Source organism: Giesbergeria sp., from assembly GCF_028686475.1.
In the GTDB taxonomy this organism is placed as follows: domain Bacteria; phylum Pseudomonadota; class Gammaproteobacteria; order Burkholderiales; family Burkholderiaceae_C; genus Simplicispira.
Genome location: NZ_JAQUCA010000003.1, coordinates 1 through 228,368 on the forward strand (window position 1 = coordinate 1; position 228,368 = coordinate 228,368).

The 228,368-nt window shown below is 58.2% G+C and carries 195 protein-coding genes, 2 tRNA genes, 1 pseudogene and 1 riboswitch; of the genes and pseudogenes, 79 read left to right on the plus strand and 119 right to left on the minus strand.

Translation table 11 applies throughout. From position 1 onward, the window contains the following. Positions 1 to 234: 234 nt before the first annotated feature. Positions 235 to 924 (plus strand): prepilin-type N-terminal cleavage/methylation domain-containing protein, encoded by a 690-nt coding sequence (locus PHX60_RS02525; RefSeq protein ID WP_300074248.1) that lies wholly within the window; start codon positions 235 to 237, stop codon positions 922 to 924. 62 nt (positions 925 to 986) lie between these two features. Here the strand turns inward: PHX60_RS02525 and PHX60_RS02530 are convergent, their stop codons facing one another. Then, positions 987 to 2,507 carry an aldehyde dehydrogenase family protein gene (locus tag PHX60_RS02530; protein WP_300074251.1) on the minus strand — a complete coding sequence of 507 codons (1,521 nt, stop codon included), beginning with the start codon at positions 2,505 to 2,507 and terminating at the stop codon, positions 987 to 989. 335 nt (positions 2,508 to 2,842) lie between these two features. Between PHX60_RS02530 and PHX60_RS02535 the strand changes: the two genes are divergently transcribed. Then, positions 2,843 to 4,810 carry a sigma-54-dependent Fis family transcriptional regulator gene (locus PHX60_RS02535; RefSeq protein ID WP_300074254.1) on the plus strand — a complete coding sequence of 656 codons (1,968 nt, stop codon included), beginning with the start codon at positions 2,843 to 2,845 and terminating at the stop codon, positions 4,808 to 4,810. Positions 4,811 to 4,994: 184 nt separating this feature from the next. Here the strand turns inward: PHX60_RS02535 and PHX60_RS02540 are convergent, their stop codons facing one another. The 3 genes from PHX60_RS02540 to PHX60_RS02550 form a co-directional block, all read right to left on the minus strand. Continuing rightward, positions 4,995 to 5,189 (minus strand): BrnT family toxin, encoded by a 195-nt coding sequence (locus tag PHX60_RS02540; protein WP_366144328.1) that lies wholly within the window; start codon positions 5,187 to 5,189, stop codon positions 4,995 to 4,997. Between the two features lie 357 nt (positions 5,190 to 5,546). Beyond that, complete coding sequence (locus tag PHX60_RS02545; RefSeq protein ID WP_300074256.1) at positions 5,547 to 6,131, minus strand: hypothetical protein; 585 nt, start codon at positions 6,129 to 6,131, stop codon at positions 5,547 to 5,549. Further along, positions 6,128 to 6,874, minus strand: a complete 747-nt coding sequence (locus PHX60_RS02550) for a hypothetical protein (RefSeq protein WP_300074258.1) — start codon at positions 6,872 to 6,874, stop codon at positions 6,128 to 6,130. The genes PHX60_RS02545 and PHX60_RS02550 overlap by 4 nt, the downstream gene beginning before the upstream one ends. Before the next feature lie 171 nt (positions 6,875 to 7,045). Here PHX60_RS02550 and gspK point away from each other — a divergent pair, with 171 nt between their 5' ends. Genes gspK through PHX60_RS02585 form a run of 7 tightly spaced genes read left to right on the plus strand, consistent with a single transcriptional unit; the run spans position 7,046 to position 15,007 of the window. Next, positions 7,046 to 8,227 carry a type II secretion system minor pseudopilin GspK gene (gene gspK, locus PHX60_RS02555; protein WP_366144327.1) on the plus strand — a complete coding sequence of 394 codons (1,182 nt, stop codon included), beginning with the start codon at positions 7,046 to 7,048 and terminating at the stop codon, positions 8,225 to 8,227. Then, a complete protein-coding gene (gene gspL / locus PHX60_RS02560) occupies positions 8,224 to 9,489 on the plus strand; it encodes a type II secretion system protein GspL (RefSeq protein WP_300074261.1) in 1,266 nt (421 codons plus the stop codon). The genes gspK and gspL overlap by 4 nt, the downstream gene beginning before the upstream one ends. Beyond that, a complete protein-coding gene (gene gspM / locus PHX60_RS02565) occupies positions 9,486 to 9,995 on the plus strand; it encodes a type II secretion system protein GspM (protein WP_300074264.1) in 510 nt (169 codons plus the stop codon). Before gspL ends, gspM begins: the two co-directional genes overlap by 4 nt. Then, positions 9,995 to 10,828, plus strand: a complete 834-nt coding sequence (gene gspN / locus PHX60_RS02570; protein ID WP_300074267.1) for a type II secretion system protein N — start codon at positions 9,995 to 9,997, stop codon at positions 10,826 to 10,828. Before gspM ends, gspN begins: the two co-directional genes overlap by 1 nt. 12 nt (positions 10,829 to 10,840) lie before the next feature. Then, positions 10,841 to 13,054 (plus strand): type II secretion system secretin GspD, encoded by a 2,214-nt coding sequence (gspD, locus tag PHX60_RS02575; protein WP_300074270.1) that lies wholly within the window; start codon positions 10,841 to 10,843, stop codon positions 13,052 to 13,054. A gap of 9 nt (positions 13,055 to 13,063) precedes the next feature. Beyond that, on the plus strand, positions 13,064 to 14,452 hold the full coding sequence (locus PHX60_RS02580; protein WP_300074273.1) for an ATPase, T2SS/T4P/T4SS family: 1,389 nt from the start codon (positions 13,064 to 13,066) through the stop codon (positions 14,450 to 14,452). Between the two features lie 27 nt (positions 14,453 to 14,479). After that, positions 14,480 to 15,007, plus strand: a complete 528-nt coding sequence (locus tag PHX60_RS02585; RefSeq protein WP_300074276.1) for a DUF2946 family protein — start codon at positions 14,480 to 14,482, stop codon at positions 15,005 to 15,007. A 9-nt stretch (positions 15,008 to 15,016) separates the two neighbouring features. Here the strand turns inward: PHX60_RS02585 and PHX60_RS02590 are convergent, their stop codons facing one another. After that, a complete protein-coding gene (locus PHX60_RS02590; protein WP_300074279.1) occupies positions 15,017 to 15,592 on the minus strand; it encodes a peroxidase-related enzyme in 576 nt (191 codons plus the stop codon). A gap of 299 nt (positions 15,593 to 15,891) precedes the next feature. Between PHX60_RS02590 and PHX60_RS02595 the strand changes: the two genes are divergently transcribed. Together PHX60_RS02595 and PHX60_RS02600 are read left to right on the plus strand one after the other, a co-directional pair. Beyond that, entirely contained in the window at positions 15,892 to 17,631 is a 1,740-nt protein-coding gene (locus tag PHX60_RS02595) for a diguanylate cyclase (protein ID WP_300074282.1), read from the plus strand. A 40-nt stretch (positions 17,632 to 17,671) separates the two neighbouring features. Further along, positions 17,672 to 17,986, plus strand: a complete 315-nt coding sequence (locus tag PHX60_RS02600) for an MGMT family protein (RefSeq protein ID WP_300074285.1) — start codon at positions 17,672 to 17,674, stop codon at positions 17,984 to 17,986. A gap of 58 nt (positions 17,987 to 18,044) precedes the next feature. Here PHX60_RS02600 and PHX60_RS02605 read toward each other — a convergent pair whose 3' ends face one another. Continuing rightward, complete coding sequence (locus PHX60_RS02605; RefSeq protein ID WP_300074767.1) at positions 18,045 to 18,587, minus strand: PAS and helix-turn-helix domain-containing protein; 543 nt, start codon at positions 18,585 to 18,587, stop codon at positions 18,045 to 18,047. Between the two features lie 90 nt (positions 18,588 to 18,677). On the opposite strand from PHX60_RS02605, the gene PHX60_RS02610 reads away from it, so the two are divergent. Continuing rightward, positions 18,678 to 19,382, plus strand: a complete 705-nt coding sequence (locus PHX60_RS02610) for a CoA transferase subunit A (RefSeq protein WP_300074288.1) — start codon at positions 18,678 to 18,680, stop codon at positions 19,380 to 19,382. A gap of 14 nt (positions 19,383 to 19,396) precedes the next feature. Beyond that, positions 19,397 to 20,035, plus strand: a complete 639-nt coding sequence (locus PHX60_RS02615; RefSeq protein ID WP_300074291.1) for a CoA transferase subunit B — start codon at positions 19,397 to 19,399, stop codon at positions 20,033 to 20,035. 61 nt (positions 20,036 to 20,096) lie between these two features. Here PHX60_RS02615 and PHX60_RS02620 read toward each other — a convergent pair whose 3' ends face one another. Next, on the minus strand, positions 20,097 to 21,467 hold the full coding sequence (locus tag PHX60_RS02620) for a DNA cytosine methyltransferase (RefSeq protein ID WP_300074294.1): 1,371 nt from the start codon (positions 21,465 to 21,467) through the stop codon (positions 20,097 to 20,099). Between the two features lie 185 nt (positions 21,468 to 21,652). On the opposite strand from PHX60_RS02620, the gene PHX60_RS02625 reads away from it, so the two are divergent. The 3 genes from PHX60_RS02625 (at position 21,653) to PHX60_RS02635 (ending at position 27,439) form a co-directional block, all read left to right on the plus strand. Further along, complete coding sequence (locus PHX60_RS02625) at positions 21,653 to 22,975, plus strand: HD domain-containing phosphohydrolase (RefSeq protein ID WP_300074297.1); 1,323 nt, start codon at positions 21,653 to 21,655, stop codon at positions 22,973 to 22,975. Positions 22,976 to 22,983: 8 nt separating this feature from the next. After that, the gene (locus tag PHX60_RS02630) at positions 22,984 to 23,931 is read left to right on the plus strand and encodes a pseudouridine synthase (RefSeq protein WP_300074300.1); all 948 of its coding nucleotides are present in this window, start codon (positions 22,984 to 22,986) and stop codon (positions 23,929 to 23,931) included. A gap of 79 nt (positions 23,932 to 24,010) precedes the next feature. Further along, positions 24,011 to 27,439: a PAS domain-containing protein gene (locus PHX60_RS02635; protein WP_300074303.1), complete on the plus strand. Its 3,429-nt coding sequence runs from the start codon at positions 24,011 to 24,013 to the stop codon at positions 27,437 to 27,439. A gap of 25 nt (positions 27,440 to 27,464) precedes the next feature. On the opposite strand, the gene PHX60_RS02640 is transcribed toward PHX60_RS02635, so the two are convergent. The 8 genes from PHX60_RS02640 to PHX60_RS02675 form a co-directional block, all read right to left on the minus strand. Then, positions 27,465 to 28,190, minus strand: a complete 726-nt coding sequence (locus PHX60_RS02640) for an LrgB family protein (protein ID WP_300074306.1) — start codon at positions 28,188 to 28,190, stop codon at positions 27,465 to 27,467. Next, positions 28,187 to 28,561: a CidA/LrgA family protein gene (locus tag PHX60_RS02645; RefSeq protein WP_300074309.1), complete on the minus strand. Its 375-nt coding sequence runs from the start codon at positions 28,559 to 28,561 to the stop codon at positions 28,187 to 28,189. Before PHX60_RS02645 ends, PHX60_RS02640 begins: the two co-directional genes overlap by 4 nt. Positions 28,562 to 28,628: 67 nt before the next feature. Beyond that, entirely contained in the window at positions 28,629 to 30,002 is a 1,374-nt protein-coding gene (locus PHX60_RS02650; protein ID WP_300074312.1) for an ATP-binding protein, read from the minus strand. Continuing rightward, entirely contained in the window at positions 29,999 to 30,664 is a 666-nt protein-coding gene (locus tag PHX60_RS02655; RefSeq protein ID WP_300074315.1) for a response regulator, read from the minus strand. The genes PHX60_RS02650 and PHX60_RS02655 overlap by 4 nt, the downstream gene beginning before the upstream one ends. Before the next feature lie 17 nt (positions 30,665 to 30,681). Beyond that, entirely contained in the window at positions 30,682 to 31,443 is a 762-nt protein-coding gene (locus PHX60_RS02660) for a cytochrome b/b6 domain-containing protein (protein WP_300074318.1), read from the minus strand. An 11-nt stretch (positions 31,444 to 31,454) separates the two neighbouring features. Further along, positions 31,455 to 31,949, minus strand: coding sequence for a diheme cytochrome c (locus PHX60_RS02665; protein WP_300074321.1), 495 nt, complete (start codon positions 31,947 to 31,949; stop codon positions 31,455 to 31,457). 12 nt (positions 31,950 to 31,961) lie between these two features. After that, positions 31,962 to 32,378, minus strand: coding sequence for a DUF1924 domain-containing protein (locus PHX60_RS02670; protein WP_300074323.1), 417 nt, complete (start codon positions 32,376 to 32,378; stop codon positions 31,962 to 31,964). Positions 32,379 to 32,428: 50 nt separating this feature from the next. Continuing rightward, on the minus strand, positions 32,429 to 33,469 hold the full coding sequence (locus PHX60_RS02675; RefSeq protein ID WP_300074326.1) for a DctP family TRAP transporter solute-binding subunit: 1,041 nt from the start codon (positions 33,467 to 33,469) through the stop codon (positions 32,429 to 32,431). Positions 33,470 to 33,506: 37 nt separating this feature from the next. On the opposite strand from PHX60_RS02675, the gene PHX60_RS02680 reads away from it, so the two are divergent. Both PHX60_RS02680 and PHX60_RS02685 read left to right on the plus strand, forming a co-directional pair. Then, the gene (locus tag PHX60_RS02680; protein WP_300074329.1) at positions 33,507 to 35,495 is read left to right on the plus strand and encodes a PAS domain S-box protein; all 1,989 of its coding nucleotides are present in this window, start codon (positions 33,507 to 33,509) and stop codon (positions 35,493 to 35,495) included. Then, positions 35,492 to 36,139: a response regulator gene (locus PHX60_RS02685; protein WP_300074332.1), complete on the plus strand. Its 648-nt coding sequence runs from the start codon at positions 35,492 to 35,494 to the stop codon at positions 36,137 to 36,139. The genes PHX60_RS02680 and PHX60_RS02685 overlap by 4 nt, the downstream gene beginning before the upstream one ends. A 67-nt stretch (positions 36,140 to 36,206) precedes the next feature. Here the strand turns inward: PHX60_RS02685 and PHX60_RS02690 are convergent, their stop codons facing one another. The 4 genes from PHX60_RS02690 to dbpA all read right to left on the minus strand — a co-directional run bounded on the left by PHX60_RS02690 (position 36,207) and on the right by dbpA (position 40,524). Next, the gene (locus PHX60_RS02690) at positions 36,207 to 37,556 is read right to left on the minus strand and encodes a dicarboxylate/amino acid:cation symporter (RefSeq protein WP_300074334.1); all 1,350 of its coding nucleotides are present in this window, start codon (positions 37,554 to 37,556) and stop codon (positions 36,207 to 36,209) included. Between the two features lie 146 nt (positions 37,557 to 37,702). Further along, complete coding sequence (gene dtd, locus PHX60_RS02695) at positions 37,703 to 38,155, minus strand: D-aminoacyl-tRNA deacylase (RefSeq protein WP_300074337.1); 453 nt, start codon at positions 38,153 to 38,155, stop codon at positions 37,703 to 37,705. Then, positions 38,152 to 39,117 carry a cation diffusion facilitator family transporter gene (locus PHX60_RS02700; protein WP_300074340.1) on the minus strand — a complete coding sequence of 322 codons (966 nt, stop codon included), beginning with the start codon at positions 39,115 to 39,117 and terminating at the stop codon, positions 38,152 to 38,154. Before PHX60_RS02700 ends, dtd begins: the two co-directional genes overlap by 4 nt. Positions 39,118 to 39,126: 9 nt before the next feature. Continuing rightward, the gene (gene dbpA, locus PHX60_RS02705; RefSeq protein WP_300074343.1) at positions 39,127 to 40,524 is read right to left on the minus strand and encodes an ATP-dependent RNA helicase DbpA; all 1,398 of its coding nucleotides are present in this window, start codon (positions 40,522 to 40,524) and stop codon (positions 39,127 to 39,129) included. Positions 40,525 to 40,629: 105 nt separating this feature from the next. Between dbpA and PHX60_RS02710 the strand changes: the two genes are divergently transcribed. Continuing rightward, positions 40,630 to 41,760: a Fic family protein gene (locus PHX60_RS02710; protein WP_300074346.1), complete on the plus strand. Its 1,131-nt coding sequence runs from the start codon at positions 40,630 to 40,632 to the stop codon at positions 41,758 to 41,760. A gap of 104 nt (positions 41,761 to 41,864) precedes the next feature. Here the strand turns inward: PHX60_RS02710 and PHX60_RS02715 are convergent, their stop codons facing one another. Then, a complete protein-coding gene (locus PHX60_RS02715; protein ID WP_300074349.1) occupies positions 41,865 to 43,145 on the minus strand; it encodes an MgtC/SapB family protein in 1,281 nt (426 codons plus the stop codon). Between the two features lie 120 nt (positions 43,146 to 43,265). Between PHX60_RS02715 and panB the strand changes: the two genes are divergently transcribed. Beyond that, positions 43,266 to 44,138, plus strand: a complete 873-nt coding sequence (gene panB, locus PHX60_RS02720) for a 3-methyl-2-oxobutanoate hydroxymethyltransferase (RefSeq protein WP_300074352.1) — start codon at positions 43,266 to 43,268, stop codon at positions 44,136 to 44,138. Positions 44,139 to 44,208: 70 nt separating this feature from the next. Further along, complete coding sequence (gene panC / locus PHX60_RS02725; RefSeq protein WP_300074355.1) at positions 44,209 to 45,066, plus strand: pantoate--beta-alanine ligase; 858 nt, start codon at positions 44,209 to 44,211, stop codon at positions 45,064 to 45,066. Between the two features lie 23 nt (positions 45,067 to 45,089). On the opposite strand, the gene secA is transcribed toward panC, so the two are convergent. After that, entirely contained in the window at positions 45,090 to 47,864 is a 2,775-nt protein-coding gene (secA, locus tag PHX60_RS02730) for a preprotein translocase subunit SecA (protein ID WP_300074358.1), read from the minus strand. Positions 47,865 to 48,024: 160 nt separating this feature from the next. On the opposite strand from secA, the gene PHX60_RS02735 reads away from it, so the two are divergent. Continuing rightward, entirely contained in the window at positions 48,025 to 51,657 is a 3,633-nt protein-coding gene (locus PHX60_RS02735) for a DNA methyltransferase (protein WP_300074360.1), read from the plus strand. Between the two features lie 43 nt (positions 51,658 to 51,700). Here PHX60_RS02735 and PHX60_RS02740 read toward each other — a convergent pair whose 3' ends face one another. The 5 genes from PHX60_RS02740 to PHX60_RS02760 form a co-directional block, all read right to left on the minus strand. Then, the gene (locus PHX60_RS02740; protein ID WP_300074362.1) at positions 51,701 to 52,801 is read right to left on the minus strand and encodes a glycosyltransferase; all 1,101 of its coding nucleotides are present in this window, start codon (positions 52,799 to 52,801) and stop codon (positions 51,701 to 51,703) included. A gap of 92 nt (positions 52,802 to 52,893) precedes the next feature. Continuing rightward, positions 52,894 to 53,826 (minus strand): glycosyltransferase family 2 protein, encoded by a 933-nt coding sequence (locus PHX60_RS02745; RefSeq protein ID WP_300074365.1) that lies wholly within the window; start codon positions 53,824 to 53,826, stop codon positions 52,894 to 52,896. Beyond that, on the minus strand, positions 53,823 to 54,596 hold the full coding sequence (locus tag PHX60_RS02750; protein WP_300074367.1) for a glycosyltransferase: 774 nt from the start codon (positions 54,594 to 54,596) through the stop codon (positions 53,823 to 53,825). Before PHX60_RS02750 ends, PHX60_RS02745 begins: the two co-directional genes overlap by 4 nt. Continuing rightward, positions 54,583 to 55,938 (minus strand): matrixin family metalloprotease, encoded by a 1,356-nt coding sequence (locus PHX60_RS02755; protein ID WP_300074370.1) that lies wholly within the window; start codon positions 55,936 to 55,938, stop codon positions 54,583 to 54,585. Before PHX60_RS02755 ends, PHX60_RS02750 begins: the two co-directional genes overlap by 14 nt. A 78-nt stretch (positions 55,939 to 56,016) precedes the next feature. Continuing rightward, a complete protein-coding gene (locus tag PHX60_RS02760) occupies positions 56,017 to 57,126 on the minus strand; it encodes a carboxypeptidase regulatory-like domain-containing protein (protein ID WP_300074373.1) in 1,110 nt (369 codons plus the stop codon). Between the two features lie 171 nt (positions 57,127 to 57,297). Between PHX60_RS02760 and PHX60_RS02765 the strand changes: the two are divergent. Then, a pseudogene (locus PHX60_RS02765) lies at positions 57,298 to 57,675 on the plus strand (transposase); the annotation flags it as partial. Positions 57,676 to 57,678: 3 nt separating this feature from the next. Here PHX60_RS02765 and PHX60_RS15975 read toward each other — a convergent pair. Further along, positions 57,679 to 57,858, minus strand: a complete 180-nt coding sequence (locus tag PHX60_RS15975; protein ID WP_366144329.1) for a transposase — start codon at positions 57,856 to 57,858, stop codon at positions 57,679 to 57,681. Between PHX60_RS15975 and PHX60_RS02770 the strand changes: the two genes are divergently transcribed. Then, positions 57,778 to 58,080 (plus strand): hypothetical protein, encoded by a 303-nt coding sequence (locus PHX60_RS02770; RefSeq protein WP_300074376.1) that lies wholly within the window; start codon positions 57,778 to 57,780, stop codon positions 58,078 to 58,080. The two genes, PHX60_RS15975 and PHX60_RS02770, sit on opposite strands and share 81 nt — an antisense overlap. Positions 58,081 to 58,217: 137 nt before the next feature. Here the strand turns inward: PHX60_RS02770 and arfB are convergent, their stop codons facing one another. Together arfB and metG are read right to left on the minus strand one after the other, a co-directional pair. Continuing rightward, positions 58,218 to 58,631, minus strand: coding sequence for an alternative ribosome rescue aminoacyl-tRNA hydrolase ArfB (gene arfB, locus PHX60_RS02775; protein ID WP_300074379.1), 414 nt, complete (start codon positions 58,629 to 58,631; stop codon positions 58,218 to 58,220). A 51-nt stretch (positions 58,632 to 58,682) separates the two neighbouring features. Next, the gene (metG, locus tag PHX60_RS02780; RefSeq protein ID WP_300074382.1) at positions 58,683 to 60,749 is read right to left on the minus strand and encodes a methionine--tRNA ligase; all 2,067 of its coding nucleotides are present in this window, start codon (positions 60,747 to 60,749) and stop codon (positions 58,683 to 58,685) included. Between the two features lie 153 nt (positions 60,750 to 60,902). Here metG and apbC point away from each other — a divergent pair, with 153 nt between their 5' ends. After that, complete coding sequence (gene apbC, locus PHX60_RS02785; RefSeq protein ID WP_300074385.1) at positions 60,903 to 61,994, plus strand: iron-sulfur cluster carrier protein ApbC; 1,092 nt, start codon at positions 60,903 to 60,905, stop codon at positions 61,992 to 61,994. On the opposite strand, the gene PHX60_RS02790 is transcribed toward apbC, so the two are convergent. Further along, the gene (locus PHX60_RS02790; protein ID WP_300074388.1) at positions 61,991 to 64,018 is read right to left on the minus strand and encodes a diguanylate cyclase; all 2,028 of its coding nucleotides are present in this window, start codon (positions 64,016 to 64,018) and stop codon (positions 61,991 to 61,993) included. The two genes, apbC and PHX60_RS02790, sit on opposite strands and share 4 nt — an antisense overlap. A 133-nt stretch (positions 64,019 to 64,151) precedes the next feature. Here PHX60_RS02790 and PHX60_RS02795 point away from each other — a divergent pair, with 133 nt between their 5' ends. From PHX60_RS02795 to PHX60_RS02805, 3 genes are read left to right on the plus strand one after another with little or no spacing between them, the layout of a single operon-like run. After that, positions 64,152 to 65,654: an ABC transporter substrate-binding protein gene (locus PHX60_RS02795; RefSeq protein WP_300074391.1), complete on the plus strand. Its 1,503-nt coding sequence runs from the start codon at positions 64,152 to 64,154 to the stop codon at positions 65,652 to 65,654. A 50-nt stretch (positions 65,655 to 65,704) separates the two neighbouring features. Beyond that, entirely contained in the window at positions 65,705 to 66,748 is a 1,044-nt protein-coding gene (locus PHX60_RS02800) for a S49 family peptidase (RefSeq protein ID WP_300074394.1), read from the plus strand. A gap of 30 nt (positions 66,749 to 66,778) precedes the next feature. Beyond that, positions 66,779 to 67,366, plus strand: coding sequence for a LemA family protein (locus PHX60_RS02805; protein WP_300074770.1), 588 nt, complete (start codon positions 66,779 to 66,781; stop codon positions 67,364 to 67,366). A 6-nt stretch (positions 67,367 to 67,372) separates the two neighbouring features. Here PHX60_RS02805 and hmpA read toward each other — a convergent pair whose 3' ends face one another. Further along, complete coding sequence (gene hmpA / locus PHX60_RS02810) at positions 67,373 to 68,554, minus strand: NO-inducible flavohemoprotein (RefSeq protein ID WP_300074396.1); 1,182 nt, start codon at positions 68,552 to 68,554, stop codon at positions 67,373 to 67,375. 183 nt (positions 68,555 to 68,737) lie between these two features. Here hmpA and norR point away from each other — a divergent pair, with 183 nt between their 5' ends. Next, the gene (norR, locus tag PHX60_RS02815) at positions 68,738 to 70,330 is read left to right on the plus strand and encodes a nitric oxide reductase transcriptional regulator NorR (protein WP_300074398.1); all 1,593 of its coding nucleotides are present in this window, start codon (positions 68,738 to 68,740) and stop codon (positions 70,328 to 70,330) included. Continuing rightward, entirely contained in the window at positions 70,327 to 71,409 is a 1,083-nt protein-coding gene (locus PHX60_RS02820; RefSeq protein ID WP_300074401.1) for a M48 family metalloprotease, read from the plus strand. The genes norR and PHX60_RS02820 overlap by 4 nt, the downstream gene beginning before the upstream one ends. Before the next feature lie 16 nt (positions 71,410 to 71,425). Here the strand turns inward: PHX60_RS02820 and PHX60_RS02825 are convergent, their stop codons facing one another. The 5 genes from PHX60_RS02825 to radC all read right to left on the minus strand — a co-directional run bounded on the left by PHX60_RS02825 (position 71,426) and on the right by radC (position 76,350). Next, entirely contained in the window at positions 71,426 to 72,070 is a 645-nt protein-coding gene (locus tag PHX60_RS02825; protein ID WP_300074772.1) for a Smr/MutS family protein, read from the minus strand. Between the two features lie 314 nt (positions 72,071 to 72,384). Next, positions 72,385 to 73,080 carry a hypothetical protein gene (locus tag PHX60_RS02830; RefSeq protein WP_300074403.1) on the minus strand — a complete coding sequence of 232 codons (696 nt, stop codon included), beginning with the start codon at positions 73,078 to 73,080 and terminating at the stop codon, positions 72,385 to 72,387. Beyond that, a complete protein-coding gene (locus PHX60_RS02835) occupies positions 73,077 to 74,984 on the minus strand; it encodes an adenylate/guanylate cyclase domain-containing protein (protein WP_300074406.1) in 1,908 nt (635 codons plus the stop codon). The genes PHX60_RS02830 and PHX60_RS02835 overlap by 4 nt, the downstream gene beginning before the upstream one ends. A gap of 269 nt (positions 74,985 to 75,253) precedes the next feature. After that, positions 75,254 to 75,610, minus strand: a complete 357-nt coding sequence (locus PHX60_RS02840; protein ID WP_300074408.1) for a nucleotidyltransferase domain-containing protein — start codon at positions 75,608 to 75,610, stop codon at positions 75,254 to 75,256. 26 nt (positions 75,611 to 75,636) lie between these two features. Beyond that, a complete protein-coding gene (radC, locus tag PHX60_RS02845; RefSeq protein ID WP_300074411.1) occupies positions 75,637 to 76,350 on the minus strand; it encodes a DNA repair protein RadC in 714 nt (237 codons plus the stop codon). A 66-nt stretch (positions 76,351 to 76,416) separates the two neighbouring features. Here radC and PHX60_RS02850 point away from each other — a divergent pair, with 66 nt between their 5' ends. Further along, positions 76,417 to 76,869, plus strand: a complete 453-nt coding sequence (locus tag PHX60_RS02850; protein WP_300074414.1) for an FKBP-type peptidyl-prolyl cis-trans isomerase — start codon at positions 76,417 to 76,419, stop codon at positions 76,867 to 76,869. Next, positions 76,866 to 77,813, plus strand: a complete 948-nt coding sequence (gene ispH, locus PHX60_RS02855; RefSeq protein WP_300074417.1) for a 4-hydroxy-3-methylbut-2-enyl diphosphate reductase — start codon at positions 76,866 to 76,868, stop codon at positions 77,811 to 77,813. Before PHX60_RS02850 ends, ispH begins: the two co-directional genes overlap by 4 nt. Before the next feature lie 15 nt (positions 77,814 to 77,828). Here ispH and PHX60_RS02860 read toward each other — a convergent pair whose 3' ends face one another. Continuing rightward, positions 77,829 to 78,539, minus strand: coding sequence for a CBS domain-containing protein (locus PHX60_RS02860; RefSeq protein ID WP_300074420.1), 711 nt, complete (start codon positions 78,537 to 78,539; stop codon positions 77,829 to 77,831). A gap of 59 nt (positions 78,540 to 78,598) precedes the next feature. Between PHX60_RS02860 and serS the strand changes: the two genes are divergently transcribed. After that, on the plus strand, positions 78,599 to 79,918 hold the full coding sequence (gene serS / locus PHX60_RS02865) for a serine--tRNA ligase (RefSeq protein WP_300074422.1): 1,320 nt from the start codon (positions 78,599 to 78,601) through the stop codon (positions 79,916 to 79,918). Between the two features lie 28 nt (positions 79,919 to 79,946). On the opposite strand, the gene PHX60_RS02870 is transcribed toward serS, so the two are convergent. The 9 genes from PHX60_RS02870 to PHX60_RS02910 all read right to left on the minus strand — a co-directional run bounded on the left by PHX60_RS02870 (position 79,947) and on the right by PHX60_RS02910 (position 94,407). After that, positions 79,947 to 81,170 (minus strand): VWA domain-containing protein, encoded by a 1,224-nt coding sequence (locus PHX60_RS02870; RefSeq protein WP_300074425.1) that lies wholly within the window; start codon positions 81,168 to 81,170, stop codon positions 79,947 to 79,949. Further along, positions 81,167 to 83,530 (minus strand): DUF5682 family protein, encoded by a 2,364-nt coding sequence (locus PHX60_RS02875; RefSeq protein ID WP_300074428.1) that lies wholly within the window; start codon positions 83,528 to 83,530, stop codon positions 81,167 to 81,169. Before PHX60_RS02875 ends, PHX60_RS02870 begins: the two co-directional genes overlap by 4 nt. Positions 83,531 to 83,545: 15 nt before the next feature. Further along, positions 83,546 to 84,631, minus strand: a complete 1,086-nt coding sequence (locus PHX60_RS02880; RefSeq protein ID WP_300074431.1) for an AAA family ATPase — start codon at positions 84,629 to 84,631, stop codon at positions 83,546 to 83,548. Beyond that, positions 84,628 to 86,226 (minus strand): DUF5691 domain-containing protein, encoded by a 1,599-nt coding sequence (locus PHX60_RS02885; RefSeq protein ID WP_300074433.1) that lies wholly within the window; start codon positions 86,224 to 86,226, stop codon positions 84,628 to 84,630. Before PHX60_RS02885 ends, PHX60_RS02880 begins: the two co-directional genes overlap by 4 nt. Beyond that, positions 86,223 to 87,566, minus strand: coding sequence for an SWIM zinc finger family protein (locus PHX60_RS02890; protein WP_300074436.1), 1,344 nt, complete (start codon positions 87,564 to 87,566; stop codon positions 86,223 to 86,225). Before PHX60_RS02890 ends, PHX60_RS02885 begins: the two co-directional genes overlap by 4 nt. Beyond that, positions 87,491 to 91,723: an LPD23 domain-containing protein gene (locus tag PHX60_RS02895; protein ID WP_300074439.1), complete on the minus strand. Its 4,233-nt coding sequence runs from the start codon at positions 91,721 to 91,723 to the stop codon at positions 87,491 to 87,493. Before PHX60_RS02895 ends, PHX60_RS02890 begins: the two co-directional genes overlap by 76 nt. 54 nt (positions 91,724 to 91,777) lie before the next feature. Continuing rightward, on the minus strand, positions 91,778 to 93,748 hold the full coding sequence (locus PHX60_RS02900; protein WP_300074442.1) for a hypothetical protein: 1,971 nt from the start codon (positions 93,746 to 93,748) through the stop codon (positions 91,778 to 91,780). Positions 93,749 to 93,848: 100 nt separating this feature from the next. Continuing rightward, positions 93,849 to 94,130 carry a hypothetical protein gene (locus PHX60_RS02905; RefSeq protein ID WP_300074445.1) on the minus strand — a complete coding sequence of 94 codons (282 nt, stop codon included), beginning with the start codon at positions 94,128 to 94,130 and terminating at the stop codon, positions 93,849 to 93,851. Continuing rightward, complete coding sequence (locus PHX60_RS02910; RefSeq protein WP_300074447.1) at positions 94,072 to 94,407, minus strand: hypothetical protein; 336 nt, start codon at positions 94,405 to 94,407, stop codon at positions 94,072 to 94,074. The genes PHX60_RS02905 and PHX60_RS02910 overlap by 59 nt, the downstream gene beginning before the upstream one ends. A gap of 112 nt (positions 94,408 to 94,519) precedes the next feature. Between PHX60_RS02910 and PHX60_RS02915 the strand changes: the two genes are divergently transcribed. Continuing rightward, positions 94,520 to 95,410: an NAD-dependent epimerase/dehydratase family protein gene (locus tag PHX60_RS02915; protein ID WP_300074449.1), complete on the plus strand. Its 891-nt coding sequence runs from the start codon at positions 94,520 to 94,522 to the stop codon at positions 95,408 to 95,410. Between the two features lie 18 nt (positions 95,411 to 95,428). Here the strand turns inward: PHX60_RS02915 and polA are convergent, their stop codons facing one another. After that, positions 95,429 to 98,299: a DNA polymerase I gene (gene polA, locus PHX60_RS02920; protein WP_300074451.1), complete on the minus strand. Its 2,871-nt coding sequence runs from the start codon at positions 98,297 to 98,299 to the stop codon at positions 95,429 to 95,431. 57 nt (positions 98,300 to 98,356) lie between these two features. Between polA and PHX60_RS02925 the strand changes: the two genes are divergently transcribed. The 3 genes from PHX60_RS02925 (at position 98,357) to PHX60_RS02935 (ending at position 100,549) form a co-directional block, all read left to right on the plus strand. Then, the gene (locus tag PHX60_RS02925) at positions 98,357 to 98,680 is read left to right on the plus strand and encodes a hypothetical protein (RefSeq protein WP_300074454.1); all 324 of its coding nucleotides are present in this window, start codon (positions 98,357 to 98,359) and stop codon (positions 98,678 to 98,680) included. Between the two features lie 76 nt (positions 98,681 to 98,756). After that, complete coding sequence (locus PHX60_RS02930) at positions 98,757 to 99,707, plus strand: homoserine kinase (RefSeq protein ID WP_300074457.1); 951 nt, start codon at positions 98,757 to 98,759, stop codon at positions 99,705 to 99,707. 11 nt (positions 99,708 to 99,718) lie between these two features. Next, positions 99,719 to 100,549 (plus strand): BPSS1780 family membrane protein, encoded by an 831-nt coding sequence (locus PHX60_RS02935; RefSeq protein ID WP_300074460.1) that lies wholly within the window; start codon positions 99,719 to 99,721, stop codon positions 100,547 to 100,549. A gap of 27 nt (positions 100,550 to 100,576) precedes the next feature. Here PHX60_RS02935 and nth read toward each other — a convergent pair whose 3' ends face one another. Beyond that, entirely contained in the window at positions 100,577 to 101,215 is a 639-nt protein-coding gene (nth, locus tag PHX60_RS02940; protein WP_300074463.1) for an endonuclease III, read from the minus strand. Between the two features lie 133 nt (positions 101,216 to 101,348). Further along, complete coding sequence (locus PHX60_RS02945) at positions 101,349 to 101,786, minus strand: hypothetical protein (RefSeq protein WP_300074466.1); 438 nt, start codon at positions 101,784 to 101,786, stop codon at positions 101,349 to 101,351. Positions 101,787 to 101,867: 81 nt separating this feature from the next. Between PHX60_RS02945 and PHX60_RS02950 the strand changes: the two genes are divergently transcribed. The 3 genes from PHX60_RS02950 to PHX60_RS02960 are packed head-to-tail and all read left to right on the plus strand — an operon-like array spanning position 101,868 to position 104,171. Next, on the plus strand, positions 101,868 to 103,067 hold the full coding sequence (locus PHX60_RS02950) for a PLP-dependent aminotransferase family protein (RefSeq protein WP_300074468.1): 1,200 nt from the start codon (positions 101,868 to 101,870) through the stop codon (positions 103,065 to 103,067). Next, positions 103,064 to 103,819, plus strand: coding sequence for a hypothetical protein (locus tag PHX60_RS02955; RefSeq protein WP_300074471.1), 756 nt, complete (start codon positions 103,064 to 103,066; stop codon positions 103,817 to 103,819). The genes PHX60_RS02950 and PHX60_RS02955 overlap by 4 nt, the downstream gene beginning before the upstream one ends. 13 nt (positions 103,820 to 103,832) lie before the next feature. Beyond that, positions 103,833 to 104,171, plus strand: coding sequence for a DUF6172 family protein (locus PHX60_RS02960; RefSeq protein WP_300074474.1), 339 nt, complete (start codon positions 103,833 to 103,835; stop codon positions 104,169 to 104,171). Here the strand turns inward: PHX60_RS02960 and PHX60_RS02965 are convergent. Then, positions 104,153 to 105,427: a DEAD/DEAH box helicase gene (locus tag PHX60_RS02965; RefSeq protein WP_300074477.1), complete on the minus strand. Its 1,275-nt coding sequence runs from the start codon at positions 105,425 to 105,427 to the stop codon at positions 104,153 to 104,155. The two genes, PHX60_RS02960 and PHX60_RS02965, sit on opposite strands and share 19 nt — an antisense overlap. Positions 105,428 to 105,528: 101 nt before the next feature. Between PHX60_RS02965 and PHX60_RS02970 the strand changes: the two genes are divergently transcribed. Then, complete coding sequence (locus tag PHX60_RS02970; protein WP_300074480.1) at positions 105,529 to 105,936, plus strand: hypothetical protein; 408 nt, start codon at positions 105,529 to 105,531, stop codon at positions 105,934 to 105,936. Positions 105,937 to 105,954: 18 nt separating this feature from the next. Here PHX60_RS02970 and panD read toward each other — a convergent pair whose 3' ends face one another. The 4 genes from panD to PHX60_RS02990 form a co-directional block, all read right to left on the minus strand. Continuing rightward, positions 105,955 to 106,335 carry an aspartate 1-decarboxylase gene (gene panD / locus PHX60_RS02975; protein WP_300074483.1) on the minus strand — a complete coding sequence of 127 codons (381 nt, stop codon included), beginning with the start codon at positions 106,333 to 106,335 and terminating at the stop codon, positions 105,955 to 105,957. A gap of 39 nt (positions 106,336 to 106,374) precedes the next feature. Beyond that, positions 106,375 to 107,955, minus strand: coding sequence for an L-aspartate oxidase (nadB, locus tag PHX60_RS02980; protein WP_300074486.1), 1,581 nt, complete (start codon positions 107,953 to 107,955; stop codon positions 106,375 to 106,377). A 65-nt stretch (positions 107,956 to 108,020) separates the two neighbouring features. Next, a complete protein-coding gene (locus PHX60_RS02985) occupies positions 108,021 to 108,857 on the minus strand; it encodes a ScpA family protein (protein WP_300074775.1) in 837 nt (278 codons plus the stop codon). A 114-nt stretch (positions 108,858 to 108,971) separates the two neighbouring features. Then, positions 108,972 to 109,187, minus strand: coding sequence for a DUF3460 family protein (locus PHX60_RS02990; protein WP_300074488.1), 216 nt, complete (start codon positions 109,185 to 109,187; stop codon positions 108,972 to 108,974). A 46-nt stretch (positions 109,188 to 109,233) separates the two neighbouring features. Between PHX60_RS02990 and PHX60_RS02995 the strand changes: the two genes are divergently transcribed. After that, positions 109,234 to 109,743 (plus strand): outer membrane protein assembly factor BamE, encoded by a 510-nt coding sequence (locus PHX60_RS02995; RefSeq protein ID WP_300074490.1) that lies wholly within the window; start codon positions 109,234 to 109,236, stop codon positions 109,741 to 109,743. A 73-nt stretch (positions 109,744 to 109,816) separates the two neighbouring features. Here the strand turns inward: PHX60_RS02995 and PHX60_RS03000 are convergent, their stop codons facing one another. Next, on the minus strand, positions 109,817 to 112,525 hold the full coding sequence (locus PHX60_RS03000) for a DUF349 domain-containing protein (RefSeq protein WP_300074492.1): 2,709 nt from the start codon (positions 112,523 to 112,525) through the stop codon (positions 109,817 to 109,819). A gap of 25 nt (positions 112,526 to 112,550) precedes the next feature. On the opposite strand from PHX60_RS03000, the gene PHX60_RS03005 reads away from it, so the two are divergent. Then, the gene (locus PHX60_RS03005; RefSeq protein WP_300074494.1) at positions 112,551 to 112,703 is read left to right on the plus strand and encodes a hypothetical protein; all 153 of its coding nucleotides are present in this window, start codon (positions 112,551 to 112,553) and stop codon (positions 112,701 to 112,703) included. Here the strand turns inward: PHX60_RS03005 and PHX60_RS03010 are convergent. Further along, entirely contained in the window at positions 112,689 to 116,450 is a 3,762-nt protein-coding gene (locus tag PHX60_RS03010; RefSeq protein WP_300074498.1) for a DUF748 domain-containing protein, read from the minus strand. The genes PHX60_RS03005 and PHX60_RS03010 overlap by 15 nt on opposite strands. A gap of 324 nt (positions 116,451 to 116,774) precedes the next feature. Here PHX60_RS03010 and PHX60_RS03015 point away from each other — a divergent pair, with 324 nt between their 5' ends. The 3 genes from PHX60_RS03015 (at position 116,775) to nrdR (ending at position 119,648) form a co-directional block, all read left to right on the plus strand. After that, positions 116,775 to 117,698, plus strand: a complete 924-nt coding sequence (locus PHX60_RS03015) for a lytic transglycosylase domain-containing protein (RefSeq protein ID WP_300074501.1) — start codon at positions 116,775 to 116,777, stop codon at positions 117,696 to 117,698. Positions 117,699 to 117,738: 40 nt separating this feature from the next. Beyond that, positions 117,739 to 117,897: riboswitch (ZMP/ZTP riboswitch) on the plus strand. A gap of 39 nt (positions 117,898 to 117,936) precedes the next feature. Beyond that, a complete protein-coding gene (glyA, locus tag PHX60_RS03020) occupies positions 117,937 to 119,181 on the plus strand; it encodes a serine hydroxymethyltransferase (RefSeq protein WP_300074504.1) in 1,245 nt (414 codons plus the stop codon). A gap of 17 nt (positions 119,182 to 119,198) precedes the next feature. After that, complete coding sequence (gene nrdR, locus PHX60_RS03025) at positions 119,199 to 119,648, plus strand: transcriptional regulator NrdR (RefSeq protein WP_300074507.1); 450 nt, start codon at positions 119,199 to 119,201, stop codon at positions 119,646 to 119,648. A 51-nt stretch (positions 119,649 to 119,699) separates the two neighbouring features. Here the strand turns inward: nrdR and aroC are convergent, their stop codons facing one another. From aroC to fumC, 3 genes are all read right to left on the minus strand, one after another. Continuing rightward, positions 119,700 to 120,794 (minus strand): chorismate synthase, encoded by a 1,095-nt coding sequence (gene aroC / locus PHX60_RS03030; protein ID WP_300074510.1) that lies wholly within the window; start codon positions 120,792 to 120,794, stop codon positions 119,700 to 119,702. A 45-nt stretch (positions 120,795 to 120,839) separates the two neighbouring features. Then, a complete protein-coding gene (locus PHX60_RS03035) occupies positions 120,840 to 121,295 on the minus strand; it encodes a CBS domain-containing protein (protein ID WP_300074513.1) in 456 nt (151 codons plus the stop codon). 88 nt (positions 121,296 to 121,383) lie between these two features. Then, the gene (gene fumC / locus PHX60_RS03040; protein WP_300074516.1) at positions 121,384 to 122,799 is read right to left on the minus strand and encodes a class II fumarate hydratase; all 1,416 of its coding nucleotides are present in this window, start codon (positions 122,797 to 122,799) and stop codon (positions 121,384 to 121,386) included. A gap of 119 nt (positions 122,800 to 122,918) precedes the next feature. Here fumC and PHX60_RS03045 point away from each other — a divergent pair, with 119 nt between their 5' ends. Both PHX60_RS03045 and murI read left to right on the plus strand, forming a co-directional pair. Beyond that, positions 122,919 to 124,475 carry a fumarate hydratase gene (locus PHX60_RS03045; protein WP_300074519.1) on the plus strand — a complete coding sequence of 519 codons (1,557 nt, stop codon included), beginning with the start codon at positions 122,919 to 122,921 and terminating at the stop codon, positions 124,473 to 124,475. Next, positions 124,475 to 125,353, plus strand: coding sequence for a glutamate racemase (murI, locus tag PHX60_RS03050; protein ID WP_300074522.1), 879 nt, complete (start codon positions 124,475 to 124,477; stop codon positions 125,351 to 125,353). The genes PHX60_RS03045 and murI overlap by 1 nt, the downstream gene beginning before the upstream one ends. Before the next feature lie 13 nt (positions 125,354 to 125,366). Here the strand turns inward: murI and PHX60_RS03055 are convergent, their stop codons facing one another. From PHX60_RS03055 to PHX60_RS03120, 14 genes are all read right to left on the minus strand, one after another. Then, positions 125,367 to 125,918: a YgjP-like metallopeptidase domain-containing protein gene (locus tag PHX60_RS03055; protein ID WP_300074525.1), complete on the minus strand. Its 552-nt coding sequence runs from the start codon at positions 125,916 to 125,918 to the stop codon at positions 125,367 to 125,369. A gap of 2 nt (positions 125,919 to 125,920) precedes the next feature. Next, positions 125,921 to 126,556 (minus strand): DUF6806 family protein, encoded by a 636-nt coding sequence (locus PHX60_RS03060; RefSeq protein ID WP_300074528.1) that lies wholly within the window; start codon positions 126,554 to 126,556, stop codon positions 125,921 to 125,923. A 58-nt stretch (positions 126,557 to 126,614) separates the two neighbouring features. Then, entirely contained in the window at positions 126,615 to 128,234 is a 1,620-nt protein-coding gene (locus PHX60_RS03065; RefSeq protein WP_300074531.1) for a diguanylate cyclase, read from the minus strand. Positions 128,235 to 128,293: 59 nt separating this feature from the next. After that, positions 128,294 to 129,781, minus strand: a complete 1,488-nt coding sequence (rng, locus tag PHX60_RS03070; protein WP_300074778.1) for a ribonuclease G — start codon at positions 129,779 to 129,781, stop codon at positions 128,294 to 128,296. Positions 129,782 to 129,829: 48 nt separating this feature from the next. Next, positions 129,830 to 130,450 carry a Maf family protein gene (locus PHX60_RS03075; protein WP_300074534.1) on the minus strand — a complete coding sequence of 207 codons (621 nt, stop codon included), beginning with the start codon at positions 130,448 to 130,450 and terminating at the stop codon, positions 129,830 to 129,832. Between the two features lie 46 nt (positions 130,451 to 130,496). After that, the gene (gene rlmH / locus PHX60_RS03080; protein WP_300074537.1) at positions 130,497 to 130,964 is read right to left on the minus strand and encodes a 23S rRNA (pseudouridine(1915)-N(3))-methyltransferase RlmH; all 468 of its coding nucleotides are present in this window, start codon (positions 130,962 to 130,964) and stop codon (positions 130,497 to 130,499) included. A gap of 13 nt (positions 130,965 to 130,977) precedes the next feature. Then, on the minus strand, positions 130,978 to 131,778 hold the full coding sequence (gene rsfS / locus PHX60_RS03085; protein WP_300074540.1) for a ribosome silencing factor: 801 nt from the start codon (positions 131,776 to 131,778) through the stop codon (positions 130,978 to 130,980). A gap of 67 nt (positions 131,779 to 131,845) precedes the next feature. Next, complete coding sequence (gene siaD, locus PHX60_RS03090; RefSeq protein ID WP_300074542.1) at positions 131,846 to 132,640, minus strand: biofilm regulation diguanylate cyclase SiaD; 795 nt, start codon at positions 132,638 to 132,640, stop codon at positions 131,846 to 131,848. Beyond that, positions 132,633 to 133,022, minus strand: coding sequence for a biofilm regulation phosphoprotein SiaC (gene siaC, locus PHX60_RS03095; protein WP_300074545.1), 390 nt, complete (start codon positions 133,020 to 133,022; stop codon positions 132,633 to 132,635). Before siaC ends, siaD begins: the two co-directional genes overlap by 8 nt. A gap of 10 nt (positions 133,023 to 133,032) precedes the next feature. Beyond that, on the minus strand, positions 133,033 to 133,587 hold the full coding sequence (siaB, locus tag PHX60_RS03100; RefSeq protein WP_300074548.1) for a biofilm regulation protein kinase SiaB: 555 nt from the start codon (positions 133,585 to 133,587) through the stop codon (positions 133,033 to 133,035). A gap of 31 nt (positions 133,588 to 133,618) precedes the next feature. Then, complete coding sequence (siaA, locus tag PHX60_RS03105; protein WP_300074551.1) at positions 133,619 to 135,628, minus strand: biofilm regulation protein phosphatase SiaA; 2,010 nt, start codon at positions 135,626 to 135,628, stop codon at positions 133,619 to 133,621. Positions 135,629 to 135,680: 52 nt separating this feature from the next. Continuing rightward, positions 135,681 to 136,637, minus strand: a complete 957-nt coding sequence (hemF, locus tag PHX60_RS03110; RefSeq protein WP_300074554.1) for an oxygen-dependent coproporphyrinogen oxidase — start codon at positions 136,635 to 136,637, stop codon at positions 135,681 to 135,683. Further along, a complete protein-coding gene (gene purD / locus PHX60_RS03115; RefSeq protein ID WP_300074557.1) occupies positions 136,634 to 137,917 on the minus strand; it encodes a phosphoribosylamine--glycine ligase in 1,284 nt (427 codons plus the stop codon). The genes hemF and purD overlap by 4 nt, the downstream gene beginning before the upstream one ends. Beyond that, positions 137,914 to 138,633, minus strand: coding sequence for a YebC/PmpR family DNA-binding transcriptional regulator (locus PHX60_RS03120; RefSeq protein ID WP_300074560.1), 720 nt, complete (start codon positions 138,631 to 138,633; stop codon positions 137,914 to 137,916). The genes purD and PHX60_RS03120 overlap by 4 nt, the downstream gene beginning before the upstream one ends. A gap of 71 nt (positions 138,634 to 138,704) precedes the next feature. Between PHX60_RS03120 and PHX60_RS03125 the strand changes: the two genes are divergently transcribed. Both PHX60_RS03125 and PHX60_RS03130 read left to right on the plus strand, forming a co-directional pair. Next, positions 138,705 to 139,508 carry a hypothetical protein gene (locus PHX60_RS03125; protein WP_300074563.1) on the plus strand — a complete coding sequence of 268 codons (804 nt, stop codon included), beginning with the start codon at positions 138,705 to 138,707 and terminating at the stop codon, positions 139,506 to 139,508. A gap of 52 nt (positions 139,509 to 139,560) precedes the next feature. Further along, a complete protein-coding gene (locus tag PHX60_RS03130) occupies positions 139,561 to 140,529 on the plus strand; it encodes a threo-3-hydroxy-L-aspartate ammonia-lyase (RefSeq protein ID WP_300074566.1) in 969 nt (322 codons plus the stop codon). Here the strand turns inward: PHX60_RS03130 and PHX60_RS03135 are convergent. From PHX60_RS03135 to PHX60_RS03145, 3 genes are all read right to left on the minus strand, one after another. Further along, complete coding sequence (locus PHX60_RS03135) at positions 140,526 to 143,156, minus strand: EAL domain-containing protein (protein WP_300074569.1); 2,631 nt, start codon at positions 143,154 to 143,156, stop codon at positions 140,526 to 140,528. The genes PHX60_RS03130 and PHX60_RS03135 overlap by 4 nt on opposite strands. 209 nt (positions 143,157 to 143,365) lie before the next feature. Further along, positions 143,366 to 145,282: a 1-deoxy-D-xylulose-5-phosphate synthase gene (gene dxs / locus PHX60_RS03140; protein WP_300074570.1), complete on the minus strand. Its 1,917-nt coding sequence runs from the start codon at positions 145,280 to 145,282 to the stop codon at positions 143,366 to 143,368. Between the two features lie 59 nt (positions 145,283 to 145,341). Continuing rightward, the gene (locus PHX60_RS03145) at positions 145,342 to 146,277 is read right to left on the minus strand and encodes a polyprenyl synthetase family protein (RefSeq protein ID WP_300074572.1); all 936 of its coding nucleotides are present in this window, start codon (positions 146,275 to 146,277) and stop codon (positions 145,342 to 145,344) included. A gap of 206 nt (positions 146,278 to 146,483) precedes the next feature. Here PHX60_RS03145 and PHX60_RS03150 point away from each other — a divergent pair, with 206 nt between their 5' ends. The 3 genes from PHX60_RS03150 (at position 146,484) to PHX60_RS03160 (ending at position 149,342) form a co-directional block, all read left to right on the plus strand. Beyond that, positions 146,484 to 147,623: an aromatic ring-hydroxylating dioxygenase subunit alpha gene (locus PHX60_RS03150; protein WP_300074574.1), complete on the plus strand. Its 1,140-nt coding sequence runs from the start codon at positions 146,484 to 146,486 to the stop codon at positions 147,621 to 147,623. A gap of 111 nt (positions 147,624 to 147,734) precedes the next feature. Beyond that, positions 147,735 to 148,439, plus strand: coding sequence for an HNH endonuclease signature motif containing protein (locus PHX60_RS03155; RefSeq protein ID WP_300074576.1), 705 nt, complete (start codon positions 147,735 to 147,737; stop codon positions 148,437 to 148,439). 3 nt (positions 148,440 to 148,442) lie between these two features. After that, positions 148,443 to 149,342, plus strand: a complete 900-nt coding sequence (locus PHX60_RS03160) for a DMT family transporter (protein ID WP_300074579.1) — start codon at positions 148,443 to 148,445, stop codon at positions 149,340 to 149,342. Between the two features lie 93 nt (positions 149,343 to 149,435). On the opposite strand, the gene PHX60_RS03165 is transcribed toward PHX60_RS03160, so the two are convergent. Continuing rightward, complete coding sequence (locus tag PHX60_RS03165) at positions 149,436 to 153,080, minus strand: pre-peptidase C-terminal domain-containing protein (RefSeq protein ID WP_300074582.1); 3,645 nt, start codon at positions 153,078 to 153,080, stop codon at positions 149,436 to 149,438. A gap of 418 nt (positions 153,081 to 153,498) precedes the next feature. Here PHX60_RS03165 and flhD point away from each other — a divergent pair, with 418 nt between their 5' ends. Together flhD and flhC are read left to right on the plus strand one after the other, a co-directional pair. Then, a complete protein-coding gene (gene flhD / locus PHX60_RS03170) occupies positions 153,499 to 153,828 on the plus strand; it encodes a flagellar transcriptional regulator FlhD (protein WP_300074585.1) in 330 nt (109 codons plus the stop codon). Positions 153,829 to 153,867: 39 nt separating this feature from the next. Further along, on the plus strand, positions 153,868 to 154,452 hold the full coding sequence (flhC, locus tag PHX60_RS03175; RefSeq protein WP_300074587.1) for a flagellar transcriptional regulator FlhC: 585 nt from the start codon (positions 153,868 to 153,870) through the stop codon (positions 154,450 to 154,452). A gap of 5 nt (positions 154,453 to 154,457) precedes the next feature. Here the strand turns inward: flhC and PHX60_RS03180 are convergent, their stop codons facing one another. The 3 genes from PHX60_RS03180 to PHX60_RS03190 all read right to left on the minus strand — a co-directional run bounded on the left by PHX60_RS03180 (position 154,458) and on the right by PHX60_RS03190 (position 156,895). After that, a complete protein-coding gene (locus PHX60_RS03180) occupies positions 154,458 to 155,567 on the minus strand; it encodes a peptidylprolyl isomerase (protein WP_300074590.1) in 1,110 nt (369 codons plus the stop codon). Between the two features lie 69 nt (positions 155,568 to 155,636). Continuing rightward, a complete protein-coding gene (locus PHX60_RS03185) occupies positions 155,637 to 156,170 on the minus strand; it encodes a FlgO family outer membrane protein (protein ID WP_300074593.1) in 534 nt (177 codons plus the stop codon). Then, on the minus strand, positions 156,167 to 156,895 hold the full coding sequence (locus PHX60_RS03190) for a hypothetical protein (RefSeq protein ID WP_300074596.1): 729 nt from the start codon (positions 156,893 to 156,895) through the stop codon (positions 156,167 to 156,169). The genes PHX60_RS03185 and PHX60_RS03190 overlap by 4 nt, the downstream gene beginning before the upstream one ends. Before the next feature lie 232 nt (positions 156,896 to 157,127). Between PHX60_RS03190 and PHX60_RS03195 the strand changes: the two genes are divergently transcribed. Together PHX60_RS03195 and PHX60_RS03200 are read left to right on the plus strand one after the other, a co-directional pair. Then, on the plus strand, positions 157,128 to 158,201 hold the full coding sequence (locus tag PHX60_RS03195; RefSeq protein ID WP_300074599.1) for an AI-2E family transporter: 1,074 nt from the start codon (positions 157,128 to 157,130) through the stop codon (positions 158,199 to 158,201). A 66-nt stretch (positions 158,202 to 158,267) separates the two neighbouring features. Next, complete coding sequence (locus PHX60_RS03200) at positions 158,268 to 159,122, plus strand: MoxR family ATPase (RefSeq protein ID WP_300074602.1); 855 nt, start codon at positions 158,268 to 158,270, stop codon at positions 159,120 to 159,122. A 59-nt stretch (positions 159,123 to 159,181) separates the two neighbouring features. Here PHX60_RS03200 and PHX60_RS03205 read toward each other — a convergent pair whose 3' ends face one another. The 4 genes from PHX60_RS03205 to cobT form a co-directional block, all read right to left on the minus strand. Further along, positions 159,182 to 160,687 (minus strand): methyl-accepting chemotaxis protein, encoded by a 1,506-nt coding sequence (locus PHX60_RS03205; protein ID WP_300074605.1) that lies wholly within the window; start codon positions 160,685 to 160,687, stop codon positions 159,182 to 159,184. A 45-nt stretch (positions 160,688 to 160,732) separates the two neighbouring features. Next, positions 160,733 to 161,158 (minus strand): hypothetical protein, encoded by a 426-nt coding sequence (locus PHX60_RS03210; RefSeq protein ID WP_300074608.1) that lies wholly within the window; start codon positions 161,156 to 161,158, stop codon positions 160,733 to 160,735. A gap of 15 nt (positions 161,159 to 161,173) precedes the next feature. After that, complete coding sequence (locus PHX60_RS03215) at positions 161,174 to 162,349, minus strand: porin (protein WP_300074611.1); 1,176 nt, start codon at positions 162,347 to 162,349, stop codon at positions 161,174 to 161,176. Between the two features lie 93 nt (positions 162,350 to 162,442). Continuing rightward, positions 162,443 to 163,513 (minus strand): nicotinate-nucleotide--dimethylbenzimidazole phosphoribosyltransferase, encoded by a 1,071-nt coding sequence (cobT, locus tag PHX60_RS03220; protein WP_300074614.1) that lies wholly within the window; start codon positions 163,511 to 163,513, stop codon positions 162,443 to 162,445. Between the two features lie 131 nt (positions 163,514 to 163,644). On the opposite strand from cobT, the gene PHX60_RS03225 reads away from it, so the two are divergent. After that, on the plus strand, positions 163,645 to 164,202 hold the full coding sequence (locus PHX60_RS03225) for a flavin reductase family protein (protein ID WP_300074617.1): 558 nt from the start codon (positions 163,645 to 163,647) through the stop codon (positions 164,200 to 164,202). Here PHX60_RS03225 and PHX60_RS03230 read toward each other — a convergent pair. The 3 genes from PHX60_RS03230 to PHX60_RS03240 all read right to left on the minus strand — a co-directional run bounded on the left by PHX60_RS03230 (position 164,171) and on the right by PHX60_RS03240 (position 169,406). After that, positions 164,171 to 165,646 (minus strand): cobyric acid synthase, encoded by a 1,476-nt coding sequence (locus PHX60_RS03230; RefSeq protein ID WP_300074781.1) that lies wholly within the window; start codon positions 165,644 to 165,646, stop codon positions 164,171 to 164,173. The genes PHX60_RS03225 and PHX60_RS03230 overlap by 32 nt on opposite strands. Positions 165,647 to 165,715: 69 nt before the next feature. Beyond that, positions 165,716 to 167,986 (minus strand): hypothetical protein, encoded by a 2,271-nt coding sequence (locus PHX60_RS03235; RefSeq protein WP_300074620.1) that lies wholly within the window; start codon positions 167,984 to 167,986, stop codon positions 165,716 to 165,718. Between the two features lie 82 nt (positions 167,987 to 168,068). Then, on the minus strand, positions 168,069 to 169,406 hold the full coding sequence (locus PHX60_RS03240) for a TIGR03862 family flavoprotein (RefSeq protein WP_300074623.1): 1,338 nt from the start codon (positions 169,404 to 169,406) through the stop codon (positions 168,069 to 168,071). A 158-nt stretch (positions 169,407 to 169,564) separates the two neighbouring features. On the opposite strand from PHX60_RS03240, the gene trxA reads away from it, so the two are divergent. From trxA to PHX60_RS03260, 4 genes are all read left to right on the plus strand, one after another. Continuing rightward, complete coding sequence (gene trxA, locus PHX60_RS03245; RefSeq protein WP_300074625.1) at positions 169,565 to 169,897, plus strand: thioredoxin TrxA; 333 nt, start codon at positions 169,565 to 169,567, stop codon at positions 169,895 to 169,897. A 287-nt stretch (positions 169,898 to 170,184) separates the two neighbouring features. Continuing rightward, positions 170,185 to 171,447, plus strand: coding sequence for a transcription termination factor Rho (rho, locus tag PHX60_RS03250; protein ID WP_300074628.1), 1,263 nt, complete (start codon positions 170,185 to 170,187; stop codon positions 171,445 to 171,447). 96 nt (positions 171,448 to 171,543) lie between these two features. Then, on the plus strand, positions 171,544 to 171,801 hold the full coding sequence (locus tag PHX60_RS03255) for a type B 50S ribosomal protein L31 (protein ID WP_300074631.1): 258 nt from the start codon (positions 171,544 to 171,546) through the stop codon (positions 171,799 to 171,801). Positions 171,802 to 171,889: 88 nt separating this feature from the next. After that, on the plus strand, positions 171,890 to 173,590 hold the full coding sequence (locus PHX60_RS03260) for a hypothetical protein (protein ID WP_300074784.1): 1,701 nt from the start codon (positions 171,890 to 171,892) through the stop codon (positions 173,588 to 173,590). Here the strand turns inward: PHX60_RS03260 and phoR are convergent. The 7 genes from phoR to pstS all read right to left on the minus strand — a co-directional run bounded on the left by phoR (position 173,587) and on the right by pstS (position 180,303). Beyond that, a complete protein-coding gene (gene phoR, locus PHX60_RS03265; RefSeq protein ID WP_300074787.1) occupies positions 173,587 to 174,942 on the minus strand; it encodes a phosphate regulon sensor histidine kinase PhoR in 1,356 nt (451 codons plus the stop codon). The genes PHX60_RS03260 and phoR overlap by 4 nt on opposite strands. 66 nt (positions 174,943 to 175,008) lie before the next feature. After that, positions 175,009 to 175,716, minus strand: a complete 708-nt coding sequence (phoB, locus tag PHX60_RS03270) for a phosphate regulon transcriptional regulator PhoB (RefSeq protein WP_300074634.1) — start codon at positions 175,714 to 175,716, stop codon at positions 175,009 to 175,011. Between the two features lie 21 nt (positions 175,717 to 175,737). Next, positions 175,738 to 176,445, minus strand: a complete 708-nt coding sequence (gene phoU / locus PHX60_RS03275) for a phosphate signaling complex protein PhoU (RefSeq protein ID WP_300074637.1) — start codon at positions 176,443 to 176,445, stop codon at positions 175,738 to 175,740. A 15-nt stretch (positions 176,446 to 176,460) separates the two neighbouring features. Beyond that, complete coding sequence (gene pstB / locus PHX60_RS03280) at positions 176,461 to 177,252, minus strand: phosphate ABC transporter ATP-binding protein PstB (RefSeq protein ID WP_300074640.1); 792 nt, start codon at positions 177,250 to 177,252, stop codon at positions 176,461 to 176,463. Between the two features lie 15 nt (positions 177,253 to 177,267). Further along, on the minus strand, positions 177,268 to 178,149 hold the full coding sequence (gene pstA, locus PHX60_RS03285) for a phosphate ABC transporter permease PstA (protein ID WP_300074642.1): 882 nt from the start codon (positions 178,147 to 178,149) through the stop codon (positions 177,268 to 177,270). After that, the gene (gene pstC, locus PHX60_RS03290) at positions 178,146 to 179,084 is read right to left on the minus strand and encodes a phosphate ABC transporter permease subunit PstC (protein WP_300074790.1); all 939 of its coding nucleotides are present in this window, start codon (positions 179,082 to 179,084) and stop codon (positions 178,146 to 178,148) included. The genes pstA and pstC overlap by 4 nt, the downstream gene beginning before the upstream one ends. 175 nt (positions 179,085 to 179,259) lie before the next feature. Next, the gene (gene pstS / locus PHX60_RS03295) at positions 179,260 to 180,303 is read right to left on the minus strand and encodes a phosphate ABC transporter substrate-binding protein PstS (RefSeq protein WP_300074645.1); all 1,044 of its coding nucleotides are present in this window, start codon (positions 180,301 to 180,303) and stop codon (positions 179,260 to 179,262) included. A gap of 214 nt (positions 180,304 to 180,517) precedes the next feature. On the opposite strand from pstS, the gene PHX60_RS03300 reads away from it, so the two are divergent. Next, positions 180,518 to 182,002, plus strand: a complete 1,485-nt coding sequence (locus PHX60_RS03300; protein WP_300074647.1) for a Ppx/GppA phosphatase family protein — start codon at positions 180,518 to 180,520, stop codon at positions 182,000 to 182,002. A gap of 30 nt (positions 182,003 to 182,032) precedes the next feature. Here the strand turns inward: PHX60_RS03300 and PHX60_RS03305 are convergent, their stop codons facing one another. Next, the gene (locus PHX60_RS03305) at positions 182,033 to 182,494 is read right to left on the minus strand and encodes a histidine phosphatase family protein (RefSeq protein ID WP_300074649.1); all 462 of its coding nucleotides are present in this window, start codon (positions 182,492 to 182,494) and stop codon (positions 182,033 to 182,035) included. A 16-nt stretch (positions 182,495 to 182,510) separates the two neighbouring features. Continuing rightward, positions 182,511 to 184,649 carry a polyphosphate kinase 1 gene (ppk1, locus tag PHX60_RS03310; RefSeq protein WP_300074652.1) on the minus strand — a complete coding sequence of 713 codons (2,139 nt, stop codon included), beginning with the start codon at positions 184,647 to 184,649 and terminating at the stop codon, positions 182,511 to 182,513. Positions 184,650 to 184,900: 251 nt separating this feature from the next. Between ppk1 and PHX60_RS03315 the strand changes: the two genes are divergently transcribed. From PHX60_RS03315 to PHX60_RS03325, 3 genes are all read left to right on the plus strand, one after another. Beyond that, positions 184,901 to 187,456 carry an EAL domain-containing protein gene (locus PHX60_RS03315; RefSeq protein WP_366144330.1) on the plus strand — a complete coding sequence of 852 codons (2,556 nt, stop codon included), beginning with the start codon at positions 184,901 to 184,903 and terminating at the stop codon, positions 187,454 to 187,456. Positions 187,457 to 187,548: 92 nt separating this feature from the next. After that, positions 187,549 to 189,444: an EAL domain-containing protein gene (locus PHX60_RS03320; RefSeq protein WP_300074658.1), complete on the plus strand. Its 1,896-nt coding sequence runs from the start codon at positions 187,549 to 187,551 to the stop codon at positions 189,442 to 189,444. A gap of 103 nt (positions 189,445 to 189,547) precedes the next feature. Beyond that, on the plus strand, positions 189,548 to 189,868 hold the full coding sequence (locus PHX60_RS03325; RefSeq protein WP_300074660.1) for a hypothetical protein: 321 nt from the start codon (positions 189,548 to 189,550) through the stop codon (positions 189,866 to 189,868). An 18-nt stretch (positions 189,869 to 189,886) separates the two neighbouring features. On the opposite strand, the gene glmM is transcribed toward PHX60_RS03325, so the two are convergent. Together glmM and PHX60_RS03335 are read right to left on the minus strand one after the other, a co-directional pair. Beyond that, positions 189,887 to 191,221, minus strand: a complete 1,335-nt coding sequence (gene glmM, locus PHX60_RS03330) for a phosphoglucosamine mutase (RefSeq protein WP_300074663.1) — start codon at positions 191,219 to 191,221, stop codon at positions 189,887 to 189,889. Positions 191,222 to 191,317: 96 nt separating this feature from the next. Continuing rightward, positions 191,318 to 191,393, minus strand: a tRNA-Lys gene (locus PHX60_RS03335). A gap of 311 nt (positions 191,394 to 191,704) precedes the next feature. Here PHX60_RS03335 and PHX60_RS03340 point away from each other — a divergent pair. The 5 genes from PHX60_RS03340 to PHX60_RS03360 are packed head-to-tail and all read left to right on the plus strand — an operon-like array spanning position 191,705 to position 200,190. Further along, positions 191,705 to 194,782 (plus strand): hypothetical protein, encoded by a 3,078-nt coding sequence (locus tag PHX60_RS03340; protein WP_300074666.1) that lies wholly within the window; start codon positions 191,705 to 191,707, stop codon positions 194,780 to 194,782. Positions 194,783 to 194,822: 40 nt separating this feature from the next. Then, positions 194,823 to 195,551, plus strand: a complete 729-nt coding sequence (locus tag PHX60_RS03345; RefSeq protein ID WP_300074668.1) for a hypothetical protein — start codon at positions 194,823 to 194,825, stop codon at positions 195,549 to 195,551. A gap of 24 nt (positions 195,552 to 195,575) precedes the next feature. Continuing rightward, positions 195,576 to 196,412 carry a hypothetical protein gene (locus tag PHX60_RS03350; RefSeq protein ID WP_300074671.1) on the plus strand — a complete coding sequence of 279 codons (837 nt, stop codon included), beginning with the start codon at positions 195,576 to 195,578 and terminating at the stop codon, positions 196,410 to 196,412. Between the two features lie 3 nt (positions 196,413 to 196,415). Next, positions 196,416 to 197,348, plus strand: coding sequence for a hypothetical protein (locus PHX60_RS03355; protein ID WP_300074673.1), 933 nt, complete (start codon positions 196,416 to 196,418; stop codon positions 197,346 to 197,348). Between the two features lie 25 nt (positions 197,349 to 197,373). Further along, complete coding sequence (locus tag PHX60_RS03360) at positions 197,374 to 200,190, plus strand: hypothetical protein (protein ID WP_300074676.1); 2,817 nt, start codon at positions 197,374 to 197,376, stop codon at positions 200,188 to 200,190. Between the two features lie 32 nt (positions 200,191 to 200,222). Here the strand turns inward: PHX60_RS03360 and PHX60_RS03365 are convergent, their stop codons facing one another. After that, positions 200,223 to 201,113 (minus strand): NAD(P)-dependent oxidoreductase, encoded by an 891-nt coding sequence (locus PHX60_RS03365; protein WP_300074679.1) that lies wholly within the window; start codon positions 201,111 to 201,113, stop codon positions 200,223 to 200,225. A 38-nt stretch (positions 201,114 to 201,151) separates the two neighbouring features. Here PHX60_RS03365 and PHX60_RS03370 point away from each other — a divergent pair, with 38 nt between their 5' ends. Beyond that, the gene (locus PHX60_RS03370) at positions 201,152 to 203,509 is read left to right on the plus strand and encodes a UvrD-helicase domain-containing protein (RefSeq protein ID WP_300074682.1); all 2,358 of its coding nucleotides are present in this window, start codon (positions 201,152 to 201,154) and stop codon (positions 203,507 to 203,509) included. Between the two features lie 100 nt (positions 203,510 to 203,609). On the opposite strand, the gene PHX60_RS03375 is transcribed toward PHX60_RS03370, so the two are convergent. The 8 genes from PHX60_RS03375 to petA form a co-directional block, all read right to left on the minus strand. After that, positions 203,610 to 203,921: a HigA family addiction module antitoxin gene (locus PHX60_RS03375; protein WP_300074685.1), complete on the minus strand. Its 312-nt coding sequence runs from the start codon at positions 203,919 to 203,921 to the stop codon at positions 203,610 to 203,612. Positions 203,922 to 203,932: 11 nt separating this feature from the next. After that, complete coding sequence (locus tag PHX60_RS03380; protein ID WP_300074688.1) at positions 203,933 to 204,211, minus strand: type II toxin-antitoxin system RelE/ParE family toxin; 279 nt, start codon at positions 204,209 to 204,211, stop codon at positions 203,933 to 203,935. 162 nt (positions 204,212 to 204,373) lie between these two features. Beyond that, positions 204,374 to 204,449 (minus strand) — tRNA-Thr (locus PHX60_RS03385). Between the two features lie 43 nt (positions 204,450 to 204,492). Continuing rightward, positions 204,493 to 205,035 (minus strand): ClpXP protease specificity-enhancing factor, encoded by a 543-nt coding sequence (locus PHX60_RS03390; RefSeq protein ID WP_300074691.1) that lies wholly within the window; start codon positions 205,033 to 205,035, stop codon positions 204,493 to 204,495. A gap of 48 nt (positions 205,036 to 205,083) precedes the next feature. Then, complete coding sequence (locus PHX60_RS03395) at positions 205,084 to 205,695, minus strand: glutathione S-transferase N-terminal domain-containing protein (RefSeq protein ID WP_300074694.1); 612 nt, start codon at positions 205,693 to 205,695, stop codon at positions 205,084 to 205,086. Positions 205,696 to 205,796: 101 nt separating this feature from the next. Continuing rightward, a complete protein-coding gene (locus PHX60_RS03400) occupies positions 205,797 to 206,555 on the minus strand; it encodes a cytochrome c1 (protein WP_300074697.1) in 759 nt (252 codons plus the stop codon). 16 nt (positions 206,556 to 206,571) lie between these two features. After that, positions 206,572 to 207,987, minus strand: a complete 1,416-nt coding sequence (locus PHX60_RS03405) for a cytochrome bc complex cytochrome b subunit (RefSeq protein WP_300074699.1) — start codon at positions 207,985 to 207,987, stop codon at positions 206,572 to 206,574. A gap of 11 nt (positions 207,988 to 207,998) precedes the next feature. Further along, positions 207,999 to 208,598, minus strand: coding sequence for a ubiquinol-cytochrome c reductase iron-sulfur subunit (gene petA / locus PHX60_RS03410; RefSeq protein ID WP_300074702.1), 600 nt, complete (start codon positions 208,596 to 208,598; stop codon positions 207,999 to 208,001). Positions 208,599 to 208,715: 117 nt separating this feature from the next. Between petA and mscL the strand changes: the two genes are divergently transcribed. Next, complete coding sequence (gene mscL / locus PHX60_RS03415; protein ID WP_300074705.1) at positions 208,716 to 209,153, plus strand: large conductance mechanosensitive channel protein MscL; 438 nt, start codon at positions 208,716 to 208,718, stop codon at positions 209,151 to 209,153. 7 nt (positions 209,154 to 209,160) lie between these two features. Here mscL and pdxA read toward each other — a convergent pair whose 3' ends face one another. Both pdxA and PHX60_RS03425 read right to left on the minus strand, forming a co-directional pair. Further along, the gene (gene pdxA / locus PHX60_RS03420; RefSeq protein WP_300074708.1) at positions 209,161 to 210,207 is read right to left on the minus strand and encodes a 4-hydroxythreonine-4-phosphate dehydrogenase PdxA; all 1,047 of its coding nucleotides are present in this window, start codon (positions 210,205 to 210,207) and stop codon (positions 209,161 to 209,163) included. 10 nt (positions 210,208 to 210,217) lie between these two features. Continuing rightward, on the minus strand, positions 210,218 to 210,979 hold the full coding sequence (locus PHX60_RS03425; protein WP_300074711.1) for a Nif3-like dinuclear metal center hexameric protein: 762 nt from the start codon (positions 210,977 to 210,979) through the stop codon (positions 210,218 to 210,220). A gap of 102 nt (positions 210,980 to 211,081) precedes the next feature. Here PHX60_RS03425 and PHX60_RS03430 point away from each other — a divergent pair, with 102 nt between their 5' ends. Next, complete coding sequence (locus PHX60_RS03430; RefSeq protein WP_300074713.1) at positions 211,082 to 212,230, plus strand: trypsin-like peptidase domain-containing protein; 1,149 nt, start codon at positions 211,082 to 211,084, stop codon at positions 212,228 to 212,230. On the opposite strand, the gene tatC is transcribed toward PHX60_RS03430, so the two are convergent. From tatC to galE, 10 genes are read right to left on the minus strand one after another with little or no spacing between them, the layout of a single operon-like run. Continuing rightward, a complete protein-coding gene (gene tatC / locus PHX60_RS03435; protein ID WP_300074716.1) occupies positions 212,231 to 213,034 on the minus strand; it encodes a twin-arginine translocase subunit TatC in 804 nt (267 codons plus the stop codon). It abuts the gene before it with no gap. Further along, on the minus strand, positions 213,034 to 213,501 hold the full coding sequence (gene tatB / locus PHX60_RS03440; protein WP_300074719.1) for a Sec-independent protein translocase protein TatB: 468 nt from the start codon (positions 213,499 to 213,501) through the stop codon (positions 213,034 to 213,036). The genes tatC and tatB overlap by 1 nt, the downstream gene beginning before the upstream one ends. A 20-nt stretch (positions 213,502 to 213,521) precedes the next feature. After that, positions 213,522 to 213,764 carry a Sec-independent protein translocase subunit TatA gene (gene tatA, locus PHX60_RS03445; protein ID WP_300074723.1) on the minus strand — a complete coding sequence of 81 codons (243 nt, stop codon included), beginning with the start codon at positions 213,762 to 213,764 and terminating at the stop codon, positions 213,522 to 213,524. Positions 213,765 to 213,808: 44 nt separating this feature from the next. Beyond that, on the minus strand, positions 213,809 to 214,168 hold the full coding sequence (locus PHX60_RS03450) for a histidine triad nucleotide-binding protein (RefSeq protein ID WP_300074726.1): 360 nt from the start codon (positions 214,166 to 214,168) through the stop codon (positions 213,809 to 213,811). Between the two features lie 39 nt (positions 214,169 to 214,207). Then, a complete protein-coding gene (locus tag PHX60_RS03455; protein WP_300074729.1) occupies positions 214,208 to 215,239 on the minus strand; it encodes a patatin-like phospholipase family protein in 1,032 nt (343 codons plus the stop codon). Further along, entirely contained in the window at positions 215,232 to 215,618 is a 387-nt protein-coding gene (locus PHX60_RS03460) for a hypothetical protein (protein ID WP_300074732.1), read from the minus strand. The genes PHX60_RS03455 and PHX60_RS03460 overlap by 8 nt, the downstream gene beginning before the upstream one ends. Continuing rightward, positions 215,615 to 215,980, minus strand: coding sequence for a phosphoribosyl-ATP diphosphatase (locus tag PHX60_RS03465; RefSeq protein ID WP_300074734.1), 366 nt, complete (start codon positions 215,978 to 215,980; stop codon positions 215,615 to 215,617). The genes PHX60_RS03460 and PHX60_RS03465 overlap by 4 nt, the downstream gene beginning before the upstream one ends. Positions 215,981 to 215,995: 15 nt before the next feature. Then, positions 215,996 to 216,388: a phosphoribosyl-AMP cyclohydrolase gene (gene hisI / locus PHX60_RS03470; RefSeq protein ID WP_300074737.1), complete on the minus strand. Its 393-nt coding sequence runs from the start codon at positions 216,386 to 216,388 to the stop codon at positions 215,996 to 215,998. A 17-nt stretch (positions 216,389 to 216,405) separates the two neighbouring features. Then, the gene (gene hisF, locus PHX60_RS03475) at positions 216,406 to 217,206 is read right to left on the minus strand and encodes an imidazole glycerol phosphate synthase subunit HisF (protein WP_300074740.1); all 801 of its coding nucleotides are present in this window, start codon (positions 217,204 to 217,206) and stop codon (positions 216,406 to 216,408) included. A 60-nt stretch (positions 217,207 to 217,266) separates the two neighbouring features. Continuing rightward, positions 217,267 to 218,277, minus strand: a complete 1,011-nt coding sequence (gene galE, locus PHX60_RS03480) for a UDP-glucose 4-epimerase GalE (RefSeq protein WP_300074743.1) — start codon at positions 218,275 to 218,277, stop codon at positions 217,267 to 217,269. Between the two features lie 163 nt (positions 218,278 to 218,440). Between galE and PHX60_RS03485 the strand changes: the two genes are divergently transcribed. Genes PHX60_RS03485 through PHX60_RS03505 form a run of 5 tightly spaced genes read left to right on the plus strand, consistent with a single transcriptional unit; the run spans position 218,441 to position 228,248 of the window. Next, positions 218,441 to 221,257: a bifunctional glycoside hydrolase 114/ polysaccharide deacetylase family protein gene (locus PHX60_RS03485; RefSeq protein ID WP_300074746.1), complete on the plus strand. Its 2,817-nt coding sequence runs from the start codon at positions 218,441 to 218,443 to the stop codon at positions 221,255 to 221,257. Then, entirely contained in the window at positions 221,223 to 225,194 is a 3,972-nt protein-coding gene (locus PHX60_RS03490; protein ID WP_300074749.1) for a tetratricopeptide repeat protein, read from the plus strand. Before PHX60_RS03485 ends, PHX60_RS03490 begins: the two co-directional genes overlap by 35 nt. Positions 225,195 to 225,229: 35 nt before the next feature. Next, a complete protein-coding gene (locus tag PHX60_RS03495) occupies positions 225,230 to 225,778 on the plus strand; it encodes a penicillin-binding protein activator LpoB (protein WP_300074752.1) in 549 nt (182 codons plus the stop codon). A 15-nt stretch (positions 225,779 to 225,793) separates the two neighbouring features. Then, complete coding sequence (locus PHX60_RS03500; protein WP_300074755.1) at positions 225,794 to 227,167, plus strand: PelD GGDEF domain-containing protein; 1,374 nt, start codon at positions 225,794 to 225,796, stop codon at positions 227,165 to 227,167. Next, entirely contained in the window at positions 227,157 to 228,248 is a 1,092-nt protein-coding gene (locus PHX60_RS03505) for a hypothetical protein (protein WP_300074758.1), read from the plus strand. The genes PHX60_RS03500 and PHX60_RS03505 overlap by 11 nt, the downstream gene beginning before the upstream one ends. The last annotated feature ends 120 nt before the right edge of the window (positions 228,249 to 228,368 follow it).

Here is a 228,368-nt window from a genome sequence, read left to right on the forward strand (position 1 = left end):
CACTAATTTCTGTCAACCGGGCTATTGAATGGATGTGAGCAGGTACCGGCCCAAAGCAAGGAACGCGATGCGTTCCGCGCTCTACCTCCCCGGCATGAATGCCGAGGTTTCACGCGCAACCTGATGATTTACACCCACGTCTTAAACAAAGGCGGGCGAGGTATCTTGAGCCCACTGGATACCTTATAACCGCCAAGCCTCCCCTTGGCTCCGCTGGTGCCTATTCCTAACCTCGTGCCCCTCCATCCTCTCCCCCCCCACCGCCACCCACACGGCTTCACCTTGGTCGAGTTGCTGGTGGCCTTGGCCGCCCTGTCCCTGTTGGCCATGATGGGCTGGCGCGGCCTCGATGCGATGGTACGCACCCAAGAGCAAACCAGCGCACGCACTAGCCAATGGCTGGTACTGCAAACCGCCTTGGCCCAATGGGGCACCGATTTGGATGCCATGCTCAGCCTGCCCTATACCACCCCGCTAGACTGGGACGGCCAAGTGTTGCGCCTGACACGCCGCAGCAGCGCGCCGGTGGATGAAGGGGCCATTGTGGTGGCTTGGACGCGGCGCAATGTGCAAGGCACCGAGCAATGGTTACGCTGGCAATCTGGCCCAGTACGCACGCGCGCACAATGGCAGCAGGTGTGGCAACAAGCAGCAATGTGGGCGCGCACTCCCGGCGAGGCCGAACGCGCTAACGAGACCGTATTGCTCCCGCTGGTGGGCTGGCAACTGTTCTACTACCGGGGCGATACTTGGAGCAACCCCCTGTCGAGCAGTGGGGCCAACCCAGAGGGCGAGGGCAGCGCCAACATCAGCATCCCCGATGGTATTCGGCTACAACTCGAATTGCCGCCCAGCTCGGGCATTGCTGGCCCCATCGTGCGCGATTGGGCGCAGCCCTTGCAAGGCGGAGGCAAAAGCCAATAAAGCGGCACGGTACCAAATGCCGCTCTATTGGACAAATGCGCGCAGCGTAGAGCACGCTTGCTTTAGAAGAAGCCCAGTTTCTTCTCGCTGTAGCTCACCAGCAAGTTTTTGGTCTGTTGGTAGTGGTCTAGCATCACCTTGTGGGTTTCGCGGCCAATGCCCGACTCTTTATAGCCGCCAAAGGCAGCATGGGCGGGGTAGGCATGGTAGCAATTAGTCCACACGCGGCCTGCTTGGATGGCACGGCCCATGCGGTAGGCCAGATTGCCGTTGCGTGTCCAGACGCCAGCGCCCAAACCGTAGGGGGTATCGTTGGCAATCGCCAGCGCTTCGGCCTCGTCCTTGAAGGTAGTCACGGCCAGCACTGGGCCAAAAATTTCTTCTTGGAAGATACGCATTTTGTTGTGGCCCTTGAACAGCGTAGGCTGGATGTAGTAGCCACCGGCCAAGTCGCCTTCCAGCTCGGCGCGTGCGCCACCAATCAGGCATTCGGCCCCTTCTTGGCGGCCAATTTCTAGGTAGGACTGAATCTTGTCCATCTGTACCTGCGATGCCTGTGCGCCCATCATGCTGTCGGTATCCAGTGGGCTGCCCTGTTGGATGGCGACCACGCGCTGCAATACGCGCTCCATAAAGCGCTCGTAGATGGACTCTTGAATCAGCGCCCGGCTAGGGCAGGTACACACTTCACCTTGGTTAAAGGCAAACAGCACCAAGCCTTCGATGGCCTTGTCCAGAAAATCGTCGTCTTTGTCCATGATGTCGGCAAAGAAGACGTTGGGTGACTTACCGCCCAGCTCCAGCGTGGCCGGAATCAGGTTTTGCGCGGCGGCTTGGGCAATCACGCGGCCTGTGGCGGTAGAGCCAGTAAAGGCAATTTTGGCAATGCGCTTGCTGGTGGCCAGTGGCATACCGGCCTCACGACCCAAACCGTTGACGATATTGAGTACCCCCGGTGGCAGCAGGTCGGCAATCAACTCGGCCAAAATCAGGATAGAAATGGGCGTGGACTCGGCGGGCTTGAGCACCACGCAATTGCCTGCGCCCAACGCCGGGGCCAGCTTCCAAGCGGCCATCAGGATGGGGAAGTTCCACGGAATGATTTGGCCCACCACGCCCAGTGGCTCATGGATATGGTAGGCCATCGTGTTCTCGTCAATTTCGGAGATGCCACCCTCTTGCGAACGCAGGCAGCCCGCAAAGTAACGGAAATGGTCAATCGCCAGCGGCAAATCGGCATTCAGCGTTTCGCGGATGGCTTTGCCGTTGTCCACGGTTTCGGCATAGGCCAGCAGCTCCAGGTTTTGTTCTAGGCGGTCGGCAATCTTGAGCAAAATGTTAGAGCGCGTGGCAGCATCGGTTTTGCCCCAGCTTGGAAAAGCAGCATGGGCAGCGTCTAGCGCCAGCTCAATGTCTTCAGCGGTAGAACGAGCGGCTTGGGTATAAACCTGACCTGTGATGGGTGTGACCACATCAAAATACAAACCACCCACCGGGGCCTTCCACTGGCCACCAATAAAGTTGTCATAACGGGTTTTGTATTGAATCTTGGCACCTTCGGCACCGGGGGCTGCGTACAACATGGGTTTTGTCTCCTGAAAAATTTTTCGCATCGGTATCCTGCCTATCGGCCAAGCTACCTAGCCTTGCTTTTGCAAGAGCTGTACCAAGCCGCGCCATTCCGATGCGCCCATGCCCCAACTTAGGGGTATTCCCCAACCATGCACGCGATGGGTAGCGCCAAAACCAGATTTTTTTGCAGCACCTTGTGGCCTTGCGGTGTCTGCACTGGCCGGGTTGTCCACCGTTGTCACGTGACAGTTGTTCCAATCTGGTACAGCTGTCCGCCATCCGGGTAAGCGTGCTACACCAGCACCATGCGGGTCGATACACTGCCACACTCAACCCGGAGACTGATATGCCCGCCCAACCCCTTTTGCCTACCACCTTGCTACGCCAAGCGCGGCATCAGTTGTTGGAGTTTGGTGCTTGCCCACCCGATTTACTGGGGGCGCGGTTAGCCCAGTCTTGGCAACGCAGCCTGTCGGCGGGCTTGCCACCTATCGGCCAAGCAAGCCCGGCCGGACGTTTGCCCGAGCGCAGTTTGCAACAATTGCGCGCGCAAAACCACGGCCTGATCCGCCACTCTGTGCCCGTGATGGAATACCTGTTTACCCAAGTGCGCCACAGCCATCACATGGTTATCTTGGCCGATAGCCAAGGGGTGTTAATGCACACCTTGGGCGATTTGGACTTTTTAAGCCAAGCCGAGCGGGTGGCCTTGGCCTGTGGGGCCTCATGGCATGAAAGCCAACGCGGTACCAATGCCATTGGCACCGCCTTGGCCGAAGTGGATGGCGTAGAAGTCCATGGGGCCGAGCATTACCTAGAGTGCCACAGCTTTTTGACCTGTGCAGCTGCGCCGATTGTGTCGGCCAGTGGTGAGTTGCTGGGCGTATTGGACATCTCTGGCCACCAAGGCCAACGCCATCCACACACACTGGGCTTGGTTGCTACGGCAGCACGCATGATTGAAAATAGCCTACTGCTATCGGGCTACCAACAGCAAACGGTGCTGCAATTGCACCCCCAACCCGAAGGACTAGGAGGCATTGCCCAAGGTTTGTTGGCGCTATCCGATAGTAGTGGTTGCTTGCTCGGTGCCAATCGCACCGCCTTGCAATGGCTGGGCCTGCCAGCATCGGCCCTTGGCGGCAGGCCGTGGCAAGAATGCTTTGCTACCCCTTGGGCGCAGGTACACCGGCATGGCCGCCAGCACAGCGCCGAACCGCTGCGCTTGCAAACCAGCCACGGCCAATGGCTGTACGCCCAAGTGCAATGGCCGCGCCATGTTCCAGCCGTGCTACCCACGGGCAAGGTGGCCCACTCTGGCACCTATACAGCCGCTACGGCAACACCTGAGATAGATGCCTTTACCCGCTTGGACACCGGCGATTTACGCTGGCGTAGCGCTGCCGACAAAGCGCGGCGTGTGGCCGCCAAATCCATCCCATTATTGGTGTTGGGCGAATCTGGAGTAGGCAAAGAACTGTTTGCCCAAGCCGCCCATGCCGCCTCGCCTCGGCGTGCCGGGCCGTTTGTTGCCATCAACTGCGCTGCCCTGCCAGAGCATTTGATTGAAGCCGAATTATTTGGCTATGCGCCCGGAGCCTTTACGGGCGCACGCAAACAAGGCTCCCCCGGACGGCTGCGCCAAGCCCACGGAGGCACCTTGTTTTTAGATGAAATTGGCGACATGCCCCTGCCCTTGCAAGCACGGTTGCTGCGCGTGCTGCAAGAGCGCCAAGTCACACCGCTGGGTTGTGGTGAGCCAGCAGCGGTTGATTTTTGGTTGATTTGTGCCACCCACCAAGCACTGCGCGATGCGGTAGAACAAGGGCGTTTTCGCAACGATTTGTATTACCGCATCAACGGCCTGAGCGTGCAGCTGCCTGCCCTGCGCGAACGCAGTGATTTTCAAGCCCTGACACACAGCCTGTTGGCTGAACTGGATGGCCCACCAGATGTTTACCTAGACCCTTGCTTAATGCAGGCCCTGAGCCGCTACCACTGGCCGGGCAATCTGCGCCAATACAGCAATATGTTGCGTACCGCTATAGCCTTGCTAGAGCCGGGGGAGCGCTGCATCTCTTGGACGCACCTGCCCGATGACTTATGGCCGCAGATGCAAGCTCCAGCAGTCTGCACCCCGCCAAACACCCCAGCCGATACCCCCATAGCCAGCAGCAGTGCTACCAGTTGGCAAACCTTGTCGTGCCAAGCATTAGCGCAAGCCTTAGAGCAGCACCAAGGCAATATCTCTGCGGCAGCGCGGCAACTGGGCATCAGCCGACAAACGGTCTATCGGCGCTTGCGTGCAGTTTAAAAATGAGCATTTTTTCGTCTGCTTCTAACGGCACAAGGACAGAGTACCAAAGCCGAGCTGGTACGGCACCTGAATTTGGGAGCTAAAAACAGTCTAACGACACTGAAGAGGCAACTCATTCATGGGCTTCTTCAGCTTGGATGCGTATGGATTTTTACGGTCCTTCAGTTTGGAGAGGTCGTATTCAACTTTCATATCTTGTTGCCTTTCTTGCGCTGATGATTCGGATGCTGTTGCGCCGTTCAGTGTGGACGACCACCAAGAGACGAGCCTTTTTTGAGATTCCATAAGTTGAACTTCGGTTTTCGAATTCGCTGTGATCGGTGTCAGAACGATGATTCGAGCTTGGCCCCTTTATTCCTAATAAGGTAAGCGGCAGCTGGAGGCTGTCCGCTTCAGCGCAGGGTTAGCACTAGCACCCACACAAAAACTAACTCGACCCTGGCCCCTTTATTTCTTCTTTTATGTCAGTGAATTCTTCGGGGTGCTGTTCAACTAATATTGACCAAGCATTTCCATAGCTTATTGCTTGTGTAATGTGCATATTTTCCTCGGAGTGAAGAATTCTAACGTTGAAAGTAAGCGCCAGCGCTCACGTAAAAAATAATTTGAGCCTAGTCCCTTCTGATTATGATGAATTAAGTTAGACGCAGGAAGTTCGATCCACTTTTCCGATGACTACTCTGCTGGAGCTTGCGGGAAGAACAGGCGGACAGAACTTGTTGCGTCTAACTTATCAGTCTCGGAGAGCCTGGACTTGCACAGCATCAATGAACGCTTGCAACCTAACTTCTGCAGTTGCATTGCTTTTGTCGTAAAGAAATATCTGCTTTCCATACTTATGTGACACATAAAACCACTGCCCAGAATTTCCTGGAGAAATAGATATGAACAATGTATCAGTATCTGGCGATGCAGGAAAATAACCCGTCGTTGAATCCATTTCTATAAATTGAGTGGATGCAAAAATATTCATTTTTTGGATTGCATCGAAAAATACTTTTGTATCTTTAAATACTCCATGATTTACATTAAGTTGAACTTCAACTTGTTGTGCACTCGGTTCTTTTCCTTGAACTTTTACAAAGTTTTTCTTCTCTGCTTCAGTCAATGCGATGGCTGATGGTATAGCAACCACCAATTTTCTTTGAGTAAGAGGCCTTGGCAATGGTTTAATTGAAGCTAATACAGTAGCAACTTTAGCGTCAACAGCCTGTAAATATTTCTCTTTAGAATCATATGATTTATTATCATAAATGTAAGTTGTAGCACATCCTCCTAGTGCCAAGAAACAAATTGTAATTGCGATTTTTTTGATCATTGAATTTTAACTCCGTTAACTAGCTCACATTTTTCTGCACTTGTTTTCACTGGAGCAAGATCTCCAAGTTTGCAGTCCACCTGAATTGATGAATTATCTAGATTTTTGGTTCTTTTCTGTTCTACCTCATTGTTCGTTGAAATTGCTAATACTGATGGCATGCCAACAGTCTGTGCTACTGGTATATTTACATATTTTGCTTTTAGCGTTGCCCCAGTCTGCGTACAAAGTTCTTGGTCAAGCAGTGAAATACTCGGTACGGAGACACAAACACCTACAGGATGCCTGAATGGATCACTTTTTGTTTCATCAAAATATTTGACGCTCCCACTCTCCAGCCTTACTGCATATCGAAAGTGGTATTGAGGATTGGGCTTACTATCAAGCGTTGAGCCTAGTACTGCCCCAAGAATTCCGACTGCTAGTTGGTTTATAGCAGAATAGTTGCCCCCTTTGATGACATTATCCACATAAGCAGCGTTTGCAACGGCACTACCAAGAATAGCACCACTGCTAGTTCCACTGGTGGATTCATTGATACCTTGGTTGTCGATAATGGTTCCGAAGGCATCTTGTTCTATCAAATCGACGATGTGTTTTTTTTGAATGAATTCACGTTCAACAGGTGTCAGCATCAACCATGCCGATTGTGAAATTTTAATTAACTGTTGAGCCGATACCTCGGCACTCAAAAGTAAGGACAATATCGTAAAGTAGAGGATAAGCCTCGGCTCCGGACTCATTTCTATCTCCTATGACTACGCCAAAATTTTGCTCGACACATACAGCAATGCCCAACTACGATTAGACGACTACCCCACGCAGGCCAGCAGTCGGATAAAATTACACCATCCTATCCCATCTACAGGAAAAATCCAATAACCAACCATTGAGGCAAATTTAAAATCTTGCGGATGCCAGTCTCCCCCTACACCCCAAACGCCGATGCTCCGCACCAGCCCAAACTGTTGGAGCGCATACGCATTTATTTTCGCACGCAGCATTACAGCATTCGCACCGAGCAAGCCTATGTGGATTGGGCGCGGTGTTTCATTTTGTTTCATAAAAAATGGCATCCACAAAAGATGGAAACCTGTGGGCGCGCCCCCCCAACAAAGCCAAACAAGCTCCTTCGGCTACGCCAACAAGGTGCTGCTCTGTTGGCGGCCATGCTGATTGTCAGTTTGGTGGCCACTTTAGCGGCCAGCTCTATGTGGCAACAGTGGCGCAGCAGCGAAATCGAAGCCGCCGAGCGCACGCGCGTGCAAGCAGCTTGGATTTTGGTCGGCGCGCTAGACTGGTCGCGCCTGATATTGATAGAAGACTACAACGCCGGTGGGGCCGACCATCTGGCCGAGCCGTGGGCCGTGCCGTTGGAAGAAGCGCGCCTAAGCACCTTTTTAGCCGCCGAGAAAAACGTCAGCCAAGTGGATGATGCCACTATCGACACCGCTGATGCTTTTTTGTCGGGGCAAATTTTGGATTTACAAGCCCGGCTCAACCTGAACAATTTGCTGGATGGCGACAGCGTTCAGCCCGAAATTTTGGCCCAATGGGAGCGCCTCTTTACCCGCTTGGGCCTGCCGCGTGCCGAACTAGAAACCCTGACTTTGGCCCTGCGCCAAAGCCTCAACCCCGAGGCCAAGGATGCCCCTTTGCGCCCGCCCACCATCGGCCAGTGGACTTGGCTGGGCTTAACGCCATCCACCATTGCCCGGCTGGCCCCCTATGCCACACTGCTACCCCAGCGCAGCAAAATCAACCTCAACACCGCCAGCGCCGAGGTACTCTTGGCCAGCATCGAAGGATTAGACCAAGCCGCCGCCAACCGCTTACTGGCAGCGCGGCAAAATCAGCACCTGCGGAGTTTAGAAGACGCGCGCGCTCTGCTAGGCGAAAATGCCCAAATCAAAGAGACGCTGCACGATGTGCGCTCCAGCTATTTTGAAGTGCATGGCCGTTTGCGTTTGGAGGATGTCACGGTGCAAGAGCGCTCTATTGTCTATCGCCAAGGCCGCGAAGTACGCACCCTATGGCGCGAACGGGGTGCAGTGCCTGCGCCGCCCCCTACAATGGCCCGCCAGACCGACCCATGAGCACCCTGATCCTCCATTTGCCCTTGGCCCCACCGGGGCCAGCCACCGAATACCGCTACACCTTGAGCAACGACGGCCAGCACGTCAGCAGCCAAGGCAGTGCCGCCGTGGCCCTGCTACCGCGCCCCAGTCGTGCCACCGGCGAAACCGTGGCTTTGGTGCCCGCGCAAATGCTCTCTTGGCAGCGCGTACAACTGCCCCAAGGCAACTTGGCGGCCAACGCGCCGCGCCTGCGGGCGGTACTCGATGGCTTGCTAGAAGAACGCTTGCTCGACGAGCCAGCACAACTGCATTTGGCACTGCAATCCCCCACCAGCGCTAACAGCGCTAACAGTTCCAACCGTGATGGGTGGGTGGCGGTGTGCGCGCGCGACTGGTTGCAAGGCCACTTGCAAGCCCTAGAACAAGCTGGCATGGCAGTCGCTCGTATCGTGCCCGAGGCCGCGCCCCAGTGGGCAGAGGATGCCGCGCCCAGCGCCCATATTTTGGGCGCGCCCGATGAGGCACGCTTGCTGCTGCAAGGCTACGGCAGCCAGCAAGGCGTGCTGCTGCTGCCGTTTGCTGCCCCAGCATTAGCGCTAATGCGCCACGCCGCGCCAGAGGACGGCCCACCCCCCGCTTTCTACGCCGAGCCTGCCGTCGCTGCCTTGGCCGAGCAACTGCTAGGCCAGCCGGTTCTACTGCAAAACGCCCACGAACGCGCCTTGCTGGCTTTGGGCAATGGCTGGAATTTGGCGCAGTTTGATTTGGCCCAAACTGGGCAACGGCGCGCCTTACGCAAATTGGCAGCCGGGCTAGGGGCTTTTGTGGGCGCTGCGGCATGGCGACCAGCCCGCTGGGCCTTAGGCACGCTGGCACTGGCGCACTTGGTGGGCCTCAATGCCAGCGCTTGGCAAGAGCGCCGCGCCCTAGAGGCCAAACAAGCCCAAGTGCGCGCTATCCTCACGCAAACCTTCCCGCAAGTGCCCGTGGTGGTCGATGCTCCAGTGCAAATGGAGCGCCAATTGGCCCTACTGCGCCAAGCCACCGGCAGCTTATCTGCCCAAGATTTAGAACCTTTGCTGGCCAGCAGCGCGCGCGCTTTGCCCAGTAGTTGGGCTTTGCAGGCGCTAGATTACAGCCCCGGCCAATTGCGTCTGCGTGGCCCGGCACTTAGCGCCGATGCACAAAGCCAAGCCGCACAACAGCTGCGCGCCAGCGGCCAGCACTTAGACACTGATGGCGATACCCTGATGGTGCGCCCTGCTGTGGATACCCCATGAGTGTTTCTCACCCTGCCCCTTCTTCTGTTTGGCGCGCCCACTGGCACGGTTTGGCGGCACGCGAACGGCTGCTACTGCAAGCGGCAGCGGCGGTGGTCGCGCTGGCCCTGCTGTGGTGGTGGGCCTTGGCCCCAGCGCTGCACACCCTGCGCCAAGCGCCAGCGCGCCACGCCAGCCTCGATGCCCAATTGCACACCATGCAGACTTTGCAAGCCCAAGCGCAGGCATTACAAAATGCGCCGCGCTTATCGCCCGAAGCCGCTGGCCGGGCCTTGCAAGCCGCTGTGGCCGAACATCTAGGCGCCAGCGCACGCCTGAGTTTGCAAGGCGGACAAGCCACCCTGACCCTGCAAGGCACCCCGGCCAACGCCTTGGCCGCTTGGCTGGCCCAAGCGCGTGCCAACGCCCACGCCGTACCCCAAGAAGCGCGCTTGGTACGCAGCAGCCACACCGATAGCGCCCGCTGGGATGGCAGCTTGGTGCTGGCCCTGCCACCACAACCCTAATGGCCAGTAAAGCATCCAGCATGAACCGGGCTTTGCGCTCCTTGCGCCCACGCTTACCAGCACCCACCCCAGCACCGTGGGCTTGGGCCGCAGCCGGGGTTTTGCTGGGCGGTAGTCTGGCCGTGGTGCTTTTTGCCCCAGCGCATTGGCTGGCTTGGGGACTGGCACATATCAGCGCGCAACGGCTGCAACTGCAACAAGTGCGCGGCAGCGTCTGGGAGGGTTCGGCGCAACTGGTACTGGCTGGCGGTGCCGCCAGCCGCGACCACGCCCGCTTGCCCGGACGGCTGCAATGGCGCTTGCGCCCCCAATGGAACGGGCTTCAAGCCGAGTTGCAAGCCAGCTGCTGCACCCCGGCCCCCTTGCTGCTGCAAGTCAAACTACAAAATGCGGGCCTGCTACTGAGTGTGGCCAATGGCAGCAGCCACTGGCCCACCAGCCTACTGGCAGGTTTGGGCACCCCTTGGAACACGGTGCAATTGCAAGGCCAATTGGCCCTGAACACCCAAAGCCTGCAAGCCCACTGGAGTGCCGGACGCTGGCGCATCCACGGGCAAGCCCAACTGGACGCGCTAGAGTTGTCCTCGCGCCTTTCTACCCTGCGCCCTTTGGGTAGCTACCGCTTCACCCTAGCAGGTGGCGACACCCCCAGCTTGCAGGTACGCACGCTGCAAGGCGAGCTGCAATTGGGCGGCAGCGGGCAATGGGTGGGCCAGCGCCTGCGCTTTAGCGGGCAGGCCAGCGCCAGCCTAGGCCACGAGGCCGCCCTGTCCAACCTTTTGAACCTTCTGGGGCGGCGCCGTGGTGCCACTGCCCTTATCACCTTGGGTTGATTCTGAATATCTATGCAGTCCTTCGCCCCTACCCCCTTGCGGATAGCGCTTTCATCCCTGTTGGCCAGCGCCCTGCTCTTGCCCGCCAGCCCCAGCCTGTACGCCCAAAACACCCTCAGCCCGAGCAGCACCAGCGTACGCCCGAACGAACCCGTCACGCTCAATTTTGCCGGGGCCGACATCGAAGCGGTGGCACGCACCTTGGCCACCATTACCGGGCGCAATGTGGTGGTCGATCCACGCGTCAAAGGGCAAATCAATTTGGTCACCGAACGCCCGGTCAGCCCACTGGCGGCTTTTGAGCAATTTTTGGCTGCCTTGCGTTTGCAAGGCTACACCGTGGTGGAGTCGGCTGGCTTGTACAAAATCGTGCCCGAGGCCGATGCCAAGTTGCAGGGTGGTGGCGTGAGTGTGGCGCGCGAAGGGCGCTCCGCCCCCAGTGGCGGACAAATCATGACGCAGATTTTCCGACTGAATTACGAAACTGCCAACAACTTGGTGCCGGTGCTGCGCCCCTTGATTAGCCCAAACAACACCATCAACGTCAATCCGGGCAGCAACGCCCTCATCATTACCGATTACGCCGACAACCTGCAACGCTTGGCCAAAATCATCGCTGCAATGGATGTCTCCAACGCCAGCGATGTCGAAATTATCCCCCTGCGCCATGCCGTAGCCACTGATTTGGCCCCACTGGTGGCACGCTTGATAGATTCGGGCAACGGCAATGGTGGCGGCAATGGCGGCGCCGGTGTCAGTGATACCAGTTTCAAAACCACGCTCTTGCCCGAACCACGCAGCAACGCTTTAATTTTGCGCGCCGCCAATCCGGCGCGCGTCGCCCAAGTGCGCGCCTTGGTGGCCAAATTGGACCAACCCGCCCTGCCTGGCAGCAGTGCCGCCAGCGGCAACATCCATGTGGTCTATCTGAAAAACGCCGATGCCACCAAACTGGCCGTCACCTTGCGCGCCGCTTTGGCCGCTTCGGGCGGTGGTAACCAAGGGGCTGCTGCGATGCCATCGGCCCCCAGCAACGGCAGCAGCGGGCTGCAAAACACCAGCTTGGGCGGCAACAATGCGGGCCTCAATAGCAGCATGGGCGCCGGGGCCAGCTTGGGCAGCGGCCAAAGCAACCAACCCTCTACCGGCGGCATCATTCAGGCCGACCCCAGCACCAACGCACTCATCATCACCGCCCCCGAGCCGCTGTACCGCCAGTTGCGTACCGTGATTGACCAACTCGATGGCCGCCGCGCCCAAGTGCTGGTCGAGAGTTTGATTGTCGAAGTGGCGGCCAACAAAATGGCCGAATTTGGCATCCAATGGCAAGGCGTGCTAGGCCAAAGCGGCGATGGCACAGTGGGCATCATTGGCACCAACTCGGGCAGTGGTGGCTCTAACCTCTTGGCGGCTACGGTAGGGGTGTTGGGCAAAGATGTCAAAGCCCTGTCTGGCCTGGGCAAGGGCCTGAATTTGGCGCTGGCCCCGCGCAGCAACGGCCAGTATTATTTGGGCGCGCTGGCCAATTTTCTGCAAAACAGCGGCGATGCCAATGTGCTGTCCACCCCCAACCTCATGACCTTGGACAACGAAGAAGCGCGCATTGTGATTGGCAACAACGTGCCTTTTGTCACCGGCTCGTATGCCAACAGCACCAACACCAGCACCGTCAACCCCTTCACCACGGTAGAGCGCAAAGACGTCGGCCTGATGCTGCGCGTGCGCCCACAAATCAACGAGAACGGCACCGTCAAACTGGCGATTTACCAAGAAGTTTCCAAAATCGACACCGCCACCCTGAAAGACACCAACGGCCCCACCACCAGCAAACGCTCGATTGAATCCAACGTCTTGGTCGAAGACGGTAGCATCATCGTGATTGGTGGCTTGTTAGAAGACAGCTACTCCCAAGCCGAAGACAAAGTGCCACTGTTGGGCGATTTGCCCGTGGTGGGGCATTTTTTTCGCAGTGAAAACCGCTCGCGCAAAAAAACCAATTTGATGGTGTTTTTACGCCCGCAAGTCATCCGCGATGCCGCCGCCAGCGATGCCCTGATGGTGGACCGCTACGAAGCCATCCGCGCACTGCAACAGGCCACACAACCCAGCCCGAATATCATTTTGCGTTCGGTCTCCGAAGCGCCGGTGCTGCCCGCACTGCCTGCGTCCCCGCCTGCGCGTCCGTTGGGAGACAGTCAAGCCCTGCCGCCCGCAAGTGCGCTCTAAGGCATGGCGATGCGCTACCCCCTGCCCTACGCCTTTGCCCGCACGGCCCAATTGCTGCTGCAAGACGACGGCCAGCAATTACTGCTGTACCACGGGCCAGCTCCCGATGTCTGCGCCCTGTCCGAAGTGCTACGCAAATACCCCACGCTGCAACTGCAAACTGTGGATGCGCCCACGCTGGCCCAGCACATCAGCAACGCCTATGCCCAAGGCGAATCCAGCGCGGCCAGCGTGGTCAGTGAAGTCGAAAGCGATGCCGACCTCTCGCGCATGATGCAAGAACTACCCGCCGTAGAGGACTTGCTCGAAGCCGCCGACGATGCACCCATCATCCGGATGCTCAATGCGCTGCTCACACAAGCCGCGCGCGATGGAGCCAGCGACATCCACATCGAGCCGTATGAGCGCCATAGCAGCGTGCGTTTTCGGGTCGATGGCACCTTGCGCGAAGTGGTGCAACCCAATCGCGCGCTGCACGCCGCCTTGATTTCGCGCCTAAAAATCATGGCCGATTTGGATATTTCAGAAAAGCGCCTGCCGCAAGATGGCCGCATCAGCCTGCGTTTGGGCACACGGGCGATTGACGTGCGCGTCTCTACCCTGCCCAGCGCCCACGGCGAGCGGGCCGTGCTGCGCCTGCTGGACAAAACCAGCGAAAAAATCAGCCTAGAGGCCGTGGGAATGCAAGGCGAAGTGCTGGCGCGTTTTGAGCAACTGATTGCCCAACCGCACGGCATTATTCTGGTCACTGGCCCCACTGGCTCAGGCAAAACCACCACGCTGTATGCCGCTTTGTCGCGGCTGGATGCCAGCCAGAGCAACATCATGACGGTGGAAGACCCGATTGAGTACGAGTTGCCCGGCATCGGCCAAACCCAAGTCAACAGCAAAATTGACCTGACTTTTGCCAAAGCACTGCGCGCCATTCTGCGCCAAGACCCGGATGTCATCATGATTGGTGAAATCCGCGATTTTGAAACCGCGCAAATTGCCATCCAAGCCTCGCTTACCGGGCATTTGGTACTGGCCACGCTGCACACCAACGATGCGGCCAGCGCTGTCAACCGCCTGACCGATATGGGGGTCGAGCCGTTTTTGCTCAGTTCTTCTCTGCTGGGCGTGTTGGCACAACGGCTGGTACGCAAACTTTGCACCCACTGCGTGGGCAAGGGCTGCGAGGCTTGCGGCCACACTGGCTACCAAGGACGCACCGGGGTGTTTGAACTGCTCACCACCACCGAGGCCATTCGGGCGCAAATCCACCAACGCGCTGCCGAAGCAGACATCCGTGCAGCCGCCATCGCCAGTGGCATGACCCTGATGCGCGACGATGGTGAACGTCTAATTGCCGCCGGTATCACCAGCCGCGAAGAGGTATTGCGCGTGACGCGCGACTGATATTGCACAATCAGCGCATGGATAAACATGGATGATATTGTTCAACAAGCCTTGGCCAAATGGCCACATGTGCCCCATTGCTATGGCTGGCTAGGGTTAGACGCACGCGGACGCTGGTGGATGCGCGACGCTGCCACGCAGGCCCAAGGCCCCTTCCCGCAAAGCAAAGGTTCACTATTGCAGCACGAAAAGCTGCTGCAATTTATCGGGCGCAATTACGAGGCCGATGCCCAAGGCCAGTGGTTTTTTCAGAACGGGCCACAGCGCGTCTATGTGGAGTTGGAATGCACGCCGTGGGTCTGGCGTTTGCAACCCGATGGCAGTATCCACAGCCACACCGGGCGCTTGGCCCAAGCGCAAAGCTGTTTGTTGGATGAAACCGGCAAAGCCTACCTCGTGACCAATTTAGGGCTGGGCTTGGTCCACAGCCAAGACGTAGCCGCCTTGGCCGATGCTTTGGCCCAATGGCAATGGGAACCCCAAGAAATGCAGGCCGCTGCATTGGCAGCGCGTTACGGCTTTATTGCCAGCCCACAAGCGCGGCAAGCCGCCTGAATATCGGGCTTACTTTTGCCGGGGTAAACGCCCCATGACAAAAAATTCGGGGTTGGGTTGCATTCCGGCAAAGCTGGCCATGCGGTTGCTCAGGCCAAAGAAAGCGGTAATGGCGGCAATGTCCCAGATGTCTTCATCGTCAAAGCCGTGGACGTGCAGGGCGGCAAAATCGGCCTCGTCAATTTCGTGCGAGTGCTGGCACACCTTCAGGGCAAAGTCCAGCATGGCACGTTGGCGCGGGGTGATGTCGGCCTTGCGGTAATTCACCGCCACTTGGTCGGCCAGCAGTGGTTTTTTCTCGTAAATACGCAAGATAGCGCCGTGGGCTACCACGCAATACAAGCACTGGTTGACAGCACTGGTGGCCGTCACAATCATTTCGCGCTCGCCTTTGCTCAGGCTGCCTTCTTCTTTCAGCATCAGGGCATCGTGGTAGGCAAAAAAGGCGCGCCACTCTGCCGGGCGGCGTGCCAGCGCCAAAAAAACATTCGGGATAAAGCCCGCTTTTTCTTGCACTTCCAGCACTTTGGTGCGGATGTCTTCGGGCAAGGTATTCAGGTCGGGAAAAGGGTAGCGCACGGACATGGAAGCGGTCTCCAGTTTAGTTGTGAAGGCCACGATGTTAGCCACAACCAAGGGTTGTGCCCCATCTGCCGCCATAGCTGCACATACAGCAGGCTTGGTAAATCGGCTGCCCGCGCTGGCTCCTGCTCCAGAGGCAGGCGATTTTTTCGCGGTTAAACTCTGAACTACGCGCTGCTACTTTACGTTTGCATCCAGCGGGATACCGCCACCGCTACCCCTTATCAACCTCCCCATCTTTTTTGGCCACTATGCTGCGCTGCCTGTGCTTGCTCCTGCTGTGCTGGCTTGGGTATGGGCCAGTGGGGGCACAGACATTGCAGGCACACACCGAGCGGCATGATGTAAGCGCCGATGTGGCCGTACTAGAAGACCCCAACGGCCAGTTCAGCATTGAGCAGGTGCGCCAGCCCGCGATGGCCGGGCGTTTTGTGCGGCCAACCCAAGACGGAGATTTGAATTTTGGCTTCACGGCATCGGCCTATTGGCTGCGTCTGCGCTTGCAGCGCCCAGCAGAAGCACCAACACGCTGGCTGCTAGAAGTACCTTACGGCCAAATCGACAGCCTAGAACTTTATACCCCGCAGGGCCAAGTCTGGCGCACCGGCAACCAAGCACCGCTGCACAGTCGGCCAGTGTTCCACCGGCATTTTGTGTTTCCGCTGGAGTTAGGCCCGGAGGCGCAATTTTTCTATGTGCGTGCCACCTCCAACTACTCTCTGACAGTGCCACTGGTACTGTGGAGTGAAACTGGTTTTCACCACCACGAGCAGCGCGAGCTGATCTTGCAGTTTCTGTATTACGGTGCGTTGCTGTCTCTGATGATTTACAACCTGTTGTTGTACTTCTCGCTGCGCGATCAACGCTTCTTGTTTTACAGCCTCTATGTACTGTGCATGGGTTTGGGCATGTTCGCCGGTAACGGCTATGGCCGTTTGTTGGTCTGGACAGAAGCGATTGCCTTTGACAACGTGGCCCAAAGCACGATTTTGTCGGTGGCGGCGTTGTTTGGGGCCCACTTTACGCGGCTGTTCTTGCAGACCCCCCGACGGCTGCCGCGTTTGGATCGTTGCTTGCAAGGGCATATGCTGCTCTTTTTGCTGTTGGCCCTCGGGTTTTTAGCCACCTTGTCTGCACCGATGCCGGTACGCAGTTTCAATCAGTGCCTTTTGCTCAATGGCTTTGCCATGAGCCTGACGATTGCGCTGGCAGGTTGGCAAACCCTGCGTACTGGGGAGAGCAGCGCCCGCTCCTTTTTAATCGCTTGGAGCATCTTGTGGTTGGGGGTGTTGGTGGCCGGGTTGCGTGCCTTTGGTGTCGTACCTACCAATGGTGTGACGGCTTATGCCTTGCAAATTGCGTCCACCTTCGAGATGCTGCTGCTGTCTTTGGCACTGGCCGACATCATCCATGCAGAACGCCGGGCGCGCGAACAATCACAGCAACAGATGCTGGAGTGGTCGCGCAGCTCTGAAGAACGGTTAGAAAATGCCGTGCGCGCACGCACTGCCGAACTAGAAATCGCCAACGCCCGACTGGAAATGTTGGGCTATACCGATGGCCTGACAGGCTTGGCCAATCGCCGTCTGTTCGATCAAACCTTGGCCCATGCTTGTAGCAGCACTGAGGCTACTGGCGTGGCGCTGGTCATGCTGGATGTCGACCACTTTAAGCAATTCAACGACCACTATGGCCATTTGGCGGGCGACCATTGCTTGCAACAAATAGCGCAGGTTCTAGCCCACCATGTGGCCGCACGACCCCATACACTGGCAGCACGCTATGGGGGCGAGGAATTTGCAGTCATCATGCGCCATATCAGCGGTGATGAAGCCTACACATTGGCCCAACAGTTGTGTGCTGGCGTAGCGGCTTTGGCCCTGCCCCACATAATGGCACCCTCAGGCATAGTCACCATCAGTTTGGGGGTGGCACAGTGGCGGCCCGATGGTGGCGATTGCCCCAGTCCAACGACACTGATTGGTCAGGCAGATTTGGCCCTGTACCGCGCGAAAGAAGCTGGACGCAATCAAGTGCAATAAACCAACCTGCAACTCAACTACTTCTCAGGGGAAGAGCGCGATGAGCACAAACAGCAATTTTGACCAGCGGTGTTACGAGCTGCTCCAGCAGATACCCAAGGGCAAAGTCACTACCTACAAAGAAATGGCCCATGCCTTGGGCAGCAAAGCTTGGCGAGCAGTGGGCACCGCCATGGCAAAAAACACCCATCTAATCCACATTCCTTGCCATAGGGTGGTAAAAAGCGATGGCAGCATTGGCCAATACGCCCTTGGAGCCGAGAAAAAGGCAGAACTCCTCAGGAGTGAGGGTATTGCCATTGCGAACCAGAAAATTCAAAACCTAGACGAATATCTGTTTCGGTTTCCTACCTGACTTGGTACACCCACACATCCAAGGGCTTGGCTTGGTCGGTTTTTGAGCCACAGTGGTATTAGCCCACCACCAGTTTATGCACCAAATCTGCCGCAGTAGACGCGCCATATTTGCGCATCAAACGTGCGCGGTAAATTTCTACCGTGCGATGGCTAATGCCCAAAGCTTTGCCAATTTCTTTCGAGGTCAGGCCCTCTAGCAAACGCGCTGCCACTTCGCGCTCGCGTCCGGTCAAGTCGGCTTTCACAGGGCGCTGTGCGCTCATGTCTTCAAAGCTCCAAATGCCCGATGCGTGCGGCGCTTGCCGATTCACGGCCCGGCCTGAAACTTGACACCAGAACATCTCTCCACTCAAACGGCGCATGATGCGGCTGTCGGAGTAGTAGCCCTTGGCATTCAAAATGGGTACCAGCCGCTCGCCAATGCGCTCGTATTCGTCGGCACTGGGGTAGAGCAAGCGAAACGACTGCCCCAGCAACACCTCGCGCGAAGCGCCAAACATCTGGCAAAAATGCTGGTTACAGTCCACCATGATGCGGTGGCGCGACAACACCAAGCCCACCGGGGCCAACTCAAAAGCAAGGCGGTAATCTAAGTCCATCATCGGCAGCAAGGCAGGGCAAGTCTTTAGGGGATACTACGTAGCAGGTTACGTAGTATCTTCGCTACAACCTATCTCAAGGAGACTGTTGTGAACAAAGTGTTTCCCTCCGCCGCCGCTGCCCTCGAAGGCGTGGTGGCCGATGGCCAACTGATTGCTGTGGGCGGCTTTGGCCTGTGCGGCATCCCAGAGGCGCTGATCGATGCGCTGCGCGATTCGGGTGTCAAAGACCTGACCGTGATTTCTAACAATGCTGGCGTGGATGGTTTTGGCCTGGGCAAGCTGCTCGAAACACGCCAAATCAAAAAGATGATCTCGTCCTATGTGGGCGAGAACAAGGAGTTTGAGCGCCAATACTTGGCGGGTGAGCTGGAGCTGGAATTTACCCCCCAAGGCACCTTGGCAGAAAAGCTGCGTGCGGGCGGTGCAGGCATTCCAGCCTTCTTCACCAAAACCGGCGTGGGTACCTTGGTGGCCGAAGGCAAAGAGCTGCGCGAGTTTGACGGTGAAACCTATGTCATGGAGCGCTCTTTGGTGCCCGAGGTGGCACTCATCAAGGCCGATGTGGCCGATATGTCGGGCAATTTGCGCTTTCACCTGACAGCGCGCAACTTCAACCCAGCAGCGGCCACCGCTGGCAAGATTTGCATTGTCGAAGTAGAACGCATTGTGGCCACCGGCGAGATTGCCCCCGACGATGTGCATTTGCCCGGCATTTATGTACACCGCATTGTGCACAACCCCACGCCCGAAAAGCGCATCGAAAAGCGCACCCTGCGCGACCGCAAAGTTTAAGGAGACACCCCATCATGGCCTGGACCCAAGACCAAATGGCTGCGCGTGCCGCGCAGGAACTGCAAGACGGCTTTTACGTCAATCTGGGCATCGGCATCCCAACGCTGGTGGCGAATCATGTACCCGACCACATCGAAGTGTGGCTGCAAAGCGAAAACGGCATGCTGGGCATTGGCCCCTTTCCGTATGAGGATGAGGTGGATGCTGACCTGATTAACGCCGGTAAACAAACCGTCACCACCATCAAGGGCTCGTCGATTTTTGGCTCGGACCAATCGTTTGCCATGATTCGGGGCGGCAAAATCAACCTGTCCATTTTGGGCGCAATGCAAGTGACCGACAAGGGCGACTTGGCCAACTGGATGATTCCGGGCAAGATGGTCAAGGGCATGGGCGGCGCAATGGATTTGGTGGCTGGCGTGAAGCGCGTGATTGTGCTGATGGAGCATGTCGCCAAGAAAAAAGACGGCAGCATTGACCTGAAAATCCTGCCCCAATGCAGCTTGCCCCTGACCGGCAAAGGTGTGGTCAACCGCATCATTACCGACTTGGGCGTGATGGATGTCACCCCCGAAGGGCTGAAATTGGTAGAGCTGGCCGACGGCGTGACGCTAGAGGAAATTCAAAGCAAAACGGGTGTGCCGCTGCTGTAAGCCACAGTCAATTTTTTGAAAATTGAAGCACGGCCCCTGCTGCAAGGTAGGGGCCGCTTTTTTACGCGCCTGTCTGGCGGCGCTCGGCGATGCGCTGGAACTGCACTTCCCACTCTGCATCACTGGTATTTTTATAACGCGAATAGACAAAGCCGGGAATCTGCGCCACGGGTTTCCCTTTCAGCAATGCCATCACCGTTTGTCCGATGGCGCGGCCCAGGCTGGCAGGTACGGCATTGCCCACTTGTTTGTATTGCTCCACCAGTGGACCGGCCAGCGTCCAGTCGTCGGGGAATTCCTGTACGCGCTTGTATTCTTCGACGGAAAGCGGGCGTAACTCCTGCGGGTGCGCCAAATCGGTAGCGGGCATCGCGGGGTGTGTGACCAAGGTGCGGGCCGGTTTATTCCAGGCCAAACGGCGCAAAAAACCGGTTTTACCGCCGCCCGCATCGTAGGATTTACCCATCGCCTCTTTTTGCAAGGCTTCGGGCAGATTTTTCCAGTTCTGGCCTTCACCCAGCAGGCGGTAATAGCGCAGGCGTTTTTCTGGAAAGTTGAGGTGATGGTGTTCGGTGCTTTCCAGTCCCTTGGTGGCTTGTCGAAAGGTTTTCCATTTTTTCAGGCCATGCTGGCCTTGGTCACTGTGGCTAGGAGGTAAGTAGGGTGGACGTGAACCATCGCGCGCACAGACAATTACCACCCGTTCGCGCACCTGCGGCGTGCCAAAATTGGCCGCGTTGTACAGGTTGAACGAATAGCCATAGCCGTGGCGGCGAATTTCATTCAAGACAAAATTCAGCGCACCGCCGGGCAGTTCGTCCAGCGTCAAGTCCGGAAACTCCGCACCGCGCAATTCATGCGGACGATGTTGCATCGGGCACGACAGCAGGCCACGCACGTTTTCAATCACCAGATAGCGCGGGCGGATGGCAAAGGCCAGTTGCAGGTAGGTCAGGAAAGCGTTGCCGCGCTCATCTTTGAAGCCCTTGCGCTTGCCCGCCGTGCTAAAAGCTTGGCAGGGCGGGCCACCGACCATCAAGTCCACTTCTTGCCTTGGCTCCAGCCCGGCGTAGTGCAGCACCTGCTCGGCGCTGTAATCGTTGATGTCGCCAATCAAGGCCGTGTCTGGGCGGTTCAGCGCAATCGTTTGGCGGCAGTATTTGTCCATCTCGCAGGTCAAACGCACTTCAAAACCGGCCTGTTCAATGCCTAAATCTAAGCCCATCGCACCGGAGAAAAAGCTCAAGGCAATCGGCTTACCGCTGCTGGCGCTGCGTCGTTTGATTGGGGTATTGGCCAGGTAGCGCGGGTGGTCTTCGGCCACTTGGTGCGCGGTACGCAGGGCATAGCGCTTGAGGCTGGCAGCGCCAATGAGCCAAGTGGCCCCTATTTTTCGTACCTCTAGGCTGCCATCGCGGCACAGGGTACGCACCCGTTGTACGCTGACTTGGAGTTGTGCGGCAGCTTGCTAGATAGTGCAATCGGTACTCATTGGGTATTTCCTTAACGAAACTTTTTTGATAATAACACCCGGCTCGTCTAGCAAGCCGCCAACCACCACCTTTCGCACCCCCCAAGCGCCTGCGGTTTAATACGGCATCTTTTTTCTTGCCCTATATGCGCGACCTTTCTGCAATAGACAGCACTCCGCCATCGGTTTTTCCTACCGAACTGCCCCATAGCCCGCACTATTTGCGTGCCGTGACGGATTTGGCCCACCAGCGCGCCGTGGTGGCGCACGAGGCCATCTATGCAGAAAGTGGTATCAAGCTGGTAGAAAAGGGGATGCGCTTGGATGGCCGCCTGTACGACCGCTTGGTGCAACACACCCTGCGCGAACCCGTGGACAGCCATTTGGTGGCCGAAGATGCCGTGGACCACACCGTTCTGACCGCCGTAGCACGGCAATTAATCCAGCGTGATGGTTTATTGCCCTTGCTCATGCAAGATATGGGGCCGGGGTTTGAACAATTTTGGCCCACTTTGGCCCAAATTCCGCTGCCCGGCTCCATCATGTTCAAACTGACCGTAATGCGCGAAGAATCGCTCCACCTGTTTGAACACGGCCTGCACATGGCCATACTGGCTTGGTGGCTGGCCGTGCGCCGTGGTTTGAGCGATGCCGACAGTGTGGCCGTGGTGGCAGCAGCGTTGTTGCACGATATGGGGGTATTGCACCTGGACCCAGCTTGGCGCGACCGGGCGCAAAAAATTGTCGGGGCGCAGCGTAAAAATTTGGTAGCCCACCCGATCATTGGCATGTTGATGGTGCGTGGCTCTGGTGGCTACCCCGATGCCGTGGCGACGGCGGTGCTAGAACACCACGAGCGCATGGACGGCAGCGGCTACCCGCGTAGCCTGTCTGGTGCCGACATCTCGCCACTGGGGCAAATTTTGCTGCTGTGCGAAGTCGTGACCACGTTTTACGATAAATATGCCCACGACTCGCCGGGGCTGCATTTGGCCACAGTGCTACGGCTCAACCACCGCAAGTTTCCCGCCGATTTGTGCCACCACGTCATGGCACTGGTGCGCCAAAGCTTGCCACCCGAGCCAACCTTGGTATTGCTCGGGGCCAATGTGCAACGCTATTTGCAAATCGTTACGCTGGCGTTTGAGCGTTGGGAGCAACTGTGCAGCTTGGTGGCCATCGCGCCCGCCGGGCCACAGGCATTTGTGCAGGAGCGCTTGCAAGGGCTTAGCAAAACCCTCAGCGAGGCGGGCTTGCATCCACAATGCGCGCCTAAACTGCTAGAGCTGCTGCAAGGCGATGCCCAAGCCACGGCAGAACTGTGTTTTTTGGGGCGCGAGGCCCTGTGGCAACTGCAAAGCATTGTCCACAGCTGTTTGCGCCGTTGGCCCGAGGTGGCCGAGCGCCAAAACCCCGCCGACCGTTTTTTGGCCGATTGGTGCGATTGGTTGCTGGCCCAACAACGTTAACACAGACCATGCCATCGTCCATCAGCAACGCCAACACCACCACAAGCACCGCCAACACCACCACAGCAGTATTGCCAATGCGCGCTGGACTTAACCCGAGTTGTGTTGCTTTGCCCGCCAGCGGCAGCGGCACGCTACTGGATTTTTTAGCCCAACACCTGCCGGGGATAGAACGTAGCCAATGGCAGCAGCGCATGGAGACCGGCCAAGTGGTGGACGCACGCGGCCAAACCGTGACACCCCAGCGCCCCTTTGAGGCACACTTGCGCCTCTACTATTACCGTGAAGTTGCCAACGAATTGGTGATTCCGTTTCAAGAAGAAGTGCTGTACCAAGATGCCCATTTGTTGGTGGCCGATAAACCGCATTTTTTGCCGGTAGTACCCGCTGGGCGCTACGTACAGCAAACCCTGTTGGTGCGCTTGCGCCAGCGTTTGGGGTTGCCCGAACTCTCGCCCCTGCACCGCATTGACCGCGAAACCGCCGGGCTGGTGTTGTTTTCGGTGCAACGGGCCACGCGCGGCCTGTACCAAAATTTGTTTCGAGACCGGGCCATCGTCAAGCATTACGAGGCGGTAGCCCCGTGGCGGCCTGAATTAGAGTTTCCGCGCCAGCACCACAGCCGCTTAACAGAAAGCGGCCAGTTCTTTTTAATGCACGAAGTACCCGGCCCCCCCAACAGCCACACCCAGATGGAGCTGCTGGAGGTAGCCGCCCCTTGGGCGCGCTACCGGCTCTCGCCCATTACCGGCAAACGCCACCAATTGCGCGTTCAAATGGCCGCCTTGGGCCTGCCCTTGCGCTACGATGCGTTTTACCCCCAAGTCCAAGACCAGCCCGAGGGCGATTTTTCTCGGCCCTTGCAGCTGCTGGCGCGCGCGCTGGCATTTACCGACCCCCTGAGCGGCCAGCTACACCAGTTTGTCAGTCAACGCCAACTGCTGCCCTTGGCCTGAAACCGTTTTTGCTTGCTGTGCAGCGCTGGCGTTACACTGGCTGGCTTAGGGTTGCTCTTTTTTTTCGCCGTTTCTGTCTTTGCCTACCTTTTTTGTTCGCCATTTGCGTCCCGTATCGCAAAAAGTACGTGCCTTGGTGCTGCGTCCACTGGCAGGCTGGGCTGTGTTGTTATTGGCACTGACGGTGTATTGGGTGCAGTTGTACCACTCGCACCAAGCGCAGTTGCAGCAGGTGCAAAACCAAACCCGCCAAGGAGCCACGCAAACCGCCCACGCGCTGGCGCTGCAAACCGAGGCCCTGATTCGCAAAATTGATTATGTCGCCATCCATTTAGGTGAACATTGGGCCAGCCAAAACCGGCAAGAGTTTTTAAATTCCTTGCACATTACCGAACAAAGCTTTTCTGCTGGGGGCTTGGCCCAAGTGGCCATTGCCGATGCGCGGGGCAACATTGTGTTCTCTAGCTTATCGCCCAACAAACAACCCCAAGGCAGTGATGGCCAGCCCATCTCGATTGCCGACCGCGAGCATTTCAAAGTCCATGCCGACAGCATCGACGAGCTGCCGCATCTGTTTATCAGCCATCCGGTGCTGGGGCGGGTGTCGCAACAATGGACGGTGCAATTTTCGCGCCCCTTGCACGATGCCCAAGGGCGTTTTGCCGGGGTGATTGTGTTGTCGGTGCCAGCACGGCATCTGTCACAAGCCTTGCAAAATATCTTTCCTGATGCTATCGACATAGCCATGCTGTTGCGTGCCGATGGGGCCTATTTGGCGCGCTCGCAGGGCATGGAGGCCGTGATGGGGCAATCGGTGCCGCGCACACGGCAATTTTTGGCCGACCCTTCTACCACCCAAGGCGTTTACGAAGTGGTAGCGCCCACAGATGGCGTGGAGCGCTACTACGCTTGGCGGCGGGTCAGCCACTATCCGGTTATCGTCAGTTTGGGCATAGGCAAACAGCGTGCCTTGGCGGCGGTGCAAAAAGCGCTACGCCATAGCCATCTGCAAAATATTTTAGGCTCCAGCTTGTTGCTCTTGGCAGCTGCTTGGATTACCTATTTGTGGGTACAACAAAGCCGCCAAGCCAAAGAGCTGGCCACCACCAGCGAGCGCCTGAGCTTGGCCCTGCATGGCGGCAATTTGGGCTCCTGGGATTGGAACTGCCAAACCCAAGAGAACCACTTTAGCGCCCTGTGGGCCGCCAGATTAGGCTACCAAGCAGGGGAGCTACCGGCGCGCTTCTCTACTTGGCAAGAGCGCGTACACCCCGAAGACTGGCCCGCCGTACAAGCGGCCTGCACCGCCCATTTGCAAGGCGAAAGCCGCTACTACGAAGCCGAATACCGGATGCGCCACCGCGATGGCCATTGGGTCTGGGTGCTAGACCGAGGGCAGGTTGTAGAGAGGATGGACGATGGCAGCCCCCGGCGCATGGCCGGCACCGTGCTAGACATCAGCGACCGCAAACAAGCCGAGGCAGCCGCCCAAGCCTCGCAAGAGCGCTTGACCAAACTCATGCACGAGGTGCCCGGTGCTGTTTATCAATACCTGCAACGCGCCGATGGCAGCGCCTGCATCCCTTACGCCAGTCCCGGCATCGAAGCCCTGTATGGCATCCGTGCCGCCGAAGTGGAGCAGTCAGCCGACCAAATGATAGCCCGCCTGCACCCAGCAGACCGGCATCGGGTGCTGCACTCTATCGCCCAATCGGCCGAGCAGTTAAAACCTTGGCGCTGCGAATACCGGGTGCGCCTGCCCGATGGCCGCGTGCGCTGGGTATTGGGCCAAGCCAAGCCCGAGCGCACCCCAGAGGGCGATACCCTGTGGCACGGTTATATCCACGACATCACGGCAGAACACGCCGCCGCCGAAGCCTTGCGCCTCAACGCCGAATACCTGCGCTTGGCTTTGCAAGCGGTGCGCGATGGCCTGTGGTCTTGGGACATGGCTACCGGCAGTTTAGAGTGGGATGAGCGCATCCGCGAAATGCTGGGCGAAGCCGGTTTGCCCGCCGTCTTCAATTACCAAGACTGGCTCCAGCGTCTGCACCCCACCGACCGCGAACGTGTTTTGCCCCAGTGGAACGCACAAATCCAGCAGCACCCAGACCAAGTCATCATTGCCGAATACAGGATGCGTACCGCACAGGGACACTGGCTCTGGATTGAGGCGCGCGGGCGCATTGTGGCTTGGGGTGAGGATGGCTTGCCAGCGCGCATGGTGGGCACCTACACCGACATCAGCGCCCGCGTGGCCCAAACCCAATTGCACCAAGCCTTGATAGACCAAAGCCGTGCTGCCATTTTGCTGGTGGACCAGCAACGCCGCATTTTGTATGCCAATGCCCGGCTGAACAAAATTTTTGCCCAACCCGGCCAAGACCTCACCCAGCAGCCCATGTCTAGCCTGCACGTTAGCCTAGCCTCGTTTGAGGCCATGCAAGCACGCTACGAGACTTTGCGCCAACAAGGCAAGCTGCGGTTTGAATACCCCATGCGCGATGCCCAAGGCCAAGTGCGTTGGTTTGATATGCACGCCGTACTGCGTGACCCAGAAGACCCCGAAAACAGCGAAGTCGTCTGGACGATGGTGGACATTACCGAGAAGCACCAATCTGCGGCCGCCTTGGCGATGGAGCGCCTGCGCCTGACCACGCTGCTAGAGCGCTTTCCGGGTGGCGTACTGATGGAAGATGCCCACGGCATCGTCACGATGGTCAACCAAAATCTGTGCGACTGGCTAGAACTGCCCGGCCCGCCCAGCAGCTTGCAGGGCCTGACCCACGAGGCCCTGTGCGCCCAATTGGGGCCGATGCGTGCTGCGTGGTTATCGGTGCCCGGCAGCGCCAGCAGCAGCGAAAAACGCCGCAACACCGAAGCAGTGTGCAGCAGCGGGCGCGCCTTGGAAATCAACTGGGTGCCAATTGTGCGCGATGGCGAACAACTGGGGCGTTTTTGGCTGCTGCAAGATATTTCTGAGCGCAAACAACGCGAAATGGCCTTGGCCACCTTGGCCGCCACGGATGTGTTGACCAATCTACCCAATCGGCGCAGTTTTATGGTGAGCCTAGAAGAGGCCATCATGGGCAACAAAAACCACCCTGAATACGGTACGGCCCTGCTGATGATGGACATTGACCACTTCAAGCGCATCAACGACAGCTACGGCCATCCGGTGGGCGATGTAGTGTTGCAACATGTGGCCCAACTGATTCGGCACAAATTGCGCCAAAACGATGTGGCAGGGCGTTTGGGCGGCGAAGAGTTTGCGGTGCTGCTGCAAAAAATTCAATTGCCCGATGCTTTGGCCTTGGCCAACCGCCTGCGCGAAGCCTTGGCCCAAACCCCGGCCCTGACCTCGGCGGGTAAAGTCACGGTCACTATCAGCATTGGCATGGTGATGCTATCGGGCGACGATGCCACGCGCAGCCTAAGCCGCGCCGACGAAGCACTGTATTTGGCCAAAAACAGTGGGCGCAACCGCGTATGCGTCTGGGAATCTTAGGCCAAGGTCGGCAAAACCAGCACCATTAACGCCAACCCGACAACAAGGCAGGTAACAGTAAAGCGGTAATGGCACCGTTCAGGCCCATCGCCAAGGCGGCAAAGGCCCCCGCCTGCTCGCTGATTTGAAAGGCGCGCGCCGTCCCTACGCCATGCGCGGCCACGCCCAAGGCAAAGCCTTGCATAGCATGGTCGGGCACCCGCAGCAGCCGAAACAGCGTCGGGGCCAGTATGGCCCCCAAAATGCCGGTCACAATCACCAATACCGCTGTCAGCGAGGCAATGCCACCCACGCGCTCGGCCACGCCCATTGCAATCGGCGTAGTGACTGATTTGGGGGCCAAAGACAGCTGCGTGGGCAAACTGGCCCCCAGCAACCAAGCCGTGCCCACAGCAGACACCACCGCCGTCAAGCTGCCCACCACCAAGCCCAACAACACCGGCCAGCGCATCGCGCGCACCCGGCCCAATTGGGCATAGAGCGGAATCGCCAAGGCCACGGTAGCTGGCCCGAGTAAAAAATGGACAAATTGCGCCCCATCAAAATAAGTTTGGTAGGGGGTATCTGTCCACAATAACAAAGTGACCAACAAAGCCACCGCCAGCAGCACCGGGTTGGTGAGTGGGTGCAGGCGGCAGCGCCGATGCACCGCCAAGGCCAGCACATAGGCCAGCAGCGTAATGGTCAGGCCCAGCAGCGGCGAGGCGGCCAAATAGACCCAAATATCGTGGATAGGTGGCGGCAAGCTCATGGTGCAGGCTCCTCGGGGGGCTTGGAGGTGTCTGGCGTGGGACGATGGCAGGCGCGCATCACCAAGGCCGTTACGGCCAGCGTGAGCATGGTACTGACCAGCAAGGCCGCCACCAGCGCCAGCCACTCATCGGCAATGCGGTGCCCATGCACCATGATGCCCACCCCCGCTGGCACAAACAACAGCGACAAATTGCCCAGCAAGCCTTGACCGACTTGGCGCAGGTTGTCGCCGGGGCCACCACGCCAAACCAACACCAGCAACAGCAGCAACATACCCACCACCGGCCCCGGCACCGGCCATTGCAGGCCACGCACCAACACCTCTCCGGCCAGTTGAAACACCAGCAACCACGCAAATCCGGACACCATCAGCCACTCCCCCTTTGTATGCAGACTTCTATGCAGACACTACCGATAAAGTCTGCACTGTAGCGCCTCAGGGCGTGCTGTGTCGGGGCCAGTGAATGCGTACACGCAAACCGCCCCATTGCGGGCTGCGGTCTAGCTGTACCCGTAAATTATGCAAACGGGCAATGCGTTGCAAAATAGACCAGCCCAAGCCGCTGCCGCTTTGCCCGGTGCCCAGCACCCGAAAAAAGCGCTCTCCCAGGCGGGCCATGTCCTCTTGGCTCATGCCGGGGCCGCTGTCTTGTACGCACAGCTGCGCTGGCGCTTGTGCGCTGGCCGGGCTTATCTGCACCTGCACCTGTGCGCCATCCGGGCTGTAACGCAAGGCATTGTCTAGCAGATTACGCAACAGCACTTGGGCCAGCGCTTCGGCCAGCGGCACGCGCACCGGCTGTGCGGCCAACAATTCCACGCTTTGCTGGCGTCGTTGGGCATAGGGCTGCAAATCGGCCACCACCGTAGCCGCCACGGCGGCCAAATCACTGAACTGCTGGACCGATGTGCTGGCCTCGGCATCTAGCCGTGCCAGTTGCAGCAGTTGCTCGACCAAGCGGGTGGCGCGGTCACAGCCTTGCACGGTGGCGGCCAAGGCTTGTGCGCGTTCGTGGGCCTCGATAGCCCCTTGGGCCACTTGGGCTTGCATACGAATCCCGGCAATCGGGGTGCGTAACTCGTGTGCGGCGGCAGCGGTAAATTGCTGCTCGGCGGCCAACAGTTCTGCCGTGCGCTCAAACAGGCCATTCAGGGCCGTGACCAAGGGCAGCACTTCGGGCGGGATGCCGTGGCTGTCTAACGGGGCCAGCGATTGCGGTTGGCGCGCCGCCACGGCTTGGCCTAACTGGCGCAAGGGCCGCACCGAACCGCGTACCGCCCACCAGATGCCCAACGCCAGCAGCGGCAGCGTCCAAGCCATTGGCTGCAACAGGCTCAGGACGCTGGCCAGCACAATCTCTTGGCGCATGGATTGGCGCTCGCCCACCAAGATACGCACATCGTCCTCACGCCCTTGGGTGACAAACACGCGCCAAGATTCGCCGCCGACTTGGCTATTGACGAAGCCTTTTTTCTGGCGCTCGGTCAGGGGGCTGCTGGGGGCGCTGGCCGAGCGTGCCAGCAATTGGCCCTCGTGCCAGAGTTGAAACACCACCTGCGGCTGGTATTTGTGCAATTCTGGGGCTTCGTTCAGGTCGTCATCGTCCAGCTCATCGAGGGCTTGTAGCCGCAACAAGGCGGCAGTTTGCGCCAAATGGGCATCGAGCAGCTCTTCGACTTCGTGGTCAGATTCTTGCCAGGCCAAGCCAGCAGCTACCAACCAAGCCAGCAGCACCAGCCCCAACACGGTCGTTAATAAGCGGGCTTGCAGGGAGCGTGGCTTGGCCGCGCTAGGCGGTGCGCTGTTCATACGCCATCGCGGGGGATGCGGTAGCCCACGCCGCGCACGGTTTCAATCAAGTTGGTGCCAAGTTTGCGCCGCAGGTGATAAATATGCACCTCAACGGCGTTGCTGTTGATTTCGTGGCCCCACTGGTAAAGGCGCTGCTCTAGCTGCTCACGATTGAGTACCCGCCCGGCATTGAGCAGCAAGGCGTGCAGCAAGTCGTATTCACGCTGGGACAGCTCTACCAATTGACCATCGCTCCATACTTGGTGCGCGGCGGGGTCTAGCTCGACTTTGCCGCAGCGCAAGCGGGTTTCGGTTTGACCGTGGGCGCGGCGCACCAAGGCACGCAGGCGTGCGGCCAGTTCGTGCAAATCAATCGGTTTGACCAAATAATCATCGGCCCCCGCGTCCAGCCCGGCAATGCGCGATTGCACGGCATCGCGGGCCGTCAATATCAGCACCGGAGTGGCCAGGCGCCGGGCGCGCAGTTGCTGCAATACGGCCATACCGTCTTGGCGCGGCAGGCCCAAATCGAGTACGCAGGCTTGGTAGGCTCCGGTGGCCAGTTCACGCTCGGCGGCCACGCCATCGCGCACCCAATCCACCTGAAAGCCCTGTTGCCCCAACCCGGCGCGGATGCCCGAGCCTAACAATTCGTCGTCTTCAGCCAACAAAATACGCATTGCAGAGGTTCTTTCGCTCAATCGTCGTCGTGGTGGTTAGAGCGGGTATTTTCTAACGAGAAGGGGGTGGCAGCTTCCGCGTTTTGCTGTGGTGCGCTCTGCCATTGCCAGCCCCAAAAGGCCAGCACCGCAGCCAAAATCAGCAAGGCCAGCCAGCCGTGGTTTTTCTTGGCACTGTCGGGGCCGCGTCCGGGCACCCGACCTGTGAGCATGGGCAGGGCTTGGTTTTTACCTTGCAAAACGCTCATCAAAACAATCAGGCCGATATGTACCAGCACCACCCAAAGCATGGCGTTGCCTACCCATTCATGCACTTTTTCTAGCCACTCACCCCCCCATTCATCCCAAACGGCGTAGCCGCTCAAGCTCAGTGGCAGCACCAAGGCCAGCATCAGCACCATCGCCAAGCCCATCAATAGATTGCGCCCAGAGGGCAGCAAATCACACCAAGCCGCCCACGAGCGCACCGCCGCCAATGATTGCAACCATGTTGGCAGGCCACGCACCCGCGCCCACAAACCGGCCAACCGAACGGCGCGTGGCCCTAGCAGCCCCCACAGCAGGCGTGCCAGCACAATGCCCGCCAACGTATAGCCTAAGGTGACATGTACCAAGCGCCAGTGTTCGCTTTCTGCGGTGATGTAAGCGCCGGTAAACGATAACGCCATCAACCAGTGCAACATGCGCGTGGTGGCATCCATCACCCGGCGCGTGCCGGGGGTGCTGGTGGGGGCGGCGGCGGCACCCAAGGGGCGGGTGTGGACGGTGTGGACAGTCATGTTGGCGCTCCTTATTTGGGAATCCGAACCCGGTCGTCGTCAAAATCGCCTTGGTCGGCGCGCGTATGACAGGCCATGCAATTGGCCCGGCTGCCCACAGCGGGGCGCTTCCAGACGGCGGGCTGCACTTCGCGGTGTTTGCGCTCAAACCACGCCGATTGGGTGATACGGTCTTGGGGTGGCTCTTCGCGTACTCGCTTATAGGTGCCAGCGTTGCTTTGCAGCCAAGTGCTGAGTTGGCGCACCGTGGCATCGTCCAAGCTGGCATCGCTGCCATAGTGCTTGTCTAAGCCCTGCATCATGCGGTTCCAAGAGGCAGCGGGCAGCAAACCGGGCGGATAGGCCATGTGGCAGCCCGCGCATTCTTGCTGATAGGCCGGTGGCATGGCGCTGGCGGCCATCATGGGGCGGTCAGCCCAAGCAGTGGGCAGGGCAAAACAAGCCCACAGCCCTAGCGCTGCGCGCATGGCGTGGCCAGCCGTGCCAGAAGAGGAAAAAATAAACATCGTCAGCCTCGTTTAGGGTTTGAGCTGTACCAGCCAAGCCAGCATGTCGGCCTTTTCGGCGGCGCTGCATTCACGGCTCAAGACATCTTTGCAATTGCGCCGGAACCATTTATCGGCCTTGGCCGTATCGGTAAAGCGCTCAGGATTGAACGCAGGAGCCAGCGGTGCAATGGTTTTACCGGTGCTGGCATGGCGGGCTGGGGTGCTGGGCGGGTTGCCGTGGCACGAGGCACAAGACCACTCACCACCGTGGCGGCTGGTAAAAAACACCCGCCCTCGCTCGGCATTGGGCGTGCCACCGGTTTCGGCTGTCCAGCGCTGTAACTGGGCTTGGGCGTTGGTGTCACCTGCGTGGGCCAGTGGCACACCGGAGATATATGCTGCCAGCAAAACCGCCAGCCACCAAGGGGAGGAATGAAAAGTACGCATGGCCGCATGGTGCGCCCAGGGCCTGAAGACATTCTTAAATGGGCAAACACCTAGCGCGGTGTGCCAACATGGTGGGCACCAATAGCCCTTAGGATGCCCGGGCTCATCCAAGTGGCGGCTTGTCGATAAACGGGGGTCAGTGCTTGGCGCCAGCGCAGCAGCTCGGTGGCACTGGGTTCATACACCGCCAATTTGCCGCTGGCCTTGAGCAGCTCCAGCGCGCGCTGGTTTTCTGCCTCGGCAATGCTATTGGCGTATTGCGTGGCCTCGTGCAAGGCCAAATGCAGTGCGGCCCGAATATCGGCGGGCAGTTTGTCCCAAAATTGCCGGTTGACTAACACCACATAGGCCAGATAACCATGCCGGGTGACACTCAAATGGCTTTGCACATCGTGCAGATGTTGGCTGTAGATGTTGGCGGGCACGTTTTCTTGGCCATCCAGTTGGCCCGAGCGCAGCGCTTCGTACACATTGGCCATAGGGCGAATCGATACCTCTGCGCCCAAGGCTTGCATTTGTGCCACCAACACCCTAGACGATTGAATCCGAATTTTGGCACCGCGAAAGTCTGTCGGACTGAGCAAGGGCCGGTTGGCGCTAAACACCTTAAAACCGTTGTCCCAAAACGCCAGCCCTTGCAGGCCGCTAGGCTCTAAGCGTTGCAGCAAGGCCGTACCCACCGGGCCATCTACCGCTGCCCGAAAAGTGGCATGGTTTTTGAATAAAAACGGCAGGTCAAATACCTCAAAATCGCTGCCGCCCACTGTAGCCAGTTTGGACAACGAGGTGGCCAGCATCTGCACTGCCCCAATTTGTAGCGCCTGCAATTCTTCCCGGTCTTTGTACAAGCTACTGTCGGGGTACACCTCCACGCGTACCCGGCCTGCAGTGCGCGCCTCGGCCAGTTCTCTAAACTTCAAGGCCGCTTTGCCTTTGGCGGTATCGGCCCCTACCACATGGCTCAATTGAATCACGATGGGGTCGTGGGCTGTGGGTGCCGTGGCGCTGCTGCAAACCAAAGGCCAGCTACCGGCCACTGCCAAGGCGTGGCTGAAGCAACGGCGTGTTAAAGCGGGATTGGGATGGTGCATCGTGCTACTGCGGTATGGCTAATCCTAGAATGCACCCATGCTAACGGCCCAGCCCCCCACCCCGTTTCGTCCTACGGAAAGGGCTTCTTTTATCAAGCGCCATTATTGGTTGTTGCCCGCTTTGCTGGCGCTGCTGTTTGTGCTGATGGTGGGGGCTTGGGCTTCGGTCAACGATGCCGCAGAACAGCGCGTTTTTCAGCAAACCTTGGCTTCGGATGCCGCCAGTGTAGAGGCCCAAATAGCCGCCCGCCTAGAGGTAGAACGGGCGCGTTTGCGCGATATGGCACGCCAATTGGCCCTCGACCCTGCAGGCCAGCGCCACAACTTTGCCGAACTGGCCGAGGTACAAGCCAGCTTACAGCGCTTGGCCAATCGCTTAGTTTGGTTGGACGACAACTGGCAGCTGTTGGCCCGTGCCGAGCGCCGCGTCCCGTGGCATGGTTTAGAAGACAGCGCCCACCTGCGTATCCAAATACGCGGCCAAGCTGAACATTTGGTCGTACCCGCCCCCGGCAGCCACGGCCAGCCGGGCGGCCAACTGCTGGCCCGCTATGACATCACCGACCTGCTGGGCAGCACCGACTTGGCTTGGCTCAATCGCCGCTACGAGGTCTCTTTTTTGTCTGAATTGGGCGAAGTCATCGCCACCACGGCGCAAACGCAACGCCCGGCGCACGGAACCCCATTTGAGCGCCGCTTAGCCTCATCGGCTGATACCCGTCTGGTTTTGCGCCCTTACGAAATGCCCTTGTTGTGGTGGCGCAGCCCGCGCACCTTTGCCCTGTTGGCGGGCCTGTTACTGCTGGGGCTGGCTGGCTCGTGGCTGTTGCGCCGCGAAATGCGGCGCGTGGCCCAAGCGGTGGCCGATGCCCAAACCGAAGCCGCTTGGCGGCAATCGATGGAAGATTCGGCCTTGGTAGGCTTGCGCGCCCGTGATGCCGAAGGCACCATTTTGTATGTGAATAAAACCCTGTGCGAGATGGTGGGCTACGCTGCCACCGAGTTGGTGGGGGCCACGCCACCACTGCCATTTTGGCCACCCGATGCCATCGATGCCATGATGGCACGCAACCTAGACACCTTGGCCGGAGCCGCCCCGGCCACCGGCTTTGAGAGCCGCTGGCAGCACCGCGACGGCCATTTCATTGATGTGATGATTTTTGAGTCCCCGTTGCGCGACTTGCAAGGCCAGCCTATGGGCTGGATGGGTTCTATCGTGGACATCAGTGACCGCAAGCGGCTGGAAGAAAAAAACCGCCGTTACACCGCATTGATGGCACAACATGCACGCCTGAATGATTTGGGCTTGCTGGCCTCCGAGTTAGCACATGAATTGAACCAGCCCTTAGCCACTGTGACGGCCTACAGCTCGGGCTTGTCGATGGCGATTCGCAAAATGCCCTCCGCTAGCCCCGACATTCTGGCCGCCTTGGATGCCCTGCAACAAAATGCGCGCAAGGCGGGCGACATCGTGCATTGGATTCGCCGCCAGACCAGCCGTACCCCCGCCGAACGCCAGCAGCTAAATATGGCGGCTTTGGTGGCCGAGGTAGTGCTCATGCACCGGCCTACCTTCCAGCAAGCAGGCATCGCCTTAGAGTATCCCTGCCCCAGCCAGATAGAGTACCCCGTGCTGGCCGACCGGGTTGGTTTAGAGCAGGTGTTGGGCAATTTATTGCGTAATGCCTTAGAGGCGCTATCAGAGCAGCCCCATCTGGCAGGGGCCGTGCGTTTAAGCATCACGGCACAGCAAGCAGCAGATGCGGCCAATCGCAACGTGGAAATCTCCGTGGCCGACAACGGGCCGGGCTTACAGGGGCGCAACATGGACGACCTGTGCGCCACCTTCTATTCCACCAAAACCCAAGGCATGGGTTTGGGGCTGGGCATTTGTCGCTCGATTATCGAGGCACACGGCGGCAGCCTCACGGCCAGCGATGCAAAATCGGGCAGCGGCGCTGTATTTTGTTTTGTGTTGCCGCTGGCCTTACCACCCCTTGCACCCCCTCCAGAAACACCGCCATGAACACCATTTTTCTCTGTGATGACGATGTGGGCGTGAGTGGTGCGCTGTCATTCTTATTGCGCCAATATGGTTTTGAGGTGCAGGCTTACAGCAGCGGCCCGGCCTTGCTCGCAGCCTTGGATGCCTTGCCGCCCCCAGTGCGTGGTGTCTTTTTGCTGGATGTGCGTATGGATCCGATGTCGGGGCCAGAAGTGCATGAACAGCTGTTGCAGCGCGGTTTACGCCAACGCAACCCTGTCATCTTTCTGAGTGGGCATGGCGACATTCCGATGGCCGTGGCAGCGATGGCCAAAGGTGCGCTGAATTTTGTCGAAAAACCCTATGCCGACGACTCCTTGATTGCCATTTTGAGCGATGCGCTAGCGCAAGAAGCGCAATGGCAGGCAGCCGCGAAACGGGCTGAATTTTTGCAATCGATGGTCGAGAGCCTCACCCCACAGCAGCGCCGCGTAGCAGTGCTGGTAGCGGCAGGGGACTTGAACAAAGTGATTGCTGCCAAGCTGGGCATATCCGAGCGCATGGTCGAAGTCCATCGCGCCAAAGTATTTGAGAAACTGGGGGTCGATTCCGCCGCCGCGCTAGCCACCACCGTAGCAGACATCCGTGCCTGCGGCTTGGAGCTACTGCCACCCGAGGCAGCCTAAAAAAACAACCAGCCGCAGCAGATACTCTCTGCTGCGGCTGGTTGGCGTATGGAGATGGTGGGCAGATTTAGCGCGCAGCAGCAGGCACGGCCATATGCTCTTGGCGCTCATCCATCAACACTTCTGGCTCTTGGGCTTCAACCAGAGTAGGAGCATCCAAGCCTTGTTGCAAGCGTTGCATATCCAAATCACCCGTCCACTTGGCTACCACCAAGGTCGCGACACCGTTGCCGACCAGATTGGTCAGGGCGCGGGCTTCAGACATAAAACGGTCGATGCCCAAAATCAGTGCCAAACCAGCCACTGGCACACCACCCACCGCCGACAGCGTGGCCGCCAGCACAATAAAGCCACTGCCCGTAATACCGGCTGCCCCCTTAGAGGTCAGCAACAACACCGCCAACAGCGTCAATTGCTGTGTCAAGGTCATGGGGGTGTCGGTGGCTTGGGCAATAAACACCGCCGCCATCGTCAGGTAAATCGAAGTGCCATCCAAATTGAACGAGTAGCCAGTCGGAATTACCAAGCCGACCACCGATTTGCGTGCGCCCAAGTTTTCCAGCTTTTCCATCATGCGTGGCAACACCGATTCGGACGACGAAGTGCCTAGCACAATCAACAATTCTTCTTTGATGTAGCGGATGAACTTGACGATGCTAAAGCCATGCAAACGGCTGATGATGCCCAGCACCACAAAAACAAACAGCAGGCAGGTCAAGTAGAAGGTACCCATTAGTTTGCCCAGCGAGAACAGCGAGGCAATGCCGTACTTGCCAATGGTGAAGGCCATGGCACCAAAGGCACCCACAGGGGCCACCTTCATGATGATGCCTACGATGTCAAACAGCACATGCGAGAAGCGTTCGATAAAGTCAAACACCAACGTGCCTCGGCCACCAAACTTGTGCAGGGCAAAGCCAAACAGCACTGAGAACAGCAGCACTTGCAAAATCTCGCCCTTGGCAAAGGCATCTACCACCGAGGTTGGAATCACATTCAGCAGAAAATCAACCGTGCCCTGCATTTTGCCGGGGGCGGTGTAGGCGGCGATGCCCTTGGTATCCAAGGTGCTGGGGTCTACGTGCATGCCGTTGCCCGGTTGCAGCAGATTGACCACGACCAGCCCAATCACCAAAGCAATGGTGGACACAATTTCAAAATACAGCAGCGCTAAACCGCCAGTTTTGCCGACTTTTTTCATGTCCTCCATACCGGCAATGCCCACCACCACGGTACAAAAGATGATGGGGGCAATAATCATCTTGATGAGCTTGATAAAGCCATCGCCCAGGGGCTTCATATCGGCCCCCAATTGCGGATAAAAATGGCCCAAGCACACGCCCGCAATCACGGCGATGAGTACCTGAACATAAAGAGAGTGGTAAAACGGCTTGCGTTGCCCCGTTGGTGACGACATGGGTGTCCCCTGCTACAGAAGTGGGTAAAAACAGCGCTTTTGTCAGCGCCGGTCAATACCCGTAACGATAAGCAGCGGGGGCTATTCGGCCAAGTGTGGGGTTCCACATCAGGGTTTACCCTTAATCACCCATATCATCCAGTTCATCAAGCGTTGTCTGGCGCAATGCGTAGCGGCAGCGTTACTGGCCCATCGTTGAGCAGATGTACCTGCATATCGGCGGCAAACTGGCCGGTTTGCACGTTGGGATGCAAGGCGTGGGCTTGGGCGACAAAATAATCGTACAGGCGCTGGCCGTCTTGCGGGCTGGCAGCTTGGGTAAAACTGGGCCGGTTGCCGCTGCTGGTGTCCGCCGCCAAAGTGAACTGGCTAACGATGAGCAAGCCACCGCCGATGTCTTGCACACTGCGGTTCATTTTGCCCGCTTCATCGGCAAAAATACGCAATTTGAGCAATTTGGCCAGCAGGCGGTCGGCTTGGGCATTGCTGTCGCCGCGCTCGGCACACAGCAGCACCAACAGACCGGGGCCAATCTGGCCGATGGTCTGGCCGTCCACCTCGACATGGGCGTGGCGTACCCGTTGCAATAAACTTATCATGGCAGAGAGGGACTAGGAGCCGTTCCCGGCTCTATATAGGCTTCAACGTTAATCGGCAGCAACTGTATGCTGGTACGCAGGCCGGGCACAGCAGCCATCAGGGCTTGTTCTACCTGACCGCGCAAGGCAGCGGCATGGGACAAACTCCAATGGCCGGGGATGTGCATGTGCAAATCCACAAAGCGCCGTTGACCAGCCATGCGCGTGTGGATATGGTCAAAACGGATAGAAAAGCCGGGGCTGGTGTGGGCGTTATGCTGGCTTAAAAAGCCGCCCAAAGTTTGCTCAATCGTGGCCAGCACTTCAGGCTCTACCGCTTCGTCCATCAGGCCCTGCGAGGAGCGCCAGACCAAATGCACTCCTTCTTTCAGAATGTTCAGGGCCACGCCTATCGCTACCAGTGGGTCGAGCCAACTCCAGCCCGTCAGGGCCACCGCCCCCAGCCCCAACACCACCCCGGCAGAAGTCCAAACATCGGTAAACAGGTGCCGGGCATCGGCCTCTAGGGCAATCGAGCGGTGCTGGCGCGCGGCGCGCAGCATCACCCACGCCAAGCCGCCATTGAGCAGTGAGCTGAACACCGACAAGGCCAAACCCCAGCCCATTTGCTCTAGCGGCTGTGGGGCCAACAGGCGCTGAATCGCCGTCCACAAAATGGCCCCAGCAGCGACAAAAATCAGCATCCCCTCAAAAGCAGAGGAAAAATACTCGGCCTTGTGGTGACCATAGGGGTGGTTGTCGTCTGCTGGGCGGGCCGCTACCGTCACCATCAGCACGCCAAACAGGGCGCTGGCCAAATTGACCACTGACTCCATCGCATCCGATAACAAGCCCACCGAGCCGGTGATGTACCACGCCAGCGTTTTCAGGGCCATCGTGGTCAGAGCCATGCCCACCGAGACCCATAACAAATTGCGTGGTGTCATCCACGCTGGCAGCGGTACTTTGGGGGATGTGGGCATAGGAGACGCTTATACCAGCCGTGCCTTAACGCTCTTACCTTTGACGCGACCTGTGTTTAACCGATGCACCACCTGCTCGGCAATGCCGCGCTCCACGGCCACATAGGTAGAAAACTCATTGACGTTGATTTTGCCTACCTGCTCGCGCGTGAAGCCCATCTCGCCGGTCAGAGCGCCCAACACATCACCTGCGCGGATTTTTTCTTTGCGTCCGCCAATGATTTGCACCGTGGTCATCGGCGGCAACAGCGGGCCACCAGGGGCTGGTGTCAGTTCGGTCAGCGCTGTCCATTCGGACGGGCGGCCTTGCAGCACTTCGATTTTGCCGACGCTGCCCATCTCGTCCATGCTGGCCAAATTGAGCGCCAAGCCTTCGGCATCACCCCGGCCAGTGCGGCCAATGCGGTGGATATGCACTTCGGGGTCGGGGGTTACATCCACGTTTATCACGGCGGCCAGCTGGGCAATATCCAAGCCGCGCGCGGCCACGTCGGTGGCTACCAGCACGGCGCAACTGCGGTTGGCAAATTGCACCAAGACTTGGTCACGCTCGCGCTGTTCTAGCTCGCCATACAGGGCCAAGGCGCTGATGCCTTGTGCCTGCAAGACTTCGACCAAATCGCGGCATTGTTGCTTGGTGTTGCAAAATGCCAGCGTGGATTCTGGCCGAAAATGCGCCAATAACTGCCCGACGGCGTGCAGGCGTTCGCTGTCCTTGACCTCGTACCAGCGCTGGTCAATTTTGCTGGCGCTGTGTTGCGCCTGCACGCTAATTTGCTGCGGGTTCTTCATGAACTGCTGGCTGAGTTTGGCGATGCCCTCGGGGTAAGTGGCCGAGAACAACAGCGTTTGGCGCTCTTTGGGGCATTGGCGCGCTACAGTGGCGATGTCGTCAAAAAAACCCATGTCCAACATGCGGTCGGCTTCGTCCAGCACCAAGGTATTGAGCTGCTCTAAAGACAGGTTTTGGCGCTCCAAATGGTCCATCACCCGCCCCGGCGTGCCCACCACAATATGTGCGCCATGCGACAGGCTTTGTGCTTGGCCGCGCAAGGGTACGCCACCGCACAGAGTTACCACTTTGATGTTGTCTTCGGCACGCGCTAGGCGGCGGATTTCGGCACTCACTTGGTCGGCCAGCTCGCGCGTCGGGCACAGTACCAAGGCTTGCACGCCAAAGCAGCGCGCATTGAGCCGGGCCAGCAGGGCCAGCCCAAAAGCCGCCGTTTTGCCGCTGCCGGTGCTGGCTTGGGCGATGAGGTCTTGCCCCAGCAAGGCGGCAGGTAAGCTGGCCGCCTGAATCGGGGTCATTTGCAAGTAGCCCAGTTGTTGCAAATTGGCCAAAGTGGCCGGGCTGAGCGCCAAGGCGCTAAAGTCGGTGGCGCGGTGCGCGGGGGTGGAAGTCATGCGCCCGATTATCGACGCTGGCACCCACTGCACCACCGCTGCACCATCGCCACGGCAAGCGGGCTTAAAAAGCCGCCGTGCGGTGATTAGCGCCATAATCGCCGCATGAATTGCGGTGATTACGCTTATATCTGGCAAGCCCCCGACTGGCCACACTGGCGCTACGACTTGGCTGCCTTGGTAGAGCCACTGGCGCAGGTTAGCCGGGCGCAGGGTTTGCTGCTCGGGCGGCTGGCGGATGTCGGCTTGGGGCTGCGTGACCAAGCCAGCTTGGCCACTTGGACCGACGATGTGCTCAACACCAGCAAAATCGAAGGCGAACATCTGGATGTGGCCTCGGTGCGCTCCTCGATTGCGCGCCGTTTGGGGGTGGATATTGGCTCTTTGGCCCCCGTCGATCGGCATGTGGAGGGCGTGGTCGAGATGGTGCTGGATGCCACTGCCAACAGTGCTGCACCCCTGAGCGCACAACGCCTGTTTGGCTGGCACGCTGCGCTGTTTCCTACTGGGTATTCTGGTTTGAGCCAAATCAGTATCGGCAGCTGGCGCGATGATGCCAATGGGCCAATGCAAGTAGTTTCCGGCCCCATCGGTCGGCAAACCATCCATTTTGAAGCACCACCGGCCCAGCGTTTGCCCGAGGAAATGGCACGTTTTTTGGCTTGGATCAATACCCCCACCCCCACCGAGTCCAGCTTGGTGCGCGCCGGATTGGGGCATTTGTGGTTTGTCACGCTGCACCCGTTTGACGACGGCAATGGCCGCATCGCGCGTGCGATAGGCGATTTATTACTGGCGCGCGCCGATGGCAGCCCGCAACGCTTTTATAGCCTGTCGGCCCAAATTCAGCGTGAACGCAAAGCCTATTACGAGATGTTGGAACGCACGCAAAAGGGTTCTTTAGAGGTCACAGACTGGCTGCAATGGTTTCTGCACATGCTGGCACAAGCCTTGCGACTGGCCCATCACACCTTAGATGCCGTGCTGCACAAAGCGCAGTTTTGGCAGCGCCTGTCAGGGCTTAGCCTGAATCCTCGGCAAATCAAGGTGCTGAATCGTTTGCTGGATGGCTTTGAAGGCAAACTGACCAGCCGCAAATGGGCCGCCTTGGGCAAATGCTCGACCGATACTGCCCTGCGTGATATTACCGAGCTGGTGGCGCTGGGCGTGCTGCACCGCTCAGACGCTGGCGGGCGCAGTAGCAGTTACGGATTAGCGTTTACCCAAGCGCAGTGAGCTGGCATGGCTAAGGCGCAAACAGCGGATTAGGCGGCGTGCAGTGGCAGGCACCGCCCCTGTCCGTGCCTCTTTTTGAGCCCAAATTGAGAATTGCTGCAACGCTACCACATCAGCGCCAGCAGCGTACCCACAAAGCCCAAGGTGTGGGCAAACAGCCCCGGTGCCAAGGCCAGCGCATAGCGCCAACCGCCACTGGCCCAAGCCACGGTGCTTTTGCTAAAGGCGTGGACCACCATCGCGGCGGACAAGGCCCAGACAATCTGTGTGGCCTCGGGGCTGCCGGGTACACCCACCGTGAGCAAGGCCGCCGTGACGGCGTGGATGTCGGCCAACGCCGCCACCAGCGTGCCCACCATCACCCCGGTGTCGCCCAGCCACAGACGCAATCCATGCACCCCAGCCTGAATGGCCGTGAGCAGCAGCACAATCAGGGCGGCATCGCGCAGGCGGAACAAATCGGTATCTGGCGGCGGGCCGTTGGTGCTGGCGGCATCACCGCTGGCAGGGGGCGTGGCATAGCGCCACACCATCCAGCCGCCCCACAGTGCGGCCACGCCACTGCCAATCAAGGCGGGCAGCCAGAGCGACAAAATCCACGCCGGTTGGATGGTGCCGCCAATAATCACAATTTGGGTGGTGGTGCCCACGCAAGAGAGCAAAGCCGCCCCCGCTTGCAGCTTGTGCGAGCCTTGCGTGGTGCGTAGCTCCATACCCAAACTGCCAATGGTGGCGGTGCTAGAGACAAAACCCGAGGCCAGTGCCGACAACGCCACCGCTTGGCGCGCCTGCAACAAGCGTCGCCCCACATGGGCCAGCGATTGAATCAGCAGCAGCACAATCAGCAGCTTCATCACCAATTGCGGGTTCAATACCGGCCCCCACAGTGGGCGGTCGGGCAGCAGCGGCATCACCAGCAGCGCCAGCGCGCCCAAAATCAACCCGCCTTGCACCTCGCCGGGGCGCAACCAATCGCGGGCAAACTGGTGCAGGGCATTGCGCGCCGCCAGCAAGCCCGTCACCATCACCGTCAGGCCCGAGGCCAACATCGGCGCTTGCACCGCCATCACGCCAATCAAATAGGCCATGAACAGGGCAATCTCGGTGGTTACGCCGGGAGAATCGGAGCGGTCGTAGGCGTAGGCCACAATGCTGATGAGGGCCACAAAAGCCGCGCCTACCGCCATCAACACTTGTGAGCCTAAAAAGGCCGTACAGGCCCCCGTAAGCGAGGCCAAGGCAAAGGAGCGCATTCCCGCCATTACCTTCTTAGATTGGCCATCTTTGCGCCGCTCGCGCTCAATGCCCATCAGCAAACCGCAGCCCAAAGCCACGGCCAGTCCGCTCAGTGCAGACACATCACCCGAAAAACTGGATGCTTCCATAGGAGGGTCTCCTTTGCTGTGGCACTTGCAAAACACAGCCCGCCAAAGCGGGTTGCCATTTTTTTGCATGAAGGCCCATATTACACTCGGAAATCTTATGTAATTTGTGAGTTGGCCCCCATGCCCCCCTCTGCCACCACCCCCTATGGCACTCTGCCACCCGCATCGCCACTGCCACAGCGGCGCCCAGTGAGTTTGCCGCGCCTGCAACAAATGCGCGAAGCGGGTGACAAAATCACCATGCTCACCGCCTACGATGCCACTTTTGCCGCCGTGGCCGATGCCGCTGGCGTAGAGTGCCTGCTGGTGGGCGACTCCCTCGGTATGGTCTGCCAAGGCTTGGCCAGCACCGTGGGCGTGACGCTGGAGACCATGATTTACCACACCGACAGCGTAGCCCGTGGTCTGCGCCGGGTGCAAGGCACCGCCTGGGTGGTGAGTGATTTACCCTTTGGCAGCTACCACGAATCCAAAGAGCAGGCCATGCGTAGCGCCTCGGCCCTGATGCACGCGGGCGCGCACATGGTCAAGCTCGAAGGCGGTGGCTGGACGACCGAGACGGTGCGCTTTCTGGTCGAGCGTGGCATCCCCGTCTGCGCCCACTTGGGCCTGACGCCGCAAACCGTCCATGCCTTGGGCGGCTACCGCGTGCAAGGCAAGGGCGAGCAAGCAGCACAAATTTTGCGCCGCCATGCCCACGAGTTGCAAGACGCTGGGGCCAGTATGGTGGTATTAGAAATGGTGCCAGCGCAGTTGTCGGCAGAACTAACGCAAGAGCTGCAACACTGCCACACCATTGGCATTGGCGCGGGCAGTGGCACTGCTGGCCAAGTGCTGGTGTTACACGATATGTTGGGCATGAACTTGGGCAAGATGGCCAAGTTTGTGCATAACTTTATGCAGGATGCTGGCAGCGTGCGTGGGGCCATGCAAGCCTATGTGCGTGCTGTCAAAGACGGCAGCTTTCCCAACAACGCACAGCACGCTTGGTAAGCACCCCAGCACCGGGTTTTGCTTTGGCGGAATAATCCGCCTTTTGTTTTTTAGGCTTTTGGGCTTTTTTATGCACATCGCTCGCACCATTCCCGAACTGCGCGCCGCTTTGGCGGCTTACCGCCAGCCCGCATTTGTCCCGACGATGGGCAACCTGCACGAGGGCCATCTCTCTTTGGTGCGCCAAGCCAAACCACTGGGCGATGCCACCGTGGTCAGCATCTTTGTCAACCGGCTGCAATTTTTGCCGAACGAAGATTTTGACAGCTACCCACGCACTTGGGAGGCCGATTGCGCCAAGCTAGAGGCCGCCGGTTGCGATGTGGTGTTTGCCCCGCGTGAGCCGGACTTGTACCCCGAGCCACAAACCTTCAAAGTGCAACCCGACCCGCAATTGGCGGATATTTTGGAAGGCCAGTTTCGCCCCGGCTTCTTTACTGGCGTGTGTACCGTGGTGATGAAGCTGTTGAGTGCCGTGTTTGCGGGCAAAGCCCAAGGCACTGCGGTGTTTGGGCAAAAAGACTACCAACAGCTGATGGTATTGCGCCGCATGGTGCAGCAGTTTGCTTTGCCGATTAACGTAGTAGCCGGGCAAACGCAACGCGCTGCCGATGCCTTGGCGCTGAGTTCACGCAATGGCTACCTGAGCGAGGCTGAACGCACCGAGGCGGTACAGCTCTCGCTGGCGCTGCAAGCCTTGGGCCATGCTGCACTGACCGCTGCCGACACTTTGCCCGCCCAAGTCCCAGCTTTAGAAGCCCAAGCCCTGCAAGCCTTGCAAGCACGCGGCTGGCAACCCGATTACCTGACCGTGCGCCGTCGCACTGATTTGCAAGCGCCCCAAGCGGGCGATGGTGCTGGGAGCTTGGTGGTGTTGGGTGCCGCCCGCTTGGGCAGCACGCGCCTGATTGACAACTTCGAGATTTGATGTAAATCAACGCACGCCAGCTTTTAAGCCAGCTTGCCGTGGCACTGCTTGAATTTTTTACCGCTGCCGCAAGGGCAAGGGTCATTGCGGCCCACATGGCTACCCGCCACAGCGGCCACAGCAGCGGCTTTGGCTTGTCGCGTCACGGTGCTTTCGTCCAGCGTGGTTTCAGCCTCGCCGGTTTCGGTGGGGGCGGTGTAGGTCACGTTGGCGATATGCTCGGCGCGCTGCTCCATTGCTTCGGCGGCTTGCTCAATTTGCGCTGGCGACTGCACCTGCACCGTCATCAGGGTGCGCGTAACATCGGTTTTTACCGTATCAATCAATTGGCGGAATAATTCAAACGCCTCGCGCTTGTATTCTTGCTTGGGCTGCTTTTGTGCATAGCCGCGCAAATGGATGCCTTGGCGCAAATAATCCAGCGCGCTCAAATGGTCGCGCCAGTTGCTGTCAAAGTTTTGCAGCAGCACCATGCGCTCAAAATGGGTAAAGTTGGTTTCACCTACCAAATCCACTTTGGCTTGGAAAGCCGCATGGGCCGCAGTCAGCACCTTCTCTAAAATATCTTCATCGGTGATGGATTCGGAACCTTCTACCAGCACGCGCAAATCCAGCGGCAATTGCCATTCTTGGGCTAAAGCGGCCTCTAGGGCGGGCAGATTCCATTGTTCTTCTACCGATTCTGCTGGCACATACTGGCGCACCAAATCGGTAAAACAATCTTCGCGCATGGCATGAATCACATCGTGCAGCGCTGCTGCATCCAAAATATCATTACGCTGCTGGTAAATTACCTTGCGCTGGTCATTGGCCACATCATCGTATTCCAGCAACTGCTTACGCACATCAAAGTTGCGCGCCTCAACTTTACGCTGGGCCGATTCAATACTGCGCGTGACGATACCCGCCTCGATGGCTTCACCTTCGGGCATTTTCAGGCGGTCCATAATAGAGCGCACCCGCTCACCGGCAAAAATCCGCATCAGCGCATCATCTAAACTCAGGTAAAAGCGCGAGGAGCCGGGGTCTCCTTGGCGGCCCGAACGCCCGCGCAATTGGTTGTCAATGCGGCGCGATTCGTGGCGTTCGGTGGCAATAATGCGTAAGCCGCCCAGCGCTTTGACTTTTTCGTTTTCTTCTTTCCAAGCGGCGCGCAGGGCTTCGATTTGGCTGGCCTTGGTGGCCGCATCTAAGGCTTCGTTGTGTTCAATCGCGGCGATGTCTTTTTCAATATTGCCCCCCAACACAATGTCGGTACCCCGCCCGGCCATGTTGGTCGCGATGGTAATCATGCCGGGGCGGCCTGCTTGGGCGATGATGTCGGCCTCGCGCGCGTGCTGCTTGGCGTTGAGCACTTGGTGCGGCAAATTGGCTTGGGTGAGCAGTTGGTCGATGATTTCCGAGTTCTCAATCGAGGTGGTGCCCACCAGCACTGGCTGGCCGCGCTCATAGCACTCGCGAATATCTTGGATGGCCGCGTCGTACTTTTCTTTGGTGGTTTTATACACCCGGTCGAGCTGGTCTTGGCGTTTGCTGGGTTGGTTGGGTGGAATCACCACGGTTTCTAGGCCGTAGATTTCTTGGAACTCGTAGGCTTCGGTATCCGCCGTGCCGGTCATGCCCGAGAGCTTGCCGTAGAGGCGGAAATAATTTTGGAAGGTGATAGAAGCCAGCGTTTGGTTTTCGGCTTGGATGGTCACGCCTTCTTTGGCTTCTACTGCTTGGTGCAGCCCCTCGCTCCAGCGGCGGCCCGACATCAGGCGGCCAGTAAACTCATCCACAATCACAATTTCGCCGTCTTGCACCACATAGTGCTGGTCGCGGTTGTACAGATTGTGGGCGCGCAGCGCTGCATACAGGTGGTGCATGAGCGAGATATTGGCCGGGTCGTACAGGGAGGAGCCTTCGGGCAACATGCCTTGGGCCGCCAACACGCGCTCGGCGGTTTCGTGGCCTTGCTCGGTCAGAAAAACTTGGTGCGATTTTTCATCTAAGGTGAAGTCACCGGGTTTAATCACCCCTTCGCCGGTGCGCGGGTCGGCTTCGCCTTCTTGGCGTGTTAAGAACGGCACCACTTGGTTCATCGCCAAATACAGGGCGGTGTGGTCTTCGGCTTGGCCGCTGATGATGAGCGGCGTGCGCGCTTCGTCAATCAGAATCGAATCCACCTCATCGACAATGGCATAGTTGAGCTGGCGCTGCACCCGGTCGGCCGACTCATACACCATGTTGTCGCGCAGGTAGTCAAAGCCGTATTCGTTGTTGGTGCCGTAGGTGATGTCGGCAGCATAGGCGGCTTGCTTTTCTTCGCGCCCCATGTTGGGCAGGTTAATCCCCACCGTCAGGCCCAAAAAGTTGTACAAACGCGCCATCCATTGGGCATCGCGGTTGGCCAGGTAGTCGTTCACCGTGACCACATGCACCCCGTTGCCGGACAAAGCATTCAGATAGACCGGCAGCGTGGCGGTCAGGGTTTTGCCTTCGCCGGTACGCATTTCGGCAATTTTGCCGTAGTGCAGCGCCATACCACCGAGCAACTGCACGTCAAAATGGCGCATCCGCATCACGCGCTTGGAGCCTTCGCGCACCACGGCAAAGGCTTCGGGCAGCAGCGCATCGAGTGATTCGCCCTGCGCTACCCGTTGCTTGAAAGCCTCGGTTTTGGCCCGCAGTGCCGCATCGTCGAGCTTTTCTAACTCAGGCTCTAAGGCGTTGATGCGTGCCACGGTCTTGCGGTACTGCTTGAGGAGCCGGTCGTTGCGGCTGCCGAAAAGTTTGGTAAGGAAGTTGGTGACCATGCGAGCGGGAACACCGTAGCAGACTTGTGCAGCCCGTTGGGTGTCCGAATCCCTGTGAAGATAGAAGATGTCGGGTGGTACCGGACTACCGGCACCGGATAAGAGATTTTAGCCCCCACGCTGCCCACCCTTGCCAGCGTAGCCGCCTATCATGGTGGCCATGTTGACAAACCCGCCCACCCCCGCCGCTGTGCAAGCCTTTATTAACCGCTGGCAAGGCGTAAGCGCCAGCGAACTGGCCACGGCGCAGAGTTTCATCCTCGACCTGTGCGATGTGCTGGGCCTAGAAAAGCCCCACCCCAGCCCGGCGCAAGACTACATGTTTGAGCGCCCCGTGACCTTTAGCCACGGCGACGGCAGCAGCAGCGCTGGACGCATCGACTGCTACAAACGCGGCCATTTTGTGCTGGAGGCCAAAAAGCTCAAGGCCAGCCGCCACACCAAGGGCTTTGACGACGGCTTATTACGCGCCCGCAGCCAAGCCGAAGGCTACGCCCGTGCCTTGCCCGCTGCCGAGGGCCGCCCGCCGTTTTTGTTGGTGGTGGATGTGGGCACGGTAATAGAGGTTTATGCCGAATTCAGCCGCAGCGGTGGCACCTATACCCCGTTCCCGGACCCGCGCAGCCACCGGCTGGCGCTGGCCGATTTGGCACAACCCGAGGTACAACAGCGCCTGCGCGGTATTTGGACCGACCCCGACAGCCTGAACCCCGCCCGCATCAGCGCGCAAGTCACGCGCGAGGTAGCGGCGCTGTTGGCACGCTTGTCGCAATCTTTAGAAAGTGGCCCCAACCCGCTGCCGCCCGACGTGGTGGCTGCTTATTTAACGCGCTGCCTGTTCAGCATGTTTGCCGAAGATGTGGCCTTGCTGCCCCCCGGTGCCTTTTTGGGTTTGTTGCAAACCTACCGCGAGCAACCCAGCACGCTGCAACAGATGTTGCGTATTTTGTGGGCCGATATGGACCAAGGCGGTTTCAGCGCTGCTTTGGCCAAGCCGGTGCTGCACTTCAACGGCAAACTGTTCAAGGGGGCCGATACGCACCACTACAGCCTGTTGCTCACGCCAGCGCAAATAGACCTGCTGATTGCCGCCGCCCAAGCCAATTGGCGCGAGGTAGAACCGGCCATTTTTGGCACCATGTTAGAGCGCGCCCTGGACCCCACCGAACGCCATGCCTTGGGCGCACACTACACCCCCCGCGCCTATGTCGAGCGCTTGGTGCTGCCCACGGTGATAGAGCCTTTGCGCGCCGATTGGGCCAACGCCCAAGCCGCCGCCTTGGTGTTGGCGCACGAGGCCGCCGCTTTAGAGGGCAAGGCCGCGCAAGCCAAGTTGGCCGAAGCACGCGCCGAGGTCAAAAAGTTTCACCACCATTTGTGCAGCATTCGGGTGTTAGACCCAGCCTGTGGCAGTGCCAACTTTTTGTACGTGACGCTGGAGCATCTCAAGCGCCTAGAGGGCGAAGTGTTCAACCAGTTGCAAGCCTTGGGCCAAACGCAAGACCAATTGGGCTTTGAAGGCGAAACGGTTACTTTGCAACAATTGTTGGGCATCGAGTTGAACGAGCGTGCCGCTGCTTTGGCCGAGTTGGTGTTGTGGATTGGCTTTTTGCAGTGGCACATTCGCACCTATGGCAATGCCAGCGTGGCCGAGCCGGTGGTACACAACTACGGCAACATTCAGTGCCGCGATGCGGTGTTGGCGTGGGACGCGCAAGAACCGGCCTACAACCCAGCCGGGCAGCTGTTAAGCCGTTGGGATGGAGTCACGTTCAAAACACACCCCGTAACGGGCGAGCAGGTGCCCGACGAGGCGGCGCAGGTGCCGCAGTGGCGTTATGTGGGGGCCAAACGGGCGCAGTGGCCGCAGGCGGATTTTGTGGTGGGCAATCCGCCGTTTATTGGCAAGTTGCGTATGCGCGAGGCTTTGGGTGATGGGTATGTCGAGGCTTTGCGTAGGGCTTGGCCCGAGGTGCCAGATAGTGCAGATTTTGTGCTGTATTGGTGGCACCATGCGGCGCAACAGGTAGCCAGTGGACGGGCGCGGCGCATGGGCTTGATTACGACCAATAGCCTGACCATGACTTTTAACCGGCGCGTGGTGCAGGCGGCGTTAGACGGTGGTTTAGTGTGCGTGGATGATGGCGTGGGAGTGAGTGGGGGCGACGACGGCAGGTGTGCCAGCGGCCTCATACTGCCAAAGGCGCAGAAATCGGCCACTGGCACACCCACCGCCGCCGCTGCTACCGGCGGTGCTAAAACCAAGTCCGCAAAAACCGCTACGCAGGCCCAGCCTACGCATTTGGTGCTGGCCATTCCTGACCATCCTTGGGTGGATGGCGCTAACGGGGCAGCGGTACGCATTGCCATGACCGTGCTGGCACCGGGGGCGGGTGCAGAAGGTCAATTGCTCACCGTCACCGACGAGCAACCGGGTGAATATGGGGAAATGCTGGTCACTGTGGCCCAACGTACCGGCCTGATTCATGCAGATTTGACTGTGGGGGCCAACGTTACCTGTGCCAAAGCGCTATTAGCCAATAGCAAATTGAGCAGTGCAGGCGTTATCCCACATGGCGCAGGCATGTTGATGAGCGTGGCAGAGGCCGCCACCATCGAGGCTAACGCGCCATTAAAGCCTTACCGCAATGGTAAAGACCTAACCGACCACAGCCGCAATTTGCTGGTGATTGATTGCCACGGGCTAGACGCTACGAAAGTGCGCGAGCGTTATCCCAAGCTCTACCAATGGCTGCTAAACCGCGTAAAACCCGAACGTGATGTCAATAAAGACAAAGACTTGCGCGAAAAGTGGTGGCTGCATCGCCGCAACAACGAGGAAATGCGCCGTGCGCTGGCAGGCTTGCCGCGTTACATCGCTACCGTAATGACCGCGAAACACCGTGTTTTCCAATTCTTGGATGGTGCGATATTGCCTGACCAGATGTTGGTAGTGATCGGGCTTGAAGATAACTTTTTTCTGGGGGTTTTATCCAGCCAACTGCATATTGAATGGGCACTAGCTACAGGCTCACGGCTGGGCGTTGGCAACGATCCTCGTTACAACAAATCCCGCTGCTTTGAAACCTTCCCCTTCCCCGACCAAGACACCGGCCTGACCCCAGAATTGCGCCAACACATTGCCAGCTTGGCCGAGCAAATTGACAGCCACCGCAAGCGCGTACTGGGGCAGGTGGGGGCCACCATCACCCTGACCGGCCTCTACAACGTCCTAACCGCCCTGCGCGAAGGCCGTCCCCTGAGCGCCAAAGAGAAAACCATCCACCAACAAGGCTTGGTCAGTATCTTGCGCCAACTCCACGAAGAACTCGATGCCGCCGTGCTGGCCGCCTACGGCTGGACAGACCTGCGCCTGCCCACCGACACCGAAATGCTATTGCAACGGCTGGTCACCCTTAACAGCCAACGCGCCACCGAAGAAGCCCAAGGCCATATCCGCTGGCTGCGCCCAGCTTTCCAAAACCCCCAAGCCACCCCAGAATTGCCCGCGCAAGTCCAACAAGCCCTGCAAGTGGACACCGATAGCACCGCTGCCACCAGCACCATCGCCCAGCCCGTGCAGCAACAATGGCCCGCCACCCTGCCCGAACAAGTGCGCGCCGTGGCCCAAGTGCTGGCCACCAGCGCGGCCCCACTCACCCAAGCGCAGATAGAAGCCCACTTCAAAGGCCGTGGCCCGTGGAAGAAAAGCCTGCCCATGCTGCTCCAAACCCTCGAAGCCTTGGGCCGCGCTCAAACCACCAGCATCGGTGGCATCATGGCTTGGCGTTAATCCAGTCAATCGGGTAAAAACAAGCGCTTTAGCTGGTGGTTGTTTAATGGCGCAACCAGTCTGGCACCTTAAAACGCACAATCGCCAAATAGGCCACCACATAACTGACAACAAACAGCAGGCAAAAGCCCATCAGTACCCAGGTTTTATTCCAAAACAGCACCGCAGGCACCACCGTGAGCAGGGTAAAACCCCACAGGTAGGGCGAGGTGCGGTTGTTACGCATCAACATGCGGCGCGATTCATCGTCATGGAACACGCTACGCACAATGCGCCGGTAAATAAGCTGGTGAAAATGCAGCGCATCGGCCACCCCCGGCGAGACACCCCGCGCCAGTTTGCGGTAAATAGAGAACATGGTCTCCCAGACCGGATAAATCAGCAGCAGCATCGGAAACCAAGGCGACACATCGGCATTGCGTTGCACCAGCGCTAAACTGGCCAGCGCAATCACCACACCCCAAATATAAGCCCCACCATCGCCCGCAAACAACATGCCGCGCGGGTAGTTCCAGATTAAAAAACCGCCCGTGGCGGTAGCCATGACGACCACCAGCGTGGCCAAGGCACGGTCACCGACTTGCAAGGCGACGTGGGCCAAGGCCAAACACACAATCAGGGCGACCATACCGGCCAGGCCGTTGTAACCGTCAATGATGTTAAACGCATGGGGCAGACCAGCCACTGCCAGCAGCACAATCAGCCCGCCTAGCCAAGGCGTGCTTTGGAGCAGCGCATCAAGCCACGGCAAGCCCAAACGGGTTAGGCCCATGTCTAGCAAGCTTACGGCCAACAAGCCCGACAGGGCCGTAAACGCCAGCCGAAAACGCACCGGCAGGCGCTGGGTCATGTCTTCGGCAATGCCGCCAATGGCCGCTGGCAACAGGGTCAGGAGCCAGAGACCCGTCCAGTGCCCTAATTTGAGGTTGCCAGGGTCGCCCCAAGCCATTTGCATCAGGCCGAGCAGCCAGCCCAAGCCGGTGCCTGCCAACAGGGCTACACCGCCCAAGCGCGGCACATGGCCAAAATGAAAACGCTGGGGCATTTCTGGCCCATAGAGTGCGGCGTGGTCGCGCAACCAGCGTATCACCAAACCAGCAACGATAGCCGAGACCAAAAAGGCCACCAAAGACAACCACATCATAGGAGAGCGACAGTACCTGTATAGATGTGCTGGGGGCAGCAAGCAGCGCGATGATAGATGCAGCGCACAAAAAGACGAGTGTGCAAAATGGTTTACCTGGTTCCCGGAGGTAGCAAAGGCCCAGACCGTCCTTGGCAGGCATCCCACCCTCCGCGTAGCCACATTTTAAAATATTGCCAACGCCCCGGCACCAAGGTGGAAAACACGACAAAGCGCTTGAGCTGGCGCAGTACCATGTTCGCCTTCCAAGCGAGACTGGTTTGGCGACTGTGCAGCGTCAGGATAAAGTTGCGGGCTTGGTAGTAATGGCGCCACGGTGCATGGAGAGAGACTTCTTGGCCCAACACCCGCAGTACCCGATTGCCCAAGGAATGCTCTAACAAAGCCCCGCAGGCCCCCAAAATAGGATAGCCGTGGTTGCGCGCACGCAGGCACCATTCAATATCGACCCAGTCGATAAAAAAGTCTTCACGCATCCCCCCCACGGCTTGCAACACTGGCGCCGGAATTAAGCAGCCCGAGGCAATCACATGATCGACTTGCCACACCTGCTGTGGGTTGGTGCAGGCCAGCCAACGCAAGCGCCAACCATCCAACACAATGAAGGGGCTACGCTCTAGTCCCCTTCTGGAATCCGTATGGCACGCGCCCACTGCCCCCGCGTTGCTATGGCTGTGCAGTGCGGCCAATAGACAATTGACCATGTCGGGGGCGGGCAAACTGTCATCGTCCATCAGCAAAATATGCGCGGCCCCACAGGCCAAGGCGTGTTCTATACCCCGGTTTTGTGCGGCGGCAATGCCTTGGTTTTGGTCCAGCCAAATGGGGTGTACGCGTTCGCGTGGCCAGCGCTGCCCCCACTGCCGCAGTGCTGGGTCAGAGGCGTTATCTACCCAAACAATGGTGTGTACCTGCTCTAAGAGGCGCTCAAATTGCAATTGCAAGCGCTCTGCGTCACTACAGTAAGACACGACCACGGCATACACTGCATTGCGCGTGGCGTGGTCGGAGGCAGTATCCATCATGGGGCAGTGAGGGTGGCTGTATGGGCAGTACCGGGCTGGCGGCGTAGGATTCGGTAACTGTCCGAACCCCATAAGCGCAACAAACTGCGGATATGCCACCAAGTATGCAGCCAATGGCGTTGGCTGGCCCGTTGCCCCGCGTGGCGCACGGCTACCGGCGCACGCAGCAAGGCTAAACCAGCTAAGCGCAGACGCAGGCACAAATCTACATCTTCGCAATACATAAAATAACGGCTGTCAAAACCGCCCAGCTGTTGCCACACGGGCGTGGGTAACACCATGCAAGCCCCATTGACCCAGTCCACCCGCTGCTCTTGCTGGCGCAAAACGCGCCGTCGCCAGAGTGCCGCCGGGCTGGGCAGGGCGCGTTCGCTGTCTTGCACCTGCCCTTGGGCGTTGAGTTGCACTGGGTAGGCGCAGCCGGTACCGGCTTGGGCCGCCGTGTCCAGCAGTGCGGCAAAAGGGTCTTTGGGGCCGATGAGTTCTACATCCGGATTCAGGATGCAAACAAACGGCTCCGCCACCTGTTGCAGCGCCCGATTGTGGTTGCCACCAAAGCCGATAGGCTGGGGGTTGTGCAGAATCTGTAAAACAAACGGCCAGCCCTCTGGCGGTGCAATAGGTTCAGGCTCGGGGATATTGAGTGTGAGCAGTACCCGTGCCACAGTAGTTGCACTGTATTGGGCCAATTGCCACAGCAGACGCTGCACCAGCGGGCCATGCCCGTGGCTCACCACCGAAACGACCAACACCCTATCAGACGGGAACAAATGCCAACCCCTGTGTGTTTAAGCCCACCAAATTAATATTGTGGGCATTGGTATCGCTGGCAGCAACCCAAGCCACTGCATCGGCGGGGGTGTATTGGCCCGCATCCAAGCCCGCCACCAAACCTTGCAAGATGCTGTTATCAGGGGCTGTGTGGTAGAGCTGCTGGTACAGGTGCGCGATGATTTGCGTATGGCTGGCGTTGGGGCCAAGTACCAGTTGCCAAGCCAGCTGGTTTAACTGCGCGGCGCTGAGGCCAGCGTCAACGGCATCCAAGGCGACGCCTACCCAATCGGGGCGATTCAGTCCAGCAGCCCCCAACACCGCCCCAATCAAACGCGCCGCTGTGCCAGCAGCAGCGTCCAAATCCAAGGCCACGCTGGTGTCTAAAAACTGGAGCCGCTCTATATTATTCAAGGTATCTAAGCCATCGCGGCCTGCAGTGTGGTCTTGCAACTGCCAATCTGCGCCTTGGCGACTGAGGGTGTAATCGGCGCGCAAGCCTTGCAGCACCACGGTATCAAGGCCCTGTAAACCATCAAAAACCTCATCGGTGGTGCGACTGAACAGGGTGTCATTGTAGGGGGTGCCCTGTTGCAATACAGGCTCGGTGCCCAGACTCAGGGTGGGGCCGTACAGTGAGTGGAGACCCCAGTTTCCGCCCAGGCCGTCGCGGCCATAAGTCCAGTCTAACGCGAGGAGGTCGTAAGACTGAAACTGCGCTTTGAAACCACCCCGGTCGGTATAAGACATGACCGTGTTATTGGTATGGTCTTCGGCTGCGGGCAAGGGATAGGTCGTATCAAACGGGTGCCCCAAGCCCAACATGTGGCCGATTTCGTGCAGCAAGACTTCGTAGCCCGCCGAGCCAGCTACTGGCTGTTGGTTGATATTGGCGTGTTCTACGTTGTCTAAATAAACCAGCGTTTCCGGGTCTAGCCCAGTCAATACGTTGTTTTGATCCACGTTGTAGTGGTAATAGGCGGAGGTCTTTCCAGCCGTAGTGCTGCCAGCAAGGTTGGTGGCAGCAAAATGCACATCGGCAAAGCTGCTGCTATTGACTTCAGTAAAGACAATGCCGGTAACACTGCTGGCATATTGCAAAATTTGCCGCGCAGCTTGTTGTTGTGTGGCATTAAAGCGCGTGACCGGCTGCGCGGTCTCCCCATCGATGGTGCTGCCCGTACTGGCATCAAAGGTGTAATACAAAACGTTGCGGCCATCGGGAAAGAAATTCCAGACAGCAGGGAAATCAAGCAGCGCATCAACCCGGTAATCGCCCGAGTACACCACGGTTTCGAGGTCAGCGGCAGTCACGGCCATAGGAGCAAATACCCAATCCATAGAAAAAAGCCCCGTGGCGGTTTAGCCACGGGGCACAGGGGAGAATACCAAAAAAAGAACCAACCCCTGCTGGCGCTGTTATTTCACCAGATTACGGAAAGTGATAGGGCTTTCGGTTTGGCCAAAGCCGGTGCCCGGTGCAATCGGGCGTTGGCTGGTCACACTGCCCGCCGAGATGCCACCCATGACCGCATTCACTGGAGCTACGCTAGAAGTGCCATCTGCGTGCACCGTCAGCTCAAACACTGTCCAGACATCATCCTCCCCCACATAGGTGGCCGCTGGGGGGGTGAAGTTGTAAGTTTGGCCACCGCCAAACTCTAAGCGTACATTGGCCCCTGAGTTACCAATATTTTCAGAACCCGCATAATGGTGTACCGAGTAACGATAAACGCCCGGTTGTAAAGCCCCGGTGGTGTCGGTAGGTGGGCAGGTAACGGTTTCTGGCCCCAGCGAGTCAACATCATCTACATCCAAAGCACACTGATTACCAGTGGTTGGCTCGCCATAGAACACATGCCAGCGGCCACCATCGGCGGCAGGGCCGGTCATGTGAGAATCTAAATCGCGTGGGTTTTCGCCCCAAGTCAGGATGGTACGGAATTGACCTCTACCCAAACCACCGCCGCTACCCTCGGCCGGCGAGAGAGCCACGGCCAATTGGTTCGGGCCAGTGCATTGCAGCGTGGCAGTTTGACTGGCCGAGGTGTAGTTGGCCGCAGACACCGAGAGGCTGGCTGCACCCTGCGGCAGTTGCGCGAAGGTGGCAACGCCCAAGGCGTTGGTGGTGGCAGTGCGGCTACCGATGGTGACTGACGCATTGCTCAGGGGAGCAGCAGCACCGCGCACGGCATCATAGATCGTGACTACCGCTTCAGCACAGTTTTCGACCCCTTGGCCGCCCGTTTGCTGGATGCCCATAGGAATCAGATGCAGCGTGGCTGGGTCAAAACGGAAAGTAACGTTGTAATTGCTGGTGACCGTGGTGCTGGTTCCGGGTTGGAAGGGATTGGGCACGGCGGTCAGTACGCGCACATTCTCAATCAGCACATCCTGCTGATTCATGCCAGTGCCTCGGGTACTGGAAAAATCAATCACTGTGCCTTGGGCCACTGCTCCTAAGCTAAAAACAGCACCACAAACCGCCGCTATGGCTGTACGAGCCACATTTTGAGTTACTTTACGCATGATTTCCCTCCACTAATTGACCACTCCGGGTCGTTTACAGGTAGAAACATAATAACCCAGCTTAACGGCATTAGGGAAGCTTTTTTTGCTTTTCGTCATTCCGTGTGGAATTTGACTGAAAGAATCGACAGTAGTAGGCCCTGTGGTCATGTCGTTAAGGAGGATTAGAAGATGGGCATGGGTATCGAAGCACTGTTTACCAGCGCACTGGGCTTGCAAGCACCGTGGAGCGTTGAGAAGGTTGAACTGGACACGGTACGCCGACGTATCGACTTTGAGCTGACCTGCAAGGCCACTCGCCTGCCTTGTCCCCATTGCCAGACAGCCGGGCAAGGGGTGCATGACCGCCTGCAGCGCCAGTGGAGGCAGCGGCTGTTGTTTGCGTGTGAGGGACGCGTGGTGGACTTCGCCGCTGACCTTCAAGCCCACGGTGGTGACCCCACGCAGATCGAGCAGGTCTGCCAGGACACGAGTGCGGCCTATGCCAAGGGCGTGGCGCAGGCCTTGCCCCAGGCACAGATCAGCTACGACTGCTTCCACGTCATCGCTAAGTCAGCTATAAGAAGTTTTTTCGAAAAAATTTAACGTATAAAGCCTACCAAAGTTGTCAAAGATGTGCTGAATGTCTTGTTCAAGCTTTTCTTGGGTCCGATGGAACGCATCGAGCCAGCGGTGTTTCATCATGCGCCACAGGGTCTCGATGCGATTGAGTTCGGGGCTGTACGTGGGCAAAAAGTGCAGCGTCACACCACGTTACTCAAGCAGTTTGAGTTCCCCTTGGATAGCCTTGGCCTTGTGACGCGCGCAAAATTGCGCCCGTTGCCCTTGCTGGCGCTGCTGTGCATGGCCGAGTGCCATTGCCATACGCTCCCGAAAAGCTGGGAGCGCACCTCGACCACACGCAAGCAACGGCTAGAACAAGCGCATGGCCGGTTGCGGGTACTGCAAAAGTAGGCCCCTTTGGCCTGCGCTTACCAAACTGCCACAGGCCCATACAGGGGGGTCACTTTTCTTTTTGTTGGTTCTTTTGGCAAAAAATCGCCGCTTTCATTCGAGAGTTCGATTTCTGTCGGCCTCAAGAACAAAGCTGTCTAAACTTCTACCTTGCCACGGTTCAATTTGATGCCAGAGCGCAGCAGCTTACCTTCGAGTCGCCGCCGCTTGGAGGCAAAGGTGGGCTTGGTGGGCCGACGCACCGGAAGCACCACCGATGCTTGGGCAATCAACTCTTGAAGGCGCGCCAAGGCCTCGGCTTTGTTGCCATCTTGGCTGCGTGACGACTGCGCTTTGATGACGATAACGCCATCTTTGGTGATGCGTTGATCAGGCCAATGAAGCAGCTTTTCCTTCACGGTTGGGGCAAGGGAGGAGCGGCCAATATCAAAGCGCAAATGGATGGCACTAGAGACCTTATTGACGTTCTGGCCACCCGGCCCTTGGGAACGCACCGCGCTAAACTCTACTTCAGAGAGATAAACCACATAGGGCATGGCAGCTGTTTTCATAAATCAAACGAGTAGGGTTGCACGCAACCCAACCTACGAGGCTATGTCGTATCAATGAATCCGCATCCCCGGCGTAGCACCGGGCCACGGGTTCAAAATATAAATACCGGGGTTGGCCTTTTCATCGCCGTGGCTGGCCGCCAGCACCATACCTTCACTCACGCCAAACTTCATTTTGCGCGGGGCCAAATTGGCCACCATCACGGTCAGTTTGCCAATCAGGTCTTGTGGTTGGTAAGCGCTGGCAATGCCGCTAAACACATTGCGCGTGCGCCCTTCGCCCACGTCCAACGTTAGGCGCAAGAGTTTGGTGGAGCCTTCTACGGCCTCGCAGTTGACGATGTGGGCAATACGCAGGTCAATTTTGGCAAAATCGTCAATGCTGATGATGGGGGCCAGTTCTTCGCCGCCGGGCGCGGTTTTCTCGGGTTCTGGGGCCGCTGGCGGCTCAAACAGGGCTTCCAACTGCTTGGCATCGACGCGCTGCATCAGGTGTTGGTAAGCGCCGATGGTATGGCCTTGGCCCAAAGGCTGTTGCAGGCTGGCAAAGCTCATTGGCGCTACCTGCAAGAAGGCTTCTACCTGTGCGGCCAGCGCAGGCAGCACTGGCTTGAGCAAAATGGTCAGTAGGCGGAAGGCTTCGATGCAGGTGCTGCAAACATCGTGCAGGCGCTCTTCCATGCCCGCTTGCTTGGCCAGTTCCCACGGTTTATTTTGGTCCACATAGGCGTTGACGCGGTCGGTCAGCAGCATGGTTTCGCGCAGGGCTTTGCCATATTCACGCTCGGCCAGCAGCTCAATAATGGCCGGTGCGGTAACGCGCAGGTGTTCTAACAGCGCATCGCCATCGGCAGAGACTTCACCCAACACGCCCCCAAATCGCTTGGCAATGAACCCCGCAGCACGGCTGGCAATATTGACATATTTGCCCACCAAATCGCTGTTGGCACGGGCCATAAAATCGTCGGCATTGAAGTCGATGTCTTCGTTGCGGCTGCTCAGTTTGGCGGCCAAGTAGTAGCGCAACCATTCGGGGTTCATGCCCAGTGCCAAGTATTTGAGCGGGTCTAAACCCGTGCCCCGGCTTTTGCTCATTTTTTCGCCGTTGTTCACGGTTAAAAAGCCATGCACAAACACCGAATCCGGCACTTTACGGCCACTGAATTGGAGCGTGGCAGGCCAGAACAGGGTGTGGAAAGTAACAATATCTTTGCCGATAAAGTGGTATTGCTCTAACGCTGGGTCGGCCATGTAGTCGTCATAGCTTTGGCCGCGCTGGTCTAGCAGGTTTTTGAGCGAGGCCAAATAGCCAATCGGCGCATCCAGCCAGACATAAAAATACTTGCCCGGCGCATCGGGGATTTCAATACCAAAGTAAGGCGCATCGCGGCTGATGTCCCAATCGCCCAAGCCTTCGCTGGTGCTGCCATCGGGGTTGGTACGCACGCTAAACCACTCGCGCACTTTGTTGGCTACTTCGGGTTGCAGGCGGCCATCTTGTGTCCAGTCTTCCAAAAAGGCTACGCAACGCGGGTCCGACAGCTTAAAGAAGAAATGCTCCGAGCTTTTCAGCACCGGCTTGGCCCCAGACAGGGCTGAATACGGCTCTATCAAGTCGGTGGGCGCATAAACCGCGCCGCAGACTTCGCAGTTGTCGCCATACTGGTCTTTGGCGTGGCACTTGGGGCATTCGCCCTTGATAAAGCGGTCGGGCAAAAACATGTTCTTTTCGGGGTCAAAGAACTGCTCGATGGTGCGCGTTTCGATCAGACCATTGGCTTTTAAGTCCAGATAGATTTGCTGGGCCAATTGGTGGTTTTCGGGCGCGTCGGTGCTGTGCCAGTTGTCAAACTGGATATGAAAACCATCCAAATACTGTTTGCGCCCAGCGGCAATATCGGCCACGAACTGCTGTGGGGTTTTACCGGCTTTTTCGGCGGCAATCATGATGGGCGCGCCGTGGGTATCGTCGGCCCCGACAAAGTTGACCTCGTTGCCCAACATGCGGTGGGTACGCACCCAGATATCGGCTTGGATGTACTCCATGATGTGGCCGATATGGAAGTTGCCATTGGCGTAGGGCAGGGCAGTGGTAACAAAAATTTTGCGTGCGGACATGGTGGTAAAAAGGGGCAAGGCAGGCGCACTGTGCAGCGCGGAACCAAGCATTTTAGGCGGGCGCTGGCTTGCTGCGTAGCCAGATTGCCGCATCTGCACAGGGGTTGGGGCAGTTGGCTAGACTAGCCCATCCCCACAGAAGTGAATACAAACATGGAAGTCACAGAACACAGCCTTTTGGCCGCGCTTTCCAGCGTGCTAGACCCCCATACCGGCCAAGATTTCGTCAGTAGCCGGGCGCTACGCAATCTCAAAATCAACGGCACCCAGGTGGCTTTTGAGGTGGTACTGGGCTACCCGGCCCAAAGTTTGGCCCCGTTGCTGCACAGCCAACTGACCGAGGCCGCCAAAACCGTGCCGGGCGTGCAGCAGGTGGAGATTCACATCCACAGCCAAATTACCGCCCATGCGGTGCAGCAGGGTGTACCGCTGATACCCGGTGTGAAAAATATCATTGCGGTGGCCTCGGGCAAAGGCGGCGTAGGCAAAAGCACCACAGCCGCCAATTTGGCGCTGGCTTTGGTGGCCGAAGGCGCGCGCGTGGGCGTGTTAGATGCCGATATTTACGGCCCCAGCCAGCCGATGATGCTCGGCATTGATGCCAAGCCCGACAGCTTGGATGGCAAAACGATGGAGCCATTAGAAAACCACGGCGTGCAGGTGATGTCGATTGGCTTTTTGGTCGATGCCGACCAAGCCATGATTTGGCGTGGCCCGATGGCCACCCAAGCGCTAGAGCAACTGCTGCGCCAAACCAACTGGAAAGATTTGGACTATCTGATTGTCGATATGCCGCCCGGCACGGGGGATATTCAACTCACCTTGAGCCAACGGGTGCCGATTACCGGGGCCATCATCGTCACCACGCCGCAGGACATTGCCCTGCTGGATGCCAAAAAAGGCATCAAAATGTTTGAGAAGGTGGGCGTGCCTATTTTGGGCTTGATAGAAAACATGGCGGCCCATGTGTGCAGCCACTGCGGCCATGTAGAACATATTTTTGGTGCCGAGGGCGGCAAGCGCATGGCGGCCCAATATGGCCTGCCCTATCTGGGCGCTTTGCCGTTGGATATGCAAATTCGCTTGCAGGCCGACCAAGGTTGCCCGACCGTAGTGGCGGCCCCCCACAGCGAGGTGGCCCATATCTACCGCACCGTGGCGCGCGAGGTAGCCGTGAAAATCGCCCAACAGGCCAAAGATTACTCGGCCAAGTTTCCGACCATTGCCATTAGCAAGAACACCTAGACATCGGCCCCCGGCACAGTGGTGGTGCTGTCTTGGTAAGCCACTACGCGGTTGCGCCCCTGTTGCTTGGCTTGGTACAGTGCTTCGTCGGCTTGGGTAAACAGGATGTGCGCCGCTTGCGGCACGGTGTCGGTTTCGGCGCAGTGGTATTGCGGCAGGGGGGCAAATACCGGTTGCACGCTGGTCACGCCCACGCTAATCGTGACGCAAGCGGCCACCTGCGAGTGGCGATGCTCTAGCGCCAAAGCCTCTATGGCTGCCCGAATGCACTCGGCGGTGCGTTGGGCTTGGGCCGCATCGTTGCCGGGCAGCAGCACCGAGAACTCTTCGCCGCCATAGCGTGCAGCCAGTTCGCCCGAACGGCAGGCACAGGCGGCAATGGCGGTGGCCACTTGGCGCAGGCACTCGTCACCGGCAACATGGCCGTAGTGGTCGTTGTAAGACTTGAAATAATCCACATCAATCATCAACAAGGACAACGGCGTGTGGTTACGCATGGCGCGGTGCCACTCTAGCAGCACATGTTCATCCAACGCACGTCGGTTGGGAATTTGCGTCATCGGATCTAGGCGTACTTTTTCTTCTAGCGCGTTGCGGTAGTTGGCCAGTTCTTGTTCGGATTGTTTGCGCTCGGTAATGTCTTGGATGGTACCAATCATGCGCGCTACTTGGTTGGCATCATGCCCGTTTTCATACTCGCCCCATACTTCTAGCCAACGCTGTTCGTGGTTGTCTAGGCGCTGGATGCGGTATTGCAAGCGCAAAGGGGTGCGCTCGTCGATGGCTTGGCGGTGGGTGTGGATGACCTCTGCGCGGTCTTCGGGCACGATGGCGCGCATCCAATCTTCTAGCGTCAAAACGCCTGTGTTGGGCAGGCCAAAAATCTCGGTGGCCATTGAGGACATCAAAAATTGCTCCTGCGCCAAATCCAGCGCAAAGTAGCCTACCGATGCGGCTTTTTGTGCCCCTTCTAGCCAGCGCATATTGCGCTGCAATTGGGTTTTCAGTTCACGTTCGCGCCGCCAAGCGCGCCGCTGGCCGTAGGCAAATACCAAGCCCGCCAGCAACAGCAGCAAACTGACGGGCAAACTCAGGGCCAAAATTTCGCGCAGTTGGGTGTCTGCAAAGGCTTCGGCAATGTCAATTTTGGACACCATAATCCAAGATGAATCCGACACCGCACTGACCATTGCCATGACGTGGTGGCCTCGGTAGTCGTGCCCATAAAGTATGCCGCGCGCTCCAGCAACGGCTTGCACGATGGGGTCATCGGCTTGCAATTGCGCCAGCTGAAATACGGTGGTACCGCCTTGGGAGGAGTGGCGCAGTGGATTGAGGGTGCGTACTTCGTCGCCGTGGCGGCTCAACAAGATGGATTCGGCGGTTTCGCGCGGGGTGGGCCAGGTTTGCAGCTTGGTATAGAGGCTGGCGCGCACATCACTGACCAACCAAATCGCCCCCACCGGCTCGGTGCCCTCAAACAGCGGCACAATGACGCTCAGAAACGGAAACGCAAAAAACGCATCACGCCGAGGCTCTAGCACCGTCACTTGGGCCTGTGCCAAGGCGCTTTCTAGGGCTTGCAGCTCGGGGGTGGGCAGGCGGCCCGTGGTACTGCCGTTGGGCGTAAGCCACAGCTGGCCCTGTGGGTCGGTTAAATAAACTGCCGTGTATTTGGCCCGCTCTTGCAAAATGCGTAGGCGTTCTTGCATTCGGTGCGTGAGTACCGTGGCCTCGGGCACTTGCAACCATTGTGCGGCCGATTGGGTAAACAGGCTGTCATCGACCAAAGCGCTGGCATCAATCAGGCGCTGCTCGCGCCAATCTAATACGCTTTGCGTTTGTAGATAATTAATGGCGTGCAGTTCGCGCTCAATTTGGTGCCGGGTATGCTCTTCGCGGCTTTGGTACACCTGCGGCAGGCCCCACAGAATGCCGCCCAATGCCAATAGACCCAGTGCCAGCCATAAACGGCTGCGCCAAGTGGGCAATAAACGCCGTAAAAAAGGCTGAAAAAGCGGCATGTTGGCAGGCGAAGACGCTAGGCAAAAAAGCAATTTCTCAAAAAATGAACCCAAAGTAGGGGGCTTGCACAAAGCCGTGCATTATCCTAGCGCTGCTTGCGCCAGTGCATTTGCTTGTTATCAGGAGCTTTTTGTGTCTATTTCTCGTCGCTGTGCCTCGGCTGCTTTGCTGGCCAGCCCCTCGGTCGCTTTACTGGGGTGGTCTGCACCGGCACAGGCGCAGGGCCGACGCAACCGCGTGGTGATTGGGCTGTCTTTAGAGCCTAACAGCCTAGACCCCACCTCGTCCCCGTCGGCCTCGATTGGTGAGGTGGTGCATTACACGGTGTTTGAATGCCTGACACGCATTGAAGAAAGCGGCAGCGTCGCGCCGTGGCTGGCCGAGTCTTGGAGCCGCAGCCCAGATGGCAAAACCTACACCTTTCAGCTGCTCAAAGGGGTGCGCTTTCATGATGATGCCGTGTTGGATGCCGCTGCGGTTAAATTTTCGTTTGAGCGCGCCCAAGCCCCCAACTCCCATAACAAAGCCAAGCGCACTCTGTTCAACAACATAGTGGGCATTGCCACCCCAGACGTGCATACGGTAGTCATTACCTTGCAATACCCGGATGGCAATTTTTTGTTTCGCTTGGGCGAGAACACCGCCGTTATTTTGCACCCGGCCAGTGCAGCACAAGCCAGCCATTACCCGATTGGTACCGGCCCCTATCGCTTTGATTATTGGAAAAAGGGCCACAGCATTACCCTGCGTAAGTTTACTGGGCACCGCAACACCAGCCATGTGGCCCTAGAGCAGGCCGTGTTTCGTTTTATCAACGACCCAGCAGAACAGGCCAAGGCGGTGTTTACCGAAGAAGTGGACTTGCTGTTTAACATTGCCACACAAAACGCACAGCAGTTTCAAGCCAACAAGCGCTATCAGGTGGTGATTGGGGCTTCCAACGGCAAGGGCATGGTGGCCATCAACCACCGGCGCAAGCCCTTGGACGATGTGCGCGTGCGCCGCGCCATCACCCACGCCATTGACCGCGAAGCCTTTATCCAGCGCATGTTGGATGGTCGGGGGCGGGTGATTGGTAGCCATTTTTCACCGTCCGAGCCGGGCTATGTGCATTTGGCCGGTGTCTATCCCTACGACCCCGCCAAAGCCCGGGCTTTGCTGCAAGAGGCCGGAGTCAAAACGCCGCTCCCCCTGACCTTGACGCTGCCGCCCTCCCCGTATGCACGCACTGACCGCTCGATGCTGGCCGACAATTTGTCGCAAGTGGGGATTGAACTGAAATCGGAAGAGGTAACGTGGCCGCAGTGGTTAGAAGGCCCGTTCAAAGGCCACTTTGACCTGACCATGATCAACCACGTCGAGCCACTAGACTACCCCATCTATGCAGACCCGGATTATTATTTTGGCTACGACAGCCCCGCCTTTCGCGAGCTGATGGCGCGCCACGCTGCCAGCGATAATCCGCGTGAGCGTCAAATGCTGTTTGCCCAGTTGCAACGCCATTTGGCCCACGATGCCGTCAATGCTTGGATTTTTGCCTCGCAAATTACCGCTGTGGCGCGCAAGGGGCTGAAAGGTTGGTGGATGAACTACCCCATTTTTGCCCACGATATTGCCGCTATGCGCTGGGATTGAGCGCAGGCATACTGCGTTTTGCCACCCGCCCCCATCCAAAGCCTGTTTTTATGTCCGAGCCTAAGCACCCTTCCTATCCTCCTGCGCCAGACTTATGGGGCGCTCAGCCAGCGCCTCCATCCCCGCCTGCACCAGCCAGCAGCCCAGCAGCCCACGCCCCCGGCTGGGAGCGCGAGGTGTTAGAAAAACTGGTATTGGGCACCTTGGCCGAGCAGCGTGCAGCGCGGCGTTGGCGCACTCTTACCCGCTTGGGCTGGTTGGCCTTTGTGGCCTTTTTGTTCTGGATGATGATGTCGCAAGACATGGCCGCGTCCAGCCAAAAAAGCAAACCGCACACCGCTGTGGTCAGTATCAAGGGGGAAATTGCTGCCGGAGCCGATGCCAGTGCCGAGAACATCATGGCAGCCATGCGGACGGCGCTAGAAGACCGAGGCTCCAAGGCGCTGGTGTTGCTGATTAACTCGCCCGGTGGCAGCCCGGTGCAGGCGGGCATCATCAACGATGAAATCGTGCGCCTCAAGGCCAAGCACCGCAAACCCATTTATGCCGTGGTAGAAGAAACCTGCGCCTCGGCGGCCTATTACATCGCTGCTGCTGCCGATGTGATTTATGTCGATAAGGCCAGCATTGTGGGCAGCATTGGTGTGCTGATGGACGGTTTTGGCTTCACTGGCACGATGGACAAACTGGGCGTAGAGCGGCGCCTGCTCACAGCGGGCGAAAACAAAGGCTTTTTAGACCCCTTCAGCCCCCAATCTGAGCAACAACGGGCCTATGCCCAAACCATGTTAGACCATATCCACCAGCAGTTTATTGCCGTGGTGCAAGCTGGGCGCGGTGACCGACTCAAGCCGACAGAGCAAATGTTCAGCGGCCTGTTTTGGACGGGGCCACAGGCGATAGAAATGGGCTTGGCCGACCATCTGGGCAGCGTCGATTTTGTCGCGCGCGAGGTGATTAAAGCCGAAGAGTTAATTGACTACACCCGCCACGAAAACGTAGCCGAGCGCTTGGCCAAGCGCTTTGGTGTAGCCGTAGGCCAAGGCATGGCGCGGGCTTTGCAAACGCAGGCCGCCGTACCGCAATTGCGCTAAATCATTGTTGTTCTGGGGGCCGCTATGGACATGACAGGTTGGATACCACTGCTGTTGCTGGTGGCGGTGTTGTGGTGGGCTATCAAGGTCTATAACCGGCTGGTGCAGTTGCGTAACCGCATCAGCAATGCCTTTGGCCAAATTGATGTGCAGCTCAAGCGCCGCCATGATTTGGTGCCCAATTTGGTCGAGGTAGCGCGTGGCTACCTGAAGCACGAGGCCGCCACCCTAGAGGCCGTGATTCAGGCACGCGGCCAAGCCCAAGGGGCCGCCAAAACCGCACGCAACCAGCCCACCGATGCTGCCGCCATTGGTGCATTGGCCGTGGCCGAGGGCGCTTTAGGTGCCAGCTTGGGCCGCCTGATGGTGGTGGCCGAAAGCTACCCCGAACTCAAAGCCGATGCCACTATGGCCGCCCTGAGCGAAGAACTGACCAGCACCGAAAACCGCATTGGCTTTGCCCGCCAAGCCTACAACGACCAAGCGCTGGACTTTAACAACGCGGCCACACAGTTTCCGGCCCTGTTGGTGGCACGGCTGACGGGTTTTACCCCCGCCGCCATGTTGCAGTCCACCCAATCCGAGGCCGAGCGCCAAGCGCCGCGCGTGCAGTTCTAAACCCGTTCAGGCCAAAGCTGCCGCTGGGCCAAAAAACTCATAATGGGTTTGGCTTTCGGGTACGCCCAAGGCAGCCAAACTGCGCTTGACCAAGGCCATAAACGGCTTGGGGCCAAGGAAGTAGGCATCCACATCGCGGTTTTTGGGTAGCCATTGGGCCAATTGCTCGGTAGTTAAATAGCCCACGGCATCGGCACCATCAGCCTCGGTGGCTTGGTCGTAGCTGTAAAAGCGGTGCAATTGCGGGTACTGGGTGGCCAAGGCATCCACGGTGTCGCGGAAGGCGTGCACGGCCCGGCTGCGCGCACAATGGATGAAATGCACTGGCCGTCCGCTGGGCAAAGCCGCTTGCAGCATAGCCAGTGTGGGGGTAATGCCCACGCCACCGCTAATCAGCACCAAAGGCTTGGCGCTGGCTTGCAGCGTGAACGGGCCAGCAGGTGGAAACACCTCCAGCACACTGCCCTCTTGCACTTGGTCGTGTAGGTAGTTAGACACCACGCCGCCCGCTTCGCGCTTGACGCTGATGCGCAAGCTTTTGCCATCGGCAATGCTCGAGAGTGAATAGTTGCGCCGCTGTTCTTCTTGGCCTGCAATCGCCAAGCGCAAGCCAATGTATTGGCCGGGCAGGTAGCGCAACACCGGGCCGCCATCTTCTGGTTCTAGGTAAAACGAGGTGATTTCGGCGCTCTCGGCCACCTTGCCTGCTACCCGGAAACGGCGCACACCGCGCCAGCCACCTTCCGCAGCAGCATTGGCGGCATAGACTTGTTCTTCAGCACCAATCAGCATATCGGCCAGCTGTTGGTACGCTGCGCCCCAAGCGGCCAGCACTTCGTCAGTGGCAATCTCTGCCCCCAGCACTTCGCGAATGGCACGCAACAGGCAAGTACCGACGATGGGGTACTGCTCGGGCAGCACTTGCAAAGCCACATGCTTATGCACAATTTGCGCGGGCAGGTTGCCCAGCTTTTCCAAATGGTCGATATGGCGCGCATACATCAGCACACTGTTAGCCAAGGCGCGGGGTTGGTCGCCACTGGCTTGGTGCGCTTGGTTGAACAGGGGGCGCACCTCGGGGTACTCTTTGAGCATGATGCCGTAGAAGTGCTTGGTCAAGGTCTCACCGCCGGTTTCTAGCAGTGGAACGGTGGCTTTGACAATGGCACGTTGGGCTTCGGTCAGCATAAAAAGGGGTCTCCAAGAAATCAAACAGGGTTCAAAATAGACTAAGCCACATGAATGTGGACTTATCTGCCTAATGCAGTATTTATGCCAATTTTTTAATCCTTAAAAAACAAAGCGTTATTTCAAATGAAGTCTTTTTGACTGCATCTAAAAACGTGTCATAAAGACTGCATAATGGTCAATATGACTATCTCTGCCCTGTTAGCCGCCTTGGTGCCTTTGGTGGCCGATTTATCGCGCGAGCTGCCCGAATGTGAACGTTACCGGCGCTTGCTGCAAGCGGTGCGTGCCTTGTTTCCATGCGATGCCGTGGCTTTGTTGCGGCTGGAGGGTGAATGGCTGGTGCCCTTGGCAATGGACGGCCTGAGCAGCGATGCGCTGGGGCGGCGTTTTCGGGTGGATGCCCATCCGCGCTTGCAAATGTTGTTACAGGCCAGTCAGCCCATGCTTTTTCCGCCCGGCAGCGATTTACCCGACCCCTACGATGGCCTGATTGATGGCCTGTGCGGGCAATTGGAAGTACACGATTGCATGGGCTGCGCCTTGGCAATAGAAGGGCAAGCTTGGGGGCTGTTGACTTTGGATGCGCTGGTGCCGGGGCGTTTTACCCCAGCGCATTTGGCCGCCTTGCAAGCCTTTGCCGATTTGGCCGCTGCCACCGTAGCCGCCACGGTACGCATCAACCGGCTGGCCGAACGGGTAGAAAACGAACACCTGCGCGCCGAACGCTACCGGCTGGCCGCCAGTGGTGCTGCTTCTGCCCACCAGCTGATGGGGCACAGCCCAGCCATGCAGCAGTTATTGCAGGAAATAGAACTGGTCGGCCCCAGTGATTTAACCGTGCTGATTAGCGGAGAAACCGGTGTCGGCAAAGAACTGGTAGCCCGGGCGCTGCACGCGCGTTCTGGCCGGGCAGAACGGCCTTTGGTGATTGTGAACTGTGCCGCCTTGCCCGACACCTTGGTGGAAAGTGAACTGTTTGGCCATGTGCGCGGCGCTTTTACCGGTGCCGTGCAAGAGCGCCAAGGCAAGTTTGAATGGGCCGATGGCGGCACGCTGTTTTTGGATGAAGTGGGCGAGCTGCCCTTACCGGTGCAAGCCAAACTGTTGCGCGTGCTGCAAAGCGGCCAGTTGCAACGCCTAGGCTCCGACCGTGAACACCATGTGGATGTGCGCCTGGTAGTCGCCAGCAACCGCGATTTGGCCGACGAAGTACGGGCCGGACGGATGCGGGCCGATATTTACCACCGCCTGAGTGTCTATCCGCTGCCAGTACCGCCTTTGCGCGAGCGTGGGCGTGATGTGTTGTTGCTGAGCGGCTTTTTTCTGGAAGAAAATCGCAACCGCTTAGGCTTGGGCAGTTTGCGCCTAGACCGCGAGGCCCAAGCCGCGCTGCTGGCCTACGACTGGCCGGGCAATGTGCGCGAGCTAGAGCATTTGATTGGGCGCAGCGTACTGAAAGCACTGGGCCGCCACCGGCCGCGCCCGCGCATTTTGAGCCTCACGGCGGCCGATTTGGGCCTGCCCGAACCGGGCTTGTCATCAGGTGGGCCAAAGGGTGTTTTGCCTTCTGCACCGCCCGCCCCTGCTGGGCCAGTAGGACAAAGTTTGCGCGCCAGCGTGCAAGCCTTTGAACGCCAATGGGTGCAAGACTGTTTGCAGCGGCATGATTACCATTGGGCTGCCGCAGCGCGTGAGTTGCAACTTGACCGGGCCAATTTAGCGCGGCTGGCAAAGCGGCTGGGCATCAGCCCGAACAGGAGCGCCAAAAAATGAAATTTTGGGACTACCAAGCCAATGCCCGCAAAGAAACCCGCCGCCTGTTGCTGGCTTTTGCGCTGGCGGTGCTGTTGTTGGTAGCGGGCGTACATGGCGCTTTGGTGTTGGCTTGGTGGCTGATGAACAGCGTGCTGCCGATGCATTTACCCTATCCAGCTGGGTTTATGGCCGTCAACATCGGCATGACCTTGTTCTTTATTTTGGGGGGCTGGTGGCTAGAAACGGCCAATTTGCGCGCCGGAGGTATCAAACTGGCGCAACGGGTGGGCGCACGCGAGGCCCGCCCCGGCAGCTCACACGCCGAGCAGCGCTTGTGCAATATCGTGCAAGAACTGTGCATTGCGGCCCACATGCCGGTGCCGCAGGTGATGGTGCTGGCGCGCACCTCGGCCATCAATGCCTTTGCCGCCGGGTGGGATGCGTCCGATGCGGTAGTGGCTGTGACCCAAGGGGCGTTAGATTACCTGAATCGCGAAGAATTGCAAGGTATGGTGGCGCACGAGTTGTCGCACCTGCACGAGGGCGATACGCGCCTGAAGATGCGGCTGGCGGGCATGGTGTTTGGGCTGGAGTTGGTGCATCATTTTGGCGATACCCTGCGCGAGCGCCGTGGCTTGGCCACCTTGTTTGGCAGCGCCATCATGGCCGTCGGTTGGCTGGGCTGGCTGGCCGGGCAGGTATTAAAGGCCGCCGTCTCGCGCCAGCGTGAACATTTGGCCGATGCGCGCGCTGTGCAATGGACGCGCAGCAAACACGGCCTGGGTGGCGTGTTACGCAAGGTGTTGGCCGAGCAAACGGTACAACAGGCGCAACGCCAGCACCTGACAGAGTTAGACCACCCCAGCGTGCAGCACATGCTGCTGGTAGAACTGGCCACCGAGCGCTGGCTAGGCCGTTACTTAGACAGCCATCCGCCCTTGGCCGAGCGGGTGCAGCGCATTTATGGCCGCCCCATGTCGCCGTTGCCACTGGTACGCATCGAGATGCCACCCGAGCCGCATGCGCCCAAACCCATCTTGCAACCCGGTCCAGACACTTTGGCTGCACAGGTGGACCCGTTTGCGCGCCATTTGTAGGCTCACATTTGTAGGCTCAGGGGTGCGATGAATAGGCGGTGTGTGGATGGCCCGCAGGTATCAACAGCACCAACAAAGCCCCAGCACCCCCTTCTACCGGGCGCGCTTGCACAAACGCCAGCACTTCTTTTTTCTGCACCAACCAAGCCTGTACCCGGCCTTTGAGTACCGGGCTTTTACCGGGTGAACCCAAACCTTTGCCGTGGATAACGCGCAAGCAGCGCAAACCACTGCGGTGCGCTTGGCGGATAAAAGCGCCCAAGGCTTCGCGTGCCTCGTCGGTGCGTAGGCCGTGCAAATCCAGCTGGCGCTGGATGCTCCAGTGCCCGGCACGCAAGCGGCGTGTAATTTCTACTCCAATACCGGGGCGACGGAAACTGAGCTGGTCGTCGGTATCGAGCAAGGTGCTGACATCAAAATCATCGCTGATGGATTCTTGCAGCACCCGTTCTTCGTCTTGCCAGAGTTGCAACGGCAATGGCTCGGGGGCGGGGTGCTTGAGGTGCAACTTATTGGGTGGCCGCAGTGGCACCACTGGCCCCACTGCGCGGTTGAATAATTGGCGTTCGGCCTCTTGGCGGGCAGCAGCTTCGCGGCGTTGTTGTGCCTCGGCGGCAGCTTGGGCTTGGGCTTGGCGCCATTGTTCGGCCACAGCGGCCAAATCTTGCAAACCATTTTCTAGGCGAATGCTGGCAGCGCGGGGTGCTGGGGCTTGTTTGTTGCGCCGGGGCCGGGCTGCTGGGGGTGTAGGTGCCGTGGCTTCGGGGTTGCGCTGCTGGCGGATGGCACGCGCCAGCACCGCGCTGGGATGGGCCAAAGCGCGCCGCGCCGCCCGCGTTAGGCGCGCTGGCGCAGGGTTGTGGTTGCTGCTGGCAAGGGCGGGGGCAGGGCTTGCACTGGGCTGCCGGTGTGCAGCTTCTAGGGCATGGGCCAGCGCAGAACGCAAAGCACCGGATTCGTGACGACTCATGCCGCTTATTTTGCGGCATCCTCGGTGCTGGGGGTGGCAGGCGCTGGCAATACCCCGGCATACAGGGTTTGTAAGCGCGCTACCACGGCATCGTCGGGATATTGTGTTTGCAGCCGTTGCAGCTCGGTGCGTAGGCGCTCGTGCGCGGCCAAATCACGCAAACCGGCCAGTAAATAAATTTCGGGGCTGTGGTCTGTGGATGGGGTGCTTTGGCGCAGGGCTTGGTAGTTTTCTTCTAATTGGGCCAGTTTGCTGCTGTCCGGTGGGGCGTTGGGGTCTAGGGGCAAGTTACGCAAGCGCACGCCCCCAATTCTGCCGGTGCTGTCGCTGCGGGGCGTGCGCGCCATTTGTTGGCTGATGGCAGTGGGCAATTGGCGCGTAGTGACTTGCGGTTGGCCACGCAAAACAACGGTTTTAGCCCGCTCAATTTGCAGCACGCCCGCTTGTTGCCATTCTTCTTGTGTGCCACTGCGGGCATACAACAGGCGCACGCTGGCCCCAGAACCCAAGCGCAGGCGGTCGCCCTCTAGCAGACGCACCAAAGGTTCTAGGGTTTGGGCTTGGGTCTTGTTGGCCAGCTCTAGCACCACATCGCCTTGCACGCCCAGCACCATCGCCGAGGGCATTTGCGCCCAAGCCAAGCTGCCCACCAGCCAGCTGCTACCGAACACAGCCCAAAGTTGCCATTTTTTCTTTATCATAAGGAAGCTCCCTTCTCAATTGCAATTACTTCAAATACTTCAGTGGGGTGGCTACGCCCACGCACGGTAATGGTGTCTGTGCGGCCCAGCACAAAACCGGGGCCAGCGGCGTGCAGGGTATCTTGGCTCGCCAGTATGACGCAGCCCATCGCTTTGGTCATACCCTCTAGCCGCGAGGCCAAATTGACGGTGTCGCCAATGGCGGTGTATTCCATGCGCTGTGCCGTGCCGATATTGCCCGAAATAGCTTGCCCCGTATGGATACCAATCCCAATGCGAAAGGCGGGCAAATTGCGTCCGGCAAAGCGCTGCTGCATCCAGCCCCCAAAATCTTCGGCCACGCTCCGCAGCTGCAAGGCAGCAATTAAAGCCCGGCGGGCATGGTCGGGGTGTTTGAGCGGTGCGCCAAACTCGGCCATGATGGCATCGCCAATAAACTTGTCAATGCACGCACCTTGCTCGGTCAGGGCGGCACAGGCGGTAGAAAAATAGTGGTTGAGCATTTCTACCACTTCTTCGGGTGTTAATTGCTCGCTGATGGTGGTGAAGTTGCGAATGTCGGTGAACAACACGGTCATTTCGCAGCGCTCGCCGCCCAATTGGGGCATGTGGTCTGCGTGGATGAGTGCCTCTACCACGCCCGGCTCGACATAGCGCGAAAACATCTGCCGAATACGCTGGCGTTCGCGTTCGCCATGCGTAAAGCGCCAAGCGTAAATGGCGACAAAGGCCAGCAGGGCCGTGAGTTGCAAATGCCCGGTAGAGAGCAAACTTTGCTGCCCCAAAGCGCCATAGCTCAGGCCAGCGGCCAACAGGCACAAGAGCGCAAACAACAGCAAACCACGCCACAGGCGCTGCTGCCACCAAAACAACGCGGCGGGCAAGACAAGCAGCAAGGCCAAGGCAATGCGCGTGCTGGTGGGGGTGGGGTCTAGCCAATGGCCTTGCAACAGTGCCTCGACGGTTTGGGCTTGGATTTCCATGCCCAGCATCAGCGGCGTTTGGCCCAAGCCGCGCCCATAGGGGGTGATGTGGACATCGTTCATGCCGCCATAACTGGCCCCCAAAATAGCTACTTTGCCGCGCAAGGCTTGCACTTGAGGCAAGCTCAGGGCATCGGGGCGCAATAAATCGCGCATGGATACCGCTGGCACCGTGCCCGGCGGCCCGGCATAAGACAGGCGCAGTCGCGCGCCAATCGCCACTGGGCGGCCAGCAAACTGCCAATGGCTGCTTGACGCAGTTTGGCCGCTGGCGTGCAAGGCCAATAAAAAGGGCAAAGAACGCAATTGCAAGCCGGTGGCTGCATCAGTGCGCGGTACGGCGGGCGAGTAAGCGCGCAACACGCCATCGGCATCGGCTTGTAAATCGGCAGCGCCCACAAAGCGCGTGATGTCGAAATCGGGCAGCGCTACCAGATAATCGGGGGCGGGTAGCAAGAGTTCATCTTTGGCCTGCATTCCGGCCACCACCACGCGCCCGCTGGCCAAGGCTTGGCGCAAGGGTTGGTCAAATTGGCGTGCCGCCAGCGTGGGTACACCGCCCAACTTGGCCAGCCATTGCTCGGGGCTGCTGCTAAATAATAAATCCAAGCCCACCACTGGCACACCAGCAGCGTGCAGGGTTTGCACTGCTTGGGCGTAATGTGGCCCCCAAAATACCAGCGGCTCATCGGGAAACTCGGCCAGTGTGGCCTCATCGAGTTTGACCAGTGCCACCCGCTCGACCGTATGGCGCTGCCCCGCCAAGCGAAACCAGCTGTCGTTGTACCACTGGTCTAGGCTTTCCAGTGCCCCTTGGTGCCAGAGGGCTTCGGACAGGGCCAGCGCCAGCAAAGTCAGCAACAGCGCGCGCAAGCCTCCGCGACTAGTGGCTAATGGGGGGGAGAATTTTTGCCAGAACATGGGTAATGCTGACACAAAATTCTTGGCGGCAGCCAGTTGGCTACGAGGCTAAAAAACTCCATACCGGTTCGGCGTGTTTACTTATGGCTACGAGGCTGGGTAATCACCAAGTGCGCGGGAAGCCTCGGGGTTCAGCCCGAGGTCGAGAGCGCGAACGGCGTAGCCGTTCTTAGGTGCTAGAATTAGTGCCCGTGTGAATAAGATTCCGAATTCTCCCACCATTAGGCACTTGAAATCCAGCACAGAAATCTCCGGTAGTTTGCCGTCCATCAGTGGAATCCGAAAGGTAGGCATCTTACTGAATAAGTCAGCGCAAGCTGATGCGGTCGGGCATGGCCGTCCTGTAGAGGGAATCCCCGCCATTCATGGCGAGGGAGGATGTCAAAGCCCAGCACCATAGCCAATTGTTGCGCCACGTCCCAGCGTTGTAACGTATCGGTGTAGGTGGGCACCAAAATGGCTAAATCTAAATCGCTATCCGGACGGGCAGTGCCTTGGATGCGGCTACCAAAGGCGTAAATGGCCAGCGCCTCGGGCCAGACGGCGCGCAATGTGCTAACAATCAGGTTCCCTGGGGCCAGCGCTTGGGTGATGTCGCTGGCAAGAGTGGTTTGAAGGCTTGCCATACTCATCGAAGATATCCCTCACACATCTAAACCAAACCCTTTTCCGCCATCGACAACGCCGCCCCCGGCGCGACAATCACATGGTCTAGCACGCGCACATCCACCAGCGCCAGCGTGGTTTTAAGGGTTTGCGTCAGGGCGCTATCGGCGGGGCTGGGTTGCACGCTGCCGCTGGGGTGGTTGTGCGCCAGCACCACGGCAGCGGCTTGGTGGTGCAGGGCGCGCAGCACCACTTCGCGCGGATACACGCTGGTTTGCGTCAGGGTACCGCGAAACATCTCTTCCAGCGCCAGCAAGCGGTGTTGGGCATCCAGAAACAGCACCGCAAACACCTCGTGGCCTTTGTAGGCCAAATGCAGTTGCAGGTAATGCTTGACGGCATCGGGTGAATCAAACACTTCGCCCTGCTGCAACTGTTGCGCCAAGGCACGCCGCGCCAGCTCTAGCACCGCCACCAGTTCAGCCCGTTTGGCTGGCCCTAGCCCTTTGATGCGTGCCAAATCCGCCGCACTGGTGTGCAGCAAGCCACCAATGCCGCCAAAGCCCCCGCGCAACTGGCCGGTGCTGGCATCTGCCATCGGCGGGTCGAGCAGCTCTTGCGCCATTTGCAGCACGTTTTTTCCGGCGATGCCGGTACGCAGCAAAATAGCCAACAATTCGGCATCGGCCAGTGCAGCCGGGCCACGGGTGAGCAATTTTTCGCGTGGCAGGGTATCGGCGGGGCGGTCTTTGAACGACATAGTGCAAGGCCTTCAGGGTTAAAGCGGCAACCGTAAAATGCTGCCAGTTTATAGAGGCTTCTTCTTATGGCAACCGTTCAACCGGGTTCGTTTCTGACCCTGCATTACCGTCTGGCGGGTCCCGCTGGCGACATCATCAACACCTTTGCCGACAAACCCGCCACGCTCACGCTGGGCAGCGGCGAGCTGTCCCCGGCAGTAGAAGAGCGCCTGTTGGGCCTAGAAGAAGGCCAACGCGCCACCTTCGAGCTGGCCGCCGGTGATGCCTTTGGCCAACACAACCCCGACATGCAGCAATGGGTAGCGCGCAAACTGCTCAATGATTTGGGCGACCCCGACGAGCGCTATGCCGTGGGCGAAGTGGTCGAGTTTGCCACCCCCGATGGCATGGCCACCTATGCCGGTGTGGTGGTGCAAGTGGGCAATGCCGATAGCGCCGATGCCATTTTGGTGGACTTTAACCACCCGCTGGCAGGCCAAGCGGTGACGTTTGAAGCCCATGTGATTGGTGTGCTGTGAAACGGCCACAAGAGATTTTGCTGGCCGAGCCGCGCGGCTTTTGTGCCGGGGTGGACCGCGCGATTGAAATTGTCGAGCGCGCGCTGCAAAAATTTGGCCCGCCCATCCATGTGCGCCATGAAATCGTCCACAACACCTATGTCGTGAATGATTTGAAGGCCAAGGGTGCCATCTTTATTGAAGAGCTTAGCGATGTGCCGCCCGGTGCCACGCTGGTATTCAGCGCCCACGGTGTCAGCAAGGCGGTACAACACGAGGCCGAGGCGCGCGGTTTTCGTATTTTTGATGCCACCTGCCCGCTGGTGAGCAAAGTGCATGTTGAAGTGGCCAAGCTGGCGCAAGAAGGCTACGAGTTCATCATGATAGGCCACAAAGGCCACCCCGAGGTCGAAGGCACGATGGGCCAGTTAGACCACGGCATCCATCTGGTGGAAGATGTGGCCGATGTGGCGCGCGTGCAGCCCAGCCAAACCCAAAAGCTGGCCGTAGTCACGCAAACCACCCTGAGTGTCGATGATGCCGCCGAAATTACCGCTGCCGTGCGTGCGCGTTTCCCCAGTGTGCGCGAGCCTAAGCAACAAGACATTTGCTATGCCACACAAAACCGCCAAGATGCCGTCAAGGTGCTGAGTGCCCAAGTCGATTTGCTGATTGTGGTCGGTAGCCCCACCAGCTCCAACAGCAACCGCCTGCGCGAACTGGCGGTTAAATTGGGTACGCCGTCTTATATGGTCGATAGCGCGGCTGAACTGCGCCCAGAGTGGTTTGAGGGCGTGAGCCGTGTCGGTTTAACTGCCGGGGCCTCGGCCCCCGAGATTTTGGTGCGCCAAGTGATAGAGCGTATCAAAGCGCTGGGGGCGGTGTCGGTACGCACCGTGCCGGGCATGGAGGAAACCATCAAGTTTCCGCTGCCCAAGGGCCTCAAAATAGAGGCAGCTGTTTAACGCGCCTCACTGTTTTTAGCTCCACAAATCCAGCGGTGGGTCGGCGGCAATGGCGCGTAGCAGGTCGGTGCGCGACACAAAGCCCTTCAACAAACCGGCATCGTCCGTCACGGGCAGGCCGGGCAGGCCGGTTTCTAGCAAGACCGTGGCCAAGCGGCGCAGCTCGGTATCTTCCGACACCGTGGGCACGGGGCTGACCATCACCTCGGCCACCGGGCGGCGCGCGCTGGCCAGCCGTTCGGCCACGTTGTCGTTGGGCGGGAGCAAATCCGCTGGCCCCATATCGGCGCGCAACAACAGGCCAATCACGCGCCCGGCTCCATTGAGTACCGGGGCCTGCCCGACGTGGTAACGGGCAAACATTTTCCATACCTCATGCACGCGCGCCGACAAGGGCACCGTCAGGGCCCCGCGCGTCATGACATCACGCACCAAGGTCAGGGGCTGGCGCTCTACCGGTGGATTGCTGCCGCGCGTATAGGCACTGAGCGCATCTTGGGTACGCAAAGCGCGCACTGGTGCAGGTGCGGGTGCAGGTGTGGGGGGGGCGCTGGCAGGAGGTGGGGGCAAAAAAGGGGGCGGCTGGGCCGGTTCTTCGCCGTGTAGGCCAGAGGCGCGGGTACGCAGCGCTTTGGGCCGACTGACACCACGCACCGCCGAAATTTTGGCCAAATTTTCTGGGCCACCCCGGTACATCTGCCCCGAAGGGCCAAAAACAAAAAACATAAGCGCTCCTAATGGCAGATGGCCGATGTTATCGGCATGGGGCGACCTAAAATCAAGCCATGCTAGACATCCTCCTCCTCCGCAAAGACCTCGCGTCGGCCATCGCCCGGCTCGAAACCCGTAAAAAGCCGCAAGCCTTCTTGAATGTGGAAGCCTTCCAATCCCTAGAGGCTGAACGCAAAACCTTGCAAAGCCGCACCGAAGAGTTGCAGGCGCAGCGCAACCAATTGTCTAAGCAAATTGGTATGCTGATGGGCAAAGGCGACAAAGACGCTGCCGAAGCCGCCAAAGCCCAAGTAGCGGCCTCTAAAACCGAACTGGAGCAATCGGCAGCGCGCCTAGAGCAAATCCAAACCGAGCTGCAAAATCTGCTGCTGGCGGTGCCCAACCTGCCGCACGAAAGCGTGCCGGTAGGCAGCGACGAAACCGGCAACGTCGAAGTGCGCCGCTGGGGCGCGCCACGCAATTTTGACTTTGCCGTTAAAGACCATGTGGATGTGGGTACGCCCTTGGGGCTGGACTTTGACATGGGCGTGAAGCTTTCTGGCTCGCGCTTTACCGTGATGAAAGGCGGCATTGCCCGCCTGCACCGTGCCTTGGCCCAGTTTATGCTGGACGTGCAAACGCAAGAACATGGCTATACCGAATGCTATGTGCCCTATGCGGTCAACGCCGATTCGCTCAAGGGCACGGGCCAATTGCCAAAGTTTGAGGGTGATTTGTTCGCGGCCAAAAAAGGTGGGCAAGAGGGCGAGCCAGTGCCCGACCATGCGGCGCTCTACCTCATCCCCACCAGCGAAGTGCCACTGACCAATTTTGTGCGTGATGTGGTGCTGGCCGAGTCAGAATTGCCCGTCAAGCTCACGGCGCATACGCCCTGCTTTCGCTCCGAAGCCGGTAGTTATGGCCGCGATACGCGCGGCATGATTCGCCAGCACCAGTTTGACAAGGTGGAGATGGTGCAAATTGTCCATCCCGAAAAAAGCTACGAAGCGCTGGAGCAAATGACCGGCCATGCCGAAGCCATTTTGCAAAAGCTGGGCTTGCCCTACCGCGTGATGAGCCTGTGCAGCGGCGACATGGGTTTTGGGGCCTCCAAAACCTACGATTTGGAAGTCTGGCTGCCCGCACAAAACACTTACCGCGAAATCAGCTCGGTCAGCAACTGCGAAGCCTTTCAAGCGCGCCGCTTGCAAGCCCGCTTCAAAAATGCCCAGGGTAAAAACGAGTTGGTACACACCCTGAATGGCTCGGGTTTGGCGGTAGGCCGCTGCTTGGTGGCGGTGCTAGAAAACTACCAAAACCAAGATGGCAGCGTCACCATTCCGGAGGCACTGCGGCCTTATTTGGGTGGTTTGGAGCTGCTGCCAGCAGGTTAAGGTAGTCTCATCTCAAGGTGGCTGGCTTTCAGGGCTGGCCTTTGGGTGTCGCCACCAGCCCATGCGTGGCGGCCCAAGCGTTGATGTCTTCTTTGCGAATGGCGGCGGCCATCAAGTCCGGGAAGGCATTGGGCGTGCAGGCAAACGAGGGCACCCCCAGCGCCGCCAGTTTGGCCGCCAGCGCTCGGTCGTAAGAGGGCGCACCTTCATCGCTCAGGGCCAGCAAGGTAATAAATTGCACGCCCGACTCCACCAACGAGGCGGCGCGGCGCAACAAGTTGGCTTCGACACCACCTTCGTACAAATCCGAAATCAGTACCAAAATGGTATTGCGTGGCTCGCGGATGATGGACTGGCAGTAACCCACCGCGCCGTTGATGTCGGTGCCGCCGCCCAGTTGCACCCCAAACAGCAGCTCTACCGGGTCATCCAGTTGGTCGGTTAAATCCACGATGCTGGTATCAAACACCACCATTTTGGTCGCCACCGCAGGCAAGGAGGCCATCACGGCCCCAAAGATGCTGGAATACACCACCGAGGCCGCCATCGAGCCACTTTGGTCGATGCACAACACCACTTCGCGCTGCGGGCTACGTGCTTTGCGCCCATAGCCAATCAGCTGCTGTGGCACGATGGTGCGGTAGTCTTCTTGCCAGTGGCGCAGGTTGGCGCGGATGGTGCGGTTCCAGTCGATTTCGCTGTGGCGTGGGCGGCGGTTGCGCTGGCTGCGGTCTAAAGCGCCCGTGACGGCCGAGCGCATCGGCTCTTCGAGCTTTTTCAGCAGTTCATCCACCACTTTGCGTACCACCATGCGTGCGGTTTCTTTGGTGCTGGCCGGAATCACGCCCGACAGCGCAATCAAGTTGGCGACCAAATGCACGTCGGCGTGGGCGCTCTCTAGCATTTCGGGTTGCAGCAGCATTTCGCGCAAATCCAGCCGTTCTAGGGCATCGCGCTGCATGACCTGCACCACTGGGGTGGGAAAGTATTTGCGAATATCGCCCAGCCAGCGCGCTACGCTGGGCGAGGAACTGCCGCGTCCGCCCCGGCGCTCGGAGGATTTACCCAGGCCATTTTTGCCATCGGCGTCGTACAAGGCCGCCAAGACTTGGTCCATTTCGGCCATCTGGCCCGAGAGTTTGCCGCAGCTGCCTTCGGCTTCGCCCCCTAAAACCAAGCGCCAGCGGCGCAGGCGTTCTTCTTCGCTGAGGGGGGGCGGGGTCTCTAGGCTGGCGGAGGTGTTGGCGGTCATGGGGCGATTCCGAGAATGGTTTGCAGCAGTGGCACCGGCAGCGCGGCCAAAGGCTCGTCCCACTGTGGGGCAACCACGCTGACCGAGGCGGCGTTGCTGTGGCCGCCTTGGCGGGCGCGCTGGCCCAAGTCTTGGCGCTCGCTGGCGCTGAAGGCGGAGAAGGTGCGGCGCACCAGCGGCAAAATGTGCGTGAAGTGGCTCTCGCCCAAGCTGCACAGCCAGTCGTTCACCAGTTGCCAGAGTTGGTTGTCGTGCAGCAGCACCATCGCGTTGCGGTTGAGGAAGCCCTCTAGCCAAGCGGCGGCTTGCAAGGGTGGCGTACCGCTGGACAGGTGCAAAGACAGGGCCGTGGCGGCATCGTCGCTGTGCCAAATGCCCTCATCCAACAGCAGGCGACCGGCCAAGCCTTGTAGTAACTCGTGGGCGGTGCTGCTCTCGGCGACCAAACGCAAGGCGCGTTGCCAAGCTTGGGTTTGTTCTTCGGCATCGCGCAGGGCCACAGCACTGTGGGCCGCCAAGATGGTGCCGCGCAGTTCGTGCGCGCTGTCGTCGTCGATGCCGCTACACGCCAAGGGCAAGCCGATGGCAGCACGCACGATGAGGCCGTCGAGCATGTGCGCCACCATGCCGGTGTCGGTTTGGCGCACGTTGCCATAACGGAACACATTCGCCAGTGGTGGCAGCGCTTCAAGCAGTTGCACCGTATCGCCATTGACGGCGGCGCGGTTTTCTAAGATGCGCGTGATGGCTTGCACTGCTGGCTCTAGGTCGGCCAACAGCACTTCTTGCACCAATCGCGATAAGGCTCCCAGAGTTTCGGCTTTTTGGGCGCGGTCCAAACTGGCGGCACAGGCCGCAGCCACCAAGGTTTGGCCCCATTGGCTGGCCTCAATCAGGCGCACCACAAATTCGGGTTGCCATTGCAGCGCCCAAATCTCGTGGAAGGTGCCTTTGGAGGATCCGCCGTTGCTGCTCGGTCGTCCCCAAGGCAGGTCTATCAGGCGCAGGCGGTGCAGCAGGTGGCTGCGTGCCAAATCGTTGGGCTGGCGCAGGTCTAAATCTAAGGTGCGGTGCGTGGCCTCGGGTTTGAGGCGCAGGGATTTTTGCTGCTGCTCTACGTCCTTTTGCAGTGGCACGGTGGGCACATCGGGCGGCACTTGCCCCATGCGCTGGCCGACCAGCAGGGCATCGGCAATGAAGTCAAGCGCCGCATCGTCACCCATCGTCAAGACGGTGCGCGTGGCTTCGTGCAGTTCTTCCAAACTGGCCTGCGGGCGTTGGCGCAAGGCGGCCAAGCTGTCGGCCAGTCGGGTGGCTTCTATCAGGTGGGCGCTGGAGCAGTCTAAGTCGCGCTCGCGCATCAGCTTGGCTACGCGGGCCAGCCAGCCTACGGTGCGCGGCGGTGCGGTCGTCGGGTTGGCATCCACGGCTTGGCCGTGCAGCCACAGGTGTTCGTACCAGCCGGGGGCTTCAATGCCTGCACCGTAGCCGCTGTCACGGCTCAGGTGGCGGTATGTCCAAGGCACCCAGGTCGATTGCACCTTGAGTTTGGGCAAGCCCTTGAGCAAGGCGTTATCCGCGCTGGCCTTGACCGTGGCTTGCAGTCCGCCCAAGTGCCAAGCTCCACACACTACGGCGATGCGCTCATGGCCTTTTTTGATGGCCTCGCGGATGCGCTGGCGCATATAGGCTTCGCGCAGTAGCTCGCGCCGGGCGCGGTAGGGGCAGGTTTCTTCGGCCTGTTCGCCCAACTCGGCGCGTAGCGTGGTCATGGCCTCGGCAATGGCAGCAAACAGCTCTTCGCCATCGCCGCGCTCTTCGACCGTGTGGTTCCACCAGCTTTCACCATCGGCATGGCCTGCGGCTTGGGCCAGCCAGTTGAGGGGGTCACTGCGGTAACTGGGTTCAGGCTCTGTGGCAGCAGCGGGGGCTGTGGCATCAGCGTTGGGTTCAGTGCCCGTATCGGTATCGGTATCGGTATCGGTTGCAGTGGCTTCGGTGGCCTCTTGGGCGGCGGCATCTTCTTCGCGCGCTTTGGCCAGCGCCAGCTGGTGCGTTAGCGGCAGGTCGATGAAGGAGGCGGGCACTTGCCGTTGCAAGGCCCAGCGCAGTGCCTGCCATTCGGGCGAGAACACGGCAAACGGGTGATAAACCGCGCGCCGGGGTTCATCCGGGCAGTAACTGAGCAGCGCTACCGGCGGCTGCATCTGCTCGGACAGCAGGGCGGCCAGCACGCTTTCGCCTTCGGGTGGGCCTTCGAGTAGCACACAGTCGGGTTGCAGAACCTCAAAGGCATGGAGCAAGCTGCGCGCGCAGCCCGGCCCGTGGTGGCGGATACCAAAATAGTGGACTTTGCTCACAGCGCTGGCCTGTTGTTATTCGAGTTCCTTGCAGGCGCGGTACAGGCTTTTCCAGTCTTCGCGCTCTTTGACCACAATGTCCAAATATTCTTTCCAAACCACGGCATCTTGCACTGGGTCTTTGACCACCGCGCCAATCAGGCCAGCGGCCACATCGTGCGGATGCAGTACGCCATCGCCAAAATGCCCGGCCAAGGCCATGCCGTTGTTAATCACCGAGATGGCTTCTGCCGTGGACAAGGAGGAGCTGGGCGATTTGAGCTGTGTTTTGCCATCCTGCGTGCGACCACTGCGTAACTCGCGAAAAATTTGCACAATGCGGCGCACTTCTTTCAGCGCGGGGGGTTCGGCGGGCAGTTGCAATGCTTGGCCCATCTCGGCCACGCGCTTGACGACGATGGAGACTTCTTCATCCTCCGACGCGGGCACGGGCAGCACCACGGTGTTAAAGCGGCGCTTCAAGGCCGCTGACAGCTCGTTCACGCCCTTGTCGCGGTTGTTGGCGGTGGCAATCACGCTAAAGCCACGCACCGCCTGCACTTCCGAGCCTAGCTCGGGAATGGGCAAGGTTTTTTCTGACAGCACGGTGATGAGCGAATCTTGCACATCAGCGGGGATGCGGGTCAACTCTTCTACGCGGGCGATTTTGCCGTCGCGCATGGCGTTCATCAGCGGGCTGGGCACCAAGGCTTTTTCAGACGGGCCGTGGGCCAGCAGTTGGGCGTAGTTCCAGCCGTAGCGCAGTTGTTCTTCGCTCGTGCCTGCGGTGCCCTGAATCAGCAGGGTCGAGTTGCCACTGACGGCAGCGGCCAAATGCTCGGACACCCACGATTTGGCGGTGCCGGGTACGCCATAGAGCAGCAAGGCGCGGTCCGTGGCCAGCGTGGAGACGGCAATTTCCATCAAGCGGCGGCTGCCGATGTATTTGGCACTGAGTTCAAAACCGTTGTCGAGTTTGTCGCCCATCAGGTACGACACCACGGCCCACGGCGAGAGTTCCCAGTTGGCCGGGCGCGGGTGCTTGTCCACTTTTTTCAGTTCTTCGAGTTCGTGGGCAAATTGGTGTTCGGCGTGTTGGCGCAGGGCGTTGGCGGTGCTCATGGGGTTCCTTGGATGGCAGGGGAGGGGGTGGTGGCGCGTGGCAGTCGGGCCAGCGCTTGGCGGGCCATCAGCAGCGGCAGTTGCTGGCGCAAGACTTGCGCGAAGGCTTGGGTGTCTTTGTCTTCGGTAGCGAGGGGGTTTTGCGCCAGCGCTTGCAACCGGGGCAGGGTGTCTGGGTGCAGCACACAGCACAAAGGGGGCAAACCCTGTTGCCGGTAATAGTGGCGCTGCAAATAGGGGGCGATTTTGGCCAGCAGTTGCTCCGACAGCGCCAGCGATAAATGCTGCCCCGGTGGGTAGGCAGCCGTTATTTGCTGCACCATCGCTTCTAGCTGGTCTGCGCTGCTTTTATCCACGCCTTCTAATTGGCGCAACCAATAGGGTTCGCGTTGCTCGGTGGGCAAGAGTGCCAGCACGGCGGCTTGGCTATCGGGCAGGGCTTTGCCGGGCCAGTGTTGCAGCAGGGCATGGCACCACGCAGCATCGGGTGCTGGGCGCAATACGTCCCACCAGGCACGCACCAAAGCATCACGCCAATCGTTTTGGGCTACCCATTGCAATAGGGCTTCGGGGGCCATGCCGGTGTGTTGCGTCCACCACACCAGCGGTACTTGCCGCGCCAGTTGGTACAGCCACCACGCGCGTTCGCCCAAACTTTCGTATTTGGGGCGCTCCAGCTCGATGCCGTGGTTTTTCCAATCCGGGTCGGCGGCTTCTGGGGGGGCAATCGTCCAAACTGCGTTTTTGCCTGATGCTTGCACACAGGCTTGCAAGCGCGCGATAGCTGCTTGGGTGATGGCGCTATCGGGCAACTGCACCAGCAGGGTGCGCGCGGTTTGGCGCACCTCGCGGCTTTTGTCTTTGTGGGCCAGGGCGGTGAGCAGCTCTTCATCGTCGGCAGACAAGCCGGTTTGCAACACGGCGAGTAGTTCGGTGCGCTCTTTGGCCGGTAAGTCGGGCAAGCTGGCTTGCAGGCGTGCGCGGGCAACGCTGGGTTGACTTTGGCGTTCTTGGCGTAGCAGTTGCAGGCGTTGGGCCAAGGTGCCTTCTTGCCAGCGGGTGTCGGCAGGGGCGGTTTCTGCGGTACCGGCGGCATAACGCCAGCTGCTATTTTGATGTGCCAACCAGCGGCCACGCTCGCCCAGCACGGCACTGACGGCTGGGCGCAGAACGCTGGCGCGTTGCGCGGTATCGAGTGCCAAGGGCAGCAAAGCGGCAGGCAAGCGCCAGCCCGCCACTGCCAGTTGCTCTAGCCAGTGGATTTGTAAGTGCTGTGGGGCTTCGGTCAGTACCCAGCGCAGGGTGGCGTGCAAAGCCGGGTCAGGCAGTGCATGTGCGTTATCAACCGTAGCGGCCACATGGCTGGCAGGTAAGGGGGTGGGCTGGGGGCGTTGACCGGCGCGCTCGCACACGGTCAGGATGCCAGCGGCTTGCAGCAGCAGTTGCGCCGGGTGTTCGGTGTGCTGGGGCAGTTGGGCCAGCAAAGCCCCTACGGCTCCGGGCAGCGGCGGCAGTTGTAGCGGTTTTTTGTCGGTGCCCACCATTGCAGGGGGCAACAAGGTTTTCCAGAGGCTGGCGGTGGCGGCGGTACTCATGCAACGGGGCTCCAAATCCAATGGCCTTCAGACCCCAAGGCAGTGAGGGGGCGCAAGTGGTTGCCATCCCATTCGCCCTGTACCGTCAGGGGGTGGCCGCCTGCCAAAGCCAGCAAGGCCCAGCCATCGTTGTCACGCAATTGCAGTGGCAAGAGCCTATCGCCCCAGTGCAGGCAAAATTGTTCGTTCTGGCGCATAAAAAGGGCCTCGTGGCAGCGCAGGGGGTGCAAACTGCCCCAAGGGTTGGCAGCGACGCGCTGCGCTACCTGTAACCATTCTTGCGCGGGCGGACTGGCGGGCGCGGGCGCTGCTAAGTGCGCCGGGCTAATGGCTTGTATCTCTGCCACCAAGGCGCGCAGGGGGGCGGCACTGGGGTAAAAGGCCAAGCTGGCTTGTACGGTGCTGAGGGCCATCCATGATTGCTCAAACACCCGACCCGGAAAGATATGGTCTAGCACCAAGGCCCGTTGCCCGGTGTGCAGGCCGTGCAGCCAGACGCGGCGTTCTATCAGGTTGCGCTCGCGTTCTTCTTGTATCACGCCCAGCACCTGCCAATGGTCGGTCACTTTATGGGCTTGGCCCAAGATGCTATCTTTGTCGATGGGCCAACCGATCAGCGCGCGCAAGTCGGCTTGGGCGTTTTCATCCAAAGCAGCACGGCGCTGGATGGCGTGGCAGGCCAGTTGTAGCACGCCCAGGCGGCGCAGCACATTTTCGGGCCATTGGGGGCCTTGCAGCAACTCTGCGCCAGCGTAGCGCAGCCGTTGGGCCAAACCGGGGGCTTGGGCATCGACCAAACGGGCGGCCACGCCGTCCCAGTCATCATGGCTGTCCGGGCTGAGGTGGCCTAGCCCTTGGGCCACTTGGTCTGACAACCATTGTTGCAATTCGGCCACGCCTTTGTCGATGCGGCTCCAGCGTTTTTGTACGCTTTTGAGGGCAGTTTCTGCGGCTTTGGGGTCAGCGGCTTTTTCGGCGGCTTTTTGTTGTTGTTTTTCTTCTTTTTTCTGCTGGCGTTCTTGGCGCGCTGCCAGATGCTCACTGACCCACTTGGGCAGCTGGCCCTGCTGAAACTGGGTTGGGTCCTTGGCCCAGAGCAGCAACAGCGCCAAACCGTGTTTGCATGGAAACTTGCGGCTAGGACAAGAACAATGGAAAGACGGGCCAGACAAATCGACCTGGGTTTGGTACAAGCCGCTGCCTTGGCATTCGCCCCAGATGGCCACCTCGCTGGCCCCTAATGAGGGCCATTTGCCCGGCTTAATCAGCCCGTTGGCGGCTTTGGCCGAGGCCGCATCGGGGGCCAAGGCGAGAACGGATTCGGTGCTGAAGAGCTGCATGGACACCTGTTAAAACGTGGATGGCAAACGCATACGCCTGCGTTGCTTTGAGAAATAGCATAGCATCGTAGCGTGCTGGGTAAACGCTCAACGTAACAAAAGGTATTGGGATGAAAGGCCGCCAGCTCAATGCCATCCTTGCCCAACTGCTCTAGCATCGGGTTGAGTTCTTGGGTTTTGAAGTCCTGCATTTCCTTGGCACTGCGTCGGTAGAACAGTTCCTCACGCTGGCGCACGTTCAGGTCGTCTGCCAACTGCCCGTTGCTGGCCTCAATGGCTTGTTGCACCCGCTTGGTGTCGATGTGGTGGTCTTGGATATTGTAGGCGGCTTCATCCCAGCGGCCTGTCTCTGGGGATTGCCATGTGGCTGGGGTTGGCTCGGCGCGGTCTTGGGAGGCTTGCCATTGGGGGGCACGGCTGAAGCGAATGTCGGGGTTGGCCTGTGTATCCAGCGACAACAGCCGGTGCAATTCGCGCGCCACTTCGGCAGAATGGGCCTTGCCTTGTTTAATCTGATTTGCTACATTGGAGCTGTCTCCTGAATTTGTTGCGCTGCCCAGTTCGGATGCTTTTGCATCAACAGCAGATACGCTCGGATTCAGGAGATTTTCTTTGAGCGCAACGCTATGAAGGTACATGCGCTGCGTGTTCTGGTCGTGATGCACCAGCACTGTGACGATATTGCTCTTGCCAGAAATCTGCACCGGCGCAGAAATGTAGAAGCTATCTTTGCGCCCATGTGATGTTTGCAACACCAATGCACCCCGCTCAATAACATCCTTCACAGCAGCAAAAGCAATCTTCTTGGCTGCGTTCGCTCCGCCATGCGCCATTGAATCGCGTGCCGATTGCTCATTGAGCGTCACTTCGCCAATCACCGGATTAACGGCTTTGCCACCCTGACGAGCAAACAAATCTGCCGCCCACCGGGCAACATCGGCATACCCGCCAGCAGGTGCATCTGCCAAATCCAAAACAGCAACTGGCTTACCTTGCAATATCTGCGCTTTCTGGATGTCGTTGTTTCCAGATACGCTGAACTTCACCCCACCCCCCACGCCCTCACGCGCCATGCTCTTGGCGTTAGCCCGTGCCACAGCAGCAATGTCGGCCACGGTCAGGCTATCTGCGCCCACAATGCCCTTCTTGTGCAGCCACGCCTTCACGGCGGCCAGCAGGTCTTGTAGCCAGCGTTTTACCGAAGCCGGTGCTTTGGCGCGGTCGTTCTCGTAGGCTTCCACCAGATAGGCGGCCACTTCTTCTGCGCTGGTTTCGCCAGCAGCATCTAACTTGGCCTGCACCGCCCGCATAAACGGGTCGGCCTTCTGTGCCTTGAGCATCAGCGCGGCGCGGTTGAACAGCGCTTTCATGCTGCCATCGGCGGCCATGTGGATGCCCACTTCGTGCATCAGCACGCCGGGGGCTGCTTCGGCAGTCAGGTTGTCGGCAATCAGGAAAGACTGGCCGGTTTGCGGGTCAAAGAAGCCTTGTACTGCGCCGTTGGAGCGCTTCACATCCAAGCCCGTGCCGCCCTGCATGGCAGCGGACAGGCTGCGCTTAATCTGCGCCACATCCCCGCCCGTCTTTTGGGCGCGGGCCTGCGCTGCGGCCTCTATGGCCTGTGCTTCGGTCTGGGCCAGCGTTACCAGCCCCTTGGATTCCAACTGGCCTAGCAGCTTGCCGTAGGCTTGGGTGATGGCGGTGCGGATGGTGGCAGCAGGGGTGCGGGGGGCTTGCTGGGTGGCACTCGGCGCTGCATTGGCGGGCATGGGTGCGCCAACAATATCCTTGCCATTGAAAGTGACGATTGTGTCGCTATCGGTCACGTCTACGGTTTGACTAGGGGCAGTGGCGTGGCGCTGTGCGTCGGTCAGTTTCTGGCGCGTCTGGGTGTTGCGGGCTTCTACTTCGCCATGAAGGCGGGAATACTCGTTTAGTTTAAGTGCCTCTATTCTCGCTACTACTCCCCGCGCATACTGAACCACATCATCGCCAAGCGCCTCGTGCAGCTCCGTGGAGTTGATGATGGCCCTTGCCTCAGACAATTCTTTTTTCTCTTGACTCATCAATATCCCAAGTGACGAGCCACCAGTCGCAAAGCCCTCGACATTTTGAATGCCGTGCTGTATTTCGTGCAGCAGCGTGGATAGCGCCTCGCGTGCAGCCATGTCGTTACTCAAGGTAATGCGCTGATTGGCCGCGTCAAAACTTCCTTTTTGTCCGCCATTGGGGTTGGTTTTGATAAATGCCACGCGCATATCTGCCAGCGCTGGGTAGGCAGCAAACAGCGCCGGGTGTTCCAGCAAGTCGGCCAGCGGCATTACCGCGTCGGGATAGCGCCCCTCGTTTATCAGTTTGCCCAAGGCTACGCCCTTGTAGCCGATGGCCAGCTTCGCATCCGCATCACTAATCTCAAAGCGCCACTTGCCGTCCTTACCCTTGTGCCAGCCGGTATCTTGGCGCACTGTCTCGGCATCTTCACCAGCATTTAGACGTTGTTGGGCGCTGGCTAGTGCGTGGGTATCTGCGCTGGCGGATTGCTGGCCAGCAAAGGAGCGGCGAATGTCGGGGTTTGCGCCGTCGAAGTCGCCGTTGTTGCCTATGGCGGATTTCACTTGGGCGGGGCTAATGGCAAGGAGTTCATAGATCGACTCTCCCTCGTAGTGGATGATTCCGTCATAGCCTGCCGCAAGAATGCGTTGTTGAATCTCCATTGGAGAGAGTGAGTCGGGCGCGGACTCACCAAAGATGCGTGGGTCTTGCCTAGCAGCTACGCCCAGTGGGTAGTCCACATTGCGCTCTACGATCACCAGCGGGTTGCGGATCTCTGCGTACAGCGGCATAACATTTCCACCGCCCCTGCTGTAGTAGCTATTCGCGTAGATGCTTGCGTGTTTGCCATCGGCAGCCAGATACGTTCCTGCTCCGAGTAAGCCCGCCCCCAAGGTGGAATCAAACCTTGACACATCGTTCTTTGTGCCGTGATACACCACCATCGGCTCGCCGGTGTCGGGGTCAACCACCTTGGATACGTTGTCTGGATTGACACGCTCAAGTTCGCGGCGTATAAAGTCGGAAAGCCCAGCGATAGGGGCGACACTTGAACCGGCTTGCTGGTCAGGACGCTCATAGGAATCCTGGGCTTTTTCTTTTGCATCGTGCAACGCAACCGCGTTGTAGTACCACTGGCCGTCAGATTGGTGACGTACCGTAAACGATGCCACCAAGTCTATGCCATCCACATCCACGCGAGCCAAAAGCGTCGAGTAACCAGCAATATCAGGCCCATCGCCACCGCGTGAAGTATTAGAGCGGGCATAAATGGATGCCGGAATCAATGCCTCAATATCCGCCACCACCAGTGATTTTGCTGGGTCGCGTGCCGAACCTCCAGACTTCTTTGCGCCAGCGCGGCCAACGCGAATAGCGCCAAAGTCTGGATGCTTGATTTCTGTTTTCTCGCGCACCATGCGGTCGAGTTCCACGGCCATCTTTTGGCGCAATCCTTCATGTGAAAGTTCGCGCCATTCACTCGGGATCCGCACCTGTAGAGGCTTCATTGCATCCAGACGTGCCTGCGCCCTCACCCCCTCCCAGTCCCCAAACCACGCCTTAAAGTTGGGCGTGCGTACCTGCACCCACTGCCCATAGGTTAGCTTGGTTTTTCCCGCTGCCTTGGCGCGGTCATAGGCTGCACGGCCACCATAGGCGCGTTCGGTCTCTTTGAACTGGCGTTGGGCGGTGGTGTCGGCAGTGCCCGTGCGGCTGAACTTGGGCGCATCGCTGGCGGCATCTTTGCCTGCATCCTCGGTGGGGCTGGCAGGTGGCGCTGCCTTTGGCGCTTCGGCCTGCTGCGCCTGCGCCTTCTTCTCGGCGCGAATCTTGGCAATAGCCTCCTTCGTGCCAGTAGGCTGCCCCACCCCACGGCTATCGAGTTCCGCCTGCAAGCGTTTAACGCTCGCACTGCTGGCTGGCCGCCCCTGCATGGCGCTTTGGATGGCTTCGGTCGAGGCTTTCTTCAGGTTCTCGTTGGCCACCACTTCGGCAATGTGCAACTCTTGCCCATCTTGGGTGATGTATGCCTCTTTGGTGCTGACCATCGAGTCAATCAGCCGGACTTCCTTGTCGTCTTGCGACAACTCAAAGCGTTCGCCCACCTGCTTTTCTGCAAGGCTGCGGGCTAGGGACTTGGTGGGGGCGGCGGCTTTGGGCTACTGAGAATCACTCCACATTCCAGCGGCTTGCAGTTTTGCCTTTGCTTGCTCCCACTGGTGGTATGGCACATCTGTCATCCAGTACGCGCCTGCACGACGCGCCTTGCCTCCAAGCACTTCAGCCACTTGTGATGGCGTAAACTCACTGCCGCTTGCGTTTCGGAATTCGTAAAATGCCCCAGATTTTTTCCATCCGGCTGGCAGATAGTCTGGCGCTGCTTCGGCTGCGTTTTGTTCTGCAACCGCTGCACTATCGACACCATTGCTAGAAACTGCAATGCCCTCGGCTTGAGCGCGTTTGCGATAATTTGTCCAGACTTGCAGCGGATTTCTATCAGGTGGAATCGGATAAAGCAATCCATTCATGGACTCCGAGTTCAATGGCCGCCATTCTGCAAAAGCGTCCTGCACCGCCTGACTGGCACTGGCCTTTGGCGCAAACGGTCTAACACTACGCATCTCACTGGAATGGGCGCGCAAGAAGTCCTCTAGCTGCTCAAGCCGGTTTGTCTTTTGCTCAACTTCTGCATTGCGTTTCGCAACATAGCCGTCGTACCAAGTTTTGAAGTCCGAGTAATTATTGGCAATGGCTACCCGTGCAACTTGGGTGTCGAGTATTGGGTTGTCCACCTTGCCCGTGTAGCGCGCGGTGTCGAGGCTGCCATCTTCTACCTCTTGTTTGGTTTTGCTCTTGGTGGCAGAATCGAATTGCCCCGACTGGCCAGAGAATCCACTGGCCCCATCAACAACCCTACCGGTATGCTTCTGGTTGTTGTCGGGGTTTTTGCTTTTTGTGAACTTCCCGAAGTCGTCCGGATAGGCTGTAACAAGCCAAGTCTTTCCCTTGCCATCCCAATCTAAGCGGATTACGGCCACGCTGGGCGGGGTGTCTGCACGACGCACCAAGTAAGTTCTTGGCAATCCGCCCTCATCTTTTACCAACTCGCCTGTTTTTAATATCTCAGGGATTCGGTTTACCCACTCCATCCCGCGCTTATTGGCGATGTGCAGCAACCCCATGTTGTTGTCGCCATACACAAACCCAATCTTCCCCAGCTCAGGATGAGTGAATGCGTCAGTCACTTCGCCGCGCTTTTCCTGCATCAGCTTGGCAATCGCGCCTTCGGGGTTGTTTTCAAAGCCCTCAAAGATGGGGCCAAACGGGCCGGACTTGGTCGCTTCAGGCTCCATTGCCGCATCTAGCAGCAACCCAACTGAACCTTGCTGTGCTTGCCAGTCCTTCAGCGCCGCTTTTGCGATGGCTGGCGCAATGCGATTGACGGCCTCTTGGTTTTCTACCGGCTTGAAATATGCCACCACTTCGCCGTCAGGCGTTCTGCCGGTGTCGTAATTCATCGCTTCAATGACAGAACTGAACTCGCCGTTTGCATGTTTCACCACAGACACGCGCCAGGCATACACCATCGGCTTTGGCTCTAAACCCAATACGTTTGCATCGTTTTTTGTGATTTTGGTGTTGGTCGTGATAACCCGTGAGGAAACAACTTCTGCATTTCCCGCGCTGAACGGCTGGCTTGACCGATATGGAATATCGCCAAAAAACGGAATGGAAACTGTGAACTTTTCGCCAAACTTGGCTTGTGGCGGCTGGGCTTTCGCGCTGGCTTCTGCCTGCTTTTTGGCTTGTGCGTTAGCCCGTGCTGCGGCAATGCCTTCTTGCAGATTGGTGGGCTTGCCACCGGCTGGCGATGGGGGTAAACTGTTAGCAGAGGGCGCTAAAACGTCGTCGCGGGCACTAGATGCAGGTTCCGGGTAGTTCGGGACAGCGGCGGGATTAGCGCCCTTATTCTTTTCCCACCATGCGTCTAGTGATTTTTCTGTTCCACGGAAGTACGTCACAAGGTTTAGTTTCTTGCGCCCCTTGCTGCCGCCTGCTGCGAAGTCGTAAACCGCGCCATAGCCAGACCCATCCTCCTGCGTGTTCTTGCGAACCACAATCCGGGTCATGTTCTGATTCTGCCCGGGCTTCCCAAGACTGGCATCATCAAAGGTATTCGTTACCTCTGGTAGCCTAGCCCAGTCTGTCAGTGTAAGGTCAGGATGGCGCTTATTGCTCTGACATTCCAGCCTTGTCGGACTTTCTCATAGAAAGCAGACGCTGGAACTCAGCCTCGCTGCCATCGGCATTGAATCGCTCAAGCGCCATCGCATCGGCAGGAATCTTGTCGCGTAACTTTTGAGTCGCCTTTCCAAGAAAAAGCTTGTTCGCTTTGCGTTTTGTAATTGCGGGCTTGTTGCCCTCATTCGTGAGGGCAACATCAGGCATGGCGTTAGTGCGACCCTGCGCCGCCAGCACCGGGGCCAGCTTGTCGGCAATGGCTGTGGGCATCTCCTCGATGCTGCCAGTGGCCAGCGCCTTGGTGGTCTGGGGCTTGTTCAGGCCAGCGGCTTGGGCGGTTTGTTGGCACGCGCCCTGCAATCGCCTGCTCGGTGGGGTTAGAGTCGCTGCCCAAGGCGGCAAAGAGTTGCTCGCGTGATAGGGTGGGAGTCGGCTCTAGCAGGCCGCCTTGGTACTGGTTTTCTTCGGCAATGCGGGCCTGCTGCAAGGCCAATTGCCCCCAGCGGCGCAAGCCTTCGGCCATGCGCTTAGGTGAGCGGATATTCATGCGCCATGAACTCGGCTACCGGGTAGGCTTCCAGGTTCAAGTTCATGTCGTAGTTTTTCACTACATCCGCCAGCTTGAACACCATTTTTTCCCTGAGATTGGATTTTTAGCCATGCGAATTCTCCTCACCGGCTCGACTGGTTTTGTCGGCCAGACCTTGCACGCGGCCCTGACCCAAGCGGGACACAGCGTCTATGGCGGTATCTCGCCACGCCAAACGCCGCGCAATGCCTTGCAAGTGCCGATGGATTTTGCCCGCGATACCGTGCCCGATTTTTGGCTGCCCCGGCTCGAAGGCATGGATGCGGTGGTCAATGCGGTGGGCGTGTTGCGCGACACCCGCGCCCGCCCGATTGAGGCGGTTCATCGCGACACCCCGATAGCCTTGTTTGAAGCCTGCGCCCAAGCCGGGGTACAACGGGTGGTGCAGGTTTCGGCTTTGGGCATTGATGGTAGTACCACTGCTTATGCCCGCACCAAACGGGCGGCAGAAGAGCGCCTGTGGGCCTTGGCAGCCCAGCACAAACTGCGCCCCGCCATTTTGCGCCCCAGCGTGGTGTTTGGCCGAGGGGGTGACAGCACGGCCCTGTTCATGAATTTAGCCCGCTTGCCCGCCGTGCTGCTGCCAGGGCCGGTGTTGGATGCACGGGTGCAGCCGGTCTCGGTACACGATGTGGCCGCAGCCGTGGTGGCTTTGTTGGGCGCACCCCAGCAAAGCGCTTGCATGGTGGAGTGCGTTGGCCCCGAATCCCTCACGATGGGCCAGTTGATTGCCAACTTGCGCCAACAATTGGGCCACGGCTCTGCCTGGGTATTGCGTATGCCGCCGTGGCTGACCAGCCTAAGCGCACGCGTGGGTGATGCGGTACCCCCATCCCCTTGGTGCAGTGAAACCTTGGCCATGTTGGGCACCGATAACGTGGGCGACCCAGCCGACTTAGCCCGCTTGTTAGGCCGCCCCGCCGTGCATTACCGCCAATTGGTAGCTACGGCTTGGCGCTAAGCACAAGAGGGGGCGCTCTCAGTGCGCCTGCTCCCAATTCGGGCCGATGCCCACTTCGGCCAGCAAGGGCACGCGCAAGCTGGCCACTTCGGCCATCAGGCGTGGTACGTGCTGGCGCAACCAGTCCACCTCGGACTCGGGCAGTTCAAACACCAGTTCATCATGCACCTGCATTATCATTTTGATACTGGGCTTTTCAGCTTCTAGCACTTTTTGTACGGCCACCATCGCCATTTTGATGAGGTCTGCCGCCGTGCCTTGCATGGGCGCATTGATGGCAGCGCGTTCGGCAGCGGCGCGGCGTGGCCCGTTGGGCGAGTTGATTTCGGGCAGCATCAGGCGGCGGCCAAACACGGTTTCGACATAGCCCATCGCTTTGGCTTGGGCTTTGGTCTCGTCCATGTACTGCTTCACGCCGGGGTAGCGTTCAAAGTAACGCTGAATGTAGTTTTTGGCTGCTGCCTGCTCAATGCCCAAATTGCGCGCCAAGCCAAAGCCACTCATGCCATAAATCAGGCCAAAGTTGATTACCTTGGCATAGCGGCGCTGCTCTTGCGTTACTTCATGCACGCCCACGCCAAACACCTCGGCGGCTGTGGCCCGGTGTACGTCCAAGCCATGCTGAAAGGCGTGCAGCAGCGCATGGTCGCCGCTCAGGTGCGCCATGATGCGTAATTCAATTTGGCTGTAATCGGCACTGGCAATCACGCAACCGGGGGCGGCAATAAAGGCTTCGCGCACACGCCGCCCTTCTGGGGTGCGAATAGGAATATTTTGCAGATTAGGCTCATTGCTGGACAAGCGCCCGGTCACGGCCACTGCTTGGGCGTAATGGGTATGCACGCGCCCGGTACGCGGGTGCGCCAAAGCGGCCAGTTTGTCGGTGTAGGTGCCCTTGAGCTTGCTTAAAGAGCGGTGCTGCAAAATGCAGGCCGCAATCGGGTGCTCAGGGGCCAGTTTTTCTAGCACTTCTTCATCGGTGCTGCGTGCGCCAGTGGCCGTTTTTTTCACTACCGGCATGTTCAGGGTGTCGAAGAAAATCTCACCCAGTTGTTTCGGGCTGCTTAGATTAAAGGGTTGCCCGGCCAAGGTGTAGGCTTCTTGCTCCAATTCAACAATCCGCTGGCCCAATTGCTGGCTTTGCTGTGCCAGCAGGGGGGCATCAATCAGCACACCGTGGCGTTCTATTTGGAATAGCACTTCACTGCTGGCAATTTCTAATGCGTAAATGGCGCACAGGCGCTCATGCGCGGCCAACAAGGGCCACAGCGTTTGGTGGACTTCTAAGGTTTGGTCGGCATCTTCGCAGGCATAAGCGGCGGCTTTCTCCACCGGCACTTGGGCAAACGGAATCTGGTGTACGCCTTTGCCGCACAGGTCTTCATAGCTGATGCCACTGCGACCCAGATGGCGTTCGGCCAAGCTGCTCAGGTTGTGCGGTTTATGCACTTCCAAAACATAGCTTTGCAGCATGGTGTCGTGGACATAGCCACGCACTTCGATACCGTAATTGGCAAACACATGGCGGTCGTATTTGATATGCTGGCCCAGCTTGGCATGGTGGGCATCTTCCAGCCACGGGCGCAGGCGCTCTAGCACTTCTAACAAGGGCAACTGGGTTGGCACTTCAGGGCCGGTATGGGCCAAGGGGATATAGGCGGCTTGGCCGGGTTGCACACTCAGGCTGATACCGACCAACTCGGCCCGCATCGGGTCTAAGGAGGTGGTTTCGGTGTCGATGGCGACCAGTGCGGCAGCTTGGATTTTCGCCAGCCACGCATCAAACGCTTCCCACGTCACAAGGGTGTCGTAAGCCAAGTTGCGCTGTTCTATGGCTTGCGCCAACTCGGTGGCATTGGGTGGGGCAAATAAATCGCCCTCTAGCGCTTCATCGACAGCGTGGCTGGGTTGCACGGGCGGGCTGGGGTTATCTTGGGCAAACAGGTCGCCACTTTCGCCGCGTGCTGGTGCGGCTGGCTTGCTTGGCGCTTGCGTGGGCATGGCCGGGGCCAGCATCCGGGCCAAGCCTTTAAAGCCGTATTGTTGGTAAAAATCGTACAAGGCGGCACGGTGGGGTTGCTCTAGGCGCAGTGCCTCTAGTGCGGGTAGGCCGGGCAGCCAAGCGGCCAAATCGCAGTCGGTTTTGATGGTAAGCAGCTGGCGGCCCGTGGGCAGCCAGCCCAAACTGGCGCGCAGGTTTTGCCCAACCACGCCCTTAATCTCTTCGGCATGGGCGATGATGGCATCGAGCGAACCATATTGCAGCAACCACTTGGCAGCGGTTTTTTCGCCCACTTTGGGTACGCCGGGCACGTTGTCGGATGTATCACCCACCAGTATCTGAAAATCCACCATCAGCTGGGGGGGTACGCCAAACTCGGCGGTAACACCTGCCACATCGCGGCGCTTGCCTTGCTTCATGGTGTCGATGATGGTGACGCGCTCATTCACCAGTTGGCTCAGGTCTTTATCGCCACTGGAAATAATCACCTCCATGCCTTGCTGCGCCGCCATGTGGGCCAAGGTGCCCATCACGTCATCGGCTTCTACCCCCGGCACCGTCAGCACGCTCCAGCCCAGCAGGCGCACCACCTCATGGATAGGGGCGATTTGGGCGCGCAAATTATCTTTCATTGGCTCGCGCTTGGCCTTGTAGGCCGGATAAATGGCATCACGAAAGGTCGGGCCGGGCGCATCGAACACACAGGCCGCATAATCGGCAGGATGCTCACGGCGTAAGGCTTGCAACATGCTAATCATGCCGTAAATTGCCCCAGTGGCAGGGCTGTTGGGGTCCCCCGGCACGGCCCGCAAATCGGGCATGGCATGGAAGGCGCGGTACATGTAGCTGGAACCATCGACCAGCACCAAAGTTTTAGGCTTACTCATGGGCCTGATTGTGCATGGCCGCGCTGGCGCGGTACAGGGGCCGCCTACAATCGCGCCATGCGCGCTGTTACCCCCCTCTTGCTACTGGCCTTGGCTGCCAGCCCGGCCTTGGCCCAAACCCCTGCTCCTGCTACCGACCGCCCAGCGGCTGCGCCGAAACGGCAGGTAGAACAACGCACCGAGCGTATCCATATCGAAGACGCTGGCAGCAGCGTCGATGAGTTACGCATTGGCGGCCAAACGCAAAACATCACGGTACAACCCAAAGTCGGTGATTTGCCCCCTTACGAAGTGCAACACTCTGACGGGGTACGCAACCGCCCACGCAGTGGGGCCGAAACCAACACCGGCACCCGCGTTTGGAACCTCAAGCAGTTCTAAGCCACAGCTGAAGCTGGCGGCACTGGCTGCTGCAAATTCCGTTTTTTCTCGTCCGTTTTTTCTGGTCTGTTGAGCGATGGCTGTATTTACCCAAGTCCCCCTGAACGATGCGCGCGAACTGGTGCGCCGATTGCAACTCGGCGAGCTGCAAGCCCTGCGCGGCATTGAAGGCGGTATCGAAAACACCAATTACTTTGTTACCACCGACCAAGGCGATTTTGTCCTGACGCTGTTTGAGCGCCTGACCGCCGCGCAATTGCCGTTTTATCTGCACCTGATGAAGCACCTGGCCCACGCTGGCATCCCGGTGCCCGACCCGCGCGCCGACGCACATGGCGAGATTTTGCACAAAGTCTGCGGCAAACCGGCGGCGCTGGTCAATCGGCTGCAAGGCAAAAGCCAATTGGCCCCGCAAGCCGTGCATTGTGCTGCCGTGGGCGATATGTTGGCGCGTATGCACTTGGCCGGACAAAACTACGAGCGCCAACAGCCCAATCTGCGCGGCCTGCCGTGGTGGAACGAGACTGTGCCGGTGGTGTTGCCCTACCTGATGCCCGCGCAAGCGGATTTATTGCGCTCCGAATTGGCCTACCAAAACCATATCGCCGCCTCATCGGCCTATGCTGCGCTGCCCGCTGGCCCGGTACATGCGGATTTGTTCCGCGACAATGTCATGTTTGATGGCGAACAGCTGACCGGCTTTTTTGATTTTTACTTTGCCGGTGTCGATACTTGGATGTTCGATTTGGCGGTTTGTCTCAACGATTGGTGCATTGATTTGAGCAGCGGCCAGCACGATGCAAGCCGTGCCGATGCCATGCTGCAAGCCTACCAAGCCGTGCGCCCGCTGCAAGCTGCCGAGCGCGAACTGCTCAACGCCATGCTGCGTGCGGGGGCGCTGCGCTTTTGGATTTCGCGCCTGTGGGATTTTTACCTGCCGCGCCAAGCCTCCTTGCTCACGCCGCACGACCCGGCCCATTTTGAGCGCGTACTGCGCCAGCGCATCGCCCAGCCTCTGGCGCTCTAAATTTTGAATTTATGAAACTTCGCATCGTCCCTGCCAGCACCGGCCTCACTTGGGTCAAGGGGGGCATCAGCGTGTTCCGTCGCCAGCCGATGGCTATTGCCGCGTTGTTTTTCATGACGATGGCCGCGATGTCGCTGGCCTCCATCGTGCCCTTGATTGGCCCGGCGCTGGCGTTGGGCCTGTTGCCCTCGGCCACCTTAGCCATGATGGTGGCGGCCGCTGAAGCCATGCAGGGGCGCTTTCCGACTCCGGCGGTGCTGTTGGTGGCCTTTCGCACCAGCAAGCAGCACCTGCGCCATATGGTGGTGCTGGGGGCGCTGTATGCGGTCGGCTTTTTGTTGGTGATGGGCTTGTCGGCTTTGGTCGATGGCGGGCAGTTTGCCCAAGTCTATTTGGGCCACATCCCCATGACCGAAGAATTGGCCGAGAGCGATGCTTTCCAGAGTGCCATGTGGCTGGCGATGTTGCTCTATTTGCCGCTGTCGTTGCTGTTTTGGCACGCACCCGGCTTGGTACATTGGCATGGCGTGCCGCCCGTCAAAAGCCTGTTTTTTAGCCTAGTGGCCTGTGGGCGCAACTTTAGCGCCTTTATCTTTTTTGGCCTAGGCTGGCTGGGGGCTTTTGCTTTGGGTGGCGTACTGATGAGCCTGATTGGGGCGTTGCTGGCGGTATTGGGCTTGTTCAGTGCGGGGGCGATGGCTGGCCTGATGGTGGCCTTGGCCATGATCATGGCGGCGATGTTCTTTAGCTCTATCGTTTTTACCTTCCGCGATTGCTTTGAGCCACCCCCACCCGCCCCCGACGTAGATTTGCCCGATACCAAACTCGATAGCGTTTTATAAGCGCTGCCCAGCCCATCACCACCTATCTTAGGGCGCTGGCGTTTTTGGCTGGTAGTCGCAATACGCCGCCACGGCGCATTCCCAGCAACGCGGTTTGCGTGCTTGGCAGACATAGCGGCCCAGCAAAATCAGCCAGTGGTGTGCGCCCACGGCATAGGCAGCAGGCACACGTTTGAGCAGTTGCTGCTCTACCGCCAACGGGGTTTTGCCCGCTGCCAGCCCGGTGCGGTTACCCACCCGAAAGATATGCGTATCCACGGCCATCGTCGGCTCGCCAAAAGCCACATTCAGCACCACGTTGGCGGTTTTGCGGCCCACGCCGGGCAATTGCTCCAGCTCTTGGCGCGTGCGTGGCACCTCGCCGCCGTGGCGCTCTAGCAGGATACGGCAAGTTGCTAGCAGGTGCCGCGCTTTGCTACGGTAGAGGCCAATGGTTTTGATATAGCCCTCTAACCCTTCTTGGCCCAGCGCCAGCATGGCTTGGGGCGTATTGGCCACCGGAAAGAGCCAGCGCGTGGCTTTGTTCACACTCACATCAGTGGCCTGCGCTGATAGCAATACCGCCGTTAATAATTCAAACGTGCTGCTGTAGTGCAGCTCGGTTTGCGGATGGGGGTTGGCCGCTTGCAGGATGGCGAAGAAGGGGGCGATTTGGGAGGCTTGCATGGATAATTTTGGGGCGTTTATTGGTATGGCCTCTTTGCATTAGAATGGAACTACCGCACCAGTGAAAATTAGCGCAGCCGGAAACCCTTCGGGGCCGCGTGGGTTAGAGCGCTTCCACGACTGGTGTGGTTTTTTATTTAGCGGGTCTGACCACCACGCTTCTAGCTCGCATCCGCTCAATGTCGCTCACGTTGGTGCGTCGGAATGACTGCAAAAAAACGGCTTTCCCGGTTTTGGTGGTCTTGATCACTGCGTAGAACCATGCGCCTTGGTCGTGCAATAAACCCAAGTGCATCTCTCTGTCTCGGAACACCTCTCCGTGGTCAAGCATAGCTTGAACGCGGCGGTAGTCTTGCGCCTTGATGTCTGGATGCTCTCTGTATTGCTTTTGGGCCGTAGTCTTTGATAGCAGAAGTAAGGAGGCCTCCGCTGCAAGCACGGCCTTTAAATCATCAGGAATGATGGCAATGGGCCTTTCCCCGTCTATTCCGCCTTGGATGAACAAATCGAAGTCTGCGCTTAAAAATGTAGCTTTTACGGCTTCTGTGTTGTCCATTTCCTGATTCTGCATGATTTCATCCGCCGGGCAGTGTAGGGCTTGGACTGACGCGGGCACAATGCCGGGTTCCATTGTCCACCACCGATTTCTGCCATGCAATTTGCCTCCCGCCTCGATGCCATCGAAACTTCGGCCATCCGCGAACTGTTCAAACTGCTGGGCAAGCCCGGCATCATCAGCTTTGCTGGCGGCTTTCCCGACAGCGCCATGTTTGATGTCGATGGCATTCACGCCGCCACCGAGCGCGCCTTGACCCAAGAGCCGGGCGCGGCCTTGCAATATGGGGCCACCGAAGGTTACCAGCCCCTGCGCGAACAATTGGCCGCCTTTATGGCCAGCAAGGGCGTACCAGATGCCGCCCCCGAGCAACTCATCGTCACCACCGGCAGCCAACAAGCCTTGGACTTGATTGGCAAAACCATGATTAACCCCGGTGACAAGGTGATTGTCGAAGCGCCCACCTTTTTGGCCACCATCCAATGCTTTCGCCTGTATGGCGCAGACCTGATTACCGCCCCAATGGACAGCGATGGCGTGCAAACCGAGGCGCTAGAGCAGCTCATCATCGAGCATCGGCCCAAGCTGATTTACCTCATTCCCACTTTTGGCAACCCCAGCGGTGCCACCTTGAGCCTGGCGCGGCGCAAACGGGTGCTAGAGTTGGCGGCGCAGTACCAAACCTTGGTCGTAGAAGATGACCCCTATGGCGATTTATATTTTGCTGCCGCCCCACCGCCGAGCTTGCTGGCGCTGTCTAGCCAAGTGCCCGGCAGCCGGGATTGGCTGGCGCATTGTGGCTCGTTGAGCAAAGTGCTATCGCCCGGTTTGCGCGTGGGCTGGTTGATGGCCCCAGCTGCCCTGCTGGCCAATGCCGTGATGTGCAAACAGTTTAGCGATGCCCACACCAGCACCTTTGCCCAAGCCGTGGCGGCGCAATACCTAAAAGCAGGCCGGATGCCCACCACGCTGGCCCAAGTGCGCCAAGTCTATGCCGAACGCGCCCAAGCCCTGTGCGATGCCCTGCGCCAGCAATTGGGCGATGCGGTAGAGTTTGTGCAACCACAAGGCGGACTGTTTGTTTGGTTGCGCCTGACGGGTGCCGGTGGCCAAGAGCAGAACGCCAACGCCTTGGCCCAGCGCGCGATTGAACGCGGCGTGGCCTTTGTGCCCGGTGTGCCCTTCTTTGCCCAAAACCCCGACCCAGCTACCTTGCGCCTGTCTTTTGCCACCGCCGATGTAGAAAAAATCCGCGAAGGCGTAAGCCGCTTGGCCCAAGCCCTGCACGCCGAATGAACCGCCTGCAAACCGAACTCCAGCGCTTGTACCTGCTGGAAGATTTTGCCGTGGACAATGCCATCCCGGCGCTCATGGATGCCCAAGGCCGGGTGCGCGCCCTCGTCGTAGAGCTGGCGCGCGCCGTGCCTTGGGAGCAGATAGCCGCCTTTTGGCATCGGGTGCAAGACGATGGCGGCCTGCCACCCCCCGCTTTGGCCGTGTCGGGACGCGATGGTTTCCAGCTGTGGTTCTCGCTGGCGGTGCCGGTGCCTCTGGCCGAGGCGCTGGACGTGGTGCAGTGGCTACGCCAGCAGTATGGGGCCGACCTCGCCCCAGCGCTGTGTCGCACTTGGCCCACACCAGAGCAGCAACACGTGCCACTGGTGCCTGCCGTGCAAAGTGCCACCGGGCATTGGTCGGCTTTTATTGTGCCCGGCTTGGGTAGTATGTTTGCCGATGAGCCTTGGCTAGAGCGCGAACCCAGCCCCGAGGCCCAAGCCGACTTGTTGCAGCACTTACAAAGCATCAGGCCATCGGTTTGGAGCCGCTTGGTGCAGCAGTGTCGGCTTGCGCCGCGCACCTCGCTGGCGCTGCCCACAGCCCCCAGCACAGCCGGGATGAATGCCCACCATTTTTTGCACAGCGTCATGAACGATGCCGCCGTGCCTTTGCCCTTGCGTATCGAAGCGGCCAAGGCGCTACTGCCTTATAGCCATAGGCCGTATCATCGCGCACCTGAGACGTCCATTCCGGGCGAATTTTCCCATTGAAGGACAACTCACCATGCGTAAAACATTCCAACTGCACATCGAAGGCAAGCACCCCGACCGGCTGCTCGATGCCACCAAGCACGAGATTCGCAAATACCTCAAGCGCGAACGCAGCCGCCCCCTGCCCGAGGGCGTAGATTATTGGGACTTTGCCTGCCAGTTTGGCCCTAGCCAAGAAGCGGCCACCCCGATTGGCGTGGGCGAAATCATCGGCGCCGTGGATGCTTTGGCCAAAGAAGGCGGCAGCCAGTTTTATTTGGAGATTCTGGCCGGCCACGGCAAGCGCCAAGCGCCGCCAGTGCGTGGCCCGGTAGAGCCACCGATTGCGGCCCCTTATTTGGGCGAGGACTGAAAACCCGCTGCCTGTGCCGCGCGCAGCTTGTCTTTTTTACTCGGGCGCTTGCCCTTGATGCCGCCATTGCTGGGCGATGCTGCCGGTGCCACCTCCGTCGGTTCAAAGCCAGCGATGTGTTCTAACGGCAAACTCAGGTGCTGGCGCTTTTCAATCAAATGCCAATGGGCTTGGCTGGCGGGCGTGACCAATGTAAGCGCCAAGCCGCTTTCACCGGCGCGGCCAGTGCGGCCAATGCGGTGGGTGTAATCTTCGGTGGAACGCGGCAGGTCGTAATTGACTACCACTGGCAATTGGGCAATATCAATGCCACGCGCGGCCAAATCCGTCGTGACGACCACCTGCCAGCGGTGCGCCTTAAACTCCTCCAGCACTTGGGTGCGCGCGCCTTGGCTCAAATCGCCATGAAACGGCGTGGCAAAAACTTTGGCGCGGTAGAGCTTTTCTGCCACATGTTCCGCAGCGTATTTGGTGGCGACAAACACCAGCACCCGCTCCCAACCTTCATCCTTGATTAGTTTGAGCAACAACTGGGTGCGGCGTTTGTCATCCACGGCGATGGCGCGTTGCAGAATGGTGGCATCAGCGTGGGTTTCATCCTCAATGGCAGCGACTTCAATCCGCACCGGCGCGCGCAACAAGCCCTGCGCCAAGGCTTGCACGCTGTCTGGGAAGGTGGCCGAGAACAACAGCGTTTGCCGCTGTGCGGGCAGCAGCGCCAGCACGCGGTTCAATTCTTCGCTAAAGCCCAAATCCAGCAGCCGGTCGGCCTCATCGAGTACCAATAATTGCACGCTGGACAGGCGCAGTGCGCGCTGTTCCACCAAATCCAGCAGCCGCCCCGGCGTGGCCACCACGATGTCGGCACCGCCGCGCAAAGCCATCATTTGCGGGTTAATCGAGACACCGCCAAACGCCACGACCACCTTGGGCGCTTGTGGCAAGGGCTGGCCCAAACTGCGTAGCACCTCGCCCACTTGGGCGGCCAACTCGCGCGTGGGCACCACCACCAAGGTATGCACGCGGCGCGCACCGCCCCCAGCATGGCGCGCCAGCAGCAGGTTTTGGTGTTGTTGCAATGCTGGTAAGGCAAAAGCTGCCGTTTTGCCCGAGCCGGTGCGGGCGCTGGCCCAGACATCAGCACCTTGCAAAATAGCCGGAATGGCCTGCGTTTGGATGGGCGTGGGCAGCGTAAAGCCCAACGTGCTAACCGCATGGGCCAGCGCGGGAGAGAGGCCAAGAGAGGCAAAAGACATAATGAAAACGGCAATCCAGCAAAAATGCAAGCTTGCATTGTGCGCTATGGTCTAGTGCCACGGTAGCTTGCGCTACATTCGATGGCTACTCGGAGACCGGCATGGATGAATTTGACGAATACACCAAAGCACTCATCATCATGGGGATGATTACGGTATCGGTGGTGGTGTGGTTTGTGGTTGCCTCGTTGGCGGGCGAGTTTTTAGACCACAAGCCAGCCGTGCCCGATGATGCCGAGCCCCCACCCGAAGCCGCACCGACTGCGGCCACTGCGGCAGCAAGCGCCAGCGCAACACGGCCTGCGCTAGACCGTACCCCGGCAGACCCGCGCCTGCTGGCAGCGGTGTCGGCCAGCAATTGGGCCGCCGCGCACCAACTGTTGCGCGCGGGCATCTCACCCCGGGGGGTGGATACCCAAGGGCGCTCCCTGTTGGAGCTGGCCACGCGCAAACACGATGAGCAAATGGTGCAATTGCTCAAAACGCATGGGGCTAAACGCAACGGCTAAATCCAACCATGCAAGCCATCACATTTGCTGGGTGGGTACGTGGTGGCGCAACTCGGTTTGGCGGTTGTTGTTATCCACAAACACCAATTGTGGTTCGTGGGTTTTAACCTGGTCTTCATGCACTTGGGCAAACGCGGCAATGATGAGCAAATCGCCCACACACGCACGGCGCGCCGCCGACCCGTTGACCGAAATCATGCCGCTACCGCGTTGGCCTTTGATAGCGTAGGTGACAAAGCGCTCGCCGTTGTCGATATTCCAGATATGGACTTGTTCGTTTTCGGCAATATTGGCCGCATCGAGCAGGTCTTCGTCAATCGCGCACGAGCCTTCATAGTGCAGTTCGCAATGGGTGGTTTTAACGCGGTGAATTTTGGATTTAAGCAGGGTACGGAACATGGTCAATACGTCCAGTGTAAAAAGCTGGGAAAAGCTGGGTTAATGGCTAATGGGAGGAACAAGAATGGTGGGTGCAGCTGGGGCAGCCAAACTCGGGTAGTCACGGCTGTAATGCAAGCCCCGGCTTTCGCGGCGCATTTGGGCCGAGCGCACAATCAATTCGGCCACTTGCACCAAGTTACGCAGTTCTAATAAATCGCGCGTGACATGAAAATGGGCATAAAACTCTTGGATTTCTTCTTGCAGCAAGCGGATGCGGTGCGCCGCGCGTTCTAGGCGTTTGTTGGTACGCACAATACCCACATAGTCCCACATAAAGCGGCGCAACTCATCCCAGTTGTGCGAAATCACTACGGCTTCGTCGGCATCTTGCACCCGGCTATCGTCCCAGCGTGGCAGGGCCGGAATGAGCGAGCGCGGCGCAGCGGCAATGGCTTGGGCCGCAGCGCGGGCGAACACCATGCACTCTAACAAAGAATTGCTGGCCAGCCGATTCGCGCCATGCAGGCCGGTGCAGGCGGCCTCGCCCACCGCGTACAGGCCGGGCAAATCGGTGCGCCCAGCCAAGTCGGTCAGGATACCACCACAGGTAAAGTGGGCGCTGGGCACCACCGGAATCGGGTCTTTGCTGATGTCAATGCCCAATTCAGCGCAACGCGCCAAAATGTTGGGGAAGTGTTCCTGCAAAAAAGCGGGGCTTTGGTGCGATATGTCCAAATAGACGCAATCGAGGCCGTGCTTTTTCATCTCAAAGTCAATGGCACGCGCCACAATGTCGCGCGGGGCCAGCTCTGCCCGCTCGTCGTGGGCAGGCATAAAGCGCGTGCCGTCGGGCAATTTCAGCTGGCCCCCCTCGCCGCGCACGGCCTCGCTAATCAAAAACGATTTAGCGTGTGGGTGGTACAAGCTGGTGGGATGGAACTGGATGAACTCCATGTTCGCCACGCGGCAACCAGCGCGCCAAGCGGCGGCAATGCCATCGCCGGTGGAGGTGTCGGGGTTGGTGGTGTAGAGATAAACCTTGCCCGCGCCGCCGGTGGCCAAAATGGTTTGCGGCGCGCGGAAGGTAATCACTTCGTCGGTTTGCTCGTCCAGCGCATACAAGCCCAAGCAGCGCTGTCCGGCCAAGCCCAACTTTTGGCTGGTGATTAAATCCACCAAAGTATGGTGTTCAAACAGGGTAATGCCGGGCGTGGCGCGCACCACGTCAATCAATGTGTCTTGCACCGCCGCGCCGGTGGCATCGGTGACGTGGGCAATGCGCCGGGCGCTGTGGCCACCTTCGCGCGTCAGGTGCAGTTGTTGACCTTCTAACGTGAAAGGCACCCCCAAATCACGCAGCCAAGTGATAGCGGCGGGGGCATTTTCCACCACAAAGCGCGTGCTGGCCAAATCGCACAAACCAGCACCAGCGACCAAGGTGTCTTCGATATGGGCAGCAAAGCTGTCGCCATCGGCCAAAACGGCCGCAATGCCGCCTTGCGCCCACGCGCTGGAGCCATCGTGCATGGTGCGCTTGGTAATCACGGCCACGCGGTGCGTCGCGGCCAAGTGCAAGGCCGCAGACAGCCCCGCCAAGCCACTGCCCACAATCAGAACGTCAAAATCGTGTGAAGCCATAAAAAATCAGAATAAAAAAAGAGTACCCAGCAAGGGCACGGCATAGAGGAGGCATCTGGCAGACATCAAACCGGCGTATAGGCCAACCTGACATAAATGGGGGCGAAGGCTTCGGCTTGGGTGATTTCAATCAAGGTCTCTTTGGCCAGCTCTAGCAGGGCAATCAAGGTGACCACCAACACGCCACGGCCTTGGGCCGGGTCAAACAAGGCTTCAAACTCAACAAAGCGCCGCCCTTGCAAGGCGCGTAGCACTTGGCCCATGAATTCGCGCACACTTAACTCTTCGCGCGTGATGCGGTGGTGTTGCACCAAGGTAGCGCGGCGCAGAATGTCGTGCCAAGCGGTTTGCAAGTCGGCCACGCACACATCGGGCAGGCGCTGTTGCAGGTGTTGCCCCAGCGCTGCCTGCGCGGGCCAAAAATCGCGCCCCTGCTGTGGTGCTTGGCCCAACTGCACGGCAGCCCCTTTGATTTGTTCGTACTCTAGCAAGCGGCGCACCAGTTCGGCGCGTGGGTCATCTACCTCGTCACCGCTGTCGGCTTTGCGTACCGGCAGCAACATGCGCGACTTGATTTCAATCAGCATGGCGGCCATGAGCAAATATTCGGCAGCCAGTTCTAGGTTGTGGTTGCGAATTTCGTCCACATAGGCCAGATACTGGCGCGTCAGGGCGGCCATCGGAATATCGAGGATATTGAAGTTTTGCTTGCGAATCAGGTAGAGCAGCAAGTCTAGCGGACCTTCAAAGGCATCGAGCATCACCTCCAGCGCATCGGGCGGAATATACAAGTCTGCTGGCAAGGCAAACAGTGGCTCACCATACAGACGCGCCAAGGCGGCGCTGGTGTTGTGGCTATCTTGTGCAAGCGCTACGGGCGCAGCAAGACCTGCCAAAGCCATATCAGGCACTTTGGCAGACGCATTGGCAGGGGAGCTGCCCATTATTGGCTCATGCCTCTATCGCCTTGAACGCTGGGGACTATGACCGAACCCGCGCCAGCGACCGTACACTGCTTACAAGCCTGGGTTGGGTTGGGCTTGGTAGGGGTAGGGCTTTTGCGCTACGCGGCCAGCATCGTAATCTTGCCAAACCTCGCGGTCCACTTGCTTGTCCCAGAGCAAAGCGCGGCCTGCCACTTGTTGGGCATCCAGCTCGGGGCGCTGCGCTTTGAGCTGGTTGATAAATTGTGTCGCGTCGGACATGTAATGGGGGCGGGCAAAAATAGACATAGACTGGGTGAACCTCTCTGGTCGTAATTTTAATGGGGGATGCGCCATGCCGTCTTTAAAACACCTTGTTCGCCGCTTTGCTATCGGCTGTGCCCTGCTAGCGCTCAGTGCCTGTGACCCGCAGCGTATCAGCGAGCTGGAGGAGGGGCTGTCCACCGAAGTGGACGTGCGCGACCGCTTTGACGCGCCCGATTATGTCTGGGATGAAGGCGGCGGCAGCCGCACGCTGGAATACAACCGCCAGTCCGCCGGTCTGCGTAACTACATGATTACCATTGGCCCCGACGGCAAAATGAGCGCGCTACGCCAAGTGCTTACGCCCGAAAATTTTGCCCGTATCAGCCCCGGCATGGGCCTGGACGAGGTGCGCCGACGCTTGGGCAAGCCAGCCAAAATCACGCCTTTTTCCCTGAAAAATGAAACCCATTACGATTGGCGTTTTTTAGAGCCTCCCAACACCCCCAAGCTGTTTACCGTCATCACCGACCGGCAATTGCGCGTGTTGCGTACCCAAATCGGGCCAGACCCCACCGAAAGCCACGGCGGTGGGGGTTGAACCAGCGTTGCTGTAAAAAAAGCGCCCATCCCCCATCAGGGATAGGCGCTTTTTAGGGTAGGCGCTTGCTGCTTTATTTACGCAGCAGCGCTTTGAGTACGTTTTGCAAACGGCGTGCGCTGCCAGCATCGCTGGCGCTGGCCAACACGGTGGCTACATCCTGCCCCCAGGTTTCGGTGGGTGCTGGGTCATTGCGGCGCGTGAGCAGTTGCAGCTTCAGGCGTTGGCGCTCGGAGATTTGCTCGGCGGGCGAGGGCACATCAGCGGCAATTTCTAACCGCAGCAGCGAGGATGCCGCATCGCCCGTAGCTGCCTTGGCCAAAACTTGTGTCCAGCTGCTACGCACCACCGGGGCCACCCGTGCGCCCAATTCTTGTGCCGAAGGCAACAGCGCCGGGTCGCGTTTTTCCCACGCAGTGAGCAATTGGGTCAGGGCTTCGCCGTGGGCTTGGGCGGCCAGCTTCTTGAGGGCCTGCTGGGCGTGTTCCATCGCTTCGCGTTGGGCGCGGAAGGCGGCATCGCCCAAGCGCGGGCCACGGTCTTCGTAGGCAGGGGCGCGCTCGCGCTCGCCAAAACGGCCAGCACTGCGCGCATCGTCACGCGGACCACGGGCATCGGGACGACCTGCATCGCGGCCGGGGCGGGCATCGCGGCGTTCGCCGGGTTTGCCATTGCGGCCCATAGGGGCGGCAGGGGTCTCTTTTTTCATGCCGGGGCGGTCATCGCCACGCACGGCCACCACTGGGCGGTTGGCGGGCTTGGGCGGCACAGGTGCGGCAGCTTCTGGCGCGTCGGCGGCTTCACCTTCGGGGGCTGGTTCTGTGCTTTCGGGGGCTGCTTCGGCTGTCGGTGCTGGCTCGGTGGTTTGGGCCGCAGCATCGGCATCAGCGCGCGCTTGGGCCTGACCACGCAGGGCGGCTTCTAGGGCCGTCATGGCTTGGCGGATTTGCTGGGCATCGCCGCTGGCATTGGCGGCCTCTAGGGCTTTGGCGGCATCGACCACGGCGCGGTCACGGGCGCTAAGTTCGGTGGCGTGTTTCTCGCGCTCGGCGGTTTTGCGCTGGAAGGCATCGTCAATCGGCTTGCGGAAGGTATCCCACAGCTTTTGCTCGTGCTTGCGCTCCAGTGGCACGCTTTGGGCTTCGGCTTGCCAGCGTTGTTGCAGTGTCTTGATGGCATCAATCCGCAAAGCTGGGGCGGCACCCAGTACGTTGGCCTCTTCAATCATGGCTTGGCGGCGCAGAATGCTGGCCTTTTGCGCCGCCTCTAGCGGTGCCGCTGCAGCACTGATGGCTTGCTTCCACAGGGGTTGCAATTCGGCAAACAGTTTTTCGCCCACGTGGCCACTGGCGCGCCAGCGGTCGGCAAACTGGTACAAACTGCGGTTGACGGCTTTCCAGTCGCCAGAGGCGGCAGGGCTGGCGGCCCAGGCTTTCAGCTCTTCAATCAGGGCCAAGCGTTGCGCTTTGTGTTCAGCCGCTTCGGCGCGGATTTTTTCTAGCCAGGCTTCTACGACTTTGTGGGCGGCGTTGCAGGCTTCGTCAAATTTTTTCCACAGGGCATGGTTGGGTGCGCCACCTTGGTCGGTTTTTTTCCATTGCTCGCGCAGTTGGCGCAGGCTTTCTTGGATTTTGCGCCCACCCAAGGCTTGGCCTTCGGGGCGATGGAGCAGGGCTTCGGCTTTGGCGATGAGTTCTTCGCGCACTTGGTCGGCGCTCCAGCGCTGCCAGCCTTCCAGCTCGCCAGCGGCCACCAAGGCGGTGTGTACCTGTTGCTCTAAGGTGTTGTCGATGTGCTTGCCGTGGTCTTTGAGTACGGCGCGCAGGGCAGCAGCGGCACCAGCGCTGGCTTTGCCGTGGCCTTCGGCGGTTTCTTGTTCTAGCTTGGCCAAGGCTTCGCGCACAGCTTCTACCGCTTTGGCGACGACTTCGGGCGCGGCTTTGGGCTTGGCGACGCGCGCGGGGCGCTCGGTGGCTGCTGCTGCGGCGGCGGCTTCGGTGGGCAGGCCACGGGCGACGCGCAACTCGTCGGCCCACACTGGCACCGGTGGCAGAGGGGCGGCAGCGTCTTCGGCAGCGGCCACGGCTTGGGCCAGCGCCGGTTGGAAAGCATTCCACACCACCAGCAATTGGCTGCGCGAGGCATCCAGCAGGGTTGGGAAGCGCGCCTCGACACTCACCCAGCTGGCATCCCCCGTGAGGGCTTGGGCTTGGTCTTGCCAGTGTTGCACATCGGCACACAGCACTTCGAGGGCGGCTTGGGCATCGCGCCACGATTTGGTGGACAGCACCTCAATGCGCTGGGCCAGCAGCACGGCGGCCTCGCGCTGCACTTGGACGCGGTGTTGCAGGTCTTCAATCACCTTGACGCGCTCGACCAGTTGGGCCTTGAGCAGCGACAGCGGCTCGCGCGAGAGTGGCGCACCCGCCTTGGCGGCATCGCGTTGCCAAGCCAAAGCATCGGCAATATTGAGTTTGGCCCCTTCTAACAGGGCTTGGGCTTTGGCGGCCCATTCAGCGGCAATGGCTTCTTGGTTTTTGGCGCGGCGCAGTTCTTCGATGCGCTCGCGCACGGCTTTGGCCGCACCCTTGTCACGGCCACTGAGTTCTTTGAACACTTCTTGCAATTGCTCGGGGGCGGGCTGGGTAGTGAGCCATTCGCGGATACGTGCAGCCCGCTCGCCCGACGTTGCCGCCGAAAAAGCCCCGCCGGTCAGGGCATCGAGGGGATGCGCTTCAGGGGTTTTGACAGGGGCTGGATGGTTTTCGGGAGCGTCGGACATTTTGTTGCGTGAAAGAAAAGAAAGCATGGATTGTGAAGAAAACGACTGCCTGAAGAAGCTTCTGGGGCAGCACTGGCGAACAAATGGCAGGCCAGCCCGGCTGACCCATGTCGAAGAAAGCGCTATTTTGACCGGTATTTGGCCGGATACCTATCCCACCGGCTTAACGGGCCGCTAAGCTCAGGGTGGCCTGCGGTTTCCAGTCGGCCTGTGCGGGCATTGTTTTGGGCGCGCCCAGAAACAAGCGCTCTAACGGTAAATCGCGCGTGGCCAGATAATCGCGCACCGCCACGGCACGCGCCAGCGCCAGCTCGCGCATGGCATTGTCGGGCACTTGGATGCTGCCAAGCAACACCGCTTCCATCTGCGCCACGGGGACATCTTTGGCCATGCCAATGAGGTTGCGCTCTTTTTTCAGGTCGGCCCGGCGATAGACCTCTTTGAGCAGCAGCGGGTATTCTTCGGCACTGACCGGCGTTAGCGCTTGCCCGGCCTGACCGGCGCGCACGGCTTGGCGGCGTTTTTGCGCCTGCACCAGCTCTTGCAAACGTGCTTGGCGCCAAGCCTCGTCTTCTGCGCCGGTACTGGCTTGGCCCACCACGGTCAGGTTCAAAGCGGGGCGCTCTTGCATGGCTTGGGCGATTTTGTCCAAATTTTGCCTTGCAGTGGGTGTGAGCTGTGGCGTGCCCAAGTCAAAGGCAACGCTGCCCTGTTCTTCAGCGCCACTGAACAAGCCCGCCAACAAAGAGAAAGGGGCCGTGACGGCCTTGGTCACGAGATTGCCCAGCACCTTCAAAATAACCGCGCCCAAACGAAATTCTGGGTCATTGAGCGAGCCGTTGATGGGCAAATCGACATTAATCACGCCATTGCTGTCTGCCAGCAAGGCCGTGAGCAAGCGCAGGGGCAAGCTGCTGGGCGCGCCTTCTACCGGGTCGCCAAACTTTAATTGGTGCAGCACTAACTTGTTACCGGCTGTTAATTGGCCATCGGCTTGCACTTGGTAATGGATGTCCATGTGGAGCTTGCCGCGCTCAATACCATGCCCGGCGTATTTGACGGTGTAAGGCGACAGGGGCGGCAATTCCAAATCGCGCATCTGGCCACGAATGTTCAGCGCCAAGGGTTGTACCAAAGGATTGAGCTGGCCGGTAATTTCCAATGTGGCGGTGCCTTGCGCCCGGCCACGCAGTTCCAAATCAGCCATCTGGGGGGGCATTCCGGGGGCCGCTGGCACAGAAGAAAAAGCACTCAAGCGCCCGGCCAGTCCAGTGATATCGGCGGAATAGTTGGGTTGGATAAAGTAATCAGAAAAATCCACCCGTCCCCCCGACAGGGTGATAGGGCCAATGCGAATGATGGGTGCCGCTGGCGTGGACGTGCTGGACGTGCTGGATTTGCTGCTGGACGGGGTTGCAGCAGTGGCCAGCGCGGTGCTGGCAGACGCGGTGGTGCTGGCTGCTGGGGTTTTGCGCCAATTTTGCAAATTCAGGCGGCCATCTTTTTCGATGATGACACGGGCAAAAAAATCGGCCAAGGCGGTCTCTTGCACTTCGACCTGCAAGGGCTGGGCGGGCACCAAAGCCACCGAGAGGCCACGCAACGCCAGAGATTTCCAATTGAGCAAATTTTCAGCCCGATTGATACGCCAAGGGCCGTGCAGGCTGGGGTCGGGCGCTTGCTCCTCCCAAGCCAAAGTGCGTACACGTACATCGTCCAAGGCGGCATCACCGGCCAGCTTGACTTGGGGGCCGCCAGAGGTTTGGGCATAGTTCATTTGCCCGACAAAGCTGCCATCGACACGGCGGATGTCCATGTTCAAACCGTGCGCCACATAGGGCACCAAGACATGCAGTGGCAACTGTTGCGCTTGTAGCTTGCCTTGTACGGCCAAGGGTGCTAAAGCCAAACTGCCATCGTATTGCAAGCGCCCCGGCTCGGTGCGTCCAGCGCCAATGCGTGCCGCTAGGCTCAAGGTGGTGGGTGTGGCGGGGGCCGCCTGTGCATCCATTGGCGCAAAGTTTTTCAGTTGCACCTGCAAACCCGACACCATCAGCGCTACCGCAGAGCTGGCGGCACCATCCCGAAAGGCCACCGAACCCCCATGCAAGGCCAAATCTTGCCACTGCACCGACCAAGGCTGCGCGGGCGGTGTTGGCGGCGTTGACTGCGGCGCGGCGCGGGCTGTTGGCAGCGCCGCAGGGGCAAGCCACTGCTCGAACATCCAGCGGCCAGCGCTGTTGCGCTCTAGCAACAGGCGCGGCTGGGTCAGGGCCATACTTTGCACCGTGATGCGGCGTTGGCCTAGATGGATTTGGGCGTTTTGTAGCTGCAATTTTTTCAGCTCGGCCAAGCTGTTGGGGCTACGCAGGGCCAAACCGGGCGCAGTGGCGGGTTGGCAGTCGGTTTGCGCGGCGCAGGCCAGTTCTACATCGTCCAAGCTCAATTGCGCGACTTGGGCCACCATGTGGGGGCCATTCCAAGCCAAGCCCACATCGGCATGGAGCAATCCTTCTACATGCGGCAACAGCGACGCAGCCAAATAGGGCCGCCCCCAAGCCAAAGGCAGCGCTTTGAGCGACAGCGCCAGCTGGGCTTGGTGCTGGTTGGCCTTGCCAGTAAATGCCAGTTGTGCCGGTGCGTGCGGGTCGCGCGGTGCCGATAGCTGCATCTGCCCAGAAAACGGCACCGGCTGCTGCAAGGGCCAAGCGATGTGCGTGGCGTGCAAGGCCAGTCCACGCAGGGCCAAACGGGCCGGGGTGGCCAAGCTATCGTCTTGCCAATCGACTTGCGCTTTTTGGAGGCTCAACTGCTCAAGCTGAACCTGCCAAGGCGTGGCGCTGCTACTGGCGTTTTCTGTTTTTTGGCTGCTGGGCCTTGCCGATGGCGTTGCCAGTAGCCAATTGAGCTGTCCTTGTGGGTTGCGATGGACGCGCAGCTGTGGGGCTTCTAGGCGCACAGCGCGCAACTGCACGCGCCGCTCTAGCGGTAGCAGTTCTTTGATGTCTAGCGTGAGGCGCTCTAACGATAACAGTTTGGCTTGGGCGGCATCGTGCAATTGCAATTGGCGCGCCACCAGCTGGCCACTGAGGCGCAGCAGGGGGCTTTGCGCGGTGGCTTCGGGTGCTGCTTGGGCAAACTGTACGCGCAACTCGGCATCGAGCAGTGCCGACTGCAAGCGCACCGGCAAGCTGGCGGGCAAATACGCCAAATAGGGTTTTAAATCTAAACCCGACCAGTGCAAGCGCATCTCGGCTTGGGGCTGTGGGGCAAAAGGCGTAGCCTGCGTGGTGGATGCAAAGCGGCTGCCATTGAGTTCAAACGCCAGCTGTGGCTGCACTTGGGCCGTGCGCTGGGTGGGTAAATTGCTCAAACTCGGGAGCTGCACTTGCAGCGCGCGCAGGCTGTGCGTGCGCCCGATGGTGTCATCTTGAAACTCTATCGCACCGCCACGCAATACCACGTTGTGCAAAGCAAAGGCTGCTGGGCCAGGGTCTGGCGCGGGCGATTGGGCCTGCAAACGCGCCATGATGTCATCAATATCCCAACGGCCAGCGGCTTGTTGGGTGATGTGCAGCACCGGCGCATCTATTTCTAACGCCGTCAGCACCGGTGCCAAATGGCGCAAAGATTGCCAATCGGCATCCAAATACAGGCGTTGCACTTGCAGCAAGGGCTTATCCAGTTCGGGCTGGCGACCTGCAATGCGGATGTCGTGCAGCGTCAGTTGCAAATTCCAAGGCCGAAAATCTACCGCGCCCAGTTGCACCACCCGCCCTAGCCGCTCGGTGGCTAGTTTTTCGCCCAGCGCGCGCAGCAGCGGCGGCAGCGCCAGCCAGCCCAAAACCCACAGCAGCAGCCACAACAACAAGGCAACAAGACCCCAACGCAACCAAAGTTGTAGGCGAAGCGAAAAAATTTGCATGGCCGCATTTTGCGGGATATTGGCAAACCACCTTGAGAAACAGCGGGAAAACCCGCATTCTTAACAACTTTAAAGTATGAAATTGGCACTTTTTAGTATTGACTTGCTATTTAACCCAATCCTAGAATCGCCCCAGCCTGATCACCCATAGGCTCCTATCAACCCCAGCGCTGCCGAATCCGGCTAAGTCAGTTTTGTGCCTTCTTCGGGCTGCATGCCCCGCACAAACTTGATGGCGCAACCATCTAGGCGAGATTGTCTAACTTTGCGCTGCCTCACGAGGGCGGCCAATGCACAGGCCCCCGCCGCTGAGAAAGGAAAGCGATGACAGCGTCGTCAGCAACATGGCTCTCCGGTGTGCATACCTTTGCCACCGATGTGATTACCGGATTTTTAGCCATCGTCCGCAACAGTTTTGCCCTGGTAGGGCTGTTGGTTATTTTTAGCAGCGCTACCTTGGTAGCGCGCCCCGATTTGCGCCAAACCGGCGAAGAACGCCTGATAAGCTGGCTGCAAGCACGCCAAGAAGCCCTGTTAGGCCCGACCGAACCACCGTTAGCACCCAGCGACGGCACTTTGGCCGTCAACCCGAAAGATTTGCCCAAAGAGCAAGCCAAAGTGGCTTACTGGCTGAGCAAAAAATACAAGGTCGCCCCCGAGCCGGTGGGCCTGTTGGTGGCCGAAGCCTATGCCACTGGCACGCGGGTGCAGTTAGACCCGACGCTGATTTTGGCCATCATGGCGGTAGAGTCCAGCTTTAACCCGTTCGCGCAAAGCGCCGTCGGCGCGCAGGGCCTGATGCAAGTCATGACGCGCGTCCATACCGACAAATACGAGCCTCTGGGTGGCAAACTGGCCGCCTTTGACCCCGTAACCAATCTGCGCGTGGGTGTGAAGGTACTGACCGATTGCATCAGCCGCACCGGCTCGGTCGAGGGCGGGCTGGTCTGCTACGTCGGAGCCAGTCAACTAGACAACGATGGCGGCTATGCCAGCAAGGTATTGGCCGAACACACACGCCTGCGCCAAATAGCGGGCCAGCGTAAAGCCCCGGTATCGCCCTTCCCGCTGCTGGCCCAGCGCAAGCCCGAACCGGTTTTGATGGTGCCCACCACAGCAACACCAGCTGCAAGCACAGAAGCCACCGAGGCTGTCAAAGCCATAGAGGTCCCCGAAGCCACCGAAGCCAAAGCCACGCCACCCGCCACGGCCAGCAGCGAAAAAGTGGCCTTGTTGTCAGGTCTTTGAAAGCAGCCGCATGGCGCTAGTGCGCGCTGTCAGCTACACTAGACAAGCACGCGACTGGCGATAGGCACGGCATTGCACACTGCAACATGCCGTTGCTGACGTGGACACCCGCCAAGCCTTGGCAGAGAAACCACTGGGAAGCGTGCCGCTGGCGGCCTGTCAGGCCCCGGTGATTCCGCCGTTCGCCTGGGCAGCCCTTGGCTTTAAGGGATTCCAATTTACCGGACTGCCACCCACCATGTACCAACGCAATATCCTTGTCGAGCAAACCGACCCCGAAGTTTTCGCCGCCATCCAAGCCGAAAATGAGCGCCAAGAACAGCACATTGAGCTGATTGCCAGCGAGAACTACGCCTCGCCCGCCGTGATGGCCGCGCAAGGCTCGCAACTGACCAACAAATACGCCGAAGGCTACCCCGGCAAGCGCTACTACGGTGGCTGCGAGTATGTCGATGTGGTGGAACAATTGGCGATTGACCGCCTAAAGCAAATTTTTGGTGCCGAAGCCGCCAACGTGCAGCCCAGCTCTGGCTCGCAAGCCAACCAAGCCGTGTTGCTGGCCTTTGCCAAGCCCGGCGACACCATCATGGGCATGAGCTTGGCCGAAGGTGGCCACCTGACGCACGGTATGCCGCTGAACATGTCGGGCAAGTGGTTCAACGTGATCTCTTACGGTCTGAATGCCGAAGAAGCGATTGACTACGACAAGATGGAAGCTTTGGCGCGTGAACACAAGCCCCGCATCATCATTGCCGGTGCTTCGGCCTATTCCTTGCGGATTGATTTTGAGCGTTTTGCCAACATCGCCAAAGAAATTGGTGCTATCTTGTGGGTGGACATGGCCCACTATGCTGGTTTGATTGCTGCGGGTGTCTATCCTAACCCCGTGCCGTTTGCCGATGTTGTTACCTCGACCACGCACAAGAGCCTGCGCGGCCCACGCGGTGGCGTGATTCTGATGAAGGCTGAACACGAAAAAGCCCTCAACAGCGCCATCTTCCCCGGCCTGCAAGGTGGCCCGCTGATGCACGTGATTGCCGCCAAGGCCGTGGCGTTCAAAGAAGCCCTGTCCCCCGAGTTCAAAGCCTACCAAGAACAAGTCGCCAAAAACGCCAAAGTGATGGCCGAAACCCTGACCGAGCGCGGTTTGCGTATCGTGTCGGGCCGCACCGAAAGCCACGTCATGCTGGTGGACTTGCGTGCCAAGGGTATCACCGGCAAGGTGGCCGAAGCTGCTTTGGGTGCTGCCCACATCACCATCAACAAAAACAGCATCCCCAATGACCCCGAAAAGCCGATGGTGACCAGCGGTATCCGCGTGGGTACTCCGGCCCTGACCACCCGTGGCTTCAAGGAAGAAGAAACCCGCCTGACCGCCAACTTGGTGGCCGACGTGCTAGACAACCCACACGATGAAGCCAATTTGGCTGCGGTGCGCGCCAAGGTGGCCGCACTGACCGCGCGCTTCCCGGTGTACCGTTAAGCCGCACGCTTTGCACCATGAAATGCCCCTTTTGCAGCCACCAAGAAACGCAAGTTGTCGAAACGCGGGTGTCTGAAGAAGGGGATGTCATTCGCCGTCGCCGCCGTTGTGCGGCTTGCGAAAAACGCTTCACCACCTACGAACGCCCCGAAGTGAGCTTTCCGGTGGTGGTGAAAAAAGATGGCCGCCGCACCGATTACGCCCGTTCTAAGCTGTTGGGTTCGTTTCGCATTGCGCTGCGTAAACGCCCCGTCAGTACGGCACAAATTGATACCGCCATTGAGGGCATTGAAGAAACCTTGCTTAATTTGGCGCAACGTGAAGTGCCCTCCAGCCACATTGGCGAGCTGGTGATGCGCGAACTGAAAAAGTTAGACCAAGTGGCCTATATTCGCTATGCCAGTGTCTATCGCAGTTTTGAGGACATTGATGAATTCAAACTGCTGGTGGACGAGGTGCGGCAATAAGGCCAAAGCCAGCCTACCCATCACGGGTGCGGCCAGCGCATCTGGCCGCTGCTATACCGCTGCCGCAATCGGTGGCACAGCCTGCACCACATCTCCACACTGGGCGCGGTGGCGCAAGGCATGGTCCATCAGTACCAAAGCCAACAAAGCCTCGGCAATGGGTGCGGCACGGATGCCGACGCAAGGGTCATGGCGGCCTTTGGTAATCACCTCTACCGGTTGGCCGTGGAGGTTGATGGAATCACGCGGGCTAAGGATAGAGCTGGTAGGCTTGATGGCAATCGACACCTCAATGTCTTGCCCAGTGCTGATACCACCCAAAACACCGCCAGCATGGTTGCTGGCAAAGCCTTCGGGGGTGAGTGAATCACCATGCACGGTGCCACGCTGGGCCACGCTGGCAAAACCGGCACCAATTTCTACCCCTTTAACGGCATTCAGGCCCATCATGGCATAGGCGATGTCGGCATCGAGCTTGTCGAACAAAGGTTCGCCCAAACCGACCGGCACGCCCGTGGCCTGCACCCGAATGCGCGCGCCACAAGAATCCCCGGCTTTACGCAGGGCATCCATATAGTCTTCGTAGGCGCTTACATCGGCCACTGGGGCGAAGAAGGGGTTATGCGGTACATGCGCCCAATCTTCAAACGGAATGGGCAATTCGCCCAATTGCGTCATGCAGGCCCGGAACTGCGTGCCAAATTTTTCGGCCAACCATTTTTTGGCCACCGCACCAGCGGCCACCGTGGGTGCTGTCAGGCGCGCCGAAGAACGCCCACCGCCGCGTGGGTCACGCAGGCCATATTTGTGCCAGTAGGTGTAATCGGCATGGCCGGGGCGAAAAGTTTGCAAAATATCGCCGTAGTCTTTGCTGCGCTGGTCTTGGTTGCGAATCAGCAAGGCAATCGGCGTGCCGGTGGTGGTGCCCTGATAGACCCCGGACAAAATCTCTACCGCATCCGGCTCGTTGCGCTGGGTGACGTGGCGGCTGGTGCCGGGACGACGGCGGTCAAGGTCGGCCTGAATGTCGGCCTCGCTCAAGGCCATGCCCGGTGGGCAGCCGTCAATCACGCAGCCAATGGCTGGGCCGTGGGATTCACCAAAGTTGGTGACGGTGAAAAGGGTTCCGAAGGTATTGCCGCTCATGGGGGCGATTATCCCAGAGCGGCCCACCCAGCGCAGGCAGTGCGCTTAGGCAGCGGGTGCTTTTTCTTCGTCGGGCCAATCCCGAATGTAGGCTTTGAGCATTTGGTTTTCAAAGTTTTGGCTGTCCACCACCGCCTTGGCCACATCGTAAAAGCTAATCACGCCCATCAGCATCCGGCTGTCCATGACGGGCATATAGCGGGCATGGCGCTCTAGCATCATGCGCCGCACCTCGTCCATGTCGGTCTCCATCGTGCAGGTCAGGGGGGCATCGTCCATCGCGCTACGCACGCGCAAGGTGCCGACGCTACCGCCGTTTTTGACCAAACTTTGGATGATTTCGCGGAAGGTGAGCATACCGACCAAGTCGCCATGCTCCATCACCACCAGAGAGCCAATGTCGCGCTCGGACATGATTTGCACGGCTTCGGCCAAGGGGCGGGAAGGGTCAACGGTGTAAAGGGTATTGCCCTTGACGCGCAGGATGTCACTGACTTTCATAATCTATCGGGTGCCCAATCAACGGGTTGCTGGTATTTTTTGCGAATATAGCCCACAAACTGCGGCGATTGCGATGGCAGCTTGCGCTTTAGTTTAATTTGGCCAATTGTGCTGGCTTGACCCAAGCATCAAACTGTTCGGCACTGACATAGCCTAAAGCGAGCGCCGCTTGGCGCAAGGTGAGTCCTTCGGTATGGGCTTTGCGGGCAATTTCAGCCACTTTTTCTTCCTCCAGATGCGGATGGAGGGCGGCCACCAACACCAAGGAGCGCTCTAGCACCTCGGCCAGGTGTGTGCGCCGGGGTTCGATGCCCAGCACACAATGGTCATGGAAACTTTGCATCCCATCGGCCAGCAGGCGCACACTTTGCAAAAAGTTGTGGATGATGACGGGCCGAAACACATTGAGCTGAAAATTGCCCGAAGCCCCGCCGATGTTGATGGCCACATCGTTGCCCAGCACCTGACAACACAACATCATCAGCGCTTCGCATTGGGTGGGGTTGGCTTTGCCGGGCAAAATGAAAGCACCCGATTCATTCTCGGGGATACTGATTTCACCCAAACCGCCGCGCGGGCCGCTGGCCATCCAACGGATGTCGTTGGCAATTTTCATCAGGCTGGCGGCCAAAGTTTTGAGCGCTCCGTGGGCGTGGATTAACGCATCGCAGGTGGCCAAGGCTTCAAACTTGTTGGGCGCAGTCACCAAAGGCAAGCCGGTTAAATCAGCCAACTCTTGGGCTACCAAGGGGGCAAAATCGGGCAAGGCGTGCAGCCCGGTGCCGACGGCCGTCCCCCCCAGCGCCAGCTCGCACAGGTGCGGCAGGGCATCGCGCACATGCTGCTCGGCTTGGCGCAGTTGCGCCGCCCAACCCGAGATTTCTTGGCCCAAGCCCACCGGGGCAGCGTCTTGTAAATGGGTGCGCCCCAGTTTGACCACATCGGCAAAGGCTTGGGATTTGTCGGTCAGGGTGGCGCGCAAGGTTTGCAGCGCGGGCAACAAGCGCCGCAGCAAAACTTCTACCGCCGCCACATGCATGGCTGTGGGAAAGACGTCGTTGCTGGCTTGGCCTAAATTGACATCTTCATACGGACGTACCCAACGGCCTTGGCCACGCGGGCCACCCAGCAACTCGCTGGCCCGGTTGGCCAGCACTTCATTGACGTTCATGTGACTTTGCGTGCCCGAGCCACTTTGCCACACCGACAGCGGGAACTCCTCATCATGCTCACCATTGAGCAGCTCATCGACGGCGGCAATGATGGCGGTGGCTTTGGCCGCTTCTAGTCGCCCTTGGGCATGGTTGACATAGGCACAGGCACGCTTGATTTGCGCCAAGGCGCGCAACAACTCTGGGGCCATGCGCTCGTCAGAAATCGCAAAATGCCGCCGCGCCCGTTGCGTCTGTGCGCCCCAAAGCCGTTGGGCAGGCACCGCCATCGGGCCAAGGTTGTCAAACTCGGTGCGTGTGGAAGGGGAAGATTGGGAAGATTCTGTGGTCATGGCGCTGGCTCCTGCATCCAACGCATATTACCGCCAGTGCCCACACCACGACAGCCTGATGCAAGCCGTGCAGTAGGATAATTAACACTTCAATCATCGACAACAAACTCCGCCCCCCCATGAGTACCACCACCATCCGCCAACAAGACCTGATTGATTCCATCGCCGCTGCGCTGCAATACATCAGCTACTACCACCCCAGCGATTACATCGAGCATCTGGCGCGCGCCTACGAGCGCGAACAAAGTCCAGCGGCCAAAGATGCGATGGCGCAAATTTTGACCAACAGCAAAATGAGCGCCACTGGCCAGCGCCCGATTTGCCAAGACACCGGCATCGTCAACGTGTTCCTCAAGGTGGGCATGGATGTGCGCTGGGAAGGCTTTAGCGGCAGCTTGGACGATGCCATCAACGAAGGCGTGCGCCGTGGCTACAACCACCCCGACAACACCCTGCGTGCCAGCGTGGTGGCCGACCCACTGTTTGCGCGCAAGAACACCAAAGACAACACCCCGGCGGTTATCTTCACCGAAATCGTGCCCGGCAACCAAGTGGACATCACCGTGGCAGCCAAGGGCGGCGGCTCCGAGAACAAGTCCAAGATGATTATGATGAACCCCAGCGACAATTTAGTCGATTGGGTACTGAAAACCGTGCCGACGATGGGCGCTGGCTGGTGTCCACCCGGCATGTTGGGCATTGGCATTGGTGGCACCGCAGAAAAAGCCGTGCTGCTGGCCAAAGAAAGCCTGATGGACGACCTGAACATGTACGAGCTGCAAGCCAAAGCCGCCAGCGGTGCTGCCTTGGACGACGTAGAGAAACTGCGCCTAGAGTTGTTTGAGAAGGTCAACGCGCTGGGTATTGGTGCGCAAGGTTTGGGCGGCCTGACCACGGTGCTGGACATCAAAATCAAGATGTACCCCACGCACGCCGCCAGCAAGCCCGTGGCCATGATTCCCAACTGCGCCGCCACGCGCCACGCGCACTTTGTCATGGATGGCTCTGGCCCGGTCTATTTGGACCCGCCCAGCTTGGACTTGTGGCCCAAGATTGATTGGGAGCCAGATTACAACAAGAGCAAAAAAGTCAACCTCGACACGCTCACCAAGGAAGAAGTGGCCAGCTGGAAGCCCGGCGACACCCTGCTGCTCAACGGCAAAATGCTCACCGGCCGCGATGCCGCGCACAAGCGCATCCAAGACATGCTGGCCAAGGGCGAGAAGCTGCCGGTCGATTTCACCAACCGCGTGATTTACTACGTCGGCCCCGTGGACCCCGTGCGTGATGAAGCCGTCGGCCCCGCTGGCCCCACCACCGCCACGCGCATGGATGGCTTTACCGAGATGATGCTGGCGCAAACCGGCCTGATTGCCATGATTGGTAAGGCTGAACGCGGCCCAGTGGCCATCGAAGCCATCAAAAAGCACCAATCGGCCTACCTGATGGCCGTGGGCGGCGCAGCTTACCTCGTCTCTAAAGCGATTAAAACCGCCAAAGTGGTCGGCTTTGAAGACTTGGGCATGGAGGCCATTTATGAATTTGATGTGGTGGACATGCCCGTCACTGTGGCGGTAGATGCTGGCGGCACCAGCGCCCACATCACCGGCCCAGCCGAATGGGAAAAGCGCATCGCTACCGGCGAGTTCAAGGGTATCACTGTCGCTGGCGCTTAATGCCCTCTGCCATGCAGCAGCCCATTGGTGTCTTTGACAGCGGCATTGGTGGGCTGAGCGTGCTGCAAGCCCTGCGCGCGGAGCTGCCGCAGGAGCGCTTTGTCTATCTGGCTGATAGCGCTTATGCCCCCTATGGCGAGCGCGGCGATGCGTTCGTCAAGGCGCGCAGCCATGCCATTGCCGATTATTTGTGCCAGCAGCACCACATCAAAGCCTTGGTGGTAGCGTGCAACACCGCTACCGCCGCAGCAATTGACGAATTGCGCGCCCAACGCCCACAACTGCCTTTGGTAGGCATTGAGCCAGCGCTCAAACCGGCGGTGGCCCACAGCAAAACCAAGCGGATTGGGGTGATTGGCACCCGTGGCACCTTGGGCAGTGCGCGCTTTGCTAAATTGCTGGCCTCTTTGCAAGGGCAGGCCGCGTTTGTGCTGCAACCCTGCGATGGCTTAGCCCATGCGATTGAGCGCAGCACGCTGCAAAGCCCTGCCAATGGGCCTATCCAAACCACAGAAACCCAAGCCCTGTGTGCGCGCTACACCCAAGCCCTGGGGCCGTTTGGCGCACAGCCCGGCCAAATCGACACCTTGGTATTGGGCTGCACCCATTATTTGTTTGCCCAAGACGATTTGCAAACACTGCTGGGGCCAGACATCCGTTTGGTGGCCGCTGGCGAGCCAGTCGCCCGGCAAACCCGGCATTTATTGCAAGCCACAGGTCGTTTATGCCACACATCCACTCCACTGGCAGCGGACACGGCCTTACAGCTCTACACCACCGGCACCTTGGCCGCCTTGCAAACGGCGGCTGCCCGCTGGCTGCAACTGTCCGCCAGCACTTGCCACGCCATCGCCTTGCCACACCACGAGGCCCATTAAGACAGGGCGGCGCTTATGGTGCCACCGATTCGGTTTGCCACAGGCGTGGCCCGGCTTGCTCTAGGTGCGTCAGGTACAGGCGCACATCCAACTCATATTGGTGGTAAGCGGGTTCCATGTGTTCGCACAATTGGTAAAACGCTTTGTTATGCTCGCGTTCACGCAGATGGGCCAGCTCATGCACCACAATCATGCGTAAAAATTCTTCAGGCACTTGCTTGAACAGCGCTGCAATGCGGATTTCGTGCTTGGCCGCCAAACGCCCCCCTTGCACGCGCGACACGGCGGTATGCAAGCCCAACGCATGGCGCACAATATGGATTTTGCTATCGAACACCACTTTATTGACCGCATCGGCACGGCGCAAATGGCGCTCTTTTAAGGCCGTGGTGTAGTGGTACAGCGCTTTATCGGTACGCACAGCATGGGCTTGCGGATATTTGCGCTCTAGCAGCGTAGCCAGTCCTTGGGGTTGGGCCAGTAAGGTGGCAACTTGCTGGCGCAAAGAGGCAGAATAGGCGCGCAGATAAGGCAAATCGGCCACAGCGGCCGCAGCAGCTGCCACGCTCAGTGCAGGTGGCGTGGCCGACGGCCACCCCCATGACCACCCCCCGCGCCGCCGCGCGGCGGTTTGCTGATTTCTAAAGAGTCCACCAAGGCATCAAAGCGTTGGGTGAACAGTTTGTCAATCTCGGTGACCACGCCGCCCAGTTCTGCACCATCAAAATGGCGCTCCATCATGTGAACCACATCGCGCACCAGCAAATCGCGTTGCACCTGCATGATGGCAGCGGGCGTGGGGCCGACAAACAGCATGATGAAATCATCGCGCGATTCTGCATCGTCGGCGATGTTGTCGTCCTCTTCGTCGTCGTCGTCAAACTGGGTATCGTAGAACGAGACTTCTATCGGTGCGCCTTGCTCGGCCAGTTCATTGAGGGCCATGCACATTTCATCGAGCGCTTGGCGAAAATCCTCATCACCGCGCACCGTCCAGCACATCCGCAACACATGCTCGGCGGTATCAAACCTGATGCCCGGTTCTTCTTCGTAGGCGCTGGTAGCGCCAGCGGCCAAGGAGCGCGCACCGGCATAGTGCCACAGCGGCTTGAGCGCCTCTTGCAGTTGGGCATACTGCACATCGGGGCGCAGTAAGACCTCGCCATGCACATGAATTTCGAAGGGAGCGTTGTAATTTGACATGGTTCAATCGTAATGGTGCCGCCCACACCGGAATACATGCGGGCGGAAATTTTAGCATTCAGCCACCAGCGGCTAAGACGCTGCTGGCGCTAACAGCCGGGGCAACGGCAACAACAGCGGGCTGGAAATACTGTACGCCATTGCGGCCGGCTTCTTTGGCTTGGTACATGGCCGCATCGGCTTGGTCTAGCAATTGTGCCGCGCTGCAATCCGGGCCAGCAAAAAAAGTCAACCCCATACTGGCAGTGCAATGGTGTTGCACGGTGCGGGCCAATGTGTGCGCTTCATCGGCCAAATTGAGATGGTACGGTTCTGACAGCGTTTGCAAAATTTTCTGCGCTACATGGTCGGCTTGCTGGGTGGCCGTGGCAGCATCGGCGCTCAAGCCATTGAGTACCACGACAAACTCATCACCACCCAAACGCGCAGCGGTGTCGGTGCCCCGAATGGCTTGCTTTAGGCGTTGCGCTACCTCTTGCAGCAGCAAATCACCCACATTGTGGCCGTAACGGTCATTCAGGGGCTTGAAATTGTCCAAATCCATAAACAACACCGCGCTGCGTTGCTGATGGCGTTGGTTGTGCAGCATAGCCCGCTCTAGGTGTTCGTAGAGTAAGCGCCGGTTGGGCAGGTGCGTCAGGGCATCGTGAAAGGCCAAATCACGGATGCGCTCATCCAGTTCTTGGCGCTCGGTGATGTCGGAGCAAAAATTAAGCGTGGCCGGTTGGTCGCACCAATCAATCGCCACCCCGCTGATTTCTGCCCAGCGCACGCCACGGTGCTGGGTGAGGATACGGGCGGGGTATTTCAAATCATCGGCTTGGCCCTGTGCGCGTTTTTGGTGGTTTTCTGCCACCAAGGCCCGGTCGTCAGGGTGAATAAAATCAAGGATGGATTGCCCCAGTAATGCTTCGCGGTCATAGCCAAAAATTTCCAGCATTTTGGGATTGACAAAGCGCAGAATGCCTTGTTCCAGAACGCAGATGCCCTCGTTGGCCGATTCAATCAATTTGCGGTAGCGGTGTTCGCTGTCCACACGCGCCTGCTCGGTGCGCTCTTGCGCCATCACCAACATCCCCACTGACAGCAACAGGGTATCGAGCAAGGACAGCATAAAGCTCAGAATCACCGTGGTGGTGGAGTCGGTCACTTTTTGCGCCGAATCCCAACCCGCCAGCGTCACCACGATGCGGTAAAACATGGTCAGAACGGTCAACACCGCCGCAAAGCCCAAAATATACTTGCCACGCCCGACAATTTGCTGCCGCCCCTGCCACAACAACACCGACATATGCACAAATTGCAGCATGGTAATGGCCGAAATCCAAATGCGCCGCGCTTGGTAGGCATCGACCAGCCACCAAGTCCCTAAGCCCACCAAAAGCACCGGTACGGCCACCAAACCCCTTGGAGCAGCACGCCCCTGAAAGCGGTACAGCGCCAGCACATACAAGGCCATCGCCGCATTGATGGCGATATTGCCCAGCACCACCGACAACAAGGGCGACACTTGGCCACGCAAAAAAAACAGGGCGTAGCCCATACCCTGTGCCATCAGGCCAAAAGAGAACACCAGCAAATCAGGCTGGCGGCGGTAGGCCACCGAGGCAATCGACAAGGCCATAGCCATCACACCGACAAACAGCATGACGAACATGGTGGGAACATGCAGGTTCATCACGAAACCCGGTGGTTGGCTGGAAAAGTGTAGCGTAACAGAAAGTAACTAAAGTAACACTACAGTAACACGATGTCGTATTGCTCTTGCCCAATGGCTCCTTCGGCCTGCAAAGAAATAGGTTTACCGATGAAGTCGCTCAAACCGGCCAAATGCTGGCTTTCTTCGTCCAGCAGCAGCTCGACCACCTGCGGTGCCGCCACCACGCGAAACTCACGCGGGTGAAATTGGCGCGCTTCGCGCAGGATTTCGCGCAGGATGTCATAGGCCACGCTGCGCGCGGTTTTAATCGCCCCACGTCCTTGGCAAGAGGGGCAAGGCTCGCACAGCATGTGGGCTAAAGAGTCGCGCGTGCGTTTGCGTGTCATCTCAACCAAGCCCAGTTGCGAGAAGCCCCCGGCAGAGGTTTTGACGCGGTCGCGGCCCAGTTGCTTTTTAAATTCGGCCAATACGGCCTGTTGGTGGTCTTCGCGCACCATGTCAATAAAATCAACAATGATGATGCCGCCCAAATTGCGTAAGCGCAGTTGGCGTGCAATGGCCCCAGCAGCTTCTAAATTGGTTTTGAAGATGGTGTCGTCAAAATTGCGCGCACCCACAAAGCCGCCGGTGTTGACATCCACCGTGGTCAGGGCTTCGGTTTGGTCGATGATGAGGTAGCCACCCGATTTCAAATCCACCCGACGGCCCAAGGCGCGGGCGATTTCTTCGTCAATCGCGTACAGGTCAAAAATCGGGCGCTCGCCCTTGTAGTGCTGCAATTTGGCGGTGGCGGTGGGCATCAATTCTTGGCCAAAGGCGCGCAGACGCTGGAATTGCTCCATCGAGTCCAGCCGGATGCTGTGCGTATGGTCGCCCACCAAATCGCGCAACACGCGCTGCAACAGGTCTAAATCTTGCAGCAACAAGGATTTTGGCGGCAATTTGAGCGAGGCTTGTTTGGTGCGCGCCCACGTTTTGCGCAGGTAGGCAATGTCTTCGGCCAGTTCGGTATCGCTGGCATCTTCGCCATTGGTACGCAAAATGAAACCACCCCCGCCGCCGGTTTCTTTGGTTCCCACCAAAGTTTGCAAGCGCGCGCGCAGGGCATCGCGCTCGGCAGCAGGTATTTTTTGCGATACACCCACATGGTCATCTTGCGGCAAAAACACCAGCAAGCGCCCAGCAATGCTGATTTGGGTCGAAAGGCGTGCGCCTTTGCTGCCCATTGGGTCTTTGACCACCTGCACTATCAGGGACTGGCCTTCAAACACCTGTTTTTCAATCGGCACCAGCGGCTCGGTTTTGCGGGCAATGCTGGGTGGCTCGCCATCGGGTTGGCGTTGCCAGACATCGGCCACGTGCAAAAAAGCCGCGCGTTCTAGGCCAATGTCGATAAAGGCCGACTGCATTCCCGGCAGCACGCGCACCACTTTGCCCAAATAGACATTGCCGACCAAACCGCGCTCTAAGGGGCGCTCTAGGTGCAGCTCTTGCACCGCGCCGTTTTCGACAATGGCCACGCGGGTTTCTTGTGGTGACCAGTTGATAAGGATGTCTTGTTGCAAGCTGGGCATGGAAGGTGGGCGCGCACAGATGCACGGTAAAAAGAAAAATCAGAGGAAAAATCCGGCAGCACGCAGTAATTGTGCTGTCTCGAACAACGGCAGCCCCATGATGCCTGAATAACTGCCGCTGATTTGCTGTACATAGGCCGCTGCGCGCCCTTGGATGCCATAAGCCCCGGCTTTGCCCAAAGGCTCGCCGCTGGCCACATAGGCGGCGATGTGCGCGGCGCTCATCTGGCTAAAAGTGACGCGCGAGACGGACAGCGCTTGGTAGCGCTGCGCGCCCTGCTGCAAGGCCAACGCCGTCAAAACGCGGTGGCTGCTGCCCGAAAGTTGTGCCAACATCTGCGCGGCGTGCGCGGCATCATCGGGTTTACCAAAAATACGCCGACCTTGGGCCACGGTGGTATCGGCGCACAAAATGGGAGCTGGCGGCAAACCCCGGCGCGCGTGCCGCGCTACCGCCGCATCCAATTTCAGCGCCGTAACGCGCTGCACATAGGCGGTCGGAGACTCACCGGGCAACACGGCTTCTAAGGCTTCGGCATCTTCAGCCTCGTGCGGGTGGTCTGGTGTTTGGGCCAACAGCAATTGGTGCGGGATGCCCAACTGCTCTAGCAACTGGCTACGGCGCGGGCTTTGCGAGGCCAAGTAAATAAAATCAGGCATGGCAAGGCTCCAGCCAAAGGGCGATGCAAAAGTAGGTTAAAACAGGCTATTCCCGGTGGTAGGGATGCCCGGCATTGACCGACCATGCCCGGTACAGCTGCTCAATCAGCAGCACACGCACCATCGCATGGGGCAGGGTTAAATCTGACAGGCGGATACGCTCGTGGGCGGCTTGCCGAAAAGCTGGGTCTAGGCCATCCGGGCCACCAATCACCAACGCCACATCATCGCCCGAGAGTTGCCAGCCCTTGAGCCGCTCGGCCAGTGCCTTGGTCGTCAGGTTGGTGCCGCGCTCGTCCAGCGCGACTATGCGCGTACCGCGCGGAATGGCGGCCTCAATGCGCTCGCGTTCGGCAGCATAGAGGGTTTCTAGGGTTTTAGAGCCACGCGGTTCGGTCTTGACGGCCTTGAGTTCTACCTTGAGTTCGGGCGGAAAGCGTTTGGCGTAATCATCATAGGCCGTTTGCGCCCAATCGGGCACGCGCTGGCCCACGGCCACAATCAGCAGGCGCATGGCTCAAGGCTCCTTACTCAGGCTGGCTGCGCGGCGCAGACTTGCGGACTGGGGCTTTTTTGGCCGCCGTGGTTTTGGCTGGTGCGGCTTTTTTATCGGCGCGCGGCTTCACGACCACGGTTTTGATAGCTTTTTTGGCCGCAGGGGCGGCTGGGGCTGCACTGCTGCTCTTGGCGGTGCGTTTGGCCGGTGCTTTGGCGGCAGTGCTGGTGGCATCGGCTGGCTTGGCAGCAGTTTTGCGTGCGGCGGGCTTTTTGGCAGCTACTGGGGTTTCAGCAGGTGCGGCAGCGGTGCTGGCGCGGCTGGGTTTGCGTGCAGCAGGCTTTTTGGCTGTGGCAAGCGTGCCTTCTTCTGCGGCAGCGGCTTCGGCCTTGGCGGCACGGCGGGCAGCGGTTTTAGCGGGCACTTTGGCCACGGGGGCTACCGGCTTGGCCGCACCCAGTTTGAGGCGCACCGGCTTCTCGCCCCACAGCTCTTCTAGGCGGTAATACTGGCGAATCGTAGGCTGCATGATATGCACCACAGCAGCGCCGCAATCCACAATAATCCATTCGCCGTTGTCTTCGCCTTCGGTGCGGGGTTTGGCAAAACCGGCTTCGCGCACGGCATCGCGCACGCTGGCAGCCAGCGCTTTGGTTTGGCGATTAGAGGTGCCCGAGGCCACAATCACGCGCTCAAAGAGCGCTGACAGGTGTTCGGTATCAAAGACTTGGATATCCTGCGCCTTGACATCTTCAAGGCCGTCAACGATGGCGCGTTGGAGTTTAGTAACGTCTTTTTTAGCGGTGGATTCCGATTGGGCAGTAGTGGTCATCAGGCAGTGGTCAGAGAAAAAAGGATAACAGGAAAAAATCAATGGCTGCCAATATAGCAGCGCACTTTCAGGCTTCAATGCGGTCGCGGCCCTCGGCTTTGGCGCGCAACAAAGCGGCATCAGCCCGGTTGAGGGTATCGGAAAAGCGCTCACCTAGCTGGTAGGCGCTCAAACCGATGCTGGCAGAAATGGGAGTGTCCAGAAATTCGATGCGAATGGCCTTGATACTCTGGGCCACCCGCTGGGCAATCTGCAATGCAAAATCTAGCGGTGTTTCGGGCATCAACAGTAAAAACTCTTCACCCCCCCAACGGCCACAAACATCGTATTCGCGCAGTGCATCGGCAATCGCGCGGGCAATGGCACACAGGACGGTATCACCGGCCTCATGGCCGAAGCGATCGTTGATGGTTTTGAACCGATCTACATCCAAAATGCCCAGCGTATAAGGCGACGCTTTGCGGTTAGCACGCTCGGTTTCTTGCGTCAGGCGCTCCATTAAAAAACGGCGGTTACCCAAGCCGGTCAATGGGTCATGCAGCGAAGCTTGTTTGAGGGTTTCGCTCAGCTCGCGCAGGCTGTTTTGGTAGCGGTCGGAGATGCGGGCGAGTTTTTCCAAGCGGTGCAATTGGCGCTCGTATTGTTGCTCTAGGCTCTCTTGTTGGCGGCGTGATATGTACTGGTAACCGTCAGAAATGCGAATCAGGCGCTGTAACTGCGCCTGATGCACTTGGTTACAGGCCAGCAACTGCGCCAGCGGCGCACGCAAAGGGTTGCTTTGGTGCGTTGGGTCGGCCAACAGGGCCTGCACTTGGGTGACCAGCTCGTCCTCATCGGCGGACTGGCTTGGGCGTTCAGGCATCGGCCGCAATCTGGAATGGAAAGCTGCAATCTTCGCGGAACTCATCGGCCAAGTCCACCACGCGCTCGTTGCGCGGGTCGTAATACCAATCTACACGCACTTGGCGACCCTGTTGGTGGGCATCTTCGAGCAGGTCAAAAATATCCATCATGGCCTTGACGGAGCTGGTGTTCATATAGACCAGATGCAACTCCAAGCGCAGCATGGGCGCGGGCGGGTTTTGCAAAAAGCGCTCTAGCCAGCTGATGATGGGGCCAAAAAATTCAAACGAATTTTCGGGGTAGGAGTCGCCTTGCATACGCAGTATGCCCTGCGCCCAGTCGGCGCTCACGCTGGGCGTGGATTGGCTGCCCGTGATAGAGATGTCGTTGGTATCGCTCATGGTCGATAAATTAGGAAGTTTTTTGAATCACGGCGCGCACACTGAAAAAACAACGTCCGTTGTCCAGTTCAGTCAGGGTAGCACTCAGGGGTTGTACCGATTTGCGCGCAATATCAATCAAGCCCAAGCCCGCACCGCTGGCGCTGGATTCGGTGCGTGGCTGGCGCAGTTGCGTTTTGTAGGCGGCCTTGAGTTCAGCTTTGTCCATGCTGGCCAATTTGGCAATGTGGGCCATGATGACTTGGCCATCGGGTTTTTCAACCACATTGCCCGATTGCACAATGTAATGCTGCTCATCGTCACGCGCCACCACCACGGTGGCGGAGCTGTCAATCTCGTCGTATTGGTGCGCCAGCGCGTAATGGCGGATATTTTGCGTCATCTCGATATACACGCTGAACACATCCATCGCTGCACTGGGTTGGGCTTGGTCGGCTTGTAGGTAGTTTTTGAGCGCATTGCCGATTTCCTCAATCAGACTGCGCGAAATGGGGCCGTTAAAGCACAGCAAAATATTGCTGCGGTTAAAGTGCGCCCGCAGCTCAAACAGGTTGATGTCTTGCATAGAAATCCTATGGTGGCAGGAAAGGGGTTTTTCAGGTAATACGGAACGAGAGCAAGGTGATGTCGTCGCGCTGGGGGTAATCGCCACGGTAGGCTTCTAACACTTGGTTGAGTGCGCTGGCTTGCTGCTCCATCGGCAAACGGGCATGGGCTAATAGGACTTGGGCAAAGCGGGTGTCGCCAAAGCCATAACCCAACTCGCCGCCCGCTTGGTCAAGGAAGCCATCGGTGGTGAGATAGTAAGTGGCACCGGGAACCATCTCTACCGGGGTATCGGTGTAGCTGCCTTGGCGCCGGTCACCCAGCGCACGGCGACCGCCCTTGACCTGTTGCACCGTTTGGCCATCGCTCCAGTATAGGCTGATTTTGGCCCCAGCGTAATGCAGGGTACGGGCTTCGCGGTCCACATAAGCCAAGCCCACATCCATGTTGGTGGCCACGGCACGCGGCAACTCGCTGTGCTGCAACATGGCGCGCATGGTGGTATCGGTATGGCCCAAAATGGCCGCTGGTGAGGCAATGCCCACCTGCGCCATCGCGTGGTCCAGGGCCGAGCGCGCCAGCATGGTCATGAGCGCACCGGGCACGCCGTGGCCAGCGCAGTCCACCACGCCCAGCAGGTAACGCTGCCCTTCGGCACGAAATACATAAAAATCGCCACCCACCACGTCGCGCGGCCGCCACAGCACAAATTGGTGTGGGCCTAACAGCTGCGTGAGCTGCTGGCTGGGCAAAGTGGCTTGCTGGATCAGGCTGGCGTAGTCGATCGAGTCGTTGATTTGCTGGTGCGCCCGGCGCATGTCGCGGTTGGCTTCTTCCAGCGCCAGTGTGCGCTCCTGCACCTTGTGCTCCAGCTCCTCGGTGTTGCTGCGGATTTGGCGCACCATGGTGGCAAAGGCGCGGGTCAAGTCGCCCAACTCATCGCGGCCATCGGGGGGCAAAGACACGCTGAAATCCCCCTGGGCCAGGGCCGATGCCGATTTTTGCAGCTTGCGTAGCGGTTGCAACACCAGTTTTTCTACCGCGTAACCAAACCCCAGCAGCAATACGCACAGCAACGCCACCACTGCGGCCACTAAAGCCTGCAACCAGCCTTGGTTAAGGACTTGGGCGGCTTTCAAGTCCACGGCGGTGACAATGTGCCATTGCAATTCTGGAATGTAAGACAGTGCCAGCAGTTGCTCCTTGCCGTCCAGCGTGGCTTGGAAACTGCTCACCTCGCCCGGCTTGGCCACGGCCTGGGCCATTGCCGCCGCCAGTGCATCACGCTGCGCCCCAGCGGGTAATTGGCCCGCCAAGGTGTGCGCCAACGTAGGCTGAAGGCCAGCGGTGTTGATGGCAATCAGTTGGCGATTGGGGTGGGCGTGGATGGCCCCAGCAGCGGTCAAAATCATGGGCGTGACACCCAAGTCGCTGGTGGTGATGAAATCTTTCAGGAAGCCTGTCAAATCCAGCCCGGTACCCGTCACGCCCAGCTTGCGTTCACCGCTGCGGATAATCACGTTAAACCAAACCTTGGTGATTTGCAAATCGACGTTGTTATCGACATTGATGTTGTAGTGGCTACCGCTTTGGTTCAGGGTGCCAGCAAACCAAGCGTCTTTTTTCTGGCCCCAATCCAGCGTGTAGCGGGCGGCGGCGCTAAACGGCTTGGTGTTGTCATTGAAATAAAAATGCCGCGTGCCAGTGCTGGCCAAAAAATAGGCGTGGTCCCGAAAATCTTGGCGGTAGCCTTCGGCTTCTTCAAAAAACAGCGCTTTTTTGGCGGCATTGCCCTCGTCCAGCAGCCATTGGCGCGTAACGACCGAATCGGCCAAGCGCAAAGACAGCGCCAACTCGCGCGCCACCAAAGCCAAAATGCTTTCGCGTTTGAGCTGGGTGTAGTTGCGCGCGTAGTTCTGGCCAAAGTAGTTGCGTACCCCATCGAGTACCTGCCAGCCAATCAACACCGCAGGCAGCAGTGCCAGCGCACAGGCCAGCGTCAGGGCCAACATAGACTTGGCCCGCAGGCCGGCCATCCAAGAGGGAACTGCGTTGGTCATGGGGTTTCGTCTCCCAAGGGTGGCCGCTGGCGGCGGTTGGCAGGCGTGCGCTTCAGAGCCAATCGCGGCGTTGCAAATAACGTTGGGTCAGTTCGGCCTCGGGGCTGCCCGGCGCATCTTGGCGTTGGTAAGACCAAGCCGCTTGCGGCGGCATAGAGAGCAAAATAGACTCGGTGCGGCCACCCGATTGCAAACCAAAATGCGTGCCACGGTCCCAGACCAAGTTGAACTCGACATAACGGCCCCGGCGGTACAACTGGAACGCGCGCTCACGTTCGCCATAGGGGGTGTCTTGGCGGCGCTGCACAATCGGCAGGTAAGCACCCAAAAAGGCATCGCCCACCGATTGGGTCATGGCCAGGCTTGGCTCAAAACCAAGTTCGGCAAAATCATCAAAGAAGATGCCGCCCACGCCACGCTGCTCGTTACGGTGCTGGAGGAAGAAATACTCATCGCACCATTGCTTAAAGCGTGGGTATTTGTCCTGCCCAAACGGGGCCAGTGCATCGTGGCAGCTGCGGTGAAAATGCACTGCATCTTCTTCAAAGGCGTAGAAAGGCGTTAAATCCATACCGCCACCAAACCAGCACACGGGCAGCTGGCCGGGGTGTCCGGCGGCAATCATCCGCACGTTCATGTGTACCGTGGGCACATAGGGGTTGCGTGGATGAAACACCAACGAGACCCCCATCGCCTCGAACGGCGCATCGGCCAACTCGGGCCGGTGTTGTGTCGCCGAAGGGGGCAACTTTGGCCCACGCACATGGCTAAAACCGCAACCGGCGCGCTCGAATACCCGCCCATTTTCAATGATGCGCGTGATGCCATCGCCCTGTAAGCGTTCGCCTTCGGGCTTGCTCCAAGGGTCGATGACGGAGCGTGCGCCATCGGGGCCTTCAATCGCCTCTAGCGCGTCCATGATGCGCGCTTGCAAGCCCACCAAATAGCCGCGCACGCGCGCTACGGTGTCGTCAGGATTGAACGCGGCGGGGCTGGTAGCTAAACTCATAGGGTTTTGATGGCACGGTGGCCAATATCACGGCGGTATTGCATACCGTCAAAATGGATGCCACGGGCGACATCGTAGGCGCGCTGTTGCGCCAAGCGCACGCTATCGGCCAGCACCGTCACGCACAGCACCCGGCCACCGCTGGTACGCACCACACCCTCTTGCAGCGTGGTACCGGCATGGAACACCATCGCATCGTCTTGCTCGGGCGGCAGGCCGGAAATGGCATCGCCCTTGCGCGGGTCTTCGGGGTAGTTGTGCGCTGCCATGACCACACCCAAGGCCGGACGGCGATCCCATTGCAAATCGACTTGGTTGAGCTTGCCATCAATGGCGGCATTGAGCAAATCGAGCATATCGCTTTTCAGGCGCATCAGGATAGGCTGGGTTTCGGGGTCGCCCATGCGGCAGTTGAACTCCAGCGTTTTGGGGCGGCCTTGGGCATCAATCATCAGCCCGGCGTACAAAAAGCCGGTGTAAGGGATGCCGTCTTTTTCCATGCCACGGATGGTGGGCAGAATAATTTCGCGCATGGCGCGGGCATGGACATCCGCCGTGACGACTGGCGCGGGCGAATACGCCCCCATGCCGCCGGTGTTGGGGCCTTGGTCGCCGTCTTTCAGGCGCTTGTGGTCTTGGCTGGTGGCCAAGGCGGCCACGTTTTTGCCATCGCACAGCACGATAAAGCTGGCTTCTTCGCCCTCTAAAAATTCTTCAATCACCACGCGCGCGCCACCGGCGTTGTGGGTTACACCATATTTGTTGTCCACCAGCATAAAGTCCACGGCATCATGGGCTTCTTGCAGGTTCATGGCCACTACCACGCCCTTGCCAGCGGCCAAGCCATCGGCCTTGATGACGATGGGTGCGCCCAGCCGGTCAATAAAGGCATGGGCTTGGGCTGGGTCAGTAAAGGTATCGTAATCCGCCGTAGGAATACCGTGGCGGCGCATAAATGCTTTAGAGAAGGCTTTGGAGCTTTCTAGCTGTGCGGCGGCCTTGGTGGGGCCAAAAATACGCAAGCCGTGGGCGCGGAACTCATCGACCACACCAGCGGCCAGCGGCGCTTCGGGGCCAACCACGGTCAGGCCGATTTTTTCGGTTTGCGCCCATTCGCGCAGGGCCACCACATCGGTGATAGGCAGGTTCTCAAACTTGGGGTTGAGCGCCGTGCCGCCGTTGCCGGGCGCGACAAAAACGCGCGTGACTTTGGGCGACTGGCTGAGCTTCCAAGCGAGGGCATGTTCGCGGCCACCGCCGCCAATGACAAGAACTTTCATAATGCAGCGTTGTGATAGACCTCTTGGACATCGTCCAGGTCTTCAAGGATATCGAGGAGTTTTTGCATACGGGCAGCGTCTTCGCCTTCTAGGGGAATGGTGAGGTCGGGGCGCATGGTGACATCGGCAGCGTCGGGGGTCAGGCCCGCCGCTTCTAAGGCGTTTTTAACGGCTTCAAATGTGGCAGGCGCGGTCAGTACCTCAATGGCACCATCATCATCGGTAACGACATCGTCGGCACCCGCTTCTAAGGCGATTTCCATCACTTTGTCTTCGTTGGTGCCGGGGGCAAAAATAATTTGACCCACATGTTTGAATTGGAAGGCCACCGAGCCTTCGGTGCCCATGTTGCCGCCGTGTTTGCTAAAAGCATGGCGCACTTCGGCCACGGTACGCACACGGTTGTCGGTCATGGTATCGACAATGATAGCCGCACCACCGATGCCATAACCTTCGTAGCGAATTTCTTCGTAATTGACACCCTCTTGGTTGCCGGTGGCTTTGTCAATGTTGTATTTGACGCGGTCGGCGGGCATGTTGGCCGCTTTGGCCTTGTCCACCGCCAAGCGCAGGCGCGGGTTGGCGCTCAAGTCGCCGCCACCGGCGCGGGCAGCGACGGTGATTTCACGGATGATGCGCGTCCAAATTTTGCCGCGCTTTTCGTCTTGGCGACCTTTGCGGTGCTGAATATTCGCCCATTTGCTGTGTCCGGCCATGGGAAGTCCTTTTACTATCCTGTTATTTATCTAGATTGACCCCCGATTCTACTTTTGCCCACCTGCTGGCTATGACTTCTATTTTGCTTCGTCACTATCGGCATGGGGTGTGGGCCTGCGTGCTGGCTTGGTTGTTGGCTCTTGGGGGGATGTTGGCGGGTTGGTGGCAGGCCCAGCCGCGTTGGGCGTTTTATCTTTTTGCCACCCTGCTGATATGGGTGTTACTGGCCCGTGTGGTGCGCTCTGCGCGTGAACGCTTTGTACGCGAGGCAGCCTTGCCGCAGTTTCTCAAGCGCAAGCTACGCGATGCCTATCCGCATCTGGCCCAAAAAGAGGCCGAACTGGTCGAGCAAGGCTTGCGGCAATTTTTTCTGGCCTGCCTGCGTAGCAAACGCCAATTTGTAGCCATGCCTTCGCGCGCCGTGGATGTGCTGTGGCACGAATTTATCTTGCACACCCGCGCTTACCAAGATTGGTGCCAGCAAGGGCTGGGCTTCTTTTTGCACCACACGCCCGCCGAAACCTTGGGCCGACGTGCCAAGCACAACGATGGCCTGCGCCGCGCTTGGTATTGGGCCTGCCAACAAGAGAAGATTGACCCACGCGCGCCTAGCCACTTGCCGCTGCTGTTTGCTTTGGATGCCCAATTGAAAATTACCAACGGTTTCTTTTATCTGCCCGATTGCAGCGACATTGCACGCAAAAACGAGGCCGGTGGCAGCGGCAGCAGTACCTACTGCGGCACCGATTTTGCCGATGCCAGCTACGACGGCAGCTGCGATGATTTTGGTGGTGCAGAATCTAGCGGCGACAGCGGGGGCGATGGTGATGGCGGTGATGGCGGCGATGGTGGCGGCGGTTGCGGTGGCGATTAAAGGCCGTGGCTTGCAGGATAATCACCGTTGCCATGCGACCCAGAAAGCTGCCATGCCTTTAACCACCGCCCCCACCCCCGACGATGTCATTGCAGCAGCTGCACGCCTCAAAGGCTCAGCGCACCGCACACCGGTGTTGCACTCCAGCACCGCCGACCGCCTGTTGGGTGCCCAACTGTTTTTTAAGTGCGAGAGCCTGCAACGCACCGGCTCATTCAAATTTCGGGGTGCTTTTAATGCCTTGTCGCAGCTCAATGCCGAGCAACGCCGACGCGGCGTGTTGGCCTTTTCGGCGGGCAACCACGCGCAAGCCGTAGCGCTGGCGGCACGGCTGTTGGATATTCCGGCCGTGGTGTTTATGCCCGAAGATGCCTCCACCTCCAAAATGGCCGCTACGCGCCACTATGGTGCCCAAGTGGTCACTTACGACCGCTACACCACCGACCGCGAAGCCCTGAGCCGCCAGTTTGCCCAAGAACGCGGCATGACGCTGGTGCCGCCGTCCGAACACGCGCAAGTGATTGCCGGGCAAGGCACGGCTGCCTTAGAGCTGTTCGAGGAGGTGCCAAATTTGGATTTTTTGTTTGTCGGCGTAGGGGGCGGCGGTTTATTGGCCGGTAGTGTGCTGGCCGCGCAAGCCAAAGCACCGCAATGCACCGTGGTGGGGGTAGAACCCGAAGCGGGCAACGATGCCCAGCAATCTTTGCGCGCTGGCCAGATTGTGCAAATTGCCCCACCGCACACCATTGCCGATGGTGCCAGAGCGCAAAGTTTGGGCACATTGGTCTTTGGTTTGATTCAACACCAAGTGCAAAACATTGTCACGGTGAGTGATTTGCAACTGCTGCACGCACTGCGCTTTTTTGCCGAACGCATGAAAATTGTGGTGGAACCCACAGGCGCTTTAGCGATTGCTGGGGCGCGCCACGGTGGCCTCGATATTCAGGGCAAGCGTGTCGGCATTATGATCAGCGGTGGCAATGTCGATATGGCCCGTTACGCACGCTTTTTGGCCGATTAAACCCCAGAGTTTATCGCAGGTGCGCGCCAGTCCAGCAGTTGCTCTACTGGCATGGGACGGCCAAACCAATAACCTTGGTACAACACACAACCCAATTGCTCTAGCATATTGCGCTGCTCTTGGGTTTCTACGCCCTCGGCCAAAACGGCCAAATTGAGGCTATGCCCCATGCCCACAATGGCTTTGACGATAGATAAATCGTTGGCATCAATCAGCAAATCGCGCACAAACGATTGGTCAATTTTAAGCTGGTCTAAGGGCAAGCGTTTCAGGTGGTTGAGCGAAGAGTAGCCTGTACCAAAATCATCCAACGACAAATGTACCCCCACCCCCTTGAGGGTTTGCATTTTACCAATCGCGCCTTCCATATCTTCGACCAATTGGCTTTCGGTTAATTCTAGTTCTAAGCGATTGGGATTGGCCCCAGTTTCTTGCAAAATACCCAGCACCTGCTCCACAAATTTGGGATGGTGCAATTGGTGGGCGCTGATATTGACGGCAATTTGTAGCTGGGCAGTATCAGAGTTTTTACTCCAATCGGCAATTTGCCGACAGGCACAACGCAAAATCCATAAACCTAGCGGTTCAATCAGGCCCGAAGCCTCGGCCAGTCCAATAAAACTACCGGGGGCCACCAAACCACGCTGGGGATGCTGCCAGCGCACCAGCGCTTCGACACCCAATAGGCGATATTGGCTGTCCACTTGGGGTTGATAATAGAGTAAAAATTGTTCGCGCGCTAGACCATCGCGCAAATCTGCCTCTAGGGCAGCACGCGCTGCCACCACGACTTCCATGTCTGGCTTGAAAAAGCGCATTTTTTTGCGCCCTTGGGCCTTGGCTTGAAACAATGCCAAATCAGCATGTTTGAGAATCGCCTCCACCGAGGTTTGACGATTGTCCAATATCGTAATACCAATGCCAGCCGAAGCCCGGTATTCTAAATTTCCAATAGAGTAAGGTGCTTCTGCAAGCGCTTGCAATATGTGGGTGGCAGCGTATTCAATTTGGTGCTGGCTACTGGCGGCTTGGGATTTATGCTCGCCCATCAGCAAGGCAAATTCATCGCTGCCCAAACGGGCCACCATATCACCGGGGCGGGCGCAGGCTGTGAGGCGCTGGGCTACCTGCTGCAACAGCTGATCGCCCGCACTATGGCCGTGGGTGTCATTGAGGTCCTTAAAATTATCCAGGTTAATCAGCAACAGCGCGTGGGTGCTTTGCTGGTTGTGGGAGGGGGCAGCCAAGCAGTGCTGCAAGCGCTCCATCAGTTGTTTGCGGTTGGGCAGGTGCGTGAGCGGATCGTAAAAAGCCAGTTGGTGGATTTCTTCGATAAACTGGCGCTGCTCGGTAATATCGGTAGAAATGCCACACAGTGCATAACCTTCTTGACCGGGCAAACCCAAAGGCAGTTTGACCGATAAAAAAACATGTTTTTTGGGTTCGCCTAGTTTGTGGCCAAATTCTTCTTTGACCAGCCTTTGGCCTGATTTTAATACAGAAAAATCCGTTTCTTGAATGCGTGCAGCGGTGGCAGCATCAAAAAAAGCATCATCGGTTTTACCCAAAATTTGCTCTATGGGTAAATTCAAAAATTCACACAATCCGCGATTAGCATATTGGTAACGCAGTTGGGGGTCTTTAATAAAAACATGGGCCTCTACGCTATTGAGGATGGTAGAGAGTCTCTCTTCACTGGCGCGTAAATTGTGTGTTTGGCGTGCTACTTCGCGGCGCAATAGCAGCATTCCAGCCACGGCCAGCAAGAACAATGCGGCTACAATGGTTAAACCCCACCAAAAAGCAGTGGGAATCGTGGGCGATGATGGTAAACCACTCCAGTGCTTGAGATTTTGAAAATAAAAAGATTGCGGATTGGCGTGCCACAAATTCAAATTTCTGTCAATCGCTTGCAATAAATCAGGGTTGCGGCCCTTGCCCGTAGCATAATAAATTTTGGCAGGCAAAAAAATCAAACTGGTGGGCAATAATTTAAATCGACCGGCTTCTTGGTCACCAAAATGGTAATTGGTGGCAGCGGCATCAGCCTCGTGCGCGGCCACTTTAGTAAATGCTTGCTCAAAGCTTTGCACAGGGATAAATGTTGCCTGAATACTAAAACCGGCCAGCAAATCCTGAAGGTATTGCTCTTGCACGGAGCCTGCCAACACCGCCAAGCGCTTGTTTTGCAAATCCAGCATGGATTGAATTTTTACATCCTCGCGGCGGTAAATTTGTGACCAAGCTTGCAATGCGGCTGTTTGGTGAAAATCTAACACCAAGGCCCGCTTTTCGTTGTAGGCCACATCCGGCAATAAATCAATATCACCTGATTCTAGGGCAGATAAGCAGGCTTCCCAAGTGCAATGCACTGGTTGCAGGGTCCAATTTTCTTGCCGGGCAATTTCTTGCAACAAATCACCCAAAATACCCGTAGGTACCCCATTGGCACTCGGCATAATTTTGGGTGGGTTGTTGTACAGCCCGACACGTACCTCGCGCGAGGCGGCCAACGCACCCGAGGCACTGAGCAAAATCCACACCAGCATCAGCGCCAAGGACAGCAACAGCCAGCCCGTTTTGCGCCCATAAAGTGGTGCTGACTTGTCAGGGAAAATCGTGTTCATCAGTTTGCGTGCTGCCGCTGGTTGGAGTCAATGCTGGACAAGTGCCGGAGGAGGCTCGGGAGTAAGAGGCGCGTCTTGCTGCATTTTGCCTTCTGATAATTACAACTGATTACAACTTAAAGAATGCCAAGTCAGCGCAAGCCGTTGCGCCGAGAATTTTTTCTACCACAGTGGCTGGTGTTGGTCGGCGCACGCGCTTTGGTGGATTTTTAAAATCGGCCAGGTTGGCTTGGTAGCTCCTGGGCAGCAGCAAGGTGAATACGGACCGATTGCTCGATACCTTGCGCGTCTAAGCCTTGCAGCGCCAGCAGTTTGGCCGGGTCGCCATGTTCGATAAACACATCGGGCAAGCCTAGCAACAGCACTTGGCGTTGCACTTGGGCGGCGGCCAGCGCTTCTAACACCGCACTACCGGCACCACCGGCAATCGCACCTTCTTCTAGCGTGACCAGCAGCTCATGGTCAGCGGCCACTTGCAGCAACAATGCAGTGTCTAAGGGCTTGGCCCAGCGCATATTGACCACCGTGGCATTGAGCGCTTCGGCGGCTTGCAAGGCCGGATAGAGCAGGGTGCCAAAAGCCAAAATGGCGATGCGTGGCCCCGCAGCAGCATCGGTGTGGTTGCGCTGGCGGCGGATTTCGCCCTTGCCAAAGGACAGAGGTTCTAAACTGTGCAGTGGGGCGACACCTGCACCCGCGCCGCGTGGATAGCGCACGGCCACCGGCTGGTTTTGGGCAAACGCCGTGCTGAGCAATTGGCGGCATTCGCGCTCATCAGCTGGGCAAGCCAGCGCCATATTGGGAATGCAGCGGATAAACGAAATATCGTAGGCCCCCGCATGGGTAGCGCCATCGGCCCCCACCAAGCCAGCGCGGTCTAGGGCAAACACCACCGGCAGATTTTGCAGCGCTACATCGTGAATCATTTGGTCATAGGCACGCTGCAAAAAAGTGGAGTAAATCGCCACCACCGGCTTGAGCCCTTCGCAGGCCAGCCCGGCGGCAAAGGTGACGGCGTGCTGCTCGGCAATGCCGACATCGTAATAACGCTCGGGGAACCGGCGATGGAACTCCACCATGCCGGAGCCTTCGCGCATGGCCGGGGTGATACCGACCAAGCGTTCATCTTGCGCCGCCATATCGCACAGCCAATCGCCAAACACCTGCGTGAAGGTGGGCTTGGGCGGGGTGGCGGGCTTGACCAAACCGACATTCGGGTCAAACTTGCCGGGGCCGTGGTAGGCGATGGGGTCAGCCTCGGCCTGTTTGTAGCCTTGGCCTTTTCTCGTCACCACGTGCAGAAACTGCGGGCCAGACAGGCTCTTGATGTTTTCTAGCGTGGGGATGAGCGAATCTAAATCATGGCCGTCAATCGGGCCGATGTAGTTAAAACCAAACTTTTCAAACAGGGTGGCGGGCACCACCATGCCTTTGGCTTGCTGCTCTAAGCGCTTGGCCAACTCCAACAAGGGCGGCGCATTTTTGAGTACGTTTTTGCCGACGTTCTTGGCTTTGGCATAGAACTGGCCGCTCATGAGTTGCGCCAGATAGCGGTTCAGCGCTCCCACCGGCGGGCTGATGCTCATGTCGTTGTCGTTCAGCACCACCAGCAGTTTGCAGTCTTCCACCCCAGCGTTGTTGAGCGCCTCAAAGGCCATACCGGCTGTCATGGCCCCATCGCCAATGATGGCCACGGCGTGGCGGTCTTCGCCTTTGCTACGCGCTGCCAAGGCCATGCCCAAAGCGGCGGAGATACTGGTGCTGGAGTGCGCGGTGCCAAAGGTGTCGTATTCGCTCTCGGCGCGTTGGGGAAAGCCGCTCAAGCCGCCCAACTGGCGCAGGGTGGACATACGCTCACGCCGTCCGGTAAGGATTTTGTGCGGATAGGTTTGGTGGCCCACGTCCCAGACTAAGCGGTCTTCTGGGGTATTAAAAACGCGGTGCAGGGCGATGGTCAGTTCTACCGTGCCCAAATTGGAACTGAGATGGCCGCCGGTTTGGGCTACGCTGTCAATAACGAAAGCACGCAACTCGGTGGCCAAGGCTTTGAGTTCGGTGCGCGGCAGGCGGCGCAGGTCTGCCGGTGAATTGACGGTCTGCAACAGGGGGTAAGGCTTGGTAGGCATGGAAGACAGGGTCTCTGGAAGGGCGGTGTCTGAAGCAGAGCGAAGAAAGAAAGTGCCGCTTAATAAGCGCGGTCAACCACCTTGTGGGCCAACCCGGCCAGCGCGCGGGTGTCGGGTAGGCCACTGGCGGCCAGTGCCGCCAGCGCCTGTTGGTGCAGCTGTTGGGCATAGGCTTGGGCAGGCTCCAAGCCCAGCAAGGAAACATAGGTGGGTTTGTCTTGGGCAGCATCTTTGCCCGCTGTTTTGCCCAGCGTCGCTGCATCGGCGGTAACGTCCAAAATATCATCGACCACCTGAAACGCCAGCCCCAGCGCGGCACCATAGTCGGCCAGTGCTGCTTGTGCGGCTACATCGGCTTGGCCACAAGCAGCGCCCATTAAAACGCTGCCTTGCAACAAAGCCCCAGTTTTGAGGCGGTGCATCTGGCGCAATTGGTCTTCATTCAGGGCAATGCCCACGCTGGCCAAATCAATCGCTTGGCCCCCGGCCATGCCTTGGGCACCAGCAGCACGCGCCAGCAAGCCACACAGGCGGGCTTGGATGCTATTGGGGATAGCGCTGGCCTCGGGCACCAGCAGCTCAAACGCCAAAGCTTGTAACGCATCCCCTGCCAACAGTGCCGTGGCTTGGCCAAACTGCACATGCACCGTGGGCTTGCCCCGGCGCAGTACGTCGTTGTCCATGCAGGGCATGTCGTCATGCACCAAAGAATAAGCGTGAATCAACTCAACCGCACAGGCGGCGCGCAAGGCGGCCTCGTCTGCCGTGGAATGCAAGGGACTGTGGGGGCTATCGGCGCTGGCCACGGCCTCGCGGGCGGCCAATACCAGCAAGGGGCGCAAACGCTTACCACCATCGAGCACGGCATAGCGCATGGCCTGCCCCAAACCCGCTGGGGCACCGTGGCCCACCCAGTCCGACAAAAAAGCCTCAACCCGCAGCAGATGGCCCTGCATCCAAGCAGCCATGTCAAGGGGGGGAGTGGTGTGGGGCATGGAAACGGGCCTGCAAAAGTCTAAAACCTTCAATTTTAGGCCGATACCGCTGGCAATACACGCATGGCCCCTGCGGGAATGCCCCACAAAATAACCCCACGGCCTATAATCCCATTCCCTGCAAGCCGGCCTCCTGCCGGTTTATTTTTTTCTCACCCGCGCCTTAAGCGCACCTCCCTGTGGGGAGTCTTTAGGTCAGGTCGTCCATGTCTGATTTAAGTCTTCGACTGCAGCAGGCTGCAAGCCAACTACCAGTTTCAAGCTACTTTGACGAGGCGCTGTTTCAGCGCGAGTTAGAACTCATCTTCCAGCGCGGGCCCCGCTATGTGGGGCACCAACTGGCAGTACCCAACGCCGGGGATTATTACGCCCTGCCCCAAGAAGGCGAGGGCCGCGCCTTGGTACGCAACGCCCAAGGCCAAATTGAGCTGGTCTCTAACATTTGCCGCCACCGCCAAGCGGTGATGCTCAAAGGGCGCGGCACTTTGCAGGGCCAAGGCAAGGGTTATGCCGGTGGCAACATTGTGTGCCCACTGCACCGCTGGACGTACAGCCCCAGCGGCAGCTTGTTGGGTGCGCCCCATTTTGCCCAAGACCCAGCTTTGGACTTGAAAAACTACCCCCTGCGCGAATGGAACGGCCTGCTGTTTGAAGACAATGGCCGCGACATTGCCACCGATTTGGCTGGCATGGGGCCACGGGCCGAACTCAGTTTTGAAGGCTTTGCCCTCGACCGGGTAGAACTACACGAATGCAACTACAACTGGAAGACCTTTATTGAGGTCTATCTGGAGGATTACCACGTCGGCCCCTTCCACCCCGGTTTGGGCAACTTTGTTACCTGCGATGATTTGCGCTGGGAGTTCAGCAAAGAGTATTCGGTGCAAACCGTGGGCGTAGCTTCTACTTTTGGCCATGCTGGCTCCAGTGTGTACCAGAAGTGGAAAGAGGTATTGCTGCAATACCGCGAAGGCAAATTGCCCGAGCGCGGCGCGATTTGGCTGACCTACTATCCCCACATTATGGTGGAGTGGTATCCGCATGTGCTTACCGTCTCGACGCTGCACCCCATCAGCCCGACCAAAACGCTGAACATGGTCGAGTTTTACTACCCAGAAGAAATTGTCGCTTTCGAGCGCGATTTTGTCGAAGCACAACAGGCCGCCTATATGGAAACCTGTATTGAAGACGACGAAATTGGCGAGCGCATGGATGCAGGCCGCAAAGCCCTGCTGGCGCGTGGCGATAATGAAGTTGGCCCCTACCAAAGCCCAATGGAAGACGGAATGCAGCATTTCCATGAGTGGTATCGCGCCACAATGGGTGCAGCGGTGCCGCAAGGCTGATAGCTATCGAGGCCGTGTAGCTGTCAGCAGCCCAACACCTTGGCGTTCACTGGCCAATCTCTGGCCATGTGAATGCTAAAGTGCTGCATTGCACTGCTTTGGAGAGAGTCCGTGAATTTTGAAGCTTGGCTGCGCCACCAAGGTCTTTCCGCATCTTCGGTCAAAAAATACGAAAGCGCTGTTCGTGGTGCCATGTCGCAGTGGGCCATAGACCACGGATTTATTGAGGGGCCACTGACTTCTTTGGTCAATCGCGCTTCCTTTGAAACCATTGCAGCCAAAATTCGTGCATTGCCGATATTTCAACAACGCAATCAGCGCGGCAACAATATGTACAATGCCGCCCTGATTAAATTTGGAGAATACCTTTCTAAAGGTTATCATGGCGATATTGAGTCCGACATTGATGCCATTATGGATTCGGCAGAAACGAGTCCAACCGAAAAATGCAACCTCGTCAAATCAAGAATTGGTCAGGGTATCTTCAGACAGAAGCTGATGGCTTACTGGGGCGCTTGTTCCGTCACAGGCTTCAAAGATACCCAACTGCTGGTGGCCTCACACATCAAACCTTGGAGTGTGTCAAACAATGCAGAACGCCTAGACCCATTCAATGGATTGCTCTTGATTCCAAATTTGGACAAAACTTTTGATGCAGGCTTTATCACCTTCAATCCGGCAGGGGTAATATTAATTTCTCCTTTATTGACCACGCCAGAAAAACTAGGTATCTCCCAGCAATTAAGCGTATCCCTCGCTCAACCACATCAGGTCTATATGGATTTCCATAGAACTACTGTTTTTCGTGCGGCTTAAACCATGCAAGCACTTTGGATGGTGCTGGCGGCTTTTTTGTTTGCCAGCATGGGGGTGTGCATCAAGTTCGCTTCGGCCTACTTTAATACGGCAGAACTGGTGTTTTACCGGGGATTGATTGGCATGTTGGTGCTGTGGGCGCTGGCACGCTCACAACGGGTGGTGTTGCAGACCCAATACCCGTGGATGCACGCTTGGCGCAGTTTGATTGGTGTCACAGCGATGGGCACGTGGTTTTATGCCATTGGTGCCTTACCACTGGCCACGGCCATGACGCTCAACTACATGAGCAGCGTATGGATTGCCGCTTTTTTTGTCGGCGGTGCGGTGTTGGCTTGGCGGCCCTCGTCCAACACCTCTGCACCCGCCCTGCAAGGGCCACTGGTGCTGACGGTGCTGGCTGGTTTTGCAGGCGTGGTGATGGTGCTGCGCCCCAGCTTAGACCAAAACCAAATGTTTGCTGGGGTGATTGGGCTGCTATCAGGTATGTCGGCGGCGTTTGCCTACTTGCAAGTCGTTACCTTATCGCGCGTGGGCGAGCCAGAGACGCGCACGGTATTTTTCTTTGCCATAGGCTCTACGCTGGCTGGGGCCGTAGCCACCTTGGTCATGGGCATCTCTGATTGGCCGGGCTGGCCGGGCTTGTGGCTGCTACCGATTGGGGTGCTGGCCTCGGGCGGGCAACTGTGCATGACACGCGCCTATGCCCGCGCCAGCAGCAGCCAACGCGGCACGCTGGTCGTGGCCAATTTGCAGTATTCGGGCATCGTATTCTCTGCCCTGTATGGCCTATTTTTGTTTGGCGACCACATCCCCCTCCAAGGCTGGTTGGGCATGGGACTGATTATCAGCAGTGGCATTGCCGCGACCGCACTGCGCGCGCGTGCTGCGTCGAAACTTTGACATGCTCTCCGGGCCAAACCCCTGAACCTTGCCTGAATCCCGGAGATTGTTACTACTGGACGGCGATACCCCACCGCATCAACTTACACTGATTTATTCAGCAATTTGATAACTAGCACTGAGGTTCAAACCGCTGAAGGCTTGATCAGCCTTGAGCAGGATGTGGTAGGTACCAGCTGTCGGTGAAAAGATATTACAAATCTCATTGTTTCCATAGTAGAAAGGGCGGCAATCGTATGCCGTGGTGTTGGGCATTTGAGCGAAACGCACATAAAGATCAGCGTCCCCAGTGCCACCACTGGTCTCAATCTTCAGGTTGGTGGCATTCAAAGGCACAGCCACAGAAAAATACTGTAGCGATCCAGCAGTTCCCACAAGATTGTTTTTTTGTAACCCATTGATCGTGCGACCACCACCGCTGGTCTTAAAATTGGCTATCACATTAGCGTTGCTAGTACCGGCTGGGATCGTACAACTGCCCATACCACTACAAATACCGCCCCAGCCGGTAAAAGTGCTGCCGCTCTGAGGCAAGGCAGTCAGGGTGATAGCCGTGGTACTGACAAAATTGGCGGATGTGCTGGAGCAATCGGCTGCACAGTTCAACCCGCTAGGGCTGCTAGTAACAACACCCATACCCGACTTGCTCAGGGTGACCAAGCGATTGTTGGCTGCTTGGGTGAAGTTAGCAGTTACGCTGCGTATGTTCTCCATCCGCACAATACAGCTGCTCGTACCACTACAAGCACCACCCCAGCCAGTAAAGGCACTACCGGATGTGGGCTGTGCAGCCAATGTTACTTGTGTGCCAGCAAGGTAGCTGGCCGAGCAAGTGCTGCCACAGTTGATGCCAGCGGGTGTACTCGTGACAATACCACTGCCTGTACCTTGGCGTGAAACGGTTAGTGCATAGTTCTGCGCTGTGGCAGTTTGGTAACTGGCCGTTAAAGTCAAGCCACTAAAGGCTTGATAGCCTTTTATCAGGATATGGTACGTACCAGCTGTTGGCGCAGGTATATTACAGACCTCATTGCTGCCAAGAAAAAAAGGACGGCAGTCGTATGTCGTAGTGTTAGGGACTTGTGCAAAACGCACGTAAAGATCAGCATCCCCTATCTCACCGCTAGTTTGAATTTTTAAGTTGGTGGCACCTGAAGGCACTGCCACAGAGAAATTCTGTGAAGAATTCACAGCTCCGCCGAGATTGATTTTTTGTAAAGCCGTAACCGTGCTGGTGCTGGTATTAAAACTGGCTGTCACACTGGCATTGGTGGCACCAGCTGGAATAATGCAACTACCAGTGCCACTACATGCTCCACTCCAACCTGAAAATGTAATATTGCTGTAAGGAATTACGGCTGACAGAGTAATAGCACTGCTTCTGGAGAAATTTCCTGAAGCTGTATTGCAACCTACGCCACAACTCAAACCAGTAGGACTGCTGGTAACAATACCCATTGCGTTACCCGATTTATTCAGGGTGATGGTACGTGTGGTAGCCGTAGTGGCATTGAAACTGGCTGTCACCTCAATAGCGCTGCTGCCTGCAGCAATAGTGCAGCTGCCTGTACCGCTGCAAGCGCCACTCCAGCCTGCAAAAGTGCTACCAGCAGAAGCTTGAGCCACAAGGGAGATAACCGCAGTCTTAGCAATGACTGGCCACGAGCGAGTGCAACTGGGGTCACAGGTAGTTCCAGGCGGCGTGATGGTCACACTGCCAGTACCACTGCCCGCTTTATTCAGGGTGAACGGACGGGCATTGGTGTTTGTGCTGTTGAAGCTGGCCGTCACGCTAGCGCTGCTGATGCCAGCTGGAACCGTACAACTGCCGGTACCACTGCAAATACCACCCCAGCCAGCAAAAGTGCTGCCGCTGTAGGGCATGGCCGTCAGCGTGATAGCCGTGGTCGTGGCAAAATTGGCCGACGCACTGCCACAACCGTCTGCACAAATCAAGCCGCTAGGGCTGCTGGTAACAACACCCGTGCCAGTACCCGATTTGCTCAACATAACCAGACGAGTGCTAGCTACTGCTGCCGTAAAGTTGGCCGTCACGCTACGTGCGCTGTTCATACTGACGGTACAGCTGCTGGTGCCGCTACAAGCACCGCCCCAGCCGGTAAAAGTACTGCCCGATGCGGGCTGTGCGGTCAGTGTGACTTGCGTGCCAGCACTGTAGTTGGTCGAGCAACTGCTGCCACACTGGATGCCAGCAGGCGTGCTAGTGACGGTACCGCTACCCGTACCTTGGCGTGACACGGTGAGCATGTAGTCTTGCGCTGCACCATCCAGCGGTAGATGGGTTTCGGCACTGCTTTGCAACACACTGGCCACACGCCAAGGGCTAACCCCCCAAACGTGGTTAGTGCCAAAATTGAAGCTGATGTTAGAGTTTCCTGAACGCAACGTATGGCAATAACTCATGATGGTGCCAACACCTGTGCCAGAGCTACCACCAGTGGTGGAGCCTATTCCGGGCAAAACCCCGCTACGGGATGCCCCCCCTAACTGGATAGCGCACTGGCTGCCCACTTCATCAGAATAACAGCAGTCAATGGCACCCCCTTGATTGGAGCCAAGATAAGGTTCGTCAAATTCATGCGTGTGGCTACTACCAAAAGCGTGGCCAATTTCGTGTGCAATGCCCAAGGCATCCCAAACCACCCGTGGGTTACTGGCCGAAAAGCCACCGTCAATATTCGCAGTAACACCATACGCATAGGTTTTTTGGTCGTCTGCCAAAGTGTTCAAATAAGCCTGACCACCACCCGCATTCCGTGCGCTTAACAAATGCACGTGGTGGCGTGGTTGACCAATTCGGCTAGAGGCGTTCCAGTGGTTCTTCAGTTCAGTGAGCAAGGTGCTGGTTGAACTCCCAGTCCAAGGGTCTGCAGGGCTGGTGTACACATTGATCTGCGTCACATTCAACCGTGCACCCACCTCAGTTTCATACTGTGAACTCACATAACCCATTAAATCGGTGACATAGGCATGCACAGCAGCACTGCTACCCAAGCGCTGGAACAATTCATAGTCTGTCTCAACAATGATATTCGCCCGTCGTTGTGCGCCCAAGGCCTCGGCGCCTTGCGAAGCAACACCAATGAGACCTGCGCGCATTTGGTTGTTGTGTATATTTTCTAATAAGGCGGCAGAAGGCGGAATGTAGTGTTTTTTAGTGAATTCACTATTCACCCCACACACAAAGGGTTCACTAGGTGCGTCCGCTGTGAAATCGACCCGGCGTGAGTGCAGCGCCGGTGGGCTGGCCGCTGTGCCCGGTGTAGCACTAGCGCCAGTAGCAGCATAAGCGGCGGACATATCGCTGACAAACACCTCTTCGCCACGGCGCACAATGCTACGCGTGTTGCCCTGACTGTCTATCGACACAAAGACATTGCTCTTAGGGTCACCGACCAATTGGCCCGTAAAGTGCGTGCGAGGGGCCGGGCGCATCGTGGTCACTTTGGTACCCGAATGCTCGACCAATAGCGGAGTGGTTTCATCAGTATTAGTGCGGCGCAGATTGGCACTGGCCAACTCCCCACTCTGGTTATCCAGCGGCAGGCGCTCAAGACGCAGCATGCCACCAGGAGGTACAGTCAACGCCTGACGCACATCCATGCCAGGAGTCTGAGCCACAGGCAGCTCCAAAACGGTTTGCGCGATGGCAGGCGCGAACAGCGCAACGCCGAGCAGCAAAGCTGCAAGCCGATTACGCACGGATAAAAAGACCATTCGAATACTCCTGAGCAGGCAAATGATCGCAATTTAACCTATGCTAGGAACAGTAACGATTCCATACAGCGGTCTAGTTCATGCTGTTCACGCGTGTTTGGTGCAAAAACCACAGTGCCAGCCATGCTGGCATGGCCCATTCAGCAAAAAAAGTGGTTCAGGTGCAAAAAAATAAAAGGCCACCTCCGCAGGGTGATGCACAAATAGTGTTGCAGTGCAGCAGGCAGTGCAATAGGCAAATGCAGCCCCGTGCTGCACAGCTTGTAAGGCAAATTCCTACAAGGCTGTCTGCTTACCTGACACAAAGTAGCGGCAAAGCCCGACTTAATTTTTGATTGGCATGTGTTCACAATCCATTTCAACGGTTCACCCATGTGCCGTGGCTTGAAACCCCCGACCGAACTGAAAGGATTGCACCATGACCAACGAACAACTGCTTGCCGAGATTCGCGAAGCCAACCTGACCTACCTGATGCTGGCCCAAACCCTGATTCGCCAAGACAAAGCCGAAGCGGTGTTCCGTCTGGGCATCAACGAAGAAGCTGCCGATATTTTGGCCTCTTTGTCGGCCGCACAAGTCATGAAACTGGCTTCGCGCAATACGCTACTTTGCAGCTTCCGCGTCGATGACAACCTGGTCTGGAGCTTGCTGACCAACCACAACACCCCGAAAAAGGTGGGCAACGAAGCCACCAACACCCTGCACGCCAACATCCTGATGGCCAGCCGCGTGTCAGAAGTTCTGTAAGCCTGTATCGCCCTGCCTGCCCCGATTGGAGATTGCACCATGACCGCCACCCACACCCCTGCCGCCCCAAGCAACACCAAAGTGGCCAAGACCACGGCCAAGAGCGTACTCAACGAATCGAAGCAAATTGAGCGCGCTGCCATGTTGATTGGCATGGGGGCCAGAATGCAGGTGTTGGAGTCGGAAACCACGCTGTCGTATGAGCGCCTGATTCGCCTGTACAAAGAAGTGGCGGGCAAATCACCCTCCAAAGGTCAGTTACCCTTCTCGACCGATTGGTTCCTGACGTGGCAAGAAAACATCCACAGCTCGCTGTTTTTGAACATCTACGAATACCTGTCCAAAGGGATTGAGCTGGACTCGGTGGACCAACTGACCAAAGCCTATCGCCTGTACATCGAGCAAATCCAGATGGCCCAAGTAGAGCCACTGTTGTCATTCACGCGCGCTTGGCGCTTGGTCAAGTTTGTCGATGCGGGGATGCTCAATCGCACCAAATGCGCGCAATGCGGCGGCCAGTTTGTGACCGAGTTGTACGAAAACCGCCACTACACCTGCGGCCTGTGCAATCCGCCAGCACGCGCGGGCAAAAGCAAAGCCGCCGGTTCTTTGATGCTGCACTGAGCGATTTACGCGTAAGCCAGCCCCATTTGGGCCAAGCCGACCAAATTGACCGTGCTGGCATTGAAATCGGTGTTAGCGGCCAAGGCCAATAATTGGGCTTGCGTGGCCTCGCCGTTGTCGAGCAGGGCGGTAAAGCTGGCCTGTGTCGCGGCATCTGGGGCGCTGCCCACCACGTTTTGGTACACCGTTTTGACAAAATCAGCATGGCTAAGTTGATTAAACAGGCCGATATTGACCACCACTTGCGCCACCTCCTGCAAGCTCCAACCTTGGTCAAATAAATTCAGCCCCACACCCACGGTATCCGGGGTAAGGGCCGTGAGGCCCGCCGCTGCGTTAATCAGCAAAGCGGTTTTGCCCGCGTTGCCATTCAAGTCGTAGGCATATTGGCCATCGGTAAAGTGCAGGCGGGCTGCATCGGTCACGGTTTCGCTGCTGTGCTGGCCGTCTATTTTGGTGACGGTCAGGCTTTTGCTGCTGCCGTTGAGCTTGACACCGTATTCCAAGCGGCTACCGCTGTAACTGGCAATCGCCACCCCATACGAATTGCCCTGCAAGGTGTGGCTGGTAGGCTGCAAAGTTTCTGCGAGCGTGTAGCGGTCGGCGCTGTAAATGCTCAAAAAATAGGGATAGGGGATGTCTTGGTAATGTATCCCGTTGAAGCTAAAACGGGCGGTTTTTGTCTGGCCTATCGCATCCACCACATCCATGCCGTCAATCACCTTGCCAAACACCGCATAGCCGGGCTGGCTGGGGCTTTGGTAGTTGAGCCAAGCGTTATTGGCCGTATTGACAAAAAATTGTGCCGTGGCTGAATCAGGCTCAGATGTGCGCGCCATCGCTATCGTGCCGCGCTCATGGTTCAGGCCAGTATTGGATTCCAACGCAATAGGCGTGCTGGTGGGCTTGGGCTGCAAGGCATGGTCAAAGCCACCGCCTTGCACCATAAATTGGTCAATCACCCGATGGAACAGGGTGCCCGCGTAAAAATCGGCATCCACATAGGCCAAAAAATTGGCCACGGTGGCGGGCGCGTGCTGAGGGTACAACTCGACGGTCAATGGGCCGTAGTTGGTGTTGATGAGAACGAGTGGATTGCTGCTGGTGTTGGGCATGGCGTTGAATGCAAAAACAGAAAACGGCGCAGTCTAGCCCAGCTGCACCCGCATGGCAGCAGCATCCCATTAACGGGCGTAGAGCAGCGCGCGCACGTTGTCATCCATCGGCAAGGTGTAATCGGCAGCGGCTACTACCAAATTGCCCACCGGATGCACCAGTTTCAGGCTGACGTACACCGCCCGTTGCGATACCGCATAGGTGCCTATCAGCACGGCTTGGGCATCATGGCGCTGGCTCACTTCGTGCAGCTCGCGCGAGAGTAGCAATTCGCCTTGGCTAGGAAGCATCACCAAGTTGTCGCGCAAGCGTGGCTCGACCACCAACACACCGCGCTGCACCAGCTGGCCAGCCAGTTGTTCAGACAGGGTGCGCCCTAGGCGCGAGGATTCGCCCAGCCTATCCACACTGACCAAGGTAGCCACCAGCAGGGGGCGCGCGGGGTCCAAAGCGGTATTTTTAAGCAATATATCAATTGCTTGGGCGTTGCTTTCGACCAAATCGGCGCGCACATGGGCCGCGTCGCCATAGTAGTAACGGGCGCAACCGGGCAGGGCCAGTGCAGCGGCCAACAAGGCCAAGGTGGCGGTACGGCGTTTCATGGGGCAATCACCCGCCATGTTTTGATGGGCGTAGGGCTTGGAAAGGGCGGCGGTGGAGCATACAAAAAGGCATCGTCGGGGTCTAGGTAGTAGATGTCGGCGGTGCGCGTCAGGTAGCGCTTTTCGCTCTCTAGCGAGGTGCTAATCAGCACTTCGGTGCGGGTGGGCCACGGCCCCATGTTGTAGTGGTGCGGTGCCGTGGATACTGGCACGGTGTTGCTGCTGCCGCCGTCACCGACCTCGGGGCCGGTGCGCCCAGGGGCGGGCGGCTGCCAGTTGCGTAGTACCGATACCCCCGATGCCAGCGGCATGGCACTGCGGGCCAACAGTTGATTAATCGGGGTGCCGTGGGCAATCAATTGGGCATCCACGTGCAACACCACCTTGGTGGGTTCGGTAGAGACCGTGATGTTTTTATCTAACAAGCGCGTCAGCAGCAGTTTGTGAAAGCCCGTGCTGAATTCAGTGGTTTGGCTGGTCTTAATCGACAGGGGGTATTCACCCGGTGGCCATTCGCTGATTTTGTAGGCAATGCGCTCGGCCACATCGTTGGCCAGCACATCCCAATGGTGGACGGCCATCGCTTTTTTCTGGCCACTGGGAGCGTGGCGCTCTAAATGGGGCAAATCAGCCACGGTGCCGCAACCGGCCAGCGCCGCCGCAGCCAACAGAGGCAGAAGGAGAGGGGGCAGAATGCGCCGGGTGGGGTAGGGCTTGGCTTGCATAGGCTGCGATGGTAGCGGCCCTTGGCTGGGTGCAATCGCTCAATTAAATGCCGATTCGCCATCTTCTTTACACCTGCTGGGACAGCGCAGGCACTTACAGCGGCAAAATTGGCGCATGAACGCGCGCGCATCTTCGTCTGGTAAAACCCCAGCAAAACCCCCACGGCCTGCTGCTGCAACTGCGGCAACTGCAGTATCCCCGACAGCTCCGGCAACCCCCGCTTTTGATTTGGTGCGGCTGGCTTTGATTTGGCTGGCTTTTTTGGCCACGGTGGCCATGCTGCACTGGGGTAGTGCGGTGTGTATCCCGATTGTGTTGAGTTTGCTGTTGGCCTGTGCTTTGCAACCGGCGGTGCAAACCCTGCAAGGCTGGCGCATTCCGCGTGCGCTCAGTGCTGCGGTGTTGCTGCTGACGCTGGTGGCGGGGCTGGCCGGTAGCAGTTGGTTTTTGAGCGATGGGGCCTCGCAATTGGTGGATGCCTTGCCGGTGGCAGCGAAAAAAGTGCGTGACCAGCTGCGTAGCCAAAGCCGCGCGGGCAGCGGCGGCACGCTAGAGACGGTGCAAAAAGCGGCCACGCAAATTGAACAAGCCGCCCAAGAAAATGCCACGCTTGCCACGCGCCGGGGGGTGCAGCGCGTGGTGGTGGAGCGCCCGCCGTTCAATGTACGCGATTATGTGTGGCCAGGCACGCTGGGGCTGGTCTCGGGGCTGGCGCAATTGGCCGCTGTGGTTTTTTTGAGTTTCTTTTTGTTGGCCTCGGGCGATTTGTTGCGGCGCAAACTGCTGGGCATGGTCGGCCCCGGCGCACAGCGCCAGCAAAGCGCCTTAGATATGGCCGATGAAATCAACACCCAAGTGCGCCGTTATTTGCTGGTGCAACTGTGGACCAGCGCCTTGGTGGGCGTAGCCACCGGCTTGGCGTATTGGGGACTGGGTTTGCAGCAGGCAGCCGTGTGGGGCGTGGCAGCGGCGGTGCTTAATTTGGTGCCTTATGTCGGCTCCTTGGTGGTGACGGGTGGCTCGGCCTTGGTGGCTTTTTTGCAATTTGGCACGCCCAATATGGCGCTGGCGGTGGGCGGGGCTTCGTTGCTGATTCATACGCTGGTGGGCAATCTACTCACGCCTTGGCTGACCAGCCGCACCAGCAGCCTGAACCCGGTAGCGGTGTTTGCTGGCATCATGGCGTGGGGTTGGCTGTGGGGCGTTTGGGGCTTGTTGCTGGGTATCCCGCTGATGATTGCTATTAAGGCAGTGTGTAGCCGGGTGGCGGCCTTACACCCAGTGAGCGAGTTAATGGGCAATTGACGTGTGCGGCAATTCTGGCGTTTTCCGCGCACAATGGCCGTTTATCGTTTTTGCTCTGATTGACCCATGAAATTCCAAGGCTCCTCCCAATACGTTGCTACCCAAGATTTGATGCTGGCCGTGAATGCGGCCATCAAACTCCAGCGTCCGTTGCTGGTCAAAGGGGAACCAGGCACCGGCAAAACCATGCTGGCCGAGGAAGTAGCGCAAGCCTTGAACCTGCCACTGCTGCAATGGCACATCAAGTCCACCACCAAAGCGCAACAGGGTTTGTATGAATACGATGCCGTCAGCCGCCTGCGCGATTCGCAATTGGGCGATGCTGACAGCAGCGAGCGCGTGCAAGATATTCGCAACTACATTGTGAAGGGTGTGCTGTGGCAAGCTTTTATGGCCGAGCAGCCGGTGGCCCTGCTGATTGACGAAATCGACAAAGCCGATATTGAGTTCCCCAACGACCTGCTGCGCGAACTCGACCGCATGGAGTTTTATTGCTACGAAACGCGCGAGCTGATTCGTGCCAAGCACCGGCCCGTGGTGTTTATCACCTCCAACAACGAAAAAGAGCTGCCCGATGCCTTTTTGCGCCGCTGCTTTTTTCACTACATCAAATTCCCCGAGGCGGACACCATGCGCCGCATTGTGGAGGTGCATTTTCCGACGCTGAAAGGTGAATTGTTGGCCGCTGCCATGAAAACGTTTTACGACGTGCGCGGCCTGCCCGGCCTGAAAAAGAAGCCCTCGACCAGCGAGTTGATTGACTGGCTCAAGCTCCTAGTGGCCGAGGATATTCCGCTGCAAGCGCTGCAAAGTGCCGACAACAAAGTGTCGGTGCCGCCGCTGGTAGGCGCCCTGCTGAAAAACGAGCAAGACGTGAGCTTGTTTGAAAAACTGGTGTTGATGAACCAGCGCCATCGCTAAGGCACCGATAGCATCCTTGGCTGGCATCGGCTTGGGTGTGGCACCAGCCTCCCAGCCGATTAAAGTTTGAACACGCTCACGGTTTGCACGACGGCATTGGCTTGCTGCTCTAAGGATTGGGCAGCGTGCGCGGCATCTTGCACCGAGGCAGCGTTGTCGCGCGTGCCGTGGTCCATCTGAATCACGGCCTGTTTGACTTGGTCAATGTCCAGCGCTTGCTGCTCGCTGGCGCTGGTAATCTCTTGCATGATGCTGGCGGCCCGCTGTACGCTACCGACAATCTCTTGCATGGTGCTGCCCGCGTCTGCCACCAGTTGGCTGCCGACCTGTACGCTCTGCACCGAGCTGCCAATCAGGGTTTTGATTTCTTTGGCCGCTTCGGCAGAACGGCCGGCTAGATTTCGTACTTCAGAGGCTACCACGGCAAAGCCGCGCCCTTGTTCGCCAGCGCGCGCGGCTTCTACTGCTGCATTCAGGGCCAAAATATTGGTTTGGAAGGCAATGCCGTCAATCACGCCAATGATGTCGGCAATTTTGCGCGAGGAGGTATTGATTTCTTCCATCGTTTTTACCACCTGTGATACCACTGCACCGCCTTTGGCAGCAATGTTGGAGGTGTCCCCGACCAAATGATTGGCCTGTTTGGCGCTTTCGTGGTTTTGCCGCACCGTCAGCGATAAAGTCTCCATCGCGGCAGCCGTTTGTTCTAAGGCGCTGGCTTGCTGCGCGGTGCGTGTGGACAAATCCAGATTGCCGCGCGCAATTTGTGTGGTGGCACTGGCCATCGCCTCGGCGTTGCGGCGAATGTCTGTCACCACCCGAATCAGGTTTTGCTGCATGGCGTGGACATTGGCATTGAGGCTGTGTTGGTCTCCGGCTTGTACGGTGATGCTTTCGCTCAAATCACCCCGGCCCACATGGCGCACCAGCGCGGCGGCCTGTGCTGGTTCTACGCCCAAATCGCGCCACACCGAGGTGATGATGGCGTGCGAACCCAGCCCCAGCCCCAACACAATTAACACCCCCATGCCAATATTGACCATCAGCCCTTCGCGTTGTGCCGTTGTAAGGCTGGTAAAGCGCTCTTCTAAGGTAGCGTGGGCTTGGGTGCGCGACAAATCCACTTGGCGCATCAGTTCTTTTTGTGCGGCCCCCATGCGCTGAAATTGCTCCGGCGAGGTCTGCTTGTTCAACATACTTTGCGTGGCTTGCAGGGCGGCGCTTTGGTAGGCTTCAAAAGCCGTACTCAACTGGCCCACCAGTTCGCGTTTGCCATCGAGTTGGCGCGATTTTTCTAAAGCAGCCTGCACATGTTGGATGGTTTTTTGTGCATCCTTGAGGCGGTCGGCATCATCTTCTACCGCTGCTGCCTGAAAATCAGCCTGCAACTGGTGGATGCCGCGCTCGGCATCGAACAAATGCTCCAGAAACGGGGTTTCCACCGTGCGTAGCAGTTCTAGGTTGCGGTGGTTGTTCCAGCCCATCACCAAGCTGATGAGCAGCCCGACCGCAAACACCACCCCCACGCTGAGTGGCAAGAGCCATATTTTGAGGCGAAATTTCATGGTGTGAAAATATGATGGCGAATCGGGTGGGCTGAAAATGGGGCTTTAATCAAGGCTCAACAGCACTTTGACCGAAGCATCGACCGCAGATTTTTCTATATAGCCAATCGCCTTGGGGTTGGCGGCCAATACCTTTTTCACTTCGGCAGAGTTGGCCAGCTCTTTAGGCAATGTGGCTTTACCCGAAAACACCAAGCGCGCCCAAGCGGCCTTGACTTGGGCGGCAGATTTGCCGGTGGCTTTGCTATAAAACTGCTCGCGCACCGGGGCTGATTCTGACTGGTCTAGCAGTGTTACGGCACCCACACCGGGCAGCTGGTCGGATTTACCCAAAAACAGCGCCGATGCCTGCTCTGCACTCAAAGCGCTGGCAGCACTTTGCGCCCCGGCCACCACAGCCACTTGGGCATAAGCCAGCGGCCCCAAGAGTAAACCTGCGATGAACAAGCAGGTAGAGTGAAATGGTTTCATGCGGCCCCCAAAAAATCAGAAAACACGGTCGTAGCTGATGCGTAGCACCGTGGAGTGGCCGCCAAAGACGTTGCTATCGTCTGTGTTTCTGTCCACTTGGGCCTTAACGGTGCTGCTGGAAGACAGGTCGTAGCGCAAGGAGACTGAACTGCGGTGGTAGTTGCCCACGGTGTAGGCTTGGCTATCGGTAGTGCGCTCTCTAAAGCGGGCATAGTTGATGAAGGGTGTCCATTTGCCAAAGCGCATCCCTGCACCCACGGTCAGTGCTGGGGCAGTGACTTTGTAGCCATCCAGTTTGCGTGTGAGTTGCGTAAACTCGGACAGCACAAACCATTCATCCATGTCTAGGTTGGCCGCCAAGCCATAAGCGCGCATAGTAGCTTGTCCATTCACGTCTGCGCTGGCGGGGTCATTGTTGTAGGCGCTGGCTTTGGCGCCCATCATGACAGCACGCAGGGTAAGCGGGCCGTGGTTGACCTCAATATCTCCGCCGATAATATCTTTCCAGCGCACTTGGGTTTTACCGGCGGGATAGTACAGTTTTTGGTAGCGCGAGCTGCGGACGGTTTCTTGACCGGCAAACACGCTGGCCGTGAGGGTGGCCTCGCCCACATTGCGGTTGTAGCGCAAACTAGCCCCGTTGTAGTTGGTGGCTTCCCAGCCGTACAACTCGGGCGGCGGCGATATCCAAGGGTAAGCCACGCCAATATCCTGAAAATCTGAGTAGTAATACAGCGGAATGCGTTTGCGGCCCAAATACAGCTCAAAATTTTGGTTCAGCTTGTAGCTGCCAAAAGCCCATGCCACATCAGGGGTGGCGCGCGTGCCCCGGCTGACCAACTGCACCGTCAGGCCGGCTTGCTCGTTCAGGGTGTATTTGCCTTGCACGCCTATGCGCGATTCTGGCCGCAGCGTGAACTCATCACCATAGACACCGGCGTTGCTCCAATCGGCCACATAGCAGGGGCATTGCACGTCTTTGATGGTGTTGGGTCCGGTATAGCCTGCATCTAAACTGCCATTGGTCACTTTACCGCCCACCAGCGAGACATAGCCCGACAGCTTGAGTTTGGATTCGGTGTTGGGGCTGGGGCTGGTGGTGGCCTCTTGTGCGGAGGCCGACAAGGCAGCCCCCAGCAACAAGGCTCCACCCCATAAATGGGGCTTGATTTTGGACATGGAATCAATCATGGTGAAAATGGTGCTGAAAATTATTTCATGCGGCCTTGAATGGGCGCTGACAAACAAACAGCTTGGTATGGCTCTTTGTACTGATTTTTGAGCTTAAAGTGTTGCCTGTTTGGTGGCAACACCCGCAGTGGCAAAACTGGCCATTTCGCGCAAAATGGCACAAGCCGATACCAACAAGGGCCAAGCCAAAGCCGCGCCCGAACCTTCGCCCAAGCGCAAGCCAAAATCCAATAAAGGCTGGGCTTGTAACTGCGCCAACATCAAGGCATGGCCCGGCTCGCCAGAGTTGTGAGAAAAAACGCAGCGTTGCAATACCAAAGGCTGCAAACGGCTGGCCACCAACACCGCCGCCGTGGTGATAAAGCCATCGACCAAAATCACGCGGCGCTCGCTGGCCGCTTGTAGCACTGCGCCTACCATCGTGGCTACTTCAAAGCCGCCCAAGGCGGCCAGCGCGTCCAGAGGTTCAATGGCATCGGCATTGGCTTGCAATGCTTGCTGCAATACGGCGCGTTTGCGGGCAATGCCAGCGGCATCCAGCCCGGTGCCTGCGCCGGTGCAGGCTTCTAAAGAGGTGCCGCACAGCCGCGCCAATAGTAGTGAGGCTACCGAGGTATTGCCAATGCCCATCTCGCCCAATAACAGCGCATTGCCGGGCAGCTGGCGTACCAGCTCCATGCCATGCGCCAGCGCCTGCGTGCATTGGGCCGCGCTCATGGCCGGGCCGATAGAGGCATCTTGCGTAGCGGCAGCGACTTTGCGAATACACAATTGGGGCTGGCCAGCGATGGCTTGGCGGGGGGCAAAATCACGCGCTACACCGCAATCCACCACGGTCAGGGCCAAGCCATGTTGCCGGGCCAGCACGCTCACAGCAGCGCCACCGGCCAAAAAATTATCGACCATTTGCCAAGTGACATCGCTGGGGTAAGCGGATACCCCTTTGGCGGCTAAACCATGATCGGCGGCAAACACCACCATCTGTGGTGCCTCTAACTGGGGTTGCTCGGTGCCCAAAATTTGGCCCAACTGCAAGGCCAGTGCCTCTAAGCGGCCTAGCGCTCCCAGAGGCTTGGTTTTGTGGTCTAGTTGGTGTTGCAATGCTTGCGTCAGGGCAGCGTCGGTCAAATCGGCGACAGTGGGCAATTGCAAAGGTGTAGGCATAAAAAACGCTCAGAAGAAAAGAAAAAAACAGAACAAAGACAGGACATTGGCAGCATCACCCCAAAGTAGCAGGCAAAACCAAGACAATATCGGCCCACTACTTGCCAACCTTTTTTGCGGAATATAAAAATATGGCCACCCCCCCCCAGAGTAACCAGCGGCTCGATTGGCTACCCAGCAGCGCACTAGCCAGCTTACCCACCGTATCGTCCAGCAACTACCGGGGTGGCTTGCGCCATTTTGCCATTGGGGTCACACTGGTTTCGACTTGCCATAACGGCGTGCGCGCGGGCCTGACGGCCACTGCCGTCTGCTCGGTCACCGCCGAACCGCCACGTTTGGTGGTGTTTGTGAATAAAAATGTGGCCGCTTGTGATTTAATTTTTCAAAGTGGCGCGCTGTGTATCAATGTGCTGGCCGCCGAGCAAGAAGAATTGGCCAAAGCGTTTGCCTCGATGATTCCAGACGTACAAGGCGAAGCCCGGTTTAATTACGGCACTTGGGACAAGGCCGTGACGGGGGTGCCGGTATTGCACAATGCACTGGCCAATTTTGATTGTCGCGTGGTCAAGGTGTTTGAAGAAAGCACACACCAAGCCTTTGTCTGCGAAGTGCTGGCCACGCGCGAGCGCAGCGATGGCGACGCTCTAATTTACCTTAACGGGGCGTTTCGGAGTCTGCCGCAATAAGGCCCGCCAGCACGCCGGGGGCAAAGTGGCGCTCGATGTAGGCGGCCATGTTGTCAAACACCTGCTCTAGCGTGGGGGCAGCGGCCCCAAACAGGGCTTGCAGGGCAGCTGGATCTTCTAGCAGACCGTGCAGGTACAGGCCCAACACATTGCCCGCGTTGTTTTGCCACGCCAAGCCGGGCAGCACCTCGCGTGCCACATCGCCCTTGGCGGCCATTGCCGGGTGTTGCGCGGTTTGGCCGTGGTGGATTTCGTAGCCTTGCACTAGTACCCCAGACAGCGCCGCCCACGCGCCGGACAAGGGGCCAAACTGGGCTTGGGTATGGCGCAAGGTTTTGGCCGCTTCAAACACCGTGACCAAGGGCAGCAAACCCAAACCGGGGCCATTGCCGTCAATGCCGTTGGGGTCAATCAGGGCTTCGCCCAGCATTTGCAGGCCACCACAAATGCCCAATACCCGCCCGCCAGCGTTGGCATGGGCCGCCACGGCGGCATCCAAGCCTTGGGCGCGCAACCACGCCAAATCAGCCGTTGTGGCCTTGGAGCCGGGCAGCACCAGCCAATCGGTACGCGGGTTTAGTCCGACCAATTCTGCCGGGCTGCGCGCCCACAGCAGGCGCAGGCCGGGAATATTCTTCAGGGGCTGAAACTCATCCAAATTGCTCAGGCGCGGGTAGGCCACCACGGCCACGGTGGTATGGACCACGCCTTGGCTGTGCTTGCGGTCGTCAAACACGCCATCTTCTTCGGGCAGGCCATGCTGCCACCACATCGGCAAGGTGGCCACGGTGGGCACGCCAGTCAGGTCTTGCAGCATTTGTGGCGCAGGGGCCAGCAAAGCGGCATCGCCGCGAAACTTGTTCAGCACAAAACCGTGGATGAGTGTGCGCTCTTCTGGCGGTAACAAGGCCCAAGTGCCATACAAATGGGCGAAAGCGCCGCCTCGGTCAATATCGGTGACCAGCAGACAATGCGCTTGGGCATGGCGGGCTACGCGCATGTTGACGATGTCGCTGGCGTGCAGGTTGATTTCGGCGGGGGAACCTGCCCCTTCGATTACCACCACGTCGTTTTGGGCGCGTAAGTCATCCAAGGCTTGTTGGATGGCGGGCCAAACTTTGTCACTGCGCCCACGCCAAGGCATGGCGGTGAGTTGGGCATCGACTTGGCCCAGCAGCACCACTTGGCTATGGGTGTCGGCCTCGGGCTTGAGCAACAGCGGGTTCATGCGTACCTCGGGCAACGCACGGGCAGCCAGGGCCTGAAAGTATTGCGCGCTGCCAATCTCACCCAAACTGCCGCCCGGCCCCACCACGACACGGGCGTTGTTGCTCATGTTTTGCGCCTTAAACGGTGCCACCTTCAAGCCTTGGTTGCTCAACCAGCGGCACAGCGCGGTGGCAAGCCAGCTTTTACCGGCACCGCTGGTCGTGCCCAACACCATCACGCAGCGTGCCGGGCGGGCAGAAACAGGGAGTTCAACAGACATGGCACGGGCAGCGCAAAGCAAGGTTTACGGTTTGGAAGAAGAAGGGGGGCGCGACAAAGCGGCAATTTCTTCCTCTAAGTCAGCGGGCAGGTTGAAATCCATCGAGAACTCTTCGCCATCTAGGATGATGCGTTGTCTCTCAGGCGCTGCTGGCTTGGCCAGCGCAGCGGCCAATTCTGGACTGGAAATGGCGGCTGTGGTGCTGGCGGCCACCGGTGCAGGGGCATTGGCAGATGCGGGTGCGGGTGCTGGGGGATTAGCAGCAGTCTCTAAACTTTGCCCTGGTAGCCAAGAAAAATCATCCATCGACAAGCCAGCGTCTTGGGGTGCTGGGGGCACGGCTACCAACATCGGTTCTGCTGCCAGCACTGGCGCTGATGATGGCAACACTGCGGGGACTGCCGCCTGTATCTCATCTATCGCCTCCATCGCATCGACTTCGTCTTTGAGCGGCGTGGTGCGCTCGCGTGGCGGTGGCAAGCCTCGGGCGTGGGCCGGTGTGGTTTGGGCAATGGCGTACAACAACATCAAATCGTCGTAGGCATTCAAATCAAACACCGGCATTGTTTCAGAACGCTGGAACAAGCAGCGCTCTAAGGCTTGCAATACCTCTTGCTGGCTCCATTGGGCTTCAATTTGGGCCAAGGTTTCGGTATAACTCAACAAAGAGCGCCCTGCTTGGTGAAACTGGGCAAACGCTGGCACTTGTGCATTGAAATACTGATGAAACTCGGCGCGCAATTGGGCAAAATCTTCGGTGCGGCCCAAAGAATGGTACAGGCGCAACAACTCCAAATAGGCCAAAGGCGAAGAGGTATCGTTTTCGGCGATGTGCTTTTTCATCACCCCAATGGCTTGCTCGTTCTCGCCCACCGAGACAAAAAATTCGGCCTGCTGTTGCAAATCGAAGATGGCCTCGGGGTTAATTAACTGGCGCGGCTGTAACTGGGGTGCCGTGACCACGCTGGGCACAGGCTCTAGTACATCGGTCAGGACTGGAAATTGGGCATCTGCCGCATCCGCTTCCAGAGATTCCATCAAAATCAAATCGACACCCATAGCCGCTGTGTCGGAGGCTAAGGTACTCTCCCAAGGGTCATTGCTGTGCGCTGATGCTGCTGGCGCTGGGGACGAAACTGCACTCGCTACCACGGCTGTTGGGGCCTCTGGTGTCGGCACAGCGGGGGCTGGCGGTGCAGGGGGCGTGGCATCAGCGGCCCACCTCGCTTTTGCCGCCAATAGCGCGCGGCTACGCCGCCACAGCCACAAGGCCCATGCCAATAATGCCACCAACAGGCCCAGCAGCATATACACCACCGTGGCCGAAAAACGCTGTTGCTGTACCTGCTCTAATTGCAGCTGTAATTGGGCATTGGCCGCGCGCAACTCGTCTATGTTGGCGCGCAAGGCCACCAAATTGGCAAGCAATTGCTCTTGCTCTTTTTGTTGCGCTTCAGACCACTCCAGCGGTGCGGTCGGCGCTGAGGGCGCGGGCAGGGTTGAGGCTGGGGTTGAGGCTTCGGGCGCAGTGACAATCGCCTGCGGCGGCAGTGCTGGCCCACCGTCGGCTGCGGGCATCTGGCCGACCGGCTCTACCACCAAACGCGCGGGCGCGGGTGCAGGTGCAGGTGCAGGTGCAGGTGCAGGTGCAGGTGCAGGTGCAGGTGCAGGCGCTGGTTTTGGTACTGGTACTGGTGCAGGTGCCGCAGGAATAACCGCGCCGCTGGCAGCAGGTAATACCTTTTTTTGTACCTTGGCCGGATGTCGCATCACCACAGGCGGGTATGGCACCGAGCGCACCCGCGCACGTGCCGCTTCAGCGGCAGGCGCACTTTGGGCCAGCGCGCGGCTGTCCACCGGGGTATCGGGCACCCAAGGGCGCACCCGCACCGGTGCATTTTGAGAAGAGCGCGTGGCCGCATCTGGCAAGTCGGCCAACAGCGTGTAGGTGCGACGCACGGGGCTACTACAACCCACCGACAACTGCACCATCACCACCGGCTCTTTGATGGGGCTATCGGTACGCACTTGGGCCAGCCAGACTCCATCCGTCGCAGTGGTGGGAACCCAACGTACCGTGCTAGGGGTCACCCCCGCAGTCCCATCGCCTTGTAACACCTCGGCACTCAGACAGTGTGCGTGGTCAACATCGGCGGGATGCGGGCGCGCTTGCACCCGAATATCCAGAGGCCGCCCTAATACGGCCCCACCCATAACAGAGCCTAGCACCAAGGCGCTGGCACCAGAGGCATAAAGTGCCGCACTCAGGGCAAGAAGGGGAAAACGTAATTTCACAGGCTTATTTTCAAGAAGAAGCTAATTTTGGCATACCTCTTATTAAAAAAATCAATAGCAGATAAAGGTTTAGCAAGGTTTATCAAAGTGTCCGCTGCACCCAACGCGCTGCCCCTTGCCCTGCCAGCACCCCACTGGCCATGCTGGCCGTGAGCAGATAACCGCCGGTGGGAGCCTCCCAGTCGAGCATCTCGCCCGCGCAAAACACCCCCGGCAACTGGCGCAGCATCAGGTGTTCGTCCAAAGCCTCTAGCGTGACACCGCCAGCGGTGCTAATCGCTTCATCCATAGGGCGCGCGGCCACTAGCGTGATAGGCAGGGCCTTGATGGCAGCGGCCAGCGCCAGCGTATCGGCCATGCGCTCTTTGCCCAACTGCTCGTATAAGATGCCCATTTTGATACCGTCCAATCCCAAGCGACTTTTGAGGTGGCTGCTCAAACTGCGCGTGCCACGCGGATGGCGCACCTCGGCCAGCACGCGCTCTGGGCTGTGGTCGGGCAACAAATCTAAATGAAAAGTGGCGCTACCGTGGGTTTCAATTTCATCGCGCAATAAAGCCGATACGGCATAAATCAAACTGCCTTCTACGCCAGTAGCGGTGGCGACAAACTCGCCCCGGCGCTGAAAATGGTGCCCGCTGCTGTCCTGAAAATCAATCGCCACCGATTTGAATGGCTGCCCGGCAAAACGGCCCGCAAAATGGGGTGTCCAGCCTACCACCGGCGCTTGACCCAACAGCTCGCGCAGAAACTCGCGCCGGGTCTCGCCGCCCACGCTGGCTTGGTGCAAGACATCAAAGCCACAATTGGCCGGGCGCAGTGTGGCCACTTCTACCCCTTGCGCGCGCAACCAAGGTGCCCAAGCGCCATCCGAACCCAAACGCGCCCAACTGGCCCCGCCCAAAGCCAGCACCAGCGCTTGCGCTTGCAGCTGCACCTTGCCACTGGGGGTACTAAAGCACAAAGCGCCATTCTCGGCCCAGCCGCTCCAGCGGTGGCGCATATGAAACTGCACCCCCAAAGCGCGCAAACGCTGCAACCAAGCGCGCAGCAGAGGGGCAGCTTTCATGCTGGACGGAAACACCCGCCCCGAGCTACCGACAAAGGTATCTACCCCCAAGCCCTGCGCCCAAGCGCGCACCTGCTCTGGCCCAAACTGCTGCAACCAAGGCTGTAATTGGGCTTGGCGCGTGCCAAAACGGCCCACAAAATCAGCTGCTGGCTCAGAGTGCGTCAGGTTGAGGCCGCCTTTGCCCGCCAGCAAAAATTTGCGCCCTACTGTGGGCATGGCATCAAACACCTGTACGGCCACGCCTTGGCGCGCCAAAGTCTCGGCGGCCATCAAGCCCGCTGGGCCAGCACCAACAATCGCTACACCGGCAAAAACGCCAGAAGATGGAAAAGAATGGGATAAATTCATAGCTCAAAAATTAAAAATAGGCACCGTACCCTGCTGGAGCATCGCTCTGGCTATCGCCACCATAGCCAAAACCAGCGCACCACGCCGCACAGAAAAAAGGGCTTTCTGTCAAAATGCAGCCACTTTATCTTGAGTCCCCCCGATGGAAGGAAAAAATCATGGCCAGCGAATTGATTAAACATGTCTCCGATGCCAGCTTTCAGGCTGATGTGCTGCAAGCCAGCAGCCCGGTGCTGGTGGACTACTGGGCCGAATGGTGTGGCCCCTGCAAGATGATTGCCCCCATCTTGGACGAAGTGGCCAGCGCCTACCAAGGCAAGCTGACCATCGCCAAAATGAACGTCGATGAAAACCGCGAAGTACCGGCCAAGTTTGGCATCCGTGGCATCCCCACGCTCATGTTGTTCAAAGATGGCCAATTGGCCGCCACCAAAGTGGGTGCCCTGAGCAAAGCCCAACTCACCGCCTTTATCGACCAACAACTGGCCTAAGCTGCCCCCAGTGCGCTCACCATGCGCCAACGCTAGGCCCCTGCGGCCAGCGCTTGGCGCAAACCGCCCTCTTAACCCCTTGCTGGGGTCAAACGATGCTGCCATTGGCGTGCAGCGCTGGTTTTTGCCTTATTTTCCTGTCATAATCACCCGCTGATCCTTGGCCTGCACGCAGAGGCAGTACCCAAGCCGATCAACCGGCCCGCACCAGCGGCCCGTTACAGCCCTACGGCACCTCGCTTTCCCCCAGAGTCAGATTCATACCACTCCGCTACGGAGTTATTTCCATGCACCTTAACGAACTCAAGGCACTGCACGTGTCTGAAGTCCTCAAGCAGGCCGAAGCACTTGAAATCGAAAACGGCGGCCGGATGCGCAAACAAGAGTTGATGTTTGCCATTATCAAAAAACGCGCCAAAGCCGGAGAACAGGTTTTTGCCGATGGGGTGCTAGAGATTTTGCCCGATGGCTTCGGTTTTTTGCGTAGCCCCGACACCAGCTTTACCGCCAGCACCGACGACATCTACATCTCGCCCAGCCAAGTGCGCCGCTTTAACCTGCACACCGGCGACATGATTGAAGGCGAAGTACGCACGCCCAAAGATGGTGAGCGTTATTTTGCCCTGACCAAACTCGATAAGGTCAACGGCGGCCCACCCGAGCAAAACAAGCACAAGGTGATGTTTGAAAACCTCACGCCGCTGTTCCCCAAAGAACAAATGCGGCTAGAGCGCGACATCAAAAGCGAAGAAAACATCACGGGCCGCATCATCGACATCATCGCCCCAATTGGCCGAGGCCAGCGCGCCCTGATTGTGGCGCCGCCCAAGAGCGGCAAAACCGTGATGATGCAGCACATTGCCCACGCTATCACCGCCAACAACCCCGATGTGCATTTGATGGTGCTGCTGGTGGACGAGCGCCCCGAAGAAGTGACCGAAATGCAACGCACGGTCAAGGGCGACATCATCGCTTCCACCTTTGACGAGCCAGCGGCGCGCCATGTGCATGTGGCCGAAATGGTGATTGAACGCGCCAAGCGCTTGGTCGAGCTGAAAAAAGACGTGGTGATTTTGCTGGACTCCATCACCCGGCTGGCGCGCGCTTACAACAACGTGGTGCCCTCCTCGGGCAAGGTGCTGTCGGGCGGTGTGGATGCCGCCGCGTTGCAACGCCCCAAACGCTTCTTTGGTGCGGCGCGCAAGGTCGAAGAAGGTGGCTCGCTCACCATCATTGCCACGGCTTTGGTGGATACCGGCAGCCGCATGGACGAAGTGATTTTTGAAGAATTCAAAGGCACCGGCAACTGCGAAATCCACCTCAACCGCCGTCTGTACGAAAAGCGCGTCTTCCCAGCGATTGAGCTGAACAAGAGCGGCACCCGGCGCGAAGAGTTGCTACTGGCCCCCGAGATTTTGCAAAAAACCCGCATCCTGCGCCAGTTCATGTACAACATGGACGAAATTGAGTCGATGGAGCTAATGATTAAAAACATGAAAGCCACTAAGAGCAATGTCGAGTTCTTCGACATGATGCGCCGAGGTGGCTGATTTTTGCGCCGCTGTGCGATAATAGAGAGCTTTTCTTGCGGAAAGTACGCCAAATGGTTTGGCACGGCTCCCGCACCAGACTAAAAGGTAACCATCATGAAAGCAGGCATTCACCCCAACTACCGCGAAGTGCTGTTCGTGGACCTGTCCAATGGCTTCAAGTTCGTGACCCGTTCTTGCGTCAATGCCAAAGAAAAGGAAACGTTCGAAGGCAAAGAATATCCGCTGTACAAGCTCGATACTTCTTCTGAATCGCATCCTTTCTACACTGGCACGCAAAAGTCGGTGGACAACATGGGCGGTCGCGTCGAGAAGTTCCGCAACCGCTTCGGCAAGACCAGCTTGGCCAAGTAAGCCCTGCTTCTTCGCCACCAAGGGCAGCCCGGGTAACCGCGCTGCCTTTTTGTTTGCCCCTTTCATCCATCCTTTGGCCTTGTACCGCGTGAGTTTACCCACCACCCCTGCCATCGTTGCCCAAAGCGCTGTGCGCCGATTGCCGCGTCTGGCGCTGTGGCTGCTGTGCTGGGCGTATATCCTGCCCGGTTTTTTACTGCGTGACCCGTGGCGCGGCAACGACATGGCCGCTTTTGGTTATATGCGCGCTTTGGCCCAAGGCCAAACCGATTGGTTCGCCCCGCAATTGTTGGGCATGGCCCCAGAAACCCAAGGTTTGTTGCCCTATTGGTTGGGCGCTTGGGCTATTCAGGGCTTGGGGCCGTGGTGGGGGGCAGAACTGGCTGCGCGTTTGCCGTTTATGGCCATGCTGGGCCTGACTTTGTTGGCCACTTGGCATGGCGTGTATGGACTGGCCAGCAGCCCCAAGGCGCAGCCGGTGGCTTTTGCTTTTGGCGGCGAAGCCCAACCCGCCGACTATGCCCGCGCGATGGCCGATGCTGGCTTGCTGGCCCTGCTGGCCTGCTTAGGCTTGGCCCAACCCGCCCACGAAGTCAGTACGTATTTGGCGCAACTGTGCGGCACAGCACTGGTGTTTTATGCACTGGCAGCGTCCCCGGCAGCCTCTGTGGTGCGCCCATTCATCTTAGGGATTGGCTTGATAGGGCTGGTACTCAGTGGGGCACCGGCACTGGCGTTGCTGTATAGCTTGGGCGGTGCCATTTTGTGCGGGTGGGAATGTCGCCAGACGGAGCCAGAGGGCAACGCCCCCTCCCGGCTTTGGGCCGTTATGGTGTTGCTACTGGGTTTGGCAAGTGCTTTGTTGGCCTACTGGCTGGATGTATGGCTTTGGAAAGCCCAATGGCCGGTATGGAGCGATGCGGGCAGCTTGGGGCGCTTGCTGCTGTGGTTTACCTGGCCGGCTTGGCCTTTGGCTTTGTGGACGGTTTGGCGCTGGCGCCAACAAATTACAGGCCGCCAACCCCATCGGCATTTGCTGCTGCCGCTGTGGTTTGTGCTGGTGGCCTTGGGGGCAACCTTCAGCACCCAACCCGCCGACCGGGCCTTGCTGCTGGCATTGCCAGCATTGGCGGCTTTGGCCGCCTTTGCCTTGCCCACCCTGCGCCGCAGTGTGGCAGCGTTGGTCGATTGGTTTACTTTGCTGTTTTTTAGTGTGTCCGCGATTGCCATTTGGGTGATTTGGCTATCGACGCAAATTGGCATCCCCGCCAAACCAGCGGCCAACGTGGCCCGCTTGGCTCCGGGTTTTGTGCCCGAGTTTTCAGCGCTGGCGCTGTGGGTAGCCTTGTTGGCCAGCGCTGCTTGGTGTGCTTTGGTGGCTTGGCGTGCTGGTCGTCACCGTGCAGCTATTTGGAAAAGTTTGGTATTGCCCGCCGCTGGGGCCACGTTGAGCTGGTTGCTGCTCATGACGCTGTGGCTGCCGATGCTCAACTATGCGCGCAGCGATGCACCGCAAATGCGGGCAATCTCAGCCCTGCTAGGAAAGCAGCCCGGTTGCGTGCAGGGCCACGGTCTCAGCCGTAGCCAAGTGGCCGCTTTGCAATACCACGCGGGCCTGAACTTGTCTTTGTTAGACAGCGCACAGCCCTGCCAATGGCTGATTCGCAACCAACAGGCTTTCTGGCCAGCGGCTGTGGCGACCAGCTGGCAAGAACAGGCCCGCATGGCCCGCCCAACCGAAAAAACCGATGTGCTGGTGCTGTATCGGCGCTTGGCCGATAAGCGTTAGCCGATAGCCGTGGAGCTTGCTGGCGGGCGCACCCGGCTGGCCGGAAAATGCACACTAAAAGTTGAACCTTGGCCCAATGTGCTTTGGATGTCTAAACTGGCATCGTGGCGTTGCAGTACATGTTTCACAATCGCCAGTCCTAAGCCTGTGCCGCCGGTCTCGCGTGAGCGACTGCGGTCGACGCGATAAAAGCGTTCGGTCAGGCGTGGAATATGCACCGCATCAATGCCGGGGCCAGTATCACGCACCGCAAACACTGCACTGCCATCGGCTTGCCAGCGCCAACTCACTTCAATCGTGCCACTGGCCGGGGTGTAACGCACCGCATTGCTGATGAGGTTAGACAAAGCGCTTTGCAGTTCCGTCTGAATACCCGCAATCTCACCCATGCCTTCGGGTGGGGCAGGCAGCGGGAAAATCATGGTGTGGTGGCGTGTTTGGTTGCGCGTGAGCAACTGCGACAAAGCCCGGCCCTCGTCGGCACAATGCTCTAGCAGTTGGTGTATCGGCACCCAGCCCTCCATGCCCGGACGTGGGCTGTCTTCTAGGCGCGATAAGGTCAGCAGCCCCTGCACCACGTTTTGCATGCGTGCTGCCTGTTGGGCCATCAAACCTAAATAGCGCGTTTGTTCTTCGCTGCTGAGTTGCAAGGTTTGCAAGGTCTCGACAAACCCCACCAGCACGGTGAGCGGCGTGCGGATTTCATGCGAGACGTTGGCGACAAAATCGCGCCGCATGGCCTCGGCTTGCTCTACGGCGGTGATGTCGCGTGAAATCATCAGCTTGCGCCCCTTGCCATGCGGATACATCTGCACTGACAAGCGCACGGGCCGCGCTGGAGTGCTAAAGCGTCCTTGCAACACCACATCATGGCTGTAGTCTTTGCTGTTGCAATAAGCAGCAAAATCAGGGTCACGCACCAAGTTGCTCAATGATTGCAGGTGGTCGCGCTCGGCATCAAAGCCAAACTGACCGCAGGCCGTTTTGTTGCACCACTCAATGCGGCCTTCGGGGTCTAACAACACCAGCCCATTGGGCGATGCCTGCAAAGCGGCAAACACATCATCTAACCGCCGTTCACATTCTTGGACCTGCTGCTGCTGGGTGCGTAGCAAGCGGCGCACCCGATCCACCGCTTGGCCCCAGAGGCCGTGCATCCCTTGGGGCGCGGCCTCTAGCTCGCCGCCACGAAACCAATGCAATACCCGCGCTCCGCGCCACAAATCGCTGGCAAACCAGCACCAACCAGCAAAAGCACCCCCCACAGCAGCACCCCAAGCACCGGCATACCACCACCCCAGCAATAAACCCAAGGCTTGGCTCAAGGAAAAGATAAAAATGCGCCAAGCCATTGCAGTGATGGGAAAAGGGGTCAACGGGAAGGTAAAAAAACCGTGCTAGGCACTCGCTCAGGCTGCTCAGGCTTGCAGTAGCGCTTTGGGTTGGGCCGTGAGGCGGTAGCCCGCACCGCGCACCGTCTCGACCATGCTGCCAGCGATGCCCAAGGCTTCGCGCAGGCGTTTGACATGCACATCCACCGTGCGCTCTTCGATGAACACATGGTCACCCCAGACCTTGTCCAGCAATTGGGAGCGGCTATGCACGCGCTCAGGGTGTTTCATTAAATAATGCAGCAGCTTGAACTCGGTTGGCCCCACCTTGACCGGCTGCTCTTGGCACGAGACCCGGTGCGTAGCGGCATCCAGCGTGAGAATGCCAATCGTCACGCTGTCTTGTAGCTGCTCGGGCGCGCGTCGGCGCAACACCGCCCGAATGCGCGCCAACAACTCTTGGGTAGAAAACGGCTTGGTGATGTAATCGTCCGCCCCGGCATCCAAACCAGCTACCTTGTCTGGCTCGTCGCCACGCGCGGTCAGTATCAAAATCGGAATCGGCTTGGTGCGGCTATCGGCACGCCATTTGCGCGCCAGTGCCAAGCCACTTTGGCCCGGCAGCATCCAATCAAGCAAAATGACATCGGGCAACACGGCATCGAGTTCGCGCTGGGCCGATTCACCATCTTCAGACCAAATCGGCGAAAAACCATTGTGGCGCAAATTGACGGCAATCAGCTCGGCAATCGCTGGCTCGTCCTCCACAATCAGCACACGGGGAAGTTGTTTCATCTTGGTGCCTGGTCTGAAGTGTTAGCGCAGCACGCTGGATTCAATCTCTTCCAGCGAGGTATGGCGCACATCCATTCCTTTGACCAAATAAATCACCAATTCGGCCATGTTTTTGGAGTGGTCACCGATGCGCTCAATCGCCTTGGCCAAAAACAGTAAATCGAGGCTAGAAGAAATGGTGCGCGCATCTTCCATCATGTAGGTAATGAGTTTGCGGACAAAACCGTCAAACTCTTGGTCTATCAGGTCATCCTCTTTCAGAATATCCACTGCGGCTTTGGTATCGAGGCGGGCAAAGGCATCCAAGGCTTTACGCAATTGGGCCGATGCCATATCAGCGGCCACGCGCAAATCCATGGTAGGCAAAGTACGTGGCACACCACCACGTTGCACAATAGATTTCACCATGCGCGCCATGCGACTGGCCTCATCGCCCATGCGTTCTAAATTGGCCGTGGCTTTAGAAACCGCCATCAGCAGGCGTAAATCGCGTGCTGTGGGCTGACGGCGGGCAATAATGGAGGCCAATTCGTGGTCAATTTCGACCTCCATATGATTGACTTTGGCTTCTAAGGTTTCAACCTGCTCTACCGCCTCTAGGTTGAAATTGGCAAAAGCCTCAATCGCTTGGCGAATTTGTGACTCGACCAAGCCGCCCAATTCCATGACGCGGGCCGAGACGCTGTTCAGTTCGCTATCGAACTGGGATGAAAGGTGTTTTTCGCTCATTGTGCGACTCCTTGCTTAGCCGAAGCGGCCCGTGATGTAATCTTCTGTTTCTTTGCGCTGGGGCTTGAAGAACATGCGTTCGGTTTCGCCAAATTCAATCAAATCACCCAAATACATATAGGCGGTGTAATCGCTGCAACGCGCGGCTTGCTGCATGTTGTGTGTCACAATCACCACGGTGTAATCGCTTTTCAATTCGGCAATTAACTCTTCGACCTTGGCGGTAGAAATCGGGTCTAACGCCGAGCAAGGCTCATCGAGCAGCAAAATTTCGGGCTTGATGGCAATGCCGCGCGCAATGCACAGGCGCTGCTGCTGGCCACCCGATAGGCTAGAGCCATTTTGGTGCAGCTTGTCTTTGACTTCGTTCCAGAGGGCCGCCTTGTTCAAAGCCCACTCGACACGGTCTTCCATTTCGCTGGCATTGAGGCTTTCAAACAGTTTGACCCCAAAAGCGATATTGTCAAAGATGGACATAGGGAACGGTGTTGGCTTTTGGAACACCATGCCCACCTTGGCACGAATCAATGCTACGTCTTGTTTGCTGGTAAGTAAGTTTTCGCCATCCAACAAAATTTGGCCTTCAGCGCGCTGCTCGGGGTACAACTCGAACATGCGGTTAAAGGTGCGTAGCAGGGTAGATTTACCACAACCCGAGGGGCCAATAAAAGCCGTTACCTTGTTGGCCGGAATATCCAAGTTAATATTTTTTAGCGCATGGAATTTGCCATAATAAAAATTTAAATCACGCACCGTGAGCTTGGCATCGGTGCTTGCCACGGGGGCAACGTGGGCAGAAGAAGTCATGCAACAATCCTTGTCTTATTTTTGGCGCGTTAGCACGCGCGCCAGAATATTGAGTCCGAGTACCGCCAGCGTAATCAGGAACACACCGGCCCAAGCCAGATGTTGCCAATTTTCGTAGGGACTCATGGCAAATTTGAAGATGGTGACCGGCAGGCTGGCCATCGGTTTGGAGAGGTCAGAATTCCAGAATTGGTTATTCAGCGCAGTAAACAGCAGCGGAGCGGTTTCGCCAGCAATCCGGGCCACCCCCAGCAACACGCCCGTAATCACGCCAGCACGGGCGGCGCGCAGCGTCACCATCGTGATAACTTTCCATTTGGGCGTACCCAAAGCATAGGCGGCTTCACGCAGGCCAGCGGGCACCAACAACAGCATATTTTCTGTCGTGCGAATCACCACCGGAATCACAATCAGCGCCAAAGCCAGCACGCCAGCGTAGCCCGAGAAGCTCTTGAAGCGCGCCACCACCACCGCATAAACAAACAAACCAATCACAATACTCGGGGCAGAGAGCAAAATATCGTTCACGAAGCGGGTGGACGAAGCCAACCAACCGCGTGGATTATATTCGGCCAAGTAAATACCTGCCAAAATACCAATCGGTGTACCGATAAAGGTAGAAAGTGCCACCATAATGAAGGAGCCATAAATGGCGTTGGCAATACCCCCTTCATCGTTGGGCGGCGGAGTCATTTCGGTAAACAGGGCAATGCTCAGGCCGCCCACCCCCAAACGGATGGTTTCCCACAAAATCCAAATCAACCAAAATAGGCCAAAAGCCATCGCCCCCAGCGATAAAGTAAGGGCAATTTGATTAACGCGCTTACGGCTGTTGTAGCGCGCTTGGCGTGCTTGGGTTTGCGCTGCACTATGGCTTGAAGCAGGTACTGCGCTCATGTGCGGGTTCCTTCGTTCTTTTGCAAGCTGGCCAGCAGCACTTTAGACAAGGCCAATACCACAAAGGTAATAAAAAACAGCACCAGACCCAAGTAAATCAAGGAGGCTTGGTGCAGCCCTTCACCGGCTTCGGCAAACTCATTCGCCAAGGCCGAGGTAATGCTGTTGGCCGCTTCAAACATCGACAAAGAATCCAGCTGGTTCATGTTACCAATCACAAAGGTAACGGCCATTGTCTCGCCCAAAGCGCGGCCCAAACCCAACATAATGCCGCCCAAAACACCTGTTTTGGTAAACGGCAATACCACTTTCCAGACCACTTCCCAAGTGGTAGAACCCAAGCCATAGGCTGATTCTTTTAGCAGCGGTGGTGTGACTTCAAACACATCGCGCATCACGGCGGCGATAAAGGGAATCACCATGATGGCCAAAATAATGCCAGCGGACAAAATACCAATACCTACCGGCGGGCCAGACACCAAAGCGCCCAAATAGGGTACGCCGCTAAACCAGTTTTGCAGCGGCTGTTGCACATAGGTGGACAAAATAGGGCCAAACACCATCAGGCCCCACATGCCATACACGATGGAGGGCACAGCAGCCAATAACTCGATGGCTGTACCCAGTGGGCGCTTGAGCCACGCGGGTGAGAGTTCGGTTAAAAACAGTGCGATACCAAAACTGACGGGCACGGCAATCAGCAAAGCGATGATAGAAGTGGCGATGGTGCCATAAATCATCACCAAACCGCCGTACTCATCTTGCACGGGGTCCCAAACGGAACTGGTTAAAAAGCCCAGCCCGTATTTAGAAATAGAGGGCCAAGCCCCTGCCACCAGCGAGGCCATGATGCCCAACAACAGCAGCAGCGTCAGGATGGCGGCCCCACGGGCCAGCCAGCCAAATATACGGTCGGCCAACATGCCAGACATCATCATCGGCTTGCGGGGAGGAATAGGCTTGGGTTGCACGTGGGGTTCTGTTTGAACCGACATGCTCCCGCTGACGGGCATCGTTGTGGACACGTTGAGTAGCCTTGAGGAGAAATAAAAATGCAAGCACCGGCGGCACTGCTGGAGCTAGGTGCGCCAACAGTGCCGCCAGCTACCATCACTTGTAGGCGATAGCCTTGCCCGAATCGTCTTTGATGTTGTCGGCCCAAGACTTGGCCACCATGTCTTTCACCACGTTGGGCAGAGGCACATAGTCCAAATCGGCAGCAATCTTGTCGCCGTTTTTGTAGGCCCAGTCAAAGAACTTGAGCGAAGTGGCTGCATCGACCGCCTTATCGGGGGTCTTGTGCATCAAGATGAAGGTGGGGTTGGTGATGGGCCAAGTGGCTGCACCGGGTTGGTTGGTCAAAATCAGATAGAAGCTCTTGGGCCAGACAGCGCCAGCGGCAGCAGCTTTGAAGGCATCGTCTTCGGGGGCGACAAACTGGCCTGCTGCGTTTTGCATCAGGGCATAGTTCATCTTGTTTTGCTTGACGTAGGCGTATTCAACATAGCCAATCGAGTTGGGCAGGCGGCCGACAAAAGCGGCTACGCCTTCGTTGCCCTTGCCACCCGCACCGGTGGGCCAGTTGACGGCGGTACCTTCGCCGACCTTGGTTTTCCACTCGGTATTTACCTTAGACAGGTAATTGGTGAAAATAAAGGTGGTGCCAGAACCATCAGCGCGGCGCACCGGCGAGATGGTGGCATCGGGCAGGGCCAAACCAGTGTTGATGGCTTGGATGGCCGGGTCATTCCACTTGGTGATTTTGCCCAAATAGATGTCGCCCAGCACTTGGCCGTTGAGCTTGAGTTGTCCGGGGGCAATACCCTTGACGTTAATCACCGGCACCACGCCACCAATCACCATTGGGAATTGGGTCAGGCCCTTCTTTTCCAGGTCTTCTTCCTTCAAAGGCATGTCCGAGGCACCAAAGGCCACGGTTTTGGCCTCAATTTGGCGCAAACCCGCACCCGAGCCTACCGATTGGTAGTTGATTTTGATGCCGGTGGCTTTGTTGTAATCGGCTGCCCATTTGGCATACAGCGGTGCCGGGAAGGTGGCACCAGCGCCCGTGACTTCTTGTTGCGCCATTGCAGCAGAGAATGCTCCAGCACCGATAACACCAGCGACCAGCACGCGAATCATGGACAGTTTCATGGGAAAAACCTCTCAGGTTAGAAAGTACAGTTGCTGGTGACTCTAAAAGCCGTTTGTGACAACGTTGTGACATGCTTCACACTCGGAGTTTTTTGTTCTTCTTCGTAGAAATCGCTTTTTCTCTCGCCCCTGCCAGCAGATATATGACAGCTTCGTCATGGTAATGTCATGATTGCTGCATAGTCTTGAGGCATTGGCCCACCTGCACCACTCCATGCACAATGCAACATTGCTCGCCGCTGTCGATCTTGGGTCGAACAGCTTTCGTCTGGAAATTGGCCGCTTCGAGCACGGCCACATCCAGCGCGTTGAATACCTCAAAGAGACCGTGCGCCAAGGCAACGGGCTGGACGATGACCGCAACCTGACCCCTGGGGCCATGCAGCGCGGCTGGGATTGTTTGGCGCGTTTTGCCGAGCGGCTGGCCGATTTTCCGCGCGCCCAAGTGCGCGCCGTGGCCACGCAAACCCTGCGCGATGCCCGCAACCGCGAAGTCTTCTTGCAACGGGCTATCCAAATTTTGGGCCACCCGATTGAAGTGATTTCGGGGCCAGAAGAAGCGCGTTTGATTTACCAAGGGGTGGCGCGCATGTTGCCGCAGTCGGACGAGCGCCGTTTGGTGGTAGATATTGGCGGACGCTCCACCGAGCTGATTTTGGGCCAAGGCTTTAACGCCCAGGCCGTGGCATCGTTTCGTGTGGGGAGCGTGGCGTGGTCTAGCCGCTATTTTGAGAATGGGCAATTTACCCCCCAAGCCTTTCACAGCGCAGAAATTGCCGCCAAGGCGGTATTAGACGAAGCCTTGGTGTCTTACCATCCCAGCACGTGGGAGGTGGCCTATGGCTCCTCGGGCACGGTGGGGGCGGTGGGCGATATTTTGTTGGCGGCTGGCTTTGCACCTGCGGGCACCATCAGCCGCGAAGGGCTAGATTGGCTGCAAGAGCGCTTGCTACGCGCCCAAAGTGCCGACCGTATCCGTTTGGATGGTCTCAAAGACGAACGCCGCGCCGTGATTGGTGGTGGCCTGAGTGTGTTGCGCGCCCTGTTCGATTTGTTGGGCATTGAGCAAATGCAGGTGGCCCAAGGCGCTTTGCGCCAAGGCGCACTGTACGACCTGATTGACCGCGAGCAACCCGAAACCGACCTGCGAAGCTCCACCGTGCGCGCCCTGATGGAGCGTTTTGCTGTCGATATGGCCCAAGCCGAACGGGTGGAGCGGGTCGCTTGTGGCCTGTTTACCCAAGCCGCCCCCCAAGCCAATCCGCACGCGCTACGCAAACTGGCGTGGGCGGCACGCCTGCACGAGATTGGCTGCCGTATCTCGCACAGCTATTCGCACCGGCATGGGGCCTACATTTTGGACAACACCGATGTGGCCGGTTTTTCGCAACCCGAGTTGCACCGCTTGGGCCTGCTGGTGTTGGGCCACCGGGGCAAGGTACACAAGCTAGAAACCGATTTGGAAGATGCCACTTTTGCCCTGCAACTGCTGTGCTTGCGCTTGGCCGTGGCTTTGTGCCATGCCCGGCGTGACCCTGAAGTAGAGGGCTTACAACTGGAGGTGCAAGGCAGCAGTTTTGCCTTGCAAACCCCGCCCGGCTGGGCCGACCGCTATCCGCAATCGACCCACCTACTACGCGAAGAAGTGCAAACCTGGCTCAAAACCCCGTGGATGCTGCTGCTGGACGCGCAGCCCTGACACCCGCAACGCCCCCAAGTGAGGGCAAGGTTAGAGTAACTCGGGCGATTGCACCGTCACCAGCACGGTTTCAGTTTGCTCTAGTTTTTGCCGTTGGTGCAGCCACCACACTGCCCCCTTGCGAATCGAGCATTCGCCAGTCTGTATGCCCAGCAACTGGGCCGCTACCTGCCCCAGCATGGGCTGGTGGCCCACCACCAGCACGGCCCCTTTGGCATCGGGCCAGCGGGCCAGCTCTAACAACTCGTGCGGCGAGCCATCGGGCAGCAGCTCGGCGCGCAGCTTGTATTTGCGCTCTAGGGCGCGCACGGTTTGCTCGGTACGCATGGCGGGGCTGGCCAACACACGCAAGTTGTCGGGCAGGTGCTTACGCAGCCATGCGCCCATGCGCGCAGCTTGCTTTTGGCCGCGTGGGGTTAAAACACGCTGCAAGTCGTCTTGCCCATCCACCAAGTCGTAGGCTTCGGCATGGCGCCACAAAATTAAGTCCATTGGGGTCTCCGGTTGATTACGCTTTGGCGGGCAGTGGATGCGCTAAAGCGTAGCGCTGCATCAGGGCTTCTTGCGCGCCGGTGTTGCTGCTGCCCTCATCATGGCGCACATCGCGGTACACGCCATCGGGTTGCAAAATCCAGACATCGCGGTCATCGCACAGATAGGCTACCAGACACTCGTCCAAAATACGCTGGCGCAGTTTGGCATCGGTAACTGGCCAAGCCACTTCTACCCGGCGCACCATGTTGCGGCTCATCCAATCAGCGCTGGAGAGGTACAAATCTTCTTGCTCGCCGGTGCGGAAGTAAAACACCCGGCTATGCTCTAAGAAACGGCCAATGATGGAGCGCACGCGGATATTGTCGCTCACACCCGGCACTTGGGCGGGCAAGATGCAGGCCCCGCGAATAATCAGGTCAATTTTGGCTCCACGCTGCCCGGCCAATAGCAGCGCACGCACCAAGGCTTCATCGGTCAGGGAGTTCATTTTGGCCACGATACGCGCATCTTTGCCTTCGGCAGCGGCCAGCCCGACCTGCTCAATTTTTTCCATCATGCCCCGGTGCAGGTGGAACGGTGCCACCAACAAACGGCGCATCGGCGGCAGCCGGTTTTGGCTGGCCAGATGGTTGAACACGTTGTCCATGTCCACCGTGGTGTCTTCGTCGGCGGTCAGGTAGCTTAAATCGGTGTAGAGCCTTGCGGTGCGTGGGTTGTAGTTGCCGGTGGACAGATGCCCGTAGCGGCGCAGATGGCGGCCTTCGCGGCGCGTAATCAGCAGCAGCTTGGCATGGGTTTTCAAGCCCACCACGCCATACACCACCTGTGCGCCGACCGACTCTAACGCTTCGGCCCAGTTGATGTTGGCTTCTTCATCAAAACGGGCTTTGAGTTCGACCACTGCCAGCACTTCTTTACCCCGACGTACCGCTTCGCGCAGTAAATCCAGCATTTGCGGGTCAGAACCGGTGCGGTAGATGGTTTGCTTAATCGCCAATACCTGCGGGTCATTCACGGCCTCGCGCAGAAAAGCCAGCACGCCATCAAAGCTTTCAAACGGCTGGTGAATCAGGATGTCACCCTTGGTGCGTAGCTGCGTCAGGATAGATGCACCTTGCGGCATTTGGTGTGGCCAGCAGGGTACCGAGCGCGCAAAGACCAAATCGGGTCTATCGGCCAAGTCAATCAACTGGGCCAAACGCACCAAATTGACCGGGCCATGCACCCGGTAAAGCGCCTCGGTAGGCAGGTTAAATTGGGCCAGTAAAAAATCAGCCAAAAAGTCGGAGCAACCCGCAGACACCTCTAAGCGCACCGCCTCGCCATAATGGCGCAGTTGCAAGCCTTGGCGCAGCGCGGTGCGTAGGTTGCGCGCGTCTTCCTCATCCACGGCCAAATCCGAGTGGCGCGTGACGCGGAATTGCGAAAAAGCCGTGACTTCGCGCTCGGGGAACAAATCGACCAAATGCGCGCGCACCACGCTCGATAAACTGACGCATTGCACGCCCTTGGCCACACTGGCAGGCATACGAATCAGGCGCGGCAGCACGCGCGGAATTTTGACAATCGCGATTTCATTCTCGCGGCCAAAGGCATCACCCCCTTTGAGGCGCACAATAAAGTTGAGCGATTTGTTGGCCACCTGCGGAAAGGGGTGCGCGGGGTCTAGGCCAATCGGAATCAGCAGCGGGCGCACCTCGCGCTGAAAATACTCTTGCACCCATTGGCGCTGGGCGGCGTTGCGCTCGCCATGCGGAATCACCCGGATACCCTGGGCCACCAATGCAGGCACCAACTCGTTGTTGTAGAGGGAGTATTGGCGCTCGACCAAATGGTGAACTTGGGCGGCCAAAGTTTCAAACGAGGCTTGGGTATAAACCCCTTTGGTCTCACCACTGCGTGCTGCAGTTAAATGCGGCGCGGCACGTACCTCAAAAAATTCGTCTAAATTAGAAGAAACAATGGTGAGATAACGCACCCGTTCTAGCAGTGGTACATCGGGGCGCACGGCCCAATCGAATACGCGCTCGTTAAAGGCCATGATGCTGTGGTCACGGTCTAGCAGCGTAGCAGGGGGGGTGCGGTGGGAGGCAACAACAGGGCCAGCAAGAGGCTGCACGGCTGTGGTGCGCTCCGCAGAAAGAGATGGCATGGGACTGGAGGGGTTCAAAGCTGATTGTGACAGTATTGGCTTAGGATGTGTCAATTTCATGACGAGCATCATGGCAATGTAAGCGCTAAAGGATAAGCGCTTGGCAGCAATTGTCCCCAAAATGTCCTTCGCTTTGCCAGCAAAAAAACAATCACTCTTGCATAATCGGCCAAGGATATTGCACCGTGCTCAACCGCCTTCGCCTTTTTAACCGCTCACCATGCCATGCTGGCCTGTGGTCTTTTGTCTGTATGGCGCTGTGCTGTGCAGCATGGATTTGGAAATTAGAGCAACAAGATTTGGCCCAGCAACGCGAGCAGGTGTCTGGCTTGGCGGGCGACTACGCGCGCGCTTTGCAGCGCAGCATAGATTCGGCTTTGTCTGCCAACAACGTACTGGTGGCCTTGGTGCGCCAAAGCCAAGGTGAAGTGCCCAAGTTTGAATCCATCGGCGAACAGCTATTGCCCTTTTACCCCGGCATCATCGCACTGGCTTTGGCCCCGGATGGCATTGTGCAAAGGGTGGTGCCCTTGCAAGGCAACGAGGCCTTGTTGGGCTTTAACCAGTTACAAAACTCTGAGCAAGGTGCCGAGGCAGAACTGGCCCGCGACAGTGGCCAACTGACCTTGGCCGGGCCGCTGCCCTTGGTGCAAGGGGGCATCGGGCTGGTAGGGCGCCATCCAGTCTATTTGGCCGATTTGGTCAATGGAGGGCGTTATTTTTGGGGCTTTACCACCGTCACTATTCGCATTGCCGACGTGTTGGCCGCAGCCAATTTACCCAGCTTAGAAGAGCGCGGCTACCATTACCGTTTAGCACGCCTGCTGCCCCATACCGGACAAGAGCAAGACATCAGCCTGTCTAAGCTGCCGCCCGGCGCGTCTGCGGTAGTGCAAACTTTGTCTTTGGCCAATGGCCAATGGTTTTTGGCGGTAACCCCGGCGCACGGCTGGGGCAGTCCGTTGCGGCTGCTGGGGCGCGCTTTGCTGGGCTTGTTGTTTAGTGGATTGGTGGGCTATGTGGTGCGCTTATTGCTGCAACTCAAGGCGCACGAAAAAGACCTAGAGTCTTTGGTGCAAGCACGTACCGCCGAGATTTTTAGCACCCAACAGCAACTGCAAGCCACGGTCGATGCCATTCCCGATATTTTGTTAGAACTCGACGACGATGGCCGTTTTTTGCAAATTGACAACGTCCATGCCCACGCTTTGGCAGCTCCTGCGGCACGCTTGTTAGGACACCCGCTGTGGGAGGTCCTGCCCGAAGGGGCCAGCAACACCCTCATGACTGCTTTGGCCGAGGCCCGGCAGCAAGGCTGCTCTAGCGGGCAGCAAGTATGCCTGAACATTCCTGACGAGGGCCAACGTTGGTTTGAGCTGTCCGTGGCGCGCAAGGCCGCCACGGGCGACAGTGCGCCCGGCTATGTGCTGCTGGCGCGTGACATTACTGAGCAACACGCTGCACTAGAAAAAATTGAGCATTTGGCCCATTTTGACCACCTCACTGGCCTGCCCAACCGCGCCTTGCTGGCCGAGCGGGCGGCGCAAACCATCGCGCAGCAACGCGACAGTGGCGGCACGCTGGCGGTGTTGTTCTTGGATTTGGACCACTTCAAAAACGTCAATGACTCGCTGGGGCACCGTTTGGGCGATGTGTTGCTACTCACCTTGGGCCAACGGCTGCAAAATTTGGCACGGCCCCAAGACACCGTATCGCGTTTGGGTGGCGATGAATTTTTGCTGCTGGTGCCCGACACTGGACCCGAAGCAGCGGCACAACTGGCCACCGAGGTGTTGCAAAGCCTGTCACAACCCTGCCAAATTGATGGCCACGAACTGAGCACCACCCTCTCGCTGGGCATTTCTATCTTCCCCAAAGATGGGGAGCATTTTGACACCCTGTACCAGCGCGCCGATGCCGCCATGTACCGCGCCAAACGCAGTGGGCGCAACCGTTACAGCTTCTTTACCGCAGATTTAGAAGCCTCCTCGGCGCGCGCCCTGCTGCTAGAAAATGCCTTGCACCGGGCGCTAGAGCGGCAACAATTTGCCCTGCACTACCAAGCCCAAGTTTCCTTGCAAACCGGCCACATCATTGGGGCCGAGGCTTTGTTGCGCTGGCAACACCCCGAGCTGGGCGCTATCTCGCCAGCAGAATTTATCCCGATTGCCGAAAACAGCGGCATGATTGTGGCGATTGGCGAGTGGGTGCTGGCCACCGCCACCCGCGATGCCAAGCGTTGGTTAGACCAAGGCTGGGGACTCAACACCGTAGCCGTCAACCTATCGGCGGTGCAGTTTCGCCATCCCCAACTGCTAGAGATGGTGTCGCGTTGCCTGACAGAAGCCCAACTGCCCGGCCAACACATCGAGTTAGAACTGACCGAGGGGGCCGCGATTGACGACCCAGCGTCCGCGCTGGAAGTCATGACGCAATTGCACCAGTGCGGGGCGCATCTGTCGATGGACGACTTTGGCACCGGCTACTCCTCGCTCAACCAGCTCAAGCGCTTTCCACTGGGCAAGCTCAAAATTGACCAATCTTTTGTGCGCGATGTGGGCGAAGATGCCAGCGACCGCGCCATCGTCACGGCCATCATCCACATGGCCCAAGCCTTGGGCTTACGCACCACTGCCGAAGGGGTAGAAACCGAAGTGCAGCGCCAGTTTTTGCTAGAACAAGGCTGCGATGAAGGTCAAGGCTATTTGTTTAGCCGTCCACTGCCCACACCCGCCTTTGAGGCCCTACTACAACAACAACGGCCCATGCCCAGCGCTGCGCCAGCGCCCGCAGTAGCAGCTGTCTAAGGGCAAGCCCCATACAGCCCAATGGGCTGCTACACTTTGCTTTACAAACCACTACGATAGCCCGTTTGACCAGCTGCCAGCACCGGCACCCCATGCCCGATTTACACGAAGACCCTTCTGCTGCTACCGCGCCACCGTTGGCCACCGACCCCACCTGGCTACGCACCCTGCGTGAACACCAGGTTTTGCTCGACAACGCCGGCGTGGGCATCGTGTTTATCCGAGACCGGGTGGTGGTGCGCGCCAATGCCCGCTATGCCGAAATTTTTGGTTACCGCTCACACCAAGACTTGATTGGCCAAGGCAGTGTCGGTTTTTACCCCGACCAAGATGCCTTTCGGGCTTTAGGGCGTGCCTCCTACCCAGTCATGTCGCGCGGACGCACCTACCATACCGAACGGCAAATGCGCCGCTGCGATGGCAGCCTGTTTTGGGCGCGGCTAACCGGCACCCTGATTAATCCACAAGACACCTCCGAAGGCTCCGTCTGGATTATTGACAACATCGACGCCCAAAGAAGCATCCAATGCCAACTAGAGGCGGCCCAACAAGAAAAACAAGCCGCCTTGGCCCAAGCCCACGAAGCCCTAGAGCGCATGGTGCAAGAGCGCACGCAACAACTGCGCCAAACCGTCAATAGCCTGCACAACGAGATTAACGACCGGCGCAAAGACCAAGAACGCATTTATTGGCTGGCCCATTACGACCCCCTCACGGGCTTGCCCAACCGCACCTTGCTGGCCGAACGCAGCAGCCAAGCGATTGAGCTGGCCCGCAAAGAGCAAACCCCGCTGGCGGTTATTTTTTTAGATTTAGACCATTTCAAGCACGTCAATGACTCGCTGGGGCACCGGGTGGGCGATGCGTTACTGGTGTCTATTGCCCAACGCCTGCGTGCGGTAGTGCGCGAGCGCGACACCGTGTGCCGCGTAGGCGGTGATGAGTTCATTTTGCTGCTGCCCGGCGCCAATGCCGAAGGGGCCGAACGTGTAGCGCAAAAATTACTAGAAGCCTCGCGCCAGCCCTACCAAATTGAACACCACGAGCTAACGATGGCCCCCTCAATGGGGGTGGCACTTTACCCCGATGATGGCACTGATTTTGCCACGCTCAACCAAGCCGCTGATGTCGCCATGTACCGCGCCAAACTCGATGGGCGCAACACTTACAGCTTTTTTACCCCCGAAATGCGCGCCCAATCGGTGCGCGCCTTGCAACTAGAAAACGCGATGCGCCGCGCCCTAGAGCGCGAACAATTCACCCTGCACTACCAGCCGCAAATTTGCATTGCCAACGGCCAAATGACCGGGGTTGAGGCACTACTGCGCTGGCAACACCCCGAGTTGGGGGCCGTGTCGCCCGCAGAATTTATCCCAATTGCCGAAGATTGCGGCCAAATCTTGCCGATTGGTGAATGGGTACTGCGCGAAGCCCTGCGCCAGCTACAAACCTGGCGCAGCAAAGGCTTGGTGCTTGAGACTATGGCCGTCAATTTATCGGCGGTACAGTTCAGGCAGCCACAGTTTCCGCAATTGGTGACACGCATTTTGCAAGAAACCGGCCTGCCCGCCCATGCCCTAGAACTAGAACTGACCGAAGGCGTGGCAATGGACGACCCGCGCATGGCGATTGCCACCATGGACGAACTGCACAGCTACGGCGTGCGCTTGTCGATTGACGATTTTGGCACCGGCTACTCCTCGCTCAGCCAGCTCAAGCGCTTTCCGGTGTACAAACTCAAAATTGATCGCTCTTTTGTGCGCGACTTGGATGACGATGCCAACGACCGCGCGATTGTCAGTGCCATCATCCGCATGGCCCAAGCGCTGGACATGCAAACCGTGGCCGAAGGGGTAGAAACCAGCGGTCAGTTGGATTTTTTACGCGAGCAAGGTTGCACCGAAGCCCAAGGCTACTACTATGGCCGCCCCATGCCCGCCCACCAATTAGAAGGTTTACTCGAAACGGGTGCAGGTAGCCCCAAATAAACTGCTGAAGCGCTCCGTCCTTCCTACCTGCCAATCTACCCAATGGGCATCTTTACATTCCTGCCCATTTGAGCGACTATCAGCCATACACGGAGAGAACACCATGGCCACCATTCCCATCACCGCTGCCGTTGCCCCGCAAGCCCAGGCCCAAATGGCACGACGTGAGGCACAACAGGCCGAGCAAGATGCCAAAACCCTAGAGGCTAAAGCCCAAGAAGCCCAGCGCACCGCCAACACCGAGCAGGCACGCGCCGATAAAATCAACCAGCAGGCCGAGCAGGCCAACCAGCGCTCAGACTCGGCCAACAACAACGCCAGCGCCGCCGAAGCCAACGCCCGACGCGATCGGGCCAGCACTTCGCGCATCAACATCAATGGCGCTGGCCAAATGACGGGGGTTTGGGTCGATGCCAAAGCCTAAGCAGCCTAAATGGCTGCTTTAACCGATGCGGGCCGCTTCGCTCAGGCGCTCGGCACAGCGGCTGGCCACGGCTTGGTCGGCCGCTTCTACCATGATACGCAGCACCGGCTCGGTGCCACTGGCACGAATCAGCACCCGCCCCGAGGTGCCCAACTCGGCCTCTACCGCTTGGGTTTCTTGCACCAGCTGCTGATTGGCGCGCCAATCTTGGCCGGGTGCTACGCGTACATTGAGCAGCACCTGCGGAAACAGCGTTAAACCAGCCAACAATTGGGCCATACTTTGCTCGCTGCGCGCGCAGTATTGCAATACCTGTAAAGCACTGACCAAGCCATCGCCCGTGGTTTGGCGGTCTAGCACCAGCAAATGCCCAGAGCTTTCGCCGCCCAACAACCAATGGTGGCGTGCCAGCGCTTCTAGCACGTAGCGGTCTCCGACCTTGGCACGCTCCAACTTGACACCCCGTGCGTGCAAGGCCAGTTCTACCGCCATATTGGTCATTAAAGTGCCTACTACGCCGGGCACGTCTTCATCACGGCCAATGCGGTCTATGGCCATCAAATAAAGCAATTCATCGCCGTTATACAGACGGCCTTGGGCATCGACCATTTGCAGCCGGTCGGCATCACCGTCCAAGGCAACACCATAATCGGCATGGTTGGCACGCACGGTGCGTACCAGGGCATCAGGGTGGGTGGCCCCCACTTCGTGGTTGATGTTCAGGCCATCGGGGGTGCAGCCGATGGCGATGACTTCAGCCCCCAGCTCATGGAACACCTTGGGGGCAATATGGTAGGCGGCACCGTGGGCGGCATCGACGACGATTTTTAAGCCCTTGAGGGTTAAATCTTGCGGAAAAGTGCTTTTACAAAATTCAATATAGCGCCCAGCGGCATCGTCTAAGCGGCGCGTTTTGCCCAACGAGGCCGAATCGGCCCATACGGGCGCATCTTGCAAAGCGGCCTCGACTTCCAACTCCCAAGCGTCCGACAATTTGTTGCCTTGGGCGCTGAAAAATTTGATACCGTTGTCTGGAAAGGGATTGTGGCTGGCGCTAATCACCACGCCCAAGCTGGCACGTTGCGCGCGTGTCAGGTAAGCCACACCGGGTGTCGGCAGCGGCCCCAGCAGCACCACATCTACCCCAGCAGAATTAAAACCCGACTCCAACGCGCTCTCTAACATATAGCCCGAGATGCGCGTGTCTTTGCCGATGAGTACCGTGGGGCGCTCTTCGGTGCGCTTGAGTACCCGGCCCACCGCATGGGCCAAGCGCAGGACAAAATCAGGGGTAATGGGGTGTTGGCCGACCGTGCCGCGAATGCCATCGGTGCCGAAGTATTGACGTGTCATAAAAAATGCTGCTGAGTAGAAAAATGCTCCGCAACCGGACAGCGTGGGTCAAGCAAAAAGCCCTGTTATCGTGTGATAACAGGGCTTTGCTGTGTGTGGTGGGTCCTGAGTGGCTCGAACACTCGACCTACGGATTAAGAGTCCGCTGCTCTACCAACTGAGCTAAGAACCCACTTTATAAATTGTGTCGCTTGCTGCGAAGACCTAAATTATGCACCATTTTTTGCCAAACTTTTAAAGTTCTTAGAAGAAAGCCCCTTTTTCACCACAAGATATGTCGCAGGAAAGTGCATCGAACGACACCACCTGTCGGAGCACTCGCCTACAGTAGTTACTTCAGCAGAATGCTCTTCAATCAACAAAAAAAGGCCATTTTTTATGCTTCCACGTCACACCTTACCCATCACAGCAACGGCTTCTAACGACTGGTTTCAGTCCTTGGTTCAACCTCCCAGTCTGGGCTTTGGTCTACCTATAGAAACTATGCCTTTGGTACGACTGATTCAACTGGATGAAATCAATGAAGAGCGTCATCAAGCCTACCGCCAAGCACTGGCCAATGTGTATGCCACCCTCGACCCAGCACAGCGCGTGCGCTTGTTGTATGTGTTAGATGGTGGGCCCAATGGGGTGGCCTTGTATTTTGGGGTAGTGGCCGACAGCGAAACGACTGACCTGCACGAGGCCATCAAAAATTTACGCAGTGCCCTAGAAGGGCAGTTGCCCGGTATCAATTTTGCAGAGGAAGTAGATAACCAGACCAAGAAAATGCTGCTCCAGCGCTGGTGCCAATCCACCCATCAGGGCGTGATGTTGGGTGCGCCTACGGTGCCAGAACAGCAAAGCAACGACGAACAAAATTTTCAGGGATTGGCTCGCTTGGTGCGTGCCATGCAGTCGGGCAGCCGTACGCAAAACTACGCCGCCACGAATACCGGCGGTTGGCAACTCACTGTGATTAGCCAACCCCTAGAGCGTCAGCAGATACGCCAGCACATTGCCCAAGCTTACGCCTTATCTTCGGAGCTAGCAGCCCAAGTGCGTACCAGCGTACAAATGAGCGACAACACTAGCCAGCAAAAAAGTGTCTCTGTGGGCACCAGCACAGCGCAGGGCAGCAACCAAGGAACGTCCTATACCCGAGGCAAAAATACCAGCGGGACTTCAGGAAAAAACCAAGGGTCTTCGTCGGGCAGCAACAGCTCCTCTAGCTCCAGCAGCACCAACACGGGCACATCCCAATCCAAAACAGATGGCACCAGTGAGAGCGATACCAAAAGCAAAGGAACCTCGCATACCGAAACGTCTACCGACAACTCTAGTCTGTCGGATACCAAAGGCAGCTCACTGGGTATTACACAAGAGATTGCCAACAAACGCGCCCAGCATTTAATGGACTATTTAGACAAGCAGCTGATTGCTCGCCTGCACAAAGGTCTGACTAAAGGCTTGTTTCACAGCGCAGTTTACTTAACCGCTGAGAAAAATTCGGACTATCAACGCCTGAAAAACACCGTACGCGCCACCTTGCAAGGTGCTGAAACCACCCTTAGTCCGCTGGAGGTGTACGACCTACCCGCCAGCGCACGCGGCCAGATGCTGCACCTGCCAACCTTATTTGGCAACGCGCAACGCGCCGAAGAACTACTGTTTCACAGCCTACGCCCCGGCCCACACAATACCTTGGGCAGTTTACTCACTGCCGATGAACTGGCCACAGTGGCCAGCTTGCCCCAGCAAGAGTTACAAGGCATACGGCGGCGCAAAACTGTCAACTTTATTGTCGATTTGCCCAGTATGGCCGTTGACCATGCAATTGACTTGGGTACGGTAGTGGATCATGGCCGCCACTACCCCAACAATCGTGTTCATTTACAACGCAACGACCTGAACAAACACGTTTTTGTCACCGGTGTAACAGGTTCGGGTAAAACGACCACCTGCCTGAACCTGCTACTAGAGTCTGGCCTGCCCTTTTTGGTGATTGAACCAGCCAAAACTGAATACCGCGCACTGGCCACACACCTTGCCAGCGGCATTGATTACTACCGCCCCAATGGTGACGACCATCAAAGCCTGCGTATCAACCCTTTTGCTCTGATACGCAAAAGCCAACGTATCAAAAGCCATGCCGGGTTTTTGAAAAACGTATTTGCCGCCATCTTCCCAATGGAAGCATCTATGCCCATGATGGTGGAGGCAGCCATCTTAGCCAGTTACGAGGACAAGGGCTGGGACATAGACGACAACGAATTTCTGCCCGGTGGCGACCCCTTCGACCCCCTGACACGCGCTTGGCCGACCATGAGCGAGATGATTCGCCAGCTAGACCGCATCATCCCCACCTATGGTTTAGGCCAAGAATTTACAGAAAAGTACCGGGGTTCCCTCGTCTCGCGTTTGCGTAGCCTGACCGATGGCACGTTAGGCCAAGTGCTGGACGTACCGCAATCCCTGTGCTTTCATACGCTGCTTGAGCGCCACGCTGTAATTGAACTGGAAGAACTGCAAGGCGGTGAAGAAAAAGCCTTGCTGATGGCCCTGTTGCTGGGTGGCATTAACGAATCTATCCGCGCCCGGCACGCTGAAAACCCCCATTTCCGGCATCTGACACTGATTGAAGAGGCCCACCGACTGCTATCACGCCCCGAGCCCGGCGATAAAGCCGCTGCAATGGCCGTTGAAGCCTTTGCCGACATGCTGGCCGAGGTACGCAAATATGGTGCAGGTCTCATCATTGCCGACCAGATACCAGCCAAGCTCATTCCTGACATCATCAAAAATACCCATAGCAAAATCGTGCATCGCCTGTTTGCCGAAGATGACCGCCGCGCTATGGGCGAGGCCATGATGATGGACGATGAACAGCGTGCCTTTTTGCCTAATTTAAGCACGGGCGAAGCCGTTATTTTTTGTGGTGGCTGGCACGGCCCGGCCCATGCCGCTATCCGCAACGACCGCGCCAACACCGATGGCCACCCGCCTGCACTGAATATTTCAGACTGTGGTGTGCAACAACTATGGCGCGAACGGGCACGCTATTACCCCCAGTTTTGCAGCCTTAAATGGCTGAGCCAAGAACAGGCGCAACGCACAGAATTTGCCCAATTTGTGCGCCACACCCGCCAAGCACAAAACCAGCTTTTGCTGTTTGTCAGTATGCCCAGTCGTGCAGAAAGCGCTTTTGCCTTTCTGAAGCAATGGCTGGCACGCTGGCACGCTTCGGCACAAGCGGGTCAGGCGCACTATGCGCCGCAACGTGGTACTGAGGCGATAACTTGGCCAGAGAACTTACTGGCGGCTGCGTGGATGGCCTTGCTGCTGGATGCCAACCCGCGCCCGCGTGCTGAAGCCAAGGATGTATCGTCACTGTTGGCAAATACCGCAGACAATGAACCTTATTTGGCTGGCGTTTGCGACACCTTTTTGCAACTGCTGACCGACAGTGCGAACACAAAAGAATGGCTGCAAAAACTCAAAATTCTCAAAATATTAGACCCCCGTCAGGCAAAAGACCTGAGCGAACATTTAGAGCATTTGGGCCATTTCAAGAAATTCTGATTCTTTCGCCTTCCACCCACCTACCTCAAAGGAAAAAATCATGGGACTTTTTAGTTTTGTTGCAAGCTGCTGTAGTGCTATCGGCAGTGCCATTTCCAGTGCCGTCAGCAGCATTGGCAGTGCCCTTTCCTCCTTCGCCACCACCATTGGCCCGGTGTTGGGCAGCATCATTGACGCACTCAAGCCAGTGGCAGAAGCCTTGGGACGCTTTGCCAACGCCTTTTTGCAAGGGCTGGGCATCATCCAGCCCCACGAAAACGTAGAAGACATGGGCGAGCGCGCCCTCCAAGCAGCAGGCAAAGGCATCACCATGGAAAAGTTTGAGAATTTTGACGGCTATATGGATGCCCTACGCAAGTTTGAGCTGGACCCCGAAGTCAGCAGCAAGCGCAGCAGCGCAGAAAAATTGGTAGCAGGCTTGGGCGTAGGCACGATTGGCGTAGAAGACAAATTCAACGCCGAACGCGGCAGCCTCAATGGCATCTGGGCTTTGCCCATGACCAACCCCAGCTATTTCACCCCCGAGCGGATGCAGGGCTTGGTGTCTGCTGGGCGATTGGGTGGTGATGTGTTTGCTTATTTAGAAAAAAGACTGGGCGGCGCGGAGTCCAACAGCTTTAGAAAAGACCTAGAAATGACCCCAGAGGGCCAGCCCATGAATAAGCAGCAACTGGGCACGTTGTACGACGCATTAGACGACGCACGCGAGCAATGGGCCAGCATCGCCAAACAAATGCAAGAAAAGAACAACCCAACACGCGATGCCTAAGCTGCCTATTTTTTACTGTTCGCCATGAAATCTACCCTTGTTATTTTTTGCCTGCAGAACCAACTGGCTGCTTGGCGTTTGGGCCGCAGCCATGCACCACAGCGCGTATTGATAGACAGCCAAGAGCTCCTGCCCCTACCCACCCCAGCCACTGCCCAAGCACTGGCCCAAGCCTGTGCAGATATTGCCGAACGCCTGCACGGCGAAGGCTTTGCCATTGACGAAGTGCATTGGATACTCGATGCGCCTGGCAATGCCCTGTGGCAAACCAGCCTGCCGCTGCTCCAGCAGATATTCACCCAGCACAACGTTTGGCAAAACCTGTCTTGGCCGTGGCTGGCGGCACGTTTTGGCTTGGATGCTACCCAGCCTTGGGCCACACCCGCTGTGTGGGCCAAAGGGCTGCTGCCTTGGCTAGTAACACTAGACCGCAACGCCGAGCAGCAGCAAATGCAGCAAGCTTTGGCCCGTGACCACCAAACCCAATCCGAGCAGTTATTGGCCGAGCGCACCCGTTTGCAGCAAGAAAACGAACAACTGCGCCACCAAAACGCCGCATTGCACCAAGTAGATGCCGAAAACCTGTTGCGCTTTCTGCCCGCCCTGTTTGCGCGGGTGTTTGTTGTGCTGGGTGCGACCGACTTGGCCCTGCTCAGTGGCCGGGTAGAGCCATTGGCTATTCCCAACCCTTACCCCGAACCGAGTGAAGAAACCCTACGCACCCTGCAAAAACACTTTCGCGCCCTGCCACTGCCGTTGCAACAACAAATCGTGCGTTTTGTGGCCCACCTGCCGCAGCGCCAAAAATTGCAGCCGCGCCCAGAAATGCGCGAACTGGTGCAAGCCCTAGAGGAAAACTAAAACATGGCTAAACAACTACCCACCGAAGACGGCTTAGACAAACCAAGCCGCAAGCGCTTAGAAAAACTGGAGACACAATGGTCAGAGCCTTGCGAGGCGTGGAGTGTTGATAAATTGACCTTGCCCGACCTAAAACTGCTGCTAGAGCGTTTCACGCCGCTGCAAGATTTGATTCGCGCCTTGGTGGCCACCCCAGAAGGCACAAGCCCCAACACCTTGGCGCAAGAAACCGCCAGCTTGCGCCACGAAGCCAGCAGCGCCCAAGCAGCCCAAAGCAGCGCAGAAGATGCACTGGCCGAGGCACAGGCCCAACTAGCCCAAGCCCACGCACAATGCAGCGCCTTGCAAAACGACCTCAACCAGCACAAGCACGACCTCAGCGAGTGCGCTGCTACCACCAAAAACCTATTGCAAGAAAACCAAGCCCAAGCGAATACCATTCAGAAACTGGAAAAAGAAGTACAGCAAGCGGAAAAAAAGCTCAAAGCCTGCCAAGCCGAACTGGCCCGCAGCGGCAACGCACCGGCAGAACTGGCCTTACTGCGCCAAGACAATGCGCTGGCCCAAGCCTTGGGGCTGGCACCCTTGCCCAGTGACGACACACTAGCCCTGATTCAAATGGTGGCGGTGCTGGCCCAACGCGACAACCTAGAACGGCTGTGGCGCACCTTAAAAGACCGCTGCGAAACTGAGCTCCGCCCTGCCAGCGCCAGCGAGGCTGCGCTATTGACCGCCGCCTTGGCTTGGTACAACCACAACTGGCGCACCCGCCCCTATGGCCTGATAGAGGCCACGCCCGCCACGGCCTACGACTTTGAGCGCCACCAGCGCTGCCGCCACAGCCCCACCGGCGACACCGTAGCCGCCCAGCACCTGCCCGGCATGGCCGATGGCAGCGGCACGCCACTGTGCAAAGCACTGGTCAGCACCCGTTAAATCCATAAAACAGAAGAGAAGCGCAATGACCCGCCAAACCTTGGCTGAACTCCATGCAGAAAACTTGGCTGCATTTACTAAAAACCTAACCCAACACCGCTGCTGGCATATCCTACCCGCAGGCCAAAGCGACATCAGCAAAGCCATCGGGCTGTTTGATACCCAAACAGGCCACTTTTACCCGCCCACGGCCATTGCTGCACTAAGCCAATTTTTGGCCCAACACCCTTTTGTCTATGTGCAAACCGTGGGCAAAACCCAAGTGCTGGCCACCCTGCACAGCGCTACCCGCCTGCTGTGGAACAACCAAAGCAGCGACAATACCTATACCGTCTCAGAGAGTCAACAGATACTGCAAACGGGCCGTTGGGCTAGCTTAGCTGGTTGGACTTTACCGACCAAAGACCAGCTTTATGCCTTTGCCACGGCCCGAAGCAACCCGTACCAAAAAGGCAATGCCTACCGCTTGGCGACGGCTTCTGGTAACGAAACCTATAGTTGGCTGACTACAGGTGGTCACTGTGACACTGACGGCGGCTGCTGGGGCCTTGAACCATCAGCATCTGCCAGAATTTTTGCCTGCCATTTACTGTGGCAAAAAACCACCAATGCTGAGTTACTGATTGAGCTAGCCGTGCGTGGTTGGGCACTGCGCTCGGCCAGCAACAACGCCGTTTTTGCACCACCGCCAGCGGATTTGCGCTGGCAGAACCTAGCGCTAGAAGATTTGCTGGCTACGTGGGCCAAAGAGGGGCTGTGCTTACGTGCTGCGGGGCAAGATGAAACGCTACTCTCACCCAACCAATTCTTCTTAACCCAGCACCTGACCGACCTGGACTACACCCCCTGCCGCCTGCCCAAACTCGACCGCGCCCAACTGACCGACCCGGAAAAGGGCCTATGGGAGCTATGGGGCACCGATGCCGCCGATTTGAAAAAAATGGAGGTAATGGCCCGCGACCCTGGGCGCGATGTGCAGCGCCGCGCTGTGGCGATTGACTTTGGCACCAGCAGCACCGTAGTGGCGATGGACACCGCCAGCGGTGCCCGCGAATTGCTACGCATAGGGGCTCGCGACTTTTACGAACCCATCAAACCCGCGCAGTTTGAAAACCCCACCGTGCTGGAATGCTTGGACTTTCAAGCCTTTGCCCGTGCTTGGTGTAGCCATGCCTACCGCCCGCCCTTGGACTGGAACTGGATGCGTGCCACCCACGAAGCCCAAGCCAGCTTGCGCGACAACACCGGTGACACCAATATCTTGGCCAGCATTTTGCCCCGACTCAAACAATGGGCACTGCGCGAAACCGAACACCGGCGCGTGCGCCTAACCGACCGCCAAGGCCACGAAATAGAACTCCCCCCACACACCGAACGCAATCCGGTACGCGGCCAAGCATTGGTAGCCAACAGCACCGACCCCTTTGACCCGGTAGAGCTGTTCGCTTGGTATTTGGGCATGGCCATTAACTGGCGCGGGCGCGGTTTGTTCCTGAAATACTACCTATCCTTCCCGGTCAAATACCCCCGCGAAGTGAAAGAGCGCATTCTGGCCAGCTTCCGCCGTGGCTTGCAGCGTAGCCTACCGCACACCCTGATTGAGCATCACCCGCAGGTACTGAACGATTTTGAGGTCAACGACTTGGCCAGCGAACCCGCTGCCTACGCCGCTGCCGCCCTGCCCTATTTGAAGGTGGAGCCCAGTGACGAAGGCGTGCCCTATGCCGTGTTTGACTTTGGTGGTGGCACCACTGATTTTGATTTTGGCTTGCTGCGCTGGGCCACCCATGACGAAGAAGACCAAGGCGGCTATGAACAAGTCTTTGAACACCTTGCGAGTGGTGGCGATAACTTTTTGGGTGGCGAAAACCTGTTAGAGCATTTGGTTTATGAGACGTTTAAGCGCAATGTCGATGTGCTACGCAAAGAACGCATCCAATTTACCCAACCGCTGGATGCCTTGCCCTTTGCGGGCAGCGAAGCCTTTTTGGCCCCCACCCAAGCCGCGCAAACCAACACCATCATGCTGGCAGCCAAGCTGCGCCCTTTTCTGGAAGGCGACGGGGCTAATCTGGCATCCCAACTCGACTTCGACCTGATCGATGCCAACGGCCAGAAAAAAACCTGCGTATTGACGCTAGACACCAAGGCATTGGATACCCTACTGGCCGAACGTATACGCGGCGGAGCCGAAGCCTTTTTAAGCCAACTGGCCAGACTGCGCCTGGAGCTGCCAGCCAACGCAACCATCCATTTACTGCTGGCAGGCAATGGCAGCCGCTCGCGCCACGTTAAAGCCCTGTTTAACAAAGACGGCCCTCTCTGGGAAGTGCTACTCAACCAAATTTTTGGCGAAGCACCGCCAAACATTGAGGTACACGCACCCCTGCCAATGGACGAAGCCAACCCCCATGCACCGACTACCAAAACCGGCGTAGCGTTGGGCTTGCTCAGTTTGGTGCCAGGCGAAAACACTTTGCTAGTCAACCATCTGCAATCACGCCACCAAGGGCAAGCGCCCTTTGCTTGGTTTGTGGGTCGCCTGCGCCGTAAAAGCTTTGAACCGACGCTATCGCCCGGTGCTACTTATAACGAGTGGCACGAAATTGGCCCGTTGCAGCAAGGCGTTTTTAACTTGTTCATCACCACCAGCCCACGCGCCCACACCGGTTTACCAGAAGGTCACCCAGAGCTGAAAAAGCACCGCTTGGACTTCCCGGCGGCCCCCGCCAATGCCTGTCTATTTGCCCGTGCAGTCGGGCCGCACAAGCTGGAATTGGCCGCAGCAGCAGATATTGCAGGGCTGGGTGACTGCGTAGCCACCAGCTTGCTATTGGGATAGCTAAGAGCCATAAAGCTGGCATTTAGCCTGCTTCACGCCATGCCGTTGCGCCGCGCCAGCTCTAAAAATAGGGCGCTTTGGTCTAACTCGGCCCAACCGTGTTCTGCGGCTTGGGTGTACAGCCCGGTCAGCAAGCTGGTAACGGGGGCTTCAAAGCCCAGCTCATCAGCGGTGGCAATGGCGTTACGCATATCCTTGAGCTGCACCCCGACGCGCCCACGCGCGGCAAAGTCTTGCTCAATCATGCGCTGACCATGCAATTGCAAGATGCGGCTATCGGCAAAACCGCCGCTGATGGCCTCGCGCACCTTGGCCATATCGGCCCCACCTTTGGCTGCCAACAGCAGCGCTTCGGCCACCGCCCCAATGGTGATGCCGACAATCATTTGGTTGGCCAGTTTGGCCAGCTGCCCGGTGCCGTGCGGCCCCACATGGGTAGCGCGGCCTAATACCGACAATACCGGCACCGCACGGGCAAAATCTGTGGCCTCGCCGCCCACCATGATGGCCAAGGTGCCCGCCTCCGCCCCCACGGTACCACCCGAGACCGGCGCATCCAAACAGGCCATGCCTTGCGCTTGCAAACGCGCGGCATGGTCACGCGCCTCACGCGGTTGGATGGAGGCCATATCGACGAACAAGCTGCCCGCCCGCATCGCTGCTGCAGCCCCTTGCTGGAACAGCACATCGGCCACCACCGGGCCGTTTTCTAGCAAGCTGAACACCATGTCCGCGCTACGCACCGCATCGACAGCATGGTCATGCAGCACCGCGCCCGCAGCGGCCAACGGTTCGGCCTTGGCGCGGGTGCGGTTCCAGACTTGCACACGGTGCCCAGCAGCACACAAACGCCGGGCAATGGGCAGGCCCATCATGCCAATGCCCAATACAGCGATGGAAAGGGAGGGGGAAGGGGTACGCATGGAATCCATTGTATGCAAGCCGTTCCTACAATCACGGCATGGCTCCACATTCCTTTGCTCCCTCTGCCCCTGAGACTGCCGCTCTGCTGCACCACCTCAATCCTGAACAACTGGCCGCCGTCACCCTGCCCAGCGGCCACGCCTTGGTGCTGGCCGGTGCCGGTTCGGGCAAAACCCGCGTCCTGACAACGCGCATTGCCTGGCTGCTACAAACCGGCCAAGCCAGCCCCGGCAGCATTTTGGCGGTCACCTTTACCAACAAGGCGGCCAAAGAGATGCTCACCCGCCTCGGGGCCATGCTACCGATGGCGGTGCGCGGTATGTGGATTGGTACCTTCCACGGCCTGTGCAACCGGCTGTTGCGAATGCACCACCAAGCGGCGGGTTTGCCCCAAACTTTCCAAATTTTGGACACCCAAGACCAACTCTCGGCCATCAAGCGCTTGTGCAAACAATTTGGTGTCGATGAGGAGCGCTTTCCGCCCAAACGGCTGCAATCGTTTATTGCTGGTTGTAAAGAAGATGGCCGTCGCCCGCGCGATGTGGATGGCATTGACCCCGACACACGCAAAAAGGTCGAGCTGTACCAACTCTACGAAGAACAATGCCAGCGCGAAGGCGTAGTAGATTTTGGCGAGCTGATGTTGCGCTCTTACGAATTGCTGCGCGACCATGACCCGCTGCGCGCCCACTACCAGCGCCGCTTTGCCCATATCTTGGTGGATGAATTCCAAGACACCAATCGGCTCCAATACCTGTGGCTGAAGCAATTAGCGGGGGATGAGGTAGAGGGCCAGTTGCAAACCCATGCCAGCGTATTGGCCGTGGGTGACGATGACCAAAGCATCTATGCCTTCCGTGGGGCGCGCGTGGGCAATATGCAAGATTTTTTGCGCGAGTTTGATGTGCAACAACAAATCAAGCTGGAGCAAAATTACCGCAGTTACAGCCACATTTTGGATGCTGCCAACCAGCTCATCAGCCACAACAGCCGCCGTTTGGGCAAAAACCTACGCACCGAGCAAGGCCCCGGCGAGCCGGTGCGCGTTTATGAGGCCGTCAGTGACTTGGCCGAAGCCCAGTGGATGGCCGATGAAATCCGCCAATTGCTCAAGTCGGACCACATTCCGCACCAAGAAATTGCCGTGCTCTACCGCAGCAACGCACAAAGTCGGGTGATTGAATCAGCCTTGTTCAATGCGCGCATTCCGTACCGCGTTTATGGCGGGTTGCGCTTTTTTGAGCGCGCCGAAGTCAAACACGCACTGGCCTACTTGCGCCTGCTAGAAAACCCGCACGACGACACCAGTTTTATGCGCGTGGTCAACTTTCCACCGCGCGGCATTGGTGCGCGCAGCGTCGAAACGCTGCAAGACAACGCGCGCAGCAGTGGCTGCTCCTTGCACGATGCGGTATCGCTGGTGACAGGCAGTGCCGGGGCCAAGTTGGTGAGTTTTGTCGCGCTGATGGATGTCTTGCGCGAACAAACCCAAGGCCAAAATTTACGCACCATCATCGACAAAGTGCTAAACGCCAGCGGTCTGCTGGCCCATTATCGTGCGGATAAAGACGGTGCCGACCGGATAGAAAACCTAGAAGAACTGGTCAATGCGGGCGAAAGCTTTGTCACGCTGGAGGGCTTTGGCCGCGATGCCGTGGCCTTGCCGGTCGATGAGCATGGCGCACCCAGCGGCAGCCTGCCAGATTTAGTAGATGGAGACACTGGCGAGACGCTCTCGCCCTTGGTGGCTTTTTTAACCCATGCGGCGCTAGAGGCAGGCGACAACCAAGCCCAAGCCGGCCAAGAGGCGGTGCAACTCATGACAGTTCATGCCAGCAAAGGGCTGGAATTTGATTGTGTGCTGATTGGTGGGCTAGAGGAAGGACTGTTTCCGCACGACCAGTCGGTGGGTGATCGCGATGGCCTGGAAGAAGAACGCCGCCTGATGTATGTCGCCATCACACGGGCGCGTAAACGCTTGTACCTGAGCCACGCGCAAACCCGAATGCTGCACGGCCAGACGCGCTACAACGACAAAAGCCGCTTTTTAGACGAGCTGCCCGAACACGCCCTGAAATGGCTCACGCCCCAGCGCAACAGCTTTGCTAATTTTGCGCCGCGTGCCAACCTAGGCAGCTACCACAAAGGTAGCCCCAGCTACCAAACAAACACCATTGCCAATTTTTCCAGTTTTACCAGCTCACCCGTGCCCGTGCAAAAAGCCACGCCAGCGCACGGGTTGCGTGCCGGTATGGCGGTGTTTCATACCAAATTTGGCGAAGGCAAAGTCTTGGCGATAGAAGGCAGTGGCGACGATGCCCGTGCCCAAGTGCATTTTGGTCGCCACGGCAGTAAATGGCTGGCATTGGCGGTGGCCAAATTGACCATCGTTTGATAAAACGCAAGATAACAAAAAAGAACCAACAGGTTTAAGTAAGGTTTTGGGAAGGGTGCCAGCCGGTGGACTATCCCAAGGTTTTGAGCGGGCCACGGGCTTAGGCGTGTACCAGCTTGGGCGTGTGGCGCTGGATGCGCGCCAGCACGTCCGCCATAGCATCTTGGGCGCGCAAGATGTCGTAATCGGTTTGAAGGTTGACCCAGCTTTGCGCGTCGGTGCCAAAAAAGGCGGCTAGGCGTAGCGCGGTATCGGCGGTAATGGCGCGTTGCCCCTTCACAATTTCATTGATACGCCGGGGTGGTACGCCTATGGCTTTGGCTAGGGCGTATTGGCTCAGGCCCATAGGGGTTAGCCAGTCCTCTAACAACACTTCGCCGGGGTGGGGCCACTTGAGTAGTTCATTGGTCATTGCAGCGCCTTTCAGTGGTAATCGGTAATTTCTACCCGGCTGGCGTGGCCATCGCACCAGACAAAACAAACCCGCCATTGTTCGTTTATGCGAATGCTGTGCTGGCCTTTGCGGTTGCCTTGCAGTGCCTCTAGCCGGTTGCCGGGTGGTATGCGTAGAAAGTCCAATGTGGTAGCCGCGTTCAACTGCGCCAGCTTGCGTAGGGCCACGGCTTCGATATTGGCAAAGCGTGGCACACGGCGGCGCTGGAATAGCGCGCGGGTGTCTGCACACAGGAAATCTTTAATCATGCCTTAGATGATAACGTATGGCGTTATTGTTTGGCACGGTATGCACCAGCAAAGGAAAGTGCATGGGTTGCTAACACACAACACATAAGACAACAAAAAGCCCCTGTACCTAGAGAGGCAAGGGGCTTTTGATACGGCCTGAATGGGCTTAAAATTGTTTTTTGGTGCCGATTGTCGGATTCGAACTGACGACCTACCGCTTACAAGGCGGGTGCTCTACCAACTGAGCTAAACCGGCTAAGACTTTTATTATAACCAGAAAAATTCTCTGGCCAAAATTTTTACTTCACGCGCTTGAGTGCTGGCCGTCCACCAGCACCTGCGGGGGGGCGAGGTGGTGGTGGTTCAGGCTCGTCCGAAGCATGGATGGCGCTATCGCTGGGTACCAAGTGGATGGAGGCACGGTCAGCAGTGGAAGACTCATGGCCCGCCAATTGCGCTTCAGAGGGCTGTTCAGACAAAGAAAACAGTGCTTCCGTGTTTTGAGAGACATCCAAATCGTCGTCTGGCGGCGGAAAGGCCATGCCTTGGCCATTTTCGCGCGCATAAATGGCCACGATACGCCCCACAGGTACCATAATGTCGCGCACCTTGCCCGCAAAGCGGGCTTTGAACTCGATGTAATCGTTGCCCAACAGCAGGCCACTGGTGGCATCCAGCCCTACGTTGAGCACAATTTCTCCATCTTTCACAAACTCGCGCGGCACTTGCACTGAAGAATCCACGCGCACGGCAATGTAAGGGGTGAAGCCATTGTCAATGCACCATTCGTGCAAAGCCCGAATCAGATAAGGGCGGGTGGTGGTGGGTTCTTGTGCGTTCATGGTGCTGGGCGCTTATATACCTATGACAGTGGATGGAGCAGAAAGTGCTTACTTACGCATGACCTTTTCCGAGGGTGTCAGCGCCTCGATATAGGCCGGACGCGAGAAAATACGCTCGGCATACTTGAGCAGCGGCGCGGCGTTTTTGCTCATTTCGATGCCATAGTAATCCAAGCGCCACAACAAGGGGGCGATGGCCACATCCAGCATCGAGAAGCTCTCGCCCAACATGTATTTGTTTTTCAGGAAAACGGGGGCCAGCTGCGTCAAGCGGTCGCGGATGTGGGCGCGGGCCTTTTCCATTGCCTTTTCGTTGCCCTTGGTGGTGCGCGATTCCAGCGTGTTGACATGCACGAACAGCTCTTTTTCAAAATTGAGCAAGAACAAGCGCACGCGCGCGCGATCTACTGGGTCACCGGGCATCAGCTGGGGGTGCGGAAAGCGCTCGTCGATGTATTCGTTGATGATGTTCGACTCGTACAAAATCAGGTCGCGTTCTACCAAAATAGGCACTTGACCATAGGGATTCATCACACTGATGTCTTCGGGCTTGTTGTACAAGTCCACATCGCGGATTTCAAAATCCATGCCCTTTTCAAACAAAACAAAACGGCAGCGGTGGGAAAAGGGACAGGTTGTACCCGAGTAAAGCACCATCATGAGAAGCAACTCCTAAAAATCAAAAGAGTGGAACGCACAGTGCGCCCACTCTGAAAAAGATGAAGCCACGCCGCTAGGGCGTGGCATTGGCAGAGAAACGCTTATTTCACATCTTTCCAGAAAGCAGCGTTGAGCTTCCAGGCGGCCACACTGGCCAAGGCCAAGAAGGCCAGCACCCAGATACCCAAGTTGACACGCTTTTGCTGTGCTGGTTCACCCATCCATTGCAAATAGCCGACCAAATCGCCAATGGCAGCATCGTATTGTTCAGGGGTCATGCTGCCGGGGGTGATGGTTTCCCAAGCCTTATGAACCTGTACCGTCTGGCCGTGGCTTTGTTGCTCTTCAAACACGGCATGGCGCTGGCCTTGCAACTGCCACAGGGGATTTGGCATACCTACGTTGGGGAAAGCCAAGTTGTTCCAACCGGTAGCCTTGGTTTCATCGCGGTAGAAAGTGCGTAAGAAGGTGTACAGGTAGTCAGAACCTGTGCCACCAGCACCAGCACGCGAACGGGCAATCACCGTCAAGTCGGGTGGGTTGGCACCAAACCACTCTTTGGCTTGCTTAGGCAGGACAGTGGCCTTCATGGTGTCACCGATTTTTTCGGTGGTGAAGAGCAGGTTTTCTTTGATTTGCTCGTTGGTCAGGCCAATGTCTTGCAGGCGGTTGTAGCGCATGAACGCTGCCGAGTGACAACCCACGCAGTAGTTGACAAACAGCTTGGCACCGTTTTGCAGCGCACCTTGGTCATTGAGGCGGTTGGGAGCCTTGTCCCAAGCCATACCACCACCTGCGGCTTGGGCAGCACCTGCCATTAAACCCAGAGCGGCAATGAACGAAAGAAGAATTTTTTTCATAGTGTTCGTCTCCAGCTCAGTGTGGCTTAAAGGTGACACGGTCAGGCACGGGCTTGGGGGTACCCAAACGGCTCCACCAAGGCATGAGCAAGAAGAAGCCGAAGTAGAACAGGGTACCGACTTGCGACACACGTTCACCCATTGGCGAGGGGGGTTGCACGCCCAAGTAGGCCAGCACAACAAAGTTCACCACGAACACGGCATAGACATACTTGTGCCAGCTAGGACGGTAGCGGATGGAATGCACTGGGCTGTGATCGAGCCAAGGCAAGCCAAACAAAATCACCACCGCACCACCCATCACCACGACACCCCAGAACTTGGCATCAATCGACAACATCATGGCAACCACCACGACTGCAGCGCCCAAGATACCGGCCTTAATGAAGGCAGGCAGCTTGAATTTGACCACGGACAGCACGGCGCCCAGCAACACGCAGCCAATCAGCACATACATCATCTCAGTGGTGATGGCGCGCAACATGGAGTAGAACGGCGTGAAGTACCAAACCGGCGCAATGTGCAGCGGTGTTTGCAGCGGGTCAGCTGGAATAAAGTTGTTGTACTCTAAGAAGTAACCGCCGAACTCAGGGGCAAAGAAAATCACCGCTGTGAAGGCCATCAGGAACAAGCACACGCCCAAGATGTCATGCACGGTGTAGTAGGGATGGAAGGGCACGCCATCGAGGGGGTGGCCATTGGCATCTTTGGGGGCCTTAGGGCCTTTGATTTCGATACCGTCGGGGTTGTTGGAACCTACATCGTGCAGAGCCAACAAGTGGGCCACGACCAAGCCCAGCAGCACCAGCGGCACGGCAATCACGTGGAAGCTGAAGAAGCGGTTGAGCGTAGCATCAGAGACCACGTAGTCGCCACGAATCAGCAACGCCAAATCGGGACCAACAAAAGGCACCGCAGCAAACAGGTTCACAATCACCTGCGCGCCCCAGTAGGACATTTGGCCCCAAGGCAACAGGTAACCCATGAAGGCTTCGGCCATCAAGGCCAAGAAGATGGCGCAACCAAACACCCAAACCAGCTCGCGTGGCTTGCGGTAGGAGCCATACATCAGGCCCCGGAACATGTGCAGATAGACCACCACAAAAAACGCCGAAGCGCCGGTGGAGTGCATGTAGCGAATCAACCAGCCCCAAGGCACATCGCGCATGATGTACTCGACCGATTCAAACGCCTTGTCTGCGTCGGGCTTGTAGTGCATCACCAAGAAGATACCGGTGACAATTTGAATCACCAGCACCAACAGCGCCAGCGAGCCAAAGATGTACCAGAAGTTGAAGTTTTTCGGAGCGTAATACTCCGACATATGCACCCGGTAGGCATCAAAAGCGGTGGGAAACCGGTTTTCAAACCAGTTGGTCAACTTGGCCGCGCCTGAGGCGTTGGGGGAAATTTCCTTGAATTCGTGAGCCATGTCGTTGTTCCTCAGGCCTTCTTGTCGTCACCAATCAGGATTTTGGTCTCTGACAGGTACATGTGGGGCGGCACTTCGAGGTTGTCGGGTGCAGGCTTGTTTTTGAACACGCGCCCGGCCATATCGAAGGTAGAACCGTGGCAAGGGCACAGGAAGCCACCCTTCCAGTCGGCGGGCAACGAGGGCTGTGCGCCGGTGGCGAACTTGTCAGACGGCGAACAACCCAAGTGGGTGCAAATACCCACCGCCACGAAAACTTCGGGCTTGATGGAGCGGTGGCCGTTTTGGGCGTATGCGGGGGTGAAATCTTTGGGGTTACGCAGAGACTTGGGGTCGGCCAGTTGCTCATCCAAAGCGGGTAAGTCGGCCAACTGCTCGGGGGTGCGTTTGACGATCCAGACGGGCTTGCCGCGCCATTCTGCGGTCATTTTTTCGCCGGGCTTGAGGGCGGAGATGTCCACCTCAACCGCAGCACCAGCAGCCTTGGCTTTTTCGGAGGGCTGGAAAGTACTCACGAAGGGGACGGCGGTTGCCAGGCCGCCCACCGCACCCGCGCAGCCGGACGCAATCAGCCACGTCCGTTTGCTGGAGTCGATTGGAGTGTCACTCATTGGGATCCTCGATGAACATCGCTATATTGGGGGTTTAGCCCCAAATTGTAGCGGACTGCGTAGGGATATCCCACAACAGCTACGCTGCAAGCCTTCAGCTTCAGAGAGGAAACGAATATGGGAATGGTGCAAGAATTTAGAGAATTTGCCATCAAGGGCAATGTGATTGACTTGGCCGTGGGCGTCATCATTGGGGGGGCGTTTGGCAAAATTGTCGATTCGGTGGTCAGTGATTTGATCATGCCGGTGGTGGGGCTGGTGTTTGGCAAGTTGGATTTTTCCAACATGTTCCTTGCCTTGGGGCATGTGCCCGAGGGTACGGTCATGACGCTCGATGCCATCAGAAAGGCCGGGGTGCCCGTGTTTGCCTATGGCAGCTTTATCACGGTGGCGGTCAATTTTTTCATTTTGGCGTTCATCATTTTTATGATGGTCAAGCAGATTAACCGCCTCAAGCGCAATGCCGAGGCGGCACCTGCGGCCCCAGCAGCACCGCCCCCTACCCCCGAAGATATCGTGTTGCTGCGCGAAATTCGCGACAGCCTCAAGCACTGAGCGCGTTTTAAGCGGCTTGACTGAGCCGTTTGGCCATTTGCACCGCCTCTATCAGGCTGGCTGCATCGGCCACGCCTTGGCCTGCAATATCAAACGCTGTGCCGTGGTCAGGGCTGGTGCGTACCAGTGGTAAGCCCAAAGTCACATTGACACCTTTGTCCACCCCCAAATACTTGACCGGAATCAAGCCTTGGTCGTGGTACATCGCCACCACCACATCGAACTCTGCGGGATGCTGGGCGCTGTGGCGCGCGCGCATAAAAATGGTGTCTGGGGCAAACGGGCCGTGGGCATCGATGCCTTGGGTGCGGGCAGCGGCAATGGCTGGGGCGATGGTATCCAGCTCTTCGCGGCCAAATAGGCCACCTTCGCCTGCGTGTGGATTAAGGCCAGCCACGGCGATGCGCGGCACACGCCCCAAACTGCGGGCCAAAGCGGCATGGGTGATGTGCAAGGTTTGCAACACGTTCTCTAGCGTGACAGCGGCAATCGCATCCCGCAAAGAGACATGGATACTGACCAGCACGGTGCGTAGCTCATCGTTGGCCAGCATCATGCGGACGGGCATATCAGCCAAACTCACTCCGGCATGGGCCGCTGCTTGGGCTTGGAGCAGTTCGGTATGGCCGGGCACCTCAACACCCGCAGCGTGCAGGGCTTCTTTGTGCAGCGGTGCGGTGATTAATCCAGCAATTTGCCCATGCAAGGCCGCTTGGGTGGCCCAGAGTACGCAATCGGCAGCCGCACGCCCAGCAGCGGCGCTCATCTGACCCCAAGGCTGGGGGCCGGGTAGGCCGGGCAGCTGCAAGACGGGCAAGCAGCGTGGCGGCACCGCAAGGGCTTGGGCAGGCTGTGTGATGTGTGCGACGGGCAACGCGGGCAGACCGGGGCGCTGGATGCAGGCGGCGGCACGGCGTAGCGTGGCCAAGTCGCCCACGGCAAAACAGCCGTGCAGCGGCTCGGGGGCATCCCGAAAAGCCTTGGCGATGATTTCGGGGCCAATGCCAGCTGGGTCGCCTTGGGTGATGGCCCAAACGCGCGAAGTTGCAGACATATTTATTTTCTCAGGCCGGGTTGTCGATGTCGATGAAATGGTGCTCTAGGCCATGCTCTTGGGCCAGATACTCGGCCACGGCGGGGGCACCATAGCGCTCGGTGGCATGGTGACCTGCAGCAATAAAGGCCACACCACACTCACGCGCTAAGTGCATTTGTGGCTCCGAGATTTCGCCGGTGATAAAGGCATCGGCACCGGCCGCAATCGCGGCTTCAAAATAACTTTGGGCACCACCGCTGCACCAAGCAATTTTATGGATGGGCGCGTGCAAATCGCCCAGCAGCGTCACTTCTCGGCCCAAAGCCTCTTGCACATGGGCAGCCAAGGCGTGGGCGCTGGTAAAGCAGCTGCCATCGTCACGCTGGCCCAACCAGCCTAAGGATTGCTCGCCAAAGCAGGCCTGCCCCTGCAAACCCAGCACACAAGCCAGTTGCGCGTTGTTACCTAAGGCAGGATGGGCATCGAGTGGCAGGTGGTAGGCAAACAGGTTGATGTCGTGCGCCAGCAAGCGTTGCAGGCGTTGCTTCATCCAGCCCGTGACGCGCCCATCTTGGCCGCGCCAAAACAAGCCGTGGTGGACGAAAATAGCATCGGCGCGCGCTTCGATGGCGGCATCAATCAGGGCGCGGCTGGCCGTTACGCCACTGACAATGCGCTTAATTTGCGCCTTGCCCTCCACTTGCAGGCCGTTGGGGCCGTAGTCTTTAAACCGTTCGGGTTGTAGCAGCATATCCAGAGATTGCCGCAAGGTGTCGCGAAAAATACTCATGGCCGCATTGTCGCGCCAATAGCCTATGCTGGCAGCAGCGCACAGTGGTTCACAATCGCATCTTGCCTTTTTTGGCCCTTTTAGCTCCTATTTTTTTTGTCCATGAAACGCTTTTGGCTGATTTTTTCTCAGGCCGTGACGGTGTTTGTCGCCGCTTATTTTGTCGTCGCTACCCTACAACCGGACTGGATTACCGGCGGTGGGCGCCGCTCTGGTGCCGGTGTAACTTTGTTTGAGGCACCGCCCACCGATTCTGCGCGCCCAGCACCGGGCAGCTTTAGCCCAGCCGCACGCAAGGCGGCACCGGCAGTGGTCAGTATCAACACCAGCAAGGCGGCCATGCGCCATCCGCGCAGCAATGACCCGTGGTTTCAGTTCTTTTTTGGCGACCAGCAACAAATTCCGGCCCAAACCGGCTTGGGCAGCGGGGTCATCATTAGCCCAGATGGCTATATCCTGACCAACAACCACGTGGTGGAAGGCGCAGACGAAATCGACGTGACGCTCACCGACAGCCGCCGCACCCGCGCCCGCATTATTGGCACCGACCCCGACACCGATTTGGCCATCTTAAAGATTGAATTGGACAAGCTGCCAGTGATTGTGTTGGGCGATTCGGACCAACTGGCAGTGGGTGACCAAGTGCTGGCGATTGGCAATCCGTTTGGCGTGGGCCAAACCGTCACCAGTGGCATTGTCAGTGCGCTGGGGCGCAGCCAATTGGGCATCAATACCTTTGAAAATTTCATCCAAACCGATGCCGCCATCAACCCCGGCAACTCGGGCGGTGCGCTGGTAGATGTGAATGGCAACCTGTTGGGCATTAATACGGCGATTTATTCGCGCTCCGGTGGCAGCATGGGCATTGGCTTTGCCATTCCGGTCTCCACGGCCAAAATGGTGCTGGATGGCATTGTCAAAGATGGCCAAGTCACGCGCGGTTGGATTGGTGTGGAACCCAATGAACTATCGCCAGAATTGGCCGAAACCTTTGGCGTCAAAGCCAGCGAAGGCGTGATTTTGACCGGCGTATTGCAAAACGGGCCAGCCGCTTTGGCCGGTGTGCGTCCCGGTGATGTGATTGTGCAAATTGGCGATAAAGCCATTGACAACGTACCGACGCTGCTGGCCACGGTGGCCTCGCTCAAGCCGGGCGTGCCTGCCAATTTTCAGGTGCAGCGTGGTGACCAAATGCTAGAGTTGGCCGTCACGCCGGGGGTGCGCCCCCGACTGCAACGCAGCCGGCGTTAATCACAGGGCGGCAGGCGGTGGTGGGGCGGTTTCGTCGTCTGCTGGGGCTTGGGTATGGCGGATAAAAATTTGTGCTGCCCAAATGCCCAGCTCGTAGAGTAGGCACATCGGAATGGCCAGCGCCAACTGCGACACCACATCCGGCGGCGTAACAATGGCAGCAATCACGAAGGCCAGCACAATAAAGTAGCCGCGAAACTCCTTGAGCTTGGCCACACTGACCACGCCCATGCGCGCCAGCACCACCACGACAATCGGCACCTCAAATGCTAAGCCAAAAGCCAAAAACATGGTCAGAACAAAGCTAAGGTAAGCCTCGATGTCGGGCGCGGCGGTGATGCTTTTGGGCGCGAAGCTTTGGATGAAGGCAAACACCTGACCAAAGACGAAGAAGTAACAAAAGGCCACGCCGATAAAAAACAAAACCGTGCTGGATACCACCAAGGGCAAGACCAGCTTTTTCTCGTGTGCATACAGGCCCGGTGCCACAAAGGCCCATACCTGCCACAGCACCAGCGGCAAAGCCAGCAAAAAGGCCGCCATAAACAAAATTTTTACCGGCACCATAAACGGTGAAATCACCGAGGTGGCAATCAAGGTAGCGCCTTTGGGCAGATGCGCTACCAAGGGCGCGGCCAGCCAGTCGTACAGCGTACCGGGGCCGGGAAAAAAGAACAAAAAGGCCGCTGCCACCAGCACCGCCAGCAGGGCCTTGACTATGCGGTCGCGTAGCTCTACCAAGTGCTGCACAAAGGGCTGTTCGGTGCCCGCGAGTTCGTCTTGAGGGGAATGGGGGGACGGCATTAACGAAATTTGCGAGGGCGGTGGCGCGCTACCCGCGCTGCACCAGACTGCACCTTGGTGCGAACACCGTGGCGCGATTTGTACCACTGTGGCATAGCGCCGCGCTTGAGACGCCAGTTTTTGCCCGGATGGCGATAGCTGGGCACGACGTTGCTGTGGGCTGTGTTGTCTTGGCCCAAGGCATCGAAGCGGGTGCTTTCGGCCCAATCTTGCTCGAAGGTTTGCACTTGGCTGTGGATGGAGTGTTCGACTTCGCGTGCGGCCCCTTCGACCGATTCTTTCATTTTACGCAGCTCGTCCAACTCCATCGAGCGATTGACCTCGGCCTTGACATCCGACACATAGCGCTGTGCTTTGCCCAACAAAGTGCCCACGGTGCGTGCCACGCGCGGCAGTTTTTCGGGGCCAATGACGATGAGCGCCACGACACCAATCAGTGCCAGTTTGGAAAAGCCAATGTCAATCATGCCGCGGCAACCCCAGCGGGTTAGCTCTTGTGTTTGGCTTCGACATCAATGGTGGCTTTGTCGGTGCTGGCGTGGTTGCTGACTTGGCCGGGCGCTGCGGGTGCGGTGGCACTGTCGGAGCTGGTGCCGTCTTTCATGCCATCTTTGAAGCCTTTAACCGCTCCACCCAAATCAGCACCGATGTTTTTGAGCTTTTTGGTGCCAAAGACCAGCACCACAATCAACAGCACTACCAGCCAGTGCCAGACAGAAAACGAACCCATGAGAATCTCCTAAGCAAGGCGCACGATTGTAGAGGCGGGCCAACTTAGCCCTTTTTGAACCAAGGACGCGGGCCGCCCATGACGTGCAGGTGTAGATGGTGGACTTCTTGCCCACCTTCAAGCCCGGTATTGACCACCATGCGAAAGCCCCCTTCGGGGTAGGGGTTGCAGCCTTGCTCTAGCGCCAAACGTGGGGCCAGCAGCATCATGCGCCCCAACAAGCCCGCATGTTCGGGCTGTACGTGGGCCATAGAAGGAATATGCAGCTTGGGCACCATTAAAAAATGCACCGGTGCCCAAGGGTGGATGTCGTGGAAGGCGAAAACTTCTTCGTCTTCATAGACTTTGCGTGATGGGATATGGCCCGCGATGATTTTGCAGAAAAGGCAGTTGGAATCGTGCATAAAACGCTCTGGTGCAGCAATGGATTTTTCTGAATTTTGCTAAATGGACTGCGCTAGTTGGAAGCTAGAACGCAGACCAAGGTCGGCGCGGTGGTTTTGCAGCCATTGCTGGGCTACCGTGCGCCCGAGTGCAAACAGTTGGCGCATAAAACCCAAATCGGCACGGGTTTTGCCAGCCAAGCCAAACTCGGCCAGCACGGCACCGCCGTCTATGCGGTGCATATAGACCTCTTTGAAGTGGCCGGTGTCAATTTTGCCCTCGGCGCGCAAGCGGTGGGCAAACTCTAAGGAGCGCAACTCGGCCAGCAAACCGGCATTGAAGGTGATTTCGTTCACGCGGTCGGTGATTTCGGGCACCGTAGCAGGCACGCGCAGATGCTCTACCGGGTTGATTTGCACCAGCAAAATATCGCTGCTTTGTGCGCTGTAAATCAGCGGATACAGGGGCGGATTGCCCGAGTAGCAACCATCCCAGTAGGCTTGGCCGTCGATTTCTACCGCCTTGAAAATCAGTGGCAAGCAGGCCGAGGCCATGACCGCATCGGCAGTGAGGCGTGGGCCAGAAAATATCTCGCCCTGCCCGGTGCGTACATTGGTAGCGCAAACAAACACTTGTGGCGCAATGCTGGACGCGGCCAAGAGTTCAAAATCCACCTCGCGCTCTAACAATTGGCGCAGTGGGTTGATGTCTAAGGGATTGGCCTGTGCCGGGGCCAGCCAAGGGGTCATCATGGCCAAGCCCGGAAACACCTGCGACAGCGGTGCCCCCCAAGCCAAATTGCCCAAAGTGCCGGTGCCTTCCCACAGGCGCGTTAGGGTGGCGCGGGCCAAATCGGCACCAGCTTGGCGTATGTCTTCTGGGTCTTGGTATTGCTGGGCGGCTTGGGCAAAGCCATAGGCCACGGCCACGGCATTCATGGCCCCAGCGCTGGTGCCGCTGATGCTGTCAATCTCTATCTGGCCGTCTTCGAGCAGGGCATCTAATACCCCCCAAGTCAGGGCACCGTGGGGACCGCCGCCTTGCAGGGCTAGATTAAGGCGTTGGAGGGGTGCGGCGGCGCTGTTAGACATACAGTTCTTGTCCCTTGTTCATGGCCACCATACCGCGCACGATGCGGTAGAGAAACCAGAGTGAAATCAGTGCCCAAGCAATCCAGCCGGGCAAGAAAAACAGGAGCCACAGGGGTGCTGTGACGATGTAGAGTACCCCCGCCCAAAGGACGGTACGAATGCGCCAAGAAAAATGGCTGGCTTGCCATGTGCCTTCGGCATCGCCTTTTTTGACCAAATCAATAATCAGGGCAATGATAAGCAACACCGGGCCGGCCTGCGCGCCCGGAATGACCGCCCCGACCGCCACCACCAAATGCAGGATGTAACTGAGCCAGCCCCAAGCCATCAGGCCACGGGCTTTTTCTTCGGTGCTTTGCACGTCAAAAATATCACTCATGGGGCGCTCTGGCGCTGGGCTTTTTCTAGCAAGCCGCTGGTGCCTTCGCGGCGCTCTAGTTCGGCCACTACGTCGGCAGGCTTCAAGCCATAGTGGGCCAAGGCAATCATGGAGTGGAACCACAAATCGGCTACTTCGTACAGTAGCTTGGCTTTGTCGGCTCCGTGGTCCACATCTTTGGCTGCCATCACCACTTCGGTGGCTTCTTCGCCAATTTTTTTCAGAAAGGCATCTGGCCCTTTGTGTAGCAGGCGGGCCACATAGCTTTTTTCTGGGTTGCCGCCTTGGGCCGGGGTACGGCTTTCAATCACGGCCGCCAAACGGGCCAGTGCGCCCTCAATAGAAGCATCAGTAGCAGACATGCGAGCGGCCTTTCTTTAGGAGTGGTAGATGGATTGCGGGTCTTTGAGTACCGGGTCAACCGGCTGCCATTGACCATCGCGCAGCACGCTGTAAAAACAACTGTGCCGCCCAGTGTGGCAGGCAATGCCGGGCTGGTGGCCTTGTTGCGTCACTTGTAACAAAATCACATCGTTGTCGCAATCAATGCGGATGTCATGCACGGTTTGCACATGGCCGGACTCTTCGCCCTTGAACCATAGCTTGCCGCGTGAGCGGCTGAAATACACCGCACGGCCCAGCTCGGCGGTTTTTTGCAGCGCCTCGCGGTTCATCCAAGCAAACATTAGCACGTCACCGGTGCCGCGCTCTTGGGCAATCACGGGCACCAAGCCCTGTGCATCCCATTTGACTTGTTCTATCCAGTTCATACAACCATTGTCCGTGGTTAGAGGCGCACCGGGATACCGCGTGCTGCCATGTGTTGCTTGGCTTGTTGCACTGTGTATTCGCCATAGTGGAAGATGCTGGCCGCCAGCACAGCATCGGCACCGCCTTGTTGCACGCCATCGGCCAAATGCTCTAGGTTGCCCACGCCACCCGAGGCAATCACGGGCACGGCCACGGTGTCGCTGACGGTGCGCGTCAGTTGCAAATCAAATCCAGCTTTAGTGCCGTCGCGGTCCATGCTGGTGAGCAAAATCTCGCCCGCGCCACGTTGCGCCATTTGCGCTGCCCATTGCACGGCATCGAGGCCAGTGTTTTTGCGCCCGCCGTGGCTATAAACATCCCAGCCCGCGCCCACTGGCTGGCCGTCGGCCCCCAAGCGGGCAGCATCTTCTGCACTGCGGCGTTTGGCATCAATCGCCACCACAATGCACTGGGCACCGTATTTTTGCGAGGCGGCGTTAATGACATCCGGGTTGGCGATGGCCGCCGAATTGAAACTGACTTTATCAGCGCCAGCATTGAGCAGGCGGCGCACGTCTTCTACGGTACGCACGCCACCACCCACCGTGAGCGGAATGAACACTTGGCTGGCCACGGCCTCGATGATGTGCAAAATCAAATCGCGGCCATCGCTGGTGGCGGTGATGTCTAAAAAGGTGAGTTCGTCTGCACCTTGGGCGTTGTAGCGCGCGGCAATTTCTACCGGGTCGCCTGCGTCGCGCAGTTCAACAAAATTAACGCCTTTGACGACACGGCCTCCGGTCACGTCGAGGCAGGGGATGATGCGTTTGGCAAGCATAGCGCGATAAATGTAGCAATGGAGAACAAGCGCCAGAAGATACCACGCAGCCAGAAACCATTAGCACAGACTGCGCGCCACCCCATTTTGCCAGCGCCAAGCGTCTTGGCACATGCGCTCGATACCATGCTGGGCTTTCCAGCCCAAAAGCTGCTCGGCCAAGCTGGGGTCGGCCCAACATTGGGCCACATCGCCGGGGCGGCGGCCCACCATTTGGTAGGGAATGGTGCGGCCACTGGCTTGCTCAAAGCTACGCACCATCTCTAACACCGATACCGGGCGGCCCGTGCCCAAATTCACGGTGAGCAGGCCGGGATGTTGCTGCAAATAATGCAAAGCGGCCACATGGCCTTGGGCCAAGTCCATCACATGGATGTAGTCGCGCACGCCGGTGCCATCGTGGGTGGGGTAATCGTTGCCATAAATGCTCAGGCTCTTGCGCTGACCGGCGGCCACTTGGGCCACATAGGGCAACAGGTTGCCGGGCACGTCTTGTGGGTCTTCGCCAATCAGGCCGCTGTCGTGTGCGCCCACCGGGTTGAAGTAACGCAGTCGGGCAATGCGCCATTGTTCTGGCTCTGCGCTGTCCACATCGGCCAGCACTTGCTCCATCATCAGCTTGCTCCAGCCATAGGGGTTGGTGGCCGAGAGGGGGAAATCTTCACGAATCGGCAAACTTGCTGGCTCCCCATAGACGGTGGCCGAGGAGGAAAATACCAAACGATACACCCCGGCTTGGCGCATGGCTTGCAACAGGGTGATGGTGCCAGCCACGTTGTTGTCGTAGTAGCGCAAAGGGGCAGCCACCGATTCGCCCACCGCCTTGAGGGCAGCAAAGTGGATGACGGCCTGTATCGGGTATTGCGCCAGCACCTGCGCCAGCAACGCGGCATCGCGCACATCGCCTTCGATGCAGTCGGGCACTGTACCGATAATGCGTCCCATACGCTCCAACACCGAGCGGCGGCTGTTGCTGAAGTTGTCCAAAATCAAAAAAGGCAAGCCCGCTTGGGCCAGTGCCACGCAAGTGTGCGAACCAATAAAACCAGCACCGCCGGTGACCAAAATCATGTTTCTGCTTTCCAAAATAGGCATTACCACACGGCACCTATAAATGACAGAACTTATCAATCGCTTTGTTTTTTAAATAGTTTTTTGCTATTATCGAAATCAAAACGACTGGTTACATTCGTGCCATTTTATGTAGTGTGTGGTCTCTGCTAGGGTATTGCCAATGTTCAAATTTTCTGCCGTGCTGCTGTGGGCGCTGGGCCTGCTGTGGGCGTTGCCTGCCCACGCTTTGCCAGCGGTAGCGCTGCATTATGGTGTTGCCGCACCCCTGAGCGAGTTGAAAGTATTTGACCGCGTGGTGGTAGAGCCAGACCACGGCTATGACCCCGTGGCACACCGGCGCAGCGGTAGTGAGTTGTATGCCTATGTCTCGGTGGCCGAGGTACAAGCCTCGCGCAGCTACTACCGTGATATTCCGGCCGCTTGGAAGCTGGCGCGCAATGGCGATTGGCAATCCGAGGTGTTAGACCAAACGCCTGCTGCATGGCCAGAATTTTTTGCCAGCCGGGTCGTGGCCCCCCTGTGGGCGCGTGGCTATCGGGGCTTTTTTTTAGATACGCTCGATTCGTATCGTCTGGCCGCCCAATTTGACGAGGCCGCCCAACAAGCCGGATTGGTGCGCGTGGTAGAGACGCTGCACCAGCGTTTTCCGGGTATCCGCCTGATTTTGAACCGTGGCTTTGAGATTGTGCCGCGCGTACACCAAAAAATTGAGATGGTGGCCGCCGAGTCTTTGTTTCGGGGTTGGAATGCAGCCCAAAAACGCTACGAAGAAGTGCCCACCGCCAGCCGCGATTGGCTGTTAGGGCAGTTACAAACCATTCAGCAACAGTACCAATTGCCGGTGCTGGCGATTGATTATGTGCCGCCACACGACCGCACATTGGCCCGCGCCACAGCGGCGCGCATTCAGGCTTTGGGCATCATCCCTTGGGTGACTGACAGCGCACTGCACACCATAGGGGTGGGCACCGTGGAGCTGCAACCCCGGCGTGTGTTGGTGCTGCACAGCGGCGACGAGGCAGCGGCCATCAATTACAGCAATGTGCATCGATTTTTGCACATGCCGCTCAACCACATGGGCTACATCCTAGAGTACCTTGATACGCGCGAGCCGCTGCCCCAAGGCATTTACCGCGACCGCTATGCCGGGGTGGCCACGTGGTTTTCGGGCTATTTGCCTGCCGCCAAGGGCAAAGAGGTCAGCCGTTGGTTACTGGCACGTGCCGCCGAAGGGATGCCCTTGGCCTTGGTGGATGATTTTGGCTTTCCGCCCGAGCGCAGTTGGGGCGAACAACTGGGGCTACAAGTGGGCGATTTGGGCCTGCAAGGCAGCCTGCAAACCGTGCGCCAACACCCTATGATGGGTTTTGAAATTGCCCCACCCCCTCCCGGCAAAGAATATGAGCCGGTACGCATTGCGCCCAAATGGGCCGCACAAGCCACTCCGCTGTTAGAGCTACAAGACCAGCGTGGGCAGCGCGTGGTGGCGGGTGCCATCATGCCGTGGGGCGGCTTTATCTTAGACCCCTTTGTGGTGGTAGAACTGCCCGGCACAGAGCAACGCCGCTGGGTGATAGACCCGTTTGCCTTTCTCATCCAAGCACTGCGCTTGCCCCCCATGCCGGTAGCGGACATTACGACCGAAAATGGCCGCCGTTTGCTGCTGGCGCATATTGATGGCGATGGCTTTCCGTCGCGTGCTGAAATGCCGGGCAACCCGTTTTCGCCCGAAGTGCTGCTCAAGGAGGTGCTAGAAAAGTACCGCATTCCGCACACCATGTCGGTGATTGAGGCTGAAATTTCACCGCAAGGTTTGTACCCACAATACAGCGCCCAATTAGAAGACGTGGCGCGGCGCATCTTCAGGCTGCCCCATATCGAGCTGGCCAGCCACAGTTATAGCCACCCCTTTTTGTGGAACCACGATGCCAAACATGGCATTTTTTTGGACGAAACCCAAAAAGATTACCACTTGGATTTGCCCGGCTATACCTTTAACTTGGAGCGCGAAATTGTCGGCTCTACCCGCTATATCGAGCAGCGCTTGGCCCCACCCGACAAAAAAGTGAAAGTCATGCTCTGGACGGGCGACACCGCCCCCAGCGCCCAAGCGCTGGCCATCGCCCATAATGCTGGCTTGCTCAACATGAATGGCGGCGATACCTTCATCTCGCGCAACCAACCGTCTTTGACGACAGTGCGTAGTCATGGCCTGCAAAAAAATGGCTATACGCAGGTGTTTGCCCCCATCACCAACGAGAACATTTATACCAATCTGTGGCAGGGGCCTTTTTATGGCTTTGAGCGTGCCATCGAGACCTTTGAAATGACCGACCACCCCCGGCGCATCAAGGCGGTCAATATCTACTACCACACCTACTCGGCCAGCAAGCGCGCCGGACTGCAAGCCCTGCACAAGGTGTATCGCTGGGCGCTGGCGCAGCCTTTGTATCCAGTATTTGGTTCAGAATACATTCGCAAAGTGCTGGATTTTTACGAAGTGGCCATCGCCCGTGATGGCCAAGGCTGGCGCGTGCGCGGTGGCGATGCACTGCGAACCCTGCGGCTGCCTGCCAGCTGGGGGCCGCCCCTGTTGGCACAGAGTCAACAGGTAGCCGGTTACCACCCCGGCCCCGAGGGCGATTACCTGCATTTGGCCGCTGCCAATGCCTATTTTGAAACTGCCACCAACCCGGCCAGCAGCAACGCCAATGCACGTCGCCCTTTTTTGTACGATGCCAATGCGCGTCTGCAACAATGGCAGGTAAACGCCGATGCCAGCCGTATTGATTTACATTTGCAAGGCCATGTGGTGCCACTGCAGTTTAGTCTGGCGCAAGCCCAGCATTGCCAAGTGCGCGCCGGACAGCGGGTGCTGTCGCCCCTCAAATCCACCAGCCCAGCACGCCATGACGTACAGCAATTTGAGCTGAACCAGACCCATGCAGCCCTCCAAATTGTCTGCCAAAAGCCCTGAGCGCCGTCCTGTCCTTGCACCTTATTGGCTACTGTGCTTATTGGCCACCGGCGTAGCGGGCGCGCTGTGGGCGCTCTATCCGCGCCAAGATTTAGAACGACGCCTGAGTGAGGCGGGCAACGATTCGGCCTTGTCGGCCAATTATTTGCACAATTTGTTGCGTAGTGACCCGCACAACCCGCGCCTGCGCTTGTTGTTGGCCAAAGAACAAGGCCAAACGCAAGCCTTAGACACCATGCGCGCTACCTTGCAGCCGGTGCTGGCCTCCCCAGACCCCGACTTAGAGCTCCAAGCCCTGTGGCTGCTGTGGGAAACCACCTATCGGATTTACCAAAAAGCCATTCAGCAAAACTTGCCAAGCCAAAGCCGCTTGCAGCACGATTTGGTGCAGCAGCTTGGCACCTTGGCAGAAAAAAATTGGCCGCCAGAACAATTACAGCCCTTGACCCAGCAAGCGCTGGATTTGGGACAGTACAACATCGGCATTACCTTGCTACGCCAACAGGCACAGCAGCTGCATGGGCAGCCAGAACAAGCCGCACGCTTGTACGCGCGCGCCGCACGCGAAGCCTTGGCCCACAGCCAATACCACCAATGCGCCGAGCTGTACTTGCTGGCACGCCAACACACCCAAGAGGCCGCACAGGCCAAGCAGTATTTTTTATCGGCCATTGCCACGGTACAAGCCAGCGGGCAACCCGCTGCCGCGCTGGCCTTGGCCGAGCGCGAACTGGGCAGCCTGCACAGCGATAGCGAGGTGATAGAGCAGCTGGTGCAACTGGCGCGCGCCGCTGGCCGTCCGGATATTGCCGAGCGCTATGTCAAACAACTACTGCGTCTGGCCCTGTGGCAGCAATGGCAGCAATGGCAAATGCACCCACCCGCCCAAGCCTTGCCTGCGCTGCACCACAGCGCCCAAGCCAGTGGCCAAAGTACCGCCGTGCCAACCGCTGCCCGCTACCAAGACCGCGCCTATCTACTCGACCCAGCCTTGCTGCGCCACCCCAATGAGGAGGATGCTGCCTTTTCTTCACCCAATGCCCCAACATGGCAACCAGTGTCTGACAGCCCTCAAACGCCAACGCCCCCAAAAACCGCAGGTGTCCCACCCGGCCTGCCGTTTGATGACCGCATCTACAGCTTGGGCTACCAAGTTTTCTTAGAAAATAAAAACCTAGAAGACGCTTGGCGCGTGGCCAAGGCAGCGGTACAACAGGCACCACAACACCTGCTGTGGCAAGAGCGATTGGCGCAAGTCTCCGAATGGACTGGCCGCCAAGAATTGGCACTGCAACACTGGCTATTGGTAGCCCGTCAAACCCAAAACCAAGTAGCGTGGCAAGCCGTCTTGCGCTTGGCACCGGGCTTGTTTGATGATGCCGCCTTGGTCGAGGGCTTGCGCTACGAATTGCGCCGCCGCCCCGGCCAACTGAGCCTGCTAGAAGAATTGGTGGCCGCCTACGAACGCTTAGGCACGCCCCAACCCGCCTTAGACTACCTGCGCCAGCAACCCCCCTCGGCCCCAGTGTTGCAAATGTTGGCCGGTTTGGCCAAACGCGCCGGTGATTTGGATTTGGCCTTGGCCAGTTGGCAGCGCTTATTTCAAGACCCAACACAGCTAACCCCAGAGCTGGCGATGCGCGCGGCTGTGCTGGCCCTGTTGCAAGGCCAAGCCGCCCAAGGTTTGGCTTGGCTAGAAGCCACCCAAGCCAAACTAGCGCCTGATGCTCCAGAAAGCCCGGCTTTTTGGCGCCTCACTGCCCAATTGGCCGAGGGCCAGCAACGCGATGCTTTGGCGGTGCAAGCCTATCGCCGGTTGTTGCAAAAAGAAAAGCCCGCGCTGGGCGATTTTGATGCCCTGATTCGGCTGCTGCAAACCGATTTGCCCCTGCAAGCGGCTGAAGTCGCCCTGCACGCATGGCAAGAGCATGACCAGCCCCGGCACCTGCTACTGGCCTTGAATTTGCACATCAGCCGCAACCAGTGGCGCGAGGCCGAGCGCCTATTGCAGCAAATTGACCCGTCCCCCCAAGCACAGCGGCGCGCACTGCACCGCCTGCGCCAAGAGCCAGAATTTTTACGCTTGGCCGGTTTGGTCTATCAAAACACGGGCCGCCGGGCGCAAGCGCGCCAATACTATGAAGCAGGCTTGCGCCTAGCTCCCCAATCGGCGGCCATGCGCCAAGCGCTGCTGTGGTTGTTTATTGAAAGCAACGATGCCAGCGCCCTGCGCGAGCTGCTCAGCCGCTACGAAGCCCAATGGAGCCAAGACCCCGAACTGCACGACGCATTGGCCTCCACCTACCAATCTTTGTCTTTGCCCGCCATTGCCCTAGAGCGCTACCTGCAACCGCGTGTGCAAGCGCATCGCCATGATTTGCTTTGGCTCATGAACTATGCCGATGCGCTAGACCAAAACCAACAATCGGACCGCGCTTGGCGTTTGCGCCGCCAGCTGCTGGCCCAAGAGTGGCAAAAAGCGCAACGCGATGTCACCAGCACCACCAGCCGCGCCCACTGGCTCACCCAAGAAGGGCTAGATACCACCCGGCGCATAGCACGCACCCGGCTACAACTGACCCAGCGCCCCGGTGATGCCGGGTTTGCCGTGTTGCGCGAACTGCTGCGCTTAGACCGCGACGCGCGCAATGGCCTGTCTAACGCCGCCGCCGAGACCGCCATTGGCTGGCTACAAGATGGCGGCGAATACAACGCCGAACGCGGCTTTTTGTGGCAACAATATGCCCGTAGCCACAGCGTACAAGCCAACCGCCCGCTGTGGGCCGAGATTACCGTGGCCTTGGCCGAAAAAGACAAAATAGCCACGGGTGAATTGTTAGAAACCTTTGACCACCGCTTGCCGCGTTATGACCGAGTGAACGCCGCAGCCGCAGTGGGGGATGTGCGCTTGGCGCAAACAGCCGCCTTCGAGACCCAACAAGACCAACCCGACGACAACCCGCTGCACCAGCAATTGCTGGACAACCTGCTGGCCTTTACGCCCCATGCTGCCGGACAAGCGACGTTGCGCCAATTGGACAATTTAGACGAAACCGAGACCGTGGCCCAACTGCACTACCCGCTGGCCCCCTCGCACTCCTTGGGGCTGAAGTTGCTCAACACCCAGCGCCAAAGCAACGAACCCCGCACCCTACGCAACCCTTCGCAAGAGCAGGCCGCCTATGGCTCCTTGCGCTGGCAGCACCACAGTGGCAGCAGCACCCAGTTGCAATGGGGTTGGCGCGATAGCTTGGCCAGCTCGGTGCCCTTGCAGCTAGAGCATGTGCAGCAGCTAGACCGGCGCCTATCGCTGCACTTGGATATGGGCAGCCAGCTTCCGACCCAAGAAAGTTTAGTGCTACGCATGGGCGGCATGAAAGACCGCTTCAGTATGGGGCTGCGCTACCAAGCCAGTCGCCTAGACCATGTGATGCTGAGCCACTGGCGTGAAAAATACGCACTGCAAACCGGTGCCGAGGTGGGCAGCGGGCAGCATTCGTCCGTCAGCTATACCCACACCTATCGCTTAGAGGTGCCCACGGTTGATGTGGGCGCATTTTGGTCTAACCACAGCTACGACCAGCGCAACCCCAACGGCTTTACTGGGGCAGACTTGGCTTTTATGCGCTATCTGCCACCGGGCCGCCCCCAGCTAGAGCGCGGTTATTTGCTGCCCGAGAATTTTCAGTTTTACGGCCTGCAATTAACCACCAATTTGCGCTTTGAAAACGACTACATCCGCGCCTTATTGCCCTTGGCCAGCTTGGCCCACACTTGGCACAGCCGCCAAGGTGCGGGCTACAGCCTGCGCTTAGGCGTAGCTGGTAGCGTATTGGGGGCCGACCACCTCAGCCTGATGTGGGGCTTGGGCAAATCGGGTGCCCAAGCGCCGGGCCTAACGCAAGAAGTTCAATTGAACTACCGCTATCACTTTTAATCTTTTGCTTTTGCAGCGCAAGAAAGCACTCCCCCATGCACCCTTCCTCTCTGTTGCACTCCCTGAAATGGCTTTTGAGTGGCCTGCTGCTGGCCAGCCTAATGGCCTGTTCTACCGTGGACCACGGCAAGGCCCCCAGCCTAGAACGGGGGGCCAGCTGGGTGGTGCTGCCGTTTGCCAACCATACCGAAACCCCCTTGGCTGGCAACCGCGCCGAAGCCGTCGCCTTGGCACTGTTGCAGGCGCAAAACATCGGCACTGTTCAACGCTACCCCGGCCATGTGCAACAAGAATCCCTGTTTGATGGCTCAGAAAACAAACGCCAAGAAGAAGCCCTGGCTTGGGCGCGTGAGCAAAACCTGCGCTATGCCCTGACCGGCGCAGTCGATGAGTGGCGCTACAAAGTGGGTGTAGATGGCGAGCCAGCTGCGGGCGTGACCTTGCAGATTATTGAGGTCAGCAGCGGCCAAACCCTCTGGAGTGGCGCGGGCGGCAAAAGCGGTTGGAGTCGCGAGGCCCTGTCTTCGGTGGCGCAAAAATTGATTCGCCAATTGCTGCGCGCTGGACTGGCCAGCACGCGTTAATTTTTTGCTTGCCCCATGTCCTCCAGCGCCAGTAGCCCACCCCGTCCAGCCGAGCCAACACCCAAATCCAGAGCCATCACTGGGGCCAGCTTTACCGGCTCACCGTTGGGCAAACTGGCCCCCACGGGTTTGTCGCGCTCGGTGGTGCTGTTAGAGGCCCTGTTGCTGCCCGCCTGCGCGCTGCTGCTGGGGTTTTGGCTCCAGCCCCAAGACCCGCTATGGGTGGATGCTGAGTTTCATTGGGCTTGGTTGGCCCCGATGATTGTGGCGCTGCGCTATGGCCCTTTAACCGGCCTGCTCTCGGTGGGCGTGTTGTTGGCCGGATGGTGGTGGTTTCAGCCGCAGTATGTGCAGTTTCCACAGGTGTTTTTTTTGGGCGGACTGATTTTGGTGCTGCTGGTGGGCGAGTTCTCTAGCCTGTGGGTGGCCCGTACCCGGCGCGCCGAAGGAATGCAGCATTACCTGCACCAGCGCACCGAACACCTGATTCGCCAGTATTACCTGCTGCGCCTATCGCACGACCGGCTAGAACATGAACTGATAGGCCGCCCGATGTCGATGCGCGATGCCCTCAAAACCCTGCGCGGACTGGGCAGTATGGAGTCCGGCGCGGCCAGTTTGTTGGATTTATTGGCGCAATACTGCCAAATTGGTGCCGCTGCCATCTATCCGGTGCAAGACGACACGCTGGCCGAGCAGCCCTTGGCCAGCATCGGCCCCCCCCTGACGCTGCACCCCCAAGACCCCCTGCTGCGCCAAGCCCTAGAAACGCACAAACTGTGCCATGTGGTGCAAACCCTCACCTTAAAACAACAAAGCCACTATTTAATGGCCGCGCCGTTGCTGGATTTGGGCGGCGAGATTTACGGCCTGCTGTTGGTGGACGACATGCCCTTCTTTGCTCTGCAAGAAGAAAACCTGCAAACCATCAACCTGCTGCTAGGCTACTACACCGACGGCCTATCGGCACAAACCCTGGCGCAACCGCTGTTGCAGCGCTGGCCCGATTGCCCGGCCGAGTTTGCTTTTGAGCTGCAACGCCTGTGGCACATGCACCAAAGCACCAAGGTACAAAGCATGGTGGTAGCGCTAGAGTTCACGCCCACCGCTATCGCCCACGATTTGCCCCAACAATTGCTGCGCCTGCGCCGTCTGATGGATGAAACTTGGCTGCTACAAGGCCAAAACCGGCAACTGCTGGCCGTGCTGATGCCTTTGGGCGATGCGTCCACCGCCGAAGGCTTTTTGGCACGCCTAGAAAACTGGATACACCAAAAACAAAACACCTCATTGGCCGATGCGGGCATCTTTCCGCACCAGCTGCCCCTGAGCCAAACCCAGCCGCTGGCGTTGCTGCAACGCCTGCACGAGATTGCCCATGCTCAGTAGCAAACTGGGGCTGTCGGCGCTGCTCATGGAGCTATCGGCTTGGAGTGGCCCCCTGTTGCTGCACGGCCATTCCGATGTAGCACTGGCCAGCTATTTGCTGCTGCACAGCGGGGCCAGTGTGCTGCTGGCGCTGTTTGTGGTGCCCCTGCTACCACGACAAGCAGCAAAATCGCCACCACAGGAGCAGGAACCAGCAGCCAAAGAGCCGCCACACACAACAGCACCACCGGCAAAACCAGCTTACCGTCCAGCGGTTTTGCTGTTGTTGGCACTGTGCGGCTATGCCGTACCTATTTTGGGCTTTGTTGGCGCACTGGTGGCGGTGCTGGTGTTGCGCTACCACCGACCGGCGCAAGACAAAGCCCCATTTGAATCACTGCAACTACCCGAGTTTGACCAACACCAACGCCTCAGCGGTGCTTTTCGGCAAACCGGCTTGGGTTCTTTTTTGGGCAACCGCGAGGTACCCCTCAGTTCGCGTATGCGGGCGATGGTGTCGTTGCAACATGTGTCGGGGCGGGTCTCCTCGCCCCTGCTACGCAATGTGCTTAACGACCCCAGCGAAGACCTGCGCCTGCTGGCCTATGGGATGCTCGATGGCCTAGAGCAGCGCATCAGCCAATCGGTGGACGAAGAACTGCAAGCCCTGCGTGTGGCCCAAGCGCGCGAAGGCACCGCCCGCCCCGGCCCGCGCACCCTCAAGGCGGTGCAACGTTTGTCTGATTTGTACTGGGAGTTTGTCTATCAAGATTTGGCCCAAGGCGATTTGCGCGATTACTCTATCGCCCAATCTTTGCACTACTGCAATCAAGTGCTGCAAATACAACCCAAAAATGCCCCCATGTGGTTGCGCCAAGGGCGCTTACTGCACGGCCTGCGCCGCCTTGACGAAGCCGCGCAAGCCTACCAAAAAGCGCAAAACTTGGGCCTATCGGCCACGCGCGTGTTGCCCTACCAAGCCGAACTAAGCTTTGAGCGCCGGGATATGGTTCGCACCTATTTGTTGATGCAGCAACTCGATGCAGCCAATGCCCTGCCCCGGCTGCGCCCGGTGATTGAATACTGGAAAAGCGCTTGGTAGTGGTAAAATTACCAATGATTAATTATTTTAAGAAATTTAATGATTGAAGAAAAAATTGTTTATCTCTGTCGTTCATGCAAAAGTGACAATCTTGTAAAAAATGGTCACTCCATGAGTGGA

What these genes read in the sequence shown, in the direction of transcription:
- gspL (WP_300074261.1), top strand. Translation starts at nt 8,224, where the DNA reads ATGAGCACCCTGATCCTCCATTTGCCCTTGGCCCCACCGGGGCCAGCC.
- PHX60_RS03315 (WP_366144330.1), top strand. Translation starts at nt 184,901, where the DNA reads ATGGCGCTGTGCTGTGCAGCATGGATTTGGAAATTAGAGCAACAAGAT.
- siaA (WP_300074551.1), bottom strand. Translation starts at nt 135,628, where the DNA reads ATGACCAACGCAGTTCCCTCTTGGATGGCCGGCCTGCGGGCCAAGTCT.
- PHX60_RS02790 (WP_300074388.1), bottom strand. Translation starts at nt 64,018, where the DNA reads ATGCCGCTTTTTCAGCCTTTTTTACGGCGTTTATTGCCCACTTGGCGC.
- dbpA (WP_300074343.1), bottom strand. Translation starts at nt 40,524, where the DNA reads ATGACTTCCACCCCCGCGCACCGCGCCACCGACTTTAGCGCCTTGGCG.
- PHX60_RS02840 (WP_300074408.1), bottom strand. Translation starts at nt 75,610, where the DNA reads ATGGCAAGCCTTCAAACCACTCTTGCCAGCGACATCACCCAAGCGCTG.
- PHX60_RS02960 (WP_300074474.1), top strand. Translation starts at nt 103,833, where the DNA reads ATGCGTAAAACATTCCAACTGCACATCGAAGGCAAGCACCCCGACCGG.
- PHX60_RS02670 (WP_300074323.1), bottom strand. Translation starts at nt 32,378, where the DNA reads ATGCGTACTTTTCATTCCTCCCCTTGGTGGCTGGCGGTTTTGCTGGCA.
- PHX60_RS02805 (WP_300074770.1), top strand. Translation starts at nt 66,779, where the DNA reads ATGACAGGTTGGATACCACTGCTGTTGCTGGTGGCGGTGTTGTGGTGG.
- PHX60_RS03340 (WP_300074666.1), top strand. Translation starts at nt 191,705, where the DNA reads ATGCCTTTGGTACGACTGATTCAACTGGATGAAATCAATGAAGAGCGT.
- PHX60_RS02550 (WP_300074258.1), bottom strand. Translation starts at nt 6,874, where the DNA reads ATGAGTCCGGAGCCGAGGCTTATCCTCTACTTTACGATATTGTCCTTA.
- glmM (WP_300074663.1), bottom strand. Translation starts at nt 191,221, where the DNA reads ATGACACGTCAATACTTCGGCACCGATGGCATTCGCGGCACGGTCGGC.
- PHX60_RS03320 (WP_300074658.1), top strand. Translation starts at nt 187,549, where the DNA reads ATGCCCGATTTACACGAAGACCCTTCTGCTGCTACCGCGCCACCGTTG.
- PHX60_RS02905 (WP_300074445.1), bottom strand. Translation starts at nt 94,130, where the DNA reads ATGCCCACAGCCATTGCCGACAAGCTGGCCCCGGTGCTGGCGGCGCAG.
- rho (WP_300074628.1), top strand. Translation starts at nt 170,185, where the DNA reads ATGCACCTTAACGAACTCAAGGCACTGCACGTGTCTGAAGTCCTCAAG.
- PHX60_RS02690 (WP_300074334.1), bottom strand. Translation starts at nt 37,556, where the DNA reads ATGTCGTCACCAACGGGGCAACGCAAGCCGTTTTACCACTCTCTTTAT.
- PHX60_RS03190 (WP_300074596.1), bottom strand. Translation starts at nt 156,895, where the DNA reads ATGCAAGCCAAGCCCTACCCCACCCGGCGCATTCTGCCCCCTCTCCTT.
- PHX60_RS02745 (WP_300074365.1), bottom strand. Translation starts at nt 53,826, where the DNA reads ATGATGGATACTGCCTCCGACCACGCCACGCGCAATGCAGTGTATGCC.
- PHX60_RS03300 (WP_300074647.1), top strand. Translation starts at nt 180,518, where the DNA reads ATGCACAATGCAACATTGCTCGCCGCTGTCGATCTTGGGTCGAACAGC.
- PHX60_RS03010 (WP_300074498.1), bottom strand. Translation starts at nt 116,450, where the DNA reads ATGCAAATTTTTTCGCTTCGCCTACAACTTTGGTTGCGTTGGGGTCTT.
- PHX60_RS03000 (WP_300074492.1), bottom strand. Translation starts at nt 112,525, where the DNA reads ATGTCCGACGCTCCCGAAAACCATCCAGCCCCTGTCAAAACCCCTGAA.
- PHX60_RS03150 (WP_300074574.1), top strand. Translation starts at nt 146,484, where the DNA reads ATGTCTGATTTAAGTCTTCGACTGCAGCAGGCTGCAAGCCAACTACCA.
- PHX60_RS03075 (WP_300074534.1), bottom strand. Translation starts at nt 130,450, where the DNA reads ATGCCTGATTTTATTTACTTGGCCTCGCAAAGCCCGCGCCGTAGCCAG.
- radC (WP_300074411.1), bottom strand. Translation starts at nt 76,350, where the DNA reads ATGTCGTTCAAAGACCGCCCCGCCGATACCCTGCCACGCGAAAAATTG.
- PHX60_RS03015 (WP_300074501.1), top strand. Translation starts at nt 116,775, where the DNA reads ATGACAGCGTCGTCAGCAACATGGCTCTCCGGTGTGCATACCTTTGCC.
- PHX60_RS03450 (WP_300074726.1), bottom strand. Translation starts at nt 214,168, where the DNA reads ATGCACGATTCCAACTGCCTTTTCTGCAAAATCATCGCGGGCCATATC.
- panD (WP_300074483.1), bottom strand. Translation starts at nt 106,335, where the DNA reads ATGTTCCGTACCCTGCTTAAATCCAAAATTCACCGCGTTAAAACCACC.
- flhD (WP_300074585.1), top strand. Translation starts at nt 153,499, where the DNA reads ATGACCAACGAACAACTGCTTGCCGAGATTCGCGAAGCCAACCTGACC.
- PHX60_RS03460 (WP_300074732.1), bottom strand. Translation starts at nt 215,618, where the DNA reads ATGAGTGATATTTTTGACGTGCAAAGCACCGAAGAAAAAGCCCGTGGC.
- PHX60_RS02860 (WP_300074420.1), bottom strand. Translation starts at nt 78,539, where the DNA reads ATGTTTTTTGTTTTTGGCCCTTCGGGGCAGATGTACCGGGGTGGCCCA.
- pstA (WP_300074642.1), bottom strand. Translation starts at nt 178,149, where the DNA reads ATGAGCGCAGTACCTGCTTCAAGCCATAGTGCAGCGCAAACCCAAGCA.
- flhC (WP_300074587.1), top strand. Translation starts at nt 153,868, where the DNA reads ATGACCGCCACCCACACCCCTGCCGCCCCAAGCAACACCAAAGTGGCC.
- tatC (WP_300074716.1), bottom strand. Translation starts at nt 213,034, where the DNA reads ATGCCGTCCCCCCATTCCCCTCAAGACGAACTCGCGGGCACCGAACAG.
- PHX60_RS03490 (WP_300074749.1), top strand. Translation starts at nt 221,223, where the DNA reads ATGCAGCCCTCCAAATTGTCTGCCAAAAGCCCTGAGCGCCGTCCTGTC.
- PHX60_RS03350 (WP_300074671.1), top strand. Translation starts at nt 195,576, where the DNA reads ATGAAATCTACCCTTGTTATTTTTTGCCTGCAGAACCAACTGGCTGCT.
- PHX60_RS02910 (WP_300074447.1), bottom strand. Translation starts at nt 94,407, where the DNA reads ATGAATATCCGCTCACCTAAGCGCATGGCCGAAGGCTTGCGCCGCTGG.
- PHX60_RS03255 (WP_300074631.1), top strand. Translation starts at nt 171,544, where the DNA reads ATGAAAGCAGGCATTCACCCCAACTACCGCGAAGTGCTGTTCGTGGAC.
- PHX60_RS02820 (WP_300074401.1), top strand. Translation starts at nt 70,327, where the DNA reads ATGAAATTTTGGGACTACCAAGCCAATGCCCGCAAAGAAACCCGCCGC.
- PHX60_RS02580 (WP_300074273.1), top strand. Translation starts at nt 13,064, where the DNA reads ATGCGCTACCCCCTGCCCTACGCCTTTGCCCGCACGGCCCAATTGCTG.
- PHX60_RS03485 (WP_300074746.1), top strand. Translation starts at nt 218,441, where the DNA reads ATGTTCAAATTTTCTGCCGTGCTGCTGTGGGCGCTGGGCCTGCTGTGG.
- PHX60_RS03165 (WP_300074582.1), bottom strand. Translation starts at nt 153,080, where the DNA reads ATGGTCTTTTTATCCGTGCGTAATCGGCTTGCAGCTTTGCTGCTCGGC.
- PHX60_RS03060 (WP_300074528.1), bottom strand. Translation starts at nt 126,556, where the DNA reads ATGTCAAATTACAACGCTCCCTTCGAAATTCATGTGCATGGCGAGGTC.
- nadB (WP_300074486.1), bottom strand. Translation starts at nt 107,955, where the DNA reads ATGGCTTCACACGATTTTGACGTTCTGATTGTGGGCAGTGGCTTGGCG.
- dtd (WP_300074337.1), bottom strand. Translation starts at nt 38,155, where the DNA reads ATGATAAGTTTATTGCAACGGGTACGCCACGCCCATGTCGAGGTGGAC.
- PHX60_RS02655 (WP_300074315.1), bottom strand. Translation starts at nt 30,664, where the DNA reads ATGCGTATTTTGTTGGCTGAAGACGACGAATTGTTAGGCTCGGGCATC.
- PHX60_RS02640 (WP_300074306.1), bottom strand. Translation starts at nt 28,190, where the DNA reads ATGAGCTTGCCGCCACCTATCCACGATATTTGGGTCTATTTGGCCGCC.
- PHX60_RS03305 (WP_300074649.1), bottom strand. Translation starts at nt 182,494, where the DNA reads ATGGACTTAATTTTGTGGCGCCATGCCGAAGCCTACGACTTGGTGGAT.
- hemF (WP_300074554.1), bottom strand. Translation starts at nt 136,637, where the DNA reads ATGAGTTTAGCTACCAGCCCCGCCGCGTTCAATCCTGACGACACCGTA.
- PHX60_RS02990 (WP_300074488.1), bottom strand. Translation starts at nt 109,187, where the DNA reads ATGTCTATTTTTGCCCGCCCCCATTACATGTCCGACGCGACACAATTT.
- nrdR (WP_300074507.1), top strand. Translation starts at nt 119,199, where the DNA reads ATGAAATGCCCCTTTTGCAGCCACCAAGAAACGCAAGTTGTCGAAACG.
- PHX60_RS03205 (WP_300074605.1), bottom strand. Translation starts at nt 160,687, where the DNA reads ATGAAATTTCGCCTCAAAATATGGCTCTTGCCACTCAGCGTGGGGGTG.
- cobT (WP_300074614.1), bottom strand. Translation starts at nt 163,513, where the DNA reads ATGCCTACACCTTTGCAATTGCCCACTGTCGCCGATTTGACCGACGCT.
- PHX60_RS02625 (WP_300074297.1), top strand. Translation starts at nt 21,653, where the DNA reads ATGCGCGACCTTTCTGCAATAGACAGCACTCCGCCATCGGTTTTTCCT.
- PHX60_RS03185 (WP_300074593.1), bottom strand. Translation starts at nt 156,170, where the DNA reads ATGAAACGCCGTACCGCCACCTTGGCCTTGTTGGCCGCTGCACTGGCC.
- gspN (WP_300074267.1), top strand. Translation starts at nt 9,995, where the DNA reads ATGGCCAGTAAAGCATCCAGCATGAACCGGGCTTTGCGCTCCTTGCGC.
- pstC (WP_300074790.1), bottom strand. Translation starts at nt 179,084, where the DNA reads ATGATGTCTGGCATGTTGGCCGACCGTATATTTGGCTGGCTGGCCCGT.
- PHX60_RS03375 (WP_300074685.1), bottom strand. Translation starts at nt 203,921, where the DNA reads ATGACCAATGAACTACTCAAGTGGCCCCACCCCGGCGAAGTGTTGTTA.
- glyA (WP_300074504.1), top strand. Translation starts at nt 117,937, where the DNA reads ATGTACCAACGCAATATCCTTGTCGAGCAAACCGACCCCGAAGTTTTC.
- PHX60_RS02615 (WP_300074291.1), top strand. Translation starts at nt 19,397, where the DNA reads ATGGCCTGGACCCAAGACCAAATGGCTGCGCGTGCCGCGCAGGAACTG.
- PHX60_RS03380 (WP_300074688.1), bottom strand. Translation starts at nt 204,211, where the DNA reads ATGATTAAAGATTTCCTGTGTGCAGACACCCGCGCGCTATTCCAGCGC.
- PHX60_RS02755 (WP_300074370.1), bottom strand. Translation starts at nt 55,938, where the DNA reads ATGGATTGGGTATTTGCTCCTATGGCCGTGACTGCCGCTGACCTCGAA.
- trxA (WP_300074625.1), top strand. Translation starts at nt 169,565, where the DNA reads ATGGCCAGCGAATTGATTAAACATGTCTCCGATGCCAGCTTTCAGGCT.
- siaD (WP_300074542.1), bottom strand. Translation starts at nt 132,640, where the DNA reads ATGCCTGAACGCCCAAGCCAGTCCGCCGATGAGGACGAGCTGGTCACC.
- PHX60_RS03395 (WP_300074694.1), bottom strand. Translation starts at nt 205,695, where the DNA reads ATGATGGTGCTTTACTCGGGTACAACCTGTCCCTTTTCCCACCGCTGC.
- PHX60_RS03365 (WP_300074679.1), bottom strand. Translation starts at nt 201,113, where the DNA reads ATGCGTACCCCTTCCCCCTCCCTTTCCATCGCTGTATTGGGCATTGGC.
- tatB (WP_300074719.1), bottom strand. Translation starts at nt 213,501, where the DNA reads ATGATTGACATTGGCTTTTCCAAACTGGCACTGATTGGTGTCGTGGCG.
- PHX60_RS02760 (WP_300074373.1), bottom strand. Translation starts at nt 57,126, where the DNA reads ATGCGTAAAGTAACTCAAAATGTGGCTCGTACAGCCATAGCGGCGGTT.
- PHX60_RS03145 (WP_300074572.1), bottom strand. Translation starts at nt 146,277, where the DNA reads ATGCCCCACACCACTCCCCCCCTTGACATGGCTGCTTGGATGCAGGGC.
- pdxA (WP_300074708.1), bottom strand. Translation starts at nt 210,207, where the DNA reads ATGTCTGCAACTTCGCGCGTTTGGGCCATCACCCAAGGCGACCCAGCT.
- PHX60_RS02945 (WP_300074466.1), bottom strand. Translation starts at nt 101,786, where the DNA reads ATGCAGAATCAGGAAATGGACAACACAGAAGCCGTAAAAGCTACATTT.
- pstB (WP_300074640.1), bottom strand. Translation starts at nt 177,252, where the DNA reads ATGACTTCTTCTGCCCACGTTGCCCCCGTGGCAAGCACCGATGCCAAG.
- PHX60_RS03425 (WP_300074711.1), bottom strand. Translation starts at nt 210,979, where the DNA reads ATGAGTATTTTTCGCGACACCTTGCGGCAATCTCTGGATATGCTGCTA.
- PHX60_RS03500 (WP_300074755.1), top strand. Translation starts at nt 225,794, where the DNA reads ATGTCCTCCAGCGCCAGTAGCCCACCCCGTCCAGCCGAGCCAACACCC.
- PHX60_RS03400 (WP_300074697.1), bottom strand. Translation starts at nt 206,555, where the DNA reads ATGAAAAAAATTCTTCTTTCGTTCATTGCCGCTCTGGGTTTAATGGCA.
- PHX60_RS02605 (WP_300074767.1), bottom strand. Translation starts at nt 18,587, where the DNA reads ATGGACTTAGATTACCGCCTTGCTTTTGAGTTGGCCCCGGTGGGCTTG.
- PHX60_RS03230 (WP_300074781.1), bottom strand. Translation starts at nt 165,646, where the DNA reads ATGGTGTTGGGCACGACCAGCGGTGCCGGTAAAAGCTGGCTTGCCACC.
- rsfS (WP_300074540.1), bottom strand. Translation starts at nt 131,778, where the DNA reads ATGACCACTACTGCCCAATCGGAATCCACCGCTAAAAAAGACGTTACT.
- phoU (WP_300074637.1), bottom strand. Translation starts at nt 176,445, where the DNA reads ATGAGCGAAAAACACCTTTCATCCCAGTTCGATAGCGAACTGAACAGC.
- PHX60_RS02645 (WP_300074309.1), bottom strand. Translation starts at nt 28,561, where the DNA reads ATGGTGTCCGGATTTGCGTGGTTGCTGGTGTTTCAACTGGCCGGAGAG.
- PHX60_RS02915 (WP_300074449.1), top strand. Translation starts at nt 94,520, where the DNA reads ATGCGAATTCTCCTCACCGGCTCGACTGGTTTTGTCGGCCAGACCTTG.
- siaB (WP_300074548.1), bottom strand. Translation starts at nt 133,587, where the DNA reads ATGCAAGACATCAACCTGTTTGAGCTGCGGGCGCACTTTAACCGCAGC.
- arfB (WP_300074379.1), bottom strand. Translation starts at nt 58,631, where the DNA reads ATGAAAACAGCTGCCATGCCCTATGTGGTTTATCTCTCTGAAGTAGAG.
- PHX60_RS02965 (WP_300074477.1), bottom strand. Translation starts at nt 105,427, where the DNA reads ATGTCTTTTGCCTCTCTTGGCCTCTCTCCCGCGCTGGCCCATGCGGTT.
- PHX60_RS03345 (WP_300074668.1), top strand. Translation starts at nt 194,823, where the DNA reads ATGGGACTTTTTAGTTTTGTTGCAAGCTGCTGTAGTGCTATCGGCAGT.
- PHX60_RS02665 (WP_300074321.1), bottom strand. Translation starts at nt 31,949, where the DNA reads ATGTTTATTTTTTCCTCTTCTGGCACGGCTGGCCACGCCATGCGCGCA.
- PHX60_RS02650 (WP_300074312.1), bottom strand. Translation starts at nt 30,002, where the DNA reads ATGAACAGCGCACCGCCTAGCGCGGCCAAGCCACGCTCCCTGCAAGCC.
- PHX60_RS02935 (WP_300074460.1), top strand. Translation starts at nt 99,719, where the DNA reads ATGAAACTTCGCATCGTCCCTGCCAGCACCGGCCTCACTTGGGTCAAG.
- PHX60_RS02900 (WP_300074442.1), bottom strand. Translation starts at nt 93,748, where the DNA reads ATGACCCGGATTGTGGTTCGCAAGAACACGCAGGAGGATGGGTCTGGC.
- pstS (WP_300074645.1), bottom strand. Translation starts at nt 180,303, where the DNA reads ATGAAACTGTCCATGATTCGCGTGCTGGTCGCTGGTGTTATCGGTGCT.
- PHX60_RS02885 (WP_300074433.1), bottom strand. Translation starts at nt 86,226, where the DNA reads ATGAGTACCGCCGCCACCGCCAGCCTCTGGAAAACCTTGTTGCCCCCT.
- panB (WP_300074352.1), top strand. Translation starts at nt 43,266, where the DNA reads ATGCCCCCCTCTGCCACCACCCCCTATGGCACTCTGCCACCCGCATCG.
- PHX60_RS02925 (WP_300074454.1), top strand. Translation starts at nt 98,357, where the DNA reads ATGCGCGCTGTTACCCCCCTCTTGCTACTGGCCTTGGCTGCCAGCCCG.
- PHX60_RS03130 (WP_300074566.1), top strand. Translation starts at nt 139,561, where the DNA reads ATGCCTTTAACCACCGCCCCCACCCCCGACGATGTCATTGCAGCAGCT.
- PHX60_RS03160 (WP_300074579.1), top strand. Translation starts at nt 148,443, where the DNA reads ATGCAAGCACTTTGGATGGTGCTGGCGGCTTTTTTGTTTGCCAGCATG.
- PHX60_RS02675 (WP_300074326.1), bottom strand. Translation starts at nt 33,469, where the DNA reads ATGCACCATCCCAATCCCGCTTTAACACGCCGTTGCTTCAGCCACGCC.
- mscL (WP_300074705.1), top strand. Translation starts at nt 208,716, where the DNA reads ATGGGAATGGTGCAAGAATTTAGAGAATTTGCCATCAAGGGCAATGTG.
- purD (WP_300074557.1), bottom strand. Translation starts at nt 137,917, where the DNA reads ATGAAAGTTCTTGTCATTGGCGGCGGTGGCCGCGAACATGCCCTCGCT.
- PHX60_RS02950 (WP_300074468.1), top strand. Translation starts at nt 101,868, where the DNA reads ATGCAATTTGCCTCCCGCCTCGATGCCATCGAAACTTCGGCCATCCGC.
- tatA (WP_300074723.1), bottom strand. Translation starts at nt 213,764, where the DNA reads ATGGGTTCGTTTTCTGTCTGGCACTGGCTGGTAGTGCTGTTGATTGTG.
- PHX60_RS02890 (WP_300074436.1), bottom strand. Translation starts at nt 87,566, where the DNA reads ATGCAGCTCTTCAGCACCGAATCCGTTCTCGCCTTGGCCCCCGATGCG.
- gspK (WP_366144327.1), top strand. Translation starts at nt 7,046, where the DNA reads ATGCCAGTCTCCCCCTACACCCCAAACGCCGATGCTCCGCACCAGCCC.
- polA (WP_300074451.1), bottom strand. Translation starts at nt 98,299, where the DNA reads ATGAGTAAGCCTAAAACTTTGGTGCTGGTCGATGGTTCCAGCTACATG.
- siaC (WP_300074545.1), bottom strand. Translation starts at nt 133,022, where the DNA reads ATGAGCGATACCAACGACATCTCTATCACGGGCAGCCAATCCACGCCC.
- PHX60_RS02600 (WP_300074285.1), top strand. Translation starts at nt 17,672, where the DNA reads ATGAGCACAAACAGCAATTTTGACCAGCGGTGTTACGAGCTGCTCCAG.
- PHX60_RS03430 (WP_300074713.1), top strand. Translation starts at nt 211,082, where the DNA reads ATGAAACGCTTTTGGCTGATTTTTTCTCAGGCCGTGACGGTGTTTGTC.
- PHX60_RS03405 (WP_300074699.1), bottom strand. Translation starts at nt 207,987, where the DNA reads ATGGCTCACGAATTCAAGGAAATTTCCCCCAACGCCTCAGGCGCGGCC.
- PHX60_RS02700 (WP_300074340.1), bottom strand. Translation starts at nt 39,117, where the DNA reads ATGCCCACATCCCCCAAAGTACCGCTGCCAGCGTGGATGACACCACGC.
- gspM (WP_300074264.1), top strand. Translation starts at nt 9,486, where the DNA reads ATGAGTGTTTCTCACCCTGCCCCTTCTTCTGTTTGGCGCGCCCACTGG.
- PHX60_RS03005 (WP_300074494.1), top strand. Translation starts at nt 112,551, where the DNA reads ATGGATTGTGAAGAAAACGACTGCCTGAAGAAGCTTCTGGGGCAGCAC.
- PHX60_RS03210 (WP_300074608.1), bottom strand. Translation starts at nt 161,158, where the DNA reads ATGAAACCATTTCACTCTACCTGCTTGTTCATCGCAGGTTTACTCTTG.
- PHX60_RS03455 (WP_300074729.1), bottom strand. Translation starts at nt 215,239, where the DNA reads ATGTCTAACAGCGCCGCCGCACCCCTCCAACGCCTTAATCTAGCCCTG.
- PHX60_RS02715 (WP_300074349.1), bottom strand. Translation starts at nt 43,145, where the DNA reads ATGGAAGCATCCAGTTTTTCGGGTGATGTGTCTGCACTGAGCGGACTG.
- PHX60_RS03325 (WP_300074660.1), top strand. Translation starts at nt 189,548, where the DNA reads ATGGCCACCATTCCCATCACCGCTGCCGTTGCCCCGCAAGCCCAGGCC.
- fumC (WP_300074516.1), bottom strand. Translation starts at nt 122,799, where the DNA reads ATGACCACAGAATCTTCCCAATCTTCCCCTTCCACACGCACCGAGTTT.
- PHX60_RS02545 (WP_300074256.1), bottom strand. Translation starts at nt 6,131, where the DNA reads ATGATCAAAAAAATCGCAATTACAATTTGTTTCTTGGCACTAGGAGGA.
- PHX60_RS02880 (WP_300074431.1), bottom strand. Translation starts at nt 84,631, where the DNA reads ATGAGCACCGCCAACGCCCTGCGCCAACACGCCGAACACCAATTTGCC.
- PHX60_RS02985 (WP_300074775.1), bottom strand. Translation starts at nt 108,857, where the DNA reads ATGGCTTTGGCAGGTCTTGCTGCGCCCGTAGCGCTTGCACAAGATAGC.
- PHX60_RS02870 (WP_300074425.1), bottom strand. Translation starts at nt 81,170, where the DNA reads ATGACCGCCAACACCTCCGCCAGCCTAGAGACCCCGCCCCCCCTCAGC.
- PHX60_RS03390 (WP_300074691.1), bottom strand. Translation starts at nt 205,035, where the DNA reads ATGAACGCACAAGAACCCACCACCACCCGCCCTTATCTGATTCGGGCT.
- norR (WP_300074398.1), top strand. Translation starts at nt 68,738, where the DNA reads ATGACTATCTCTGCCCTGTTAGCCGCCTTGGTGCCTTTGGTGGCCGAT.
- PHX60_RS03035 (WP_300074513.1), bottom strand. Translation starts at nt 121,295, where the DNA reads ATGAAAGTCAGTGACATCCTGCGCGTCAAGGGCAATACCCTTTACACC.
- PHX60_RS03370 (WP_300074682.1), top strand. Translation starts at nt 201,152, where the DNA reads ATGGCTCCACATTCCTTTGCTCCCTCTGCCCCTGAGACTGCCGCTCTG.
- PHX60_RS02685 (WP_300074332.1), top strand. Translation starts at nt 35,492, where the DNA reads ATGAACACCATTTTTCTCTGTGATGACGATGTGGGCGTGAGTGGTGCG.
- secA (WP_300074358.1), bottom strand. Translation starts at nt 47,864, where the DNA reads ATGGTCACCAACTTCCTTACCAAACTTTTCGGCAGCCGCAACGACCGG.
- PHX60_RS02830 (WP_300074403.1), bottom strand. Translation starts at nt 73,080, where the DNA reads ATGATAAAGAAAAAATGGCAACTTTGGGCTGTGTTCGGTAGCAGCTGG.
- PHX60_RS02955 (WP_300074471.1), top strand. Translation starts at nt 103,064, where the DNA reads ATGAACCGCCTGCAAACCGAACTCCAGCGCTTGTACCTGCTGGAAGAT.
- PHX60_RS02970 (WP_300074480.1), top strand. Translation starts at nt 105,529, where the DNA reads ATGGATGAATTTGACGAATACACCAAAGCACTCATCATCATGGGGATG.
- phoR (WP_300074787.1), bottom strand. Translation starts at nt 174,942, where the DNA reads ATGGCTTGGCGCATTTTTATCTTTTCCTTGAGCCAAGCCTTGGGTTTA.
- PHX60_RS03360 (WP_300074676.1), top strand. Translation starts at nt 197,374, where the DNA reads ATGACCCGCCAAACCTTGGCTGAACTCCATGCAGAAAACTTGGCTGCA.
- dxs (WP_300074570.1), bottom strand. Translation starts at nt 145,282, where the DNA reads ATGCCTACCAAGCCTTACCCCCTGTTGCAGACCGTCAATTCACCGGCA.
- rlmH (WP_300074537.1), bottom strand. Translation starts at nt 130,964, where the DNA reads ATGCGCCTGCTGATTGTGGCCGTGGGCCAGCGCGTGCCCGATTGGGCG.
- PHX60_RS03045 (WP_300074519.1), top strand. Translation starts at nt 122,919, where the DNA reads ATGAGTACCACCACCATCCGCCAACAAGACCTGATTGATTCCATCGCC.
- PHX60_RS03355 (WP_300074673.1), top strand. Translation starts at nt 196,416, where the DNA reads ATGGCTAAACAACTACCCACCGAAGACGGCTTAGACAAACCAAGCCGC.
- PHX60_RS03200 (WP_300074602.1), top strand. Translation starts at nt 158,268, where the DNA reads ATGAAATTCCAAGGCTCCTCCCAATACGTTGCTACCCAAGATTTGATG.
- PHX60_RS02995 (WP_300074490.1), top strand. Translation starts at nt 109,234, where the DNA reads ATGCCGTCTTTAAAACACCTTGTTCGCCGCTTTGCTATCGGCTGTGCC.
- ppk1 (WP_300074652.1), bottom strand. Translation starts at nt 184,649, where the DNA reads ATGCCATCTCTTTCTGCGGAGCGCACCACAGCCGTGCAGCCTCTTGCT.
- petA (WP_300074702.1), bottom strand. Translation starts at nt 208,598, where the DNA reads ATGAGTGACACTCCAATCGACTCCAGCAAACGGACGTGGCTGATTGCG.
- PHX60_RS03215 (WP_300074611.1), bottom strand. Translation starts at nt 162,349, where the DNA reads ATGATTGATTCCATGTCCAAAATCAAGCCCCATTTATGGGGTGGAGCC.
- PHX60_RS02590 (WP_300074279.1), bottom strand. Translation starts at nt 15,592, where the DNA reads ATGTCCGTGCGCTACCCTTTTCCCGACCTGAATACCTTGCCCGAAGAC.
- PHX60_RS02530 (WP_300074251.1), bottom strand. Translation starts at nt 2,507, where the DNA reads ATGTTGTACGCAGCCCCCGGTGCCGAAGGTGCCAAGATTCAATACAAA.
- PHX60_RS03495 (WP_300074752.1), top strand. Translation starts at nt 225,230, where the DNA reads ATGCACCCTTCCTCTCTGTTGCACTCCCTGAAATGGCTTTTGAGTGGC.
- PHX60_RS02770 (WP_300074376.1), top strand. Translation starts at nt 57,778, where the DNA reads ATGGAACGCATCGAGCCAGCGGTGTTTCATCATGCGCCACAGGGTCTC.
- serS (WP_300074422.1), top strand. Translation starts at nt 78,599, where the DNA reads ATGCTAGACATCCTCCTCCTCCGCAAAGACCTCGCGTCGGCCATCGCC.
- PHX60_RS02630 (WP_300074300.1), top strand. Translation starts at nt 22,984, where the DNA reads ATGCCATCGTCCATCAGCAACGCCAACACCACCACAAGCACCGCCAAC.
- metG (WP_300074382.1), bottom strand. Translation starts at nt 60,749, where the DNA reads ATGTCCGCACGCAAAATTTTTGTTACCACTGCCCTGCCCTACGCCAAT.
- PHX60_RS03225 (WP_300074617.1), top strand. Translation starts at nt 163,645, where the DNA reads ATGGCCACCCCCCCCCAGAGTAACCAGCGGCTCGATTGGCTACCCAGC.
- PHX60_RS02710 (WP_300074346.1), top strand. Translation starts at nt 40,630, where the DNA reads ATGAATTGCGGTGATTACGCTTATATCTGGCAAGCCCCCGACTGGCCA.
- hisF (WP_300074740.1), bottom strand. Translation starts at nt 217,206, where the DNA reads ATGCTTGCCAAACGCATCATCCCCTGCCTCGACGTGACCGGAGGCCGT.
- hmpA (WP_300074396.1), bottom strand. Translation starts at nt 68,554, where the DNA reads ATGCTGACCGAAGCCCAACGTGCCATTGTCAAAGCCACCGTTCCACTG.
- PHX60_RS03125 (WP_300074563.1), top strand. Translation starts at nt 138,705, where the DNA reads ATGACTTCTATTTTGCTTCGTCACTATCGGCATGGGGTGTGGGCCTGC.
- nth (WP_300074463.1), bottom strand. Translation starts at nt 101,215, where the DNA reads ATGCAAGCCTCCCAAATCGCCCCCTTCTTCGCCATCCTGCAAGCGGCC.
- PHX60_RS03120 (WP_300074560.1), bottom strand. Translation starts at nt 138,633, where the DNA reads ATGGCCGGACACAGCAAATGGGCGAATATTCAGCACCGCAAAGGTCGC.
- PHX60_RS02850 (WP_300074414.1), top strand. Translation starts at nt 76,417, where the DNA reads ATGGCAACCGTTCAACCGGGTTCGTTTCTGACCCTGCATTACCGTCTG.
- PHX60_RS02680 (WP_300074329.1), top strand. Translation starts at nt 33,507, where the DNA reads ATGCTAACGGCCCAGCCCCCCACCCCGTTTCGTCCTACGGAAAGGGCT.
- apbC (WP_300074385.1), top strand. Translation starts at nt 60,903, where the DNA reads ATGGAAGTCACAGAACACAGCCTTTTGGCCGCGCTTTCCAGCGTGCTA.
- hisI (WP_300074737.1), bottom strand. Translation starts at nt 216,388, where the DNA reads ATGAACTGGATAGAACAAGTCAAATGGGATGCACAGGGCTTGGTGCCC.
- PHX60_RS03180 (WP_300074590.1), bottom strand. Translation starts at nt 155,567, where the DNA reads ATGCCCAACACCAGCAGCAATCCACTCGTTCTCATCAACACCAACTAC.
- PHX60_RS02735 (WP_300074360.1), top strand. Translation starts at nt 48,025, where the DNA reads ATGTTGACAAACCCGCCCACCCCCGCCGCTGTGCAAGCCTTTATTAAC.
- PHX60_RS02835 (WP_300074406.1), bottom strand. Translation starts at nt 74,984, where the DNA reads ATGTTCTGGCAAAAATTCTCCCCCCCATTAGCCACTAGTCGCGGAGGC.
- PHX60_RS03240 (WP_300074623.1), bottom strand. Translation starts at nt 169,406, where the DNA reads ATGAATTTATCCCATTCTTTTCCATCTTCTGGCGTTTTTGCCGGTGTA.
- murI (WP_300074522.1), top strand. Translation starts at nt 124,475, where the DNA reads ATGCCCTCTGCCATGCAGCAGCCCATTGGTGTCTTTGACAGCGGCATT.
- PHX60_RS03505 (WP_300074758.1), top strand. Translation starts at nt 227,157, where the DNA reads ATGCTCAGTAGCAAACTGGGGCTGTCGGCGCTGCTCATGGAGCTATCG.
- PHX60_RS03135 (WP_300074569.1), bottom strand. Translation starts at nt 143,156, where the DNA reads ATGAACACGATTTTCCCTGACAAGTCAGCACCACTTTATGGGCGCAAA.
- PHX60_RS02585 (WP_300074276.1), top strand. Translation starts at nt 14,480, where the DNA reads ATGGATGATATTGTTCAACAAGCCTTGGCCAAATGGCCACATGTGCCC.
- PHX60_RS02660 (WP_300074318.1), bottom strand. Translation starts at nt 31,443, where the DNA reads ATGACTGTCCACACCGTCCACACCCGCCCCTTGGGTGCCGCCGCCGCC.
- PHX60_RS02535 (WP_300074254.1), top strand. Translation starts at nt 2,843, where the DNA reads ATGCCCGCCCAACCCCTTTTGCCTACCACCTTGCTACGCCAAGCGCGG.
- PHX60_RS02930 (WP_300074457.1), top strand. Translation starts at nt 98,757, where the DNA reads ATGGCTGTATTTACCCAAGTCCCCCTGAACGATGCGCGCGAACTGGTG.
- PHX60_RS02800 (WP_300074394.1), top strand. Translation starts at nt 65,705, where the DNA reads ATGTCCGAGCCTAAGCACCCTTCCTATCCTCCTGCGCCAGACTTATGG.
- gspD (WP_300074270.1), top strand. Translation starts at nt 10,841, where the DNA reads ATGCAGTCCTTCGCCCCTACCCCCTTGCGGATAGCGCTTTCATCCCTG.
- galE (WP_300074743.1), bottom strand. Translation starts at nt 218,277, where the DNA reads ATGATTTTGGTCACCGGCGGTGCTGGTTTTATTGGTTCGCACACTTGC.
- PHX60_RS03465 (WP_300074734.1), bottom strand. Translation starts at nt 215,980, where the DNA reads ATGTCTGCTACTGATGCTTCTATTGAGGGCGCACTGGCCCGTTTGGCG.
- panC (WP_300074355.1), top strand. Translation starts at nt 44,209, where the DNA reads ATGCACATCGCTCGCACCATTCCCGAACTGCGCGCCGCTTTGGCGGCT.
- phoB (WP_300074634.1), bottom strand. Translation starts at nt 175,716, where the DNA reads ATGAAACAACTTCCCCGTGTGCTGATTGTGGAGGACGAGCCAGCGATT.
- aroC (WP_300074510.1), bottom strand. Translation starts at nt 120,794, where the DNA reads ATGAGCGGCAATACCTTCGGAACCCTTTTCACCGTCACCAACTTTGGT.
- PHX60_RS02740 (WP_300074362.1), bottom strand. Translation starts at nt 52,801, where the DNA reads ATGATGTGGTTGTCTTTGGTGGCCTTTTTGGTCTCGGCTATCGTTGCT.
- PHX60_RS03065 (WP_300074531.1), bottom strand. Translation starts at nt 128,234, where the DNA reads ATGAACCTGCATGTTCCCACCATGTTCGTCATGCTGTTTGTCGGTGTG.